The organism is Pandoraea faecigallinarum (assembly GCF_001029105.3).
Taxonomy (GTDB): domain Bacteria; phylum Pseudomonadota; class Gammaproteobacteria; order Burkholderiales; family Burkholderiaceae; genus Pandoraea; species Pandoraea faecigallinarum.
On record NZ_CP011807.3, the window covers coordinates 4777904 to 5008589 of the forward strand.

General features: G+C 62.3%; 209 protein-coding genes, 7 tRNA genes, 3 rRNA genes, 4 pseudogenes and 1 riboswitch (1 of these 224 only partly in view). Of the genes and pseudogenes, 60 read left to right on the top strand and 163 right to left on the bottom strand.

What is annotated here, in order from left to right:
* The 15 genes from AB870_RS20975 to AB870_RS21045 all read right to left on the bottom strand — a co-directional run.
* Positions 1-294, bottom strand: partial view of a phosphoribosyl-ATP diphosphatase gene (locus AB870_RS20975; RefSeq protein ID WP_047908518.1) — the 5' portion only. The gene continues 72 nt to the left of window position 1, outside the view; only the first 294 of its 366 coding nucleotides appear in the window; it begins with the start codon at positions 292-294; its stop codon lies off the left edge, out of view.
* Between the two features lie 5 nt (positions 295-299).
* A complete protein-coding gene (hisI, locus tag AB870_RS20980) occupies positions 300-698 on the bottom strand; it encodes a phosphoribosyl-AMP cyclohydrolase (protein ID WP_047906160.1) in 399 nt (132 codons plus the stop codon).
* Between the two features lie 43 nt (positions 699-741).
* A complete protein-coding gene (gene hisF, locus AB870_RS20985) occupies positions 742-1515 on the bottom strand; it encodes an imidazole glycerol phosphate synthase subunit HisF (protein WP_047906161.1) in 774 nt (257 codons plus the stop codon).
* A 38-nt stretch (positions 1516-1553) separates the two neighbouring features.
* The gene (hisA, locus tag AB870_RS20990) at positions 1554-2303 is read right to left on the bottom strand and encodes a 1-(5-phosphoribosyl)-5-[(5-phosphoribosylamino)methylideneamino]imidazole-4-carboxamide isomerase (RefSeq protein ID WP_047906162.1); all 750 of its coding nucleotides are present in this window, start codon (positions 2301-2303) and stop codon (positions 1554-1556) included.
* A gap of 191 nt (positions 2304-2494) precedes the next feature.
* On the bottom strand, positions 2495-3136 hold the full coding sequence (gene hisH / locus AB870_RS20995; RefSeq protein ID WP_047906163.1) for an imidazole glycerol phosphate synthase subunit HisH: 642 nt from the start codon (positions 3134-3136) through the stop codon (positions 2495-2497).
* Positions 3133-3759, bottom strand: a complete 627-nt coding sequence (locus AB870_RS21000; RefSeq protein WP_044457284.1) for a MarC family protein — start codon at positions 3757-3759, stop codon at positions 3133-3135. Before AB870_RS21000 ends, hisH begins: the two co-directional genes overlap by 4 nt.
* A gap of 85 nt (positions 3760-3844) precedes the next feature.
* Positions 3845-4432, bottom strand: a complete 588-nt coding sequence (gene hisB, locus AB870_RS21005) for an imidazoleglycerol-phosphate dehydratase HisB (protein ID WP_047906164.1) — start codon at positions 4430-4432, stop codon at positions 3845-3847.
* A gap of 27 nt (positions 4433-4459) precedes the next feature.
* Positions 4460-5524 (bottom strand): histidinol-phosphate transaminase, encoded by a 1065-nt coding sequence (gene hisC / locus AB870_RS21010; protein ID WP_047906165.1) that lies wholly within the window; start codon positions 5522-5524, stop codon positions 4460-4462.
* A gap of 64 nt (positions 5525-5588) precedes the next feature.
* Complete coding sequence (locus AB870_RS21015; protein WP_047906166.1) at positions 5589-6155, bottom strand: hypothetical protein; 567 nt, start codon at positions 6153-6155, stop codon at positions 5589-5591.
* A gap of 1 nt (position 6156) precedes the next feature.
* Complete coding sequence (gene hisD, locus AB870_RS21020) at positions 6157-7479, bottom strand: histidinol dehydrogenase (RefSeq protein WP_047906167.1); 1323 nt, start codon at positions 7477-7479, stop codon at positions 6157-6159.
* Positions 7476-8165 (bottom strand): ATP phosphoribosyltransferase, encoded by a 690-nt coding sequence (hisG, locus tag AB870_RS21025; protein ID WP_047906168.1) that lies wholly within the window; start codon positions 8163-8165, stop codon positions 7476-7478. The genes hisD and hisG overlap by 4 nt, the downstream gene beginning before the upstream one ends.
* On the bottom strand, positions 8162-9511 hold the full coding sequence (gene murA, locus AB870_RS21030) for a UDP-N-acetylglucosamine 1-carboxyvinyltransferase (protein ID WP_237170000.1): 1350 nt from the start codon (positions 9509-9511) through the stop codon (positions 8162-8164). Before murA ends, hisG begins: the two co-directional genes overlap by 4 nt.
* A complete protein-coding gene (locus AB870_RS21035; RefSeq protein WP_044457291.1) occupies positions 9508-9747 on the bottom strand; it encodes a BolA family protein in 240 nt (79 codons plus the stop codon). Before AB870_RS21035 ends, murA begins: the two co-directional genes overlap by 4 nt.
* 18 nt (positions 9748-9765) lie before the next feature.
* Positions 9766-10521 (bottom strand): ABC transporter permease, encoded by a 756-nt coding sequence (locus AB870_RS21040; RefSeq protein WP_157112398.1) that lies wholly within the window; start codon positions 10519-10521, stop codon positions 9766-9768.
* Positions 10518-11444: an ABC transporter ATP-binding protein gene (locus AB870_RS21045; RefSeq protein ID WP_047906169.1), complete on the bottom strand. Its 927-nt coding sequence runs from the start codon at positions 11442-11444 to the stop codon at positions 10518-10520. The genes AB870_RS21040 and AB870_RS21045 overlap by 4 nt, the downstream gene beginning before the upstream one ends.
* A 313-nt stretch (positions 11445-11757) precedes the next feature.
* On the opposite strand from AB870_RS21045, the gene AB870_RS21050 reads away from it, so the two are divergent.
* Positions 11758-13224, top strand: coding sequence for an IS1182 family transposase (locus AB870_RS21050; protein WP_053059471.1), 1467 nt, complete (start codon positions 11758-11760; stop codon positions 13222-13224).
* Positions 13225-13326: 102 nt separating this feature from the next.
* Here AB870_RS21050 and AB870_RS21055 read toward each other — a convergent pair whose 3' ends face one another.
* From AB870_RS21055 to AB870_RS21080, 6 genes are all read right to left on the bottom strand, one after another.
* Positions 13327-13584: an STAS domain-containing protein gene (locus tag AB870_RS21055; protein ID WP_047906171.1), complete on the bottom strand. Its 258-nt coding sequence runs from the start codon at positions 13582-13584 to the stop codon at positions 13327-13329.
* 4 nt (positions 13585-13588) lie between these two features.
* A complete protein-coding gene (locus tag AB870_RS21060; RefSeq protein ID WP_047906172.1) occupies positions 13589-14212 on the bottom strand; it encodes an MlaC/ttg2D family ABC transporter substrate-binding protein in 624 nt (207 codons plus the stop codon).
* A gap of 222 nt (positions 14213-14434) precedes the next feature.
* Positions 14435-15340 (bottom strand): MlaA family lipoprotein, encoded by a 906-nt coding sequence (locus AB870_RS21065; protein WP_047906173.1) that lies wholly within the window; start codon positions 15338-15340, stop codon positions 14435-14437.
* 5 nt (positions 15341-15345) lie between these two features.
* Positions 15346-15900 (bottom strand): outer membrane lipid asymmetry maintenance protein MlaD, encoded by a 555-nt coding sequence (gene mlaD / locus AB870_RS21070; RefSeq protein WP_047906174.1) that lies wholly within the window; start codon positions 15898-15900, stop codon positions 15346-15348.
* 53 nt (positions 15901-15953) lie between these two features.
* Positions 15954-16721, bottom strand: coding sequence for a lipid asymmetry maintenance ABC transporter permease subunit MlaE (gene mlaE / locus AB870_RS21075; protein WP_047906175.1), 768 nt, complete (start codon positions 16719-16721; stop codon positions 15954-15956).
* Positions 16718-17536 carry an ABC transporter ATP-binding protein gene (locus AB870_RS21080; RefSeq protein ID WP_047906176.1) on the bottom strand — a complete coding sequence of 273 codons (819 nt, stop codon included), beginning with the start codon at positions 17534-17536 and terminating at the stop codon, positions 16718-16720. The genes mlaE and AB870_RS21080 overlap by 4 nt, the downstream gene beginning before the upstream one ends.
* 340 nt (positions 17537-17876) lie before the next feature.
* On the opposite strand from AB870_RS21080, the gene AB870_RS21085 reads away from it, so the two are divergent.
* On the top strand, positions 17877-18386 hold the full coding sequence (locus tag AB870_RS21085) for a GNAT family N-acetyltransferase (protein WP_047906177.1): 510 nt from the start codon (positions 17877-17879) through the stop codon (positions 18384-18386).
* 18 nt (positions 18387-18404) lie between these two features.
* Here the strand turns inward: AB870_RS21085 and AB870_RS21090 are convergent, their stop codons facing one another.
* From AB870_RS21090 to AB870_RS21105, 4 genes are all read right to left on the bottom strand, one after another.
* On the bottom strand, positions 18405-19616 hold the full coding sequence (locus AB870_RS21090; RefSeq protein WP_064674883.1) for a thiamine phosphate synthase: 1212 nt from the start codon (positions 19614-19616) through the stop codon (positions 18405-18407).
* 146 nt (positions 19617-19762) lie between these two features.
* Positions 19763-20608, bottom strand: coding sequence for a thiazole synthase (locus tag AB870_RS21095; RefSeq protein ID WP_047906178.1), 846 nt, complete (start codon positions 20606-20608; stop codon positions 19763-19765).
* Between the two features lies 1 nt (position 20609).
* A complete protein-coding gene (thiS, locus tag AB870_RS21100) occupies positions 20610-20807 on the bottom strand; it encodes a sulfur carrier protein ThiS (protein WP_047906179.1) in 198 nt (65 codons plus the stop codon).
* Positions 20808-20823: 16 nt separating this feature from the next.
* The gene (locus AB870_RS21105; protein ID WP_047906180.1) at positions 20824-21957 is read right to left on the bottom strand and encodes an FAD-dependent oxidoreductase; all 1134 of its coding nucleotides are present in this window, start codon (positions 21955-21957) and stop codon (positions 20824-20826) included.
* Between the two features lie 133 nt (positions 21958-22090).
* A riboswitch (TPP riboswitch) is annotated at positions 22091-22226 on the bottom strand.
* 246 nt (positions 22227-22472) lie between these two features.
* Between AB870_RS21105 and AB870_RS21110 the strand changes: the two genes are divergently transcribed.
* The 3 genes from AB870_RS21110 to AB870_RS21120 all read left to right on the top strand — a co-directional run bounded on the left by AB870_RS21110 (position 22473) and on the right by AB870_RS21120 (position 26619).
* Positions 22473-24251 (top strand): ABC transporter ATP-binding protein/permease, encoded by a 1779-nt coding sequence (locus tag AB870_RS21110; protein ID WP_084663965.1) that lies wholly within the window; start codon positions 22473-22475, stop codon positions 24249-24251.
* A 152-nt stretch (positions 24252-24403) separates the two neighbouring features.
* Complete coding sequence (locus AB870_RS21115) at positions 24404-25216, top strand: SDR family NAD(P)-dependent oxidoreductase (RefSeq protein WP_084664235.1); 813 nt, start codon at positions 24404-24406, stop codon at positions 25214-25216.
* Between the two features lie 143 nt (positions 25217-25359).
* Complete coding sequence (locus AB870_RS21120; RefSeq protein WP_047906181.1) at positions 25360-26619, top strand: MFS transporter; 1260 nt, start codon at positions 25360-25362, stop codon at positions 26617-26619.
* 166 nt (positions 26620-26785) lie between these two features.
* On the opposite strand, the gene AB870_RS21125 is transcribed toward AB870_RS21120, so the two are convergent.
* The 6 genes from AB870_RS21125 to AB870_RS21150 form a co-directional block, all read right to left on the bottom strand.
* The gene (locus AB870_RS21125; RefSeq protein ID WP_047906182.1) at positions 26786-27727 is read right to left on the bottom strand and encodes an SMP-30/gluconolactonase/LRE family protein; all 942 of its coding nucleotides are present in this window, start codon (positions 27725-27727) and stop codon (positions 26786-26788) included.
* Complete coding sequence (locus tag AB870_RS21130) at positions 27724-28548, bottom strand: NAD-dependent epimerase/dehydratase family protein (protein ID WP_047906183.1); 825 nt, start codon at positions 28546-28548, stop codon at positions 27724-27726. The genes AB870_RS21125 and AB870_RS21130 overlap by 4 nt, the downstream gene beginning before the upstream one ends.
* A 75-nt stretch (positions 28549-28623) precedes the next feature.
* Complete coding sequence (locus AB870_RS21135) at positions 28624-29952, bottom strand: MFS transporter (protein ID WP_047906184.1); 1329 nt, start codon at positions 29950-29952, stop codon at positions 28624-28626.
* Between the two features lie 480 nt (positions 29953-30432).
* Positions 30433-31899: a glutamate synthase subunit beta gene (locus tag AB870_RS21140; RefSeq protein ID WP_047906185.1), complete on the bottom strand. Its 1467-nt coding sequence runs from the start codon at positions 31897-31899 to the stop codon at positions 30433-30435.
* A gap of 98 nt (positions 31900-31997) precedes the next feature.
* A complete protein-coding gene (locus AB870_RS21145; RefSeq protein ID WP_418303974.1) occupies positions 31998-36731 on the bottom strand; it encodes a glutamate synthase-related protein in 4734 nt (1577 codons plus the stop codon).
* A gap of 400 nt (positions 36732-37131) precedes the next feature.
* Positions 37132-37833: a transposase gene (locus tag AB870_RS21150; RefSeq protein WP_047906186.1), complete on the bottom strand. Its 702-nt coding sequence runs from the start codon at positions 37831-37833 to the stop codon at positions 37132-37134.
* Positions 37834-38031: 198 nt separating this feature from the next.
* On the opposite strand from AB870_RS21150, the pseudogene AB870_RS21155 reads away from it, so the two are divergent.
* Positions 38032-38550, top strand: a pseudogene (locus tag AB870_RS21155) (OmpW/AlkL family protein); the annotation flags it as partial.
* A gap of 20 nt (positions 38551-38570) precedes the next feature.
* On the opposite strand, the gene AB870_RS21160 reads toward AB870_RS21155, so the two are convergent.
* Positions 38571-39605, bottom strand: a complete 1035-nt coding sequence (locus AB870_RS21160) for an IS630 family transposase (RefSeq protein ID WP_047906187.1) — start codon at positions 39603-39605, stop codon at positions 38571-38573.
* Positions 39606-39758: 153 nt separating this feature from the next.
* On the opposite strand from AB870_RS21160, the gene AB870_RS21165 reads away from it, so the two are divergent.
* The 3 genes from AB870_RS21165 (at position 39759) to AB870_RS21175 (ending at position 41787) form a co-directional block, all read left to right on the top strand.
* Positions 39759-39983, top strand: a complete 225-nt coding sequence (locus AB870_RS21165) for an OmpW family outer membrane protein (RefSeq protein WP_237170002.1) — start codon at positions 39759-39761, stop codon at positions 39981-39983.
* A 280-nt stretch (positions 39984-40263) separates the two neighbouring features.
* The gene (locus AB870_RS21170) at positions 40264-41013 is read left to right on the top strand and encodes an OmpW/AlkL family protein (protein ID WP_047906188.1); all 750 of its coding nucleotides are present in this window, start codon (positions 40264-40266) and stop codon (positions 41011-41013) included.
* 396 nt (positions 41014-41409) lie between these two features.
* Entirely contained in the window at positions 41410-41787 is a 378-nt protein-coding gene (locus AB870_RS21175) for an ElaB/YgaM/YqjD family protein (RefSeq protein WP_053059472.1), read from the top strand.
* Between the two features lie 259 nt (positions 41788-42046).
* Here the strand turns inward: AB870_RS21175 and AB870_RS21180 are convergent, their stop codons facing one another.
* The 5 genes from AB870_RS21180 to AB870_RS21200 all read right to left on the bottom strand — a co-directional run bounded on the left by AB870_RS21180 (position 42047) and on the right by AB870_RS21200 (position 48415).
* Positions 42047-43183: a deoxyguanosinetriphosphate triphosphohydrolase gene (locus AB870_RS21180; protein ID WP_047906189.1), complete on the bottom strand. Its 1137-nt coding sequence runs from the start codon at positions 43181-43183 to the stop codon at positions 42047-42049.
* 16 nt (positions 43184-43199) lie between these two features.
* The gene (aroB, locus tag AB870_RS21185) at positions 43200-44276 is read right to left on the bottom strand and encodes a 3-dehydroquinate synthase (RefSeq protein WP_047906190.1); all 1077 of its coding nucleotides are present in this window, start codon (positions 44274-44276) and stop codon (positions 43200-43202) included.
* Between the two features lie 63 nt (positions 44277-44339).
* Positions 44340-45020: a shikimate kinase gene (locus AB870_RS21190; RefSeq protein WP_237170003.1), complete on the bottom strand. Its 681-nt coding sequence runs from the start codon at positions 45018-45020 to the stop codon at positions 44340-44342.
* On the bottom strand, positions 44926-47847 hold the full coding sequence (gene pilQ / locus AB870_RS21195) for a type IV pilus secretin PilQ (RefSeq protein ID WP_084663967.1): 2922 nt from the start codon (positions 47845-47847) through the stop codon (positions 44926-44928). Before pilQ ends, AB870_RS21190 begins: the two co-directional genes overlap by 95 nt.
* Entirely contained in the window at positions 47837-48415 is a 579-nt protein-coding gene (locus tag AB870_RS21200; RefSeq protein WP_047906191.1) for a PilN domain-containing protein, read from the bottom strand. The genes pilQ and AB870_RS21200 overlap by 11 nt, the downstream gene beginning before the upstream one ends.
* 30 nt (positions 48416-48445) lie before the next feature.
* Here AB870_RS21200 and AB870_RS26500 point away from each other — a divergent pair, with 30 nt between their 5' ends.
* The gene (locus tag AB870_RS26500; protein ID WP_157112399.1) at positions 48446-48586 is read left to right on the top strand and encodes a hypothetical protein; all 141 of its coding nucleotides are present in this window, start codon (positions 48446-48448) and stop codon (positions 48584-48586) included.
* Here the strand turns inward: AB870_RS26500 and pilM are convergent.
* Entirely contained in the window at positions 48583-49641 is a 1059-nt protein-coding gene (gene pilM / locus AB870_RS21205) for a pilus assembly protein PilM (protein WP_084663969.1), read from the bottom strand. The two genes, AB870_RS26500 and pilM, sit on opposite strands and share 4 nt — an antisense overlap.
* A gap of 244 nt (positions 49642-49885) precedes the next feature.
* Here pilM and AB870_RS21210 point away from each other — a divergent pair, with 244 nt between their 5' ends.
* Positions 49886-52336, top strand: coding sequence for a penicillin-binding protein 1A (locus AB870_RS21210; RefSeq protein WP_047906193.1), 2451 nt, complete (start codon positions 49886-49888; stop codon positions 52334-52336).
* Between the two features lie 26 nt (positions 52337-52362).
* Here the strand turns inward: AB870_RS21210 and cyaY are convergent, their stop codons facing one another.
* Positions 52363-52695, bottom strand: a complete 333-nt coding sequence (gene cyaY / locus AB870_RS21215; RefSeq protein ID WP_047908530.1) for an iron donor protein CyaY — start codon at positions 52693-52695, stop codon at positions 52363-52365.
* Between the two features lie 57 nt (positions 52696-52752).
* Between cyaY and lptM the strand changes: the two genes are divergently transcribed.
* Both lptM and lysA read left to right on the top strand, forming a co-directional pair.
* Positions 52753-52980, top strand: coding sequence for an LPS translocon maturation chaperone LptM (gene lptM, locus AB870_RS27185; protein WP_084663971.1), 228 nt, complete (start codon positions 52753-52755; stop codon positions 52978-52980).
* 146 nt (positions 52981-53126) lie between these two features.
* Positions 53127-54395, top strand: coding sequence for a diaminopimelate decarboxylase (gene lysA / locus AB870_RS21220; RefSeq protein WP_047906194.1), 1269 nt, complete (start codon positions 53127-53129; stop codon positions 54393-54395).
* Between the two features lie 38 nt (positions 54396-54433).
* Here lysA and AB870_RS21225 read toward each other — a convergent pair whose 3' ends face one another.
* From AB870_RS21225 to AB870_RS21245, 5 genes are all read right to left on the bottom strand, one after another.
* On the bottom strand, positions 54434-55105 hold the full coding sequence (locus tag AB870_RS21225) for a protein-methionine-sulfoxide reductase heme-binding subunit MsrQ (protein ID WP_237170004.1): 672 nt from the start codon (positions 55103-55105) through the stop codon (positions 54434-54436).
* An 86-nt stretch (positions 55106-55191) separates the two neighbouring features.
* Complete coding sequence (gene msrP, locus AB870_RS21230) at positions 55192-56187, bottom strand: protein-methionine-sulfoxide reductase catalytic subunit MsrP (RefSeq protein ID WP_047906196.1); 996 nt, start codon at positions 56185-56187, stop codon at positions 55192-55194.
* Positions 56188-56413: 226 nt separating this feature from the next.
* Entirely contained in the window at positions 56414-57598 is a 1185-nt protein-coding gene (gene ccsB / locus AB870_RS21235) for a c-type cytochrome biogenesis protein CcsB (protein ID WP_047906197.1), read from the bottom strand.
* Between the two features lie 11 nt (positions 57599-57609).
* Entirely contained in the window at positions 57610-59745 is a 2136-nt protein-coding gene (locus AB870_RS21240; RefSeq protein ID WP_047906198.1) for a cytochrome c biogenesis protein ResB, read from the bottom strand.
* A 175-nt stretch (positions 59746-59920) separates the two neighbouring features.
* Positions 59921-60577 (bottom strand): c-type cytochrome, encoded by a 657-nt coding sequence (locus tag AB870_RS21245; protein ID WP_047906199.1) that lies wholly within the window; start codon positions 60575-60577, stop codon positions 59921-59923.
* Positions 60578-60874: 297 nt separating this feature from the next.
* Here AB870_RS21245 and yihA point away from each other — a divergent pair, with 297 nt between their 5' ends.
* Both yihA and hemB read left to right on the top strand, forming a co-directional pair.
* Positions 60875-61543, top strand: coding sequence for a ribosome biogenesis GTP-binding protein YihA/YsxC (gene yihA, locus AB870_RS21250; RefSeq protein WP_047906200.1), 669 nt, complete (start codon positions 60875-60877; stop codon positions 61541-61543).
* A gap of 612 nt (positions 61544-62155) precedes the next feature.
* A complete protein-coding gene (gene hemB, locus AB870_RS21255; RefSeq protein WP_047906201.1) occupies positions 62156-63154 on the top strand; it encodes a porphobilinogen synthase in 999 nt (332 codons plus the stop codon).
* Between the two features lie 19 nt (positions 63155-63173).
* On the opposite strand, the gene dsbD is transcribed toward hemB, so the two are convergent.
* The 35 genes from dsbD to rpsL all read right to left on the bottom strand — a co-directional run bounded on the left by dsbD (position 63174) and on the right by rpsL (position 84844).
* On the bottom strand, positions 63174-65159 hold the full coding sequence (dsbD, locus tag AB870_RS21260) for a protein-disulfide reductase DsbD (protein WP_237170005.1): 1986 nt from the start codon (positions 65157-65159) through the stop codon (positions 63174-63176).
* On the bottom strand, positions 65152-65484 hold the full coding sequence (gene cutA, locus AB870_RS21265; RefSeq protein WP_047906202.1) for a divalent-cation tolerance protein CutA: 333 nt from the start codon (positions 65482-65484) through the stop codon (positions 65152-65154). The genes dsbD and cutA overlap by 8 nt, the downstream gene beginning before the upstream one ends.
* 191 nt (positions 65485-65675) lie before the next feature.
* A complete protein-coding gene (rplQ, locus tag AB870_RS21270; RefSeq protein ID WP_039393695.1) occupies positions 65676-66068 on the bottom strand; it encodes a 50S ribosomal protein L17 in 393 nt (130 codons plus the stop codon).
* A gap of 155 nt (positions 66069-66223) precedes the next feature.
* Positions 66224-67201, bottom strand: a complete 978-nt coding sequence (locus tag AB870_RS21275; protein WP_047906203.1) for a DNA-directed RNA polymerase subunit alpha — start codon at positions 67199-67201, stop codon at positions 66224-66226.
* 105 nt (positions 67202-67306) lie between these two features.
* Entirely contained in the window at positions 67307-67930 is a 624-nt protein-coding gene (gene rpsD / locus AB870_RS21280) for a 30S ribosomal protein S4 (protein WP_044457324.1), read from the bottom strand.
* Between the two features lie 151 nt (positions 67931-68081).
* Entirely contained in the window at positions 68082-68486 is a 405-nt protein-coding gene (rpsK, locus tag AB870_RS21285) for a 30S ribosomal protein S11 (RefSeq protein WP_010804113.1), read from the bottom strand.
* A 17-nt stretch (positions 68487-68503) separates the two neighbouring features.
* Positions 68504-68869, bottom strand: coding sequence for a 30S ribosomal protein S13 (gene rpsM / locus AB870_RS21290; protein WP_044457325.1), 366 nt, complete (start codon positions 68867-68869; stop codon positions 68504-68506).
* Positions 68870-68904: 35 nt separating this feature from the next.
* Positions 68905-69021, bottom strand: coding sequence for a 50S ribosomal protein L36 (gene rpmJ, locus AB870_RS21295; RefSeq protein ID WP_010804115.1), 117 nt, complete (start codon positions 69019-69021; stop codon positions 68905-68907).
* Positions 69022-69040: 19 nt separating this feature from the next.
* Positions 69041-69259 (bottom strand): translation initiation factor IF-1, encoded by a 219-nt coding sequence (gene infA, locus AB870_RS21300; protein WP_010804116.1) that lies wholly within the window; start codon positions 69257-69259, stop codon positions 69041-69043.
* A 9-nt stretch (positions 69260-69268) separates the two neighbouring features.
* Positions 69269-70606: a preprotein translocase subunit SecY gene (gene secY / locus AB870_RS21305; protein ID WP_047906204.1), complete on the bottom strand. Its 1338-nt coding sequence runs from the start codon at positions 70604-70606 to the stop codon at positions 69269-69271.
* A gap of 23 nt (positions 70607-70629) precedes the next feature.
* Positions 70630-71064, bottom strand: a complete 435-nt coding sequence (gene rplO / locus AB870_RS21310) for a 50S ribosomal protein L15 (RefSeq protein WP_039393709.1) — start codon at positions 71062-71064, stop codon at positions 70630-70632.
* Between the two features lie 11 nt (positions 71065-71075).
* On the bottom strand, positions 71076-71258 hold the full coding sequence (gene rpmD / locus AB870_RS21315; RefSeq protein WP_010804119.1) for a 50S ribosomal protein L30: 183 nt from the start codon (positions 71256-71258) through the stop codon (positions 71076-71078).
* Positions 71259-71269: 11 nt separating this feature from the next.
* The gene (gene rpsE, locus AB870_RS21320) at positions 71270-71788 is read right to left on the bottom strand and encodes a 30S ribosomal protein S5 (protein ID WP_039393711.1); all 519 of its coding nucleotides are present in this window, start codon (positions 71786-71788) and stop codon (positions 71270-71272) included.
* 13 nt (positions 71789-71801) lie between these two features.
* On the bottom strand, positions 71802-72167 hold the full coding sequence (gene rplR / locus AB870_RS21325) for a 50S ribosomal protein L18 (RefSeq protein ID WP_010804121.1): 366 nt from the start codon (positions 72165-72167) through the stop codon (positions 71802-71804).
* Between the two features lie 11 nt (positions 72168-72178).
* Complete coding sequence (gene rplF / locus AB870_RS21330; RefSeq protein WP_047906205.1) at positions 72179-72712, bottom strand: 50S ribosomal protein L6; 534 nt, start codon at positions 72710-72712, stop codon at positions 72179-72181.
* 15 nt (positions 72713-72727) lie between these two features.
* A complete protein-coding gene (rpsH, locus tag AB870_RS21335; RefSeq protein WP_010804123.1) occupies positions 72728-73123 on the bottom strand; it encodes a 30S ribosomal protein S8 in 396 nt (131 codons plus the stop codon).
* Between the two features lie 13 nt (positions 73124-73136).
* On the bottom strand, positions 73137-73442 hold the full coding sequence (rpsN, locus tag AB870_RS21340; RefSeq protein WP_039393717.1) for a 30S ribosomal protein S14: 306 nt from the start codon (positions 73440-73442) through the stop codon (positions 73137-73139).
* A gap of 7 nt (positions 73443-73449) precedes the next feature.
* On the bottom strand, positions 73450-73989 hold the full coding sequence (gene rplE / locus AB870_RS21345) for a 50S ribosomal protein L5 (RefSeq protein ID WP_023593829.1): 540 nt from the start codon (positions 73987-73989) through the stop codon (positions 73450-73452).
* A 19-nt stretch (positions 73990-74008) separates the two neighbouring features.
* Complete coding sequence (rplX, locus tag AB870_RS21350) at positions 74009-74317, bottom strand: 50S ribosomal protein L24 (protein WP_023593828.1); 309 nt, start codon at positions 74315-74317, stop codon at positions 74009-74011.
* Between the two features lie 11 nt (positions 74318-74328).
* On the bottom strand, positions 74329-74697 hold the full coding sequence (gene rplN, locus AB870_RS21355; RefSeq protein ID WP_010804127.1) for a 50S ribosomal protein L14: 369 nt from the start codon (positions 74695-74697) through the stop codon (positions 74329-74331).
* 265 nt (positions 74698-74962) lie between these two features.
* A complete protein-coding gene (gene rpsQ / locus AB870_RS21360; RefSeq protein WP_039393722.1) occupies positions 74963-75235 on the bottom strand; it encodes a 30S ribosomal protein S17 in 273 nt (90 codons plus the stop codon).
* Complete coding sequence (rpmC, locus tag AB870_RS21365; RefSeq protein WP_010804129.1) at positions 75232-75426, bottom strand: 50S ribosomal protein L29; 195 nt, start codon at positions 75424-75426, stop codon at positions 75232-75234. Before rpmC ends, rpsQ begins: the two co-directional genes overlap by 4 nt.
* A 14-nt stretch (positions 75427-75440) precedes the next feature.
* Positions 75441-75857 carry a 50S ribosomal protein L16 gene (gene rplP / locus AB870_RS21370; protein ID WP_010804130.1) on the bottom strand — a complete coding sequence of 139 codons (417 nt, stop codon included), beginning with the start codon at positions 75855-75857 and terminating at the stop codon, positions 75441-75443.
* A gap of 2 nt (positions 75858-75859) precedes the next feature.
* Complete coding sequence (gene rpsC, locus AB870_RS21375) at positions 75860-76663, bottom strand: 30S ribosomal protein S3 (RefSeq protein WP_039393724.1); 804 nt, start codon at positions 76661-76663, stop codon at positions 75860-75862.
* Positions 76664-76672: 9 nt separating this feature from the next.
* A complete protein-coding gene (gene rplV, locus AB870_RS21380) occupies positions 76673-77002 on the bottom strand; it encodes a 50S ribosomal protein L22 (RefSeq protein ID WP_023593826.1) in 330 nt (109 codons plus the stop codon).
* 10 nt (positions 77003-77012) lie between these two features.
* On the bottom strand, positions 77013-77288 hold the full coding sequence (gene rpsS, locus AB870_RS21385; protein ID WP_010804133.1) for a 30S ribosomal protein S19: 276 nt from the start codon (positions 77286-77288) through the stop codon (positions 77013-77015).
* A 13-nt stretch (positions 77289-77301) separates the two neighbouring features.
* On the bottom strand, positions 77302-78129 hold the full coding sequence (rplB, locus tag AB870_RS21390) for a 50S ribosomal protein L2 (protein WP_044457326.1): 828 nt from the start codon (positions 78127-78129) through the stop codon (positions 77302-77304).
* A 2-nt stretch (positions 78130-78131) separates the two neighbouring features.
* A complete protein-coding gene (rplW, locus tag AB870_RS21395; RefSeq protein ID WP_010804135.1) occupies positions 78132-78446 on the bottom strand; it encodes a 50S ribosomal protein L23 in 315 nt (104 codons plus the stop codon).
* Positions 78443-79063 carry a 50S ribosomal protein L4 gene (rplD, locus tag AB870_RS21400; RefSeq protein WP_010804136.1) on the bottom strand — a complete coding sequence of 207 codons (621 nt, stop codon included), beginning with the start codon at positions 79061-79063 and terminating at the stop codon, positions 78443-78445. The genes rplW and rplD overlap by 4 nt, the downstream gene beginning before the upstream one ends.
* 2 nt (positions 79064-79065) lie before the next feature.
* Complete coding sequence (gene rplC / locus AB870_RS21405; protein ID WP_047908532.1) at positions 79066-79722, bottom strand: 50S ribosomal protein L3; 657 nt, start codon at positions 79720-79722, stop codon at positions 79066-79068.
* A gap of 206 nt (positions 79723-79928) precedes the next feature.
* A complete protein-coding gene (gene rpsJ, locus AB870_RS21410; protein ID WP_010804138.1) occupies positions 79929-80240 on the bottom strand; it encodes a 30S ribosomal protein S10 in 312 nt (103 codons plus the stop codon).
* A 121-nt stretch (positions 80241-80361) separates the two neighbouring features.
* Positions 80362-81570, bottom strand: coding sequence for an elongation factor Tu (tuf, locus tag AB870_RS21415; protein WP_047906206.1), 1209 nt, complete (start codon positions 81568-81570; stop codon positions 80362-80364).
* An 82-nt stretch (positions 81571-81652) separates the two neighbouring features.
* The gene (gene fusA, locus AB870_RS21420; RefSeq protein ID WP_047906207.1) at positions 81653-83755 is read right to left on the bottom strand and encodes an elongation factor G; all 2103 of its coding nucleotides are present in this window, start codon (positions 83753-83755) and stop codon (positions 81653-81655) included.
* A gap of 117 nt (positions 83756-83872) precedes the next feature.
* Entirely contained in the window at positions 83873-84343 is a 471-nt protein-coding gene (gene rpsG / locus AB870_RS21425) for a 30S ribosomal protein S7 (protein ID WP_023593821.1), read from the bottom strand.
* A gap of 126 nt (positions 84344-84469) precedes the next feature.
* The gene (gene rpsL, locus AB870_RS21430; RefSeq protein WP_010804142.1) at positions 84470-84844 is read right to left on the bottom strand and encodes a 30S ribosomal protein S12; all 375 of its coding nucleotides are present in this window, start codon (positions 84842-84844) and stop codon (positions 84470-84472) included.
* Positions 84845-85221: 377 nt separating this feature from the next.
* Between rpsL and AB870_RS21435 the strand changes: the two genes are divergently transcribed.
* The 3 genes from AB870_RS21435 (at position 85222) to AB870_RS21445 (ending at position 89009) form a co-directional block, all read left to right on the top strand.
* Positions 85222-86616, top strand: coding sequence for an aminotransferase-like domain-containing protein (locus tag AB870_RS21435; protein ID WP_047906208.1), 1395 nt, complete (start codon positions 85222-85224; stop codon positions 86614-86616).
* Positions 86617-86736: 120 nt separating this feature from the next.
* Entirely contained in the window at positions 86737-88110 is a 1374-nt protein-coding gene (locus tag AB870_RS21440) for a hypothetical protein (protein WP_047906209.1), read from the top strand.
* Positions 88111-88286: 176 nt separating this feature from the next.
* The gene (locus AB870_RS21445; protein WP_047906210.1) at positions 88287-89009 is read left to right on the top strand and encodes an HAD family hydrolase; all 723 of its coding nucleotides are present in this window, start codon (positions 88287-88289) and stop codon (positions 89007-89009) included.
* Here the strand turns inward: AB870_RS21445 and AB870_RS21450 are convergent.
* Together AB870_RS21450 and AB870_RS21455 are read right to left on the bottom strand one after the other, a co-directional pair.
* Positions 88957-89748, bottom strand: a complete 792-nt coding sequence (locus AB870_RS21450) for an AraC family transcriptional regulator (protein ID WP_047906211.1) — start codon at positions 89746-89748, stop codon at positions 88957-88959. The genes AB870_RS21445 and AB870_RS21450 overlap by 53 nt on opposite strands.
* A gap of 145 nt (positions 89749-89893) precedes the next feature.
* Positions 89894-90292 (bottom strand): CopD family protein, encoded by a 399-nt coding sequence (locus AB870_RS21455; RefSeq protein WP_047906212.1) that lies wholly within the window; start codon positions 90290-90292, stop codon positions 89894-89896.
* 150 nt (positions 90293-90442) lie between these two features.
* Between AB870_RS21455 and AB870_RS21460 the strand changes: the two genes are divergently transcribed.
* Positions 90443-90751, top strand: coding sequence for a DUF4148 domain-containing protein (locus AB870_RS21460; protein ID WP_071386901.1), 309 nt, complete (start codon positions 90443-90445; stop codon positions 90749-90751).
* A 396-nt stretch (positions 90752-91147) separates the two neighbouring features.
* Here the strand turns inward: AB870_RS21460 and AB870_RS21465 are convergent, their stop codons facing one another.
* Entirely contained in the window at positions 91148-91858 is a 711-nt protein-coding gene (locus tag AB870_RS21465; RefSeq protein WP_047906214.1) for a dienelactone hydrolase family protein, read from the bottom strand.
* A gap of 282 nt (positions 91859-92140) precedes the next feature.
* Between AB870_RS21465 and AB870_RS21470 the strand changes: the two genes are divergently transcribed.
* Complete coding sequence (locus AB870_RS21470) at positions 92141-92662, top strand: hypothetical protein (RefSeq protein ID WP_053059474.1); 522 nt, start codon at positions 92141-92143, stop codon at positions 92660-92662.
* Between the two features lie 113 nt (positions 92663-92775).
* Here AB870_RS21470 and AB870_RS21475 read toward each other — a convergent pair whose 3' ends face one another.
* Complete coding sequence (locus AB870_RS21475; RefSeq protein WP_047906215.1) at positions 92776-93702, bottom strand: LysR family transcriptional regulator; 927 nt, start codon at positions 93700-93702, stop codon at positions 92776-92778.
* A gap of 133 nt (positions 93703-93835) precedes the next feature.
* Between AB870_RS21475 and AB870_RS21480 the strand changes: the two genes are divergently transcribed.
* Both AB870_RS21480 and AB870_RS21485 read left to right on the top strand, forming a co-directional pair.
* Positions 93836-95032, top strand: a complete 1197-nt coding sequence (locus AB870_RS21480; RefSeq protein WP_047906216.1) for an amino acid aminotransferase — start codon at positions 93836-93838, stop codon at positions 95030-95032.
* 121 nt (positions 95033-95153) lie between these two features.
* Positions 95154-96440 carry an MFS transporter gene (locus AB870_RS21485; RefSeq protein WP_047906217.1) on the top strand — a complete coding sequence of 429 codons (1287 nt, stop codon included), beginning with the start codon at positions 95154-95156 and terminating at the stop codon, positions 96438-96440.
* Between the two features lie 84 nt (positions 96441-96524).
* Here the strand turns inward: AB870_RS21485 and AB870_RS21490 are convergent, their stop codons facing one another.
* Genes AB870_RS21490 through hpaH form a run of 6 tightly spaced genes read right to left on the bottom strand, consistent with a single transcriptional unit; the run spans position 96525 to position 102571 of the window.
* Positions 96525-97538 (bottom strand): 2-dehydropantoate 2-reductase, encoded by a 1014-nt coding sequence (locus AB870_RS21490; RefSeq protein WP_047906218.1) that lies wholly within the window; start codon positions 97536-97538, stop codon positions 96525-96527.
* A 4-nt stretch (positions 97539-97542) separates the two neighbouring features.
* Positions 97543-98493, bottom strand: coding sequence for a fumarylacetoacetate hydrolase family protein (locus tag AB870_RS21495; protein WP_047906219.1), 951 nt, complete (start codon positions 98491-98493; stop codon positions 97543-97545).
* Positions 98494-98505: 12 nt separating this feature from the next.
* Positions 98506-99369, bottom strand: a complete 864-nt coding sequence (locus AB870_RS21500) for a DODA-type extradiol aromatic ring-opening family dioxygenase (RefSeq protein ID WP_047906220.1) — start codon at positions 99367-99369, stop codon at positions 98506-98508.
* Positions 99370-99411: 42 nt separating this feature from the next.
* Entirely contained in the window at positions 99412-100887 is a 1476-nt protein-coding gene (locus AB870_RS21505) for an aldehyde dehydrogenase family protein (protein ID WP_047906221.1), read from the bottom strand.
* 52 nt (positions 100888-100939) lie between these two features.
* Positions 100940-101734, bottom strand: a complete 795-nt coding sequence (gene hpaI, locus AB870_RS21510; RefSeq protein WP_047906222.1) for a 4-hydroxy-2-oxoheptanedioate aldolase — start codon at positions 101732-101734, stop codon at positions 100940-100942.
* 27 nt (positions 101735-101761) lie between these two features.
* On the bottom strand, positions 101762-102571 hold the full coding sequence (gene hpaH, locus AB870_RS21515) for a 2-oxo-hept-4-ene-1,7-dioate hydratase (RefSeq protein ID WP_047906223.1): 810 nt from the start codon (positions 102569-102571) through the stop codon (positions 101762-101764).
* A gap of 693 nt (positions 102572-103264) precedes the next feature.
* Between hpaH and AB870_RS21525 the strand changes: the two genes are divergently transcribed.
* On the top strand, positions 103265-105307 hold the full coding sequence (locus AB870_RS21525; protein ID WP_237170154.1) for a TonB-dependent receptor family protein: 2043 nt from the start codon (positions 103265-103267) through the stop codon (positions 105305-105307).
* 94 nt (positions 105308-105401) lie between these two features.
* On the opposite strand, the gene AB870_RS21530 is transcribed toward AB870_RS21525, so the two are convergent.
* From AB870_RS21530 to AB870_RS21625, 20 genes are all read right to left on the bottom strand, one after another.
* On the bottom strand, positions 105402-108563 hold the full coding sequence (locus tag AB870_RS21530) for a Fic family protein (RefSeq protein WP_084663977.1): 3162 nt from the start codon (positions 108561-108563) through the stop codon (positions 105402-105404).
* Between the two features lie 122 nt (positions 108564-108685).
* A complete protein-coding gene (locus tag AB870_RS21535) occupies positions 108686-110113 on the bottom strand; it encodes a mannose-1-phosphate guanylyltransferase/mannose-6-phosphate isomerase (RefSeq protein WP_047906226.1) in 1428 nt (475 codons plus the stop codon).
* Positions 110114-110341: 228 nt separating this feature from the next.
* The gene (gene rpoC / locus AB870_RS21540; RefSeq protein WP_047906227.1) at positions 110342-114553 is read right to left on the bottom strand and encodes a DNA-directed RNA polymerase subunit beta'; all 4212 of its coding nucleotides are present in this window, start codon (positions 114551-114553) and stop codon (positions 110342-110344) included.
* A 26-nt stretch (positions 114554-114579) separates the two neighbouring features.
* On the bottom strand, positions 114580-118686 hold the full coding sequence (gene rpoB, locus AB870_RS21545) for a DNA-directed RNA polymerase subunit beta (RefSeq protein ID WP_047906228.1): 4107 nt from the start codon (positions 118684-118686) through the stop codon (positions 114580-114582).
* A gap of 505 nt (positions 118687-119191) precedes the next feature.
* Entirely contained in the window at positions 119192-119569 is a 378-nt protein-coding gene (gene rplL / locus AB870_RS21550; RefSeq protein ID WP_023593799.1) for a 50S ribosomal protein L7/L12, read from the bottom strand.
* Positions 119570-119629: 60 nt separating this feature from the next.
* Entirely contained in the window at positions 119630-120127 is a 498-nt protein-coding gene (rplJ, locus tag AB870_RS21555) for a 50S ribosomal protein L10 (RefSeq protein WP_010804162.1), read from the bottom strand.
* A 320-nt stretch (positions 120128-120447) separates the two neighbouring features.
* The gene (gene rplA, locus AB870_RS21560; RefSeq protein WP_044457349.1) at positions 120448-121143 is read right to left on the bottom strand and encodes a 50S ribosomal protein L1; all 696 of its coding nucleotides are present in this window, start codon (positions 121141-121143) and stop codon (positions 120448-120450) included.
* A complete protein-coding gene (gene rplK / locus AB870_RS21565) occupies positions 121143-121574 on the bottom strand; it encodes a 50S ribosomal protein L11 (RefSeq protein ID WP_039393782.1) in 432 nt (143 codons plus the stop codon). The genes rplA and rplK overlap by 1 nt, the downstream gene beginning before the upstream one ends.
* Before the next feature lie 145 nt (positions 121575-121719).
* Positions 121720-122277, bottom strand: coding sequence for a transcription termination/antitermination protein NusG (nusG, locus tag AB870_RS21570; protein ID WP_047906229.1), 558 nt, complete (start codon positions 122275-122277; stop codon positions 121720-121722).
* A 1-nt stretch (position 122278) separates the two neighbouring features.
* Positions 122279-122659 carry a preprotein translocase subunit SecE gene (gene secE / locus AB870_RS21575; protein ID WP_047906230.1) on the bottom strand — a complete coding sequence of 127 codons (381 nt, stop codon included), beginning with the start codon at positions 122657-122659 and terminating at the stop codon, positions 122279-122281.
* A 22-nt stretch (positions 122660-122681) separates the two neighbouring features.
* Positions 122682-122757 (bottom strand) — tRNA-Trp (locus tag AB870_RS21580).
* A gap of 64 nt (positions 122758-122821) precedes the next feature.
* The gene (tuf, locus tag AB870_RS21585) at positions 122822-124012 is read right to left on the bottom strand and encodes an elongation factor Tu (protein ID WP_047906231.1); all 1191 of its coding nucleotides are present in this window, start codon (positions 124010-124012) and stop codon (positions 122822-122824) included.
* Positions 124013-124082: 70 nt separating this feature from the next.
* Positions 124083-124157, bottom strand: a tRNA-Thr gene (locus AB870_RS21590).
* A gap of 34 nt (positions 124158-124191) precedes the next feature.
* Positions 124192-124265 (bottom strand) — tRNA-Gly (locus tag AB870_RS21595).
* 74 nt (positions 124266-124339) lie between these two features.
* A tRNA-Tyr gene (locus AB870_RS21600) sits at positions 124340-124425 on the bottom strand.
* Between the two features lie 1393 nt (positions 124426-125818).
* Positions 125819-125931 (bottom strand): 5S ribosomal RNA (rrf, locus tag AB870_RS21605).
* Between the two features lie 127 nt (positions 125932-126058).
* Positions 126059-128936, bottom strand: a 23S ribosomal RNA gene (locus AB870_RS21610).
* Between the two features lie 300 nt (positions 128937-129236).
* Positions 129237-129312 (bottom strand) — tRNA-Ala (locus AB870_RS21615).
* 111 nt (positions 129313-129423) lie between these two features.
* Positions 129424-129500: transfer RNA gene (locus AB870_RS21620), tRNA-Ile, on the bottom strand.
* Positions 129501-129564: 64 nt separating this feature from the next.
* Positions 129565-131097, bottom strand: a 16S ribosomal RNA gene (locus tag AB870_RS21625).
* Together the 16S, 23S and 5S rRNA genes with 2 tRNA genes alongside form the textbook arrangement of a ribosomal RNA operon.
* A 691-nt stretch (positions 131098-131788) precedes the next feature.
* On the opposite strand from AB870_RS21625, the gene AB870_RS21630 reads away from it, so the two are divergent.
* Positions 131789-133477, top strand: a complete 1689-nt coding sequence (locus AB870_RS21630; RefSeq protein ID WP_084663979.1) for a phospholipase D-like domain-containing protein — start codon at positions 131789-131791, stop codon at positions 133475-133477.
* An 11-nt stretch (positions 133478-133488) separates the two neighbouring features.
* On the opposite strand, the gene AB870_RS21635 is transcribed toward AB870_RS21630, so the two are convergent.
* On the bottom strand, positions 133489-134202 hold the full coding sequence (locus tag AB870_RS21635) for a M24 family metallopeptidase (protein ID WP_047906232.1): 714 nt from the start codon (positions 134200-134202) through the stop codon (positions 133489-133491).
* Between the two features lie 330 nt (positions 134203-134532).
* Between AB870_RS21635 and AB870_RS21640 the strand changes: the two genes are divergently transcribed.
* The 9 genes from AB870_RS21640 to AB870_RS21680 all read left to right on the top strand — a co-directional run bounded on the left by AB870_RS21640 (position 134533) and on the right by AB870_RS21680 (position 142191).
* Positions 134533-135501 (top strand): GlxA family transcriptional regulator, encoded by a 969-nt coding sequence (locus AB870_RS21640; RefSeq protein WP_047906233.1) that lies wholly within the window; start codon positions 134533-134535, stop codon positions 135499-135501.
* A 134-nt stretch (positions 135502-135635) separates the two neighbouring features.
* Positions 135636-136643, top strand: coding sequence for a 1,2-phenylacetyl-CoA epoxidase subunit PaaA (gene paaA, locus AB870_RS21645; protein ID WP_047906234.1), 1008 nt, complete (start codon positions 135636-135638; stop codon positions 136641-136643).
* Between the two features lie 79 nt (positions 136644-136722).
* Positions 136723-137019 (top strand): 1,2-phenylacetyl-CoA epoxidase subunit PaaB, encoded by a 297-nt coding sequence (gene paaB, locus AB870_RS21650; protein WP_047906235.1) that lies wholly within the window; start codon positions 136723-136725, stop codon positions 137017-137019.
* Between the two features lie 64 nt (positions 137020-137083).
* Positions 137084-137887: a 1,2-phenylacetyl-CoA epoxidase subunit PaaC gene (gene paaC / locus AB870_RS21655; protein ID WP_047906236.1), complete on the top strand. Its 804-nt coding sequence runs from the start codon at positions 137084-137086 to the stop codon at positions 137885-137887.
* A gap of 46 nt (positions 137888-137933) precedes the next feature.
* On the top strand, positions 137934-138512 hold the full coding sequence (paaD, locus tag AB870_RS21660) for a 1,2-phenylacetyl-CoA epoxidase subunit PaaD (protein WP_047908536.1): 579 nt from the start codon (positions 137934-137936) through the stop codon (positions 138510-138512).
* A 32-nt stretch (positions 138513-138544) separates the two neighbouring features.
* On the top strand, positions 138545-139633 hold the full coding sequence (gene paaE, locus AB870_RS21665) for a 1,2-phenylacetyl-CoA epoxidase subunit PaaE (RefSeq protein WP_047906237.1): 1089 nt from the start codon (positions 138545-138547) through the stop codon (positions 139631-139633).
* A gap of 186 nt (positions 139634-139819) precedes the next feature.
* Positions 139820-140617, top strand: a complete 798-nt coding sequence (locus AB870_RS21670) for a DUF1835 domain-containing protein (protein WP_047906238.1) — start codon at positions 139820-139822, stop codon at positions 140615-140617.
* A gap of 9 nt (positions 140618-140626) precedes the next feature.
* Positions 140627-141295: a TetR/AcrR family transcriptional regulator gene (locus tag AB870_RS21675; RefSeq protein ID WP_047906239.1), complete on the top strand. Its 669-nt coding sequence runs from the start codon at positions 140627-140629 to the stop codon at positions 141293-141295.
* A gap of 239 nt (positions 141296-141534) precedes the next feature.
* Positions 141535-142191 (top strand): GNAT family N-acetyltransferase, encoded by a 657-nt coding sequence (locus AB870_RS21680; protein WP_047906240.1) that lies wholly within the window; start codon positions 141535-141537, stop codon positions 142189-142191.
* Positions 142192-142285: 94 nt separating this feature from the next.
* On the opposite strand, the pseudogene AB870_RS21685 reads toward AB870_RS21680, so the two are convergent.
* A pseudogene (locus AB870_RS21685) lies at positions 142286-142773 on the bottom strand (Lrp/AsnC family transcriptional regulator).
* A 270-nt stretch (positions 142774-143043) separates the two neighbouring features.
* Positions 143044-143253 (bottom strand): hypothetical protein, encoded by a 210-nt coding sequence (locus tag AB870_RS21690; protein WP_047906241.1) that lies wholly within the window; start codon positions 143251-143253, stop codon positions 143044-143046.
* Positions 143254-143873: 620 nt separating this feature from the next.
* Here AB870_RS21690 and AB870_RS21695 point away from each other — a divergent pair.
* Positions 143874-147440 carry an indolepyruvate ferredoxin oxidoreductase family protein gene (locus tag AB870_RS21695; protein WP_047906242.1) on the top strand — a complete coding sequence of 1189 codons (3567 nt, stop codon included), beginning with the start codon at positions 143874-143876 and terminating at the stop codon, positions 147438-147440.
* 169 nt (positions 147441-147609) lie between these two features.
* Here AB870_RS21695 and AB870_RS21700 read toward each other — a convergent pair whose 3' ends face one another.
* Both AB870_RS21700 and AB870_RS21705 read right to left on the bottom strand, forming a co-directional pair.
* The gene (locus tag AB870_RS21700) at positions 147610-149889 is read right to left on the bottom strand and encodes an NADP-dependent malic enzyme (RefSeq protein WP_047906243.1); all 2280 of its coding nucleotides are present in this window, start codon (positions 149887-149889) and stop codon (positions 147610-147612) included.
* Between the two features lie 318 nt (positions 149890-150207).
* The gene (locus AB870_RS21705) at positions 150208-151464 is read right to left on the bottom strand and encodes an MFS transporter (protein WP_047906244.1); all 1257 of its coding nucleotides are present in this window, start codon (positions 151462-151464) and stop codon (positions 150208-150210) included.
* 367 nt (positions 151465-151831) lie between these two features.
* On the opposite strand from AB870_RS21705, the gene AB870_RS21710 reads away from it, so the two are divergent.
* On the top strand, positions 151832-152521 hold the full coding sequence (locus AB870_RS21710; RefSeq protein WP_042113471.1) for an orotate phosphoribosyltransferase: 690 nt from the start codon (positions 151832-151834) through the stop codon (positions 152519-152521).
* Between the two features lie 145 nt (positions 152522-152666).
* Entirely contained in the window at positions 152667-153065 is a 399-nt protein-coding gene (crcB, locus tag AB870_RS21715) for a fluoride efflux transporter CrcB (RefSeq protein ID WP_047906245.1), read from the top strand.
* 37 nt (positions 153066-153102) lie between these two features.
* On the opposite strand, the gene AB870_RS21720 is transcribed toward crcB, so the two are convergent.
* Positions 153103-153966: a helix-turn-helix transcriptional regulator gene (locus AB870_RS21720; protein WP_084663983.1), complete on the bottom strand. Its 864-nt coding sequence runs from the start codon at positions 153964-153966 to the stop codon at positions 153103-153105.
* 128 nt (positions 153967-154094) lie between these two features.
* On the opposite strand from AB870_RS21720, the gene AB870_RS21725 reads away from it, so the two are divergent.
* A complete protein-coding gene (locus AB870_RS21725) occupies positions 154095-154892 on the top strand; it encodes a class I SAM-dependent methyltransferase (RefSeq protein WP_047906246.1) in 798 nt (265 codons plus the stop codon).
* A gap of 51 nt (positions 154893-154943) precedes the next feature.
* Here the strand turns inward: AB870_RS21725 and AB870_RS21730 are convergent, their stop codons facing one another.
* The 4 genes from AB870_RS21730 to AB870_RS21745 form a co-directional block, all read right to left on the bottom strand.
* Entirely contained in the window at positions 154944-155699 is a 756-nt protein-coding gene (locus AB870_RS21730; protein ID WP_047906247.1) for a peptidylprolyl isomerase, read from the bottom strand.
* An 82-nt stretch (positions 155700-155781) separates the two neighbouring features.
* A complete protein-coding gene (locus tag AB870_RS21735; protein WP_418303975.1) occupies positions 155782-156300 on the bottom strand; it encodes an LbetaH domain-containing protein in 519 nt (172 codons plus the stop codon).
* A 188-nt stretch (positions 156301-156488) separates the two neighbouring features.
* Complete coding sequence (gene panS, locus AB870_RS21740; RefSeq protein WP_047906248.1) at positions 156489-157451, bottom strand: ketopantoate/pantoate/pantothenate transporter PanS; 963 nt, start codon at positions 157449-157451, stop codon at positions 156489-156491.
* Between the two features lie 243 nt (positions 157452-157694).
* Positions 157695-159332 (bottom strand): DEAD/DEAH box helicase, encoded by a 1638-nt coding sequence (locus AB870_RS21745; protein ID WP_047906249.1) that lies wholly within the window; start codon positions 159330-159332, stop codon positions 157695-157697.
* Positions 159333-159636: 304 nt separating this feature from the next.
* Between AB870_RS21745 and AB870_RS21750 the strand changes: the two genes are divergently transcribed.
* Positions 159637-160563 (top strand): LysR substrate-binding domain-containing protein, encoded by a 927-nt coding sequence (locus AB870_RS21750; protein WP_047906250.1) that lies wholly within the window; start codon positions 159637-159639, stop codon positions 160561-160563.
* Between the two features lie 86 nt (positions 160564-160649).
* On the opposite strand, the gene AB870_RS21755 is transcribed toward AB870_RS21750, so the two are convergent.
* From AB870_RS21755 to mprF, 3 genes are all read right to left on the bottom strand, one after another.
* The gene (locus AB870_RS21755; RefSeq protein WP_047906251.1) at positions 160650-161957 is read right to left on the bottom strand and encodes a solute carrier family 23 protein; all 1308 of its coding nucleotides are present in this window, start codon (positions 161955-161957) and stop codon (positions 160650-160652) included.
* Positions 161958-162388: 431 nt separating this feature from the next.
* Complete coding sequence (locus AB870_RS21760; RefSeq protein ID WP_053059475.1) at positions 162389-164224, bottom strand: virulence factor family protein; 1836 nt, start codon at positions 164222-164224, stop codon at positions 162389-162391.
* Complete coding sequence (gene mprF, locus AB870_RS21765) at positions 164221-167022, bottom strand: bifunctional lysylphosphatidylglycerol flippase/synthetase MprF (RefSeq protein ID WP_084663985.1); 2802 nt, start codon at positions 167020-167022, stop codon at positions 164221-164223. The genes AB870_RS21760 and mprF overlap by 4 nt, the downstream gene beginning before the upstream one ends.
* 572 nt (positions 167023-167594) lie before the next feature.
* On the opposite strand from mprF, the gene AB870_RS21770 reads away from it, so the two are divergent.
* Positions 167595-168827 carry a serine hydrolase domain-containing protein gene (locus AB870_RS21770; protein ID WP_167362720.1) on the top strand — a complete coding sequence of 411 codons (1233 nt, stop codon included), beginning with the start codon at positions 167595-167597 and terminating at the stop codon, positions 168825-168827.
* Here the strand turns inward: AB870_RS21770 and AB870_RS21775 are convergent.
* Positions 168799-169119: a GIY-YIG nuclease family protein gene (locus AB870_RS21775; protein WP_047906253.1), complete on the bottom strand. Its 321-nt coding sequence runs from the start codon at positions 169117-169119 to the stop codon at positions 168799-168801. The genes AB870_RS21770 and AB870_RS21775 overlap by 29 nt on opposite strands.
* 211 nt (positions 169120-169330) lie before the next feature.
* On the opposite strand from AB870_RS21775, the gene AB870_RS21780 reads away from it, so the two are divergent.
* Positions 169331-170794 carry an SLC13 family permease gene (locus AB870_RS21780; RefSeq protein ID WP_047908541.1) on the top strand — a complete coding sequence of 488 codons (1464 nt, stop codon included), beginning with the start codon at positions 169331-169333 and terminating at the stop codon, positions 170792-170794.
* Here AB870_RS21780 and AB870_RS21785 read toward each other — a convergent pair.
* From AB870_RS21785 to AB870_RS21830, 10 genes are all read right to left on the bottom strand, one after another.
* Positions 170758-171297, bottom strand: a complete 540-nt coding sequence (locus AB870_RS21785; protein ID WP_053059476.1) for a hypothetical protein — start codon at positions 171295-171297, stop codon at positions 170758-170760. The genes AB870_RS21780 and AB870_RS21785 overlap by 37 nt on opposite strands.
* Before the next feature lie 4 nt (positions 171298-171301).
* Positions 171302-171991: a hypothetical protein gene (locus tag AB870_RS21790; protein ID WP_047906254.1), complete on the bottom strand. Its 690-nt coding sequence runs from the start codon at positions 171989-171991 to the stop codon at positions 171302-171304.
* Between the two features lie 76 nt (positions 171992-172067).
* A complete protein-coding gene (gene sctE / locus AB870_RS21795) occupies positions 172068-173585 on the bottom strand; it encodes a type III secretion system translocon subunit SseC family protein (RefSeq protein ID WP_047906255.1) in 1518 nt (505 codons plus the stop codon).
* 13 nt (positions 173586-173598) lie between these two features.
* Positions 173599-174105: a tetratricopeptide repeat protein gene (locus AB870_RS21800; RefSeq protein ID WP_237170006.1), complete on the bottom strand. Its 507-nt coding sequence runs from the start codon at positions 174103-174105 to the stop codon at positions 173599-173601.
* Positions 174102-174740 (bottom strand): hypothetical protein, encoded by a 639-nt coding sequence (locus tag AB870_RS21805; RefSeq protein WP_047906256.1) that lies wholly within the window; start codon positions 174738-174740, stop codon positions 174102-174104. The genes AB870_RS21800 and AB870_RS21805 overlap by 4 nt, the downstream gene beginning before the upstream one ends.
* Positions 174741-174803: 63 nt before the next feature.
* Positions 174804-175367, bottom strand: coding sequence for a hypothetical protein (locus AB870_RS21810; protein WP_064674886.1), 564 nt, complete (start codon positions 175365-175367; stop codon positions 174804-174806).
* A 13-nt stretch (positions 175368-175380) separates the two neighbouring features.
* A complete protein-coding gene (locus AB870_RS21815; protein WP_047906258.1) occupies positions 175381-175788 on the bottom strand; it encodes a hypothetical protein in 408 nt (135 codons plus the stop codon).
* Between the two features lie 150 nt (positions 175789-175938).
* Positions 175939-179631: a hydantoinase B/oxoprolinase family protein gene (locus AB870_RS21820; protein ID WP_047906259.1), complete on the bottom strand. Its 3693-nt coding sequence runs from the start codon at positions 179629-179631 to the stop codon at positions 175939-175941.
* A 306-nt stretch (positions 179632-179937) separates the two neighbouring features.
* Positions 179938-181263: an MFS transporter gene (locus tag AB870_RS21825; protein ID WP_047906260.1), complete on the bottom strand. Its 1326-nt coding sequence runs from the start codon at positions 181261-181263 to the stop codon at positions 179938-179940.
* Positions 181264-181621: 358 nt separating this feature from the next.
* A complete protein-coding gene (locus AB870_RS21830) occupies positions 181622-182395 on the bottom strand; it encodes a putative hydro-lyase (protein ID WP_047908544.1) in 774 nt (257 codons plus the stop codon).
* Between the two features lie 273 nt (positions 182396-182668).
* On the opposite strand from AB870_RS21830, the gene AB870_RS21835 reads away from it, so the two are divergent.
* On the top strand, positions 182669-183601 hold the full coding sequence (locus AB870_RS21835; RefSeq protein WP_047906261.1) for a LysR family transcriptional regulator: 933 nt from the start codon (positions 182669-182671) through the stop codon (positions 183599-183601).
* A gap of 12 nt (positions 183602-183613) precedes the next feature.
* Here the strand turns inward: AB870_RS21835 and AB870_RS21840 are convergent, their stop codons facing one another.
* The 6 genes and pseudogenes from AB870_RS21840 to AB870_RS21865 form a co-directional block, all read right to left on the bottom strand.
* Positions 183614-183979, bottom strand: coding sequence for a cytochrome C oxidase subunit IV family protein (locus AB870_RS21840; protein WP_084663989.1), 366 nt, complete (start codon positions 183977-183979; stop codon positions 183614-183616).
* A gap of 9 nt (positions 183980-183988) precedes the next feature.
* The gene (locus tag AB870_RS21845) at positions 183989-184681 is read right to left on the bottom strand and encodes a heme-copper oxidase subunit III family protein (protein WP_047906262.1); all 693 of its coding nucleotides are present in this window, start codon (positions 184679-184681) and stop codon (positions 183989-183991) included.
* 30 nt (positions 184682-184711) lie between these two features.
* Positions 184712-185338: a cytochrome c oxidase subunit 3 gene (locus AB870_RS21850; RefSeq protein ID WP_084663991.1), complete on the bottom strand. Its 627-nt coding sequence runs from the start codon at positions 185336-185338 to the stop codon at positions 184712-184714.
* Positions 185335-187194, bottom strand: coding sequence for a cytochrome c oxidase subunit I (ctaD, locus tag AB870_RS21855; RefSeq protein WP_047906264.1), 1860 nt, complete (start codon positions 187192-187194; stop codon positions 185335-185337). The genes AB870_RS21850 and ctaD overlap by 4 nt, the downstream gene beginning before the upstream one ends.
* A 430-nt stretch (positions 187195-187624) precedes the next feature.
* A pseudogene (locus AB870_RS21860) lies at positions 187625-188749 on the bottom strand (cytochrome c oxidase subunit II); the annotation flags it as partial.
* Positions 188750-188985: 236 nt separating this feature from the next.
* Complete coding sequence (locus AB870_RS21865) at positions 188986-190908, bottom strand: polysaccharide biosynthesis protein (protein ID WP_047906265.1); 1923 nt, start codon at positions 190906-190908, stop codon at positions 188986-188988.
* A 625-nt stretch (positions 190909-191533) separates the two neighbouring features.
* On the opposite strand from AB870_RS21865, the gene AB870_RS21870 reads away from it, so the two are divergent.
* The 18 genes from AB870_RS21870 (at position 191534) to AB870_RS21955 (ending at position 211437) form a co-directional block, all read left to right on the top strand.
* Entirely contained in the window at positions 191534-192988 is a 1455-nt protein-coding gene (locus AB870_RS21870; RefSeq protein WP_237170007.1) for a mannose-1-phosphate guanylyltransferase/mannose-6-phosphate isomerase, read from the top strand.
* Complete coding sequence (gene fcl, locus AB870_RS21875; RefSeq protein ID WP_047906266.1) at positions 192989-193975, top strand: GDP-L-fucose synthase; 987 nt, start codon at positions 192989-192991, stop codon at positions 193973-193975.
* A gap of 45 nt (positions 193976-194020) precedes the next feature.
* Positions 194021-195154, top strand: coding sequence for a GDP-mannose 4,6-dehydratase (gmd, locus tag AB870_RS21880; RefSeq protein WP_047906267.1), 1134 nt, complete (start codon positions 194021-194023; stop codon positions 195152-195154).
* A gap of 3 nt (positions 195155-195157) precedes the next feature.
* Positions 195158-195958 (top strand): hypothetical protein, encoded by an 801-nt coding sequence (locus tag AB870_RS21885; RefSeq protein WP_047906268.1) that lies wholly within the window; start codon positions 195158-195160, stop codon positions 195956-195958.
* A gap of 3 nt (positions 195959-195961) precedes the next feature.
* The gene (locus tag AB870_RS21890; protein WP_047906269.1) at positions 195962-197269 is read left to right on the top strand and encodes a lipid II flippase MurJ; all 1308 of its coding nucleotides are present in this window, start codon (positions 195962-195964) and stop codon (positions 197267-197269) included.
* Entirely contained in the window at positions 197244-198539 is a 1296-nt protein-coding gene (locus AB870_RS21895) for a hypothetical protein (protein ID WP_047906270.1), read from the top strand. Before AB870_RS21890 ends, AB870_RS21895 begins: the two co-directional genes overlap by 26 nt.
* A gap of 41 nt (positions 198540-198580) precedes the next feature.
* A complete protein-coding gene (locus AB870_RS21900) occupies positions 198581-199714 on the top strand; it encodes a glycosyltransferase family 9 protein (RefSeq protein ID WP_047906271.1) in 1134 nt (377 codons plus the stop codon).
* Positions 199711-200283 (top strand): D-sedoheptulose-7-phosphate isomerase, encoded by a 573-nt coding sequence (locus AB870_RS21905; RefSeq protein ID WP_047906272.1) that lies wholly within the window; start codon positions 199711-199713, stop codon positions 200281-200283. The genes AB870_RS21900 and AB870_RS21905 overlap by 4 nt, the downstream gene beginning before the upstream one ends.
* A complete protein-coding gene (locus AB870_RS21910; protein ID WP_237170008.1) occupies positions 200280-201557 on the top strand; it encodes a glycosyltransferase in 1278 nt (425 codons plus the stop codon). The genes AB870_RS21905 and AB870_RS21910 overlap by 4 nt, the downstream gene beginning before the upstream one ends.
* Positions 201551-202207, top strand: coding sequence for an acyltransferase (locus AB870_RS21915; RefSeq protein ID WP_053059478.1), 657 nt, complete (start codon positions 201551-201553; stop codon positions 202205-202207). Before AB870_RS21910 ends, AB870_RS21915 begins: the two co-directional genes overlap by 7 nt.
* Positions 202204-203361 carry a DegT/DnrJ/EryC1/StrS family aminotransferase gene (locus AB870_RS21920; RefSeq protein WP_047906273.1) on the top strand — a complete coding sequence of 386 codons (1158 nt, stop codon included), beginning with the start codon at positions 202204-202206 and terminating at the stop codon, positions 203359-203361. The genes AB870_RS21915 and AB870_RS21920 overlap by 4 nt, the downstream gene beginning before the upstream one ends.
* Complete coding sequence (locus tag AB870_RS21925) at positions 203358-203957, top strand: sugar transferase (RefSeq protein ID WP_047906274.1); 600 nt, start codon at positions 203358-203360, stop codon at positions 203955-203957. Before AB870_RS21920 ends, AB870_RS21925 begins: the two co-directional genes overlap by 4 nt.
* Positions 203958-204218: 261 nt before the next feature.
* Positions 204219-205517, top strand: a complete 1299-nt coding sequence (locus AB870_RS21930; RefSeq protein WP_053059479.1) for an O-antigen ligase family protein — start codon at positions 204219-204221, stop codon at positions 205515-205517.
* Positions 205518-205752: 235 nt separating this feature from the next.
* On the top strand, positions 205753-206889 hold the full coding sequence (locus AB870_RS21935) for a site-specific integrase (protein ID WP_047906275.1): 1137 nt from the start codon (positions 205753-205755) through the stop codon (positions 206887-206889).
* A gap of 48 nt (positions 206890-206937) precedes the next feature.
* Positions 206938-207309: a very short patch repair endonuclease gene (locus AB870_RS21940; protein ID WP_237170009.1), complete on the top strand. Its 372-nt coding sequence runs from the start codon at positions 206938-206940 to the stop codon at positions 207307-207309.
* A 123-nt stretch (positions 207310-207432) separates the two neighbouring features.
* Positions 207433-208650 carry a DNA cytosine methyltransferase gene (locus AB870_RS21945; protein ID WP_197683850.1) on the top strand — a complete coding sequence of 406 codons (1218 nt, stop codon included), beginning with the start codon at positions 207433-207435 and terminating at the stop codon, positions 208648-208650.
* Positions 208647-209444 (top strand): hypothetical protein, encoded by a 798-nt coding sequence (locus tag AB870_RS21950; RefSeq protein ID WP_047906278.1) that lies wholly within the window; start codon positions 208647-208649, stop codon positions 209442-209444. Before AB870_RS21945 ends, AB870_RS21950 begins: the two co-directional genes overlap by 4 nt.
* A 142-nt stretch (positions 209445-209586) precedes the next feature.
* Entirely contained in the window at positions 209587-211437 is a 1851-nt protein-coding gene (locus AB870_RS21955; protein ID WP_047906279.1) for an ATP-binding protein, read from the top strand.
* 120 nt (positions 211438-211557) lie between these two features.
* Here AB870_RS21955 and AB870_RS21960 read toward each other — a convergent pair whose 3' ends face one another.
* From AB870_RS21960 to AB870_RS25790, 10 genes and pseudogenes are all read right to left on the bottom strand, one after another.
* The gene (locus AB870_RS21960) at positions 211558-211857 is read right to left on the bottom strand and encodes a hypothetical protein (protein WP_047906280.1); all 300 of its coding nucleotides are present in this window, start codon (positions 211855-211857) and stop codon (positions 211558-211560) included.
* Between the two features lie 351 nt (positions 211858-212208).
* On the bottom strand, positions 212209-212730 hold the full coding sequence (locus tag AB870_RS21970) for a hypothetical protein (RefSeq protein ID WP_047908551.1): 522 nt from the start codon (positions 212728-212730) through the stop codon (positions 212209-212211).
* A gap of 36 nt (positions 212731-212766) precedes the next feature.
* Positions 212767-212997, bottom strand: coding sequence for a type I toxin-antitoxin system ptaRNA1 family toxin (locus tag AB870_RS21975; RefSeq protein ID WP_047906282.1), 231 nt, complete (start codon positions 212995-212997; stop codon positions 212767-212769).
* 73 nt (positions 212998-213070) lie between these two features.
* Entirely contained in the window at positions 213071-214537 is a 1467-nt protein-coding gene (trbL, locus tag AB870_RS21980; RefSeq protein ID WP_047906283.1) for a P-type conjugative transfer protein TrbL, read from the bottom strand.
* Positions 214534-214722 carry a hypothetical protein gene (locus AB870_RS21985; RefSeq protein ID WP_047906284.1) on the bottom strand — a complete coding sequence of 63 codons (189 nt, stop codon included), beginning with the start codon at positions 214720-214722 and terminating at the stop codon, positions 214534-214536. Before AB870_RS21985 ends, trbL begins: the two co-directional genes overlap by 4 nt.
* Before the next feature lie 12 nt (positions 214723-214734).
* Complete coding sequence (trbJ, locus tag AB870_RS21990) at positions 214735-215508, bottom strand: P-type conjugative transfer protein TrbJ (protein ID WP_047906285.1); 774 nt, start codon at positions 215506-215508, stop codon at positions 214735-214737.
* Positions 215509-215594: 86 nt separating this feature from the next.
* A pseudogene (gene traJ / locus AB870_RS26830) lies at positions 215595-215957 on the bottom strand (conjugal transfer transcriptional regulator TraJ).
* A 331-nt stretch (positions 215958-216288) separates the two neighbouring features.
* Complete coding sequence (locus AB870_RS26835) at positions 216289-216528, bottom strand: TraK family protein (RefSeq protein WP_167362721.1); 240 nt, start codon at positions 216526-216528, stop codon at positions 216289-216291.
* A gap of 4 nt (positions 216529-216532) precedes the next feature.
* The gene (locus AB870_RS26505) at positions 216533-216769 is read right to left on the bottom strand and encodes a hypothetical protein (protein WP_167362662.1); all 237 of its coding nucleotides are present in this window, start codon (positions 216767-216769) and stop codon (positions 216533-216535) included.
* A complete protein-coding gene (locus AB870_RS25790) occupies positions 216717-217001 on the bottom strand; it encodes a hypothetical protein (RefSeq protein WP_064674888.1) in 285 nt (94 codons plus the stop codon). The genes AB870_RS26505 and AB870_RS25790 overlap by 53 nt, the downstream gene beginning before the upstream one ends.
* A gap of 258 nt (positions 217002-217259) precedes the next feature.
* Here AB870_RS25790 and AB870_RS22010 point away from each other — a divergent pair, with 258 nt between their 5' ends.
* Positions 217260-217814, top strand: coding sequence for a hypothetical protein (locus AB870_RS22010; protein WP_237170011.1), 555 nt, complete (start codon positions 217260-217262; stop codon positions 217812-217814).
* A 449-nt stretch (positions 217815-218263) separates the two neighbouring features.
* On the opposite strand, the gene AB870_RS22015 is transcribed toward AB870_RS22010, so the two are convergent.
* The 14 genes from AB870_RS22015 to AB870_RS22075 all read right to left on the bottom strand — a co-directional run bounded on the left by AB870_RS22015 (position 218264) and on the right by AB870_RS22075 (position 230661).
* Entirely contained in the window at positions 218264-219247 is a 984-nt protein-coding gene (locus tag AB870_RS22015; RefSeq protein ID WP_047906288.1) for a replication initiator protein A, read from the bottom strand.
* Positions 219248-219250: 3 nt separating this feature from the next.
* On the bottom strand, positions 219251-219586 hold the full coding sequence (locus AB870_RS25795; RefSeq protein ID WP_084663995.1) for a hypothetical protein: 336 nt from the start codon (positions 219584-219586) through the stop codon (positions 219251-219253).
* A gap of 303 nt (positions 219587-219889) precedes the next feature.
* Positions 219890-219965, bottom strand: a tRNA-Ala gene (locus tag AB870_RS22020).
* 100 nt (positions 219966-220065) lie between these two features.
* The gene (gene soxB / locus AB870_RS22025) at positions 220066-221775 is read right to left on the bottom strand and encodes a thiosulfohydrolase SoxB (protein WP_047908553.1); all 1710 of its coding nucleotides are present in this window, start codon (positions 221773-221775) and stop codon (positions 220066-220068) included.
* Between the two features lie 144 nt (positions 221776-221919).
* The gene (locus AB870_RS22030; protein WP_047908554.1) at positions 221920-222372 is read right to left on the bottom strand and encodes a TlpA family protein disulfide reductase; all 453 of its coding nucleotides are present in this window, start codon (positions 222370-222372) and stop codon (positions 221920-221922) included.
* A gap of 180 nt (positions 222373-222552) precedes the next feature.
* The gene (gene soxX, locus AB870_RS22035; RefSeq protein WP_047906289.1) at positions 222553-223203 is read right to left on the bottom strand and encodes a sulfur oxidation c-type cytochrome SoxX; all 651 of its coding nucleotides are present in this window, start codon (positions 223201-223203) and stop codon (positions 222553-222555) included.
* 19 nt (positions 223204-223222) lie between these two features.
* The gene (gene soxA, locus AB870_RS22040; protein ID WP_047906290.1) at positions 223223-224017 is read right to left on the bottom strand and encodes a sulfur oxidation c-type cytochrome SoxA; all 795 of its coding nucleotides are present in this window, start codon (positions 224015-224017) and stop codon (positions 223223-223225) included.
* Between the two features lie 162 nt (positions 224018-224179).
* A complete protein-coding gene (gene soxZ / locus AB870_RS22045) occupies positions 224180-224491 on the bottom strand; it encodes a thiosulfate oxidation carrier complex protein SoxZ (protein ID WP_047906291.1) in 312 nt (103 codons plus the stop codon).
* Positions 224492-224524: 33 nt separating this feature from the next.
* Positions 224525-224992: a thiosulfate oxidation carrier protein SoxY gene (gene soxY, locus AB870_RS22050; RefSeq protein WP_047906292.1), complete on the bottom strand. Its 468-nt coding sequence runs from the start codon at positions 224990-224992 to the stop codon at positions 224525-224527.
* Positions 224993-225104: 112 nt separating this feature from the next.
* Positions 225105-225434: a c-type cytochrome gene (locus tag AB870_RS22055; RefSeq protein ID WP_044457412.1), complete on the bottom strand. Its 330-nt coding sequence runs from the start codon at positions 225432-225434 to the stop codon at positions 225105-225107.
* Between the two features lie 88 nt (positions 225435-225522).
* Entirely contained in the window at positions 225523-226770 is a 1248-nt protein-coding gene (locus AB870_RS22060; protein WP_084663999.1) for a c-type cytochrome, read from the bottom strand.
* Positions 226754-228157, bottom strand: a complete 1404-nt coding sequence (gene soxC, locus AB870_RS22065) for a sulfite dehydrogenase (RefSeq protein ID WP_047906293.1) — start codon at positions 228155-228157, stop codon at positions 226754-226756. The genes AB870_RS22060 and soxC overlap by 17 nt, the downstream gene beginning before the upstream one ends.
* A gap of 32 nt (positions 228158-228189) precedes the next feature.
* Positions 228190-228537 carry an ArsR/SmtB family transcription factor gene (locus AB870_RS22070; RefSeq protein WP_047906294.1) on the bottom strand — a complete coding sequence of 116 codons (348 nt, stop codon included), beginning with the start codon at positions 228535-228537 and terminating at the stop codon, positions 228190-228192.
* Between the two features lie 351 nt (positions 228538-228888).
* Positions 228889-230661: a ShlB/FhaC/HecB family hemolysin secretion/activation protein gene (locus AB870_RS22075; protein WP_053059481.1), complete on the bottom strand. Its 1773-nt coding sequence runs from the start codon at positions 230659-230661 to the stop codon at positions 228889-228891.
* Positions 230662-230686: the final 25 nt, after the last annotated feature.

The following is a 230686-nucleotide window of genomic DNA, read 5'->3' on the forward strand; positions in this document are numbered from 1 at the left end:
CAGTTCGGCCAGCACTTCGTTCGGGCTCAGGTCGTGATGGGCGAGCAGCACCATGCAGTGGAACCACAGATCGGCGGTCTCGTTGACCAGTTTCTGACGCAAATCGCCAGCCTTTCCGGCGCCGTCAATGCGAATGTCCTTGGCGGCGAGCACCACTTCCGTGGCCTCTTCGCCGATCTTCTTGCAGATGGCGTCGTCGCCCTTGTGAAACAGACGTGCAACGTACGACTTGTCCGGATCGCCGCCCTTGCGCGAGGCGATCACTTCGGCAACACGCTCGAGCGTATCGTTCATGACGTTCACTTGTAGATCTTGTTCGGGTCTTTGAGCACCGGTTCGACGGTGGTCCACCGACCCGCGTCCACGCTGCCCTCGAATTTCTGAAAGAAACAGGAATGACGGCCGGTATGGCATGCGATGCCGTCGTTCTGCGTCACCTTGAGCAGGACCACGTCTTCGTCGCAGTCGAGACGAATCTCGTGCACCTTCTGCACGTGGCCCGACTCCTCGCCCTTGTGCCACAAACGCTTGCGCGAGCGCGAATAGTAGACGGCTTCGCCGATCTCCACGGTGCGCACGAGCGCTTCGCGGTTCATCCAGGCAAACATCAGCACGTCGTTGCTGCCGACTTCCTGCGCGATCACGGGCACAAGGCCCTGCGCGTCCCAACTAACCTTGTCCAGCCAATCCTGGGTCATGATGCGTCGAATTCCGTTCAAAGGCGAGAGGAGCCGCAAGGGCTCAAAGGCGAACCGAAATGCCCTTGCCGGCCATGAAGCGTTTCGCTTCGCCGACCGTGTGCTCGCCATAGTGGAAGATGCTCGCGGCGAGTACGGCGTCCGCGTGGCCTTCGGTCACGCCGTTGGCCAGGTCTGCGAGCGACCCCACGCCGCCGGAGGCGATGACGGGAATGCTCACGGCATCCGACACCGCGCGGGTGAGCGCCAGATCGAAGCCGCTCTTCGTGCCGTCGCGGTCCATGCTCGTGAGCAGGATTTCGCCCGCCCCCAGCACCTCGATCCGCCGGGCCCACGCCACGGCATCGAGGCCGGTGTTCTTGCGACCGCCATGCGTGAAGACTTCCCAGCGCGGCGCCTCGCCGTCGGCCGAAACGCGCTTGGCGTCGATCGCCACGACAATGCACTGCGAGCCGTACTTGGCTGCCGCATCGGCAACCAGTTGCGGGTTGGCAACCGCCGACGAGTTCATGCTGACCTTGTCGGCGCCCGCGTTGAGCAGACGCCGCACGTCCGCCACTTCGCGCACGCCACCGCCCACGGTGAGCGGGATGAAGACCTGCGCGGCCACCGCTTCGATGATGGGCAGAATGAGGTCGCGCCCGTCGGAGGTCGCGGTGATGTCGAGGAACGTGAGTTCGTCGGCGCCCTGCTCGTCATAGCGACGGGCGATTTCGACGGGGTCGCCCGCGTCGCGAAGTTCGACGAAGTTGACGCCCTTGACCACACGGCCGGCCGTCACGTCCAGACACGGGATGATGCGTTTAGCGAGAGCCATGATATAGGCACGCGAGGCGGTCGCAGCCGCTGTCTCGCTTATGCCGCTCCTTCGGAAAGCTCGTCGGCGCGCGTTTGCGCCGCGGAGAAATTCAGGTCGCCCGAGTAGATCGCCCGGCCGCAGATGACGCCTTCGACGCCCTCGCCTTCGACCTTGCACAGCGCGTCGATGTCGCCCAGATTCGACAGACCGCCACTGGCGATCACCGGCACGGTCACCGCCTGCGCGAGACGCACGGTCGCGTCGATGTTGATGCCCTGGAGCATGCCGTCGCGGCCGATGTCGGTGTAAATGATCGATTCCACGCCATAGTCCTCGAACTTGCGCGCCAGATCCACGACTTCGTGGCCGGTGAGCTTGCTCCAGCCGTCGGTGGCGACCTTGCCGTCCTTGGCGTCGAGGCCGACGATGATGTGTCCGGCGAAGGCGCTGCACGCATCGCGAAGGAAACCGGGGTTCTTCACCGCCGCCGTGCCGATGATGACGTACGACAGACCATCGTCCAGATAGCGCTCGATCGTGCCCAGATCGCGAATGCCGCCGCCCAGCTGCACGGGAATGTCGGCGCCGACTTCCTGAATGATGGCGCGGATGGCCGCTTCGTTACGCGGCTTGCCAGCGAATGCGCCGTTCAGGTCCACCAGATGAAGACGGCGCGCACCCTGATCGACCCAGTGTCGGGCCATGGCGGCGGGGTCCTCCGAGAATACGGTGGCTTGATCCATGTCGCCTTGTTTGAGGCGAACACATTGACCGTCTTTAAGGTCGATGGCCGGGATGAGCAGCATAGGCAATCGTGAAACGTCGCTAGTGGGAAGTAAAAGGAATTCGCGAGTTACGCGGACAACACGAAACCGACCCCGGTCTTGCCGGACAACGGCATGGCGGGATCGGGTTCATCAACATGACACAGTATAAGCCGTGATGGAGCGCACGCTCTGGGAGGAAACCGGGAGACGGCGCACCGCACAGGTAGTCATCAGGGCTTCCACTGCGCAAAATTGCGATAAAGCGCAAGGCCGGCCTGGGCGCTCTTTTCCGGGTGAAACTGAGTGGCGAAGATATTATCTTGGGCCACTGCACAGGTAAAGGGCACTCCGTAGACCGTCTCGCCGGCCGTCAGTTCAGGCTTTGCGGGCACGACGTAATAGCTGTGCACGAAGTAAAAATAGCTGTCGTCGGGCACGCCGGCCCAGATCGGATGGTCGCCCTGCGTCTGGCGCACGCGGTTCCAGCCCATCTGCGGCACCTTGAAGCGCGAGCCGTCGTCCTGCACCTGCCCCTCGAGATCGAAGCGCACCACGCGCCCCGGCAGCAGGCCGAGTGCAGGCGTGTTGCCTTCGTCGGACATGTCGAACAGCATCTGCTCGCCCACGCACACCCCGAACATCGGCTTGGTGGCGGCGGCTTCGACGACCGCCTCGCGCAGGCCAGACTCGTTCAGGCAGCCCATGCAATCGCGCATTGCGCCCTGCCCCGGGAGCACCACACGGTCGGCGGCGCGGATCCCGGCAGCGTCGCTGCTGATGCTCACGTCGGCCTCCGGGGCTGCGGCACGCAGCGCCTGATAGACCGAGCGCAGGTTGCCCATTCCGTAGTCGACAATCGCAATCTTATTCATCTCAAACCCGGCAGCAGTATTTTCAAACCATCGATAATGAATTCCACGGCCAGCGCCGAGAGGATCAACCCCATTAGACGCGTGCCGATGTTGATGCCCGTGCGCCCTAGCCAGCCTTCGATCCGGCCGGCACTGCGCAACGCCACCCAGCACACGGCCCCCACGCCCACACCGATCGCCATGAGCGCCAGGATCTGCGCCCAGCCGTGCGCACGCCCGGAGTAAATGATCACGGTGCTGATCGTGCCCGGGCCGGTGAGCAACGGGATCGCGAGCGGCACCACGGCGATGTTGGGACGCTCCTCCGCTTCGTGGCGCTCTTCCGCCGTCGCCCGCGTGTTTCCCGTCTGCGCGTTGATCATGTTCACCGCCATGAGCAGCATGATCACGCCACCGCCGACTTCCAGCGAGGCAATCGAAATGCCGAAAAAGCGGATGATCGCCTCGCCGAACAATCCCGAGCCCGCCACCACCAGCGCCACGGCAATCGCCGCCACCTTGATCGTGTGGCGCTTCTCTTCGCGCGTCTGCGTGGACGTCAGGCTGATGAACAGCGGGATCGCCCCGAGCGGATTGATCAGGGCCAGCAGCGAGATGAAGAACTTGAAGGCGTCGAGCGTCATAAGGGGCACACGGCGCCGGCGGCCGGCCGGTCGATGAATCCTGCACTGGGCGCCGGACACCGGTCCGGCGGACTATTCGAGCTGTTTACAGACTTCCCTTCGTGGACGGCACGACACCGGCCGCACGCGGATCGATCTCCACCGCCATGCGCAACGCGCGACCGAACGCCTTGAACACCGTTTCGCACTGGTGATGGGCGTTGATGCCGCGCAGGTTGTCGATGTGGAGCGTGACGCCCGCGTGATTCACGAAGCCACGGAAAAATTCGATGAGCAGGTCGACGTCGAAGTTGCCCACGCGAGCGCGTGTGAACGGCACGTGGAACTCCAGACCGGGACGCCCCGAGAAGTCGATCACCACGCGCGAAAGTGCTTCGTCGAGCGGCACATAGCTATGGCCGTAGCGCACGATACCCTTCTTGTCGCCGATGGCCTTGGCAACCGCCATGCCCAACGTGATACCGACGTCTTCCACCGTGTGGTGGTCGTCGATGTACGTATCGCCCTTGGCTTCGATATCCATATCGATAAGGCCGTGGCGGGCGATCTGGTCGAGCATGTGGTCCAGAAACGGTACGCCGGTATCGAGGGTCTTACGGCCGGTGCCGTCCAGATCGATCTTGACGCGTATTTGCGTTTCGCTGGTATCGCGAACGACTTCCGCAATGCGCATGATGGTGAGTTCTCGTCGTATAGCTTGTTAGAGCGATGCGGCCAGGGCTTCGACCATCGCCGCATTCTCCGTGGGGGTGCCGACCGTCAATCTGAGGCAATTGGCCAGCAATATGTGCATTTTACCCACGTTTTTGATCAGCACCTTGTGTGTGAGCAGCCCGGCATGGGTTTTGTCGGCATCCGGGACCCGAACCAGCAGGAAATTCGCGTCGCTCGGGAACACCGTCACCCCGGGAAGCGCCGCTACGGCGGCCGCCAGCCGCGCGCGCTCAGTGCGCAGTCCGGCCGCCTGCGCGTCGAGAACATCGAGGTGATCGAGCATGAAGTCGGCGCAGGCCTGCGTCAGCACGTTCACGTTATAGGGCGGACGCACCTTGTCGAGTTGATCGAGCCACTCGGCGGCCCCCGCCACATACCCCAGCCGGATCCCCGCCAGCCCGAGCTTCGAGACGGTGCGCATCACGAGCAGGTTCGGAAATTCGAGCAGGCGCGGCATCCACGTCTTCCCGGCGAACGGCTGATACGCCTCGTCGATTACCACCAGCCCCTTGCCGGCCGCGCGCACGAGCGTCTCGATGTCCTCGTCGGCAAACAGATTGCCGGTCGGATTGTTCGGGTATGCCAGATAGACGACCGCGCCCGGATGCGCCGCAATCGCATCGAGCATGGCCGGTACGTCCAGCGAGAAGTCGGCGCGCAAGGGCACGCCCACGAACTCGATGCCCGCCAGCCGCGACGACATCTCATACATCACGAAACCCGGCGTCGGCGCAATGACCGCCGCGCCCGGGCGCGCCGTCGCCATCGCGATCATGCTGATGATCTCGTCGGAGCCGTTGCCCAGCAGCAGCGTCGCCCCGGCAGGCACGCCCATCGTGCTCGCGAGCTTGCCGAGCAGGGCCTGTGGACGCGGCGCCGGATAGCGGTTGAGCGCCACGTCGGCCAGACGCTGCCCCAAGGCGGTGCGCAGCGTCTGCGGCAGGCCGTAAGGATTTTCCATCGCGTCGAGCTTGAGGAAGCCACTCGCATCAGGCACGGGATACGTGCTCATGGCGAGCACATCTGGGCGGATCACTTGGTCGACGGACATGGCGAAGAGGGAATGAGCACCCGGCGGGCGGTTGGATCGATGGGATCGATGGAATTGGGACGAATCAATTGAAGGCGAACGTCAGCAAGCCCGCGTCGGCCCCGTCGATCTTGACGGTGCAGCGCCGACCGGTCTCCACGCTGCCGAGCGCGTCCGTAATGCGCTGGACGCGCATGCCCGTCTGCCACGACAGCGCCTGCGCCACGGCCGGGCTCACCCGCGCGGGCGATTCCTCGGCCTCGCAGCGCATGGCGACGAGCCGGTCGCCCACGCGCCCAAACACGCCGTGCGCGACTTCCTCGTCGGTGCCGCGCAGCGCGGTCTTGCCATCCAGACGAAGCACGTACACGTCGTTATCGAACGCCTGACGTCGCACGCACACCGTCATCTTCTGTACGGAAGCGGCTCCGAACGTGGCGTGCTGGCAATAATTACCGGCGGCGTGTGCCGCCGGACTGGCCCCCAGTGCAAGGCCGGGGAGAACGGCAACACGGAATACATGCCGCAGCACGGTCCGCGCGAAGCGGACCGGCAGCGATGGCAACGAAGGGAAAGCGTTTGCGCGGATCCGACGCCGGGCCGTGGCCGGCGTCATTGGACAGTACGCGGGCCGCAGGGCGTCGTCGCGCATGTCAGGACTCGTGATGCAAACGGTATTCGGCACTGCGCGCGTGCGCTTGCAGGCCTTCGCCGTACGCCAGTTCGGCAGCGATCTCGCCGAGCATGCGGGCACCGCCCTCGCTCACTTCGATGAGGCTCGAACGCTTGATGAAGTCATACACGCCCAGGGGCGACGAGAAGCGCGCCGTGCGCGAGGTCGGCAGCACGTGGTTCGGACCGGCACAGTAGTCGCCGAGGCTCTCGCTCGTGAACTTGCCGAGGAAGATCGCACCGGCGTGGCGAATCCTGTCGCCCCACTGCTGCGGCGTCTCGGCGGAAATCTCCAGGTGTTCGGGCGCGATCACGTTGGCAATCTCGCAGGCCTCGGCCATATCGCGCACCTTGACCAGCGCGCCACGGCCTTGCAGCGATGCGGCGATCACGTCGCGACGCGGCATGTCGTCGATCTGGCGCTCCAGCGAGGCATGGACTCGCTCGATGTACGCGGCGTCCGGGCACAGCAGGATCGATTGCGCGAGTTCGTCGTGTTCCGCCTGCGAGAACAGGTCCATCGCCACCCAGTCGGGGTCCGTCGAACCGTCGCAAATCACGAGAATTTCCGACGGCCCGGCGATCATGTCGATGCCAACGGTGCCGAACACGCGGCGCTTGGCCGCCGCCACGAAGGCATTGCCCGGCCCGACGATCTTGTCGACGGCCGGCACGGTTTGCGTGCCGTACGCCAGCGCGCCGACCGCCTGCGCACCACCGATGGTGAACACGCGATCCACACCGGCAATGTGCGCGGCGGCAAGCACCAGCGGATTCTGCACGCCGTCCGGCGTGGGCACCACCATCACGATTTCCTTGACGCCGGCCACGCGCGCCGGAATCGCATTCATCAGCACGGACGACGGATACGCCGCCTTGCCGCCCGGCACGTAAATGCCCACGCGATCGAGCGGCGTGACCTTCTGGCCGAGCACCGTGCCGTCGGACTCGGTGTACTGCCAGCTATGGCTGCCGCATTCGATACGTTGCTTTTCGTGATAGGCCCGCACACGCGCGGCGGCGGCTTCGAGCGCCGCACGGCGCTTCGGCTCGAGACCTTCGAGCGCTGCGGCCAGCACGTCGGCAGACAGCTCCAGCGCCGCCATGTCGGGCGCGCTCAGACGGTCGAAGCGGTTGGTGTATTCGATGACGGCCGCGTCACCGCGGGTCTTCACATCGGCGAGAATTTCAGCGGCCGCACGGTCGATGGCGGCGTCTTCACTCGCCTCGAACGCGAGAACGTCGCGCAACTGCGTCGCGAAGCCTTCGTCGGTCGAATCGAGTTTGCGAATATCGAGTTTCATGCTGTTTGCCGGGAGGCCTGCTCAAAGGCCTCCAGAATAGGCTGCAACGACTCACGCTTCAACTTGAGCGCAGCCTGGTTGATCACGAGGCGGGACGAGATATCCATGATCTCCTCCACTTCCACCAGATTGTTGGCCCGCAGCGTGCCGCCGGTGCTCACCAGATCGACAATCGCGTCGGCCAGGCCCACGAGCGGGCCCAGCTCCATCGAGCCGTACAGCTTGATCAGGTCGACGTGCACGCCCTTGGCGGCGAAGTGCTCGCGCGCCACGTGCACGTACTTGGTCGCCACACGCAGGCGCGCCCCCTGACGTACCGCGTTCGCATAATCGAAGCCATTCGGTACAGCCACAGACATGCGGCAACGCGCAATGTTCAAATCGATCGGCTGATACAGACCGCCGCCGCCATGCTCGATGAGCACATCCTTGCCGGCGACGCCGAAGTCGGCAGCGCCGTACTGGACATACGTCGGCACGTCCGTCGCGCGCACGATGATCACGCGCAGGTTCGGATCGGTCGTCGGCAGGATCAGCTTGCGCGAGGTCTCCGGGTCTTCCGTGACTTCGATGCCGGCAGCGGCCAGCAACGGCAGCGTCTCCGTAAAGATACGCCCTTTCGAGAGCGCCAGCGTCAACGGTTGGGCTAGCGGCCTGGCCGACGTAGCCGACTTGGCGGAACTCATGCAATCTCTCCCTGGCGTGCTTCGACACGCCGGATTCGCGCGCCCACGGCGCACAACTTGGCCTCGATACGATGATAGCCGCGATCGAGGTGATGAATACGGTCGACGAGGGTACGGCCTTCTGCCGTCAGCCCCGCGACGATCAGGCTGGCGGACGCCCGCAGGTCGGTAGCCATCACGTGCGCGCCGGACAGCCGATCCACGCCGGAAATCCGCGCCGTATTGCCTTCGATACCGATATTCGCGCCCAGACGCGTCAGTTCCTGCACATGCATGAAACGGTTCTCGAAGATCGTCTCGACCACTTGCGATGCGCCTTCGGCGATGCAATTCAGCGCCATGAACTGCGCCTGCATGTCGGTCGGAAATGCCGGGTATTCCGACGTACGGAAACTCACCGCCCGTGCACGGCGATCCATCCGCACGCGCAGCCAGTCCGCGCCGCCGGTCACGTTCGCACCGGTCTCGCGCAGCTTTTCGATCACGGCGTCGAGCGTGCCCGGCACCACGCGGCGCAGCGTGATGTCGCCACGCGTCGCCACCGCCGCACACAGGAACGTGCCGGCCTCGATACGATCCGGCACCACGTCGTGCGTTGCACCATGCAAGCGGGCGACGCCGGTCACGACCAGACGATCGGTACCGATGCCTTCGATCTTCGCGCCCATCTTCACGAGCAGGTTCGCCAGATCGGTCACTTCCGGCTCGCGCGCGGCGTTGGCCAGCACGGTCACGCCGTCGGCGAGCGTTGCCGCCATGAGCAGGTTTTCCGTCCCCGTGACGGTAATCATGTCGGTCACGAGCGTCTCGCCGCGCAGCCGCGACCCGCGCGCGACGCCGGCCACGATGTCACCGTGCGTGAGCATGATCTCGGCGCCCATCTTTTGCAGGCCCTTGATGTGCTGATCGACGGGGCGCGCACCGATGGCGCAACCGCCCGGCAGCGACACGCGCGCCTCACCGCAACGGGCGAGCAGCGGACCGAGTACCAGGATGGACGCCCGCATGGTTTTCACCAGCTCGTACGGCGCCGCCGGCTCGGTAATCTGCGACGCGTCCAGCGTCACCGCCTCGCCCTTGCGCTCGACCTTCACCCCCATGCGTGTCAGCAACGTGAGCATGGTGCGCACGTCGTGCAAATCGGGGACGTTACCCAGCACCAGCGGCTCGGCCGTCAACAGGCTCGCGCACAGAATGGGCAGGGCCGCGTTCTTGGCGCCCGAGACCGTAATCTCTCCTGCCAGCCGCTCGCCGCCTTCGATTTCCAGGTGGTCCGCGGCCAAACGCTCGCCGGCGACGCCCTCACCGTTGCCGGCTGCGCCAGCGCTTTCTTGCGTGATCCTCATTGCGCCTGATACTCCGCCGGCGTGAGCGTCTTCATCGAGAGCGCGTGAATTTCGGCCTTCATACGATCGCCCAGCGCGCCGTACACCAGTTGATGGCGCGCAATGAGGCGCTTGCCTTCGAACTGCGCGCTCACGATGGTCGCGAAGAAGTGCTGGCCATCACCTTCGACGGCCACGTGCTCGCAAGCCAGACCGGCTTCGATGTACTGTTTGATTTGTTCGGGGGTAGGCAGCATTGCTGATCCTGGAGAAGTTCAGTGACGCAGTTTGTAACCGCGGCGCAGCAGATTCAGCGCCACGGATGCGAGTATCAGAAAGGTCACACCGACGACCGCAAGGCTCGTCGTCGGGGCCACGTCGGACACGCCGAAGAAGCCGTACCGGAACCCGTCGATCATGTAGAAGAACGGGTTGAAATGCGAGACAGCCTGCCACAACGGCGGCAGCGATTGAATCGAGTAAAACACGCCCGCGAGGAACGTCGCGGGCATGATAAGGAAGTTCTGAAACGCGGCAAGCTGGTCGAACTTCTCGGCCCAGATGCCCGCAATCAGCCCCAGCGTGCCCAGGATCGCCGCGCCGAAGAACGCGAAGCCAATGATCCACAGCGGCGCGGCAAACGTCAGATGCGTAAACGCGACGGTCACGAGAAAAACGCCCAGCCCGACGCACAGACCGCGCACCACCGCTGCCAGCACGTACGCGCCATACATCTCCCAGTGCGAGAGCGGCGGCAACAGCACGAACACCAGGTTGCCCGTGATCTTCGACTGAATCAGCGACGACGAACTATTGGCGAACGCGTTCTGCAACACGCTCATCATCACCAGCCCGGGCACGAGGAAGGACGTGTAGTTGATCTGGTCGTAGACCTTCACGCGGTCTTCGAGCACGTGACCGAAGATCATCAGATACAGCAGCGCGGTGAGCACCGGCGCGGCCACGGTCTGGAAGCTCACCTTCCAGAAGCGCAGCACTTCCTTGTAGAACAGCGTGCGAAAGCCGATCATGCCGACACCTCCTGCGCGCGCGAACCCGACATGATCTGCACGAATACGTCCTCGAGATCGGCCTTCTGAATGTCGATGTCCTCGACGATGCCGCCTGCTGCGCGGCACGTGGCGAGAATGGATTCCACTTCGTCGCCGCCCGACAGACGCAGCGCGAACTGAGGTCCGCCGGTGTCCTGAGCGTCCACCAGCAACGGCCGCAGTTCGGCCGGCAGCGTGCCTTGCTTGAAGCGCAGCACGAGGCGCGTGCCGGCGAAGCGCTGCAACAGCGACGCCGTACGTTCGAGCGCCACGACTTCGCCGCGCTTGAGCATGGCGATGCGGTCGCAAAGCGCTTCGGCTTCTTCCAGATAGTGCGTGGTCAGCACGATGGTGTGACCTTCGCGATTCAGGCGCGAGATGAATTTCCAGAGCGTTTGACGCAGTTCGACGTCGACGCCGGCGGTCGGCTCGTCGAGCACGATGACCGGCGGACGGTGCACGAGCGCCTGCGCGACCAGCACGCGCCGCTTCATGCCGCCCGAGAGCTGGCGCATATTCGCGTCCGCCTTGTCGGTCAGATCGAGGTTAGCCATCACTTCGTCGATCCAGTCGTCGTTATGCGTGAGTCCGAAATAGCCGGACTGGATGCGCAGCGTTTCACGTACTGAAAAGAAGGGATCGAAGACGAGTTCCTGCGGCACCACGCCGAGCTTGCGGCGGGCGTTGCGGTAATCGCGCACCACGTCGTGGCCGAGCACGCTGATGTTGCCCGAATCCGCGCGCGCGAGGCCCGCGAGAATACTGATCAACGTGGTTTTGCCCGCGCCATTGGGGCCGAGCAGACCGAAGAACTCACCTTCTTCGATCGAGAAGCTGACGCCCTTGAGCGCCTGCAACGCCTGATAGCGTTTTTTGACGTTACGGATTTCGATGGCGGCCATGGACTGCACGCACCCGTCTTTGCGGATGCGCCATTATTGTTTCCCGGATCGTGTAGCCGCCATGATGACAGCGTCGATGCCCAGAAGGGGGGTCACTGCCCAAAAGTCGGCAGAAAACCCCTGATTATAAAGGAAGCCGGTGGCGGCCGTGCTTACGCCCAATCCCCTGCCGTAACCCCGGTAACGCATTGACCGCATCCAGCACGTTGCCCCGGGTATCGCATGCCCATAAAAAAAGCGCCGTTCGGAGACGGCGCTTCAGATTGCTGACAAACCCTCGCCAAGTGCGAGGGTTTTGTTTTTTAATAGCAGGATGCTAAAGATCCCGACGCCCACGCAGCACGAACTCGAGATGGTGACGCTCGAGGAACTCGTGCCGAAGGACCACCTGCTGCGCCAGATCGACGCGGCAGTGGATTTCGAATTCATCCGCGAAAAGGTCGCGCATCTGTACTGCGCAGACAACGGTCGTCCGGCGCTCGATCCGGTGGTGATGTTCAAGCTGCTGTTCATCGGCTACCTGTTTGGAGTGCGCAGTGAGCGGCAGTTGATGCGCGAGGTCCAGGTCAACGTCGCCTACCGGTGGTTCGCCCGGTTTCGGCTGACCGACAAGGTGCCGGATGCGTCGACGTTCTCACAGAATCGCCGCCGACGCTTCACGGACACGACGGTGTATCAGGAGATATTCGACGAGATCGTGCGCCAGGCGATGGGCCGTGGTCTGGTCGATGGCCGTGTGCTGTACACCGACAGCACGCACCTGAAGGCCAATGCGAACAAGAACAAGTTCGACGTGGTAAAGCTGGAACAGACGCCTGCGGCCTATCTGGAGAAGCTCAATGCGGCAGTGGATGCGGACCGGGCCGCGCATGGCAAGAAGCCGCTGAATCGGGACGACGATGAGCCGCCGTCGAGCAAGGACACCAAGATCAGCCGGACCGATCCGGACAGCGGCTACATGGTGCGGGACGACAAGCCGAAGGGCTTCTTCTATCTGGACCACCGCACGGTGGACGCCAAGCACGCGATCATTACCGATACGCATGTGACGCCGGCCTCGGTGCACGACAGCCAGCCGTATCTGGAGCGGCTGGATCGACAGCGCGAGCGCTTCGAGTTCAAGGTGGAAGCGGTGGGGCTGGATGCTGGCTACTTCACGCCGGCGGTGTGCCAGGGGCTCGAGGAGCGGGAGATTGCCGGGGTGATGGGCTATCGCACGCCGAACCACAAGCCGGGGCTGTTCTACAAACGGCAGTTCCAATACGACGCGTACCGCAACGAGTACGTGTGCCCGCAGGGACAGGCGCTGCCGTACAGCACGACTAACCGGCTCGGCTATCGGGAATACAAATCCGATGCTCGGATATGCCGATGCTGCCCGGTACGAGCACAGTGCACGAACAGTGCCAACGCGGTGAAGGTGGTGACGCGCCACGTCTGGGAGCGCGCCAAGCAGCGGGTGGACGCGAGGCGGCTGAGCGAGTGGGGACGACGCATTTACGCGCGGCGCAAGGAGACGGTGGAACGCAGCTTTGCCGATGCCAAGCAACTGCATGGGCATCGCTATGCGCGCATGCGCGGGCTGCGCAAGGTGGCCGAGCAGTGCTTGTTGGCTGCGGCGGCGCAGAACATCAAGAAAATTGCGATGCTGGTGGCGCGCCTACGGGCGCGTGCAGGCGAGCGCTCGTACCTCTGGCGCCCGTTTCGGTGGCTCATGAGCGTCCTGAGGGCTTGTCTCTCAATGTGCGCGCCCTTACGCTGCCCATTCGCCCTTGCCTAAAAGATAAAACCCCTCGCTCCGAAAAACGAGGGGTTCGTCAGCAATCTGAAGCGCCGTTCGGAGACGGCGCTTCTTCATCGGGCGGCAGTCCGGCCGGACGAATCAGCTCGAGAGCAGATGGTCGACACCGTACACCAGTGCGAGACTGGCCAACCCGGTCGGCAAGTTAGTGAACGCCAACGTCGATCCGCGCCGACTCGCGTGACGGCGCAGAGCCAGCAGTACGGCGAGTGCCGACGAGTCGAAATGCGCGAGCCCGGCGCAATCGACCTGGGTCTCACCCGCGTCGATGCGATCGATGGCCTGCGCAAGAACGTCGCCGGCGGTGTCGTGAGTCAGATCGGTCTGCAACGCGAGCATGGACTTACTTGCCGCCTGCGAGTTGCTTGTTACGCTCGGTCAGGAACTGGATCAGGCCGTCGACGCCCGACTGGCTGACCTTTTCCGCGAACTGGTTGCGGTACGTCTGGACCAGCCATGCACCAAGCACGTTCAGGTCGTACAGCTTCCATTCGCCGCTCGACGTCTTGTACAGACGGTAATCCAGTTCGATCGGCTGGCCGTTATTGATGACGTCGGTGTACACCACGGCATCGGTGTCGCCCGGCTGGCCACGATACGGCTTGTAGTTGACCTGCTGGTCGCGAATCTGGGCGATCGCGCCGGCGTACGTGCGCAGGAGCAGCGTCTTGAACTGCGACGTGAGTTGCTCGCGCTGCTGCGGCGTTGCCTGACGCCACGCCTGACCGGTGGCCAACTGCGTGGTCTTCGTGAAGTCGGCGTGCGGCAGAATCTTCTGCTCGACCAGACGCGTAATGCTGTTCAGATCACCCTTCTGGATGTTCGGGTCGCTCTTGGCGGCAGCCATCACTTCGGTCACGGTCTGCTTGACCAGTGCGTCGGGCGACTGAGCCTGTGCCATCGCCGAACCGGCGGCGGCGGTGTACGTCATGAAAGCCATGACGGGAATGAGCCAGAACTTCTTCATTGTGGACTTCCTCTTTCGAGTGACGAGTGTTGCGGGGTTGGATAGCCGCGTTGCGTCTGGAGTTCTCGGATTGGTGGCAGTGTCGTGTAACAAACTGTTGCCCGGGATTTGCCCCGCGACCGCTGCCGACGACGCCCCGGCTGGCGGGGCACCTCATCGTTTTCGGTAAATCGACGCCGAACGGCTCGCGATCAACGTCGATCCATTCCGGCCAATTCGGGATCAGCGACGGAACGGCAGACCGCCCGGCACCATCTTGCCCGGCACGGGCGAGCCTTGCGGCGCTTCTTCACCTTGAACGCCCGACGCCGGCGCCGGTGCGCTGGCACCCGACGCAGGTCTGGCCGGCATTGGCTGCCCGCCCGTACCACCGGCGGCGGCCGCTCCCGCGGCGGCGCCACCGGCGCCCTCTTCGTCTTCGTAGTTCGGCAGCGAGGCATCGCCCGAAGCGCCGCCATTGATCAGATACTTGCGACGTGCCAGATAGGCATCGCGCGTGAACGAATACGGATCGAGCGCGGCGGCTTCGAGCAGGTTCGACGCGTCGAGCAAATTGGCACGCGTGTTCACGAGACGCACGCCATACAGCGAGTAACTCACCCAGTCCGGCTTGATGTACGAGGTCGGGTCGATGAACATGTTGCCGGCCATGCCGACGGTGTCGCGCACCGTGCTCGGGCCAAGCAGCGGCAGCACGAGATACGGACCGTCAGGCACGCCCCACTTGCCCAGCGTCACGCCAAAATCCTGGCTGTGCTTGGGCAGACCGGCCGGCGTGGCGAAGTCGACCAGACCGCCGACACCGAAGACCGTGTTGATCGTCAGCCGCATCAGATCCTGCACCGCCGCCGTGATTTCCAGCTGGAGCAGGTTGTTGGCGAAGTTGTACACGTCGCCCACGTTCGAGAAGAAGTTCGTGACCATGTCACGCGCCGGTTCCGGCACCGTGAAACGGTAGCCCTTCGCAACCGGCACGAGCACCGCCTTGTCCAGCGTGTCGTTGAACTTGTACATCGAACGGTTGAAACCTTCGACGGGATCTGCGGGGTTGGGGTTCGTGACGGTGGCGCATCCTGCCAACGCCAACGCGCCGGCGGCCAACACTGCCGAAGTACGGAAGCTGGTCATTTCTCTTATTTTCCTTGGGTTACCGTTGCCGCCCCAGGCGCCGGCGCCGCGGCAGGGGCTGCCGGAGCCGGTGCTGCCGATGCTCCGCCCGACTGGGCGCCACCGGCGTCTGCCGCCTTGTTGTACAGGAACTGGCCGATCAGGTTTTCCAGCACGATGGCAGACTGCGTGAGCGTGATCGTATCACCGCCCTTGAGCATCTGATCGTCGCCGCCGGGTTCGAGCCCGATGTACTGCTCGCCGAGCAGACCCGAGGTCAGGATCTTCGCCGACGAGTCCTTCGGGAACTGATAGCGGGAATCGATGTTGAGCGTGACGTCGGCCAGATAACGCTTGTCGTCGAACTGAATCGATGCCACGCGGCCAACCACCACGCCGGCACTCTTGACCGCCGCGCGCGGCTTCAGCCCGCCGATGTTGTCGAAACGCACCGTAACCGGATACGTGCTCGAGAACGACAACGAACTCATGTTGCCCGCCTTGAGCGCGAGGAACAACAGCGCGGCGAAGCCGAGTACCACGAACAGGCCAACCCAGAAGTCGAGGGGGTGTTTTTTCATTGTGTCAGTGTGCGCAAACTGTCTGTCTATGTCTTGGCAGGCAAGCCGGCCCGTTAGCTGAACATGAGGGCCGTGAGCAGGAAGTCGAGGCCGAGAACGGCCAGCGACGCCTGCACGACCGTCCGCGTCGTTGCACGCGACACGCCTTCCGGCGTCGGCTGTGCTTCGAAGCCCTGGTACAGCGCGATGAACGTGACGGCAATGCCGAACACGATACTCTTGACGACGCCGTTCGCCACGTCGGACCATACATCCACGCCACCCTGCATCTGCGACCAGAACGCGCCGGCATCCACGCCGATCAGTTGCACGCCGACGAGGTAGCCGCCGAAGATGCCGACCGCCGAAAAAATGGCGGCGAGAATCGGCATGGCGATCACGCCCGCCCAGAAACGGGGTGCGACCACGCGCGCGATCGGATCGATCGCCATCATTTCCATCGCGGTCAGTTGCTCGCCGGCCTTCATCAGGCCGATCTCCGCGGTGAGCGAGGTGCCCGCACGTCCGGCAAACAGCAATGCCGTCACCACCGGCCCAAGCTCGCGCACGAGCGAGAGCGCCACGAGCAGACCGAGCGCTTGCTCCGAGCCGTACTTGTTGAGCGTGTAATAGCCTTGCAGGCCGAGCACGAAACCCACGAACAGGCCCGAGACGGCGATGATGACGAACGAATAATTGCCGACGAAATGGACCTGGTCGGTCACCAGACGCGGCCGGCGCAGCAACGCGCCGCTCGACGCGAGCATGTGCAGGAACATGCGCGCGCCGTAACCCAGGCGCTCGACGTGGCCGCGAACGAAACTGCCGATGGTAGTAATCATGCACGCGCTCCGATGCCGAAATCTTCCGCGAGCGGCGGCGCGGGATACTGGAATTTCACGGGGCCGTCCGGCTGGGCATCGATGAACTGACGCACGGTCGGGTCGTTCGAGGCGCGCAACACGTCGGGCGCGCCCTCGGCGGCAATGCGGCCTTCGCTGATGAAGTAGATGTAGTCGGCGATGGCGAACGTCTCCGCAACGTCGTGCGACACGATGATCGAGGTGGCGCCCAGCGCGTCGTTGAGCTTGCGAATCAGGTTCGCGGTAATGCCCATCGAGATCGGGTCCAGGCCGGTGAACGGCTCGTCGTACATCACGAGGTCCGGGTCCAGCGCGATGGTGCGCGCGAGCGCCACACGACGCGCCATGCCGCCTGAAATCTCTGCCGGCTTCATGTCGCGCGCGCCGCGCAGGCCCACGGCGTTCAGCTTCATCAGCACGAGATCGCGAATCAGTTCCTCATCGAGACGGGTGTGTTCGCGCAGCGGAAACGCCACGTTGTCGAACACCGTCATATCGGTGAAAAGCGCACCGAACTGGAACAACATGCCCATGCGCCGGCGCAGCCGGTACCAGCCGTCGCGATCAAGTGTAGAGACGTCGGTCCCGTCGAAGTCGACTTGTCCGCGACCGGCATGCACCAGACCGCCGATCAGACGCAAAACGGTCGTTTTGCCACAGCCGGAACCTCCCATGACGGCAATGACCTTGCCGCGGGGAAACCGCATATTCAACCCGGAAAGCACCAGACGCTCGCCATAACCGAAGCTGACGTCGCGCAATTCGAGCAGATTTTCCGGATTCGGGGTAGGCACGTTTCGGGTCTTATAGTGCGGCGCAAAACGCCAATTATAGGGGGGTTTGCCAATCGATGCCGTCCACGGGAGGTCGGCAACAGCGAGGAGCGGCGCTGCCCGGCGCGATTTTACAGGCCTCGTACGTTTGCGCACGAAAACCTTCCCATAAGTGCAACGCCGCAAAAACCTAACGGCGGCAAGGACTTACCCCGGCTGGCGGAACGCGGGTGTTGCGCCGTTGCTACAATACGGCGTTTTCAGCCCTTCTCCCTCGAACGGGATGTCCACGCCCACCCCAACGCCGCCCCCCTTCGTTTTGCCGCAGCCTGCGGCGCGATCCGGCTTTCGGATTCGTCCGATGCGAATCGGCGACCTCCCCCAGATTCTGGCCGTCCAGGCGGTAGCGTATGGGGATGTCATGCTCGAATCGGAGGCCGCGCTCGGCTCCCGTCTGGCACTGTCGCCGGGCACATGCTGGGTAGCCGAAGACACCCCACGCGCGCGCGGTGAGGCGAGCATCGCGGGTTATCTGTTTAGCCACCCATGGCATCTCGCCGCTCCGCCGCCACTCGATACGATACTCGACGCGCTGCCGGAGGCGCCCGATTGCTGGTATGTGCACGACATGGCGCTTGCGCCCCGCACGCGCGGCGCGGGCGTTGCCGGACAGTTGTATGCCGCGGCGCTGACGGCGGTAACAGCGGTACCGGCACGGGGATTGCGGTCGTCCGCGCTCGTCGCGGTTCAGCAATCGCAGGGGTTCTGGGCACGCTTCGGCTATGCGGCCGTGACCGACGTCTCGCCGCTCATCGCCGCCAAGCTGGCAGGTTACGGCGATGGTGCCGTGTTCATGACGCGTACGCTGTAATCGCGCACTTCACCCGCTTCACCCATGCGATGCCCGCCGGGCGAATTCCCGCTGCATGCCCTTCACCGCCGCCGCCACATCGGCAGCTTCGGTCACGGCACGCACGACCGCCGTGCAACGCACACCGGTATCGAGCACCTGAGACAGATTGCCGGCGTCGATGCCGCCGATGGCCACGAGCGGGTAATGCCGCCCGACGAGTTTCACGTACCGCGCGAGCTTCGCCAGTCCCTGCGGCGCCGTGGCGATCACCTTGGTCGTCGTCGGAAACACCGCACCGACAGCCAGATAGCTCGGCCGGAAGTGATGCGCGGCGAGAATCTCGTAGTAACCGTGCGTGCTGATGCCCAGCCGCACGCCGCTCGCGTGCAATGTTGCGACTTCGTCGACCGAGAGCGCGGCCATGTCTTCCTGTCCCAGATGCACGCCGTACGCCCCGGCTTCGATCGCTTCGCGCCAATGGTCGTTGATGAACCATGCGCTGTCGCGGGTGACCCGGCGGCCCGCCGCCACCGTCCGTGCAATTTCGGCGCGCAAGTCGGCATGGGCGGGGTCCTTGATCCGCAATTGCACCGTGCCGACCTGAAGATCGGCCATGCGCTCGCACCACGCCGCGCTCGGCAGCACCGGGTATAGACCGAGCCGCGCCGGACATGCTTCGAAGGGACCGGGGGACGGCACCTGTCCGAGCACCGTGGGGAACGTCTCCAGCACGGTCGGCCATGCGCCAAGCGCCTCGGCGTCTTCGACATGGGCGTGGCTGCCGTCGGTGCGCCACGCGCGCGCGAGGACCAGCGCGTCATGCGGCGCGAAGCCGCAATCCAGAAACGCGGCAAGCGCGGGGAAGAAGGCCGGATCGTCCACGCCTGCAACGCGATAGACGCCGTCTGCCGTGTAGAGCGTATCGTGCACCTGCCCTGACGGCAGCACGCTGGTACATAGCACGACGGCGCCGCTCGCACGCAGAGCGTCACGCTGCACGGCCGCGACCGTCCCGAGTCCGTGCGCCGGCACCAGCGGCCACCAGACGAAATCGCCCTGGCCCGCGCCGGCGGGCGTCTTCGCGTGCAGCCGCCATTGCGGCGCCGTGTCACGGGCAGGAACGGAGGGCCACGGTGCGAGCCGCGCCCGTATCTCGTCGGCCGCCTGCTGCCATGCGTTGGCAAGGGGTTCGTCGGCGGGCACGCACCGGACGTGCGAAAGCCCGGCAGCGCCGGCGTGCGTCGTCATGAGGATCCTTGTTGAACCGGCGGCGCGCCTGCGTTGGCGCGCTCGCCTCGATGAGTGGACGGGTGGGCCCGGGCCCTGATCCACCGGCAAACGGCCCGTCATCGATCGGTAATTCGGGCCTGGAATCGTCTGCGATGGGTTTGCGCCTATGCGCCCGTCTGATGCCAGAACGGCACGCCAACGACGGGCGTGCTGGCTTCGGCGCTCTCGCGCTCGGCCATCGGACCGGCGAGCCACGCGGCGCGGCCGGCTTTGATCGCCGCCGCAAATGCCCCCGCCATCTCCACCGGTTGTGCGGCAAGAGCGACAGCAGTATTGAGCAGCACACCATCGTAGCCCCATTCCATCACCTGACAGGCATGCGAGGGCAGACCGAGTCCGGCGTCGACAATGAGCGGCGTGTCCGGCAAACGGTCGCGCAGCAGCCGCAATCCGTACGGATTGATCACGCCCTTGCCGGTGCCGATCGGCGCGCCCCACGGCATGAGCGCCTGACAGCCGGCATCGAGCAAACGACGGCACAGCACCAGATCTTCCGTGCAGTACGGCAGCACCTTGAAGCCGTCGCGAATCAATTGCTCGGCCGCCGTCACCAGACCGAACGGGTCGGGCTGGAGAGTGTAATCGTCACCGATGAGTTCAAGCTTGATCCAGTCGGTCTCGAAGACTTCACGCGCCATTTGCGCCGTCGTCACCGCCTCCTGCACCGAATGGCAGCCCGCCGTGTTGGGCAATACCGGCACCGCGAGACGACGCAGCGTCTCCCAGAAATGCCCTTCGGACGCCTGCGCGCCGGTGCCCGACAACTGGCGGCGCAATGCCACCGTCACCATGCCGGGACGCGCCGCATCGATGGAGTCGTTGAGCGCCTGAAGCGACGGATAACGCGCCGTGCCGAGCAAGAAGCGGCTGCCGAAGCGGGTGTCGTAAAGCGTGAGCGCGTCGCGCGTGCTGCTGGCGGCCACGTTGTTCGTTTCCGTGAATGCGTTCATTTCAGCCTCCGGCCACCGGTTGCACGACATCGATCTTGTCGCCCTGCGCGAGCCTGCGCTCGGCATATTGCGTCTTGGGCACGAATTGCCCGTTGATCGCCGCTGCAAAAGGCGGCTTGGCGCCGAAGGCGGCGAGCGCCTCGGCCAGCGTCGCCGTCTCGGCCACGCTCAGTGTCTGTTGATTGATATGGATGTCCATCGCGTACCGCTTCCTCTCAAGCCTGACGGAACAGATCCGGCCAGGGCCGGCTCGCTCGCCACGTCTCCCAGTCGAACGCATCCCGTGTTGCGTCCGTCGTTTGCATCAATGCCTGCGCCAGTGCGCATGCTTCGCCCGTCACCGCCGGGGCGAGCAGGTAGCCGTGACGGTACAGGCCGTTCACGCGCAGCAGCCGCGCCCCGTCCCATTGCACGCGCGGCAGATGGTCGGGCAGCGCCGGGCGGCAGTTGACGTTCAGCTCGACGATGCGCGCCTCGCCGAACGCCGGATTCAGCGAATGCGCCGCGGAGAGCAGTTCGAGCGCGGAGCGCACCGTCATCGGCGACATATCCTCGGATTCGAGTTCGGTCGCGCCGATCACGTACAGATCGTTTTCCTTGGGCGCGATGTAGATCGGGTAGCGCGGATGCAGCAATCGCACCGGCCGGCGCAACCCGATGCCCGGCGCGTGAATGCGCACCACTTCGCCGCGCACGCCGCGCAATTGCGTGAGCACTTCGCGCGCCCCGAGTCCGCGGCAGTCGACGACCAGACCGGCATCCGGATACTGTCCCTCGGCGATCTGCGTATTCCAGTGCAACCCGGCCCCCGCCGCTGCGAGACCGGCCGCCAGCGCCCGCAGCAACTGACGGTTATCCAGCTGCCCTTCGTTGGGCAACAACCACCCCTCCTGGAAACGCCCGGCGAGCGCCGGTTCGACGTCTGCCAGCCGGGGGCCGGCAATTCGCTCGACGCCTGCGCGCAATAACTCGGGCGGCGCGTTCGCGCGCATGCGCCGGTCGAACATGACGGCTTCGGCCCGGTCGGGCTGATGCCACACGACCAGCGTGCCATTGCGCTGGAAAAAGACATGCTCGGGAAGACCGTCGATCAGACCGGGCCAGCGCTCAAGGCCGACCGCCCCCATTTCGACGATGCTCGGCTCGGCCACGGCCGCCTCGGCCAGCGGTGCGAGCATGGCGGCCGCCACCCAGCCGGCCGCGGACGATCCGTCGGCATCGCCCCGTTCGTAAAGCGCCACGCTCGCCCCGGCGCGGACCAGTTGCCATGCAAGCAGCCGGCCGGAAAGCCCGCCACCGAGCACGGCAACGTCCGGACGTGAAGTGGCGTGGGAAGGTGTCGCGCTCATACGCGCGCGGGCGCACGAGCCGTGGCGGCACGCTGGCACTCAGGGAAATTTGCGGGATGTCGCGCAACGCAACGCATGGAGTCCTTTCCTCATGAAAGCAAAAGGACGAAACGGTGTTGGACACCTTACCCCACTGGAGGAGTCGGAAACTTCCCACGCCGGTATTACCCGGGTCGGGTGCAAAGGGTCTCTCTCAGCCCCGTGAACTCGCTGACGTGACTACGTCGCTACGTCGCTACGTCGGTTACGGAGCACCCCTGTTTCGCCCGAGGTCATTACAACATAGATGCCGACGCCCGTGCAAGCTGGCTTTCCGGGCGATTGCACGCGCTTGGCGTCTCGTTTTTTGACGAATGCCCTGGGCCTTGTAACGGTCCGTAAACTGAAAGCCGCCCGCGGCATGCGCTTCGCGCCCGAAATCGTGCAACGCACCATCGGGAACCGCTGTCCAATGTGTCAATAAGAACGTTGCTCCACCGCGGCCGCGCCGCCCGACGATCATGGCCCACCCGCCGATGTCCCCCGCACCCTCCGACCCCGCTCCCGGCGGTCGCGGCAGCCTCGCCACCACGCCCCCGCCCGGACCGCCGAAGCCTCCCACGGCGTGGCAGCTGATCCGGCCGTACTGGGTCTCGGAAAAGCGCTGGAAAGGGCGCCGCCTGCTCGCACTCGTCATCGCGCTCAACCTTGCGATCGTGTTCATCAACGTGCGTCTGAACGCGTGGAATACCGCCTTCTATGATGCCCTCGACAAACGGAACTGGCCGGTCTTCAAATCCTCTCTCGTCGAATTCGCGGTGCTGGCGTTCAGCTTCATCATCATTGCGACCTTCCGCACGTACTTTCGCCAGATGCTCGAAATCCGCTGGCGGCAGTGGATCACCGACGCCACCCTGGCGAAGTGGTTCGCCCATCAGGCGTTCTACCGCATCGAGCGCGATCATCTTGCGGACAACCCCGACCAGCGCATTTCCGAAGACATCCGCTCGCTCGTCAATTCGTCGCTCGCGCTTTCGCTCGATCTGTTGACGACGGTGGTCTCGCTGTTCTCCTTCATCACCATCCTGTGGACGATTTCGGGCGCGTTGTCGTTCGCGCTCGACGGTATGAACATCACCATTGCGGGCTACATGGTGTGGGTCGCGGCGCTGTATGCCATCGTCGGCTCGTTTTTCATCTTCAAGGTCGGCCGCCCGCTTGTCGGTCTGAGCTATCGTCAGCAGCAGGTGGAAGCCGACTTCCGTTTCCTGCTGGTGCGACTGCGCGAATCCGCCGAACAGGTCGCGCTCTATCGCGGCGAAAGGGCGGAGTGGTCGCGCCTGCAAGTGGCCTTCGGCGCGGTGCGCGAGAACTGGTGGCAGATCATGGTCGTGACGAAGCGCCTGATCTTCGCGAACTCGATCTATGCGCAGATTGCCATCGTCTTCCCGATCATGGCCGCCGCCCCGCGCTACTTCGCAGGCGCCTTCACCCTGGGCGTGCTCATGCGGATCATCGACGCCTTCGGGCAGGTGAGCGACGGTTTCTCCTGGTTCGTGAACAGCTTTCAGACGCTGGCCGACTGGAAGGCGACGATCAACCGTCTGCGCGAATTCGCCCGCGTGATCGAGCACACCCCGCACGAGGGCGGGATTTCCGTGACACGCACGAGCGACACACCCGCCTACATGGCTGCCGACCTGCAACTGTCGCTGCCCGATGGCACGCCTCTGGCCGTGGCCGGATCGTTTGCCTTCGCGCCCGGTTCGCGCTGGCTTGTGCGAGGTCGTTCCGGTTCCGGCAAGAGCACCATGCTGCGAGCGCTCGCCGGATTGTGGCCATTCGGCAGCGGACGCATCGAAGTCCCCGCCAACGCCCGCGTGCTGTTCCTCTCGCAGCAAAGCTATCTGCCTATCGACACGCTCAAGGCCGCGCTTGCATTCCCGTCGCCGCCCGACGCCTTCACCGACGCCGCGTGCCGCGACGCCCTGAACGCCGTGAGTCTGTCGCAGTACGGCGACGACCTGTCGACCCACGCGCACTGGGCACGGCGCCTGTCGGGAGGCGAGCAACAGCGGCTTGCCGCCGCTCGCGCACTGCTGCAAAAGCCGGACTATCTGTTCCTCGACGAAGCGACCAGTGCACTCGACGTCGAAACCGAAGAGGCGGTGTACGAAGCGCTGCACGCGCGGCTGCCAGGCACCGCCATCGTCAGCGTGGCGCATCGCGAAACGCTCGGACGTTTCCATCAACACACGATGACCCTGCCGGTCATGAGCGATGTTCTGCCGTCGCCGATGGCAGGCGCAGTATGAGCACACCGGCGGCGTTGCAGCATCGGGACGGCGCATTCTCACGCCCCGATTCCTTCACTTCATAAATAATATTGACGCCTCTGGTCCGGCGCGCGGCGCGTTTGGCATAATCACGGGCACCCCTTCAAGCGCTATCCGGGCTCATCGTGACCATCTCAGCTTCCTCTTCCGGCCAATCGACGCCCGCCGCGCACGCCCTGCCACGCGCCGCACGCACCATCGTCGTCACCGGCGCCGCTTCCGGCATCGGCGCGGCCATCGCCCGCCGTCTCGCCTCTCCCGATACCCGCTTGCTGCTGCACACGCGCGGCGCGTCCGGCGCGAGTCAGGCACGCCTCGCGGAAGTGCGTCACGCGTGCGAAGGTTTCGGTGCGCAGTGCGCCACGTGGTTCGGCGACTTGACGGATACGGCCTCGGCCGCTCGCCTGATCGACGCCGCGCACGACGCCTTCGGCCCCATCGACCAGTTCGTGAGCAACGCGGGGTTCGCCACGCGGCAGCGTGTCTCCGACATCGACGACGATGCCTTCGCCCGCACGCTCGCGGCCATGCCCGGCGCCTTCGCGGCATTGCTGCGCCACGCGCTGCCCGACCTGCAACGCTCGCCGCACGGCAGCGTCGTCGCCATCAGTTCGTTCGTGGCGCATCGCTTCGCGCCGAACCAGCCGGGCTTTCCCGCGACGGCCGCCGCCAAGGCCGCGATCGAGGCGCTCGCGAAGAGCGCCGCCGCCGAACATGCACGCGCGGGCGTGACGATCAACTGTGTCGCGCCTGGCTACACGCGCAAGGACAGCGGCCACTCCGCCATCGACCCGGCTGCGTGGCAACGCGCCGCCGAGGCGACGCCGACCGCACGCCTGTGCGAGCCCGACGACATCGCAGCGCTGGCCGTCTTCCTGCTCGGCCCGCACGCGCGGCAGATCACCGGGCAGGTCATCCATGTGGATGGCGGCCTGACTCTGTAGGCCACGGCAAGCGCCAAAATCGATCGCCCGGCCGTTCGTTTCCCGAGTCAGACGTGGACTCCCGCATCGATGCCATGCATTGAACGACAACAACCACACGTCACATACATAACGACAAGCACACGATCCACCGAGGAGTCTTCATGGCATTTTTTTCCTGGTTCAACGAACTCAACACGAAGGAGCGCAAGGCCCTGTATGCGGGCTTTGGCGGCTATGCCGTCGATGCGTTCGACTTCATGATCTATTCGTTCCTCATCCCCACGCTCATTGCCGCATGGGGCATGACGAAGGGCGAGGCCGGCATGATCGCGACCAGTTCGCTCATCTCGTCGGCCGTGGGCGGATGGCTTGCGGGCATTCTCGCGGACCGCTTCGGACGTGTGCGTGTGCTGCAATGGACCATCGCCACGTTCTGTCTGTTCACATTCCTCTCGGGCTTCACGAACTCGTTCTGGCAACTGCTCGTCACGCGCACGTTGCAGGGCATCGGCTTCGGCGGCGAGTGGACCGTGGTCACCATGATGATGGGCGAAATGATCCGCTCGCCGCAGCATCGTGCGAAAGCCGTCGGCACGGTGCAAAGCAGCTGGTCGGTCGGCTGGGCGGCCGCCGCATTGCTGTATTGGTTCTTCTTCGCCGTGCTCGACGAGGGCTACGCATGGCGCGCGTGCTTCTGGATCGGCATTGCGCCGGCCGTGTGGATCATCTATGTGCGTCGTAACGTGTCGGACCCGGAGATCTTCACACAGACGCGCCGCCAGATCGCCGAGGGCCAGTTGCGAAGCAACTTCACGCAAATCTTCTCGCGCGATCATCTGAAGACGACCATCCTCGGCAGCCTGCTGTGCACCGGCATGCTCGGCGGCTACTACGCGATCACCACGTGGCTGCCGACCTATCTCAAGACCGTGCGCGGCCTGTCGGTGTTCAACACGAGCGCGTATCTGATCGTGCTGATCGTCGGCTCGTTCGTGGGCTACATCGTCGGGGCGATTCTCTCCGACAAACTCGGGCGCCGCGGCGCGTTCATCTTCTTCGCCATCGCCTCGTTCGTGCTCGGCATGGTCTACACGATGCTGCCGATCACCGACAGCGCCATGCTGTTGCTCGGCTTCCCGCTGGGCATCGTCGTACAGGGCATTTTCGCGGGCATCGGCGCGTATCTGACCGAGCTGTATCCGAACCACATTCGCGGCTCGGGCCAGGGCTTCTGTTACAACCTCGGACGCGGCATCGGCTCGTTCTTTCCCATTGCAGTGGGCACGCTCGCACAAACCGGCTCGCTCGTGAAAGCCATCGGCATGGTCGCGGGCGGCGGTTATCTGCTTGTCGTCGTATGCGCGCTGCTGCTGCCGGAAACGCGCGGCAAGTCGCTCGGCACGACGGACTTCGTACATTGATGCCGGCCTGACATGGCAAAACGGGACGCCGGCTCGAACACCACGATCGACCCGACGTCCCGCCGCCTCACCGGATGGCCATTCGTGCAAGCCGGCCAACCCGGAACCGCTTCAGTGCGCGCCGCTTATGGGATGCCTTGCGGCGTCGCGACCTTCATGCCCCCGCTTACACACCCGCGGCCGGCAGCGTGCCCGCATAGGGCACCTCCGGCAATCCCCGCACGCCGCAGCGAACGGCGAATACATGTCCATCGTGTTCGTTCGCGTTTGCGCCGGGGCGAATCGACGTCACGAACAACGTGTCGAAGTCGCGGCCGCCGAACGCGCACATCGACGGCTTCGAGACCGGCAGCACGATCTCGCGATCGAGTCCGCCCGACGGCGTGAATCGCAGCACACGGCTGCCGTCGTTGGCGCACGTCCAGTAACAGCCGTCGGCGTCCACGGCCGCGCCATCGGGGCGTCCCGGATACTGGTTCATGTCCACGAACAGGCGCCGATTGCCGATCTTGCCGCGATCCGCATCGAAGTCGAACGCCCACACGCGACGCACCGTCGGATGCGAGTCGCTCAGGTACATCGTGCGGCCGTCCGGCGAGAAGCCCAGACCATTCTGCGTCACCAGTCCCTCAACGAGCGGCGCCGACAAGTGCCCGTTCGCGTCGAAGCGAAAGAGCGAACCGGCGTCGCTCGCGAGCGACATGTCCGCGACCATCGTCCCCGCCCAGAAGCGGCCCTGACGATCGCAACGCCCGTCGTTGAAACGCATGCCGGACGCAGGAAATACCGGCGCGGCCAGACGCACCCATGCCGAAGCGGACACGTCACCCGGTGCGCCGAGCCGCACCGAGAACACGCCCGTCTCGCATGCGGCGAGCAGGGTGCCCGACGTATCGATCGAGAAGCAGGCGACCTGTTCGGGGAACGTCCACTCGCGATGCTCGCCATCGGCCGGTGTCACCCGGTGCAGTTGCCTGGCCGGGATGTCGACCCAATAGAGGGCCTGTTCGTCGGCACGCCAAAGCGGGCTTTCGCCCACCGCGTGGGGCGTTGCGCGCGACGGTTCGAGCCGCTCGATGGATACGTGCGATGCACCGGCCACCGTCATGCCTTGGGCTCCATCGGGCCCATCAGCACAAAGGGGCCGCCCTGGAAGCGTTGCGTCCAGTCGTCCATTTGCGGATCCGGCGCCGTGGCCGGGAACCGGCCGGCGAACTCGGCCGAGCTGTCTTGTGGACGAAAGCCCAGGAACGCCGCCTTGGTGTTGTCGACCCACAGCGTCGGATTGTTCGACACGCCGTAGATGATGGCGTGGCCGACACGGTTCGTGAACAGCGAGCAGCGCACGAGTTCGACGAAGTCGCGATAGCTCAGGTACGTCACCATCATGCGCGGGTTCTTCGGTTGCTCGAACGACGAGCCGATACGCAGGCACACCGTCTCCAGCCCGAAGCGGTCGAAGTAGTAACGCGACAGATCTTCGCCGAAGCACTTCGAAATACCGTACATGCCGTCCGGACGGTGCGGTGCGTCGATGTCGAGCACTTCCGTGACCGGATGGAACCCGACCGCGTGATTCGAACTCGCGTAGACAATGCGCTTCACCCCCTGCTTCTGCGCCGCGCTGTAGACGTTGTACAGACCGAGGATGTTGGCTTGCAGAATGTCGTCGAACGGCGCTTCGACGGAGACACCGCCGAGATGCACGAGCGCATCGACGCCTTCGAGCAGCGCGTGGACGGCCGCGCGCTCGGCAAGGTCGACCTGCATCGCTTCTTCGTGGGCTGCGGCGTCGGAAATCGGCACGATGTCGCTCACGCGCACGATGTCGGCCCACTCGGCGAGCTTGGCGCGCAATTGCTTGCCGAGGTTGCCTGCGGCGCCGGTCAGCAAGAGACGGCGAAAGGGTTTGCCGGAAGTCTGGCTCATAGTGATCCTTGTTGCTCCTGATTCATCGATAAATCGCCATGCCCGTCGTCGCGCCGGACCGGCGAGGGCGGCCCGCTACGCATTGGCGGTCCGGTTCACGCCGGCGCGCGTGCCGCGCGCGTCATCCGGGACCGGCGACGGCGTGGCCGTTCCGGTCATGTGCGGCTTGACCACCGTCCACAGAATCACCGCGCCGATCAGATCGCCCAGCCCCAGCGCCACGAAGAACGGCGTGTAACCGACCGCGCTCACAAACGTGCCGATCACCAGGGTAAACAGCAAGTTGCCGATGCCCGCGGACAGACCCGCGAGACCGGTGACCGTCGCCACTTCGTTACGCTGGAAAAGGTCGGCCGACATCGAAATCACGGTGACGGACAGCGTCTGATGGGCGAAGCCGCCGAGGCACAGAAGGAAGATCGCCAGCATCGGATCCTTGACGAAGCCCACGCCGCACATTGCCGTCATGACGAGCGCGCCGATGGTGAACACGATGCGCTTGCCGTTGAAGATGGTGATCTTGAAGTGCTTGTTGAGCCAGAGGGACACGGTGCCGCCCATCAGACAGCCGATGTCCGCGGCCACGAACGGCAGCCACGCGGTCGCCGCAATCGTCTTCAGATCGAAACCGCGCGCCTGATTGAGATACAGCGGCATCCAGAACACGATCGTGCCCCACACCGGATCGGCGAAGAAGCGCGGCAACGCGATACCCCAGAAGTTGCGCTGACGCAGGATCGAGATGAGGTTCGGCTTGCGCGCGTCGGCAGCAACATCGACGACACGGCCTTCATTGATGTAGTCCGACTCGGCGCAAGTGAGCGCCGGGTGATCGGTCGGGTGACGGTAGAACGCATACCACAGCACGCCCCACACCAGCCCGAGGCCACCGGCGATCACGAACGCCGTCTCCCAGTTGTAGCGCAGGATCGACCATGCGATCAGCGGAGGCGCCAGGATCGCGCCGATTGACGTACCGATGTTGAAGACGCCGGCCGCGAGCGCACGCTCCTTCGTAGGAAACCAGAACGCGGCGGCACGCATGCCCGCCGGAATGAACGACGCTTCGGCCAGCCCCAGCAAACCGCGCAGCACGAAGAGCCCGACCCAGCCATCCGCCAGACCGTGCAGCATGCACACCACCGACCACATCACCCCGCAGATCAGAAAGCCCAGACGCAGCCCGATGCGGTCCATCAGATAACCGGTAATGGGGGCGCCGATGGGGTACAAAACGAGAAAGGCACCGGTGATCCAGCCGTACTGCTGCGTGGTGATGTGCAGATCCTTCATCACGGTGGGCGCGGCAACGGCGAGCGAGCTGCGCGCCAGATAATTCATGACGGTGCCGAGCGTCAGCAACCCGATCATCCACCAACGCAGGCCTTTGATCTTCAGTGCCATGATGGTCGTCTCTCTCCGTGGATATTCTTAGGACAAGCGTCTGGCTTGTATGGAGACGCATCCTACGTGAGACGATGTACGATGACAATGCTGAACTACGTGGTTTACGGATAATCCCTAGTCTTTTGAGCGCTTCGCCAACCTCGCGTAACTCTCCTTTTCACAACTGGAGTTTGCACATGTTGGGAGAGTTTTCCTCACACGTGAAAACGGCCCAACAAACTTACGTTGTGTGACGTCTTATATCTAAGAGCTGATGTCACTTTGACGTCCCGCGGGCGAGGAGTTTGCCGCGCTACGCCGCGCAGAAACGGACAAGAAAAAACCGTCCGGACGTTACCACCCGGACGGTTTCTTCACAGTGACGCAGAAGCCTACCTCCGCGTCCCCTCCTCTCAACCAGACAACCACCCCGTATTTGTGGTTTCGGCAGGCACAACCCGATGCGAACACCCCGCCACCGGCGGGGCGTTTCGAGACTTAGCGCGGCAGTTCCGAGTGCCCCATCAGGAACTCGTCGACAGCACGTGCGCACTGACGGCCTTCGCGAATCGCCCACACGACCAGCGACTGGCCGCGGCGCACGTCGCCTGCGGCGAACACCTTCGGCAGGTTCGTCGTGTAGGCGCGCTCGCCTTCGGTCGAGGCGCGCACGTTGCCGCGCGCGTCCTTGTCCACACCGAACGCGTCGAGTACCGTTTGCAGCGGCGAGACGAAGCCCATCGCCAGCAACACGAGGTCGGCCTTGATCTCGAATTCGGAACCCGGCACTTCCTGCATCTTGCCGTCCTTCCATTCGAGACGCACGGCAATCAGCTTTTCGACCTTACCGTTCTTGCCTTCGAAGCGTTTCGTGGCCACCGACCAGTCACGCTCGCAGCCCTCTTCGTGGCTCGACGACGTACGTAACTTGGTCGGCCAGTACGGCCACACCATCGGCTTGTTCTCCTGCTCCGGCGGCTGCGGCAGCAGTTCGAACTGCGTCACGGTCTTCGCGCCATGACGATTCGACGTACCCACGCAATCCGAGCCGGTGTCGCCGCCGCCGATCACGACCACGTTCTTGCCCGTCGCCAGCAGTTGGTCCGCGAGCTTGTCGCCCGCATTGACCTTGTTCTGCTGCGGCAGGAATTCCATCGCGAAATGGATGCCTTCGAGTTCACGGCCGGGCACCGGCAGGTCTCGAGGCTGCTCTGCACCGCCAGCGATGACCACGGCGTCGAACTGGGCCTGCAACTGCTCCGGCGAGATCGTCTCTTTGGAGAAGTTGTTGATGTGCGCATCGGGGGCGTCCTTGCCCACGTAGACACCGGTGCGGAACGTCACGCCTTCGGCTTCCATCTGGCGCATGCGACGGTCGATCAGCCACTTCTCCAGCTTGAAATCGGGAATGCCGTAACGCAGCAGGCCGCCCACGCGATCGTTCTTCTCGAACACGGTGACGTCGTGACCGGCGCGCGCGAGCTGCTGCGCTACCGCCATGCCAGCGGGACCCGAACCGACCACAGCCACCGTCTTGCCGGTCTTGTGCCGGGCCGGTTGCGGCTCGACCCACCCTTCGCTCCAGGCCTTGTCGATGATCGCGTGCTCGATCGACTTGATGCCCACGGCGTCGCTGTTGATGTTCAGCGTACAGGCCGCTTCACAGGGTGCCGGGCAGATACGCCCCGTGAACTCCGGGAAGTTGTTGGTCGAGTGCAGCACCGAGATGGCCGACTTCCAGTCCTGGCGATACACCAGATCGTTGAAGTCGGGAATGATGTTGTTGACCGGGCAACCGTTGTTGCAGAACGGAATGCCACAGTCCATGCAGCGTGCGCCCTGCACTTTTGCCTGTTCGTCGGAGAGCGCGAGAACGAACTCCTTGTAATGCTTCACGCGTGCCAGCGGTGCTTCGTATGACTCGCTCTGGCGCTCGAATTCGAGAAAACCTGTGACCTTGCCCATGTTTCTTCAGTCGGAAAGTTTTGTGGTTACCGTGCCTCACCCGCGCGCGGCACGCCTGCGGGGCCCTCACCCCGCGTGGCGTTGCCGCGCCAGCGGCTTCAGGCCGCCAGTGCTTGTTTGTCGCCCGCCTTGGCCATTTCGCCCAACGCGCGTTTGTATTCGCTAGGGAACACCTTCACGAACTTGCGGCGTGCGCCGTCCCAGTCTTCGAGCAGCGCTTTGGCGCGCGTCGAGCCCGTGTACTGGAAGTGGCGCTCGATGAGCTCGCGCAGTTGCGCCTCGTCCGTCTGCCCTCGATGCCACAGGCCCTGGCTCACCGTACGCTCCTGCTCACCATGCGGCAGCACCGGATCGAGCGCCACCATCGCGGTGTTGCACTTGGCCGCGAACGTGCCGTCGGCGTCGTACACGTAAGCCACGCCGCCCGACATACCGGCTGCGAAGTTACGGCCGGTCTCGCCCAGCACGACCACCGTACCGCCCGTCATGTATTCGCAACCGTGGTCGCCCGTGCCTTCGACGACAGCCGTGGCTCCCGAGTTACGTACGCAGAAACGCTCGCCTGCCACGCCGTTGAAGAACGCTTCGCCTTCGATGGCGCCGATCATCACGGTGTTGCCCACGATGATGTTGTCTTCGGCGTTGCCGCGGAAGTCGTTTGTCGGGCGCACGATGATGCGCCCGCCCGACAGGCCCTTGCCAACGTAGTCGTTGCCGTCACCCACCAGATCGAGCGTGATGCCGCGCGCCAGGAATGCGCCGAAGCTCTGACCCGCCGTGCCCTTGAGTTGCACGTGAATCGTGTCTTCCGGCAGGCCTTCGTGACCGTAACGCCTGGCCACTTCGCCCGAGAGCATGGCCCCGACCGTACGGTTACGGTTGCGCACCGGCTGGATGAACGAGACGTGCTCGCCCTTTTCCAGCGCCGGCAGCGCCTTCTCGATCAGTGCGTGATCGAGCGCCCCGGCAAGACCATGGTCTTGCGTCTCGACGTGCAGACGCGGCACGTCGGCTTCCACTTCCGGCAGGTGGAAGATGCGGCTGAAATCGAGGCCCTTCGCCTTCCAGTGCTCCACACCGGACTTGGTATTGAGCAGGTCGGCACGGCCGATCAGGTCGTCGAACTTCGCAATGCCCAGTTGCGCCATGATTTCGCGCACTTCCTCGGCCACGAAGAAGAAGTAATTGACGACGTGTTCCGGCTTGCCCTGGAATTTCTTGCGCAGCACCGGATCCTGTGTCGCAACGCCGACCGGGCAGGTGTTCAGATGGCACTTGCGCATCATGATGCAGCCCTCGACGACGAGCGGTGCCGTCGCGAAGCCGAACTCGTCTGCGCCGAGCAGTGCACCGATGACCACGTCGCGGCCGGTCTTCATCTGACCGTCGGCCTGAACGCGGATACGGCCGCGCAGGCGGTTGAGCACCAGCGTCTGCTGCGTCTCCGCCAGCCCCAGTTCCCACGGCGTGCCGGCGTACTTCACCGACGACAGCGGCGAAGCCCCCGTACCGCCATCGTGCCCGGCAATCACCACGTGATCGGCCTTGGCTTTGGCGACACCCGCGGCCACCGTGCCCACGCCGACTTCCGACACGAGCTTTACCGAAATCGACGACGACGCGTTCACGTTCTTCAGATCGTGAATGAGCTGCGCCAGATCTTCGATCGAGTAGATGTCGTGGTGCGGCGGCGGGGAAATCAGACCGACGCCCGGCACCGAGTAACGCAGCTTGCCGATGTACTCGGTCACCTTGTGACCCGGCAGTTGACCGCCTTCGCCCGGCTTCGCGCCCTGCGCCATCTTGATCTGGATCTGATCGGCGGAGACCAGATAGTCGGCCGTCACGCCGAAGCGGCCCGACGCGACCTGCTTGATCTTCGAGCGCAGCGAGTCGCCGTCTTGCAGTTCGATATCGGTTTCGATGACCTCGCGGCCCACGATCGAGGCGAGCGATTCGCCCTTCTTGATCGGAATGCCCTTGAGCTCGTTGCGATAGCGGCGCGGATCTTCGCCGCCTTCGCCCGTGTTCGACTTGCCGCCGATACGGTTCATCGCGACGGCCAGCGTGGCGTGCGCCTCGGTCGAAATGGAACCGAGCGACATGGCGCCCGTGGCGAAACGCTTCACGATTTCCTTCGCCGGCTCCACCTGATCGAGCGGGATCGCGCGTTGCGGATCGACGCGGAACTCGAACAGACCGCGCAGCGTCATGTGGCGCTTGCTCTGGTCGTTGATGAGGTTCGCGTATTCCTTGTACGTCTGGTACGAGTTCGAACGGGTCGAGTGCTGGAGCTTGGCAATGGCATCCGGCGTCCACATGTGGTCCTCGCCACGAATGCGGAACGCGTACTCGCCGCCGGCGTCGAGCATGTTCGAGAGCACCGGGTTGTCGCCGAAGGCCTCGCGATGCAGACGCACCGCTTCCTCGGCCACTTCGAAAATACCGATACCGCCGACATTCGAAGCCGTGCCCTGGAAGTATTTCTGAATCAGTTCGCGCGACAGGCCGATGGCTTCGAAGATCTGCGCCCCCGTGTACGACATGTACGTCGAGATGCCCATCTTCGACATGACCTTGTGCAGGCCCTTGCCAACGGCCTTCACGAAGTGCTTGATCGCCTTTTCCGGCGTGAGGTCGCCGCCTTGCTTGCGTGCGATCTGCGCGAGGGTTTCCATCGCCAGATACGGGTGGACAGCTTCCGCGCCGTAGCCCGCGAGCAGCGCGAAGTGGTGCACTTCACGCGCCGAACCGGTTTCGACCACGAGCCCCGTGCTCGTGCGCAGGCCTTGGGCCACCAGATGCTGATGCACGGCCGACGTGGCGAGCAGCGCCGGGATCGCGACCTGTTCGCGATTCGTCAGACGATCCGAGACGATCAGGATGTTGTAGCCCGACTTCACGGCGTCGACAGCTTCGGCGCACAGCGACGCGAGGCGCGCTTCGATGCCTTCCTTGCCCCACGCGACCGGATAGCAGATGTTCAACTCGTACGAGCGGAATTTGCCGCCGGTGTACTTGTCGATGTGACGGATCTTCGAGATTTCCTTGAAGTCCAGCACCGGTTGCGACACTTCGAGACGCATCGGCGGGTTGATGTTGTTCGTGTCGAGCAGGTTCGGCTTCGGACCGATGAACGACACCAGCGACATCACCATGTTTTCGCGAATCGGATCGATCGGCGGGTTCGTGACCTGCGCGAACAACTGGCGGAAGTAGTGATAGAGCGTCTTGTTCTTGTTGCTCATGACCGCGAGCGGGCTGTCGTTGCCCATCGAGCCCACGGCTTCTTCGCCGTTGATCGCCATGGGCGTCATCAGCAGCTTCACTTCTTCCTGTGTGTAGCCGAATGCCTGCTGCAAATCGAGCAGCGGCGTGGCCGTGTCGTGATGCACGCCGGCTTCTTCGACCTTCGGCTCGATCTCGTCGAGCTTGATGCGCACGGCGTCGATCCAGCTCTTGTACGGCTTGGCGTTGGCAAGGTTGTCCTTGAGTTCCTTGTCGTCGATGATGCGGCCCTGATCCATGTCGATCAGGAACATCTTGCCCGGTTGCAGGCGCCACTTCTTGACGATCTTCGATTCGGGGATCGGCAGCACGCCCGATTCCGATGCGAGGATGACGACATCGTCCTCGGTAATCACGAAACGTGCCGGACGCAGACCGTTACGGTCGAGCGTGGCGCCGATCTGACGGCCGTCGGTGAATGCGATGGCGGCGGGACCGTCCCACGGCTCCATCATCGCGGCGTGGTACTCGTAGAACGCGCGGCGGTTCTCGTCCATCAGCGTGTGCTGTTCCCAGGCTTCCGGGATCATCATCATCACGGCGTGGGCGAGCGGGTAGCCGGCCATCGTGAGCATTTCGAGACAGTTGTCGAACGACGCGGTGTCAGACTGCCCCGGATAGATCAGCGGCCACAGTTTTTGGAGATCGTTGCCCAGCACGGCCGACGAGATCGCACCCGTACGGGCGTTGATCCAGTTGACGTTGCCCTTCACGGTGTTGATTTCGCCGTTGTGCGCCACCATGCGGTACGGGTGCGCCAGTTCCCACGCAGGGAACGTGTTCGTCGAAAAACGCTGGTGAACGAGGGCGAGTGCCGAGACGGTGCGCGGGTCGGCCAGGTCGCGGTAGTAGCGTCCGACCTGATCGCACAGCAGCAGGCCCTTGTAGACGATGGTGCGCGCCGACATCGACGGCACGAAGTATTCCTTGCCGTGCTTGAGCTTGAGCGCCTGGATGCGGTGGCTCGCGGTCTTGCGGATGACGTACAGCTTACGTTCGAGCGCGTCCGTCACCATGATGTCCTGGCCGCGGCCGATGAAGATCTGGCGAATGACCGGCTCGGTGGCCTTCACGTTGGGCGACATCGGCATGTCGCGATCGATCGCGACATCGCGCCAGCCCAGCACGACCTGACCTTCCGCCTTCACCGTGCGTTCGAGTTCCTGCTCGCAGGCCAGACGCGACGCGTGTTCCTTCGGCAGGAAGATCATGCCCACGCCGTATTCGCCGGCGGGCGGCAGCGTCACGCCCTGCCGGGCCATCTCCTCGCGAAAGAACCGGTCGGGAATCTGGAGCAGAATACCGGCACCATCGCCCATGAGCGGGTCGGCACCGACGGCGCCCCGGTGATCGAGGTTTTCGAGAATCTTCAGACCCTGCTCGACAATGGCGTGGCTCTTCACGCCCTTGATGTGAGCCACGAAGCCAACGCCACAGGCGTCGTGTTCGTTGGCCGGGTCGTACATGCCCTGTGCGTCCGGCGCCAAGTACGCCTCACCCGGCAGCGCTGCTGCCGTCGCAATCGGTTGTTGTTTCTTTTCCACGAGTTACACCGTCTCTTGGCGAGGCCGCCGCGCGCATGCTCGTCGCGGTCGGCCGGGTTAAGTGGGGTTGGCCGGGCGGGCCAGCACTGCGGATTCGCACGCGTCGAAGGTCGTTCTCGGGCGTTGCCACAGGGGTCGACTCAGCGCGCACGGTTTTCCGCATCGCACCAATCGGCCGAAGTTGGAATATACGCCATGAAATTCACAATGACAAAAGAATTTAATGGGGTCAGATTCCAATTAAAAACCGCACCAAAAGAAGGCTTGTTTTAATTGGGGTCAGATTTAATTCCGGCAACGTCAAGTTGCCGGAAAAATCTGTGATTTCAATCGCTTGAGGACGCTTGAGGATGTTGGAAAGGAAACGTGGCAGCCGGAACCGGCCTGCCAAAAAACAACGTCAGAGGGCTTCAGGTGCCGGTTTGCGAGGACGCCCACGCGTGAGCGGACTCACCCGGCGGTTTGCCGCTAGCGACATTCGCGCCTGATATTCGGGTCCGCCAAGCAACCACCCCTTCTGCGTCGCTGTACGCAATGCGTCGACTTCATGCGCGGGGAGCGGAACCGAAAACCCCTCCGCGTAAGCCCGTTGGCGCTCAAATGGCGTGTTGCCCAGCGCCCAGTAAAGGGCGTGATCCGTCACCAGACTGTCGACGGTCAGTCCGACGTGATGGTTGTAACTCGACCATAAGTAATTGCCCGGGGCGTCGACCAGTCCGGCGCGCACCGGATTGAGCTCGACATAACGGCTTGCGAGCAGCAGATAGTGCTCGGCCTCGATCACCGTCGCCCGATACCGCCCTTCCCACAGCGTGCCGGTACGCTGATGACGTCGATTGAAATAGAGGACGTAATAGCGGCCGACCGACTGCAATGTCGCGGGCAGGCTGCGCTCGTCGCCCGGCGTGGCGACCAGATGCAGATGGTTCGGCATCATGCACCAGGCGTGAATGGCAAGCCCGTTGGCACGTGCGGCATCGCGAAGGCGGTCGTGAAACACGCGTCGATCCTCGTCGTCAACGAAGATTGCCTGCCGGTTATTGCCGCGCAGAATCACGTGCTGCGGCTGACGTGGAATGAAGAGTCTCGGTAATCGGGCCATGCTGATTCAAATGTAATGCTTTAAAGCTCGACATCACGATTCGCGAGAGAGATTCACCATGAAAAATCTCTTTAAATACTGATATCTCGCCAAACCCAGTTGATTCGTACAAAAGTTCTAGATCCGACGATTGCGCCGCGAAATCCCAAGCGCATAATGCATCGAAAAATAAATAAATAATCTTGGGAGGAAAGACAAATGGCAACTCGGACCTATCGGTCCGCGGCGTGCTTATGCGCGCTCGGACTCGGCATTTCCCTGGCGTCCACCAGCGCCAGTGCACAACAGGCCGGCGACAACGTCGTCAACCTCGGCTGGTTCCACATTGCGCCACAGGACTCCAGCAAGCCGATGACCACCAACGTCACGCAGGAAGGGATCACCCCCGCCCTCGTGCCCTCGAACTTTACTTCACCCGGCAGCGGCGCGAAGGTCAGCAACGCCGACACGCTCGGGCTGGTCATCACGCACTTCTTCACCGACAACATCGCGCTCCAGACGGTGGCCGGCGTTCCGGCCAAGTTCAAACTCACCGGTCAGGGCGTGATTGCACCGCCGGGACTGGCCGGCGCGCTCACGAGTATCGACCTCGGCGCGGCGCAAAACAATCCGATCGTGCAAAGCGTGCGCCAGTGGAGCCCGGCGCTCGTGTTGCAGTATTACTTCGGACAGGCCAATTCGACATTCCGCCCGTTTCTGGGAATCGGTGTGAGTTACTAACTTTTTAGAAAGTAAATTCATTGTGCCGCATATTGGCACTCGGGTTGTTGGAAGAACGATTTGACGAGTTCGGGCAGTTTTTGGATTCGCCGCAGGGCGCCAAGTGCGAGTTTTTTCATGTCATCGCTGTTTTGCACAAGGCGTCGGCTGACCTGGCGTTTGACATGCGCCCACACTTGTTCGTCCGGGTTCAGTTGCGGTGCGTACGGCGGCAGGTAGAACAGCTTGAGCCGGCCATCGAGCGATGCGACATAGTCTTTGACGAGCTTGGATTTATGGATGGGATGACCATCGACGATGAGGAACACGGGTTTTGTCGCGCCGATCATCAGGCGCGTGAGGAATTCTTTGAAGGTACGTGAGCTCACGGAACCTTCATGAATCATGAACCGGAAGTCGCCGCGTGGGCTGACTGCCGAGATCATATTCAACGAGAACCGGCGTCCGGTCACGGTAACGACAGGCGTTTGTCCAATCGGCGCCCAGGTTGTGCCGGTGTGGTAATCGGAACGAATGCCGGCTTCATCGGCGAAGTAGATCGTGGCACCTTCGGCACGGGCCTGGGCTTTGATCGCGGGATAGGTTTCGGCTTCCCACTGCTGGACTAACTTGGCATCTTGCTGCCACGCTTGGTACAGCGGCTTTTGAACCGAGAACCCAAGCAGTTTCATCACGCGACTGACGGAGGCCAACGCCAGGGTTTTTCCGAACTGCCGTTTGATCAACTCGCCGATCAGCGACAATGTCCACAAACCGAATTCGAACTTGAACTGTTGCGGGGAGTTCTCGCGAACGGCTTGGGCAATCCAGCGCATTTCGTCGGCGCTGATCTTTGGCGGGCGACCGGAAATCGGTTTGGCCAGCAATGCATTTTGCCCGCCGTCAGCGAACTTCGCGAGCCAGCTAAAAATCGTGCGAACACTCAGGCCGTACGCAGCCGCCACGTTGGCTACCGCTTCGCCTGCGCGCACCGCTTTGACGGCTTGCTGGCGCATGACCTGGAGGGTGTGGTGGTCCAGTTTGCGACCGTCGGATAAGCGTTTGCATTTCATCTCGACACTATATCGCAAAAGTGATTTTACTTTCTAAAATGTTAGTATACGTTCTTCACGAACGTCAATCTCAATCCGAATTTTGAATCGGCGCTGAATCAGAACTTCGGCAGCGTGCTCGCTTTTACTTCCGGGCATAACGGACCCACAACGGTGGAAGCCAAATCTTCCGCGTCATGGCAACCGGTTTTCAACGCCGGTGTTTCTTATGCATTCGATAAGCACTGGGTCGCAAGCGCGTCGGTCTCCTACCTGCCGCTCAAGACCACGGCGAACATCAAGATCAAGGCGCAGGACGGCACCGTGCTCTCGTCCTCGGACGCCGAAATCAAGCTCAATCCGATTGTGACGTTCGTCTCCCTCGGCTACAAGTTCTAGACCCAGCGGGCGGGACGCAAATTGCGTTCCGCCCGCTGCGGCCGGAATATCGGACTCCGCAGTGAATTCCTAAAGCGTGCCTGACATATAAGGGCGCGCTTTTCTTTCGTCCAGCGCTTTTTTCTAAGGGCATTCCATAGGTCGATGCGCGGATACAACACCATTAGAGCGTGACCTCCAGTCTCTTGCTATCCGCGAATATGCACGGTCGGCATAATGGCCCTGAATTTCATTTAACGAAATTCTCGACAATAAAGAATCTTGAGCAGGAGACGAATCGATGAAGTTGAAGCATTTGACGATTGCTGCCGCGGCTATGCTGACGGCATCGGGGACCGCCTTCGCACAGCAGGCCGGGGATACGATGGTCAGCGCGGGCTGGTTCCACCTCTCGCCCCAGGTTTCGAGTGATCCGCTGCACGTGACTGGATCGAATATTCCGGGACTGGCGTCGCAGGTGAACAGCCGCCTGGGCAATACGGGCGCGAATGTCGACGACGCGGACACGCTCGGCCTCACGCTGACCCATTTCTTCACCGACAACATCGCGGTCGAAGGCGTGTTCGGCGTGCCGCCGAAATTCCGCCTGTATGGCACGGGCAGCCTTGCGTTGCCGGGCGGAGGCTCGCTGGCGTCGGCCAAGCAATGGAGTCCGGCCGTCTTGCTGAAGTACTACTTCGGCAAGGCGAACGACACGTGGCGTCCGTTCGTCGGTATCGGTGCGAGCTACTTCTGGTACTCGAACATTGAACTGACCCCAGGCTTCCAGTCGCTGGCGAGCAACGCTCTGACGGGTGGGTCGGGCGGAAACACCACGGCACAGTTGACGAACTCGTGGGCACCGGTGTTCAACGCCGGTCTTAACTGGAACGTCGACAAGCATTGGACGCTCGCCTTCTCGGTGTCGTACATCCCGGTGAGCACGACGGCCAAGCTGACGACGACGCGCGGTCCGATCACGACGACCAGCGAAGCCAAGGTCAAGCTGAACCCGGTCGTGACGTTCCTGTCGTTGGGCTATCGCTTCTAAGGCGCTGATCCAGCCGCTTCCGGAAATTGCGGGTGGGTGGCTGGCTGTCGATTAAACGCTTTATCGTCGCCGCGGAGGCACGTTGGGGACTCCTGGAACCCCGTAGCGCTCCCCGGCCGTCGCGGCACGATGTAAATCGCGTCAAGTTGCACCGAAAACGCCGCCTCGTGCGGCGTTTTCGCATCTATCCCCTCGTCGGATACGATGTCAGCGCATTCCCACATTATCTTCAGCCAACCGGCTGCAACTTTCTTTTTTCGCAAACGGTCTGTTGAGGTGTACGCACGCAAGCGGGCCGCGCCATAATGGCCGCTCGCCTCAGGGTTCCATCGGCGTCTGTCTCCTCCCGGTTGTGCCGGACGCCGCATTTCAATACCACCTCTTGGGAGTCTGAAAATGGGAATTGCCTCGAAAGCGGAAACGGCACTCAACAGCAGCCTGGAAGACGCACGCTTCGCCGGGCGGCGTACCGCGCGAGCGGCGCGTCTGGCGAGTGGCGATGTGTCTTCCCGTGTACGCGACCTGCTCGACGATCTCGATCATGCATTGTCCAATGCCAAGTCGGCGTCCGACATCGAAGCCTTACGCGCCGAGATCGGTGACAAACTGCGTCAGGCACGTAGCGACTTTGGTGATGCGCGTGCCAAGTTGCGTGATCGAGCGAACGAAGTGTGGGACGAAGCCGACGGCTATGTGCATGAGCGTCCGTGGCAAACCATCGGCACCGTGGCCGCAGTTGCTCTGGTGCTCGGCTTCATCGCCGGACGTAGCTAAACGCTGTCATCCGAAGACGCGACACGACAGCGCCCGGTTACGTATGGTTATGTGCGGTTATGTGCCGTTACGTATGGTTACCGCGGAACGAAAACAGCCGGCAAGACGCCGGCTGTTTTTTTGCGCAGGCGTGAACGGCAGGGAGGCACGATTTCGCAACCAGCACTTTTCGCGCCGGCCGGCTCCTGCCCACTTACGGCGTACGTACGCCCAAGGCATCGACACGCTGGACGAGTCCCGCCGACGCCGGGTGCCCCCATCAGAGGGTAGGTTCGACGGCGAATAGGCGGCGGTATTCCTTGATCGCGTAGCGATCCGTCATTCCGGCCACGTAATGGGCGATCCAGCGTGGCTGATCCTGCGGATTCTCCGGCCGGTAGTTCGGCGGCAACAGCCGCGGGTCCGTCAGAAACGCCTCGAACAACTCCTGCACGATGCGCTGCGCCTTGGCAGCCATGCGCATAACCAGGTAGTGCCGGTAGAGGTTGTCGAACAGAAACCGCTTGAGACTGCCGGCTTGCTCGCGCATCTCCGCGCTGAACGCGACCAACGGTCCAGACGCACGTACGTCGTCCATCGAGAACGGCGACGCATCAGCGATACGCTGGCGCGTCGTCGCAATCAGGTCGACGATCAGGGCATTGATGATTCGCCGCGTCGTTTCGTGCACCAGACGTCGCCCGGAAATGTCGGGCCACTCAAGTTTCGCCTCTGCGCAGTAGCGCTTCCACAGCGGTACCTCGTCGAGCTGTTCCAGGGTCAACAGTCCGGAGCGCACCCCATCGTCGATATCGTGATTGTTGTAGGCGATCTCGTCGGCCAGATTGGCAATCTGCGCCTCGATGCCCGGCTGACGCCCCTTGAGAAATCGCTCGCCGAGCTCACCGAGGCCACGAGCATTCGCGCGGGAACAGTGCTTGAGAATGCCTTCACGCGTTTCGAAGCAGAGGTTCAGGCCATTGAAGCCGCCGTAATGCTCTTCGAGTTCGTCGACGACGATGAGGCTTTGGAGGTTGTGCTCGAAGCCGCCGTATTCCTGCATGCAGGCATTGAGCGCATCCTGCCCGGCGTGACCGAAGGGCGTATGTCCGAGATCGTGTGCCAGCGCGACGGCTTCGACGAGATCCTCGTTCACGCGCAGGTTACGGGCAATGGACCGGCCGATCTGCGCGACCTCGAGGCTGTGTGTCAGACGCGTGCGGAACAGATCGCCTTCGTGGTTCACGAAGACCTGTGTCTTGTACTCGAGACGGCGGAACGCCGTCGAATGAATGATGCGGTCGCGATCGCGCTGGAACTCGGTACGCGTCGTCGGCGCCACTTCCGGGAACCGGCGGCCGCGCGTCCCGCTGGAGCGCGCCGCGTAGGGGGCGAGCGACGCTTCGTAATCGATCATCGCCAGCCCTCCATCCTTAAACGTTGGCGCGCAGCGTAGCGCGGAGTTCGGCGTCCGGCACGCTCGTCATGAACGCTTGTCCGAGCCGGTTGAGCAGCACGAAGCGAATGTCGCCGCCCTCGGCCTTCTTGTCGACACGCATGAGGTCGATGTAGCGATCTTCCCCGAGATCCGGCCCCGTCACCGGCAGCCCGGCGGCGGCGACCACTGCCTTGATACGCGGCACCATCGCTTCGTCGATGAAACCCAGACGGGCTGACAGATCCGCCGCCATCACCATGCCGCAGCCGACAGCTTCGCCGTGCAACCATTCCCCATAGCCGAGCCCGGCCTCGATGGCATGCCCGAACGTGTGGCCGAAATTGAGCGTGGCGCGCAGTCCCTGCTCACGCTCGTCGCTGGCGACCACAGCCGCCTTGATTTCGCACGAACGTTGCACGGCATGGGTGAGCGCCGCCGTGTCGCGACCGTTCAGCGCGTCGATATGAGCTTCGATCCAGTCGAAGAACGTTTCGTCGGCAATCGCGCCGTGCTTGATGACTTCCGCCATCCCGGCCGCCAGCTCACGGTCCGGCAGGGTGGACAACGTGCCGATGTCGGCAAGCACCGCACTGGGCTGCCAGAATGCACCGATCATGTTCTTGCCGAGCGGATGATTGATGCCCGTCTTGCCCCCGACCGACGAGTCGACTTGCGCAAGCAGCGTCGTCGGCACTTGCACGAACGGCACGCCACGCATGTAGCAGGCCGCTGCGAAACCGGTCATATCACCCACGACGCCGCCGCCCAGCGCAATCAACGTGGCCTTGCGGTCCGCCTGGGCACCGAGTAATTCGTCGAAAATCAGATTGAGCGTCTGCCAGTTCTTGTGTGCCTCCCCGTCGGGCAACACGGCGGTCACGACACGCTTGCCGAGGCGTTGCAGAGTCTGCGCCACCTGTTCGGCATAAAGCGGTGCGACGGTCGTGTTCGTGACGATCACGGCGTGCGTGCCGCGCACATGCGGCGCAAACAGTGCGTCCTGCTTCAACAGTTCGGTGCCGATGTGGATGGGATAGGCGCGCTCGCCAAGGTCGAGTTTCAGGGTAATCATGCCGCGTTCATGCCATGGGTTGGCTTGTTGTTGTTCAGCGATATCGGTCTGCGTCAGACGACATCAGCGGGGAAAGTTATCACGGGTGGGCAACGGCGCCTCCTGCGGCATCGCGTCGACGGGTCCATCGCCACCTGTCGGAAGACCGACGATCCTGTCGCCGGCATCCGACGCATTCCGTTTCGGTGCATCCGATGCCTGCGCAGGCAACTCAGGGTCGGCGGGGACGATACCGGCGACTTCCAGTTGCATCAGCACCATGTTGACGAGGGCATTGACGCTCGGACGGCCCGTCTCGATGATGAACGTCGCGCATTCGCGATACAGCGCATCGCGTTCCTGATACAACTGTTCGAGGCGCGCACGCGGATCGGCGGTCTGCAATAACGGTCGATTCTTGTCGCGACGTGTGCGCAACCAGAGATCGTGCGGATTGGCGCGCAGATACACCACCGTGCCACGCGATTTGATGTATTCGCGATTCTCCGCACGCAGCACGGCCCCCCCGCCTGTGGCGAGTACGATTCCGTCGCGTTGGGTGAGTTCGTCGATGGTCTGGGTTTCGCGCTGACGAAAGCCTTCCTCGCCTTCATGCTCGAAGATGACGGGAATGCGCACACCGGTACGCGCCTCGATCTCATGGTCGGAATCATAGAACTGTCGTCCAAGACGCCGTGCCACGGCGCGTCCAACCGTGGTCTTGCCCGCCCCCATCAGTCCGACAAGTATTACGTTTTCCAGCATAAATCGCTGATATTTGGGTTCCAATCCCTGATGATACCGGTATCTGCGTCGGGCGTGCGGATGGCGTCGTCTCGGGGAACACCCCGATGAGACGGGGATGTCCGGGCGGAATGCCGCCCGGAGCGGGCGCGAACCGCGACAACGGCGAGGCGTCACGGCCTGGCAGGGGCAAGTCCGACGGTGCCTCCAACGCCATATTCGGTGGCTCCGCAGCATCCATACGGCCGGTTGCAGCGACATCGCCAGCGTCTGACGACGCACCACCCTCGGGCACGACGCTTGGCGTAAGGAACACCAGCAATTCCGTCCGGCGGTCCTCGTTGGACCGATTACGGAAAAGGGCACCGAGGACCGGCACCTCGCCCAGCCACGGCACGCTCGCCCGGTTGTCACGGCGCACCTCCTGATAAATCCCGCCGATGGCCACCGTTCCGCCATTCTCCACTTGTACCTGCGTGCGGACATGGCGTGTGTCGACGGCAAAACCGTCCGCCACGGCCTGGCCGACGCTGTCCTTGCGCACGTCGACGTCCAGTATCACCTGACCGTCAGGCGTGATCAGCGGTGTGACTTCCAGTCGCAGTGTGGCTTTGCGGAATTCGATGGAGGCTACATTCCTGCGGCCATTCCGGACCTGATAAGGCAGTTCCGTTCCCTGCTCGATGAGCGCCTGTACCTTGTCGGCCGTCACCACGCGGGGGCGGGAAACGACGCGCCCCCGCCCGCTGGTTTCCAGCGCCGAGAGTTCCAATTGCAGAAAACGGCTGGCGGAGCGCCCGAAAAGCGTGATGGCCAGGCTTGGGGGTGTCACCCCGGCGAGCGCCGCCGCGGGTAATCCGACATCCACGACACTGCCCGGCGGACCCGGGTCATCGCGATTTCGATCGCTCGTGTTCGTAAGCAGACCCGCGTCTACATCCGCCCGCCCCGTCGCGGCAGGACGCTTGCCGCCCCCGTCCCCGGCATTACGGTTGGCCCCGTTCGCTCCCGCCAACCTGACCCCGAGGGACTCGCTGAACCGGTCATCGGCCTCGACAATGCGCGCTTCGATAAGTACCTGACGCACTGGCACGTCGATCCGCGCAATGAACGATGCCAGCGCATCGAGCCTTTCGGGCAAATCGGTCACGAACAACTGGTTGGTACGCGGGTCGGCAATCACGCTGCCGCGCGGTGACAACAATCGCTGTCCCTTCCCGTCTTTCTCTGCGTGGATGATCTCGCGCACAGTCTGCGCACGCGGATAGTTCAGGGTAAAGCGACGCCCCGCCAACGGCAGCAACGCCTCGCGTTTCGCGGCGGCCTCCAGTTGCGTCTGCTCGTCGGCCAGCAAGTCCGCCCGCGGTGCAATCCAGTCGACACCGTCGATGGACTGCACGCCCAGCCCGGCGCTGCGGATCATGACGTCGAATGCCGTCGCCACGGACACACCTTGCACGTCCACATCGAGCCGCCCGGCCACGCGCTCGCCGATGACCACGCTGCGACCGGTCAACCGCGCAAAGGCCCGCAGCGCGTCAGCCGCTTCCACGCCGTGAAGCGTCACGTCGACGGTCGAAGCGTCCGGGTCGAATCGCGGACCGGTGAACCGGGTTGCGCCCTCATCGCTCGCATTCCCAGTTCTCCCGGGCTTCCCCGAGTCGCCGTAGCGCCACGTCGCCGTCAACCCCGACGACGAGGTGCGGCGAAGCACCACATAACGCGAACCCGCCCGCATCGAGCCGACAGGCGCCGCATCGTCGACGGTCGTATTCGGTGTCGCGCTGGAGATTGTCGCCGCGTCCTGCGAGGCCCGACGCGTCAATGGTGTGCGAAAGACATCCATCGTTTCGACGGGGGTCTGCCACGGCGGCGAAGGCTCCGGAAACTTCGGCCAGGCGTCAGAAGACAGCGTTTTGATCCAGTTCGCCAGCTCAGCGGGACGCCGCCAGCGATAGGCAGCCACCACGACTGTTAGCGTGGCGTCTGTGTAGTCGGAGCCGGTCGCACCGGTGCCCGCGGCTCCGGTCATGCGCGGACCTTGCATCGATAGCTGCGCTACGGCCAAATGACGCGGAACGTTATCGATCTCGGCCAGCCATCCAAGCAAGTTAGCGACGCCGCCCCTAACACGGATCTCGGCGCGCTCGATTTCCAGTTGCCCCACCTTCGACGTCAATCCCGGACGCGCGAACTCCAGTACCAAACCAGCGCGGGCGACGAGACGCTCGACATCGGTTCGCCACGCGGTGTGAACGTCGTCATCCGCGTTCGCCGTCCCGGCGGCGTTGGGCGACGCGGTTGCATTCGCCATTTCATTCGACTCGCTTACTTCGTCCGCCTGGCCCGCTTGAGCCGCATCACTCGCATCACTCGCATCACTCACTCCGCTCCTCGCCCTCACGTTGCTCACGCCAGACGCATTGACTCGCTCGTTCGATTGCATGCCCTTCCTTCCCCGTCCCGACTCGCCTGTGCGCTCATGCTTCTGCGCTCCGGCAATCGGCAATAGCCGCTGCCACGCGATGGTTTCGCTCTCCTTCTCACGACGTTGTGCCATGAGCGCGGGCAATTGCCCTGCAGCCTCGCTCGCAAGTTCGAGGGCATATCTTTCGGTATCGACTTCCTGCTTCAGCGTGGCCCACACGGACAATCCGGCCAGCCACCAAATCGACCACGCCAGCGCCAATCCCGTCACACCGGCAAACATCGAGATTCCCCAATGCACGGGCCGCGCCCATTCCGCTGGCGACACAGATGACCACGTCGTCAATCGTTCACGCCAGCGCTCCCTGACGTCGTGGAACACGTCACGAACATCGTCTGGCGGATGATTTTCACCGTACATCGGGCACCTCCTGCGTCATTACACCGTCAACGTCGGCAATGCCAGCGAGTACCGCAGATGGCGGCGCCTGCCTGAGTTCGATGCGCAACGTAAAGCGGCGAATGTTCGGCAGCGCAGCCGGCGTGTCGGCCCCGGCCCACTGGCGTCTCACGCTCTCGGGCACCACACTCGACTCAACCTCGGCAACTTTGCGCACCCAGGGCAACGCCCGCAATCGCTTCTGCGTCTCGCGCACACGCGACTGCGTCGTCGCATACCCTTCGATCCGAAGATGCTCCTCGACTGTCTTCACCAGCGTCAGCCGCACGCCGTCGGCGCAGGCGCGCATGACATCGAGCAGTCGATAAGCCGCGGGCTGCCGACGCGCCACCAAAGCCGTTGCCGCATTGCGATGGGCGCTCATCTCGGCGAGCCGGCGCCGTGTGATGTCGAACGCGGCCGACTCGGCGCGCAGCGCCTGACTCGCCGCGTGCAACGCAACACGTTCCGTCCGCGCTTGCTCACGCCGATGAATGTCCCAGCCAATCGGGACGGCCGAGACCGCCGCACCGCATAAAGCGATCACCATCCAGATACGCCACTGACGTCGAAAATCCCGATGACGCCGCTGCGCCAACGTGGGAAGGAAATCAAGCGGCGGAAATTCCACGCTTACTCGCATAACGCCCCCTGCATCGACATGGCGCGCAACGCCAAACCGAACGGCACGGCCAATGCGGTACGCTGGCCGGTGCTCTAAAAGCGCAATCCGACCGCTTCCACGGCTTCGCCTCCTTCGGCGGAATTCGATGACGGAGCCCATCCAGCAGACCGACCGGACCGATCCGACGGATCGCGAGGACCGACAGAGCCGAAGGGATCAAAGGGATGGACAGCGATGGCGCAGACCGCGCCGACCGATTCGCAGATGGCGGCGAGTTCACTCGCGGTTGCTTGCTGCGCCACGACGTAGAGCGTGAGGGGCGCCACCGACAGTTTGTCCAACAGATCTCGCACCGCGCTTGCCAACGCCTCCGGATGGCCGTCTGTGCCGTTGAGACGTTCCCGGACATCGGCGACGTACCCACGGGCGTCGAATACCGCCAGGTCGATGTCGTGAGCATCGATTTGCACCAACGCAACAGGGATTCCCGAGCGCTCTGCGGCCGCCCAGGGTTCATGCGGCGCCAAGACGCGTACCTCACGCATCGCCCAGCGGAACGCCCGGTGTGCGGCCTTGTGCGCCGCGTCGATCGCATGCGCGCGCAAGCCCGCCAGTTCCAGTACCGCAAGACGGTCGTCGACCAGCGCCGCCTCACAGGCGTAAAGACGGAGGCGATGACTGCCGGGGTCCGCCCATGTCACGCCGACGCGGCTTCGTGAATCGCCTCCCCCATCGCCAGGCACCAGCATGGCCGCGCGTCGCTCGCACCATGCGCGAAGCGCGCGTGGCGGCAAATCCGGCGGGCGGTCGATCACCTGCGTCTTGAGGCCGTACGATGGCAATGCCAGTACGATCGTGTCGTCTTGCAAGTCGTCAACGCGCATTCCCAAGCGCTCCAGCATCTCCTCCAGCCGACGCGCAACCGCTTCCGGCTTCGCGATCTGCGCGCCGTTGAGCATGCCGTCTTCGAACACGGCGCTTCCGTAGGCGTCCACGCGCAAACGCCCACCCGGCGCCATACGCGTGACGCGAACGAATTGCATGCCACGAGCGTCAAAATGGATACCGCAACCGCCACCCGTCTTGCGCGGCAGCATTGCCGCCATTTGATGCCCTATGCGACGCACACCACGCAGAACTGCTGCGACCATGACTTCCTCCCATCTCTCGCCATATCGATGCGATCGATGCTATCGGCCATGAGGCAGCGGTCCAATCGGACTAGTCCGAGTTTTGGCAGCGTAACGATCGGCGATACGCGCTTTCGGAATTCATGCCGTTTTTCGCTCGGTTTATTCCTAGGCCCCATAGGCGCTCACTCCGATTTCGGAGGGCTGCCGATGGGGGTCACGGGTCGTTCGCTATAATCGGCCCATCGTTTTTTCCGGTTTCCCCATGGCAAGCACACCCCAAACCGAGACACCCCGCGACAAGCGCCCGCCCAAACCGCGCCGCTCCATCTGGCTGCGCCTCACACTTTGGTTCGTCGGCCTTATCGCCGCGATGGTCGTATGTGGCGCGTTGCTCGCGGGGTACATCCTGGTCGTCATGACGCCGCAATTGCCGTCGCTCGACACCATCGTCGACTATCGCCCCAAGATTCCGTTGCGCATATACACGGCCGACGAAATCCAGATTGGCGAGTTCGGCGAGGAGCGCCGCAATCTCGTGCGCTTCTCCGATATTCCCGACGTGATGAAAAAAGCCGTGCTCGCCATCGAGGACGATCGCTTCTATCAGCACGGGGGGGTCGACTTCATCGGCATCTTCCGCGCCGGCGTCGCGAACTTCACGCGCGGCGGTTCGTCGCAGGGCGCCAGTACGATCACGATGCAGGTGGCGCGCAACTTCTTCCTGTCTAGCGAGAAGACGTATACGCGCAAGATTTACGAAGCGCTGCTCGCCTACAAGATCGAATCGCGGCTGTCGAAGGATCAGATTCTCGAGCTCTACATGAATCAGATCTATCTCGGCGAGCGCGCATACGGTTTCGCCAGCGCCGCCCGGGTGTATTTCGGCAAGGACCTGAAGGACATCACGCTCGCCGAAGCCGCCATGCTCGCAGGGTTGCCGAAGGCACCGTCCGCCTACAACCCCATCGTCAACTACAAGCGGGCTCGCGTGCGCCAGGAGTACATCCTCAAGCGCATGTACGACCTCGGGTATGTGTCGAAGCCCGAGTACGATCAGGCCATCGCACAGGAACTGGTCGTGCGCGGGCTGGGGAGCGAGTTCAGCGTGCATGCCGGCTACGTCGCGGAAATGGTTCGCCAACTGCTTTACGCGCAGTTCAAGGATGAGATCTATACGCGCGGGTTCAACGTCTACACAACGATCAATTCGGCCGATCAGGAAGCGGCTTACGAAGCGCTGCGCGCGGGCGTCATGGCTTACGAGCTGCGCCATGGCTATCGCGGCCCCGAAGCCAATATCGATTTGCCGGACGGCAAGGAAGAGCGCGAACAGTTGATCGACGACACGCTGGTGGAGCATCCGGACAGCGGGGATATGGTCGCCGCGGTGGTCCTGTCCGCAACGCCCCAGCAAGTCAAGGCCGTGCTCCTGAACGGCGACGACGTCACCGTCACCGGAGATGGTCTGCGCTTTGCTGCCGCCGGGCTCAGCGCCAAGGCACAACCGAAGCAGAAAATTCGTCCGGGTTCGGTGATTCGCGTGACGAAAGACGCCAAGGACAACTGGCGCATCGTGCAAATGCCGGACATCGAAGCCGCCTTCGTGTCACTCGATCCGCAAAACGGTGCGATTCGCTCGCTGGTCGGCGGGTTCGACTTCAACCGGAACAAGTTCAATCACGTGACGCAGGCATGGCGTCAGCCGGGCTCGAGCTTCAAGCCGTTCATTTATTCTGCCGCGCTCGAAAAGGGTTTTGCGCCTGGGACCATCATCAACGACGGTCCGCTGTACTTCACGGCGGCACAGACCGGTGGACAACCATGGGAGCCGAAGAACTACGGTGGCGGCTTCGATGGACCCGAGCCGATGCGTGTCGCGCTGATGCGCTCGCGCAACCTCGTCTCGATTCGTATCCTTCAGAGTATTACGCCCGCCTACGCGCAGAAGTTCATTGGCCGGTTCGGGTTCGAAGCTGACAAGCATCCGGCCTACCTCCCGATGGCGCTGGGCGCGGGCATGGTCACGCCGCTCCAGATGGCAAGCGGCTACGCCGTGTTCGCGAACGGCGGCTTCCGGGTGAATCCGTTCATCGTGGCCCGCATCACGGACTCGAAGGGCAACGTCATCATGGAAGAAAAGCCGACCACGGCGGGAGACGAGTCGATTCGTGCCATTCCCGCGCGCAACGCATTCATCATGAATTCCATGCTGCACGACGTTGCGACGCGCGGCACCGCCGCCAAGACCAATGCGCTCAAACGTAGCGATCTGGCGGGCAAGACAGGGACGACGAACGATTCGCACGACGCGTGGTTCGCGGGCTATCAATCGCAATTGGTGGGGGTCGCGTGGATTGGCTTCGATCAGCCACGGAATCTGGGCGATCGCGAAACCGGCGGCGGTCTGGCGTTGCCGATCTGGATCGACTATATGTCCAAGGCGTTGCGTGGCGTACCCGAGGCCACTCGGGCCATGCCGCCGGGCGTCATTCAGGCGAATGGCGATTACTACTATGACGACTATCCCCCTGGACGTGCCGTCAGCACGGTCGGCCTGAGTACGGAGTCGGCATCCGATGGTTCGGCGGCACCGGGGCCGTCCGGTGCGATGCCGGGTCAGATGCCGGCACAGCCGGGCCCCGCACCGGCGCCTGCCCCGGTCGACCGGCAGGAGCGTCAACGCATTCTGGATATGTTCAACAGCAAGCCCTGACGCGCCGGTAAGTCCCTCGCGGTAATTCAGCCGGCCTGAAACGTTACCGTTTCGCCGGCCTGCTGCGAGGCGAAGCGCGACAAGGCTTCGAACAATTCGGAGTCGTCGCGCGTATCGCGCCACTTGTCGCCCTTCAGGCGGAAGTGGAAGCCGCCTGAACGCGCGGCGATCCAGATTTCACTCATCGGCGTCTGAACGTTGACGATGATCTTGCTACCGTCGTCGAATTCGAGCGTCAGCACGTTGCCGGTACGCTCGCAATCGATGTCCACGTCGCTGTTGTCGACGACCGCCTCGACAGCCGCTTCGACCTGCGCCAGCACTGCCTCTGCGAGCGCCAGGAATTCACTTTCCGTCATGCTAAACTCCACGGTTTGCGTCATCGTTTGCATGCCGCACCACGCGGCGATACCCCCATGACTGCACCTATTCGAACCTGCGCGATTGTAGCGTCGATTGCCCTGTTGAGCGTATTGGCCGGCTGTGGCCAAGCCGGACCGCTGTACCTGCCCGCTCGCCCGGTGAAACCGACGCCGCCTCCGGGAGCCCCGGTTCCGCCGCCGCCGCTCGTCCCCGAGCCGCAACGCGGACCGTCGGTCGAAGTGCCGCCGGCCGCCTCGCTGCCCGCTGCAAAACCGGAATAAGCGAAAACTAGCCGACGTTGGCCGACATCGGGCGAAGTCGGTCACAACATGCCGCAGCGAACCATCTTTGGCGTGAGCGGCATCCCTGGAGGGCGCCAATGCCCTCCGCTGCCTCGATTGCCCCAGTTTATTACCGAGTTTCTGCGATGTCCGACGCCATCTTTTCCTACCGCAACGACATACTCCATGCCGAGGGTGTCGCGCTACCCGCGCTCGCCGAGCGATTCGGCACACCGTTGTACGTCTATTCGAAGGCTGCACTGACGAACGCCTATCAGGCGTACGCCAAGGCCTGTGAAGGCCGGAACGCAGCAGTGCACTACGCCGCCAAGGCCAACTCCAATCTCGCCGTGCTCGGTGTGTTCGCCAGGTTGGGCGCCGGCTTCGACATCGTGTCGGCCGGTGAGCTCGCACGCGTCATCGCTGCCGGCGCTGACCCGAGGCGGGCGGTATTCTCGGGCGTTGGCAAGCATGCCGACGAAATGCGCTACGCGCTGGAGAAGGACGTGTTCTGCTTTAACGTGGAATCGCGCCCGGAACTCGATCGGCTCAACGAAGTGGCCGGACAAGCCGGCAAGCGTGCGCGTGTGTCGCTGCGCGTGAATCCGAATGTCGATGCCAAGACGCATCCGTACATCTCCACCGGCCTGCGCGGTAACAAGTTCGGTGTCGCTTACGAAGAAGCTTTTGACGCCTACCGGGCGGCAGCTGCGATGCCGAACCTCGAAATCGTCGGTATCGACTGCCATATCGGCTCGCAAATCACCGAAATTTCGCCGTATCTCGATGCCACCGACAAGGTGCTCGACCTGGTCGAAAAGCTCGAAGCAGCGGGTATCTCGCTGCATCACATCGACGTGGGCGGCGGCTTGGGCATTACCTATACGGACGAAACGCCGCCGGACATCACGGCCTTTGCGACCACGCTGCTCGATCACATCGCCGAGCGCGGTCACGGTCATCGTCAGGTGTTGTTCGAACCGGGCCGCTCGCTGGTGGGCAACGCCGGCGTGCTGCTCACGCGTGTCGAGTTCCTCAAGCACGGCGAGACGAAGAACTTCGCCATCGTCGACGCGGCGATGAACGATCTCGCACGCCCCGCCATGTATGAGGCCTACCACGGTATCGAGCCGGTCGAACGCCGCGCAGGCGACGCCACCACGTACGATGTCGTCGGCCCCGTGTGCGAGAGCGGCGACTGGCTTGGCCGGGATCGCGCGCTGACAGTCGCGCCGGGCGACTTGCTCGCGATTCGTTCGGCTGGCGCGTATGGCTTCACGATGAGTTCGAACTACAACACGCGTCCGCGCGCGGCCGAAGTCATGGTCGACGGCAACGAAGCGCATCTCGTGCGCGCGCGCGAAACGGTCGAATCGTTGTTCGCCGGCGAACGGCTGCTGCCTGCCGGCGCCTGAGGCTGGCCGTAGTCCCCCTATTGCGCGATATCGGGAGATTACAGCGTATCGCGCGCGCCGGGCCGCGGCCTGCGAAGCATCCAGATGAGACGGGCGCCGAGTAGGCCCGCCACCACGATCGCATAGATCGCGGGCTCGGCAAGGTCGTTCTTGCCCGCCCTCATCCACCAGTAATGCAGGATCGCCAGCACCGCAATCGCGTAAATCGCGTGGTGCAACCGTTGCCAGCGCCGCCCGCCCAAACGCCGCGCCATTGCGTGCGGCGATGTCAGTGCCAACGGCACCATCAGCGCGAACGCGGCAAATCCTGCCGTGATGAACGGTCGCTTGCCCGTCACGTCGCGCAGCATGCTCTCCCAATCGAACCACTGATCCAGCCAGAAGTACGTCGTGAAATGTAACGCGCCGTAGAAAAAAGCGAACAGGCCGAGCATGCGGCGAACACGCAGCAGCCACGCCATGCCGGTCATGCGCCGTGCCGGCGTGATGGCGAGCGTGATGCACAGCATCACCAGTGTCCAGGTCCCCGTCGAGCGGGTTATGAACTCGACCGGATTCGCTCCCAGCCGGTCGGTGAAACCGTAGAGAACGAGTCGCAGCAGCGGCGCCAGCGCGAAGACAAATACGGCGACCTTTACCCAGGGAAGCCAGCGCTGTGTCGAGCGACGGGCCGCAGGCCGGCTCACTGTCGTGCCTTGCGCGTCTGGCATTACATCGGGCATTGCATCAGGGGACACTGGATCAGGCGGCATTTCGGCACACGGCGGCGCGGGAGGTGAAGGCACGATGCGTCGGCTCAGAAGAACTTCCGCAAATCCATGCCCTGGTACAGACTGGCCACCTGTTCACCATAGCCGTTGAACATCAGCGTTTTACGTTTGGGTGTGAATATGCCGCCCTCGCCAATACGGCGTTCGGTCGCCTGGCTCCAGCGCGGATGATCGACGTCGGGATTCACGTTCGAGTAGAAGCCGTATTCGTCCGAGGCGGCGCGATTCCAACTCGTCAGCGGCATTTTCTCGACGAAACGGATCTTCACGATGGACTTCGCACTCTTGAACCCGTATTTCCAGGGCACGACCATGCGAACCGGCGCTCCGTTCTGATTCGGCAGAACCTCGCCGTACAGACCGAACGTCAGCAGCGACAACGGATGCATGGCTTCGTCCATTCGCAAGCCCTCTACATACGGCCAACTCAGCACCGGGTATGACAGCCCCGGCATTTGCTTCGAATCGGCCAGCGTGACGAACTCCACGTACTTCGCATTGCCCGTCGGTTGCACCTGCCGAATCAGCTCGGCCAGAGAGTATCCGACCCACGGAATGACCATCGACCAGCCTTCCACACAGCGATGCCGGTAGATGCGCTCTTCGAGCGGGGCGAGCTTGAGCAAGGCGTCGAGATCGTAGATTTTCGGCTGTTTCACCTCCCCCTCGATCGCCACCTGCCACGGACGCGGCTTGAGCGTACCCGCCCGCCGGGCCGGGTCCGACTTGTCGGTGCCGAACTCGTAGAAATTGTTGTAGGTGGTGACATCTTTGATGTCGGTCGGCTTGTCCGTCACGACGTAACGGGTATTGCGCGTGGCGGTTAGCTTGGCGAGCCCGGTGCCGGGACTGTCGGCCGCCTGGGCGCCGGACGGAAACACGCCCAACGCTGCACCGCCAAGCCCCGTCAATCCGATGCCTGACGCCTGTAAGAAGCGACGTCGGCCCATCGCTATGTCACGCGGCGTGATGCTGCTGGCCGGGATATCCGTCCCGCGCAGACACGATTTTTTCGTACTCATGACGCTCCTTCCGGCCCTGCTTGCCTCATCAAAGTCGCCAATGTCGCCGGTGCCTGCGACGTTGTCACCGTTGCGCTCCCGATATTCCCGATGCCCGCCAGGGCTGACACTCCCATGGCACCGTTCCCGCAGTCGCCATGCGAAAAATCATACGACACGATGAAAAGAGCCGCCGGCACTTGCGCACGGCGGCTTTAAAGACCTTGTCGGACGGGGGTCCAGGGCCTCAGAGTTGCCCGTAGCTATGCAACCCCGAGAGGAACATGTTCACGCCGAGGAAGGCAAATGTCGTGATCAGCAGCCCGGTGAGCGACCACCACGCGGCAACCACGCCTCGCAGCCCCTTCATCAATCGCATGTGCAGCCAGGCGGCATAGTTCAACCAGACGATCAGTGCCCACGTCTCCTTCGGGTCCCAACTCCAATACCCACCCCAGGCGTCTGCCGCCCACAATGCGCCGAGAATCGTGGCGATCGTGAAGAAGGCAAAACCGACGGCAATGGCCTTGTACATCACGTCGTCGAGCAGTTCGAGCGACGGCAGACGCGACGAGAAGAACCCGCTGTCGAGCGGCTTGCCATTCGCCGCCAGTCGCTTGTTCTCGCCCGACTTGAGCAAATACGCGACCGCGACCATTGCGGCGAGCGCAAACGTGCCATAGCCGATGAAGTTGGCGGGCACGTGAATCTTCATCCACCAGCTTTGCAGCGCGGGCACCAACGGCTGAATTTCATACGCACTGCGCGCCACGCTGTACCAGAGGTTGAAGCCGACCGCGGCGCTGATGACGAGGAGCACGAACGGTCCGAGCGAGCGCGTTTCGTAGCGCTGTTCGTAATACAGATAGAACAACGCCGTAATCAGGCAGAACAGCACGAACACTTCGTAGAGATTGGAGATGGGAATGTGGCCCACGTCCGCCCCGACCAGATACGACTCGTACCAGCGCACCATCATGCCGGTGAAGCCAAGCAGCACGGCCGCCCAGCAAAGCGACGAACCGACACTCGCACCGAACGGCGAGCGGGCAAGCAGCCCCCCCCAGTAGAACAGTGTCGAGAGGAAGAACAGCGCGCTCATCCACAGAATGGCGGACTGACTCGACAGGAAATATTTGAGAAAAAATGTCTGATCGGCACGCGCAAGATCATGGTGATACAGGCCAATACCGGAGAGCGCAAGAATCGCGATTCCCGCCATCAGCCAGCGCACGGAGCGCCAATGCCAGCCTAGCAACGCGAAGGTCGGCACCGCGAGCACCAGAATCGTGTGCTCGTAGTAATCCATATAGTGGCCGTAGCGATTGAGCGCGAAGCCCGCGCCGATCGCCAGCGCCAGTGCGAACAGCCAGTCGCCGACGCTGCGGCGTCGCAGCCACGAGACCTCTGTATAGCCTTGGGATAACTCCATGTCTCTCACCTTCATCGTTTTGTGACGATCTCGTCCATCTCCGCCTTCGTGCGGGCGAATTCCTTCTCGAAATCCAGCGTACGACGCGTGGTCGACACTGCCATCAACACCGAACTGCCACCTTCCGGTGTGTCCTTGACCCACAGCCACAAGCGCCGCTCACGCACGTAGAACATCGAGAAGATGCCCAACACGAGCAGCAAGCTGCCAAGATACACGATCTTCTTGCCCGGGGAGCGCGTGAGCTGGAAGACGCTGGCCTGAATCTGTTCGAACGAATCGAGCTGCAGGAAGACCGGCGCGTCGTACAGGAAGTTGTCGGACAGCGCGTTGGTAGCCGTGTGCACGAATCGCTCGGTCTCGGGCGAGGGTGCGACCGCCGGCTGTCCGGCCTGCTCGCGGGCAACCTGCCAAAGTTGCCAGATCGTGCCGTCCAGAATGCGACGGAACATGTCCGCCGCACTCGATTGCTGATCCTGCGGGACCTTTTCGTTCACGAACTCCGCAATCGCCTGCAAGCCGCCCGTCGCATGCCCGTTCTTGCTCGCCGGCATCGCCCCGGCGAACAGGTCGAGCTCGCGCTTGGCGCTTTCCTGCAATTGACTACGCAAGTCGGCAGACGTCTGCGACGGCAGCGACTGCGCCGCAAACCGGCGAGCGGCCTCGGCTCGCGCGCCGTTGTCCTGAAGGGCCGCGCGCAGCAGCATCCACTGTTTGACTGAGCCATCGGCGTCGGCCGGAATGCGCAGATATTGGAATGGGCCGTCCGGCGTGTCGCGCACGCCCGTCATGAATACGCGTTCGCCGTCTTCCACCAGAATCGGCAGCATGTAGTTGCGGTACTCCTTCGCCTGCCCGCTGCGATCGCGCACCTTGTACTGGACCGACGGACCGACGTTACGCAGGTCCTTGCTCAGATCCGTGCGCGCGCCGGACCCCAACTGCGCACTCAGATCGTCGCGCAACGACTTGCGGGCGACGCCGCGTACGTCGCGCTCGCCGCCGCCATTGCTGATGTTCTCCACGTTGATGGCGCGGAAGTCACTGAACTCCACCGTGTACTCGTCCTTGCCCGCTGCGACACCGCGCAATTGCGTCGAACCGCCGATGTCGCCGGAGAACGCGAAGGTGCGGTCCGTTGCACCGCGCATCGGGTACCCCGTCAGCTTGAGCTTGCTTCCGCCGTCTTCGAAGCTCGATTGATAGATCGCCACGCCCTTGTATATGAATGGCTCGTTGACCTTCACCGTGGCATCCATCGTTTTGCCGGTTTCGGGGTCGGTAACGACGATATCGCTCGCGAACAGCTTGGGCATGCCCGTCGAGTAATAGTCGACGTGGAATTTCTTCAACTCGATGGAGAACGGCAGATCCTGTACGACTGAGCCGTCCTGAAAATTCAGAATCGCCGTAGTCGACTTGCCACCTTCGGGCACGAATGCGTAGCCGCGGAACGCGGGATTGTTGGGTGACAAGCGGTGCGTCTCGGGAATCTGTGCGATTACGGCATTGCCTTGCAGCGGCGACTTGCCGAAGAGCGCCATCTGGACGCGAATCAGCAGATCGCTATCCACCAGGCCGCCCAGACAGATGATGACGATTGCGCTGTGCGCGAAGATGTAGCCGATCTTGTTGATGGCGCCTGCCTTGGCGGCAACCAGCGTTGCGCCTTCGCGATCGCGCACGACGAAGCGGTAACCACGATGCCCGAGGTAGCCGGTCAGGCGTTCCAGCAATTCGGCCCGCGGCGCCGGGCCTATGTACTCGGCTTTGTGGCCGAATGCTCGCAGGCTGCCTTCACGCACGTGATCGCGCCAACTGCGAATGTCCGCGATCATCTTCGGCGCGTTGCGCACGATGCATAGCGTCGTCGACGCCATCAGGAAGAAGAGGATCAGCAGGAACCACCACGAGCTATAGACGGTGTACAGGCCGAGCGAGCGGAAAATGTCGGCCCAGAACGGACCGAACTGATTGACGTAATTGGGGTATGGGTCGCCCTGCTTGAGCACGGTGCCGACGATGCTGGCGATCGCGAGCACGGAGAGCAAACTGATGGCGAAGCGCATCGAACTGACAAGCTCGACGCCGTCGCGCACCCATCGTTGCGCTCCCTTGATCTGCATTCCCGAGGTACTGATGCTCATCCTGTTTCCAACAACAAAAAAGGGCGGGGACGCGTGTCTCACGCGCCCGCCACCCTGTGTATGCTAAACCAGTTCGATCCGGGCGCCCCGCGGCGCCGCAGCTGGTTTCGTTATAAGTCAGCGAATATACCCTGACGTTCACATGGTGTCAGGGCAGGGCTCCCGATCGTCACCATCAACGCAAACCGGCGACGTAATCTGCGACGGCCTTGATTTCCTTGTCGGACAGCCGCCCGCCGATCGTGTGCATCGGCGCATTGTTGCCGCGTGCCTCGTCACGGAATGCCACGAGCTGGGCTGCGGTGTACTCCGCCCACTGCCCGGACAGGCGCGGATACTGCGACGGCATGCCCGCTCCGGTCGGGCCGTGGCACGCGGCGCATGCCGGCACGCCCTTTTCGGCGATCCCACCCCGATAGATCTTTTCACCGAGCGTGACAGTGTCCTTGTTGCGCGCCACGCCCGGCTTGGCCGTCTGAGACGCAAAGAAGGCCGACACGTTGCGCATGTCCTGGTCGGACAATGCCGCAACCATACCGGCCATGATGGGATTGTTGCGTGCGGGGGTCTTGCCGGGCTGCGCCTTGAAGTCGACGAGCTGCTTGTAGAGATATTCGGAATGCTGGCCGGCTAACTTCGGATAAGCCCCACCGGTACTATTGCCATCTGCGGCATGGCAGGCAGCACAGACCTGACTGGCAATGGCCTGCCCCCTGGCGAGGTCCGGTTTGGCGGGCGTCTGGGCCTCGGCGGCTTGTCCTGCACCGCTCAGAAGAAAGCATGCCAGCGCCAACGGTGTTGCAGCGAGAGACTTCCACACTCCTCGGTTCATTCGCACACCTTATATCTGTTTTGTCGGGAAATCGGTCGTTCGAACTCGCCGTCCGACGCCGTGTTTCTCCTCCAACCTCACGGCGCGCGAGACGTTCGGGCAAGCCTTGGCGAGGCCAAGGTTAACTTTCATATTGTACAATAAAGACTTTCCCCGGCTTTAGGGGATTTCCATGTAGAAGGCCGCAGAGCGGGGCTTACCGGCCTGTCGCCGGTGAGTCGCCAACTCACCGTTTTGCGTGCCTGCGCCCGCGTTGCGGCCCGATTCCCGGAGCTGCGGCGCCCCCCGGTTTCCGTCATGTCCCTACTTCATCAAGCCCGCTTCTTCACGACCGTCAATCATCTGCGCGACCTGCCGCCTACGGCCGTGCCCGAGGTCGCCTTCGCGGGCCGCTCGAACGCGGGCAAATCCAGCGCGCTCAACATCCTGTGCAACCAGAAGCGGCTGGCCTTCTCGAGCAAGACGCCGGGCCGCACGCAGCACATCAACTACTTCGAGATCGCCCATCTGGAGCATTTGTACGGCTACCTCGTCGACTTGCCGGGCTATGGCTATGCCGAGGTCGGCGGCGGCGTGAAGGTGCACTGGCAACAGTTGGTTGGCGACTATCTGGTCCAACGTCCGCAACTGCGCGGGCTGGTGCTCGTGATGGATTCACGTCGTCCGTTCACCGAACTCGATTGCGAGCTGATCGACTGGTTCATGCCGACCGGACGCCCCATTCATGCGCTATTGACCAAGGCAGACAAGCTTACGCGCCAGGAATCCACGAACGTGCTGCGCGAGACGCAAAAGCGTCTGGCCGCGCTGCCGCGCACCGATGGACTGCCGTCCGACGATCCCACCGTCGCGCCCCAATACACGGCACAACTGTTTTCATCTCTCAAGCGGACCGGTGTCGATGGCGCACAACGCGTGCTCGAAGACTGGCTCGCGATTCCGGCGCGCGAATCCGCCAGGAAGTAAATCGGCTTCCGCCCGACGCCAGTGCAGTTGCCGACGGCGGTTGATCGCTCCGAAAGCGCTGCCCACGAAATTCCGCCTTGCGTTTTAAACACGCTTTTCGGTCAGATCGCCAGTTTCCTAAGGTAGCCCCTCGTCGAACCCGCCTGGCGCGACAAATCGTCGCGCCAGGGTAGGTCGCACGTCGAGGACTTGTCATGAGATGACAGCGATGTGGCGGGAGGTCTCATTCCCATCGGCCGAATGGACGATGCGCCCCGAAACTCGCCGGTAAGCGTGACGATCCGGGACGTTACCGGGATGTTCCCATCACAGATTGAGCGAACATAAAAAAACCGCCGTGTAGGCACGGCGGGTTTAAATAAGCCTTATCGTAGAACGACAGGCGCCCGCTCAGGGAGGAGAAGCGGGGGACGTCACACGCAGTGCGAACATCCGGTTGGTATGATATACCATGCGTTCGAAAGTTTCCCGGCAAGCGCCCTTTTTTGCGCGCCTTCCCTCTTACGGGATCGTTGAGCCATCCGCAACGACATCGCCGATTTCGGGACACGTCGAAACGACGAATTCGTGGAAATTTCCGACGCGCCATTCTTCGTCCAAAGGACTGATCGCATGAGCTCCTACCCCCTGCTTCGCCCGCGCCGCATGCGACGCGACGACTTCTCGCGCCGTCTGATGCGCGAAAACCACCTGACCTGCGACGATCTCATTTATCCGGTGTTCGTGCTCGACGGTGAAAAGCGCCGTGAGGCCGTCGACTCGATGCCGGGTGCCGAGCGCGTCTCTGTCGACGAACTGATGCGTGTCGCCGACACGTGTGTCACCCTCGGCATTCCGGTCATCTCGCTGTTCCCGAACATCGAGGCGTCGCTCAAGACGCCGGACGGTATCGAAGCGACGAACCCCGACGGTCTTATCCCGCGCGCCGTTCGCGAACTCAAACGCAACTTCCCCGACCTCGGCGTGCTCACGGATGTCGCGCTCGACCCCTATACGAGCCACGGTCAGGACGGCGTACTCGACGAGAACGGTTACGTCATCAACGACGTAACGACCCGTATCCTGGTGCAGCAGGCCCTCACGCAGGCAGAAGCCGGCGTGGACATCGTCGCCCCCTCCGACATGATGGACGGCCGCATCGGCGCCATCCGCGAAGCGCTGGAAGCCGACAGTCACATCCATACGCGCATCATGGCGTATGCCGCCAAATACGCGTCGGCATTCTATGGCCCGTTCCGGGACGCCGTCGGCTCGGCAGCGAACCTGGGCAAGGGCAACAAGATGACGTATCAGATGGATCCGGCCAATTCGGACGAGGCATTGCGCGAAGTGGCGCTCGATATCGAAGAAGGCGCGGACATGGTCATGGTCAAACCGGGCATGCCGTATCTCGACATCGTGCGCCGAGTGAAAGACGAGTTCCGTTTCCCGACTTACGCCTATCAGGTAAGCGGTGAATACGCGATGCTCAAGGCCGCGGCCCAGAACGGCTGGCTTGATCACGACAAGGTGATGATGGAGTCCCTGCTCGCATTCAAGCGCGCCGGGGCCGACGGCATCCTCACGTACTTTGCGGTCGATGCCGCGCGCCTGATCCGCGCGCAAGCGTAAGGGTCAGCGGGTCGGCAGTTCAGGTAGCCGGCCCGAACGCCTTATCGAGACTGCGCAGGAACTGGTCGGCCGACTGCGCGCCAATGACCCGTGTTCCTGCGACTTCCTGGCCGTTGCCATCGAAAAAGATGATTCCCGGCGGCCCGAACAACCCGAAACGCTTGAGCAAGGCCTGATCGTCGGCATTGTTGGCCGTGACGTCTGCCTGCACGAGTATCATCTGGTCCAGACGCGCTTTCACGCGCGGATCGGTAAAGACGAAACGCTCCATCTCCTTGCAACTGATGCACCAGTCCGCATAGAAATCGAACATGACCGGACGACCTGCCGTTGCAACCACCTGATCCAATTCCGCCACACTACGAACGCGTTGGAATTTGACGCCCTCGGCAACCGGGGCCCCCGTAGCCGCATTCCCAGATGCGACCGTCGACAATCCGGCCAACGGAGTCAGGGGATCGCGGGCGCCGGCCGCGGCACCGACAAGCGCTACGGCGCCCGACAGCGCGACCACGACCCCCAATCCCTTGAGCAGGCGACGTGCACCGCTCGCGCCATCGGGCAGGCTGTCGAACACGCGCATGAAGGTGGCCGCAACCAACAGAAGCCCCCCCCAGCCGAGCAGGAGAACCTGAGTCGACAGAAGCGGACGGACGATCCACAGCGCCACACCGAGAAGCAAGAAACCGAAGAAGCGCTTCACCCCGTCCATCCACGCTCCCGCGCGCGGCAACAATGTGCCGCCACCGCCGGCGAGAATCACCAGCGGCAAGCCCATACCCAACGAAAGCGCAAAGAGCGTCGCGCCGCCGAACACGGCATCTCCCGTCTTTGCAATGAAAGCGAGTGCAGCCGCCAACGGCGCCGTCACGCAAGGACTGACAATGAGTCCCGAAAGCACTCCCATCATGGCAGCGCCGATCCACTGCCCCGATTTCTGCTTGCGCGCGGCGGCGTCGATACGTTCGCGCAGTGCCGCGGGCAGCTGAATCTCGTACATGCCGAACATCGAGAGCGACAGAACCACCATCAGCAACGCGAACAACACGAGCACCCAAGGCGCTTGCAGGAATGCGATCAAGCCTTGTCCGAGCAATCCGGCCGCCACGCCGATCACCGTGTTGACGAAGGCCATGCCGAGCACATAGGCACTCGCCAGGCGCACAGCCTTACCTCGACTGGCTTCCTGACCTGCCACGATCGACAGCAGAATCGGCACCATCGGCAGCACGCACGGCGTGAATGCCAGCCCGAGGCCCAGAACGAAAAAGATTCCCAGCGCCAGCGCGAAGCTGCCACCGGAGAGAATGCGCTCCGCTTCGCTGTAATCTTCACGGGCGGACAGCCACCCCGCATTGGTCGGTGCCGTCGCGGCGGTCGTTACCGCGCCCGTTGCGGGGAAACCGCTCGCCTGTTTCGTACCGCCACCGCCTAACAATGCCTGGGTGGCGGATCCGGCCATCTGCACCGTGTCGGAACCGCCGGTGCCACCGACCGCCGCCGCGGAAATCTTCAGCGGCTTGTCCATTGGCGGATAACAAAGTCCCTTGTCGGCGCAGCCCTGCATCGTGACGTTCAGCGTGAAAGGACCATTCGCCTTGTCGACGGGAATGCGGACGTCGATGGACTCGTGGTAAACCTCCATGTCCCTGCCGAACGTTTCGTCGTGCTTGACCTCCCCCTTGGGAAACTCCGGTGCGCCGAGCGTGACAGCAGGGTTGTCGGTCGTGAATGCGAAGCGCTCGCGATAGAGGTAGTAGCCTTTGGCCACTTCGAAACGCAGCAGCACGGCACCCGGTTGCTCTGTCTTCGAGACCTTGAAGGCGACATCGGGATCCAGGAAATCGTCTGCCGCGTAGGCGCGTCCGACCGCCAACGCGAGCATGATCGTCAACGCCCACAGCGCAAGCGTCCAGAGTCGCAACAGGCGGTGCCGTATCAAGGCGTGCCTCGGTTGGTCGTCAACGCCGACCATCGGTACGACCATCGTTTTCACGTCAAACATGCAGTTGCCCCCGCGTCTCATCCTCGACCCAGCGCGCATAAGCAGGTAATGCCGCGGTGGCGGGCCACGCAACGATCTCCGGCACATCGTAAGGATGGTGTTCTTTAATGTACTGCTCCAATGCGCTGTAGCGCGCCGCAGTCGTTTTGATCATGAGCGGCACTTCCACGCTCGTCTCACGTTGGCCTTGCCAGCGGTAGCTCGAGCGCACCGGCGCCATCTGTTGCACGCATGCCGCCAGCCGAGCTGCCAGCATGCCGTCGATCGCGGTTTCGGCGCTGGCCTCGTCGGGAAACGTCGTCATGACAATAAGAAGGGCATCCATGATGTGCGGTAGACCGTTCGAGCGTGAGGTTGTTCACTGTACACCGACACAACGAAATCTGTACGCGCGACCCGCATTTTCCGGACAACGCCGACCCTCGCTCGGACAACGCCCAAAACAAAAAAAGCCAGGTCGACGACCTGGCTTCTTTTTACGGCTGACGGCCTTGAAAAGACCGTTGCGCGAATCGCTTACTCAGCGACTTCCGGCGCTTCCGTATCGACTTCCGGACGATCCAGCAGTTCGACGAAAGCCATCGGTGCATTGTCACCCACGCGGAAACCCATCTTCAGGATACGCAGGTAGCCACCCGGACGGTTGGCAAAACGCGGGCCGAGTTCGTTGAACAGCTTCGTGACCATTTCGCGGTCACGTAGACGGTTGAACGCCAGGCGACGGTTGGCAACGGAGTCCTTCTTGCCCAGCGTGATGAGCGGCTCGACGACCTTGCGCAGTTCCTTCGCTTTCGGCAGCGTGGTCTTGATGGCTTCGTGCTGGAGCAGCGAGTTCGACATGTTACGCAGCATTGCCAGACGGTGGCTGCTGGTACGATTCAGTTTACGCAAACCATGACGGTGACGCATTTCAACTTTCCTTTAAACAGAGTTTTCGACCAAGCTCTTCTATCGGTGATCGACACCGCGGGCCGGTACCTTCGCATTCGGCCGTATCGGATACTTCCGACGCGCCGCACTTACGTAGCAACACGGCCGCCCGAAGGCGGCCATGTCATTACACCTTACTTCTCGAGCCCGGCGGGCGGCCAGTTCTCGAGCTTCATGCCGAGCGTGAGACCACGCGAGGCAAGCACTTCCTTGATCTCGTTGAGCGACTTGCGACCCAGGTTCGGGGTCTTGAGCAATTCGTTCTCGGTACGCTGGATCAGGTCGCCGATGTAGTAGATGTTTTCGGCCTTCAGGCAGTTGGCCGAACGCACCGTCAACTCGAGATCGTCCACCGGACGCAGCAGGATCGGATCGATCTGCGGCGCACGCGACGGCGCTTCGCTGGTGGCTTCCGTACCTTCCAGCGCAGCGAACACCGACAGTTGGTCGACGAGGATGCGAGCCGATTGACGGATCGCTTCTTCCGGCGACACAACACCGTTGGTTTCGATGTTCATCACGAGTTTGTCCAGGTCCGTACGCTGTTCCACACGGGCCGATTCGACCGCATAGCTCACACGCTTGACCGGCGAGAACGACGCATCGAGGACGATACGGCCGATCACCTTGGCCGACTCGTCGCCGTAACGGCGCACGTTACCCGGGACATAACCGCGACCCTTTTCGATCTTGATCTGAACATCGAGCTTGCCGCCCTTTGCCAGATGCGCGATCACGTGATCGGGGTTGATCAGTTCCACATCATGCGGCACTTCGATGTCCGAAGCGCGCACCACACCTTCACCATCCTTGCGCAGCGTAACGGTGACTTCGTCACGGTTATGCAGCTTGAACACGACACCCTTCAGGTTCAACAGGAAGTTGACAACATCTTCCTGGACACCATCGATGGTCGAATATTCATGCACAACGCCGGCGATCGTCACTTCGGTCGGCGCATAGCCGACCATCGAAGACAGCAGCACGCGGCGAAGCGCGTTGCCCAAGGTGTGGCCGTAGCCACGTTCGAACGGCTCCATCACGACTTTGGCGTGATGCTCACCGACCGGCTCAACCGCAATAATCTTGGGCTTCAACAAACTGGTTTGCATAGGTTTCCTTTTCAATACCCTCGGCTCGTTACACCGATAAGGCTGATGGGTGACAACCTGCACGGAACGCAAAACGCGCCGTGAGGCGCGTCAGCATCATACGGATTAACGCGAATACAATTCGACGATCAGGCTTTCGTTGATGTCGCCCGCGATATCGCTACGTTCCGGCAGTGCCTTGAAAGTGCCTTCCATCTTCTTGGCGTCAACCGAAACCCAGATCGGGAAACCGACTTGCTCAGCCAGCGTCAGTGCTTCTTGAATACGCACTTGCTTCTTGGCCTTTTCGCGCACGGCGATCACGTCGCCGGCCTTGACCTTGATCGACGGGATGTTCGACACGACGCCGTTCACCACAATTGCCTTGTGGCCAACGAGTTGGCGCGCTTCAGCGCGCGTCGAGCCGAAGCCCATGCGGTACACGACGTTGTCCAGGCGCGACTCGAGCAATTGCAGCAGGTTTTCACCCGTGTTGCCCTTGACGCGGTCGGCTTCCGCGAAATAACGACGGAACTGACGCTCAAGCACGCCGTAGATACGCTTGACCTTCTGCTTTTCGCGCAGTTGGTTGCCGTAGTCCGACGTACGAGCACCCGACGTGCGGCCATGCTGACCCGGCTTGCTATCCAGCTTGCACTTGTCGGCGAGCGAGCGACGTGCGCTCTTCAGAAAGAGGTCAGTACCTTCACGACGGGAGAGTTTGGCCTTCGGGCCGATATAACGTGCCACGGTTGTTCCTTTATCTCAAATTTGACGCAGCGAACTTTGTCCACTACGCAAGTCCGGTACCAATGTACCGGACGGTGGTCTTAGAAATTACTACGCGCACGGCCGAGACCGTGCGCGAACCCGCGATTATAGCAGGATTTTCTGAGGCGTCTTAGATACGACGACGCTTCGGCGGGCGGCAGCCGTTGTGCGGGACCGGGGTCACGTCCGAAATGGCCGTGATCTTGATACCCAACGCATTCAGCGCACGAACCGCCGATTCGCGACCCGGGCCCGGGCCCTTGATGCGAACTTCGAGGTTCTTCACACCATATTCCAGTGCCACACGGCCGGCCGACTCAGCAGCAACCTGGGCAGCAAAGGGGGTCGACTTGCGCGAACCCTTGAAGCCCTGGCCACCCGACGTCGCCCATGCCAGTGCATTGCCCTGACGATCGGTGATCGTGATGATGGTGTTGTTGAACGAAGCGTGGACGTGCACGACACCTTCGGCAACGCTCTTCTTGACCTTCTTGCGAACGCGCTGCGAAGCGGCGTTGTTCTGTTGCTTAGCCATGAGTTCCTATCCTCTGGTTACTTCTTCAGCGAGACGCCGGCCTTACGCGGACCCTTACGGGTACGCGCATTGGTACGGGTACGCTGACCGCGAAGCGGCAAGCCCTTGCGGTGACGCATACCACGATAGCAGCCCAGGTCCATCAGGCGCTTGATGCTCATGGTCACTTCACGGCGCAGGTCGCCTTCGACCGTCAGTTGACCCACTTGGTCACGCAGCTTTTCGAGATCGGCGTCGTCGAGGTCCTTGACCTTCTTCGAGTACGCCACGCCGGCGGCGTCGCAAATCTGGCGAGCGCGCGTGCGGCCGACACCGTAAATAGCCGTCAGGCCAATAGCGGTGTGCTGGTGGTTCGGGATGTTAACCCCTGCGATACGAGCCATTCGTAATTCCCCAACTAAATAGCGTTAAAGGCCGATTAGCCCTGACGTTGCTTGTGGCGCGGATCCGAACTGCAGATCACGCGCAGCACGCCTTTGCGCTTCACAAACTTGCAATTGCGGCAGATGCACTTAACAGATGCCAAAACTTTCATGACAATTCCCTCTCTCTAATCACTTCGCCCGGAAGACGATCCGCGCACGCGACAGATCGTAGGGCGTCAACTCTACCGTCACCTTATCTCCGGGAAGGATGCGAATGTAGTGCATCCGCATCTTGCCGGAAATATGTCCGAGTACTACATGGCCATTTTCCAGCTTTACCCGGAAGGTGGCATTGGGGAGGTTTTCAAGGACCTCACCCTGCATTTGAATAACGTCGTCTTTCGACATGATCCAGGATCAGCGAAGCGTCATGTTATTGCCGCCCTTGAAATTCGCCTTACGGAGCAGCGACTCATATTGTTGCGACATCACATACGACTGCACTTGCGCCATGAAGTCCATCGTCACCACCACGATAATCAGCAGTGAGGTTCCACCGAAGTAGAACGGGACATTCCAACGCAGCACCAGGAACTCAGGCAGCAAACACACCAAGGTGACATAAGCTGCGCCGGCCAGTGTGAGACGCGTCAGGATCTTGTCGATATACCGCGCCGTCTGGTCGCCCGGACGAATCCCCGGGACAAACGCTCCGCTCTTCTTCAGGTTCTCGGCGGTCTCCTTGCTGTTGAACACCAGTGCGGTGTAGAAGAAGCAGAAGAACACGATCGCCAGTGCGTAGAGCATCACGTAGATCGGCTGCCCCGGCGACAACTTCGCCGCGATATCCTTGAGCCAGCGCGCGTTATCCCCCGCGCCGAACCAATTCGCGATCGTTGCCGGGAACAGAATGATCGACGATGCAAAGATCGGCGGAATCACGCCTGCCATGTTCAGCTTGAGCGGCAGGTGCGAAGCCTGGCCGCCGTACACCTTGTTGCCGACCTGACGCTTGGCGTAGTTCACAAGGATCTTGCGCTGACCCCGCTCGACGAACACGACGAAGAACGTTACGAGCACCACCAGAACACAGATCACGATCGCCGAGAACGGACCGATCGAACCGGTGCTGACTAGCTCGAACAAGCCACCCACAGCGTTCGGCAAACCGGCCGCGATACCACCGAAAATGATGATCGAGATACCGTTACCGAGGCCGCGTTCGGTGATCTGTTCACCCAGCCACATCAGGAACATCGTGCCGGTCACGAGCGTGATCACCGTCGTCAGGCGGAACCACATGCCCGGATCGACGACGAGCCCCGGCTCGCTCTCCAACGTCACCGCAATCGCAGCTGCCTGGAAGAGCGCAAGTACCACCGTGAAATACCGGGTGTACTGCGTGATCTTGCGTTGTCCGGCCTGACCTTCCTTACGCAATGCTTCCAATTGCGGCGAAACCATCGCCAACAACTGCATGATGATCGACGCCGAAATGTACGGCATGATCCCCAGCGCGAAGATCGTGAAACGCGACAACGCACCGCCAGAGAACATGTTGAACATGCCCAGGATCCCGCCCGACTGGCGCTGGAACAACTGCGCCAGCTGATCGGGGTCGATGCCCGGCACCGGGATATGCGCACCAATACGGTAGACGATCAACGCCAGCAGCAGGAAAACCAGCCGCCGGCGCAGATCCGCATACTTCGGGCCCTGCGTACCAGGCTTAGCGAGATTAGGAGACTTGGCCAATGATGGCTCCGGGGTGTCCTAACTTACTCAGCGACCGAACCGCCAGCCGCCTGAATTGCCGTGAGCGCACCCTTGGTGACACCCAGACCCTTCACAACGACCTTGCGGGTGATCTCGCCTGCGGCGATGATCTTGGCCGACAGCGACAGTTCGCTCACCAGACCGGCCTGCTTCAGAACCAGCAGATCGATTTCGTCGACCGGCAGGTTGTTCAGGTCCGACAGGCGAACTTCGCCCACGAAACGGCGCGTCAGCGACTTGAAGCCACGCTTGGGCAGTCGACGTTGCAGCGGCATTTGACCGCCTTCGAAGCCCACCTTGTGGAAGCCACCCGAACGCGACTTCTGCCCCTTGTGACCACGGCCGGCGGTTTTACCCAGACCCGAGCCGATGCCACGGCCGACGCGGCGCTTGGCGTGCTTGGCGCCTTCTGCCGGCTTAATCGAATTCAATTCCATTTTGCCCTCGCTCAGTCGACGATCTTCACAAGGTACGAGACCTTGTTGATCATGCCCCGCACAGCGGGCGTATCCTGCAACTCGCTGACCGAATTGAGGCGACGCAGGCCCAGACCCTTGACGGTGGCGCGATGTTCTTCGCGCGTACCGATCAGGCTCTTGACCAGCTTAACTTTCACAGTTTGCTGCGACATATTGATCACCCTTAGCCGAGGATCTCTTCCACCGACTTGCCACGCTTAGCGGCGATGTCAGCAGGAGTCGATTGTTTCTTCAGGCCGTCGAGCGTGGCGCGGACCAGGTTGTACGGGTTCGTCGAGCCAAGGCTCTTCGTCACCACGTTGGTCACGCCCATCACCTCGAACACCGCGCGCATCGGGCCACCGGCGATCACACCGGTACCGTCCTTCGCCGGCGACATCAGGACGCGCGAGGCGCCGTGCTGGCCGAGAACGTTGTGTTGAAGGGTGCCGTTCTTCAGAGCAACCTTGAACATGTTGCGGCGGGCTTGTTCCATTGCCTTTTGAACGGCAACCGGGACTTCCTTCGCCTTGCCCTTGCCCATGCCGATGCGGCCATCGCCGTCACCAACCACGGTCAACGCGGCAAAACCGAGAATACGGCCACCCTTCACAACCTTCGTGACACGGTTGACCGCGATCATCTTCTCGCGAAGGCCGTCGTCGCGTTCGTCAGCCTGAACTTTCGCTTGCATCTTTGCCATGACGGATCCTTACTTAGAACTTGAGGCCGGCTTCACGAGCAGCGTCGGCCAGAGCCTTGACGCGACCGTGATAGCGGAAGCCCGAGCGGTCGAAAGCCACGCTTTCGATGCCGGCAGCCTTCGCCTTTTCGGCGATACGACGACCGATCAATGCAGCAGCGGCAGCGTTGCCACCCTTGCCTTCCTTGTCGCCCAGTTCCTTGCGCACTTCGGCTTCCAGCGTCGAAGCGCTGGCCAGCACTTGCGTGCCGTCTTCCGAGAAAACCTGCGCGTAAATGTGCACGTTGGTGCGATGCACGGAAAGGCGATGCACCTTTTGAGCTGCCAGCTTGATACGAGTCTGGCGAGCGCGGCGCACACGAGATTGTTTCTTGTCCATGTTTCGCACCCTTACTTCTTCTTGGTTTCCTTGAGGATCACCACCTCGTCCGCATAGCGGACACCCTTGCCCTTGTAGGGCTCGGGCGGACGGTAACCGCGAACTTCCGCAGCCACTTGTCCGATGCGTTGCTTATCAACGCCCTTGATGATGATCTCCGTCTGCGTCGGGGTCTCTGCCTTAACGCCTTCCGGCATGGCATGCACGACATCGTGCGAGAAACCCAGCTCGAGCTTCAGGTTGTTACCTTCAGCCTTGGCACGGTAACCCACGCCAACGAGTTGCAGCTTCTTTTCGAAACCCTTGCTCACACCGGTCACCATGTTGTTGACCAGCGCACGTTCCGTACCATACAGCGCATTCGCTTCACGGCTTTCGTCGGCCGGTGCGAAAGTGATGGTGCCGTCTTCAATCTTGACGCTCACGAGGGCATTCACGCCGCGGGTCAACGAACCCAGGGCACCCTTGACCGTCAGTACATTGCCAGCCAGCGTTGCTTCAACGCCCTTCGGCAGTGCAATGGGACTCTTACCTACTCGAGACATTTCAACTCTCCTCGGTTAGGCCACGTAGCAGATGACTTCGCCGCCCACGCCAGTGGCGCGTGCCTTGCGATCCGTCATCACGCCCTTCGGGGTCGAGACGATTGCAACGCCCAGGCCGTTCATGACCTGCGGGATGTCGTTGCGGCTCTTGTACACACGCAGACCCGGGCGCGAAACGCGCTCGAGGCGCTCGATCACCGGACGGCCAGCGTAGTACTTCAGTGCAATGTTCAGCACCGGCTTGGTTTCTTCTGCTTCAACCGCGAAATCTTCGATATAGCCTTCGTCCTTCAGGACCTTGGCGATCGAGACCTTCAGCTTGGACGAGGGCATCTTCACCGATGCCTTCTCAACCATCTGAGCGTTGCGGATGCGAGTCAGCATATCGGCGATAGGATCGCTCATGCTCATGGTGCTTCTCCTATTACCAGCTTGCTTTGGTCACGCCCGGGATTTCGCCACGGAAGGCGATTTCACGGATCTTGTTACGGGCCAGGCCGAATTTGCGGAACGTGCCGCGCGGACGACCGGTCAGCTCGCAACGATTGCGTTGACGCGTCGGGTTGGCGTTACGCGGCAGCTGTTGCAGCGCCAGACGTGCTTCATAACGCTCGTCTTCCGACTTGCTGGTGTCTTCGATGATCGCTTTGAGGTCAGCACGCTTGCCAGCGTACTTCGCCGCCAGACGGGCGCGCTTCTTTTCGCGTTCGATAAGTGCCAGTTTAGCCACGATTACCTCAGTTACGGAACGGGAATTTGAACGCCGACAGAAGAGCCTTGGCTTCTTCGTCAGTCTTCGCAGTCGTGGTGATGCTGATGTTCAGACCACGCAGTGCGTCGATTTTGTCGTACTCGATTTCGGGGAAGATGATCTGTTCCTTCACACCGATGTTGTAGTTGCCACGACCGTCGAACGCACGACCCGAAATACCGCGGAAGTCACGCACGCGCGGCAGCGCCACGGTGATGAAACGATCCAGGAATTCGAACATGCGCTCACCGCGCAGCGTCACCATCGTACCGATCGGGTAACCTTCGCGGATCTTGAAACCGGCGATAGCCTTGCGAGCCTTCGTCACCACCGGCTTCTGGCCGGCGATCTTCGTGAGGTCGCCAACGGCGTGCTCAATGATCTTCTTGTCAGCGACGGCTTGACCAAGGCCCATGTTCAGGGTGATCTTGGTGATGCGCGGCACTTCCATGACGGACTTGTAACCGAACTGCTTCGTGAGCTCGGCGACAATCTTGTCCTTATAGAATTCTTGCAAACGGGCCATTATCTATACTCCCTGCGACTTAGGCACCGACGACCGCACCGGTCGTCTTGAGGAAGCGGACCTTCTTGCCGTCTTCGACCTTGATGCCCACGCGCGACGGCTTGCCATTGGCATCCACCAGCGCCACGTTCGAAACGTGGATCGGCATCGTCTTGTCGACCACGCCACCTTGCGTGCCCTTCATCGGGTTCGGCTTGACGTGCTTCTTGGCAACGTTTACGCCCTCGACGACCAGCTTGTCACCATCAACGGCGAGAACCGTGCCACGCTTGGCCTTGTCCTTACCCGTCAGAACGATGACTTGGTCACCCTTACGAATCTTGTTCATGTGTCGGCTCCTTACAGCACTTCCGGGGCCAGCGACACGATCTTCATGAAGCGTTCGGTACGCAGTTCACGCGTAACCGGCCCGAAGATACGGGTGCCGATCGGCTCAAGCTTGGTGTTAAGCAGCACGGCGGCATTGCCGTCGAATTTGACCAGCGAGCCGTCCTGGCGACGCACGCCCTTGGCGGTGCGCACGACCACTGCGTTGTAGATTTCGCCCTTCTTGACGCGACCACGCGGGGCAGCATCCTTGACGCTGACCTTGATGATGTCGCCAATGCCGGCGTAGCGACGCTTGGAGCCGCCCAGCACCTTGATGCACATCACTTCGCGCGCACCGGTGTTGTCGGCTACTTCGAGCCGGGTTTCAGTTTGAATCATGGTGTTATCTTCCCAACTTAATCCGACACCTGGGCGTCGGTCAGTCTTGGTCCCCGTCAGCACCAAAGGATGCCGTTTGGGTTGAGTCGTTCAAAAGTGGACAACCTTGCTACCTCGTCCAGACCCGTAGAGGATACGAATCGGCTTCGGAAGCCATCCACTCCCTTGCGAAACCAAAGACCGGTTTTGGCGAAAGAAGCGGAAAGTCCGGAATTATACAATGATAATTCCGGACTTGCAAGTCAAGCCTTCGCTTCAGACTGCCTTAGATGATACGGGCAGCTTCCACGAGACGGGCAACCGTCCAGGCCTTGGTCTTCGACAGCGGGCGGGATTCTTGAATCTCGACCAGGTCGCCTTCCTTGTACTGGTTGGTTTCATCGTGTGCGTGGTACTTCTTCGAGCGCACGATGTACTTGCCGTAGAGCGGGTGCTTCATTTGACGCTCGATCAGCACGGTAACCGTCTTGTCCATCTTATCGCTGACAACGCGACCAACGAGGGTGCGCTTCAGCGAAGTCTTAGCGGTATCGTTCATTTCTGGCTCGCCTTCTCAGTCAACACGGTACGCACACGCGCGATGTCCTTGCGCACCTTCTTCAGCTGGCTGGTGTTGCTCAGCTGTTGGGTGCCCGCTTGCATGCGAAGACCGAATTGGGCCTTCAACAGATCCGACAGTTCCTTGTTCAGGCCGTCGACATCCTTGGCACGAAGTTCGGATGCTTTCATTTCAAATTCTCCCTTCAGGCGCCAAGGCGACGTACGAAGAACGTCGTCTGAATCGGCAGCTTGGCCGCGGCCAGGCGGAACGCCTCGCGCGCCAGCGCTTCATCCACACCGTCCATTTCGTACAGCATCTTGCCCGGCTGAATCTCGGCGACGTAGTACTCCGGGTTACCCTTACCGTTACCCATACGCACTTCTGCCGGCTTTTGCGAGATCGGCTTGTCCGGGAAGATACGGATCCAGATACGGCCGCCACGCTTGATGTGGCGGGTCATGGCACGACGAGCAGCTTCGATTTGACGAGCCGTCAGGCGACCACGACCGACCGCCTTCAGGCCGAATTCGCCGAACGACACTTCGTTGCCACGGGTGGCGACGCCAGTGTTACGGCCCTTCTGCTCTTTGCGATACTTTCTGCGTTTCGGTTGCAGCATGATTATTCTCCAGTCTTGGCGTCGCCTTCAGGCTTGCCAGCCGGACGGCGTGCACCACCGCGCTTCGCACCGGCCTTGTCGCCAGCGTCGTCACGACGGGGGCGACGGTCGCCCGGACGCGCATTGCGGCGCGGACGCTTTTCTTCGGCCGGCTCTTCAGCCACCGGAGCGTCGTTGCGGCCCAGCGTGTCACCCTTGTACACCCACACCTTGATACCGATGATGCCGTACGTCGTCTTCGCTTCCGAGGTCGCGTAGTCGATGTCGGCGCGCAGGGTGTGCAGGGGCACACGACCTTCACGGTACCACTCGGTACGAGCGATTTCGATGCCGTTCAGACGGCCAGCGCTCATGATCTTGATGCCCTGGGCACCCAGACGCATCGCGTTCTGCATCGCACGCTTCATTGCGCGACGGAACATGATACGGCGCTCGAGCTGCTGAGCAATCGAGTCGGCGATGAGCTGTGCATCGGTTTCCGGCTTGCGGATTTCTTCGATGTTCACGTGCACGGGCACGCCCATGCGCTTTTGCAGCTCAGCCTTGAGGATTTCGATGTCCTCGCCCTTCTTGCCGATCACAACGCCCGGACGCGAGCTGAAAATCGTGATACGTGCATTCTTGGCCGGACGCTCGATGACCACGCGGCCAACCGAAGCGTTCTTCAGCTTCTTCTTCAGGTAATCGCGAACGCCGATATCTTCCTGCAGCATTTTCGCGAAATCCTGGTTGTTCGCGTACCAACGCGAAGCCCAGTTACGACTGACAGCCAGACGGAAGCCAGTCGGATGAATTTTCTGTCCCATCGTGACCCCTTAGTTGCCCAGCGTCACAGTGATGTGACAGGTTTGCTTCTCGATGCGGTTACCACGGCCCTTGGCGCGCGCGGTGAAACGCTTGAGCGAGGTCGCCTTGTCAACGTAGATGCCCTTGACGCGCAGCTCGTCGATGTCAGCACCTTCATTGTGCTCGGCGTTGGCGATAGCCGACTCCAGCACCTTCTTGATGATGACCGCGGCCTTCTTCGGCGAGAAGGTCAGAACATTGAGCGCACGCTCCAGCGGCAGGCCGCGGATCTGGTCAGCGACCAGACGCGTCTTCTGCGCCGAGATACGGGCACCGCGATGAATTGCTTTCACTTCCATGATCGGCCCCTTATTTCTTCGCCTTCTTGTCGGCCGCATGGCCCTTGAAGGTACGGGTGAGAGCGAACTCACCCAGCTTGTGGCCGACCATGTTTTCCGTCACGTACACCGGCACGTGTTGACGGCCATTGTGCACAGCGATCGTCAGACCGATGAAATCGGGCAGGACGGTCGAACGGCGCGACCAGGTCTTGATCGGCTTCTTGTCACGCGATGCGGCTGCTGCTTCCACCTTCTTCAGCAGATGAGCGTCGCAAAACGGACCTTTTTTAACAGAACGAGTCATTTGCTAGCTCCAATTAACGCTTCTTGCGACGCTGAACGATCATGCTGTCGGTGCGCTTGGTCGAGCGGGTACGCTTACCCTTGGTATGCTGACCCCACGGGCTGACCGGATGACGACCAGCAGCCGTACGACCTTCACCACCACCGTGCGGGTGATCCACCGGGTTCATCGCCACACCGCGAACGGTCGGGCGAATACCGCGCCAACGCTTGGCACCGGCCTTGCCCAATTGGCGCAGGCTGTGCTCTTCATTGCCGACTTCACCGATGGTGGCGCGGCACTCGATGTGCACGCGACGCACTTCACCCGAACGCAGACGCACTTGAGCGTACGTGCCTTCGCGTGCCAGCAGCATGGCGGACGTACCAGCGGCACGGGCGATTTGTGCGCCCTTGCCCGGCAGCAGTTCGATGCCGTGGATCGTCGTACCGACCGGAATGTTACGGATCGGCAGCGTGTTGCCAGCCTTGATCGGAGCTTCCGAGCCGCTCACCACTTGCTGGCCGACGGTCATGCCCTTCGGTGCAAGGATGTAACGACGCTCGCCGTCGGCGTAGCACAGCAGTGCGATGTTCGCGCTGCGATTCGGATCGTACTCAAGACGCTCGACCTTCGCCGTGATGCCGTCCTTGTTGCGACGGAAGTCGACGATACGGTAGTGCTGCTTGTGACCGCCACCCATATGACGGGTGGTGATGTGACCGTTGTTGTTACGGCCAGCGGTCTTGCTCTTGGTATCGAGCAGCGGGGCGAACGGCTTGCCCTTATGCAGATCCTTGTTGACGACCTTGACCAGCGAACGGCGGCCCGGCGACGTCGGTTTCGTTTTGACGAGTGCCATGATTACTTGGCCTCCGCTTCAAAATTGATTTCCTGGCCCGGCTTCAAGCTCACGTAAGCCTTCTTCTCGTGGTCGCGACGACCCATGAAGCGGCCAAAGCGCTTTTGCTTGCCCTTACGGTTCAGGATTTGCACCGACTCGACTTCAACCTTGAAGAGAAGCTCAACAGCAGCCTTCACTTCTTGCTTGTTCGCGTCGCGTGCAACTTGGAACACCACTTGTTCATTCTTGTCAGCCACCAGCGTCGCCTTCTCGGAGATCACCGGCGCGAGCAAGACCTGGTACAGACGATGGTCGTTTTTACGCACGTCGCTCATGACAGCATCTCCTCAATCTTGGCGATCGCGCCCTTCGTCAGCAGCACCTTCTTGAAGTAGATGAGCGACAGCGGGTCGGCGAAACGCGGCTCGGTGACGGCAACGTGAGCCAGATTGCGCGAGGCCAGGAACAGGTTCTCGTCCACGCTATCCGTGATCAGCAGCACCGACTCAAGGCCCATGGCCTTGATCTTTTCAGCGAGCAGTTTGGTCTTCGGGGCATCCAGCTTGATGTCCTCGACGACCGACAGACGACCTTCACGGGCGAGCTGCGACAGAATCGAGCACACACCGGCGCGGTACATCTTCTTGTTGACCTTGTGGGTGAAGTTCTCTTCCGGCGAATTCGGGAAGATACGGCCACCGCCGCGCCACAGCGGGCTCGACGACATACCGGCACGAGCGCGGCCCGTACCCTTCTGACGCCACGGCTTCTTCGTCGTGTGCTTGACCTGTTCACGGTCCTTCTGCGCACGATTGCCGCTACGGGCGTTGGCTTGATAAGCCACCACAACCTGATGGATCAGCGCTTCGTTGTAGTCACGGCCGAACACGACGTCCGACGCGTTGACAGCAGCGCCTTCCTGACCTTGCTCATTCAGGAGCTTCAGTTCCATTGTTACGCTCCCTTCGCGAGTTTGGCTTTGACGGCCGAGGTCACGAAAACCTTGCCTTCGTTGGCGCCCGGAACGGCACCCTTCACGAAGATCAGGCCACGTTCAGCGTCAATGCGCGCGATTTCGAGATTCTGCACCGTCGTGGTGACGTCACCGAGATGACCCGTCATGCGCTTACCCGGGAACACACGACCCGGATCCTGCGCCATACCGATCGAACCCGGCACGTTGTGCGAACGCGAGTTACCGTGCGATGCGCGGCCCGAAGCGAAGTTGTAACGCTTGATGGTACCGGCGTAGCCCTTACCGATCGACACGCCTTGCACGTCAACCTTCTGGCCTACCTGAAACAGGTCGACACCGACCACTGCGCCCGGCTGCAATTCAGCAGCTTTGGCAGCATCGATGCGGAATTCCTTGAGGATTTCACCGGCTTCGACACCCGCTTTCGCGTAGTGACCGGCGGCGGCTTTGGTCACGCGCTTGGCGCGACGATTGCCGAAAGTGACTTGAACGGCGGTATAGCCGTCCGTTTCATCCGTCTTGATTTGCGTCACACGGTTGTTAGACACGTCGAGCACGGTGACGGGAATCGAATCGCCGTCGTCCGTGAAAATACGCGTCATGCCAACCTTGCGACCGACAAGGCCAAGGCTCATGATTTTCTCCATTCCCGACTGCGATTGGCCGGGGCTAAATGACAAAAGGATGGTCCACGGACGTGGCCCATCTTTTCAAAACTACACTTGAGCCCGCCATTATAGGCGGACTTTTATCGCTTGACAAGTGTTGCTAAATCACATAACAAAAGCCCCGCCGGCTCCAGCATTGGCGGGGCTTTCGAGAGCGAAACCGCTCGCAAGCCTTATTGCAGCTTGATTTCGACGTCGACGCCAGCCGGCAGGTCCAGCTTCATCAGCGCGTCAACGGTCTTGTCCGTCGGATCGACGATGTCCATCAGGCGCTGGTGCGTACGGATTTCGAGCTGGTCGCGCGACGTCTTGTTGACGTGCGGCGAACGCAGAATGTCGAAACGTTCGATGCGCGTCGGCAGGGGCACCGGGCCCTTGACGATTGCGCCGGTGCGCTTGGCGGTCTCAACGATTTCGGCAGCCGACTGGTCGATCAGGCGGTAGTCGAAAGCTTTCAGGCGGATGCGAATCTTCTGGTTCTGCATGGAAATTCTCCAAAGAGCGTGGCAACCCTCGTTCGGGCGCCGGGTAAATCACAAAGAGCGAACAGACTTTTGAGAAACGGGCGCCGGCGAACCGGCACCCGCTTCATCGGATCCGCAATGATTAGTCGAGGATCTTGGCAACCACGCCGGCGCCGACGGTACGGCCACCTTCGCGGATTGCGAAACGCAGACCGTCATCCATAGCGATCGGCTGGATCAGCTCGACTTCGATCGAGACGTTGTCGCCCGGCATGACCATTTCCTTGTCGGCCGGCAGCTTGATCGAGCCCGTCACGTCCGTCGTACGGAAGTAGAACTGCGGGCGGTAGTTGTTGAAGAACGGGGTGTGACGACCACCTTCATCCTTCGACAGAACGTACACTTCGCCCGTGAACTTGCGGTGCGGCTTGATCGAGCCCGGCTTGGCCAGAACCTGACCACGCTGGACGTCTTCACGCTTCGTGCCGCGCAGCAGAATACCGACGTTGTCGCCTGCCTGACCCTGGTCGAGCAGCTTGCGGAACATTTCGACGCCCGTGCAGGTCGTCTTGTCGATCTTCGGCTTGTCGCCGTCCATGGCGATACCGACGATTTCGATTTCCTCGCCGACCTTGATCACGCCCGATTCGACACGGCCGGTCACAACGGTACCGCGACCCGAGATCGAGAACACGTCTTCCACCGGCATCAGGAATGCCTTGTCGATGGCGCGCTCCGGCGTCGGGATGTACGTGTCGAGCGCCTCAGCCAGCTTCATGATGGCCTCTTCGCCGAGTTCGCCCTTGTCGCCTTCCAGCGCCAGCTTGGCCGAACCCTTGATGATCGGCAGATCGTCGCCCGGGAAGTCGTACTTCGACAGGAGTTCGCGAACTTCCATTTCGACCAGCTCGAGCAGCTCGGCATCGTCGACCATGTCGCACTTGTTCAGGAACACGATGATGTACGGCACGCCAACCTGACGGGCCAGCAGGATGTGCTCGCGCGTTTGCGGCATCGGGCCGTCGGCAGCCGAGCAAACCAGGATAGCGCCGTCCATCTGGGCAGCACCGGTAATCATGTTCTTGACGTAGTCGGCGTGGCCCGGGCAGTCAACGTGTGCGTAGTGGCGGTTGGCCGTTTCGTACTCGATGTGCGCGGTGTTGATCGTAATACCGCGTGCCTTTTCTTCCGGCGCTGCGTCGATTTCGTCGTACTTCTTGGCTTCGCCGCCGAACTTCGACGACAGAACCGTTGCGATAGCAGCCGTCAGGGTGGTCTTGCCGTGGTCAACGTGGCCGATGGTACCAACGTTCACGTGCGGCTTGGTCCGCTCGAATTTTTCCTTTGCCATTTCCGGATCCTCAGATACTGAATAGACGATTAAACAGTGTGACGGGCGCTGCATCTCGTGATGCAGACACCCCTCAATTCAATTACTTGCTCTTGGCGCTGATGATGGCTTCGCTCACGTTCTTCGGAGCTTCGGCGTAGTGCTTGAACTCCATCGTGTACGTGGCGCGGCCTTGCGTGGCCGAACGCAGCGCGGTCGAATAACCAAACATTTCCGACAGCGGAACTTCAGCGCGCACAATCTTGCCGCCGCCGACCATGTCGTCCATGCCCTGGATAATCCCGCGACGGCTCGACAAGTCGCCCATCACGTTACCCATGTAGTCTTCCGGCGTTTCCACTTCCACGGCCATCATCGGCTCGAGAATCACCGGCTTGGCGCGGCGCATGGCTTCCTTGAAAGCCATCGAACCGGCCATGCGGAACGCGTTTTCGTTCGAGTCCACGTCGTGGTACGAACCGAACGTCAGGTGAACCGTGACGTCAACCACCGGGAAGCCGGCGAGAACACCGCTCTTGAGGGTGTCTTGAATACCCTTGTCAACGGCCGGGATGTATTCGCGCGGAATCACACCACCCTTGATCTCGTCGAGGAACTTGTAGCCAGCGCCTTGCTCGCTCGGCTCAAGCGTAATGACAGCGTGACCGAACTGGCCGCGACCGCCCGACTGCTTGACGAACTTGCCTTCCACGTCGGTTGCCGTTGCGCGAATGGTTTCGCGGTAGGCCACCTGCGGAGCGCCGATGTTGGCTTCCACGCCGAATTCGCGCTTCATGCGATCGACCAGAATTTCGAGGTGGAGCTCGCCCATACCCGAAATGATGGTCTGACCCGATTCTTCATCGGTTTGCACGCGGAACGACGGATCTTCCTGCGCCAGGCGGTTCAGGGCGAGGCCCATCTTTTCCTGGTCGACCTTGGTCTTCGGCTCGACAGCCTGCGAAATCACCGGCTCCGGGAACACCATGCGCTCGAGCACGATCGGGGCCGACGGGTCGCACAGCGTGTCACCGGTCGTTGCGTCCTTCAGACCGACGGCAGCCGCGATGTCGCCAGCGCGCACTTCGTCGATTTCTTCACGCTGGTTCGCGTGCATCTGCACGATACGGCCGAGGCGTTCCTTCTTGCCCTTGACCGAGTTCAGCAGCGTGTCGCCCTTGTTCACGACGCCCGAGTACACACGGAAGAAGATCAACTGACCGACGAACGGGTCCGTCATGATCTTGAACGCCAGCGACGAGAACTTCTCGTCGTCCGATGCCTTGCGCTCGGCCGGCTGTTCCTTGTCGTCCGTACCCTTGACCGGCGGAATGTCGACCGGCGACGGCAGGAAGTCGATCACGGCATCCAGCATACGCTGCACACCCTTGTTCTTGAACGCGGTACCGCACAGCATCGGCTGAATTTCGCACGCGATGGTACGCAGACGAAGACCTTCGATGATGTCAGCCTCGGGGAGGGTACCCTCTTCCAGGTACTTGTTCATCATCTCTTCGCTCGACTCGGCGGCCGCTTCGACCATGCCTTCACGCCACTTCTCGGCGTCAGCTTGCAACTCGGCCGGAATGTCGGTGTACTCGAACTTCATGCCCTGGGAGGCTTCATCCCAAATGATCGCCTTCATCTTGATGAGGTCGACCACGCCCTTGAAGTTTTCTTCGGCGCCAATCGGCACCACTACCGGCACCGGGTTTGCCTTCAGACGGTTCTTCAACTGGTCGTAGACCTTGAAGAAGTTCGCGCCGGTACGGTCCATCTTGTTGACGAACGCCAGACGCGGCACACCGTACTTGTTGGCCTGACGCCAAACGGTTTCCGACTGGGGCTGCACGCCACCCACGGCGCAATACACCATGCATGCGCCATCGAGAACACGCATCGAGCGCTCGACTTCGATCGTGAAGTCGACGTGGCCCGGGGTGTCGATGATGTTGATGCGGTGCTTTTGGTAGTTGTTGGCCATGCCGGACCAGAAGCAGGTCGTGGCGGCCGACGTAATCGTAATGCCGCGCTCTTGTTCCTGCTCCATCCAGTCCATCGTCGCCGCGCCATCGTGCACTTCACCGATCTTGTGGTTCACACCGGTGTAGAACAAAATGCGCTCGGTCGTCGTGGTTTTACCTGCGTCGATGTGAGCGCTAATACCGATGTTGCGGTAGCGCTCGATAGGGGTTGTACGAGCCACTTTAAGCCTCTTTCAATGTAGCCGCCATTTTTGAGGGGGCTACTAACACAAACGGGCGAGGCGCAATTTCTCATGCGCACCCGCCCCGGTTTCTGCTCTAGGTACTGCTTGCCAGCGTCAGAAGCGGAAGTGCGAGAATGCCTTGTTGGCTTCGGCCATGCGGTGAACTTCGTCACGCTTCTTCATGGCGCCGCCACGGCCTTCCGAGGCCTCGATCAGCTCACCTGCCAGGCGCAGGGCCATCGACTTCTCGCTACGCTTTTTCGCGGCCTCACGCAACCAACGCATCGCCAATGCCATACGACGCGACGGACGCACTTCGACCGGAACCTGATAGTTTGCACCGCCAACACGGCGGCTCTTGACTTCAACCACCGGCTTCACGTTGCCGAGAGCGGTGTTGAAGACTTCCAGCGGATCCTTGCCCGCCTTGGTTTGGATCTGCTCGAAAGCACCATAAACGATGCGCTCCGCCACCGACTTCTTGCCGGCAAGCATGAGCACGTTCATGAATTTAGCGACTTCAACGTTGCCGAACTTCGGATCGGGCAACACTTCGCGCTTGGGGACTTCGCGACGACGCGGCATGATTTCTTCCTTAATTGATTCAGTTGGAGCCAGGCTCCAGGTCACCTACTAGCCTTTCTCCGGCCGAGTGACCACTTACTCAGTGACGATGCACCACCATCACCGAACGTATATCCGCCAAGCCGCTTAGGCCTTCGGACGCTTCGCGCCGTACTTCGAACGGGCCTGCTTACGGTCCTTGACACCTTGCGTGTCGAGGCTACCGCGCACCATGTGGTAACGCACACCCGGCAAGTCCTTCACACGACCGCCGCGAATCAGCACGACCGAGTGTTCTTGCAGGTTGTGACCTTCACCGCCGATGTACGAAATGACTTCGAAACCGTTCGTCAGACGCACCTTGGCGACCTTACGCAGAGCGGAGTTCGGCTTCTTCGGCGTCGTGGTGTACACACGGGTGCACACGCCGCGACGCTGCGGGCAGTCCTGCAGTGCCGGGCTCTTGCTCTTGATCTGAGCAGAGGTGCGCGGCTTGCGGACCAATTGGTTAATCGTTGGCATTGTGATTTCCTAAACGTGTCAAAAGCATGAAAGCCAAGGCGGGCATCATGCGACCTTACTGCATACTCCCCGGTTGTTCTTGCGGATTACCCGCACCTAAACGCTTGATGCGTAAGCACTTTGCATTAGACACAGGCATACCGCCGGAAAAACCGGAGCCTGCGACTATACCTGTGACCTACGCAAGTGTCAACGCACTCTCGCGTAAACTGCCGCCGTAAGTCGTTGATTGTTAACGTCCAAACCCGAATCCGCGCGCCAGCCCAAGTTGCGTCCCTCTTTCCCGAACACAAATCTTGCGACGCCTATGTATGCAAACTACACTGCATGCACCGCGTATTTACGCGCATATATCCATACATAATACCGACATCGCTATGGACACTTCCCACGACACCCTGCGCGCGACGTTCTGGAAACCCGCTCTTACCGCAGGCAAAGGCCCCCGGTATCTGCGGCTGGCGAGCTTCATCGAGCAATCCGTTGCAGACGGCCGTCTGCGACCGGGCGACCGCCTGCCGGCGCAGCGCGAACTGGCGTCGTGGCTCGGTATCGATTTCACGACCGTCACTCGTGCTTACAACCGGGCACGCGACCGTAACGCCATCGAAGGGCGCGGTCCGCTCGGCACGTTCGTGAGTACGCCACGCGTGGCGCTCGATCAGGTGCTGGATCTGGGGATGAACATACCGCCCGCGCCCGCGGGGCTGTTCCTCGGCGAATTGCTGCAAAAAGGCATCGACGACGTGCTGCGTCACACGGACGCCTCGATGCTCATGGCTTACCAACTGGGCGATGGGGGCGTAGCCGACCGTCAGGCCGGCGCCTTGTGGCTTACCCCGATGCTCGGCCCGCTCGATCCGGCGGACGTATTGGTCTGCCCCGGCGCGCAGGCTACGCTGGCGGCGTTGTTGCTCATGGACACCGCTCGCGACGACACGGTGTTGTGCGAGCCGATCGTCTATCCGGGCGTGCGGAGCGCGGCGCGCTCGCTCGACCGTCAACTGGAAAGTGTGCCCGTGGACGACGACGGCATGCTGCCCGACGCGCTTGCCGAAGCCGCCACGCGACATCGCGCCCGCCTCGTCTATCTGAACCCGACGCTCCAGAACCCGACCACCCGCACCATGCCCGAGGGCCGCCGCCGGGAACTGATCGCGGTTGCCGAGAAGCTCGACCTGACGCTGATCGAAGACGACCCGTACTGGCGTCTCACCCCGGACGCTCCGCCGCCGCTGGCCCGCCTGGCACCGCATCGCGTTCACTATATTTCGACGTTGTCGAAATGCCTTACCCCCGGGCTGCGTACCGCCTACGTGCGGCTGGCCGACGGGCGGGCGCGCGACGTCTTCCTGAGCACGCTGCACTCCTTCGCGCTGATGGCGCCGCCGTTGATGGCAGGACTGGCGACGCAATGGATTCACGACGGCACGGCGGACCGCATCATGCACGGTGTGAAAGACGCGGCCGCCCAACGCCAGGCGATTGCCGCCGACATCCTCGGCGATGCCCATACCGCGCCGGTGCAGGGCATCCACCTTTGGCACTTCCTTCCTGCGCCGTGGACGGCTCGCGAGTTGACGATCGCCGCGCGTGCGGAAGGTTTGGCCGTGACCCCGGCCGACGCCTTTTGCCTGACACCGGACGCTCCCAACGCCATCCGCATTTCGCTGGGCGGGGTACGCGATCCGGAGCGTCTGGCGAGTGCGCTCAAGCGGTTGCGCTCGCTATTGCGCGAAGCGCCGCCCAGTCTGCGCGCCGCCATCGTGTGAGAGCCGCGACGCGTCGGAAATACAAATCGAGGCGTCCCGACGCGACAACCCGGTTCCGGGCAATGGGAATACTCCGGCCACCACGGGGAACGACCCTTGATCTCAACCGGAGTCACAACGATGCTCTACACATTTGGCGAATGGCTGGCAGGCGCCCTTGCCCTGACTCACGACTGGAGCGCAATGCCCTCCCCGCAGGTGCGGACACACGACCTGTCGACAGCATTGACGCGAGCCACGACCGTGCCCATCGCGAACATCGCGCCGTTCTCTATCCCACAAGCGCCCGACACCGCCGACGGATCGCCTCTGCCAGCCACTCGCGCACGCGTGTTTGCGCAACGGCTGACCGACGTACGGCCGGTATGCGTCGTGGGCAGCCGCAACGATCATGAGAACTGCCTGCTCGACCTCCCTGCCGACGTACGCATCGACGTCAGCGCCACCCGCCTGCTGCTCGCGGGCTGCGAGGCGTCGCTCCCGCCCGCGCTGCGCACCGCCCTTGCGGCACAAGGGCGCGATGCCGACGCCCTGAACCATGCCTTCGCCCTGACCCGCCACGCCGAATCGCAGGGCCGCTACGCCGTCCACGCTCTCGAGGCCCGACTGACCAAGCGCCTGAACCAGCTGTCCCCGGGCATGCATCGGCTGCTCAATCGTACGGACGCTTACATCGAAGTGCCGCAAATGACCTTCCAGCGTGTCCTCACCACCGAACAGGAAGCCCGGCGTCACGGCATTCGGGTACCGTTCACCGGCGGGGATATCGCCATTCCCTCGGGCGAACCGGCGGTGCGCGACGCCATGCTCGGCGCATACCTCCGCATTCCGGGCAACGGCGCGACGCAAACCTTGCTCGTGTCTCTGGCGTCGGCGGAAACGATCGAACTCGTCCGGCAGGATCCGCGAGCGCACGCCCGGGAACATCGGCATCGGATATTCGGCGACGTTCCGGCGCATTTTCAGACGACGGACCTGCGGATGCGCGTTTTGCCGCATGGCGGCAACATCGTCCGCACGCTGGCCGAGTACTTGCACGACGGGCACCGGCGCTATGGCGAATTCGCCTATGGGGCTACACGCGAGACGCTCGCGCCCACGTCGCATGCGCACGTCCGTCAGCGGCGCTGCTGGCCTTCGGCGGATGAGCGCGCCTCGAATGCCTCCAATGCCTCCAATGCCTCCAATGCCGTGACGACGCCGACGGCACCGGCGACGCCCCCACCGGCGACATCCACGCAAACCCGGGCACCGGCGCCCGGGCCAAACTCGGCACAGGAAAGCGTCCTGCCCGCGCGTCTGCTCGATTCGCCCCACCCCGGCGCGCCCAAGCCGGCGGCAAGACGGGCGCCGGTGCCAGCCGTGACAGCGACACCCCGCCGCCGGCCATCGCCGCCCCGTCAGGCGTCCCTGGACGATCTGGCTCGGGCGATTGCCGAACTGGAACGTCTGGACAAACACTACAAGGCGCGAGCACGCCCCCGTTACGGCTGATCCGCAAGGGGCCGGGCTGCCCGGCGTCAAGCTATCAGTTCCTGTAGCTCTTTCTGTCGCGTCAGGCGTAGCAGGTGTCACTCGGCACGTTTTGCCCGGCGCGACGAATTCGTACACTCCCACAATTCGGTGGTTGCATTTGCACCGCCCGCTCTGACACGACTCCACTCCCCGCCATGCAGGCAAGTTTCGAGAAAGACAGCATTCTGGTACTCGATGTCGACGGCACGCTGACCGATTCGGTCCGTATTCATCAGCGCGCGCTGCTCGGCGCAATGGAGTCTCTGGCGTTCGAAGTGCTCAACACCGACTGGAGTAGCTATCCGCATCACACCGACACCGGCATTCTGATTCACGCGCACGCCGAAAACGGACGCGCCTTGCCGCAACCCCACGACCTCGCCCGCTTCGAGCACGAGATCGACGAGCGTTTCACCGCCCTGCTCAATGCCCACGGTCTGGCCGAGATTCCCGGCGCACGTGCGTTCGTCGAGGCGGCGCACCGCTCGCGTTGGGGCGTCGTGTTCGCCACGGGCGGCATCCGGCAGGTAAGCCACCGCAAGCTACGTTCGGTCGCCATCGACTACACCGACGCGATGCTCATTACGGCGTCCGAATACAGTTCACGCGAGCAACTGGTGGCGGAGGCGATCAAGCGCGCCCGGGCTGGCTACGGCATCACGCGTCCGCGCGCCATTGTTTCCATCGGCGACGGCATGTGGGATCTGAAGGTCGCGCGCCAACTCGGCATCGATTTCGTCGGCATCGGCTCGAAGCGCCAGCGCTCACCTTTGCTCGACGAGGGCGTGCCGGTCTACGACGACATGTGGGACGCCATGCACTGGCTCAATCCGGGCCGCGGGCGCGCGTCAGGTACTCGCTTGGCGTCACGCCCATAAAGCGCCGGAACATGGTGGAAAACGCGCTCGGGGTGTCGTAACCGACTTCGAGCGCGACTTGCGTGATGGGCCGACCGGCCCCCAGCAACGGCAACGCCCCCGGCAGACGCATCTGCTGACGCCACTCCCGGAACGGCAATCCGAACTCCGTCATGAAGCGGCGTTCCAGCGTCCGGCTCGACGCGCCCACCTCGACCGCCCAATCCTGAAGGCTGCGCGTGTCGGCGGGGGTGCTCAGATAGGTGTCGAAGATCTTGCGCAGACGCGCGTCGCGCGGCACCTGCAATTGCAGCGGCGAATCGCTCTTCCACTCCACCTCCTGAAGCAGCAGCGCGATCACCAGCGCATCCTTTCCGTGCGGCGACCAGTCAGGCGGCAGCGTCATGGCCCGCAATATCAGCTCGCGCAGCAACGCGGAGACGCGGATCACCACCGGGGTATCAGGTGCCGAAATCCCGCAACGCGCAACGTCGACGTAGATCGTGCGCATTTCGACTTTGCCGCGCATACGCACTTCATGCGTCACGTCGGCCGGAATCCATAGCGCACGCTGCGGCGGAATGACCCAAAACGACGTATCCGTGCGGACTTCGAGAATCCCGGCACATGCGTACATCAACTGCGCGCGACGATGGCTGTGCGGGCGCACGACATGACCGTCCGGGTAATCTTTCGCCAACACGCCGACGGAACGGTCGTGAGCCTGAAACTCCAGGGGTAACGCACTGGTGATCGGCATTGGCACCAAGCCTCTGAAAAGGCGAATTTCGGGACCTATAGGAGGCGACGCCGCCAGCGTAACATCGCCGCAGCACCCGCACCAAGCCGATTCGAACGGTATCCGATCCGATTTGCTTACGGCGCCAATCCGGCGCGCGCGCCGCTCATAACGGCTTGACGACGACCAGCGCCACGATGACCGCCGTCAACGCCAGCGTGAGCGGCAGCGCCCGCCGAAACAGCGCGGGCGGCGACTGGCTTGCATCGCGCTCCATACGCCGCAACGTGGCCGACAAACGCCCGTGAAGTGCGGAAACGACAACGACGAACACCAGCTTGGCCATGAGCCACGGCGCATGCCACCAGTGCGCCATGACGGCAAGCACCGGGCCGGTGATCCACACCACGATCAAGGCGGGCGACGCCAGTCCATAGTCGGCGCGCCGCGCCACGCGGCGCCACTCGGATTGGGCCAGCCGTCCACCCAGCGCCATCGTCACCAGCCCGGCAATGAACGTGATGACGGCGATCAAATGCAGTGCCTTGATCCACGGATAGAGCATCGACGGCCTCCTCCAAGTCCGAACAATTATTTCTGTCTAAGCAAGAGTTGCTTGTGATAAGTCGTCTTTATCGCAAGAAGTCGCATTAATACACTTCAACTGTCGACGATGAATGCACATCGCCCCCTTCAAAAGACAGGAGAAAACATCATGAAGCGCACTCTTATTACCTCGGCTCTGGTTTCCGCAATGCTGGCTGTTTCGGCCGGTTCGGCTTTCGCCAGCGACGCGTTCGACGGTCCCTCGGAATTCTCGTGGGTCCCGCAAACCAGCGTGCTGACCCGCGCACAGGTTCGCGAAGAACTGGTGCAGGCTCAACAGGCCGGTCTGGTCGTGCAACACGACGCCGTCTACCCGAAGGCAGCGGCGAGCGCCCAACCGGCTGTGGCGAGCGCCACGCTCGCCGCGGGTTCGGTGGGCGGTCTGCCGCGTGCCGGCACGACCTACTTCGGTTCGTAATGTAACTCGTCGCGCCGCGAGTCCCTTCCTCGAAGAAGGGCCGTGGCGCGGCGCGCGTTCTGCGCATAACGACGCACCGGCGAGCCGGTGCACAGTGTGATCTCCGGTCTTCCCGACCTAAGACTCCTGTCGCTGTGCGTAGCGGTTCGACGCACAGGACTTTGCCCGTCGCTTCGGTGACGGGCTTTTTTAGCGAGCGCCGTAGCGAGAGACGGTCGTGGCCCCACGATCATCGCCATCTCGGTTCGCCTCGCGCAGAAAACGAAGAAGCCCGCCGGTGGAGCGCTCCTCAGGAGTTGGATTGACGTCCAGCGCTTGGGGCCACTTCAGGGCGGGCTTCTTCGCCACTATCGCGCGGTTTCGCACAGGCAATGCGGCAACGCGCCGGGCGAACGGCTACTTGTTGAACGACTTCGCCAGGAATTCGAGCGCACGGCCATGAGCCAGTGCCGCCGACGGCTGGTGATACGACGCCCGCGCCCAACAGTTGAAGCCGTGATCCGCGTTCGGATACACGAAGACTTCGGTGTTCGGACGCGACTTCACGGCATTGCTCACCTGCGTGACGATGTCCGGCGTGATGTGAGAGTCCAGCGCGCCGTAATGGAACTGCGTCGGGACGTTCAGATTGGCCGCCTCGTCCAGATAGTTGTGAATGCCGCCACCGTAGTACGGCACGGCGGCATCGACCTGAGCGCGCGCGGCGCTCAGATACGACAGCAGACCGCCGAAGCAATAGCCGATCGCGGCCACCTTCGCCCCGGCATCGAGCCGGCCGCGCAGCGCCTTGACCGTTGCCTCGATATCCTTCACGGCCTTCTCGACGTCGACCGACTTGCGCAGCTCCATTGCGCGGCTCATGTCGTCGCCCGCATAGCCGAGTTCGATGCGCGGCGCCGCACGCCAGAAGATGTCCGGCGCCAACACGACATAACCGTCCATCGCGTATTGATCGGCCACACCGCGAATGTGCTCGTTCACCCCGAAGATTTCCTGCACCAGCACCACGCCCTGAGCGTTTGCCGTCTTACCGTTCGGCGGCAACGCCAGATAGGCGTCGAAGGCGCCGTCCACGGTTTCGACCTTGATCCATTGACTGTTCGACACGGAAGTTGCTCCATCAAGAAGAGGGGAAAAGCCCGTGTTCTGCCATCGCTTCGCAACGCCGTGAGGCGTGCGCGAACCGGGCGACTGCCCGGGATGGCGGGACACGGAAACGCCGGATCAGTATAGGGAGTTTTCCCTGTTCGCACAGCCCGCCCTTGGCACAGGCTTCGCAGCGAAGTTGCCTTTCCCCGCGTTACCGGCGCGCTGCCGACGATTCGTTGCGCGTTACGCTGGGCTCCGTCGTTCGATGCTTTCTTCGCACGATTTCGATATGGAGTCCATATGATCAAGTTATCCATGCGCCGGATCGTCAGCGGGTTCGCCCTGGCGCTCGCTCTGGCCACCACCGGCGCCGCGAGCGTGCGCGCCGCCGCCGCGACCACCGACCCGTTGCCGCCCGCGCAGCCGCAAAACGCAGCAACGGCCGTACCGGCCGCCGACACCCCCCCGCCGGGCATGGGACCACACGCCTGCGGCCCGGGCCTGCGTGGCCCGATGGGTCCGACAGGTCCGATAGCTCCGATGGCACCGGGCGGTGCGCCCGGCCCCGGCTTCGCTGCCGCGCGCACCATCGACGAGATCGCCCACCTGTACCGCGTCGGCGGTCATCCGGAGCAGGTCCTGCCGTTCTATCGCGAGACGCTTTCGCAAACCCGCGACCCCATGCTGCGTCATCACCTGCGCGACGCCATCGCACGCGAAGCGCTGAAACCCGCCGACACCGCAGCGGCCATTGCCACGCTGCGTGCACAACTCAGTGAGGATCTGGCAGCGCTGCCGCCGCCCGAGACCGGGCGTCGTTGAACCAGCGGGCGCCGCGGGCCAGCCGGAAGGCATCTCTTGCCCCGGCGTTGGCGGGCACACCCCGCATACCATCGGCACCGAAACGGGCTTTCCCGCCCGCGCATTGCCGTTGCCTACGAGGCCTTCATGACCTTCTGGTTCCACTTCGGCAGCCAGGCCAGCAAGAACTCCGCAAATCCCTCCGCCGCCGGCGACGCGGCGCGCGAGAGCGGACGATACACACACACCTGACGTATCGTCTCCGGCGCGATCACCCGGCGCATTTCCAGCCCGAACGATTGGGCCAGCGCCGCCACGTATCCGGGCGTGAGCGTCGCCGCCAGCCCTTGCGATGCGACGCCGAGCGCGGTCGTCACGTTGTCCACGACATCGATGGACGCGATGCGGGCATCGGGCGGCGCGGACGAGCGCATTTGCGCGACACTGCGCTCATGATCGCGCCCTGCCGCGACGAGCGGCGTGTCGCGCAAGTCCATCCAGCGCACACGGCGGCGACGCGCCAACGCATGCGTCGGCGCGCACCACAGCACCCAGGGGCTGTCGAACGCCGGTGAGGCGGCCACGTGAGCGCCCGTCGCGCGGTTGGGGCCGATGGCGAGGTCGAGATCGCCGCTGGCGACATGATCGATGAGCGCATCGACCGGCGTGTCGACAACGCGCACGACCACCTTCGGACGCGACGCCGTGTACTCGCGAATCGCCGCCGGCAACGCCATGCTCGCGAGCACCAACGGCGCGCCCACACGCACGATACCGGCAGCGCGATTGCGCAGATCGTCCGCCGTTTTTTCCGCCGCCTGCACGTGCCGCAGCACCGACTCCGCCGACGAAAGAAAATCGCGCCCCGCACTGGAGAGCGCCACACGCCGCGTGGTGCGATCGAAGACACGAAAGCCGAGCACAGACTCCAGTTCGGCCACCAACTGACTTACGGCGGACGACGTGAGTCCCAGGCGATTTCCCGCCTCGGCGAAGCTGTGCAACTCGGCAATGGCCACCAGTGCTTCGAACTGGCGCAACGTGACGCGGGTCAGGGGCATGACGCTTCCATTATCAAGTTTCGCTTACGAATGGACCAGAATCGATTGATTGTTCCGCAAAGGCACGTCGCCCACAATCGATTTTCAAAATTCCCCTCATGAATTCCTTCAGCATCGAGACGGAGCGAGACGCATGTTTTCCCAAGTCGACGCCTACCCCGGCGACCCCATCCTCAGCCTGAACGAAGCCTTCGGTCACGATCCGCGCCCGCACAAGGTCAATCTGTCCATCGGCATCTATTTCGACGACGATGGCCGTTTGCCGGTCATGCAAGCCGTGCGCGATGCGGAAACCGCGGTCCTCTCCGACATCGGCCCGCGCCCCTATCTGCCGATGGCGGGTACCGCGGCGTACCGCGACGCCGTGCAGGCCCTGGTCTTTGGCGAACACAGCGCCGCACGGCGCGAGCAGCGCATTGCGACATTGCAGACGCTGGGCGGCGGCGGCGCACTGCGCGTGGGCGCCGATTTCCTCAAGCGCTACTTTCGCGAGAGCACCGTCTGGATCAGCGATCCCAGTTGGGACAACCATCGCGTGGTGTTCGAGAGCGCAGGCTTTCCCGTGGAGACTTATCCGTATTACGACGACGCCACCGGGGGCCTGCGCTTCGACGCGATGATGCAAACCATCGCCGCACTGCCGCCGTGCAGCATCGTGCTGCTGCATGCGTGTTGCCACAACCCGACCGGCGTCGATCTGTCGCAGTCACAATGGCAGGCCCTCGTTCCCGTACTGCGCGAGCGTGGGCTGATTGCCTTCGTCGACATGGCCTATCAGGGCTTCGGCGACGGGCTCGACGCCGACGCGTTTGCCGTACGCGCTCTCACCGGCGCGGGCGTGCCGACGGTCGTCGCGAACTCGTTCTCCAAGAACTTCTCCCTCTACGGCGAGCGCTGTGGCGCGCTGTCGGTGGTGTGCGCCACAGCGGACGAAGCGTCGCGCGTGTTCGGCCAGCTGACCGGCACCGTGCGGGCGAACTACAGCAACCCGCCCACGCATGGCGCACGGCTCGTCGCGCAGGTGCTGAGCACGCCCCCGCTGCGACGTGCATGGGAAGCCGAACTTGACAGCATGCGCACCCGCATTGCCACGATGCGCTCGCAAATTCACGCACGTCTGGCCCCACACGTCAGCGGCGAAAAGCTGTCGCGCTACGTGGCGCAGCGCGGCATGTTCACCTACACCGGACTTTCCGCCGCACAGGCCGACACATTGCGCGAGACGCATGGCGTTTATCTGCTGCGCTCCGGACGCATGTGCGTGGCAGGACTGAACACGCGCAACGTCGACACCGTGGCACACGCCATCGCGCAGGTGCTCACGCAGTAATGCAGCGACCGGGCGGCGTGCAGCGCTGCCTGCCTACCTCGCGCTTCGCCAGAGCAACGAACGGCGCGCATGCCCGCCGCAAAGCGCATGCAGCACCTATAAAACAACGACTGGAGACAACATGAATACTGCCTCGGCTGCCGGTGTCCGCCTCGACCGGGAGGTTCCTTCACATACCTGGCGCGCGGTGGTCTCGGCGTCCATCGGGAACGCGCTCGAATGGTTCGACCTCGTCGTGTACGGCTTTTTCGCCGTGACGATCGCGAAGCTGTTCTTCCCCGCGCACGACGATACGACCTCGCTGCTGCTCACGCTCGGCACCTTTGGCGTGTCGTTCTTCATGCGGCCGCTGGGCGCCATCGTAATCGGTGTCTATGCAGACCGTCGCGGACGTCGCGAAGCGCTCACGCTGACCATCTTGTTGATGATGGCGGGCACGGCGATCATCGCGTTCATGCCCACCTACGAGACCATCGGTGTGATGGCGCCCATCGGCATCGTGCTGGCGCGCATGATTCAGGGCTTTTCCGCCGGCGGCGAGTTCGGCAGTGCCACTGCGTTTCTCGCCGAGCATGCCCCACAGCGGCGCGGCTTCTTCGCCAGCTTTCAGGTGGCGAGCCAGGGCCTGACGACACTGCTTGCCGCCGGCTTCGGCGCCGTACTCACCGGCACGTTGTCGCCGGAGCAGATGCAGAGCTGGGGATGGCGCGTACCGTTCCTGTTCGGTTTGCTGATCGGCCCCGTCGCGTATTACATCCGTCGCCACGTGAGCGAGACACCGGAATTTCTGGAAGCCGAACCCACCCAGACGCCGTTGCGCGATACGCTCGGCCATCAGAAGATGCGTCTGCTGCTGGCCGTAGGCGCTGTGGTCGTCGCAACGGTTTCGACGTATCTCGTGCTGTACATGCCGACGTATGCGATCAAACAGTTGGGGTTGCCCGCCTCGGTGGCGTTCGCGGCCACGCTCGCCACGGGCATCGTGCAGATGTTCCTGTCGCCGGTCGTGGGCGCGTGGTCGGATCGTGTGGGACGCGCCCGGCCCATGATGATCGCGGCAGCCTTGTTGCTGGTGTCGATCTGGCCCATGTTCTGGCTGCTCTCGGCATACCCGAGCTTCGGCATGATGCTCGCGCTGCAAACGCTGCTCGGCGTGCTGATGACGGTCTACTTCGCGCCACTGCCGGCGCTGGCCTCCGAGATCTTCCCCGTGAAGACACGCACGACGGGTCTGTCGCTCTCGTACAACCTTTCGGTGACGTTCTTCGGCGGCTTCGCCCCGTTCATCCTCACGTGGCTGATCAACGCCACGGGCAGCAAACTGGCACCGAGCTTCTACATGATGGCTGCGGCCGCCGCGGGCCTGATCGCCCTGAGCCAGGTGTATCGACACACCGGCGTACGGTGAGCGTTACCGGCACGCGCCGGACTCGCCAATGACATGGGACACCGCAAGGTGTCCCATGTCCCATTGTCGCGCTGTCTCGTTACGTTACCGACCGGCCGGCGCGATCGCTTGCTGCGGATACACGCCGCGCACGCGCCCGAAGAGCCGGGTCAGTCCCAGCAGTGCGTCGATGTTCGGTGTCGGCACCGACACCCGCTGGCCAATCTCGCGCACGACGCTCACCAGTGCTTCGAGTTCGATGGGACGATTCGCTTCCACGTCCTGCAACATCGACGTCTTGAACGCGCCGAGCTTCGCCGTCACCTGATGCCGGTCTTCCGGCGACTGATCGATGACGCAGCCGATCTTGCCTCCGATGTGCGCCGCCTCACGCATGGCCGCCGAGCAGAACTCGCGCACCAGCGGGTCGTCGAGCAACCGGTCGATGGTCGCACCGGTGATCGCCGAGACCGGATTCATCGTCAGGTTGCCCCAGAGCTTGTACCAGATGTCCAGCCGCACGTTTTCGGACGCCTTCGCCTCGAACCCGGCGCGCGCGAGCCATCCGGCCAGACGCTGCACGCGCTCGCTCGCACCGCCGCCGGGTTCGCCGACGATGAGGCCGCGCCCCATCTTGTGATCGACCAGCGCCGGCTCCGGGGTTGAAGCACTCGCGTGCACCACGCATCCGACAACGTTCGCCAGCGGAATCGCCGCACCGATCGCGCCATCGGGATCGACGCTCGTGAGCGGCGCATCCCCGAACGGCGCCACGCCCTTGCAGAACCACCAGGGCACGCCGTTCATCGCCGGCAGCACGAGCGTTTGCGGTCCCAGCAAAGGCACCACCGACGATGCAACCTGCGCGAGCGCCGGCCCCTTCACCGCGATCACGACAAGGTCCTGCTCGCCGAGTTTCGCGGCATCTTCCAACGGGTGCGCCGCCGCCACGGGTGCCGTAGCCAGCGTTTCGCCCTGCTTCACGCGCCAGCCACGCTCGCGCAGCGCCGCCAGCGTGGCCCCGCGCGCAAGCGCATTTACCTGCGCCTCACCCGTCGCGGCCAGCTTCTGCCCGATCAGGCCACCGATGGCGCCCGCGCCAATGATCGTCACCTTCATCCATTCACTCCGGTTGATGTGCCGCGAGACGATAGTTCTCCTTGAACCGCTCCGGCACACGTTCGTCGAAACCCAGCGCCACGCGGCGCACTTCAGGACTGTCGCCCGGCGGATGCCCCACACCGAGCGCCGCCGCGCGCGGCGCATCGATCTGCACCACGCGCCCGGCAAGGCGTCCCAACCCCGTAATCTCGCATTCCACCAGATCGCCCGCATCCACCGAGCGCGAATGGCAGGGCGTGCCCATCAGAATCACGTCACCCGGCACCAGCGTAATGTGACGCGCTATGTCCGCGATCACGTAGTGCGGGCCCCAGATCGTCTCGTCGCCGATATGGGCTTCCTGTACGACACGTCCGTTGCGATAGGTGCGCAGCGTCTGCTCGAACAGGTTCACGCCCCGCACGATACCCGGGCCGATGGGCAGTAGCGTGTCCGCGCCCTTCACACGCAGCATCGATCCCTGATCGGTGTCGCGAAAATCCTGCAACCCCATGTCCAATGCCGGGCAGAAGCCCTCGATGTAGTCCCACGCCTCGTCGGGCAGCACATTACGGCACGTGCGTCCGATTACCACCGCGTATTCGCTCTCGTAGTTCAGATACCGGCAATCCGCCGGCTTCAGAATCTGTCCGCCATGACCGTTGAGCGAGGTCGGCGGCTTGGTGAAGTAGGTAGGCGTGTCGGTCGGCCTGGGCTTGTTGCGCGTTTCCATGCTACGCGAGCGATAGGAGATGTGCACCGCGATGATCTTCGACGGATCGACGGGCGGGAGATGCGTCACCGTTTGCGGGTCGACGAAGCGGCCGTCGTCGAGCTTGAGCATGCCCTGACGATCGCCGGCTTCGACGATCGTCCCCCAGAACGCGCTGCCCCCAAGCAGAATGCGACGGCGCTCGACACGCGGCCCGCGCATGACCCCGGGCAGTTCACGCATTGGAAATTCGAAGTCCATGGTCGCGCCTCGTCAAAGGGTATCGAACCAGATGTGCACGTTGCCCGTGCCGCGCGCATTCTCGTAGTCGGAGAGCACCACGCCCGCGCTGCGGCATGCGGCGCCGCCCAATGCGCCGACCATCTGCAAATAGTGCGCGCCGTGCGCCTCCCACGGGCGCTTGCGGTAATCCGTATCCCAGTCGGCCAGAATGCGGTCGTGGCGACCCTCGCGCAACGCGTGGATGGCGCGCTTGTCGCTCTCGACATTCTCCGGGCGAGACACGTTGCTCTCGTGGAAAATGCGAGGGTGATTCGGCTTCCAGTCGATACCGTTGAACTTGTGGCTCAACGCGCCGGACGCCAGCATCACCACGCGCAGATCGCTGCGTCGAATCGCCTCGCCGATGACTTCGCCGGATTGCAGAAAGTGATGCGTCTCGCAGTTCTGGCACGAGCTGACCGTCACGATGGGCCACGCGTCGAGTCGCATTTGCTTGATGACGTTGATCGTGGGGTAATGACGCGGCAGATCCGGATGCTGTACCGCACGCGCTCGCACCCCGCGCTCGCGCGCCACACCGTCGACCGCCAGCGCCAGTTCGGGATGGCCGCGATAGTCGTACGGCACGCCGTGCAGATACCACGGCATCTCGTCCGAAACGTACATGCCCGCATAACGCGCGCCCGCATCGATCAGGTGATAGCCGGTCGTGAACCAGTGCGAATCGAAAATCACGATCGCATCGGGGCGCACCGCCGCAATGCGCTCGCGCACGCGCGCATAGCCAGGTATCAAATCCGAATCCGCGCCCGCGCCCTGCAGAACGCGGAACTCCTCACACTGCATCAGGCCGGGGTGGTGCGACACCAACGCCGCGCCGACAATCTGTCCCATAGTGCTCTCCTCTTGTCCTTGTCTTGTGGTGTGGCATCGGCGTCAGCGGTGGCTGAAGCTCGCTTTGAACGGCTGTTTCGGAACGACGATATCCTTCACGTCGCAAAAGAACTCGAAGCTCCAGTCGCCGCCTTCGCGCCCGACGCCCGAGCGCTTGATGCCGCCGAAGGGCGCGGCGAGGTCGCGAATGCCGAAGCTGTTGATCCAGATGAAGCCGGTGCGCACGCGCTCGGCGATCGCGATGGCGTGCGCCTCGTTGCCGTAGCAAACGCCGCCGAGCCCGTAGTCGGTGCCGTTCGCCAGCTCGACGACTTCGTCGTCGTTGGTGAAGGTCTGCAACGTGAGCACCGGGCCGAAGACTTCCTGCTGCACGATTTCGTCGTGCTGATGCAGACCGGTGAGCAGCGTGGGCGCGAAATATTGCGCGCCGAACGCGTGACGCGCGCCGCCCCACAACACGCGCGCTCCGCCGGCCACGGCGCGCTCGACGAAGCCCTGCACGCGTTCGAGCTGGCGCATGTGGATGATCGGGCCGACCTCCGTCGCGCCGTCGCGCGGGTCGCCAACGACGAGGCGCGAGACCACCTCACGCAACTTCTGCGTGAACGCCGGGGCGACATCCGCATGAACGAGCAGTCGCGTGCCCGCCAGGCACACCTGTCCGGCATTGCGATACATCAGCGCAGCGGTTGCGGCGGCCGCGTCGAGATCGGCATCCGCCAGCACGATGAACGCCGACTTGCCGCCCAGTTCCAGGCTGCACGGCACGAGGTTCGCGGCGGCAGTCTTCGCGATCCATTTCGCCGTGCCGACCGAGCCGGTAAAGGAGATGCGCGCGAGCCGCGCGTCACTCACCAGCGCCGCGCCGGTCGCCGCCCCCGCGCCCTGCAACAAGTTGAAGACGCCCGGCGGCAGTCCCGCTTCGTGCGCGCAATCGGCAAGTAGCGACGACGTGAGCGGCGCCCATTCGGGGGCCTTGAGCACGACGGTGTTGCCCGCCGCCAGCGCCGGACCGATCTTCCATGTCGCGAGCATCAGCGGCGAGTTCCAGGGCGTAATCACTGCGACTACCCCGGCCGGGTCGTGGCGCACCCGGTGCCAGGCCTGCGGTGTCTCGATCACGCGGTCCTGCAACGTCAGCGCATGCTCGGCAAACCATGTCATGTTCTGCATGGCGCGCGGCACCACCCCGTGCGCCATGCGCGAGCGCAGCACGCCGGCGTCCACACTCTCGAGCGTGGCGAATGCGTCGGCGCGGCGTCCGATGGCGTCGGCGAATCGCTGGAGATACGGCTGGCGTTGCGCCGCACTCAGCGCCGCCCACGCGGCAAATGCCCGCGACGCCGATGTGACCGCTCCATCGACGTGCGCCTGACTGCCGCTGGCAATGTCGCCCAGTGGAGTCTGATCGATGGGCGAGATGCATTCGAACGTCTCGTCCGATGCCACGCGGCGGCCATCGATGTAGTGATCCGGCGACACCGATACGCCGGCAACCTCAATACGGGTAGCACTCATGCCATGTCTCTTTGGGGGATAGTTTCGAAAGAAAACGTTCAGCCTTCGGCGCTCAACCCTTGCTGCCGTTGCCGTCATTCGCGATGGCGAATCTTGCCGCGAGCGCCCGGCTCGCATTGGCGAGCAACGTCGTGTCGATGCCCACGGCAACGAACGTCACGCCCAGTTCGAGGTAATGGCGTGCGAGCGTCTCGTCGACGCACAGTATTCCCGCCGCCTTGCCCGCGCGGCGAATGCGCGCGATGCCGTTCTCGATGGCCTTGCGCACCTCCGGGTGCGTCGCCTGACCGAGATACCCCATCGACGCCGCCAGGTCGGCCGGACCGATGAACACCCCGTGCACGCCGTCGACGGCGGCAATGTCGTCGACCTGCGCCAGCGCGTCGGCCGTCTCCACCTGCACGAGCAGACACGTCGTGTCGTTCGCTGCGTGCAGATAGTCCTCATATCGATTCCATCGCGACGAGCGCGCCAGACCGCTGCCGACACCGCGCGTGCCCTGCGGCGGATAACGCGTGGCACTCGCGAGTGCGCGCGCCATGCCGGCCGACTCCACCATCGGCACGAGCAACGTCGTCGCCCCGATTTCGAGGACCTGCTTGATGAGCGCGGCGTCGCCGTGCGGCAGCCGCACGACCGGATGCGCGGGATACGGCGCCATCGCCTGCAAGGTGGCAAGCATCGTTCGCAGATCGTTGGGCGCGTGCTCGCCGTCGATCACCAGCCAGTCGAAGCCGCCGCCGGCACACAATTCTGCGGCGTAGGGCGTAGCGAGCCCCATCCACAGGCCGATCTGGCGTTCGCCGCGTGCGAGCGCCTGCTTGAAGGCATTCGGGGGAGTTTTCATGACGTCGGCTCCTTGTGCATCGACACGTCAGACAAAGCGCACGCCAATCGCGCCGAGCGGACCGTAGTCCGCGTGAAAGACATCGCCCGCCGCACATGCCACCGGTCGCGTGAAGGACCCGGCCAGCACGATTTCGCCCGCCTGCAGCCCTTCGTCGAAGGCGCCGAGCTTGTTGGCGAGCCACGCGATGCCGTTGCCCGGGTGGTTCAGCACGGCCGCGCTCAGGCCGGACTCCTCGATCACGCCGTTGCGATACAGCAGCGCGCCCGCCCAACGCAAGTCGATGGCCTCCGGCTTGACGGGCCGTCCGCCGAGAATCACGGCGGCGTTCGCCGCGTTGTCGGCAATCGTGTCGAAGACTTTGCGCGGCGCTCCGGTATCGCGATCGAACAGTTCGATGCGGCCATCGATGAGTTCGAGCGCAGGGGTGACCCACGCCGTGGCGTCGAGCACGTCGAACAATGTGACGCCCGGACCCTTGAGCGGCTTGCCGAGAATGAACGCCAACTCCACCTCCAGGCGCGGCACGATGAAGCGCGAGGCTTCGAGCGTCGCGCCGTCGGCGACCAGCATGTCGTCGAGCAGCGTGCCGTGGTCGGGCTCGGTGATCTGCGCGGCAACCTGCATCGCGCGTGAAGTCAACCCGATCTTGTGGCCGATCACGCGCCGGCCCTCGGCAAACTTCAGCGCGAGCCACGCCTGCGAAATCGCGTAGCTGTCGGCAATCGTCATCCCGGGATAGCGGCGCGAGAATTGCGTCACCGGCTCACGAGCGCGTTCGGCTTCGTGCAATTCGCGGGCAAGGGCCTGATGGGTCGAGGCGTCGAGCGTCGGCATTGCGGGTCTCCGGTGTCGTTCGGTTTCGTTTCGGGAAGCCCTTATTCTTGCGGCCGCCCGCGCCATCGACAATCAATCGATTCTGGCCGATTGATAAGCAAAACTGGATAATCCGCCGCCGCAAATCGATGCCTTGGCCGATAGCGCAGCCGATGCCGGACATGCGCCGCAACGCCGCCCGCGCGCGTCGAATGTCGTACGGCCGCCACACACTCAACCGCGCGTTGAAACGAACCATGGCCTGCGTTTCGTTCGGCATTTGTTCGCTTCATTCCGCCATCACACGCCTTCGTGGCGCAATGTCGCAATTCGTGCCAGCCATCGCGGGCGCTGCCCGCCACGGCGGACCGGCATCGCCTAATACCGACCGGGAATCGCCCCACGCTCATTAAAAATGAGAGTGATTTGCATTTATAATTCGCGACGCTTTATTACAGCGCATTACCGATAACGATCCGCCCGGCCGTTGCCTCGCATTGCCCGCATTTGCACCGCATCGGCCTCGCTCGCACACTCTCGCAGTCACGAAGGTCAGCCAAGATGAAGATGTCCGTCAGTCGCCGCACGCCCGCGGCATCCGGTGCCGCACGCATGCCAGGTTTCCATCGCTTCGCCTCCTACGCTTCCTACGCCTCCCACACCCGCCTGCCGCATGTCGCCGCCCATGCGAGCGCCTGCGCGGCTGCGCTGCTCATGGCAACGCTCGGCACGGCGTACGCGCAGGCAAGTCCGGCCGCAGAAGCGAAGGCCGAAGTCGAACTCGGCGCGGTGAACGTCTCCGGCGACTGGCTGGGTACCGGTCTGGACAACAGCGCGAAAACGTTTCCCGGCGCACGCACGGTCGTGAAGAAGGCGCAGATCGAAGAATCGGGTGCAAGCAGCATCGGCGACGTCATGCGACGCATCCCCGGGGTGCAGGCCACCGACAACTCCGGCACCGCCGGCAGCGCCATCTCGCTGAACATCGGCGTGCGCGGCCTCACCGGCCGTTACACCCCGCGCTCGACCGTGCTGCTCGACGGCATTCCGATGGCGGTCGCCCCTTACGGCCAGCCGCAACTCTCGTTCGCACCGGTCAGCCTGTTCAACATCGAGAGCATCGATGTGGTGCGCAGCGGCGGTGCCGTTCGCTACGGCCCGCAAAACGTCGGCGGCGTGATCAACTTCAAGACGCGTGCGATCCCCAGTACCTCGGGCCTGAGCGCCGACGCGACGGTTCGCGAGAACATCTACACCGCCGGCGGCGGCGCGAACACCCAGTACGGCGCGTTTCTCGGCACGCAGATGGACAACGGTCTCGGTCTCGCGTTGTTGTACTCGGGCATGGTGGGCCGCGACTGGCGCAAGGGCAGCGACGAGCGGGTCAACGACGTGGCGCTGAAGTGGCGCTACGACATCTCGCCGAGCCAGCAGGTGTACGGCAAGATCTCGTACTACGACGTGAAGTCGAAGACGCCCGGCGGTCTGAGCGTCGCGCAATACAACGCCGATCCGTTTCAGAATACGCGTCCGGACGACTATTGGAGCGGCAACCGCACCGGCCTCGACTTCGGTTATCTGAATACGATCTCCGAGACACAGGAGTTCGAGATCCGCACGTTCTACAACCAGAGCTATCGTCAGAGCACGCTCGTCAATGCGACCGGCCTCTCCACGACGCACCAGCCGCGCAACTATGAGACGTTCGGTATCGAGCCGCGCTTCACACAGCGGCTTTTCTTCGGTCCGAGCGCACACGACGTGACCGTGGGTTATCGCTACGTCCACGAACGCGGCGACGACAACCAGTGGACCACCACGCTCGCGACCGGCAGAAACTCTGCGACGCAGACCTTCAACAACTACACCAGCGCGAATGCGTTCTATATCGACGACCGCATGGCGTGGGGGAACTGGCGCCTGACGCCGGGCCTGCGCTACGAGTTCATCAACTCGCAGCGCGTGGACAATGCCACCGGCAACACCTTCCGCTCTGACAACAACAAGGCGTTGCCGTCGGTGAACCTGTCGTATCTGGTGAACAGCGCGTGGACGATCTTCGCGGACTACAGCACGTCGTTCGGACCGGTGCAGAACACGCAGTTGAATTCGATGTCGGCGGCCAACCCGCTTGAGCCGGAACTGGCCCGCACGTATGAAATCGGCACGCGCTGGACGGACAATCGCTGGAAGGCCGAACTGACGGCGTTCAAGATGAAGTTCGACAACCAGATTCTGCAAATTCCGGGGTCGAACCCGCCTGTCTTCCAGAACATCGGCGCGACGAACCACGATGGTGTCGAAGCCGCCGTCGATTACACGTTCGACCGCGACAGCGTGTTGCGCGGACTGAACGTCTACGCGAACTTCACGTTCACGCGCGCCATCCAGAAGTCGGGATCGACGGCCGGTCTGGACGTGCCGTTCTATTCGCGCTTCACCGACACGCTCGGGGCGCGCTACGCGATCGGTCGGTGGACGTTCAACGTCTCGACGACGCACCAAAGCTCACAATACGCCGACCTCGCAAACACGGAAGCCGAATCGGCAGACGGCAGCAACGGCAAGGTGCCGGGCTTCCGCGTGTGGAACCTGCAAGCGAACTACAAGCTTCCGTTCTACAAGAACGCCGACGTTACCGTGGGCCTGAACAACGTCTTCGACAAGCGCTTCTATACGCGTAACGTCGACGGCAATGCCGGGCGCATGGTCGGCGCGCCGCGCATGGTCTACGTCCAGGGGCATTTCGGCTTCTGATCGACGGCTCGCCGTGTAACGAGCCCCGCGCCCGGTCATTCGGGGCGGGGCTTTTTCCTGCCCGGACGTCATGCGCAAACCCATGCCGTCCGATCTACTTCCTGCGTGCACCGGACGACTTCTTGCGCTGCGCCCAGGGCGTGCGCTTCGGCTTTTGAATGCCCGACGGTTTCGTCGCGATCTTGACACGCTTCGCACGGCCGGCCGAACCGCCGCCCAACCTGGCCAGCGCCGCCACCTTCGCCGCACGTGGCGGCAACGGCACGACAGGGTCCGCAGGCGCCACGAACCGGCGCGTGCGACGGTTGACGGTGCGCGTGCGAGGCGCGACGGCCGGCGCCTGCTGCGGTTGCGGCGTCTGCACGAGCATGTTGTGATCGTCGGACGCGGGCATGACCTCCATCCGGTCCTGCCCGTCGGCATCGTCCTGCGCGACCGGCTCGATCGCCATCGCGCTCGAATCGTCCGGCGTTGTCGAAACGGAAGGGGTGCTGTCGTTGTGCTGCGGGTCGAGACCGGCGCTCAGGCGCTGCGCGATCTCGATCTCCAGCTGGCGCTTGAGCGGCACCGCGGCGGCATACGCTTGCGGATTCACCGTGCCGGGCCGAACGGCGCCGTACGTTTGCACGAACGCATTCATGCTCTGCACCAGCGCCTGCGAAAGCCATGCCTCGCGGTGCGGAATGTAGGCGAGCAACTCCTCCACGAGCCACATATCCTCCGGCTCGATAACGCCCCCGGTCGACAGCCGCGCCTCCTGCGCACGAGCGTCGGCCAGACGCTCGCTCATCCCGCCGCCGGCGAGTCGGCTCACGAAGCGCTCGACGTCCGGCGTGTCGTTGACCGGCATCGCGGCAAGCGACATGTCCCGGTTCGCCAACGGCGGGGGCAGCGCCGAAGGCTGCGCGGCGAAGCGGGCTTTCCAGTCTTGCGCCAGCGTCGTCTGGTCGGCGTCCTGGTCGAACACGCGCAGAGGCTGCCGCGGTTGATCCGCGTGGATGCCGAAACCCGCGCGGCGCAAGATCAGATAGGCGTAGGCCCGGCTGATCCGCCCGTTACCGTCGTGCAACGGATGCAACACGCTGAGCCGTTGCTGGATCTCGGCGGCGAGCGCGGCGACACGTGCTTCGCTGTCGCGCGACGGCGTTCGCACGATCTGCGCGAACTGCGCCGCCCCCTCTTTCAGAAGAGAGACGAGCTTCGGCCGCTTGTTTTCCTTCCGATAAGCCACGTGGTATTTGTCGCCCTTTTTGGTGAGCGTCATTCCGTTTTGCTGAAGCGCCGTGCGCGCGTCGGGGCCAAGTGTCACCAGCTCGCCCCACGCCGAGGGGGCGTCCGCGTTTGTGATGAAATCGATGTCCCGAGGCGTCACGCCGGTGAGCCGGGCGGCGATGGTCAAGAATCCGTCGATAGACCAGATGTCGGTGCCATCGTCGGTAATCACCTCGTGCCAGACTTCGGCCGTTCGCTTGCCGTACGGGTAGGCAAAGCTCGCGTCGCGCTGGCCCTCGACCGTGCCACCCACGCTGTTCGAAATGAACCAGGCCTGCGTGCGCTGATCGAGCCCGTTGTCCGGCAAGCCGGTCAGCCATCGGTCCTTCGGATTGAGCAACGCCTCCTGACTGTGCTTCACGGCGCTCGCGTGCGACGACGATTCGCCCTGCTCCAGCAGCGTCACAAGACGCGTAACTCCCGCGCCGAAATTCCCCGCCTCGATCGACAGCACCTTGAATGTCGCCCGCGCGCGAAACACGACCTCGCGCTGACCATGCCCCACGTCCGGAGCGAGCGGGCTGATGGGAATACCGTTGAATCCCTTGGCATAGATCCTGTAGCGGTCCATGGCGGCACTTGCGCCGGACATGGCGCCCTTGGAAAACGTGACGGTGCCGCCCGCCGATTCGCTGGCGCTTAACGGCGCGCCCTGACTGAAGACCTCACCGACCTTGAGCGAATCGTTTCGCGCGTAGGCGGCGTAGAGCGTGCCTTCGATGGGAGCGATCTGCGCGAGCGTGGTATCGAGCAGCGAGACATTGGCCCCCGGGGTTCCCCGTTTGCGCGACGGCACGCTCTTGCCCACCGTGTCCTGATCCATGCCCACGTTATCGCGCTGCACGCCCGTCGCCGGCGATGCCCATTTCGTCAGGATGTCGCGCTCGTTGCGCAGGTCGTCGCCGCTCAGCGACTTGCGCAACTGGTCGGTACGTTGGCGCAGAAAGGGGCGGTCTTCGGCCAGGTCGTCGCGCGATGCCCAGTCGATGGCGGAGACATCGCTGAATTTGGTCGGTCTGTACGCGTCGACTCTGGGTGACTTTCCACGACGTACGTCCACGATCGTTTGCAGGTAGCGCCCGTTGTCGCGCAGCCCCGCGATCCGGCCTACGCTGCGCCCGTCGCCCCGGCGCGCCGCCAGATGGCTGTACAGCGCGATCACGTAGTCGTCCTGATCCTGGGCGCCCGACCTTACCAACCCCTGGAGGACACGCATCAGTGCGTCGAGATCGTCTCGATGCCTGACCAGCGCTGCTCGCTGCGTGTCGGTCAGGTTGTCCCACGTCGTGGGGTCGATGGTTGCGGGCCGACCGGCGATGTCGAGCGCGTCGTCCGGGTTCCACGGCGTCTGGGCCTCGCCCGGCTCCTCCCGCGCAAAGGGAAATATCGTCCGGTAGTGCGCGGCAATCGCGGCGCTGTGCCGGTCGACGTCATAGCGCGAGACCATCGGAATCTCGCGGGCCGCGCTATCGAGAAGAGCGGCGTCGTTCTCGGGATAGGTGCCGAGCGTGCCGGCCTGACGATCGTCGGGCGGTGCATACGGGGCGAGTTGCGCCCACGCGAGGGCGATGTTGTTCGAGAGCCGGATCCTGTCGGCGGACCGCTCGGCCGCCAGCCATGTCAGACGTACATGGGCGAAACTCTTGCCGCTCGCCTGCCTGAGTTTCGTCAGGTAGGCGTCCTTGGTGTACTGCTTGTCGACGTCGCTGGAGAAATCCACCACGCGCTGGATCGGCGCGGACGCGGGTGGCGGGGCGGGGCGCCGGAGTTGCGGGGCCGGCGGCGCGACAATGATCCTGCGCTGTTGTGCGACAGCCTGCGTTCGGGCACTGGTGTCGATGGCGGCACGCATTTGCGCGTGCATGCGGCTGGCGGGGCGCTGGTCGTCGAGCGCTCCGATCCCGGCGGACGTCCGCTCGGATGCCGGCGCCAGCTCCGACCGGTTAGGCTCTTGCGGTCTTCGCGTCGTCTCTGCCTCGCTCATCGCTGCCCCGTGTCATGCGTCTGCGGCTTCCCGGCATTCCGCAGGGCTACCGCCACCCGTCCGGTTTGCCTCTTTCAGGTCTCACGCCTCGTTCGGCGCGTCCCGGCCACCGCGGCATCGCTTCATTGTTTGGTGCGCCCATAATCGTCCTGAAATCGCACGATGTCGTCTTCGCCCAGATACGCGCCGGACTGCACTTCGATCAGTTCGAGCGGCACCTTGCCAGGATTTTCCAGACGGTGCGTTGTGCCCAGCGGAATATACGTCGACTGGTTTTCGGTAAGCAGGATCGTATGGTCGCCGTTCACCACGCGCGCCGTGCCCTTCACCACGATCCAGTGCTCCGAGCGGTGAAAGTGCATCTGCAAGCTCAGCGAAGCGCCCGGTTTCACGACGATTTTCTTCACCTGAAAACGATCGCCGACACAAATGCCCTCGTAGTCGCCCCACGGCCGGAATACGCGCTGATGGAACACCGACTCCGAGCGGCCTTCGGCGATGAGCGTCTCGACCACGCCTTTGACGTCCTGCACACGATCCTTGGACGTGACCAGCACCACATCCGGCGTTTCCACGATCACGAGATTCTCGACGCCGATAGCCGCCACCATCCGGCCTTCACTGCGCACATAGCTGTGCTTCACACCATGCGCCACGACGTCGCCGATCAGACTGTTGCCATTCTCGTCACGCTCGGCAATCTCGGCCACCGCCGACCACGAACCGATGTCGTTCCACCCAAGACCGTCGGCATCCACCACGGCCGCGCGGTGTGCCTTTTCCATGACGGCATAGTCGATGGAATCGGACGGGCACGCTTGCAGACTCGCCTCGTCCAGACGGAAGAAGTCGATATCGACGGCGCCCCGGTCGACGGCGGCTTTCACCTGCCGCAGCATCTCCGGGGCGAGACGTTCGAGCTCGTCCAGATACGCCGCCGCCCTGAACATGAACATGCCGCTGTTCCAGTAGCAGTTGCCAGCGGCAATCAGTTCGGCCGCCTTCGCGGCGTCCGGCTTTTCGATGAACTGTTCGATGTGAAATCCGTTTGCGCATGCGGGCGTAGCGCTGCCGCGGCGAATGTAGCCGTAGCCGGTGTGCGGCGATGTCGGGGGAATGCCGAAGGTGACGAGATAGCCGTCGTGCGCCAGTGTGCTGGCGGCACGCACCGCTTCGCGGAATTTCGCCTCGTGCGCGATCGCGTGATCCGAGGGCAGTACGAGCAGCGTGGCGTCGGCATCCTGACGCTGCGCAATCCATGCGGCCGCAGCCACGGCCGGCGCCGTATTGCGTGCGACGGGTTCGAGCACGATGGCGCTGGGCGTCGTGTCGATGGCGCGCAACTGCTCGGCCACAAGAAAACGTTGTTCGTTGTTGGAGACGATCAGCGGCGCGAGCGCGCCGTCGAGCGCGCCAATGCGCCGGATCGTCTGCTGGAGCAATGTGTCGGACCCGGCGAGCGCGAGATACTGCTTGGGATAGCTCGCCCGCGACAGGGGCCATAAACGGGTACCGCTACCGCCGCACAGAATGACAGGAGTTATCGCCATATACGGATCGTGGAAGGTTACGCCACATTGCTTGAAGGAAGCAAAAATTATATCGTCATTTCAAAGACTTAAAACGACATTGCCATGACGCGCGGATCTGTTTTTCCGGCGCGTAAAAGAAAAACGGCACCCTGCAAAGGGTGCCGTCTCCTTGACGCTTCGTATCGGGTCGACGATGTCGGCTTTCGCCAGCGCCGCCGTCCCGACTGCCGTACCGCTTCGTACCGCTTACTCTGCGGTCGGTTCTTCCACCGAAGTGGGGATCGGGGCAAACGCCTCTTCCAGAGCGATCTGGTCGTGACGCTCGCGATCCGACGTTTCGCGGGCCTTGCGAGCCTTGTGATACGCCAGACCCGTACCTGCCGGGATCAGACGGCCAACGATGACGTTTTCCTTCAGGCCACGCAGGTCGTCCTTCTTGCCCATGATCGCGGCTTCGGTCAGCACGCGCGTCGTTTCCTGGAACGATGCGGCGGAGATGAACGAATCCGTCGACAGCGACGCCTTCGTAATACCCAGCAACACGTTCTCGTACTGCGCCGGACGCTTGTCCGCGGCGATCATGGCATCGTTCTCGTCGAGCATTTCCGAGCGTTCGACCTGTTCGCCGGTGATGAAGCGCGTATCGCCCGAATCGACGATCTGCACACGACGCAGCATCTGGCGAACGATCACCTCGATGTGCTTGTCGTTGATCTTCACACCCTGCAAACGGTACACGTCCTGCACTTCGTCGACGATGTAACGCGCCAGTGCTTCGATACCTTGCAGACGCAGGATGTCGTGCGGGTCGGCCGGGCCGTCCACGATCATTTCACCCTTGTTCACCACCTGACCGTCGTGCACCAGCACCTGCTTTTCCTTCGGAATCAGGAACTCGTGCTGGTTGCCGTCCAGATCGGTAATGACCAGACGCTGCTTGCCCTTCGTGTCCTTACCGAACGACGTGGTACCCGTGACTTCGGCCAGAATGCCGGCGTCCTTCGGTGCACGCGCTTCGAACAGTTCGGCCACACGCGGCAGACCCCCGGTAATGTCGCGGGTCTTCTGCGCTTCGGTCGGGATACGTGCGAGCACTTCGCCCACCGGCACCGGCTGGCCGTCCTTGATCGTAATCAGGGCGCCCACCTGGAAGCCGATCGTCACCGGGTGGTCGGTACCCGGGATCTTCACTTCCACACCGTTTTCGTCGAGCAGCTTGACCTGCGGACGCACGTTCTTCGACGCCGGACCGCGACGCTTCGGATCGATCACGACCAGCGTGGACAGACCCGTCACATCGTCGATCTGCTTGGCGACCGTGACACCTTCCTCGACGTTCTCGAACTTGGCGAAACCGCCGTGTTCGGTAATGATCGGGCGCGTCAGCGGATCCCACGTACCCAGTTGGGCACCGGCCTTGACCTGTGCGCCGTCCAGTTGCAGCAGCGTGGCGCCGTACGGCACCTTGTGACGCTCGCGCTCGCGACCGTGATCGTCGGTGATCAGGATTTCACCCGAACGCGAGATCGCGATCTGCTCGCCCTTGCCGTTCGTCACGTAACGCATGGTCGCCGTGAAGCGAACCGTACCGTTCGACTTGGCTTCGATCGACGAGGCCACTGCCGCGCGCGATGCCGCACCACCGATGTGGAACGTACGCATCGTCAGCTGCGTGCCCGGCTCACCGATCGACTGCGCCGCGATCACGCCGACGGCTTCGCCGACGTTCACGCGCGAACCGCGGCCCAGATCGCGGCCGTAGCAGGCAGCGCACAGACCATAGCGCGTATCGCAGGTCAGCGGCGTGCGCACGCGCACTTCGTCGATACCCAGCGACTCGATCATTTCGACGACGTCTTCGTCCAGCAGCGTGCCGGCCTCGTACACCGTTTCTTGGGTCTCCGGATTCACGACGTCGGCCACGGCCACACGGCCCAGGATACGGTCACGCAGGGCTTCGACCACTTCACCGCCCTCGACCAGCGCCTTCATCGCCACGCCGTTGCTCGTGCCGCAATCGTCTTCGACCACGACCAGATCCTGCGTCACGTCGACCAGACGACGCGTCAGGTAACCCGAGTTTGCCGTCTTCAGCGCCGTATCGGCCAGACCCTTACGGGCGCCGTGCGTCGAGATGAAGTACTGCAACACGTTCAGGCCTTCGCGGAAGTTCGCGGTAATCGGCGTCTCGATAATCGAGCCGTCCGGCTTGGCCATCAGGCCACGCATACCGGCGAGCTGGCGAATCTGGGCGCTCGAACCGCGAGCACCGGAGTCGGCCATCATGTAAATCGAGTTGAACGACTCCTGATCCACGGCGTTGCCGTCGCGGTCGATCGTCTTCTCCTTCGAGAGCTGCTCCATCATCGCCTTACCCACGGCGTCACCGGTAGCACCCCAAATGTCCACGACGTTGTTGTAACGCTCTTGCGCCGTGACCAGACCCGACATGTACTGACGGTCGTATTCCTTGACCTTCTTCGACGCTTCGCCGATAAGCTCTTCCTTCTTCGTCGGCACGAGCATGTCGTCCACGCAGATCGAGATACCGGCACGCGTTGCCAGGCGGAAGCCCGACTGCATCAGCTTGTCGACGAAGATCACCGTCTCGCGCAGACCGCAGCGGCGGAACGCCGTGTTGATCAGCTTCGAGATTTCCTTCTTCTTGAGCGACTTGTTCAGCACCGAGAACGGCAGGCCCGGGGGCAGAATTTCCGACAGGATCGCGCGGCCGACGGTCGTCGGGTACAGCGTGACCTTCGGCGTCTTCTCGCCCGTTTCCGGATCGACCGTGTACTCCGTGATACGCACGTTCACACGCGAAGCCAGTTCGACTTCCTTGTTGTCGTACGCGCGCAGCACTTCCGAGACGTCGGTAAACGACAGGCCTTCGCCGTGGCCGTTGATCTTGTCGCGGGTCGCATAGTACAGACCGAGCACGATATCCTGCGACGGCACGATCGACGGATCGCCGTTAGCCGGGAACAACACGTTGTTCGAGGCCAGCATCAGGGTACGCGCTTCCATCTGCGCTTCGAGCGACAGCGGCACGTGAACAGCCATCTGGTCACCGTCGAAGTCGGCGTTGAACGCCGCGCAAACCAGCGGGTGAAGCTGAATTGCCTTGCCTTCGATGAGCACCGGCTCGAACGCCTGAATGCCCAGGCGGTGCAGCGTCGGTGCGCGGTTCAGCATGATCGGATGCTCGCGGATCACCTCTTCGAGGATGTCCCACACCACCGCCGTCTGGTTCTCGACTTCCTTCTTCGCGGCCTTGATGGTCGTGGCCACGCCCATCACTTCCAGCTTGTGGAAGATGAACGGCTTGAAGAGTTCGAGTGCCATGAGCTTCGGCAGACCGCACTGATGCAGCTTGAGCGTCGGGCCCACGGTAATGACCGAACGGCCCGAGTAGTCGACGCGCTTGCCCAGCAGGTTCTGACGGAAACGACCGCTCTTACCCTTGATCATGTCGGCCAGCGACTTGAGCGGGCGCTTGTTCGCACCGGTCATCGCCTTGCCGCGACGGCCGTTGTCGAGCAGCGAGTCCACGGACTCTTGCAGCATGCGCTTTTCGTTGCGCACGATGATGTCCGGCGCCTTGAGTTCGAGCAGACGCTTCAGACGGTTGTTACGGTTGATGACGCGACGATACAGATCGTTCAGGTCCGAGGTCGCGAAGCGGCCACCGTCGAGCGGCACCAGCGGGCGCAGTTCGGGCGGGAGCACCGGCAGCACTTCGAGCACCATCCATTCGGGCTTGATACCCGAGCGCTGGAATGCCTCGAGCACCTTCAGGCGCTTGGCGTACTTCTTGATCTTGGCTTCCGAGCCCGTGGCTTGCAGCTCGGCGCGCAGATGCTCGACCTGCTGGTCGATGTCGATCGAGCGCAGCAGCTCGCGCACGCCTTCCGCGCCCATCTCGGCACGGAACTCGTCGCCGTATTCCTCGACCTTGTTGTAGTAATCCTCCTCGGTCATGATCTGGCAACGCTTGAGCGGCGTCATGCCCGGTTCGAGAACCACGTAGGCTTCGAAGTACAGCACGCGTTCGATATCGCGCAGCGTCATGTCGAGCACCATGCCCAGACGCGACGGGAGCGACTTCAGGAACCAGATGTGCGCGACCGGCGAAGCCAGTTCGATGTGGCCCATGCGCTCACGGCGCACCTTGGCCAGCGTCACTTCAACGCCGCACTTCTCGCAGATCACGCCACGGTGCTTCAGGCGCTTGTACTTGCCGCAAAGGCATTCGTAGTCCTTGATCGGACCGAAGATCTTTGCGCAGAACAAACCGTCGCGTTCGGGCTTGAAGGTCCGGTAGTTGATCGTCTCCGGCTTTTTCACTTCACCGAACGACCACGAGCGGATCTTGTCCGGCGAAGCCAGACCGATCTTGATCGCGTCGAACTGTTCGTCCTGCTGGACTTGCTTGAATAGATCGAGCAAAGCTTTCATTGCTTTCTCCTGTTGCCTGAACGCGATTAACCGCGCTCCAGGTCGATATCGATACCGAGCGAACGGATTTCCTTGACCAGCACGTTGAACGACTCCGGCATGCCGGCATCGATCACGTGATCGCCCTTGACGAGGTTCTCGTACACCTTCGTACGGCCCGTCACGTCGTCCGACTTCACCGTCAGCATTTCCTGCAACACATACGATGCGCCGTAGGCTTCCAGTGCCCACACTTCCATTTCACCGAAGCGCTGACCACCGAACTGAGCCTTGCCGCCCAACGGCTGCTGCGTCACCAGCGAGTACGGACCGGTCGAACGGGCGTGCATCTTGTCGTCGACCAGGTGGTGCAGCTTGAGCATGTGCATGAAGCCGCAGGTCACCGGACGCTCGAAGGCTTCGCCGGTGCGACCGTCGAACAGCGTGACCTGGTTCTTCGACTGGGTCATGCCGAGTTCCTTCGCGATGTGATCCGGGAACGCCAGATCCAGCATGCGACGGATTTCCTCTTCATGCGCACCGTCGAACACCGGCGTCGCGAACGGAACACCGTTCTGCAGGTTGCGGGCGAGCGACATGATTTCGTCGTCCGACAGGCTGTCGATATCTTCTTGCTGACCGCTCTCGTTGTAGATCTTCGTCAGGAACTTGCGAATTTCCTGGACCTTGGTGTGCGCCTGCAGCATTTCGCCGATACGCCAGCCCAGACCCTTCGCCGCCCAGCCGAGGTGCGATTCGAGAATCTGACCCACGTTCATCCGCGACGGCACGCCGAGCGGGTTGAGCACGATGTCTGCCGGACGGCCATCGGCCATGTACGGCATATCCTCGATCGGCACGATCTTCGAGACCACACCCTTGTTACCGTGACGGCCGGCCATCTTGTCGCCAGGTTGCAGACGACGCTTGACCGCCAGGTACACCTTGACCATCTTCAGCACGCCCGGCGGCAGTTCGTCGCCTTGCGTGAGCTTCTTGCGCTTCTCTTCGAAAGCCAGGTCGAACGAGTGACGCTTCTGCTCGATCGATTCCTTGATCTGTTCGAGCTGTTGCGCGCCTTCGTCGTCTGCCAGACGAATGTCGAACCAGTGGTAGCGATCCAGATCGGCCAGATATTCCTTGGTGATCTTGGTGCCCTTGGCGAGCTTCTTCGGACCGCCATTGGCCGTCTTGCCCACCAGGAAGCGCTCCAGACGCTGGAACGCGTCGCCTTCCACGATACGCAGCTGGTCGTTCAGGTCCAGGCGATAGCCCTTCAGTTCATCGTCGATGATCTGCTGGGCGCGCTTGTCGCGCTGAATGCCTTCACGCGTGAACACCTGCACGTCGATAACGGTGCCGCTCATGCCCGACGGCACGCGCAGCGAGGTGTCCTTCACGTCCGAAGCCTTCTCGCCGAAGATCGCGCGCAGCAGCTTTTCTTCCGGCGTGAGCTGGGTTTCGCCCTTCGGCGTGACCTTGCCCACCAGCACGTCGCCGGCTTCGACTTCCGCACCGATGTACACGATGCCCGACTCGTCCAGACGGCTCAGTTGCACTTCCGCCAGGTTCGAGATGTCGCGCGTGATTTCTTCCGGTCCGAGCTTCGTGTCGCGAGCCACGACGTTCAGTTCTTCGATGTGAATCGACGTGTAACGGTCTTCCGCAACGACACGCTCCGAGATCAGGATCGAATCTTCGAAGTTGTAGCCGTTCCACGGCATGAACGCGATCAGCATGTTCTGACCCAGCGCCAGCTCACCCAGGTCGGTCGACGCGCCGTCGGCGATCACGTCGCCGCGCGCCACCTTGTCGCCCACTTCCACGATGGGGCGCTGGTTGATGTTGGTGTTCTGGTTCGAACGCGTGTACTTGATCAGGTTGTAGATGTCCACGCCGACTTCACCGGCAACGGCTTCGTCGTCGTTCACGCGAATCACCACCCGGCCCGCGTCGACGTAATCGACCACACCGCCACGGAACGCCTGCACGGTCGTACCCGAGTCGACTGCCACCGTACGTTCGATACCCGTACCGACGACCGCCTTTTCCGGACGCAGGCAAGGCACGGCCTGGCGCTGCATGTTCGAGCCCATCAATGCGCGGTTCGCGTCATCGTGTTCGAGGAACGGAATCAGCGAGGCAGCGACCGAGACGATCTGCGACGGCGCCACGTCCATGTACTGGATGCGGTCCGGCGTGACCATCAGCGTTTCGCCGGCTTCACGCGACGACACCAGTTCGTCGGTGAGTTCGCCGTTCGCGCCGATCGACGCGTTCGCCTGAGCGATCACGTAGCGGCCTTCTTCAATGGCCGACAGGTAATCGATCTGGTCGGTGACCTTGCCGTCCACCACCTTGCGGTACGGCGTTTCCAGGAAACCGTATTCGTTCAGGCGTGCGTACAGTGCCAGCGAGTTGATCAGGCCGATGTTCGGACCTTCCGGCGTTTCGATCGGGCACACGCGGCCATAGTGGGTCGGGTGCACGTCGCGAACTTCGAAGCCTGCGCGCTCGCGCGTCAGACCGCCCGGGCCCAGTGCGGACACACGACGCTTGTGCGTGATTTCCGACAGCGGGTTGGTCTGGTCCATGAACTGCGACAGCTGCGACGAACCAAAGAACTCGCGAATGGCCGACGAAATCGGCTTGCTGTTGATCAGGTCGTGCGGCATCAGGTTTTCCGACTCGGCCTGACCCAGACGTTCCTTCACAGCGCGCTCGACACGCACCAGACCGGCGCGGAACTGGTTCTCGGCCAGTTCGCCGACGCAACGCACACGACGGTTACCCAGGTGGTCGATGTCGTCGACTTCGCCGCGGCCGTTACGCAGATCCACGAGGATCTTGATGGTCGCGAGAATATCGTCGTCTTCCAGCGTCATCGGTCCGAGCACTTCGTCGCGGCCGACACGGCGGTTGAACTTCATACGACCCACCTTCGACAGGTCGTACGCTTCTTCGCTGTAGAACAGACGGTTGAACAGGGCCTCGACCGCATCTTCGGTCGGCGGCTCGCCCGGGCGCATCATGCGGTAGATCGCGATACGTGCAGCCGTCTGATCGGCGGTTTCGTCGATACGCAGCGTGGCCGAGATGTACGAACCCTGATCCAGATCGTTCGTGTACAGCGTCTGGATATCCGACACCCCCGACTCGCGCAGCTTGACCAGCACGCTTTCGGTGATTTCGTCGTTGGCGTTGGCGATCACTTCGCCCGTGTCGCCATCGATCACGTTCTTCGCGAGCACACGGCCGAGGAGATAGTCTTCCGGCACCGAGATGAACTTGGTGTTGGCGTTCTCCAGGTCGCGGATGTGCTTGGCGTTGACGCGCTTGTCCTTCTGGACGATGACCTTGCCTTCGCGATCCGTGATGTCGAAACGCGCCACTTCACCGCGCAGACGCTCCGGCACGAACTCCATCTGCGCGCCTTCCGGCATCAGCTTGAAGTTGTCGAACACGAAGAAATTCGCGAGGATCTGTTCCGGCGTCAGACCAATGGCCTTGAGCAGGATCGTGACCGGCATCTTGCGACGACGGTCGACACGGAAGTACAGGATGTCCTTCGGATCGAATTCGAAGTCCAGCCACGAGCCGCGGTAGGGAATGATCCGCGCGGAGAACAGCAATTTGCCCGAGCTGTGCGTTTTGCCCTTGTCGTGTTCGAAGAACACGCCCGGCGAACGGTGCAGCTGCGAGACGATGACACGTTCCGTGCCATTGATGACGAAGGAGCCTGTCGAAGTCATGAGCGGAATTTCGCCCATGTACACTTCCTGTTCCTTGACTTCCTTGACTACCGGCTTGTTCGGCGATTCCTTGTCGAGAATCACCAGACGAACCTTGGCGCGCAGGGCCGAGCAGAAGGTCAGGCCGCGCTGTTGACATTCCTTGACATCGAACGCGGGAGTGCCGAGCAAATAGCTGACGAACTCGAGGCGTGCGAACCCGTTGTGAGAAACGATCGGGAAAATGGAGGAGAAGGCTGCTTGCAGACCCTCCGGCTTCCGCTCCGATGCAAGCACGTCGGCTTGCAAGAACGATGTGTACGAGGCGAGCTGGGTAGCCAGCAAAAACGGCACCTTGTGCACGGTCGGACGCTTCGCAAAACTCTTGCGAATGCGTTTCTTCTCGGTGAAGGAATAGTGCATTACGATCTCCGAATCACTACGCTGACGACGACGGCAGGCATCGGCAACGGGTGTTCATCGACTGAGACCAGACGTCCCCCACGGCGGGCTTGCCACGGAGCAACGAGCTTGGTGGTTGGCCGCTACCAACCGCTGGCTGACGGCGACGGATGCCTGTGTTGCCCGTCGCCCGACCAAACTTGCCTTCTGCAGTCGCTTCAGAAGACAAAGAGAAAACCGTCACGGCGCCATGCATGGCATATGCCGTCGCGATTTTTTCTTTGGCCTCTCGGTCGCTACTTCGCTGCGGCGCTGTCGCCGCCCCCGCACGTCCCGCTGGCGGAACACGCGTTTGAAACGTCACGAGCGATACGTTGCCCGTCGAATTCGTTTCAATTTCAAACAGTTGGCGCAGGTTCACGCCGGCTTTCGAATTTGGATTCCCGATTTTGGGATTTGCATCTCCTGAAAGCACAAAAAGGCTGACGACATTTCGTCGCCAGCCTTCCCTACGCGCAGAGCCGAATTACTTGACTTCGACCTTGGCGCCGGCTTCTTCCAGCTTCTTCTTGGCTTCGTCAGCAGCAGCCTTGTCGACGCCTTCCTTGACAGCCTTCGGAGCGCCATCGACCAGATCCTTGGCTTCCTTCAGGCCCAGACCGGTGATTTCGCGCACGGCCTTGATGACGCCGACCTTGTTTGCACCGACTTCTGCCAGGATGACGTTGAATTCGGTTTGCTCTTCAGCAGCAGCAGCACCGCCGCCAGCACCAGCCGGGCCAGCAACTGCCAGGGCAGCAGCCGACACGCCGAACTTCTCTTCGAACGCCTTGACCAGGTCGTTCAGTTCCATAACCGACATCGCGCCTACGGCTTCGATGATTTCGTCTTTCGTGATTGCCATTTGTAAAACTCCTAGATTGTGTTCGGACCGAAGTCAGCGATCGTGTAACCGAACAGAGAATTAAGCAGCTTCCGCTTGCTTCTTCTCTGCCACGGCAGCCAGGACGCGAGCAAAGCCGGAAACCGGCGCTTGCATGACACCCAGCAACTTCGCGAGCAGTTCGTCGCGGCTCGGGATCGAGGCCAGCGCTTGCACGCCTGCCTTGTCCATCACCTTGCCGTCGTACGAGCCGGCCTTCAAGATCAACTTGTCGTTGCCCTTCGAAAAGTCGTTCAGGACTTTCGCAGCGGCTACGGGATCCGTCGAGATACCGTAGATCAGAGGACCGGTCATCTGTTCAGCCAGGTCAGCAAACGGGGTGTTTTCCACCGCGCGGCGTGCCAGCGTGTTCTTCAGAACACGCAGGTAGACGCCTTGCTGACGCGCATTGGCGCGAAGCTTCGTCAGATCGCCAACCGTGATTCCGCGATATTCAGCCACAACGATGGTCGAAGCACCGGCGACTTGCGCCGAAACTTCTGCCACGACGGCTTTCTTATCATCAAGATTAAGTGCCACGGTTAACCTCCAAAATTGACATCACCTCATGGTGATGCCGTTCCACTAACGGCTTACCGACATGTCTGGAGTTTCAACCCCCGCAACGGTTGCCCGTATACGGCGGTGTGACTGCATAACTTGTTCGGGTTCGCCATCTGCGTTGGCTGGCGTATTAAGGGAGTGTCAGTGAATGCCCATTCCCGCCAACGGTCTTTGATAACCGGAAGCGATTTCCGAAGATACCGCTTCCGCCCAAAGTCTTTTGCTACAGGCTGCCGATCTCGAGGATCGCAGCCGTCGCAGGGGACGCCATCACCCTGCGATTGCGATTGTGTCGCTTAGGCCGTCAGGCTGGCCTGGTCCACACGCACGCCAACGCCCATCGTGCTCGACAGGGCGATCTTGCGCAGGTAGACACCCTTGCTCGAAGCCGGCTTCGACTTCGTGAGGGCTTCCAGCAGGGCCGAAAGGTTCTGTTGCAGCGCTGCGGGTTCGAACGAAGCGCGACCGATCGTGGCGTGAATGATACCGGCCTTGTCGACGCGGAATTGCACCTGACCAGCCTTGGCGTTCTTCACTGCCGTGGCCACGTCCGGGGTCACCGTGCCAACCTTCGGGTTCGGCATCAGGCCGCGCGGGCCGAGGATCTGGCCCAGCGTACCGACGATACGCATCGTGTCCGGCGAAGCGATCACGATGTCGAAGTCCATGTTGCCGGCCTTGATCTGCTCGGCCAGGTCTTCCATACCAACGATTTCCGCTCCGGCAGCCTTGGCTTGTTCGGCCTTTTCGCCTTGCGCGAAAACGGCCACGCGAACCGACTTACCGGTACCAGCCGGCAGAACGACCGAACCGCGAACCACCTGGTCCGACTTCTTTGCGTCCACGCCCAGTTGCACGGCGACGTCGATCGACTCGTCGAACTTGGCGCTCGCGCATTCCTTGACCAGGGCCAGAGCGTCGCCGACCGGGTACAGCTTGTTGCGGTCGACCTTGGCGGCCAGTGCTTGTTGACGCTTAGAGATCTTAGCCATTACAGACCCTCCACCGTGATGCCCATCGAACGTGCGCTGCCAGCGATGGTGCGAACCGCGGCGTCCAGATCGGAGGCGGTAAGGTCAGGCATCTTGGTCTTCGCGATTTCTTCCGCTTGTGCGCGGGTGATCTTGCCCACCTTGTCGGTGTGCGGCTTGGCCGAACCCTTTTGCAGGTTGGCAGCCTTCTTGATCAGCACCGTTGCCGGCGGGGTCTTCAGGACGAACGTGAAGCTCTTGTCTGCGAAAGCGGTGATCACCACCGGAATCGGCAGACCCGGTTCGAGGCTCTGCGTTTGCGCGTTGAACGCCTTGCAGAACTCCATGATGTTCAGGCCACGCTGACCCAGGGCCGGGCCCACGGGGGGCGACGGGTTGGCTTTACCTGCAGGAATCTGCAGCTTGATAAAGCCGATGATTTTCTTTGCCATGGTTTACTCCGGAACGAATATGTGGCGCATATTCGGGGTTGAGTCATAGCGCGCTTTCACCGAAAAAACTGGCTACTGACGCTCCTCGGCGACGGATGTCACCAACGCAAAAACGCGCCGGACGTCGCGCCGGCGCATTTTATTCTTAGATCTTTTCGACTTGTCCGAACTCCAGTTCTACTGGAGTTGCCCGACCAAAGATGGTGACGGATACACGGAGGCGGGCTTTTTCGTAGTTCACTTCTTCCACCGAGCCGTTGAAGTCAGTGAAGGGACCATCCTTGACTCGAACCAGCTCACCCACCTCGAACAACGTCTTGGGACGCGGCTTTTCAACCCCATCCTTGATTTGCGACATGATTTTGTCGACTTCAGCCTGACGAATCGGCGTCGGACGGTTACCCGTGCCGCCGATAAAGCCCGTGACTTTTGGCGTGTCCTTCACCAAGTGCCACGATTCGTCCGTCATTTCCATCTCGCACAGCACATAGCCGGGGAAGAAACGACGTTCGGTGACCTTCTTGTGGCCAGCCGTAGTTTCAACGACTTCTTCGGTCGGAACGAGAATCTGACCGAAGTAGTCTTGCATGCCTTCACGCGTAATACGCTCTTGCAGCTGCTTGGCTACGCTCTTTTCCATGCCGGAGTAGGCATGAATGACGTACCAGCGCTTCTTGCTCGGTGCGGCTCCGGTATCAGACATATCACTTCCAGCCAAGAATCAAAGAGAACACTGCCCATTCAATCGTCTTGTCGCTGATCCACAGATACAGCGCCATCACGATGACGAACGCGAAGACAATCGCGGTCGTTTGCGCGGCCTCTTTACGGGTCGGCCAAACGACCTTACCCACTTCCTTGTACGCATCCTTAGCAAAGGCCAGAAAACCCTTACCCGTTTGCGACATCGATGCCACAAATGCTGCGATAACCAGAATAACGACGATGGCGGCAACTCGCACGTACAGCGCCTGTTGCTCCAAAGTGTAGAACGCAACGACGCCGGCAACGACCAGCAGCCCGGCCACGGCCAGCAGCAGCTTGTCGCCAGTCGTACGTACAGTTTCTACAGGAGAATTCGCCATTTCCAGCTTGCAGACAGTTGTTTGGCAGGGGCAGAGGGAATCGAACCCCCAACCTTCGGTTTTGGAGACCGACGCTCTGCCAGTTGAGCTATACCCCTAAAACAGCAGAGGGGCCAGCCGCCAAAAGCTGACCCCGTAAGCGCGGACCGTTAAGGTACCGGCTTAAGCTACGATCGTTGCAACCACGCCGGCGCCGACGGTACGGCCACCTTCGCGGATTGCGAAACGCAGACCTTCGGTCATGGCGATCGGAGCGATCAGCTTGACCGTGATCGAAACGTTGTCGCCCGGCATGACCATTTCCTTACCTTCCGGCAGGGTGATCGAACCCGTCACGTCCGTCGTACGGAAGTAGAACTGCGGACGGTAGTTGTTGAAGAACGGGGTGTGACGACCACCTTCATCCTTCGACAGAATGTAGACCTCGCCAGTGAAGTCGGTGTGCGGCTTGATCGAACCCGGCTTGGCCAGAACCTGACCACGCTGAACTTCTTCGCGCTTCGTGCCGCGCAGCAGAATACCAACGTTGTCGCCTGCCTGACCCTGGTCGAGCAGCTTGCGGAACATTTCAACGCCCGTGCAAATCGTCTTGACCGTCGGAACGATACCGACGATTTCGATTTCCTCGCCGACCTTGATCACGCCCGATTCGACACGGCCGGTCACAACGGTACCGCGACCCGAGATCGAGAACACGTCTTCCACCGGCATCAGGAACGTCTTGTCGATGGCGCGCTCCGGCGTCGGGATGTACGTGTCGAGCGCCTCAGCCAGCTTCATGATGGCGGCTTCACCGAGTTCGCCCTTGTCGCCTTCCAGCGCCAGCTTGGCCGAACCCTTGATGATCGGCAGCTCGTCGCCCGGGAATTCGTACTTCGACAGGAGTTCGCGAACTTCCATTTCGACCAGCTCGAGCAGCTCGGCGTCGTCGACCATGTCGCACTTGTTCAGGAACACGATGATGTACGGCACGCCAACCTGACGGGCCAGCAGGATGTGCTCGCGCGTTTGCGGCATCGGGCCGTCGGCAGCCGAGCAAACCAGGATAGCGCCGTCCATCTGGGCAGCACCGGTAATCATGTTCTTGACGTAGTCGGCGTGACCCGGGCAGTCAACGTGTGCGTAGTGGCGGTTGGCCGTTTCGTACTCGATGTGCGCGGTGTTGATCGTAATACCGCGTGCCTTTTCTTCCGGCGCTGCGTCGATTTCGTCGTACTTCTTGGCCTGGCCGCCGAACTTCGACGACAGAACCGTTGCGATAGCGGCCGTCAGGGTGGTCTTGCCATGGTCCACGTGACCGATGGTGCCGACGTTCACGTGCGGCTTAGTCCGCTCGAATTTTTCCTTTGCCATTTCCGACTCCTAACGGGTTATCTATTGCCGAGGTTGCTCGGCATGTTGATTGCCGCGCTTCACTATCTTTTGGTGCCCATGGGCAGGATCGAACTGCCGACCTCTCCCTTACCAAGGGAGTGCTCTACCACTGAGCCACATGGGCGAATCCTGTACAGCTACTTCGTCTGCGCGTCACCTGGAGCGGGTGAAGGGAATCGAACCCTCGTCATAAGCTTGGAAGGCTTCTGCTCTACCATTGAGCTACACCCGCTTGGATTCTGACTCTCGCCACTTGGTAACAAGCGCCGGAGGCTCATGCTTCCGGCGCTCATTACTTCCGCATGCTGGTGGAGGAGGTTGGATTCGAACCAACGTAGGCGTAAGCCAACAGATTTACAGTCTGCCCCCTTTAGCCACTCGGGCACCCCTCCGCAGAGAATTTGCAATTATGGAGATGTCGCCACGCCTTGTCAACACCTTCCACGCATTAAATATGCAGTTTCCATGCCTGCGCCTCATCAAATTTTCGATGAATGCGACAAGTCATTGATTTTCCGGCGCATATGCAAATTTGGGAGTCGCCCCGTTTTCGGGGAGTGCGCTCCGGCGAAGATGCGTCGGCGTCGGGGCTCCGCGTGGCGTCTGGGCCATTGCGCCTCATACCGAATGGGTAGCCGAGATTCAGGCGATGGTTCGCCGCGCGTTTTGACAAGATTGAATCGACGTTCCGAGGTTTCATCGCAGCCTACCACGATGTCAGGGACGTCGAGATTATGAAAACTCGATGCTTCCCGCGACGATTCTGCATAGCTCACCGGGATGAAGTGGGGCGCATACTCGGGAATTCAGGCACGGCGTCTCGAGGAATGAGATCGCCTTGCGTTCCGTTGGCCGACTTGCGATGACCAGGCAAGATGCGTCCATCCGGCAGTCCCACCACCATCGCACAACCGGCAGTTCCATCGCCTTCCGCATGCGCAGTACCCCTGGCAGCCGGAACGCTGGCGCCAGTTCGAGCCGTCACGCGAAATCTGGCGTCCGATTGGTACCATCCCAATCGGGCATTGCACGGGGACATAGGCACGGACACGAGCCAAATTCTCCTGACCCGATAGTGGCTGCGTAGCAGCCGATTTCGCTGAGCGTCACGTGACCGGCATGGGCCTGCCGTCTGCCTGTAACATCGCCGACCCGGCCATATTCGGCTATACGTTTCGCATCGAAGATGCCGAAAAAGGACGTCAGGTCTGGGCTCAGCGAGACGGCGTGGCGCGAAGCGTACACTAGCGTCACAAAAGAACCGCATCGCCGGCATGAGGACCCCGCGCCGCACTCGGGCGACTGATCCACGGAGGGATATGCACCCCGTAATGACAGCGCAACAGGAGGAAATCACCTGTGCTGACGCCGAAGAGGAACGACGTCGACGGCTTAAACGCGAAGCACCACTCACTGCTTCCGAAACACTGGATCTCGTTGGAAATAGTCGCTTGCACGACCAAAGCGTGCTGCCCGCACTGACCTCGCGAATACAACGACGTCGTAAGCGCGGGGCACGCATGACCTCCTCCGAAACACTGGATCTCGCGAGAAATGATCGCTTGCTCGGCTAAAGCGAATCTTCCACGCCAGCCTCGCAAAGAGAATGGCATCTCAAGCGCACGGCGCCATTTACTGCCCCAGCCACATAATCCCGCAGGACTCGCTGAGAATCCCCTCATGACGCCCCCCCCAACAACAGGCGCCTAGCGATGACGTAAGAGGAAGGGATGTTGCAAAGCAAAAACCCCTTGCTACGGGAGTAGCAAGGGGTTTTTAAGGGGAGCCTGACGATTACCTACTTTCACACGGGAATCCGCACTATCATCGGCGTGGAGTCGTTTCACGGTCCTGTTCGGGATGGGAAGGGGTGGTTCCAACTCGCTATGGTCATCAGGCATAACTTGTATGTTCTGCTGGCCTGGGGCCAACAAAACCAATTCGGAAGAAGCGTAGTACAACACATGTGGGTTGTGAGTTGTATCGGCACATCGATACTCACACCAGGAAAAACACACTGGTTATAGGATCAAGCCTCACGGGCAATTAGTATCAGTTAGCTTAACGCATTACTGCGCTTCCACACCTGACCTATCAACGTCCTGGTCTTGAACGACCCTTAAGGGGAATCGAGTTCCCAGGGAAGTCTCATCTTAAGGCGAGTTTCCCGCTTAGATGCTTTCAGCGGTTATCTCTTCCGAACATAGCTACCCGGCGATGCCACTGGCGTGACAACCGGTACACCAGAGGTTCGTCCACTCCGGTCCTCTCGTACTAGGAGCAGCCCCCTTCAAACTTCCAACGCCCACGGCAGATAGGGACCAAACTGTCTCACGACGTTTTAAACCCAGCTCACGTACCTCTTTAAATGGCGAACAGCCATACCCTTGGGACCGGCTACAGCCCCAGGATGAGATGAGCCGACATCGAGGTGCCAAACACCGCCGTCGATATGAACTCTTGGGCGGTATCAGCCTGTTATCCCCAGAGTACCTTTTATCCGTTGAGCGATGGCCCTTCCATACAGAACCACCGGATCACTATGACCTGCTTTCGCACCTGCTCGACTTGTCAGTCTCGCAGTTAAGCACGCTTTTGCCATTGCACTATCAGCACGATTTCCGACCGTACCTAGCGTACCTTCGTACTCCTCCGTTACACTTTGGGAGGAGACCGCCCCAGTCAAACTGCCTACCATGCACTGTCCCCGATCCGGATTACGGACCTAGGTTAGAACCTCAAACAAGCCAGGGTGGTATTTCAAGGACGGCTCCACAGAAACTAGCGTTCCTGCTTCAAAGCCTCCCACCTATCCTACACAGACCGGTTCAAAGTCCAATGCAAAGCTACAGTAAAGGTTCATGGGGTCTTTCCGTCTAGCCGCGGGTAGATTGCATCATCACAAACACTTCAACTTCGCTGAGTCTCGGGAGGAGACAGTGTGGCCATCGTTACGCCATTCGTGCAGGTCGGAACTTACCCGACAAGGAATTTCGCTACCTTAGGACCGTTATAGTTACGGCCGCCGTTTACCGGGACTTCAATCAAGAGCTTGCACCCCATCATTTAATCTTCCGGCACCGGGCAGGCGTCACACCCTATACGTCCACTTTCGTGTTTGCAGAGTGCTGTGTTTTTATTAAACAGTCGCAGCCACCAGTTTATTGCAACCCCTTCACCCTTCTGGCGCAGGCCAGTCAAGCTACAAGGGCGTACCTTATCCCGAAGTTACGGTACCAATTTGCCGAGTTCCTTCTCCCGAGTTCTCTCAAGCGCCTTAGAATACTCATCTCGCCCACCTGTGTCGGTTTGCGGTACGGTCTCGTATGACTGAAGCTTAGAGGCTTTTCTTGGAACCACTTCCAATTGCTTCGCGAACAAGTTCGCTCGCCCCACAGCCTTGAATTACGCGCCCGGATTTGCCTAAGCGCCTTCTCCACTGCAGGGACCGGGACTTCCAACACCCGGACAACCTTCCGCGATCCGTCCCCCCATCGCATCATACGACGGTGCAGGAATATTAACCTGCTTCCCATCAGCTACGCATCTCTGCCTCGCCTTAGGGGCCGACTCACCCTACGCCGATGAACGTTGCGTAGGAAACCTTGGGCTTACGGCGAGGGGGCCTTTCACCCCCTTTATCGCTACTCATGTCAGCATTCGCACTTCTGATACCTCCAGCATCCTTTACAAGACACCTTCACAGGCTTACAGAACGCTCTCCTACCATGCGAGCAAGCTCGCATCCGCAGCTTCGGTATATTGCTTAGCCCCGTTACATCTTCCGCGCAGGACGACTCGATCAGTGAGCTATTACGCTTTCTTTAAAGGGTGGCTGCTTCTAAGCCAACCTCCTGACTGTTTTAGCCTTCCCACTTCGTTTCCCACTTAGCAATATTTAGGGACCTTAGCTGGCGGTCTGGGTTGTTTCCCTCTTGACACCGGACGTTAGCACCCGATGTCTGTCTCCCGTGATTGCACTCTTCGGTATTCGGAGTTTGCTATGGCGAGGTAATCCGCAATGGACCCCTCAACCATGACAGTGCTCTACCCCCGAAGGTGATACACGAGGCACTACCTAAATAGTTTTCGGAGAGAACCAGCTATTTCCAAGTTTGTTTAGCCTTTCACCCCTATCCACAGCTCATCCCCTAACTTTTCAACGTTAGTGGGTTCGGTCCTCCAGTACGTGTTACCGCACCTTCAACCTGGCCATGGATAGATCACTTGGTTTCGGGTCTACACCCAGCGACTGGACGCCCTATTCGGACTCGCTTTCGCTACGCCTTCCCTATTCGGTTAAGCTCGCCACTGAATGTAAGTCGCTGACCCATTATACAAAAGGTACGCCGTCACCCCTTACGAGGCTCCGACTGTTTGTATGCATGCGGTTTCAGGATCTATTTCACTCCCCTCCCGGGGTTCTTTTCGCCTTTCCCTCACGGTACTGGTTCACTATCGGTCGATTACGAGTATTTAGCCTTGGAGGATGGTCCCCCCATCTTCAGACAGGATTTCACGTGTCCCGCCCTACTTTTCTCAAGCTTAGTTCCACACCAGGGTTTTCTCATACGGGGCTATCACCCACTATGGCCGGACTTTCCATTCCGTTCTGATAACACCGGTGCTAAATCTTGAAGGCTGGTCCCATTTCGCTCGCCACTACTTTGGGAATCTCGGTTGATTTCTTTTCCTGCAGCTACTTAGATGTTTCAGTTCGCCGCGTTCGCTTCGCTAGACCTATGGATTCAGTCTAGGATGACCTAAAAGGCCGGGTTTCCCCATTCGGACATTTGTGGATCAATGCTTATTTGCCAGCTCCCCACAACTTTTCGCAGGCTATCGCGTCCTTCATCGCCTGTAATCGCCAAGGCATCCACCACATGCACTTATTCGCTTGACCCTATAACGAGTGCGTCTCTCGACACATCCTTCATAGGTTGAGTATTCGCGTTGTGCCGTATTCCAAGTCATCTTTCGATCACTTTAAATACTGGTTGATACAATCACAACCCGTACAATTTCCACGCGCCATCTCTAACGCGCTTCCGTTGTACTACTTCTTCTTCCAAATTGTTAAAGAACAAATACTGCATGACATTGCTGTCATTCAAAAGCATTCACAGAACGCGTACTCACCACAGGGGGATTGACTACAGACGTAAAGCGCTTTTGACTGACATCGATGTGAGATCCAAGGTGTTGGTGGAGGCAGACGGGATCGAACCGACGACCCCCTGCTTGCAAAGCAGGTGCTCTCCCAGCTGAGCTATGCCCCCCAAATCAGTCTGATGCGGCGTTACAAAAAACCTTGCATACCGGTGTATGCCGCGGCTTTTTGTGCCTTGCCTCAGCCAGATTTCTTTCTACCAGACATCGGTGGAAAGAGTTGGTGGGTCTGGAAGGACTTGAACCTTCGACCCCCGCCTTATCAAGACGGTGCTCTAACCACCTGAGCTACAGACCCGACTTAGATCTACGCAGTCAACAACCGATAAGCGTGAGCACTCAACTTCCAGTGCATGCTCTAGAAAGGAGGTGATCCAGCCGCAGGTTCCCCTACGGCTACCTTGTTACGACTTCACCCCAGTCATGAATCCTGCCGTGGTAAGCGCCCTCCTTGCGGTTAGGCTACCTACTTCTGGCAAAACCCACTCCCATGGTGTGACGGGCGGTGTGTACAAGACCCGGGAACGTATTCACCGCGACATGCTGATCCGCGATTACTAGCGATTCCAGCTTCACGCAGTCGAGTTGCAGACTGCGATCCGGACTACGATCGGTTTTCTGGGGTTAGCTCCACCTCGCGGTTTGGCAGCCCTCTGTACCGACCATTGTATGACGTGTGAAGCCCTACCCATAAGGGCCATGAGGACTTGACGTCATCCCCACCTTCCTCCGGTTTGTCACCGGCAGTCTCCTTAGAGTGCTCTTGCGTAGCAACTAAGGACAAGGGTTGCGCTCGTTGCGGGACTTAACCCAACATCTCACGACACGAGCTGACGACAGCCATGCAGCACCTGTGTTACGGCTCTCTTTCGAGCACTCCCGCCTCTCAGCAGGATTCCGTACATGTCAAGGGTAGGTAAGGTTTTTCGCGTTGCATCGAATTAATCCACATCATCCACCGCTTGTGCGGGTCCCCGTCAATTCCTTTGAGTTTTAATCTTGCGACCGTACTCCCCAGGCGGTCAACTTCACGCGTTAGCTACGTTACTAAGGAAATGAATCCCCAACAACTAGTTGACATCGTTTAGGGCGTGGACTACCAGGGTATCTAATCCTGTTTGCTCCCCACGCTTTCGTGCATGAGCGTCAGTATTGGCCCAGGGGGCTGCCTTCGCCATCGGTATTCCTCCACATCTCTACGCATTTCACTGCTACACGTGGAATTCTACCCCCCTCTGCCATACTCTAGCCTTGCAGTCACGAATGCAGTTCCCAGGTTGAGCCCGGGGATTTCACATCCGTCTTACAAAACCGCCTGCGCACGCTTTACGCCCAGTAATTCCGATTAACGCTCGCACCCTACGTATTACCGCGGCTGCTGGCACGTAGTTAGCCGGTGCTTATTCTTCCGGTACCGTCATCCCCCCGAGGTATTAACCCAGAGGATTTCTTTCCGGACAAAAGTGCTTTACAACCCGAAGGCCTTCTTCACACACGCGGCATTGCTGGATCAGGCTTGCGCCCATTGTCCAAAATTCCCCACTGCTGCCTCCCGTAGGAGTCTGGGCCGTGTCTCAGTCCCAGTGTGGCTGGTCGTCCTCTCAGACCAGCTACAGATCGTCGCCTTGGTGAGCTTTTACCTCACCAACTAGCTAATCTGATATCGGCCGCTCTTGTAGCGCGAGGCCCAAAGGTCCCCCGCTTTCCTCCTCAGAGCGTATGCGGTATTAATCCGGCTTTCGCCGAGCTATCCCCCACTACAAGGTACGTTCCGATATGTTACTCACCCGTTCGCCACTCGCCACCAGGTGCAAGCACCCGTGCTGCCGTTCGACTTGCATGTGTAAGGCATGCCGCCAGCGTTCAATCTGAGCCAGGATCAAACTCTTCAGTTTAAACCTGTTACTGTTTTCGGTCTTTCGCGATACATCGCTAGAACCGGTCGCTCTCAAAGTATGCTGACAAGTTAATTTCTTAACTTACCTATTACTATGTGAGCCTCAATAAATTTAAAGCTTATCTGCCGAAGCAGACGCACCATTCATCGAGTGCCCACACTTATCGGTTGTTCAATTTTTAAAGATCAATCGCATCGAACTTCGCTTCGTCGCCAACTTGCCGCGCCGTCGCTTCGTTTTCTGCGTCGCTGCATCAGCAGCAGAGAAGTGAGATTATGTCGCAGCTTCTCGTCGTCGTCAACAGTTTTTTTCGCCTTCATCGCTCGTCGCTCTCGCAACTCACCAGCCCCAAAACCGCTAACCACCGGGCTTTTCGGCCCGTCGCCCCAACCTCGCCGCCGCTTTCGCTGCGCCGCCGTCGTTGCGAGAGACGAGATATTAGTGAAAACCCCGAACCTTGGCAAGCGCTTTGTGAAAATAGTTTGAAAAGGGCAAAAAAAGCCCGCGTCGTGAGCGGGCCAAGATCCATGGGACAGGACACATGGAGGAGACGGGTTCACTGTATCCGGGCCTCCCCCGACGACGCAACGAATGAAATCGCATATGCTTCCTGAAAGCTTGCCTATATGGAAAGGCAACGGCAGCGTCGATGTCTCCCCCTATCTCTCTATATATAAGAGCGTCTGAGATGTTTCCTTCGCGCGCCTTCCTGTCACACCTGCCTTCACTCTTCGCGTCGCTCCGGCACTGCCTGCCCAGGCGCAATCGTTTCATTCGCGTCATTCACTTCGTTCGGATCGTCCCGCTCGCCCTGCTCGTTGCCGCTTGCGGATCGGTGCGCCCGCCGCCGGAGCCGTCGCAGTGGACCACTCATACGCCAGCCAGCACGCCAGGTGCACTCGCTTCCGCCCTCGCCCCGGCCATGCGCGCACATCCGGGCCAGTCCGGCTTCCAACTGCTGGCGACGGGCTCCGCCGCCTTCACGATGCGTCTCGCGCTGGTGCAGTCCGCGCAACACAGCCTCGACGTGCAGTACTACAGTGCCGGCGAAGACGTCACCGGCCGCCTGCTGCTCCAGTCACTGCTCGACGCCGCCCAACGCGGTGTGCGCATTCGCATGCTGGTGGACGACATCAACCGTCGCCACACCGACCCCGCTTTCGCCGCGCTGGACCAGAGTCCCAATATCGAAATCCGCGTCTTCAATCCGTTCGGCACCCTCGACACCACGCTACTGGAACGCGCGGGCAATCTGCTCACGCGCTTCGATCAGTTAAACCGCCGCATGCATAACAAGGCACTCGTTGCCGACAACCAGGTGGCGATCGTAGGCGGCCGCAATCTGGGGGACGAATACTTCGACGCCAATCCCGACCTCTCCTTCCGCGATTTCGATCTGCTCTGCGCGGGGCCGGTCGTCGAAGCGATCTCGCATAGCTTCGACCATTTTTGGACCAGCCCTCAGTCCTACCCGCTCAAGCAAGTCCAGTCGAAAATCGATAACGAGACGCTAGAGGCTACGCGAGCCGCTCTCGCCCAACATTGGCGCGACGCCGAGAACGTGCCCGCCGGCCGCGAAGCGCTCCATCAGCCGCCACTCGCCGCCAGTCTGCGCGCAGGCACTGTCGCGCTGTTCTGGGCCCCCGCCGAACTGGCCGCCGATACGCCCGACAAGCTCGATGCGCCTGTCGCCGACACCCGGAGCAAGCCAGGGGACAAGCTCCGCCAACTGGCCGCCAACGCGCAATCCGAATTCCTGATCATCTCGCCCTACTTCGTACCGCTCGACGGCGGTGTGCGGTTTCTGTCGAAGCTGGCGCAACGTGGCGTCAAAGTGCGCGTACTGACGAATTCGCTCGCCGCAACCGACGTCGTGCCTGTCCACGCGGGTTACGCCCGCTATCGTCCGGCGCTGCTGCAGGCGGGCATCGAGCTATACGAATTCAAACCCATCCGCACCGACGACGGCGAGCGTCAATCCCGGCGCGTGACGTTCGGCGGGTCGTCTCGCGCGAGTCTGCATGGCAAGGCCTATGTCATCGACCGTCGCGACGTCGTCCTCGGCTCGTTCAATCTGGACCCACGCTCGGTGCGACTCAACACGGAGCTGGCCATCGTGATTCACAGTCCGGAGTTCGCTGAGCGAATGGCGCGCATATTCGATCGCGCCACGTCGCCGCGCACCAGTTTCCGCGTCGAGCTGGCGCCGACCGGCACAACGCCGCCGACACCCACGCCGCCCACCATGCCAGCACTACGCTGGGTGGGCGAGGAAAACGGGCAACCGCGCACGTTCGACGTCGAACCCTACGCGACTTTCGGACGCAACGCAGTCGCAGGCGCATTCACCCTGCTGCCAAGCGACGATCTGCTCTGAGCGCGGCACGGTCAGTAGTAGACGTCTTCAAGCAGCATGTCTTCGAAGAACGCCCCGAAGCGCAGTTGTGGGTCGCGCAAGTGAATTTCCAGAATCCAGCGCATGGCGGACGGCGTAGCTTCGAATGCGGCCAGCGAGCCGGTATGGATGGCCGCGTGCGGGAAGTCGGACACCCGGTGGCCCGGCAGATCGAAGTTCAGCGTCCAGCCCATGCGACACGCCACCTCGTCCGCATATGCGTAAAGCGCTTGCCCGGTCGCCCCTTCGCGCAGCCATTTCCGGCGAACGTCGTGGAACAGGGTTTCGGCGTCGCGCGCGCACCGTTCGAACTCGGCATGCTCGCCGACCACGAAGCTCGCGCCGCCGTCGCCTTCCCATGCTTCGAAACGCGGCGCGATGTCGATGAAGAACAGGTCGTTTTCCCCGAGCACGACACCCGCTTCGGACGGCTGACGCATCGGCTTGAGCGTGTTCCTGCCGAAGCGCACGCGAGTCGGGTGCCAGCTCAATTCCAGGCCGGCCGCCACGAGCACGCCTTTCGCCATGGCGACGGCATCCTCCTCCACCATGCCGGGTCGCACCTTGCTGGCAATTTCGCCAATCGCAGCGCGGGTCTTGTTGCGCGCGGCGAGCATGCCGTCGACCGAGAATGCCGGGCCGACGCGCTCGACCAGCGAAGCTTCGTCCGGGTAGCGAACGGCGGAGGAATTGGCTTGATTCGACATCGATAACCTCTTTTTGGGAAAGGATGCAGGGGTTGGGGGACGCGGCGACGGTCCGTGCCATCGCCAACAGTCACGATTGTCGAAGCGCCGACGCGCTCCGGCGGGCGGTGCGAACGTGCCGATTGCGCCATTGCTCGGCATCTTCGCGCCAGTGGACGGCCGTCGTACTTCCGATGGGCCGCTTTCTGCCAAAATGGACCGCATCACCGCCAGCGCAAGTTGCCGCGCGCGGTTTGCCGGCAAATCGATGTCGCGAATGAGGCCCCCCGCTTCCGTCGCCCCTCTATCCGTACTGCTGTCCTCGCCGTTATCTACGTTCCGCAAATCGCCATGATCCGTACCGTCGCCCTGTTGGTTTTCCCCGGCGTGCAAGCGCTCGATGTGAGCGGCCCGCTGGACGTTTTCGCCGAAGCCAACCGTTTCTTGCTGCCCGGCGACCACTACCAGACGGAGGTCGTCGGCACGCAGCACGGCGCCATCGGGTGTTCGAACGGCATGGCGCTGTTGCCGCGCCGGCATTATCAGGACGTGGGCGGTTACGTCGATCTGCTGCTGGTCGCCGGTGGGCCCTCGCTGCTGACCGACGATCCAGGGCCGAACGTCTATCGCTGGCTCAACGACATGGTTCCTCACGCCCGGCGCTACGGCTCGATCTGCAACGGCGCGCTGATTCTGGCGGCCGCCGGACTGCTCGACGGCAAGCGCGTGACCACGCACTGGAACGACGTCGACGTGCTGGCCGAACGCGCGCCGGGGGCGACCATCGAAGTCGACCGCCTGTTCATTCAGGATGGAAACCTGTACACGTCCGCGGGGGTCACGGCAGGAATCGATCTGTCGCTGCATCTGCTTGCGCAGGACCACGGACAGGAGATCGCGCTGAACGTGGCGAAGCGTCTGGTGGTTTTCACGCAGCGGGCGGGAGGTCAATCCCAGTTCAGCCCCTACCTCACACCCTATGCGGAACCGAACTCGCCTGTAGCGCAAGTCCAGCAATATGTGCTGGCGCATCTGGCCGAACCATTGTCCGTCGGCGATCTGGCAGCAGTGGCGAAGATGAGCGTGCGCAATTTCTCACGGGTCTTCGCACGCGACGCCGGGGTGACGCCCGCCGAATTCGTGAGCGCGGCGCGCGTCGACGCGGCGCGTGTGATGCTGGAGAACGGCAGCGCGCCGCTCAAGACCGTGGCGTGGCAATGCGGCTTCGGCGATCCGCACAACATGCGCAAGGTCTTCCAGCGGCGCTTCGGCGTGTCGCCACAGCAGTACCGCGAGAACTTCGGGCAGCCGCGAAGGTAATTCGCCGCGAATTGCCGGCAAGCGGCAGTTCCGCCCAATCGCCTGCCCCGTCTAATGGAAAACATTTATTGACCGACCGGCCGGTCGGTTTATAATGCGTTCCATATCCCCACATGCCGCGGAGGCCTTCCTCTATGTATACGCAAGCCATCGATCTGGCCGGCAACAGCCCCAAGGGCGTTCGTGCCCTGAGCGAGGCCGAGCAGGCACAGCAAGCTCGCTTCGACGCGCGCGTCGCCGCCGAACAGAAGATCGAGCCGCAGGACTACATGCCCGCCGAGTACCGCAAGACGCTGGTGCGTCAGATCTCGCAGCACGCGCACTCGGAAGTCGTCGGCATGCTGCCGGAAGGCAACTGGATCTCGCGCGCGCCCAGTCTCAAGCGCAAGGCCATTCTGCTCGCCAAGGTTCAGGACGAAGCCGGTCACGGCCTCTATCTGTATTCCGCCGCCGAAACCCTCGGCACGTCGCGCGACCAGATGATCGACGCACTGCACTCGGGCAAGGCCAAGTACTCCAGCATCTTCAATTACCCCACGCTCACGTGGGCCGACGTCGGCGTGATCGGTTGGCTCGTCGACGGCGCCGCCATCATGAATCAGGTGCCCCTGTGCCGCTGCTCGTACGGTCCGTACGCGCGCGCCATGATTCGCGTGTGCAAGGAAGAGTCGTTCCATCAGCGTCAGGGCTTCGACGCCCTGCTCTCGATGATGAACGGCACGCAAGCCCAGCGCGACATGGTGCAGGAAGCCGTGAACCGCTGGTGGTGGCCGGTGCTGATGATGTTCGGTCCGAGCGACAAGGACTCCATTCACAGCGCGCAAACCATGAAGTGGGGCATCAAGCGCATCTCGAACGACGACCTGCGTCAGAAGTTCGTGGACGCTGCCGTCGAACAGGCCAAGGTGCTCGGCGTGACCTTCCCCGACCCGGACCTGAAGTGGAACGAGGCGCGCAAGGCCCACGACTACGGCGAAATCGACTGGAGTGAATTCTGGCGCGTGGTCGGCGGTGACGGCCCGTGCAACAAGGAACGCGTCGGTACCCGCGTGGCCGCCCACGAAAAGGGCGCCTGGGTGCGCGAAGCCGCCCTCGCCCACGCCGCCAAACAGCGCCAGCGCGCCGAAAAACAGGCCGCGTGACGGCGAGACCCGACGAGATAAAGGCTGACGTCCGAGCGCAGGCTGCGAGGACTCACCTCACAAGACATCAGGAAAGATCATGACGCAAGCAACCAACAAGGAATGGCCCCTCTGGGAAGTGTTCGTGCGCAGCAAGATGGGCCTCGAACACAAACACAGCGGCAGCCTGCACGCCGCCGACGCCGACATGGCGCTGCGCATGGCGCGCGACGTCTACACGCGCCGTCAGGAAGGCGTGAGCATCTGGGTCGTGCCCTCGGTCGCCATCACGGCATCGGCGCCGGAAGACAAGGCCGAACTGTTCGATCCCGCCGCCGACAAGATCTACCGTCATCCGACCTTCTACCAGTTGCCGGAAGAAGTGAACCACATGTAAGCGGCCGCGCGCCCGTGTGCGGCTCCCGCACGTCAACGGCGCGCCCCAAGCGAGACCCCAGAACATGAAACCGACGCAGGAACATCTGTCCTATCTGCTGCGCCTCGCCGACAACGCGCTGATCCTCGGTCAGCGCAATGCGGAGTGGTGCGGTCACGGCCCCGTGCTCGAGGAAGACATCGCGCTCACGAACCTGAGCCTCGACCTCATCGGCCAGGCCCGCATGCTCTATCAGCACGCCGCCAGGCTCGAAACCGAACTCACCGGCTTCGCGAAGCAGGAAGACGACTACGCCTTCTGGCGCGACGAATTCGCCTTCCGCAACTGGACGCTCGTCGAACTGCCCCACTACGGTCCGACGGCAGGCACGACCGCCGCCGAGCGCGACTACGCCGTCACCATCGTGCGCAACTTCCTGTACTCCGCCCTGATGGTCGAAGTCTGGCAAGCGCTCACGCAGTCGGCCGACGAAACGCTCGCCGCCATTGCCGCCAAGTCGGTCAAGGAAGCGAATTACCACCTGCATCACGCACGCGACTGGCTGGTGCGTTTCGGCGACGGTACGGAAGAGTCGCATCGCCGCGCACAGGCCGCACTCGACTATCTCGTGCCGTACATGAACGAGATCTTCAAGCGCGACACGCTCGAAGATGCGGTCGCCGCCGCCGGTACGGGTGTCACGATGGCGGATCTGAAAGCAGCCTGGCAAGCCGTCGTCGACGATGCTCTCGCCGAGGCCACGCTCAGCGCGCCGGTGAGCGGAGCCTTCGAGAGCACGGGCAAGTTCGGGCATCACTCCGAGCACATGAGCTATCTGCTCGGCGAGATGCAGGGACTGGCGCGCCAGCATCCCGGCGCAAGCTGGTAAGCCGCACGCGCACATCATGCATACCCCGAACCTGTTTGCCGACGCGATGACGAATCTACCGCTCACCCCTGCCGTTGCGCCCGACGTGCTCACGCCGGCCTCGCAGGCGTCGCTGCCGCTCGCGTGGCAAACGCTCGAAGCCGTGCCCGATCCGGAAATCCCGGTCGTGTCGATTCGGGAACTCGGCATTCTGCGCGACGTGCGCGTCGTCACGAACGATCAGGGCGCCACGGCATTCGAGATCGTGATTACGCCGACGTATTCGGGCTGTCCCGCCATGCAGCAGATCGCCGAGGACATTGCCGCGGCCATGACGCGTGCCGGCCTCGGTCCGTGGCACGTCACGACAGTGCTCGCACCGGCCTGGACGACCGACTGGATCAGTCCGGAAGCCCGCGAAAAGCTGCGGGGTTACGGCATCGCACCACCGACCGGCGCGCAAGCCGTATCTGCCGGCACCTCGCGCAAGATCACCTTCTACGGCCGCCCGAAAGACGGCGTGCCGTGCCCGCACTGCGGCTCGGTCGAGACGGAAGTCGTTTCCGCCTTCGGCTCGACCGCCTGCAAGGCGCACTACCGTTGCCGCGCGTGCCAAGAGCCGTTCGACTACTTCAAGCCATATTGATTGGCCAGATTGACCCGATTGGGAAGCCCACGATGACGACCCCGCAATTCCATTCGCTGACGATTCGCGAAATCCGGCCCGAGACCGCCGACGCCATTTCCATCGCCTTCACGGTGCCGGACACGCTGCGCGACGCCTATCGCTTCACGCAAGGCCAATTCCTCACGCTCAAGACCGAAATCGACGGCGAAGAAGCGCGGCGTTCCTACTCGATCTGCGTTGGCGTGCCCGAATACGAAGCCACGGGCGAACTGCGCGTGGGTATCAAGCGCGTGCCGGGCGGCAAGTTCTCGAACTTCGCGAACGACCAGCTCAAGCCGGGTCAGCAAATCGACGTGATGACGCCGGACGGACGCTTCTTCACCCGTTTGTCGGCCGACAACGCCAAGCATTACGTCGGATTCGCCGGCGGCTCGGGCATCACGCCGATGCTCGCGCTCATCAAGACAACCCTCGCCGCCGAGCCGAACAGCCGGTTCACGCTTGTCTACGGCAACCGCACCGTGCCCGCGATCATGTTCGCCGAAGCGCTCGAAGATCTGAAGAACACGTATCTGGGCCGCCTGCGCCTGTATCACGTGCTCTCGGACGAAGCGCAGGAAGTCGAGCTGTTCAACGGTCTGCTCAACGAGGAAAAGTGCACCGCGTTCCTCGACACCCTGATTCCGGCAGCAAGCATCGACGAAGCGTTCATCTGCGGTCCCGGTCCGATGATGGATGCCGCCGAAGCCGCGCTCGCCGCCGCCGGTGTCGCCAAGGAAAAGATCCACGTCGAGCGCTTTGGCGTGCCGTCGCCGCAAGCCGGTGTGAAGCCGGTGGTCATTACGGACGACACACCCATGGCCGAACTGGTCGTCGTCATGGACGGCAAAGAACGTCGCCTGCGCCAGCCTTACGAGGGGCAGAGCATTCTCGATACGGGGCTCACCGCCGGCCTGTCGCTGCCCTACGCCTGCAAGGGCGGTGTGTGCTGCACGTGTCGCGCCAAGGTGCTCGAAGGCGAGGTCGCGATGGAAAAGAATTACACGCTGGAAGACTACGAAGTCGAGCAGGGCTTCGTGCTGACGTGCCAGGCGCGCCCGCTAACGGAGCGTGTCGTGGTGAGCTACGACGAGCGTTAAGCCTCGGAACCCGGGCCGCGAGGCCCGGCTAGCGGACGAGAGCAGGTCGTGCGGCCGTTTGCCACGGCGTGCGAACGTTACGTCTTCACGGGCGTAACATGCGGGAAATCTCCCCAATGCTGCGGTTATTTCCGGCATTACGGGAGCGTCAACCCGAGGTTGCGGGAATACCGTAAACTACCGGGCATGAACACCATCCATGTCGTCTGTGGCGATATCGCCGCGCAGCAACTTCGTGCGGCGATGGCGCTAGCGCAACGCGCCGACCCCGTCCTTGTCCTGCGTGACGATCTGGCCATCGGCCCGTTGCGCGAGATCGACGAGAGCGAACGGCAGCGCGCCGCGTTCTGGCAGCGCGTCATGCCGTCGGCCGGCCGCGATTACGCCGGCGAATTGCGCGAAGAACTTGCCTCGCTGCAACGGCTGGCCGAAGGCGACAATGCGGTGGTCTGCTGGCATGGCGACAGTGCGTCGGATCAGTTGTCGCTGCGTCGCGTGGCGTTCATGTTGCGCAACACGCCCGCCCGGTTGAACGAAATCGCGCTGCGCGGCAGCGACCTGGGCGGTGCGCACGCAGCGGGTCATGCGGGCGACGCCAATCGCCGTACCAGCGTCGGTATGTATGCCCCGGAAATGCTTGCCAAACGGTTCGCGCGCATCGCCCCGATTTCTTTGTTGCGCATCGGCCGTTTATCGCTCGAATGGCGGGCGCTCAAGCAAGTGAATACTCAGGTTCGCCGCTGGGTGCACAACACGTTCGAAGGCGCGACGTTCGCCGAGATCGACGATCAGATTCTGACGCGCGCCCCGGTCGCCTGGACACCGGTGGCTGCATTCCTTGGCGAATTGATGCCGCGCATCGAGGGCTTTTTCGCCACCGACAGTTTTCTTTTGTGGCGTTGCCGCGAACTCGGTGCGGCAGGCCGGCTAGCGCTACGCGGCGACACCACGGCCGCCGCCGCGTGCGATTTACGATTGGAGTAACCCCCGTTTATGGCACGTACCAAAGCGCCCGATCACGAATCGCAGCGCGAACAGATTCTCGACGTCGCCGCCGACGCCTTCGCCCGCGCGAGCTACCCGAGCACGTCCATGTCCGAGTTGGCCGCCGCCTGCGGCACGTCCAAGGCGCGGCTCTATCATTACTACGCCAGCAAGGACGCCATCCTCTTCGATCTGCTTGAGCGCTACACCAAGCGCCTGATGCTGATCGTCACCGAGGTGGAAGCCCTCGGCCAGCGACGCGGCCTGTCCGAGCGCGACACGTTCCATGAGTTGATCCGCGCCTTTCTCGACGAGTACGAGACGTCGCAGACGCGCCACATCGCGCTGCTCAACGACGTGAAGTTCCTGAACGACGAACAACGCGAGATCGTGCTCAACCGGCAGCGCGACGTCGTGGCCGCCTTTGCCCGCCAACTCTCCCGGGCGTTTCCCGAGCGAGTGGCGAAGCACAACCAGACCGCCCTCACGATGATGCTGTTCGGCATGATCAACTGGACGTTTACCTGGCTCAAACCCGGCGGACGCATGCGCTATCGCGACTTCGCCAACGAAGTGATCGCCGTGCTCGAACACGGCCTGGCGGCACCGCTGCCGGACGGCATCGAGGCTGCAATCCCTGCTCCGGCAACGCCAACACGAACCGCCCCTCAAAGTTAGCAAATACTCACTGACTCCAAAAGGGCGACGATTCGCCCTTTTTTTGTTGCCACGCAGCAACGCTGCCCGACACACAGTCTGGTGCCGGATTCGGAAAAGACATCCATCTTCAGCGACTTAGACGCTTCCCTCCACGTCCGGCGATCAAATTCCTAGGGTTTTTACCTACCTGATCAGGTATAATTCTTTTGCGTCGCACAATTCAGTCGACGCACTAAAGATAACCTAAGGAATACGCCATGACTGCCCCGAATCCCACGCCCGACGTCGCACGCGCGACGGTTGCCGCCAACGAGCGGTCGAGCGTGCTGATTCGTGAGCTGACGTCCGGCGATATCCACCGGCTCCAGCGCCACTTTCTGGCGCTCGGCGAGGAAGACCGCCTGCTGCGCTTCGGACAGGCCGTCTCGGACGACGTGATCACCCGTTACGTCGCCAGCATCGACTTCTCCCGTGACAGTGTGTTCGGCGTCTATGACGACAACCTCGCGCTCGTCGCCGTGGCGCACGTCGCGCAACTCCCGGAAGGTAAGAGCGGCCGCGTGGCGGAGTTCGGAGTCTCGGTGCTCGAATCGGCCCGTGGCCGCGGTATCGGTTCGCGCCTGTTCGAGCGCGCGGCGATCCACTGCCGCAACAAGCGCGTCGACACGCTCTACATGCACTGCCTGTCGCGCAATGCCCGCATGATGCGCATCGCAAAGAAGGCCGGCATGGAAATCAACTTTGCGTACGGGGAAGCGGACGGCTACCTGAGCCTGCCCCCGGCCGACACGCATTCGATGCTCTCGGAGATGATGCAGGAACAGATCGCCGCCTTCGATTACGCGCTCAAGCGTCAGCTTCGCAACGCCCGCCGTCTGCTCGGGGGACTGCTGCCCAACCAGCGCGCGGCCTGAGCCATCTCGGCAATATCGATGCAAGACATGAAAAACCCGGCCTTGGCCGGTTTTTTTGTCTTCCTCAGAATGGAGGCCGCGAAGCGCGGGCCGATCACGGAAGCGGCAGGGCCGTCGTCTCTTTCAATTGGTCGAGCACGAAGCTCGTTTTGACGTCGACCACGCTCGGATGCACCAGCAGATGCGTTTGCATGAAGCGCGAAAAATGTGCCATGTCACGCACGTGCACCCGTAGCAGGTAGTCCATGTCGCCCGCCATCGCGTAGCAGCCGACGACTTCAGGCCATGAGTCGACCACGCTGCGAAAGTGCTCGATGACCGAGCCGCCCGCACCGTCGCCAGGATGACGCTTGTCGAGCCGCACGTTGACATACGCCAGCAGACCGAGTCCGATACGGGTGGGCTCCAGCAGCGCTACGTAGCCGCGGATCACACCGGCCTCTTCGAGGCGACGAATGCGACGCAGGCACGGACTCGGCGAGAGGCGCACCTGCTCGGCGATTTCGAGGTTGGAAAGACGTCCGTTGCTTTGTAACGGGGCAGAATCCGCCGATCGATCTTGTCCAGTTCAAGTTTTGACATATATCCCCCTTTATTGGAATTTATGCGCAATATTATTGCGCAAATTTCCTTTAATAAGGAAGTGTAAGCCTAAACAAGGTGGTTACAAGACATTACAGACAACACGAACCCGGCGAATGCCATGGGGCGGAATGTGGTGTCCGAGGAAAAGAAAAAGGCGCTCGCCATTCCGGCAGCGCCTTGCGGTTCGGGAGTGTCGTTTTGCGCCGGGTATGGCCGCCGCAGTTACGTACTCGGGTGGATCGGGCCGATCTCCGACGGAAAGTCAGATCACCGGCGCTGGAATTCTCGCGGATCGATCGTGCGCTGGTCGAGCGGGCCTTCGTAACGCTGCGGCGATGGGGTGGTGCGCTGCTGCGTGATGGGGGTGGGTTCGGCCGTCTTGTCGCGCGCCAGCTCGTCTGCGCGTGCGACGCTCACTTCCAGGGTCAGAAACGAAGCGGAAACCAGCAGGAATTTGGCGATGTTTCGTTGATTCACAGTGACTCCTTCTTACGTATCGCTGTATTGTTGCTGCGTGCCTTCTCGGTACGCCATGAATGTACCCAACGCGACGATAACGGTTTTGTCACGCATCGGGTAACGCATTAGTGGACATTCTGCCCGCTCCGTTCCCGTTAGCCCCGTACCGTTACACGTTGTTACCCACGTGTCAGAAGGCACCGACAAACGTACGGTTGCCGACATAATGACGACACAATGCCGTCATTTTGAGGCCAATTCCCAAAGCAGAAATGCGGTTCTATGCCGCACCTGCTGGTTGTAGGAGGGAGTCACGGCGGAACACCAGACAGGGTTTACGCCAGACTCCTTACGTTTACGTAAACGTCATAATCCTCGCTATACTGCCGTCGATCGGCAACCTATGAGACGTCCTCGCCACCGTCAGGCAACGCCATGACACCGGTGCTACCATAGGTCCGACCGGCATCAGCACCACGAAAAAAGGCCCCGCCCACCGAGTGACATCACGCCTGTGAGTCCTTGGAAAAAATGGCGACTAGAAGGCCGGCATTCACGCTGCCGTCCTGCTTCACGAGAGCGGGAGGGGCAGGAAGTTTTGGCGATCCCAAAATCAGTGAGAGTGAGGAGCACACCCCATGAACGCCCCCGTCAATCCGAGTTTGCTGGCCGCACTGGAATCGGTCACGCTCGACGACAAGTACACGCTCGAGCGCGGTCGCGCTTACATGAGCGGCATCCAGGCCCTCGTGCGACTCCCGATGTTGCAGCAGGCGCGCGATGCCGCCGCCGGGCTCAACACCGCGGGTTTCATTTCGGGCTATCGCGGCTCGCCGCTGGGGGGTCTGGATTTGTCGCTATGGAAAGCCAAGCAGCATCTCGCCGGTCATAACATCGTCTTTCAGCCCGGGCTGAACGAAGACCTCGCCGCCACCGCCGTGTGGGGCTCGCAGCAGGTCAATCTGTATCCCGCCAGATTCGATGGCGTGTTCTCCATGTGGTACGGCAAGGGTCCGGGCGTCGATCGTTCGATGGACGTGCTCAAGCATGGCAACTCGGCCGGCTCCTCGAAGCACGGCGGGGTGCTGGTCCTCGCAGGCGACGATCACGCCGCCAAATCCTCCACGCTCGCGCACCAGTCCGAACACGTCTTCAAGGCGGCCGGCATTCCCGTGCTGTTCCCGTCGAACGTGCAGGAGTACCTCGATTACGGCCTGCATGGCTGGGCGATGAGCCGCTATTCCGGCCTATGGGTCGCCATGAAATGTGTGACCGACGTGGTCGAATCGTCGGCCTCGGTGATGATCGATCCGCACAACGTCGACATCCGTTTGCCGAACGACTTCGTCATGCCGCCCGACGGCCTGAACATCCGCTGGCCCGATCCGCCGCTGGTGCAGGAAGCGCGGATGATCGACTACAAGTGGTACGCCGCGCTCGCCTACATTCGCGCCAACAAGCTCGATCGTGTAACGGTGGATTCGCCCAATGCCCGTTTCGGCATCATGACCGGCGGCAAGGCGTATCTCGACGTGTGCCAGGCGCTGGCCGACCTGGGTCTCGACGACGACACGTGCGCCCGCATCGGCATTCGTCTGTACAAGGTGGGTTGTGTGTGGCCGCTCGAAGCGCAGGGAGCGCGCGCGTTCGCACAAGGACTCCAGGAAATTCTGGTGGTCGAGGAAAAGCGGCAGATCCTCGAATACCAAATCAAGGAAGAGCTGTACAACTGGCGCGACGACGTACGTCCGCGCGTGTACGGCAAGTTCGACGAGAAGGATGGCGCCGGCGGCGAATGGTCGGTGCCCATGGCCAACTGGCTGCTGCCCGCCCACTATGAACTCTCGCCGGCGCTCATCGCCAAGGCGATTGCCACGCGTCTGGAAAAGTTCGAGCTGCCGAGCGACGTGCGCGAGCGCATCGCGGCGCGCCTGCGCGTGATCGAAGCCAAGGAACAGGCGCTGTCCAGGCCGCGTGTCGCGGCGGAGCGCAAACCGTGGTTCTGTTCGGGCTGTCCGCACAATACATCGACGAACGTGCCCGAAGGCTCGCGCGCCATCGCCGGGATCGGCTGCCATTACATGACGGTCTGGATGGACCGCAAGACGGACACTTTCTCTCAGATGGGCGGCGAAGGCGTGCCCTGGATCGGTCAGGCGCCGTTCTCGTGCGACGAACACATTTTCGCCAACCTGGGCGACGGCACGTACTTCCACTCGGGGCTGCTCGCCATTCGTGCGGCGATCTCGTCGAAGGTCAACATCACCTACAAGATCCTGTACAACGACGCCGTCGCCATGACCGGCGGACAACCCGTCGACGGCACGCTCACCGTGCCGCAGATCGTGGCGCAGGTCGCCGCCGAAGGCGCCGCAAAGATCGTGATCGTGACGGACGAGCCCGAGAAGTACGAAGGTGTGAAGCTCGTCGGCGACATTCCCGTCTATCACCGCAGCGAACTGGATCGCGTGCAGCGCGAGTTGCGTCTGGTCAAGGGCACGTCGATTCTGATCTACGACCAGACGTGTGCAACCGAAAAGCGCCGCCGCCGCAAACGCGGCGCGTACCCCGATCCGGCCAGGCGTGTGGTCATCAACGAGTCCGTCTGCGAAGGCTGCGGCGATTGTTCGGTGAAGTCGAACTGCCTGTCGGTCGAGCCGCTTGAGACGGAATTCGGCACGAAGCGTCAGATCAACCAATCGACCTGCAACAAGGACTTCTCCTGCCTGAACGGCTTCTGCCCGAGCTTCGTGACGGTGGAAGGCGGCCAGTTGCGCAAGCCGAAAACCGCGCAGGTCGACAGCAGCGGTCTGCCGCCGTTGCCAGAGCCGGCGCTACCGGCCATCGCGCGTCCGTACGGCATTCTCGTGACCGGTGTAGGCGGCACGGGTGTGGTCACCATCGGCGGTCTGCTCGGCATGGCCGCGCATCTGGAAAACAAGGGGGTTACAACGCTCGACGTGACGGGTCTCGCGCAAAAGGGCGGCGCCGTGACGAGTCACGTGCAGATCGCGCTGCAACCGGAAGACATCCACGCCACGCGCATCGCCATGGGCGACGCGCGCGTCGTGATTGGTTGCGACGCCATCACCACCGCCAGCGACGACACGCTCTCGCGGGTGCAGCATGGGGTGACGAACATCGTCGTGAACAGCGCACATACGCCGACGGCCGAGTTCATCCGCGATCCGAACTGGCGCTTCCCCGGCGCCAGCACCGAGAACGACATTCGCGCGGCCGCCGGTGAGAACGTCGATTTCGTCGACGCGAATCACCTCTCGCTGCGCCTGCTCGGCGACACCATTTACACGAACCCGTTCGTACTCGGATATGCGTGGCAGAAGGGCTGGGTGCCGCTCTCGTATGCGGCGCTCACTCGCGCCATCGAACTCAACGGGGTGGCCGTCGAGAAGAACAAGCAGGCGTTCGAATGGGGACGCCGCGCCGCGCACGATCTCGCAACGGTGCGCAAACTGGCGCAGCAAAACGAAGCGCCGGAATCGTCTGCCACCGGCGGCAAGCTCATTACGCTGCACTCCCCGCGCGCGCTCGACACGCTGATCCAGCGTCGCTACGACCAACTAGTCGCCTATCAGGATCGCGCGTATGCGGAACGCTTCAAGCGCACGGTCGAGCGCGTGCGCGCGGCGGAGTCCGCCCTGCCGACCGACGCCTCGCAAATGCCGTTGACCGAAGCCGTCGCTCGCGCGTTGTACAAACTGATGGCCTACAAGGACGAGTACGAAGTCGCGCGCCTGTACACCGACCCTGCGTTCATGAAGAAGATCAACGAGCAGTTCGAAGGCGACTTCTCGCTGCGCTTCCATCTGGCGCCGCCGTCGCTGGCCAGACGCGACGACAAGGGCCATCTCGTGAAGAAGGCGTACGGGCCCTGGATGATGAAGGCCTTCGGCGTGCTGGCGAAATTCAAGGGGCTGCGCGGCGGGGCGTTCGACATCTTCGGGCGGACGGAAGAGCGTCGCACGGAGCGTGCCCTGATCGGCGAGTACGAAACGCTGGTGAACGAACTGGTGTCGCGTCTGAACGAGCACAACCTGCCGCTCGCCGTGCAACTCGCGGAACTGCCGCAGGACATTCGCGGCTACGGTCACGTGAAGGAGCAAAACCTCGCGGCCACGCGCATCAAGTGGACGAAGCTGCTCGCGCAGTTCCGCGATGGCGGCTCGCACCGCGTTGCCGCATGATTCGCCAACGCCCGCGCGAAGCGCACGTGCAATGAAAATCCCGCCAGCGCATGAGCGTCTGGCGGGATTTTTTCATGCACCCTCACCGTCTCTCACCGTCTCTCGCCGGCCGGCGCGCTCACCGGCAAATCTCTTCCGGCGAGCGCGTCGGCGCGACCTCAGCGGCCCATCAACGCGTGACGTTCGCCGCCGCGACAGCCGTCATGTTGATGATGCGACGCACGGTCGCGGCCGGCGTCAGGATATGAACCGGCTTGGCGCAACCCAGCAGGAACGGCCCGACCGTCACGCCCTCGCCGCCCGTCATCTTGAGCAGGTTGTAGGTGATGTTGGCCGCTTCCACGTTCGGCATGACCAGCAGGTTCGCTTCGCCGGCCAGACGCGATGCGGGGTAGGCCGCGCGACGGATCGTCTCCGACAGGGCGGCGTCGCCGTGCATTTCGCCGTCGACTTCCAGCTCCGGCGCACGCTCGGCCAGCAGTTGCGCGGCTCGCGCCATGCGCTGTGCCGATGCCGACTTCACGCTGCCGAAGTTCGAGTTCGAGAGCAGCGCCACCTTCGGGGCGATGCCGAAACGCTCGATTTCCTTCGCGGCCAGCACGGTCATCTCGGCGAGTTGCTCCGAGGTCGGCACTTCATTGACGTACGTGTCGCTGATGAACAGGTTGCGATTGGCCAGCATCAGCAGGTTCATCGCCGCGTAGTTTTCCACACCGGCGGCACGACCCAGCACCTGGTCGATCACGTCGAGATGGCGGTGATACGTGTCGATCATGCCGCAGACCATACCGTCGGCTTCGCCCAGACGCACGAGGATCGCACCGATCAGCGTGTTGTCCTTGCGCATGGCGGCCTTGGCGACTTCCGGCGTCACGCCGTGGCGGGCGCCCAGATTGTGATACTCCTGCCAGCAGCGCTGATAACGCGTGTCGTCTTCCGGATTCACGATCTCGAAATCGACGCCGGGCTTGAGCTTCGAGCCGATCTTTTGCAGACGCATTTCGACCACGGCCGGACGACCGATGATGATCGGCCTGGCGATGCGCTCGGCCAGCACGAACTGTGCCGCGCGCAGCACGCGCTCGTCCTCCCCTTCGGCGAACACGATGCGCGCGGCGTCGCTACCGAAGCGCGCACGCGCCGCGGCGAACACCGGACGCATGATGAAGCCGGTGCGATACACCGTGGTGCCGAGTTGTTCGCGGTAGGCGTCCATGTCCTCGATGGGACGCGTGGCCACGCCCGAGTCCATGGCGGCCTGCGCCACGGCCGGCGCGATCTTGATGATAAGACGCGGATCGAACGGCTTCGGAATGATGTATTCCGGACCGAATTCGAGCGACTGGCCTTCATAGGCGCGTGCGACTTCTTCGCTCTGCTCTTCTTCCTGCGCCAGTTCGGCGATGGCCCGCACGGTGGCGAGCTTCATCTCTTCCGTGATGGTGGTTGCACCGACATCGAGCGCGCCACGGAAGATGAACGGGAAGCACAGCACGTTGTTGACCTGGTTCGGATAGTCCGAGCGGCCCGTGGCGATGATGCAGTCCGGACGCGCCGCCTTGGCGACTTCCGGGCGGATTTCCGGTTCCGGGTTGGCCAGCGCGAGAATCAGCGGCTTCGTGCCCATGGTCTTGACCATGTCGGCGGTGAGCACGCCGGCGGTCGAGCAGCCCAGGAACACGTCGGCGCCGTTGCTGGCATCGGCCAGGGTGCGTGCGTCGGTCGTCACGGCATAGCGTGCCTTGCTCTCATCGAGCTTGTCGCGCCCGGTATGGATCACGCCCTTCGAGTCGAGAACCAGAATGTTCTCTTTCTTGAGGCCGAGATTCACGAGCAGGTCCAGACACGCGATGGCGGCAGCGCCTGCACCCGAGCACACCAGCCTGACCTTGGCGATGTCCTTGCCGACGACCTTCAGGCCGTTGAGGATCGCGGCCGAGGCGATGATGGCGGTGCCGTGCTGATCGTCGTGGAAGACCGGGATCTTCATGCGCTCACGCAGCTTCTTCTCGATGTAGAAGCACTCGGGCGCCTTGATGTCTTCGAGGTTGATGCCGCCCAGCGTGGGTTCGAGCATGGCGATGGCTTCGACCAGCTTGTCCGGATCGTGCTCGGCGAGCTCGATGTCGAACACGTCGATGCCCGCGAACTTCTTGAACAGGCAGCCCTTGCCTTCCATGACGGGTTTTGCGGCGAGCGGGCCGATATTGCCCAGGCCCAGCACGGCCGTGCCGTTGGTGATCACACCGACGAGGTTGCTGCGCGACGTGTAACGGTTCGCGGCAAGCGGATCTTCCGCGATGGCTTCGCAGGCGTAGGCCACGCCGGGGGAGTACGCCAGGGACAGATCGATCTGGTTCGACAGCGGCTTGGTCGGCGTAACCGAGATCTTGCCGGGACGCGGATTCTCGTGGTACGCGAGCGCGCTTTGCTTCAGTTGTTCATCCATTTTCGATACCTAATGGCGACGGCCGGACCCTGCCGCATGCGGGCAGCGTGTGGGGCTCGACCGTCTTTTGACGGATCACGGCGGGGGGAAGAGCCAACCGGAGGGATTCGACGATTGTGTCGTCGACGGGGTTCTTCTCGGCGCGATGGCGTGATGACCATCGCTTCCCCGATCCGGGAAATCGCGCTCGCGCGCGCCGGACCGTGGGACATGCGGTGGGCCGGAGCGCACCGCAGGACGCAAAGTGTACACCTTGCGCCACGAGCGTGACGCCGCACGCGGCGCAAGGCTCACGCGCGGCGCAATACGCAATTCGCCTTACTGCAACGCTTCGCCGCGACGCTCCGGAATCAGGAACAGCGTCGCGAGAATGTCGAGCACGTAAATGCCCGCGAGGAAAACGAGCGCGATCTTGAACGAGAACGCTGCCGCGAGCGCACCGACCGTCAACGGCCCGAACCCGCCCACGGCGCGCCCGATGTTGAACAGCACGTTTTGCGCCGTGGCACGCGCCGCCGTCGGATACAACTCGGAGATCAGCGCGCCGTAGCCGCCGATCATGCCGTTCACGAACATGCCCATGACCGCGCCGCCGATCAGCAACGAGAACTGCGACTGGAGCTGTGCGTATACGAATACCATCACGACCGCCCCGATCTGATAGCCGATGAACGCCGGGCGACGTCCGAAACGATCCGCCAGCCGGCCGAACAGCCAGATGCCGAACGCCATGCCGAGCACCGTCACCGCCGTCCACATCGCGGACTTGGTCAGCGAATAGCCGAAGGTCTTCGACAGATACGAGGGCATCCAGATCATCAGGCCGTAGTAACCGAAGTTCTGCACCGAGCACAGAATCGCCACGCCCAGGCTCGCGCGCGTGGTCGCGCAGTCCTTGACCAGCAGCTTGAGCGGCGCGTGCTCGCGCGGCTGTTGCTGCTGCGCGACGAACATCTCCGGCTCGCCAAGCGTACGGCGCATGACGAACGACACCACCGCCGGGAGCAGCCCCACGGCGAACATGCCTCGCCAGCCGATGACCGGCAGCAGCAACGGCGTGAGCAGCGCCGCGGCGAGCACGCCTGCCTGCCAGCCCAGCCCGACGAACGACGACGCACGGGCGCGGCGCTCCGGCGCGCAGGCTTCCGCCGCAAGCGCCATGCCGATACCGAATTCGCCGCCCAGACCGATACCGGCAATCGTCCGGTAAGCCAGCAGATCCCAGTATCCCTGCGCCAGCGAGCACAGGCCGGTGAAAACGGCGAACAGCAAAATCGTCCACGACAGCACACGTACTCGGCCGTAGCGATCCGAAAGCATGCCGAAGACGATGCCGCCGACGACCGCGCCGATGAGCGTCCAGGTCACGAGCGCTCCCGACTGCGCGCTGGACAGCGCCAGATCGGCAGCGATGGCCGGCAGGATGAAGCCGAGGATCAGCAGGTCGAAGCCGTCCATGGCATAACCGATGGCCGAAGCCCACAGGGCGCGGTTGGCGTAAGCGTTATCGTGCTTCGCCGCGCCAGCGGCGCTGGCGCCCGGCGTGGCAAGGGAAGGCGAGGGGTCGTGGGGCATGATGGCGTCTGGTCCGGTCTGAATTTCGGCCAGAGTGTATGCCTGTCATAAAGGCTCGGCAACTGTCTCTTTTTTTGGACTCATCTGTCGTTGCCCTTTTTTCATATGCGCCGTGCGCGCACACTGCGCGTACTCCTCTTACGAAAAATATACGCTCAGTGCATAATTGACCTCGCATTTGCTGAAACTTGTGGCATAATTCGCGTTTAAGCGCAGGCCACTCGTCGCGAGACGCGCCGCCCGCTGCCGCAGACGGTGCCTTGCCGCAGTAGGCTGTTGTTTATCGTGGCACGTGGCATGCCGCTCACTCACCCATGACTCCTGGCTGCACGCCGCACGGCGGACAGCAACGCTGAGGAACCGCATCATGATTGGCATCGACCGCCAGGCGATTTCCGACATCACCGCAAAGATCCTGCTCGAAGTGGGCGCGGTGCATTTCAACGCCGAGAAGCCGTACATCTTCACCTCGGGCTGGGCCAGCCCGGTCTACACCGACTGCCGCAAGCTCATTTCGTACCCCCGCGTGCGTCGTACGCTGATGGACTTCGCGGAAGCCGTCATCATTCAGGACGTGGGCTGCGAGCAGTTCGACACGGTCGCCGGCGGTGAAACCGCGGGTATCCCGTTCGCTGCGTGGATTGCCGACAAGCTGATGCTGCCGATGCAGTACGTGCGCAAGAAGCCGAAGGGTTTCGGCCGCAATGCGCAGATCGAAGGCGATCTGCCGGAAGGCTCGCGCGTGCTGCTCGTCGAGGATCTGACGACCGACGGCCGCAGCAAGATCAACTTCTGCAAGGCGCTGCGCGAAGCCGGTGCGAACGTGAACCACGTGTTCGTAATCTTCCACTACGACATCTTCCCGGAGAGCCGTCAGGTGCTCAAGGACATCGATGTCCAGTTGCACTCGCTCGCCACGTGGTGGGACGTGCTGCGTGTGGCCAAGCAGCAGAACCACTTCGACACGAAGACGCTGGACGAAGTCGAGAAATTCCTGCATGCACCGGCCGAATGGTCGGGCGCACACGGCGGCGCCACGTCGTTCCCGAAAGACTGAAAGACCGGGTCCTTTGGCCATGCCAATGGCAAAGCGCGTAGTATTCGCTTGAGAGGCGAGAACGGCCGGCCCGAAATGGCTGGCCGTTTTTTTTTGACGCTCGCGATCCGCGCTCGGGATCTGCGGGATGAACAGGAGAAACCCCATGCTGGCTTCGGTCGTCGCCATCGGCGCCGGCGCGGCGCTCGGTGCGTTGCTGCGCTGGACGTTGAGCGTGCATCTCAATGCGATTCTGCCGACGCTTCCTCTCGGTACGCTCGCCGCCAATCTTGGCGGCGGCTATCTGATCGGCATCGCGGTGGCACTGTTCAGTCACGTACCGTCGATACCGGTCGAGTGGCGGCTCTTCGTCGTCACCGGTTTTCTCGGCGGCCTCACCACCTTCTCGACCTTTTCCGCCGAAGTCACCACGCTGCTGCGCGCAGGCCAGCTCGGTTGGGCCTCGCTGATCGTGGTCGTCCACGTGGGCGGTTCGCTCCTCATGACGCTGCTCGGCATTGCCAGCGCCACCTGGTTCGTGCAATGGCTGCGCCCCGCCCTCTGACGTCTGCCCACCCGCCAGTTCAGGCGGCCTGAGCGATTCAGGCGAGCAGCATTACGAGCTTCACATCGTCGTGCCCCGACAGCCGGAACGTCACTTGCGCAAAGTCGATGTCGCCGCGCTCGGGATGATGGAAACCGCGGCGGCCGCCTTCACGCTCGACGACATCCTGCTGCGACCAGAGCGCGGCGAACCCCGGACTCTCGCGTTGCAGGGCATCGGTGAGCGCTCGCACCGGCGTGTCGTCGAGATAGGCGCTGCATTCGGCGCGAAACTCGGCGACCACGCGTCGCGCACGCCGCTCCCAGTCCTGAATCAACGTTCGCGCACCGGCGTCGAGGAAGATGTAGCGCAGCAGGTTCTTCGTTCCCGAGGGGCCCGGTACACCCGCCGGGCCCGGCACATCGAGCCAGCCACGAAAAATATCGGCCGCGGCGCTGTTCCACGCAAGCATGTCCCAGCAGCGGTCCAGCGCGTAGGCTGGCGCCGCAACAGCGGCAACGGCCGCGCGCACCTGCGCAGTCGCGTGATGCGGCAACGGTTCGGCGCCCCGCTCCGGATCGCGCTTGCCCGCAAGATCGAACAGATACGCCCGTTCGGCGCGCGAGAGCCGCAAGGCACCGGCGACCGATGCCAGCGCGCCCGCCGAAATCGACACCTCCCGCGCCTGCTCGATCCATGTGTACCAGGTCGACGACAGACCGCACAGCTGCGCCACCTCTTCCCGGCGCAGACCCGGCGTGCGGCGCCGCCCCATCGGGGGCAGACCGACGGCGGCGGGTGTCAGCCGCTCGCGATGCGCGCGCAGAAAGTCGCCAAGGGCGCGACGCTGACGGGCGTCGTCCGCATGAGGTCCCGACTCGCCCGACGGCGAAGGTGGCAAAGCGATGGGGGTAGTTTTCATACCAGGATAATCAGGCAACTTGTACCGGTATCGATGGGCCATTATCGTGAGAGCCATCGATGTCGCGCAAGCCCCGGGCGACATAAACTCAACCTGAAGCTCCCTGCCCACGACCGAAGGAGACTCCCGTGAGCCATCCCCCGCGCCCCGCGTCCACCCCCTCCCATGACTCCCACAATGCGGTCGTCACCGGCCAGTTCGGTCCGCAGGCATCCGCCTATCTGACGAGCGCCAACCACGCGCAGGGCGCCGATCTGGAGCAACTTGCCGCCATCGCGCGCGCGTATCCGGGCGCGCAGGTCCTCGATCTCGGCTGCGGCGCCGGTCATGTGAGCTTCTTCACCGCACCGCACGTGGCGCGCGTCGTCGCTTACGATCTTTCCGTCGATATGCTCGGCGTGGTGGCCGGCGAGGCCGCCAGGCGCGGGCTGAGAAACGTCGATACGCAACTTGGCGCCGCCGAATCGTTGCCGTTCGACGATGCCACGTTCGATCTCGTCTTCAGCCGTTACAGCGCCCATCATTGGGCGGACGTCGGGGCGGCGTTGCGCGAGATGCGTCGCGTGCTCAAGCCGGGCGGACGCGTCGTGATCTGCGACGTCGCATCCACCGGACAGCCGTTGTTCGACACGTATTTGCAGGCGGTGGAGGTGCTGCGCGACACGTCGCACGTGCGCGATTATTCGACGGGCGAGTGGCTCACGATGGCGGCGGGCGCGGGCTTCTCGGTGGCGTCGCTCACGCCGCGCACGCTCGAACTCGACTTCGCGACGTGGACGGCGCGCATGCGCACACCGGCGCCGATGCAGGTCGCCATCCGCGCATTGCAGAGCGCCATGGCCGACAGCGTTCGCGAGCACTTCCGGATCCGGGACGACGGCTCGTTCACACTCGACACGCTGACGCTCGAACTGATCGCCGGTTGAGGTCCGGCGAATCTCCGCCGGTTCCCGAGGGTACTGGGGTCGATTGCGGCACTACTGGATTCGCCTCGGCCCTTCGCTGTCGTTCGCGCCGCTGATCTGCGCGGCGTCGGCCAGCAACGCCACGTAGTGGCGCAACGCCCGCGCACGCGCCTGCTCGTATAACAGCGCAGCGATACGATCGGCCACGCGCTCGAACGGCGGCATGCGGCCTTTCACCCGGCGCTCGATACGTACGACGTGGAAGCCGTAACGCGTGTTGACGAGTCGCGGCAGCACGCCGAGTCTGTCGCCGCAAAACAGCACCAGCTCGAACTCGGGCGCTGCGCTGCCTCGCGCGAGCATGCCGAGGCTGCCGCCGTCGTGCGCCGACGCGCAGTCCGACATCGTCCGCGCAATCGTCTCGAACGAAGACGGTTCCGCGAGCACCGCATCGAGTGCCGACTGCGCACGTTCGAGCGTGCGCGAAAGCGGCACCCCGGCCGACAACGCAAACAGAATATGACTCGCCTGCACTTTGTCGCCTACGCGGAACTGCCCGGCGTGGTCGTGAAAGTAAGCTCGGCACTCCTCCTGCGTGGGACGCCGCACCTGTACGTCCCGCGTGAAGAGCGCGTCGACGACAGCGTCGTCGCTCGCGGCGGCGTCATCGGCGAGAAGATGCAGATCGCGCGCACGCTGTCGCAACAGCTCACGGCTCACGAGCGCACGTTGCGCGGCGGCTTCCGGATCGGCAGCGTCCCGATGTTGATCGATCTCATCGGCGACGCGGCGCGCGTCGATGACAATACCGTTGACACTCAAAGACATGACGGACCCCACGAAAAACGTTCACGGCGATGGCGCTCGGGCGTTCGCCGGGCCTCTCGACCGGCGAACGGGCATGCCGTCGTCAGAACTCGTTCTGAATACGACGATAGGCGCGCGCGAGCTGCACGTTCGTGCGGCTCACCGATTCGGAAAACTCACGCGCGTCGACAGTGACTTTCGGGATGGTCGCGAGATCGGCCTCGCACCTGATGTGCGTGGTCGGGGGGATGTCCCATCCGTCCACCACGCTGTTGTGCCGCGCCACCACGCCGTCGTGCACGACGCAGTTGAACAGCACGGAGTTGAAGCCGACGAAGGCGTTGTCGCCAACGACACCGGGGCCATGCACGATGGAGCGATGGGCGATGGACGTGTTCTCGCCGATGGAAACGCGTGCGCCGTCTTTCGAATGGATCACGACCCCGTCCTGAATGTTGGAATTTGCGCCGATCACGATCGGCTCCATCCTGCCGTGCTCATCGACCTCGTCGGCGCGCAGCACCGCATAGGACCCGATGTGATTCCAGACCGCTCGCTCGTACGCCGGGCCGCGACAAGGCGGTCGCGTGATGTACGCGACATCCATGCCGATGCTGGCCACGACGGAATACGCCCAGTGGGCGAGCGGGGGAAAGGGAACACGGACGGGCACCGTGATACAGACTCTCTCACCGCCGCGAACGGTATATCGATGTTGTAGGCGATGGGAGACGGAAACGCAAATGTCCGCGATGACGGTACGGACAGCCGTTGCGTGCCGCACACACTGCTGTGCGGCACGGGAGAAACTCAGTGTGTCGGACGTGTTGCCGTCGCTTGCGAATCATTGGAATCGTTGGCCGTGCCCGTCGGGCGTCCGCGCCAGTAACCGGCCAGCAGCGAGCCCGACAGGTTGTGCCACACGGAGAAGAGCGCCCCCGGCAATGCCGCCAGCGGCGTGAAATACACCTTGCCGAGCGTGGCGGCCAAACCGGAGTTCTGCATACCGACCTCGATGGCCAGCGTGCGGCAGATCGATTCGTCGAAGCCTAGCAAGCGGCCGCCCCAGTATCCACCGAGCAGGCCCAGGCCGTTGTGCAGGATGACGCCGGCCATGACCAACGGACCTACCGTGGCAATGTTGCCCTGATTCGCGCCCACCACCGCACCGATGATCAGCACGATTGCCACCATCGACACCAGCGGAAGAAAGCCCTCGATGGCACGCACCACGCGACCGAAGAAGTGGTTGATGAGCAGACCGGCGCCGATCGGCAACGCCACGATCTGAAGAATCGACAACAGCATGCCTTCGACGTCCACCGCAATCGACGCGTCGACGTACAGGCGTGTGAGCAGCGGCGTCGCGAACACGCCGACGAGTGTCGACATGGCACTGATCGTGACCGAAAGGGCCACGTCGCCTCGGGCGAGATAGATCATGACGTTCGACGCCGTGCCGCTCGCTACGCTGCCCACAAGCACCATGCCCGCAGTCAGATCGGGGGGCATGTGCAGCACGCGTGCAATGATCCATGCGGCCAGCGGCATGACCAGATAGTGCAGCACCACACCCGCCACGATGGGCGCGGGACGCGTGAACACTCGCTTGAAGTCGTCGAACGTCAGGGTGACGCCCATCGCAAACATCACCACGGTGAGCAGCGCCGTGACGTGCGGCGTAATGCCGGAAAAGCTGCCCGGCGAGAAAAAGGCAAAGACGGACAGCAGCAGAGCCCACAGGGGGAACAGCCGGGTGACACGGGCGATCATGAGAGTCTCGGGCGCAAAAAGTTAATATTTTACTTATTTTGCGCTGACCACCCGTCGACGCCGTGCCGTCGCACGTTCGGAACATCGGCGAATGCGGCGCGTGGCACGCGGCGGCGAAGGCGCTTCGCCGCTTCCCGCATCCCCATGCCGCGGCCCGGATTCATCGGAATGTCGAGCCGCGTGCACGTCTTCGATACCTCGTCGATGCTTCGTTGATGCTTCGTTGATGCTTCGTCAAGGCGCCTAATCGCGCTTCGGCTTGCCCATCAGCAAGGCACCTCCGGCGCCGTCGCGACGTGCCGGACGCGGCCCGCGTTGGGCAAAGTCGCCACGCTCGCCGCCGCCGCCGCCACCTCCAGCACCACCGCCAACCCCACCATTACGCTGGCCCCGGCCCGCATTCTGGCCCTGGCGCGGTGCGCCCGTCCCCTGCACGGCACGTACGGGCGCGCGTTGGGCATCGCCCTGACGTTTGGCCGGTTGACGTTGGCTCGTGCCGACGTTGATGGCATCGCCGCCATTGCCGCCGCCCTGCCGCCCGCCCCGCTCGCCTTCGCGACGCGGCTTCGGCTCGACGCCCTGACGCGGCGCGCGGCCGCCGTCACGTGGCTCACGTGGCGCCCGGGCCGATTGACGCGCATCGTCGCCCCCGCCGTTGCGTCCCCCGCGGCCGCCGCCACCCGCACGACGGCCGCCGCCTTGCTGATTCTTGCGAATCGGCTGCGCGACGGCGTGCGGATCCGGCTCAAAGCCTGGGATCACCTCGCGATCGATGGTGCGCTTGATGAGGCGCTCGATTTGCTGGAGGAGTTGATGTTCGTCCACACACACGAGCGAGACGGCTTCCCCGTTCGCGCCCGCGCGGCCCGTACGGCCGATGCGGTGCACGTAGTCTTCCGCCACTTCCGGCAGATCGAAGTTCACCACGTGCGGCAACTGATCGATGTCGATACCGCGCGCGGCGATATCGGTCGCCACCAGCACCTGCAGCGTGCCGCTCTTGAATTCGGCAAGGGCACGGGTACGTGCGCCCTGACTCTTGTTGCCGTGAATGGCCAGCGCCGGAATGCCGCTCTTCGTCAGTTGCTCCGCCAGGCGGTTCGCACCGTGTTTGGTGCGCGTGAACACGAGCACCTGAAACCAGTTGTGCTCGCGCACGAGGTGTTCGAGCAGTTCGCGCTTGCGGTCACGGTCGACCGGGTGGATCTTCTGCGCGACGGTCTCGGCGGTCGTGTTGCGTCGCGCGACTTCGATCAGCGCAGGCGACTTGAGCAGCCCGTCGGCCAGTTGCTTGATTTCGTCGGAGAACGTGGCCGAGAACAGCAGGTTCTGGCGCTGCGCGGGCAGCGCCGCCAGCACGCGGCGGATATCGCGAATGAAACCCATGTCCAGCATGCGATCCGCTTCGTCGAGCACCAGGATTTCGACGCCGGACAGATCCACCGTCTTTTGCTGCATGTGATCGAGCAGGCGGCCCGGCGTGGCGACGAGAATATCGACGCCGCGCGCGAGTTGCTTGACTTGCGGCACCATCGACACGCCGCCGAACACGGTCATGGAAGTCAGACGCAGGTATTTCCCGTACTGGGTGACACTCTCCTCGACTTGCGCGGCAAGTTCGCGCGTGGGGGTCAGCACCAGCGCGCGCACCGGGCGCTTGCCGTTCGCGGCAGCCGGACGCGCGCGCGCGGACAGCATTTGCAGGATGGGCAGCGTAAAGCCTGCCGTCTTGCCGGTCCCGGTCTGTGCTCCGGCGAGAAGATCGCCGCCTTGCAGGACAGCCGGAATCGCTTGCAGTTGGATCGGGGTCGGCTGCGTGTAACCGAGATCGGCGACTGCACGCAGGATGTCGGCCGACAGGCCGAGCTTTTCAAAAGACATATAAAGACCAATGCGCGGACTCCACGATGTGTGTCCCCGCGCGTATCTATGTTGTTTGTTCTTGATGGAATGCCCGCGTGGGGCGTGCGACACGCATCGCGCTCATCCGGGCGACGCGTCTGAAGACGCCAGCAAGACGACCCGCCGGCGAATGAAACTCTGCGGCTTGGCGGGGCAGACCGTCGCGGGTACGGCCGTGTCTTGAAAGCGCGTAGTTTACCATGCGCCCCTTCCCAAGTCAGTCGTGCCGCTACACTGACGTCTTTCCCCCACGCCACTCGCGCGCGACGCGATACCCATTTTCGTGAAATTCGACCTGACCGATCTGCGCCTGTGCCTGCTGGTGGCCGAAGCCGGCAGCATCACCGGCGGCGCCGAGCGCGCCCATCTGACGCTGGCATCCGCGAGCGCACGCATTCGCGGACTCGAAGAAACGCTGGGCGTCGCCCTCTTCATGCGTCATCGTCAGGGTGTCATTCCCACGCCCGCCGGACGCGCTCTGCTCGCGCACGCCCGGCGCGTACTCGCACAAATCGAACAGATGCGCGGCGAGCTTGGCGAGTATGCGGCGGGCCTCAAGGGCAACGTGCGAATCGCGTCCAACACCGTCGCCATGTCCGAATTCCTGCCGGATCTGCTCGGTGCGTTTCTCGCCGGGCATCCGAACGTGGAAATCGCGCTGCGCGAGCAGACAAGTCCCGCCGTGGTGCAGGCCGTACTCGAAGGCGCCGCAGATATCGGTGTCGTATCGGACTGGATCGAATTGACGGGACTCGAAACGGTGCCCTTCCGGCAGGACCGGCTGGTCATCGTCACGCCGCCGGGCCATGCCCTCGCCGCGCTCGACGAGATCGCCTTCGTCGACGTGCTCGACGCCGAATTCATCGGTCTGCCCGAGCCAAGCGCGCTGGCCGAGCACCTCGACGGCCACGCCAAACGTGCGGGACGCCCGCTTCGCTACCGCTTGCGTCTGCGCGACTTCGACAGCCTGTGCCGGGCCGTCGCAACAGGCGCCGCGCTCGGCATCGTGCCCCTGAGCGCCGCCCGGCGCTCGGCGACCACGCTGGGCATCGGCATCGTGCCGCTCGTCGACCCATGGGCGCTGCGTACGCTCGTGCTGTGCGTGCGCGAGCGCGACGCCCTGCCTGTCTACGCGCGGCAGCTGCTCGACCATCTGCACGCCGCGCCCCCCGAAAAAAACGCAGCCGCAAACGAAAACGGCACGACGTAATCATCGTGCCGCATCATGCCGCATCATGCCGCGATGCGCGTCGACATGCCGCCTGCTGGCTTGCCCTCCTGCCCGGGACGGACGCCTTACATCGCCGCCGGCCGCGAGGCGCCACGACCGCGCAGCAGGGCATACAGAATGATCGCGCCGAACGTCGCACAGCCGATCCCGCCGAGCGAAAAGCTGCCGAACTTCAGCGTGAAATCGCCCGCGCCCAGCACGAGCGTCACCGCGGCCACGATCAGGTTGCGGTTATCCGAGAAATCCACCTTGTTCTGCACCCAGATGCGCGCGCCGGCCACGGTGATCAGACCGAACACTACGATGGACACGCCCCCGAGTACCGGCCCGGGAATCGTCTGGATGAGCGCACCGAACTTCGGCGAGAAGCCCAGCACCAGCGCGATGACGGCGGCCACCGCGAAGACCAGCGTCGAATAGATCTTGGTGACGGCCATCACACCGATGTTCTCGGCGTACGTGGTGACGCCCGTGCCGCCGACGCTGCCCGACACGATGGTCGCCAGTCCATCGCCGAGAAAGGCGCGGCCCATGTAGCGGTCGAGGTTCTGCCCCGTCATGGCGCTCACCGCCTTGATGTGCCCCAGATTCTCGGCCACCAGAATGATGGCGATGGGCGCGAGCAGCACCATGGCTTCGGGCTTGAACACGGGCGCGGCGAAATGCGGCAGACCGAACCATGCGGCATTCGCCACGACGGCAAAGTCAATCGGCTTGCCCAGCCCCATGCCGTTCGTCAGCACGGCGTACAGCACGTAGGCCAGCAACAGGCCCACGAGAATCAGCAGACGTTGCACCATGCCGCGCGCGAGCACGGCCACGAGGCCCACGCACAGCACCGTCGCGAGCGCCATCCACGTATCGAAGCTGGTGGCCGACACGCCCTTCACCGCCACCGGCGCGAGATTCAACCCGATGACCGCGACCACGGCGCCCGTCACGACCGGCGGCATGAGCGTCTCGATCCAGCGTGTGCCGACCGCCATCACGATCAGGCCGATGATCGCGTACAGCACACCGCAGGCGATGATCCCGCCGAGCGCGACGGGAATGTTCATGTTCGGACCGCTGCCCGCGTAGCCCGTCACCGAAATCACGAGACCGATGAAGGCGAAGCTGGAGCCGAGATAGCTCGGCACGCGCCCGCCGACAAGCACGAAGAACAGCAACGTGCCGATACCCGACATGAAGATGGCGAGGTTCGGGTCGAAGCCCATGAGCAGCGGCGCGAGCACGGTCGAGCCGAACATGGCGACCACGTGCTGCACGCCCATCGCAACGGTCTGCGGCCACGGCAGACGCTCATCGGGCGCGATCACGCGCCCGGAGGCTGTGTCCTGTTGCTGCCACTTCGGGAAGTAACCCTCTGCCATTTCGATCTTCTCCTGTCGGTCGTGCCGTATCGTGTGGTCCCGCGCCGCCCCGTCGAATGCGTGGGACGATGGGAAAAACTGGCCGCAGTGTACGGAGCACCCGCACGGAAGGCAAGGCGAGAAATAGCGCGTGCCCCATACACCCCGTACATTCCCCCCGCACACCCGACACACCCGACACACCCGACACACCCGACACACCCGACACACCCGACATACCCGACATACCCGACATACCCGACATACCCGACATACCCGACATACCCGACATACCCGACATACCCGACATACCCGACATACCCGACATACCCGATACGTTGGCCCGGCACGACAAGCGCCCGGGACGATCCGCACAACCGGCCCGCCTTCCCGGCCGTCCGGCAGGGACGCTGCCGCAGACAAGCCTGCACGCCCGGTGCGCTCGCCCGGCGTCAGCGTTTGGCGAGCCCCTGAAGGATCAGATCCGCCAGACCGGTGTAATTGCCGTCGAAATGGTGCCCGCCGGGCATCTTCACGATCTGTACGCGGCGGGGATCGAGCCCCGGGCAGTTGCTGTCGTCTTCATCGGCCCCGTAGACACACATCGCCATGCCGTCGGGCAGACGCTCGACTTCGGGCCGGATCGGCAGCCCGTTCTGGCTCGACATTACCCAGTTGGTCATGCGGAATTCGAAATCGGCCTTCTGGCCGAGCCCCATCAGCACGAGCAGGCCAACACGCTCGCGGGCGACCGGCGGCAGCCGGTTCACCATGAACGGCAGCACGTCGGCGCCCTGCGAATAGCCGATGAGGATTGCGCGCTTCTTGTTCCAGCGGGTCTGATAAAAGCGCAAGAGGCGATCGATGTCGAGCGCGCCGGACGCCGGGGTGCGCGCCGACCAGAAGTAACGGAGCGAATCGACGCCCACCACCGGAATGCCATGGGCGGCCAGCGCCCCGGCCACATCGCGATCCAACCCGGCCCATCCACCATCGCCCGAGAGCAGGATCGCGAAGGTGTCGGCCATGTTGGCGGCAGGCCTGGCCGTGGCCGGCACTTCGATCACCGGCAGGTCTGCGACAGCGGCGGGCGGGCGCGCCGTGCCGGCCACGTGGTGTGCGTTCAGCCGCCGGAACGCGTTCTTGTATTGCGTCACCCAATCGGCCAGCACGGGGGCAGACGCAACGCCCTGCGCGTTCGCCGTGCCGCTCGTGTCCATCGCCCCGAGACTGCCCGCCAGCCCGCCCACGAGCCAACTCGAATTCGGCGTGCGTGCCGCGAATTCCTGCGCGACGTGGTCCGGGCAGCGCGGGGCGCGTCCCGGGCTGCCGGGACCGGCCGCCGGCCCGCCCATCGCCAGCCACGGTGCACTCATCACGGGCGCGGGGAGCAGGCGCATGGGGGCACCGCCCGCCGTGTGCGTGATGCCGCGTCCGAAATGTACCCCCTCGCCCTGACACAGCGCACGCGCCATCGGCAGCACCGGGCAGAAGTCGACCGAGAGCGCGCCGGAGAACGTGTCGTTACCGGCCTGCGCGAGCATCGCATACGCGAACGTGCCGCCCACGCCGTCGCCTACGAGAATCGGCGGCGTGTAGCCCGGCAGCTTGACGGCGGCCTCGACCCACCGGCCGAAGTTATCGAGATCGCCGGCCGCGTACACGCACGCGATGTCGTCCTTCGTGTAGTTCGCCATCAGCCGCGCCGTGTCGATCCCGGCCACCAGCGCGCCGGTGTCGGCCAGTGCGCGGGCCATGCGTTCGGCACGCGGTGTCCATCCGTCGTCGTCGGAGAAGAACAGCACCGTGGCGTTCGGCTCGCCCTGCGGCCGAAAGATCGGGATGTTCTCGAAGCGGCCATGCGTCATGATCTCGGGCGCGGCGCTGCCGTCGGCGGCGGCATTACGAAACGCCGCGGCACCGGCCGCCGCTGCCGCGGCCTTCGGCATGACCGGGGCCGCGGCGCTGGTGTCCGGGGCATTCGACTGCGCCACCGGCCCCGCCTTCGGTGCGGGCTTCAGGACGTTGAGGGGATGACTGCGCGCCTGCGTCGATTCGGACGTCTGCGCCAGCACAGCGGCAGGCGCCATCGCCACCGCCAACATCGCCACGCGTTTCGCACCTGGCGCACTCGCCAACACGGCGCGCCACACACTCAGCCACCACGTCCCGCGCGAGCGCTTCGGCTGTCTCACGCGCAGATGGCGCGCGTCTTCGGCCCCGCCCCGATCGTCCACGTCATTCACCCCGCCGGCCCGGCCCTGCATCGTCATTGCTTTGCCTGTCATTTCGCTATCATCCCTTTCCAGCCGCCGCCGACGAGCGACGCCACGTCGGCCAGCGTCAGCATCGGCGCGATGCCGCCCGGCGTCATCAGGTAACGCGTCTCCCACTGCGGGTCGAACTTCTCCTTGAAGCTGCGCAACCCGCGGAAGTTATAAAAGCGCGCACCGTGCGCGAACATCATCCGGCCGAAGCGATGCCAGCGCGGGGCGAGCTGATGCGTCTGCATGCCCGACATCGGTGCCATGCCGAGCCCGAACCGCTGATAACCCTGCGCCTTGAAATGCAGCATGAGCTTTGCGAAGAGGAAGTCCATGGTGCCGGGCGGCGCGTCGGGCACCTGACGCATCAGGTCGATGCTCGCTTCGATGCGCAGGACGTCGGGGCACATCAACGTGGCGAATGCCACCAGCCGGCCCTCGCGACGCACCAGCGCCACCGGCTGGCGCACGACATACGCGTCGTGGAACGCCCCGAGCGAGAAACCCTTTTCCCGCGTGTGCTGGCGCGCGAGCCACGCATCCGACACCAGCCGCATCTGCCCGAGATGCGCCCCAACCTCCTCGGGCGGCACGATCTCGAGGGTCAGCCCCTCGCGCTCGCCGCGCGTCACGCCGTGCCGCAGATTCGCGCGACGCGAACCCTGCAATCCGAACTCGGGCAGCGAGACGAACGCCTCCTCGCCGAGCTTGAACGCGCGAAGGCCGGCGTCGATATAGAGCGGCAACGCCTGCGGACGCGTTTTGTAAAACGCGGCGCGACCGCCATGTGCGTCGGCCAGTTCGATGAAGCGCCAGATCAACTCGGGCCATTCCTTCTGATCGCCCACGGGGTCCGAGAGCGACACCCACGAGCGGCGATGCTTGGCGTACATGATGAAGGCGTTGCCGGACGGCGAGAACAGGAAGCTCTTGTCTCCCATGAGCGCGAGGCACGCGTCGGCGGCGGGCTGCTTGCGGATGATGGCCTTCGCGCGCACCAGTTCGTCCTGCGTGGCGGGCACCATCGCGCCCGGCGACTGACGCAGCAGTTGCCAGAGCGAGACGCCCAGACCGATCACGGCCACGACCATCAGCGCACGCATCGAACGCGGCGCGTCGCCATCGAACGTGAACTGCCACCAGAGTTGGTTCGCGTATTCCACACGCCGGTACGACATGAACATCAACCACGTACACGCGCCCAGCACCGACAGGACCGCGATGATCCAGCCCGGCTCGAACGACTGGGTGAAGAGCGACGAGCGGCGGTCGAACTGCCTTCGCGAGACGAGCAGCAAGGTCGCGAGCACGGCCAGTACAAAAAACTCGGACCACGCGATGCCTTTCGGAATGGCCAGCACGGCGGCGATGACGGTCAGACCGAGCGAGCCCCACCATGCGGCGTCCAGCCGGTGCAGCAATCCGCGTGCGAGGAACAGCATCGACAGGCCCGCGACGCTGCCGAGCAGGTGCGAGACTTCGACGAGAAACAGCGGCATGTGGCGGCGCAGGAAGTCCTCGGCGTCGCGCGTCGCGGGCGTGACGCCCGAAATCAGCAGCATCACCCCGGCCACGAGCGTGAGCGCCGCCAGAATGCCGGGGAACAGGCGCACGGCCGCGCGGCCGATGGGCGCCGCCGGCCCCCGGCGCAACTCGAACCCGGCGAGCAGACACGCCGCGAGTATCAGCGGCAAGAGGTAATAGATTCCACGATAGAGCACCAGCGCCCCGGCGACCTGGCTGATCGGTGCGTGGCCGTTCGTCGCCAGCAGAATCACCGCCTCGAACACGCCGACGCCGCCCGGCACGTGACTGAGGACACCAAGCGCCATCGCGATGGCGTAGAAGACGACGAAGGTCGGCAGATCCACCACGCCGGCGGGCAGCAGACACCAGAGCGCCGCCGCGGCCATGCCGAGATCGGCAGCGGAGATGAGCAACTGGCGCAGCGCGAGGCGCAACGGCGGCAACGGCATCGACCAGCGGCCGAAAATCGCGACGCTGCGCTTGCGGGCGCACACTGCAAGAAACGCGGCTGCCCCGGCGAGCAGCAGCACGGCGAAAAGCTGCAACATCCATGCGGGAATCGGCACCAGCGCCGAGACGCGGGAGGCGCCCCACAACATGCCAAGCGAGCCGAAGACCGTCATCCCGAGCCCGAACGCCCCTGCGTTGAACGCGACGGCCTGCGCGACTTTCGACGCGTCGACCCCGGCCGCCGCGTACATCCGCATGCGCACCGTGCCGCCGGTCAGCACCCCCAGCCCGACGGAGTTTCCCAGTGCGTAGGCGATGAACGACGTCAGCACGACCGTCGATCGCCTGACCTTGGCCCCGGCGTACGCCAGACCGGAAATGTCGTAGCCGGTGAGCGCCGCGTAGCTCGCGAGAGTGGCCAGCATGGCGAGCACGAGACGCGTCACCGGCGTGTCGTGGATCGCCGCGATGACGTTGTCGTAATGCACGTGCCGCAGCATGTGATGCAGCGCGTCGAAAACGAACAGGCCGAGCAGGAGAACGCTTGCGACGATCAGCCACGGGCGTGCCGCGCTCCACGGGAAGCGCCGGATCAGGCGCAGGGGCGCGGGAAGCGCGAGCCAGGCGGCCTCGTCGGATACGGTCGCACCGGAAGCTTCCGACGATTCGGAGGTCGCCGAGGCGGCGGAGGGCGCCGTTGACGCGGGCGGTGAAGCACCGGATCCGCTGGCGGCGGAGGCCGCAGCGCCGGGTCCGGCGGTGTCCGGGGAGGCGGCCGAGGTGACGGCCGGGGGAGAAGCAGTATCGGCGGGCCGGCTCGGGCGCGCGCGTGGCGGTTCTGTCATGTTTCGGTCGATCCTTCGGCCGGCACGACGTCGTCTGCGAGACGCCGCCCTTGTGGCCTGTGGGCGAGTCGGAGCCTGTCTATCCTGGCGATAGCTTACACCGCGATGCGTGACAGGTCTCGTCGGAGGTCTCGTCGGAGGTCTTGTCGGTGCGCCACCGACATGAGCGCTCCTCCTGAGCTTGCGCACGTGGCAACGCCTTGAGCGGCGGGCGTTCGCGGGGGATCTCTCACGACGCGAGGCAGTTTTGGCAGCGCAATATCGGCCCCCTCCCGCCGCGTCGCCCCCGCCGGATGGCCCGGTCACGCGGCGATTGCGTCCGCCTATTGAGCGGCGGGCGCGATACGTGCAACTTAATGTAAAATGCGTGGGTTTTACTGGGTATTTACCGGAAGTTTTTCCTAAACTTCGATCTCGAATATCGCCGCGGCGCGGCACGTGCGCACTCCGAACCATTTCGGCTCCGAAGAGAGTCATTGCGCGGTTCGAAGCTGGTGCGCGGGGGGAGTTGATCAATGAACGTCGAACGGCACCGCCGTCCGGCAGGGGCACGTTTTACCACGCGGTGGGTCATGCGCCTTCGTTCGCATGCCATTGCGCGAGTCATGGGACAAGCCGGTGCGTGCGCACGTCGAGTTGTCCTGACTATCCTGCTGAGTTCCGCCACGCTAACGGGGTCGGGCCTTGCGCTCGCCCAGACGCCATCGAACGCGCCGGCCTCATCCGCGGCCGCCGCCAACGCCAACGGTGCGGTGGTCGCACTGCCCTCGACGGGACCGGTCACGGCGATCCGGCCAGCGGTGCCGATCGGACAATCGACCCTCGCGCAGGGCGTGGCGCAGATCAAGGAGCGCTATAACCTTTCGCATGTCTGGCTGCGTACCGAGTCGGACAACGGTGTGGCGCTCGAAGCCGCGACGCCGGGCGACGACGTTCAGCAATTGCTGCCGATGGCGAGCCTGTCGAAATCGATCACGGCCATTGGCATTGCGCTACTCGTGCAGCAGGGCAAACTCTCGCTCGACGCCCGGCTCGGCGATTTGCTCGACGCCTACGCCAGGCAACACGGCAAGCCGCTCGATCCGACACTGCGCGATCTGACTGTCCGACGCCTGCTTGCCCATCGCGCGGGCCTTGCCACCAACGGTTTCAACGATCCGGTCAATGGGCTGTTCAGCGGACTGGCCATCCGTCGCGTGGGCGGGAGTGCCGATTTCTTCAACTATCTGGACGCGGGCGACGCCAGTCACTCGACGGGCAAAAGCGATTTCGTCTATTCGAACGTCTCATATCTGCTGCTTGGCATGGTGATCGAGGCGGTGTCCGGCGAGGACTACAAGGACTTCTGCGAGACGTCCATCTTCGCGCCGCTCGGCGTGAGCGACGCCAGGCTGCCGGACAACTGGCGTCTGCTTGCGCCGTTCGCGGGCTGGCAAATGTCAACGGGTGCGCTGCTCAAGGTGTGGCGCGTGTTCGATATCCGGCGCCCGAGCCTGCTGACGGAAAAGACATTGCGCACGTTGCTGCTCGACAAGCAGGCCGGACCGGTGAATTCGGATCGCGATGTGTATTACACACTCGGCGTTTTCATGCTGGCGGGGGCGGGTGATCGCAGTTATCGCATCAGCCACGACGGCATCGCGGATTTCTTTCGCACGCAATCGACGTACTACACTGTGGCGGAGAAAACGGTCCCTGGCGACAGCTGGGCGATCGTGGTGTCGCCGATTCCGTCGCGCGGCCAGTTCGGAGCGCTTCAGCGCGACGTGCGCCGTATCATCCGTCAGGCGCGTCTGGTGCCGTGAACGGAGCGCCGGCGGCCACGATGTCGCTGAGTTCGCACACATACGTTCCGGCGATGAGGCCGCGTTTTTGCGACGCGCTCAATTGCTTGATGCGGTACTCGGCGCGTGAGGCCGCCGAGCGGTCGGCGAACGGCAACGAGAACAGAATGCGCGACGGCGGATACGCCCGCGTGAAACGCGCGCCCTTGCCCGCCACGTGCGCCGCATAGCGCGCCTGGACATCGACGGTGATACCGGTATAGATGCGCCCGCCTGCGCACTCCAGCAAATAGAGAAACCACGGCTTCGGCACGACGATTGCCCTCTAATGGCCGCCTCCCCTCGAAAGCGAAATCAACCTCTCCCGACGCACCTCGCTTCGAGGCAGGCATTTCGAATAAATCAGGGCCGGGGCGACCAATTGACTCCCGAAATCGGAAATTTTGAATGGTAACGACAGTAACAGTGCATTATTGAGAAATTTCGCCAGAAGTTGAATGGTGGATTTTCATACGATAAGCGCCATGACCGAATCCGCTGCACCGCAGACCTCCCGCTCGCCACATGCCTCGGACGTTCTGCGCCGTGAGCGGGTCCGCGCACGTCTGAAGGCCCTCGGCGGCTATGCCGCCTACGCCGGACTCGCGCTGGCGCTGTGGGCGGCCAGTCACGGCAGCGCCACGCTCGGCTTGTCGCCCGCCGCCGCGCAAGCCGCCGTGCTGGTGCTATTCACCATCGGGGCCTGGGCGTTCGGACTGTTCCCGGAACCCGTCACCACACTCTCTTTCTTTCTGCTCGCCGTGCTGTTGCACGTGGCGAAGCCGGAAATCATCTTTGCCGGCTTTCATTCGGCGGCGTGGTGGCTGGTGTTCGGCGGTGCGGTCACCGGGCTCGCCGTACGAACGACAGGTCTCGGCACCCGCCTCGCAGCGACGATCTTCGCGCTCAAGCGTCCGACGTATCCGCGCTATGTCGCCTCCGTGATGATCGCGAGCGTCGGCCTCGCCTTCGTCATGCCTTCGACGACCGGGCGCATTCTGCTGCTCATCCCCATCGTGCTCGCGCTGGCGGATCGCATTGGCCTCACCGAGGGGCGGCGCGGGCGCACCGGCCTCGTCATGACGGTCGCCGCCGGGAGCTACATGCCGCCGACCACGATCCTGCCCGCCAACATTCCGAACAGCGTGCTGATGGGCGCGGCCGATTCGTTTTACGGCGTGAAGCTGCATTACGCACCCTATCTGCTGCTGCACTTCCCCGTGCTTGGCGCGCTCAAGGCAGCGATTCTCGTATGGGTTGTCTGCCGCCTGTTCCCTGACGACGGTCCGCTCGCGCCCCCCGGCGCAACGACATCGCCACCGTTGACGACCGATGCAAGGCGCCTGTCGCTCCTGCTCGCGCTGGCGCTCGCCGGCTTCGCCACGGACACATGGCACGGCATTTCGCCCGCCTGGATTTCGGTGGCCGCCGCGATCCTCTGCCTGCTGCCCGCGATTCACATTGTCACGCCGAAGACTTTCACCGATCAGATGCAGATCACGCCGCTCATCTACGTCGCAGGCTTTCTCGGCGTCGGCGCGGTAGTGGCCGATACCGGACTGGGGGAAAAGGTCGCGCGGCTGTGTCTTGACGCCGTCGGCATGATGCCCGGCACCCCGGTCGTCAACGCCGCGTGGCTGATCGCCATCGGCGCGGCCATCGGACTCGTCGCGACACTGCCGGGTCTGCCCGCCGTGCTCACACCGCTCGCGGGACAGCTTGCCACCGCGAGCGGCCTGCCGCTCTACACCGTGTTGATGCTTCAGGTGCCGGTGTTCTCGACCGTGCTGCTGCCGTACCAGAGCCCGCCGATGATGATCGCGATGCACCTCGGCGGCGTGGGCATGCGCGACGGCACGCGACTGACCGTGGTCATGACGATCATCACGCTGGTGCTGCTGTTCCCGTTGGATTACGTGTGGTGGCGCGGACTCGGCATGCTGCCGTGAGCCGGGGAGGAGGCGGCTGCGCGAGCCGAGGAAGCCGGGGAAGCCGACGTGCCGCGCAAGGCCATATGCCGTGTCGGCACGCCATGCGAATCGCGGCAGAACACGAGCCAGCGATCGCCGTCTTCCTCGCGCCAGAATGCGCCTTCGCGCTCCAGTACCGCCCCAAGCCGCAGACGCATGTCGCGCCGTTTCGCGTCGCTCACGCCCGGCAGGATCATCCCGCGAACGTAACTCAGGTGCGGGACAGTGCGCAGGAGTGAGCGAATCAGTTGGCAGAAGCGGCGCACCGCATGCTCGCTGGCGCGTGCTTCGGCATCGAGACGAAAGTCGGTGATCGTCAGCACATGGCCGGCCGCGCGCTTTTCCAGACGATGACAAAGCGACAACTCGCCGTTCTCGACGCGTTGCCCAATCGTGACGTGCAGGCGCTCGCAGACTTCCGCGCGCGCCGTGAAACGGTGAGTCCTGAAAAATGCCGCAACGGCGCGCTCGCAGACTGTCATGGGATTAGCGGATAACGTCGTACATCTTCGTGACTTGCTGGCCGATCATGCCGTACATCGAGCGTGACACGTCGCGGATGTCCGCGCTGGTCGCGTCGATGCGCTGCCGCAACCGCTCGTTGGTGCGCCGCGTCTCCTCCGAGAGCGACATCTCGAATTCGCCCAGCACGTCGTTATCGCGCCCCGCCAGTGAATCGTCGTTGGACACCACGTCGAACGGCGACTTCACGAACTGGCTGACGCCCTTGGTCGTCTCACCCACGGCGGTGCCGACCATGCGCAGCTTGCCCAACTCACCGCCGAAGCCCGCCGCCCCCGATCCCACGCCGCCGACCAACGAAAAGCTGCCCGAGACGATGCCGCCTATCGCCGACATCAGTCCGGCGTTGTAGTGCGAGCGGTTGGCGTTGTACTTCTCGGTGCGCGCCGTCACGCCGCGCTCGAATACCATGGCGTCGTGGCGTGTCCGGTATGCCTGATCGGTGTTGCGCTCCGCGACGCGCATCGCGAGAAACAGCGCGATGAGCATTTGCGCCGACCGAAGGCCGTCGACTTGCTCGCCGATCCGCGATCCCTGCGGCCGTTGCTGCCCTCGTGCCTGCGCATCACCCTCCGTTCCCGCGCGCGGCGCACCGATTACCCCATAATCGACCTGCGTGCGGCTCAGGTTCATCGCGCTCGATGTCATCATCATGTCTGCTCCAAAAGTGAGTGACGCGGCCCGCGCCACGCCCTGTGTCCTCGATACCGGCACCACCGTGCGGCCGCCTTCAGGCGCGGCCCGCCGATGCGGCCATCCGGATACGCATCTCGCCCGTCTTCTGCACCTGTTCGCCGGCGGATACCGCGATATCGTTCTGCTGGCCCACCAGCGTTTCCATCCGCCTGGCCGTACGCTTCTTGTCGTCGCCGTTCATCTCCAGCAGCATTTGCAGCCACAGCATGTCGACGGAAAGATCGCGTGCTTCGTTCTGCAATTTCGCACGTTGCATGCCGACAATGCCCTGACCCAGCCCGTTCGCCCCGGCGAACGTCCCGCGAATCGCATGTGACAACGACCACGACCCGCGCGCCAGCGCGAAGTAGCCTTGCGTGTTCATGCGCGACGCGAACGACTTCGTGAGGCTCCTGGCGGTCACCGACTTGCCCCGCGCGACTTGCTTCGCTGCCGTCTTCGCGACCTTGTCGAACGCACGCGAGGCCATTGCCTCGACCATCTGTTGCGTGAATTGCTCCGCCATCCGGTTGAAGCCGGCCTTCGCCAGACGGCGCGCGCTTTGCGTACCGTTCTGGAGCAACGACCGGCCTACGCGCTTGCCGACTTCGTGACCGACCACATATCCGATCTCGGAGACGACCCGCGTCTTTATCGCCCCGACCGCGGCCTTGTCGCCGGACTTCACGGCTTGCTCCAGCGCCTCGGCAGCGCCCGCCTTGAACACCCGGCTGGCAGCCTTCGTGGTCGCTCGCTTGGCCAGAAAGCCCTTCACCGACGACCCGAAGCCCACCACCATCCCGAGCATCTGAAACGCCAGTTGGGCGTGGCCCCATTTGGCGGCTTCCTTCTCGTGATGGGCGGCATTCTCCGGATCGGCCAACGCCATGGTCTTGTGGTAGGCCGCGCCCATGCCGGCGATACCGGCGCCCACGTCCGCCACGCCGCCCGCGATCATCATCGGATTCATGGTAAGCACGCCGGTCACCACCTTGACCGCCCCGACCACCACGTCGACGGCCGCGATGATCCAGTCGAAGATCACACCGAAGATGCCGCCCTTGCGCGCCTTGTTGGCGTCTTCGGCCTTCGCATCCATTTGTTCGCGGTACTTCTGGATGTCCTCCTGACGCAGGGCGTCCTGGCGTTCGGCGAGCAACGTCAAAGCGCGCTGCGTCGACTTCGCCGTATCGCCCAGCGATTCCATCGCGATCATCGACGCCATCATCGCAAGCGTCGAAGGATCGACATTCTCCAGCGCGGCGAGACTGGCTTCGCCCGCCGGATTGGAGGACCTCAGCAGGTTCGCTGCCATACCGCTGCCCACGTCGAACAGGCGATTCAGCAGACGAGAAAAAGCGCCCTCGGCATCGCGCCAGTCCGCGCTCGCCGGTGTGTCGGGCGCGAAATCCTCGGCGCGAAGCCAGTCCGGGCGCTGACGGCTCTGGCGACGCTCGCGAGAGACCTCGCTGGATTCAGCGACGTCGTCCGACGCATGGAACGCGGCCGCCGGGTCGGCACCGCCGACCACGAGCGGTGCATAACCGCCCCCCAGGGATGAAATGGCTGTCATGGTATTTTTCGCTCTAGTCTCGTTTGAGTGCCTCGCATCGATCCCGTGCCGAGCGAGCCAGCGTTTCGTGTTGCGGCAACTGTGCGCAAATGCGCAGTGCCGCCCGATACGAACGGTCGGCGAACGCGGTGTTGCCAACGTGCTCGTAGCTGATGCCTGCCAGATAGGGCGCACGCGGGTCCGACGCGCAGATCACCCCGGCCTTCGCGAAGCACGGCAACGCCTGCTCATGCTGTCCGAGCCGCTGATAGCAAAGCCCCAGGCCGTACCAGTCCTCGAAGGACCATTGGTCGAGCGTCGCAAGCACGAAGTACACGCGCTGCGCACCGGCAATGTGCCCTTGCGCGAATCGCTGCGCGGCATAGGCGCGCACACTGGCGAGATCGGTCTCGCAAAGGTCGGCCAGCATGCGAAGCGCCCCGCCGCGCTCAAAGAATTTTGCGAGGAACGCCGGTGCGTCGTGCGCCGGCGGTTCCGGTACGGGTTGCGCGCCCACCTCGGGAACCACTGACGTACTCACGTGCGCATCGACCCGTTGATCTGGTTGAGCTGCGATCCCTGCGAGCTGTAGATCGTGTTCACCAGTGTCGATGCGCCGTTGTATTCCTGAAGCTTCTTGTTGATGCGGATCTGATCGACGGTCCGGCTGTCGGACGCCTTCTCAACGAATCCCTCGGCGGCCGCCTTGAGCGAACGAAGGTTGGCCGCCGAATAGTCCTCGGTGGTGCGCGTCGTGTAACCGCTCTCGCCAACGCGCCTAGTGCGGCCCTCCCACTCCATCAACGTCTTCTTCGTGCCGTCCTGAGAGACCGTAATCTCGATGTTGTGCTTATCGAAGAAGCCGCGAATGCCGTCGCCAAGGGCGACCTTCTTCGACGTATCCGAACCGATCTCGTTGATGAGCGATTCGATCTGGTTCGCTGCGTCGCGCGCCTCCTGACCTTCTTTCTGACGACTCTGCATCTCCTGGATCATGTTCTGGGCTTCGCCGTTGTTCATCTCCATCATCAACATGGCGTAGGCGGCCAGCGTGCCGTGGAAATCGAGCTTCTCGATGACACCACCGATGGACACCTCGCGAATCAGGCCGCCACGCAGCGGGCTATGGAATGAAGGCGAATGCAGCGAGGCGTTCGCGCCAGCAATCGTAGTCATGGGATTGGGTTCCTGAAAGTTGTGAAATGAATAGGTCGAGCGGTTTCGGTCATGCGCCGCGTGTCAAAGGCTGCTCACGAGCCGTTTCATCATTTCCCCGAGCCGGGAGATGACCGCGTTGTAAAGCGTGAGCGTGTTGTCGTAGCGAGTGACGAACCGCTTTAGCCGGATCTGATCGCTCGTGCTCGATGCACTGCCGTTCATCGCGAGCGACTGAAGTCTTGCGCCGAGGGCTTTCAGACCGGCCGCATCGAACGGTGCGTCGGCCGCCTGCGCAGACACCAGTTCGTGTCGCACGGCGAACTCGCGTAGCGCCTGCGGCAATCGCTCGGGTGCGGCGCCACCGGACGCCCGTCCGGCCATCGCCTCCACCGCCGCGCCGAACTCGCTCGCATCGCGCGCAACGGCCATGCGCGCCTGCGCTGTCGCGACCCAGGCATCCGCGCTGGCCTGCAACTCACTCAGTTGCGCCCCCGCGACGGCCATCGTGCAGAGCATCGGATTGTCGGAGCGGGAGCCGGGCGACGTTGCCGCGCGACCGAAGGCGGCGACATTGTCGACATAAGTGCGTGAAGACGGTGAGGCCTGTGAGGCCGGTGAGGCCTGTGAGGCGTTGCGGTAGAACATGGCGTCTCCCAACTCAGGCGCACGTCCGACGCAGGCCCGCCGGGCGCCTGACTGGCGAACCCGTTGCGCCGTCGTCGGGAGATGCAGGGATGTCGGGGGCGTCGGCCATCATGCGCTCGATGCTGTGAGCGAGCGCCGCTGACATTCGACGAATCTCGCGCTCGTCGCGCTGAAACGGCTCGCTGCTCACGAGCGATTCGAGCCGCCGGAGCTTCTCGTCGGCCTCGGGCGTGTCGCTGGCTTCGAGCCGTGCGACTTCTTCGAGCACCGCCTGATACGCCTGCATTTGCCGGTGCAGCTTCTGACCGACGTTGCGCATTTCGGCACAGGCGCGGTCGTATTGCGCGCGGACGTCGTCCGGCTCGGCGGACGCGGCCGCGGCGTGTGAGGTGTGTGAGGTTTGTTGCGACGAGTCAGACATGGAAACGCCTCCGTATGTTGCGGTCAGTCATACAAGACATCCCGCATCGTACGAAGGCGTTGAACCGCCACCTTTGCAAAGTCCGCCATCCCTTCCGGGAACCGGTCTCGCTTCAGCGATTTCCCATGGAGGTGCCCAAAAGCGCCTGCCTTACATCGTCTGGGGACGAACCCCAAAGCCGCCGCCGCCCGGCGTCTCCACGACGAAGATGTCGCCCGGCTGCATTTGCGTGCGTCCGATGTGCGCCAGCGACTCGCGCGTCCCGTCTACGCGTTCGACGTAGTTAGCTCCCAATGCACCGGCACTCCCGCCCTGCGCACCGAACGGTGCGTACACCCGGTTGTTCGACAGGATGGACGCCGTCATCGGCGTCAGAAAACGAATCCGGCGCACGGCACCGTTACCGCCCTGCCAGCGCCCCACGCCGCCCGAGCCAACGCGAATGCGATGGCTTTCGAGACGCACCGGATACCGCCATTCCAGCACTTCCGGGTCGGTCAGACGCGAGTTCGTCATGTGCGTCTGCACGGCGTCCGAGCCGTTGAAGCCATTGCCCGCGCCACTGCCACCGGCGATGGTTTCGTAGTACTGGTACGTCTCGTTGCCGAACGTGAAGTTGTTCATCGTGCCCTGGCTCGACGCCACGCAGCCCAGCGCGCCGTACAGCGCACTGGTAATGGCCGAGGACGTCTCCACGTTGCCCGATACTACCGCTGCCGGGAAGACAGGATTGAGCATCGAGCCCTGCGGCACGATCACCGTCAGCGGCTTCAGGCAGCCCGCGTTGAGCGGAATGTCGTCGTCCACGAGCGTGCGGAAGACGTACAGCACCGCCGCCATGCACACCGCGCGCGGCGCATTGAAGTTATTCGGCAGTTGCGCCGATGTCCCCGTGAAGTCGATGGTCGCGCTCCGCGTGGTCTTGTCGACGGCGATCTTCACTTCGATCACCGCACCGTTGTCCAGCGGGTAACGATAGTGGCCGTCGGCCAGCGCACCGATCACGCGGCGCACCGCCGATTCCGCGTTGTCCTGCACATGCCCCATATAGGCCAGCACGACATCGCGCCCGAAGTCGTTCACCATGCGCCGCAGTTCATCCACGCCCTTCTGGTTCGCGGCCACCTGCGCGCGCAGGTCGGCCATGTTCTGATCGATGTTGCGTGCCGGATAGCGCGCGCCACCGAGCAATTCACGGGTCTCGCGATCCCGCAGTTCGCCAGCCGCAACGAGTTGCCAGTTGTCGATGAGCACTCCCTCCTCTTCCACGTGGGTCGAATCCGGCGGCATCGAGCCCGGCGTGATCCCGCCGATGTCGGCATGGTGACCACGCGAGCCGACATAGAAGAGCGGCTGCGCCATGCCGGGCGCATCGGTACCGTCCGGAACGAACACCGGCGTAATGACCGTGACGTCCGGCAAGTGCGTACCGCCGTGATACGGATCGTTGAGCATGAAGACATCGCCCTCGCGCATCCGTCCGCGATTGCGCTCGATCACCGTCTTGATGCTCTCGCCCATCGATCCGAGGTGCACCGGCATGTGCGGTGCGTTGGCGATGAGGTTGCCGTCGCGGTCGAACAGCGCGCAGGAGAAGTCCAGGCGCTCCTTGATGTTGACCGAATACGCCGTGTTTTGCAGACGCAAACCCATCTGTTCCGCAATCGACATGAACAGGTTGTTGAAGATTTCCAGGCGCACCGGGTCGGCCTGCGTGCCAAGCCCGCGCTGCTTGTCGAGTTGCACGCGACGTGGCACCACGCGCGTAAGCACCAGATTGCCCTGGGCTGTCATTTGCGCCTGCCAGCCCGGCTCGACCACGGTCGTGCCGCTCTTCTCCGCGACGATGGCCGGGCCGTCGAGAGTGTCGCCCGCGAGCAGCGTGTCGCGCTCGAACAATGCCGCATCGTGCCACGCACCGGCAGCGTAGAGCTTCACCCGGTCAACCGCCTGCGGCGCCCCCGACGTACGCGCTTCGAGCGGCGCGATATCGACCGGCGCGTCCGACAGCCCGATGGCTTCGACCGACGCCACTTCCACGATCAGCGCCGCGCCGTCCATCAGGAACGAGTAGCGCTGACGATAAGCCGACTCGAACGCCGCACGCATCTGCTCGACGCTGCCGAATGGCACGGCAATGGCCGAGTCCGTACCGGCATAGCGCACGTGAACGCGACGCACCGTCTCGATTCGCGATGGCGGCACGCCCTGCGACAGCAGCGCGTTCACGGCTTCGTCGGCAAGTGCGCCGAGGGCGTCTTCCAGCGCGACGAGACCGTCGGCACATAGCGGCGCTTCGATCATGCGTTCGCGCATCGCCGTCTGATCGGCCAGCCCCATGCCGTACGCCGACAACACCCCGGCGAGCGGATGCGCGAAGACCTGCGTCATGCCGAGGGCGTCGGCCACACCGCACGCGTGCTGGCCGCCGGCGCCGCCGAAGGTCGTCAACACGTAACGGCTCACGTCGTGCCCGCGCTGCACCGAGATCTTCTTGATGGCGTTGGCCATCGCACCGATAGCGATTTCGAGGAATCCTTCGGCCAGCGCTTCGGGCGTCTGGCGGCGTCCCGTCGCCTTCTCGATCTCGGCGGCCAGCGCGGTGAACCTGGCGACGACCACGTCGCGGTCCAGCGGTTCGTTGGCGTTCGGTCCGAACACCTTCGGAAAATGGGCAGGCTGAATCTTGCCGAGCATGACATTGCAGTCGGTCACCGCGAGCGGGCCGCCACGGCGATACGCCGCCGGTCCGGGGTTGGCGCCGGCCGAATCGGGCCCCACGCGCAGACGCGTGCCGTCGAACGACAACACCGAGCCGCCGCCGGCGGCGACCGTGTGGATGCTCATCATCGGCGCGCGCATGCGCACGCCCGCCACCTGCGTTTCGAACACGCGCTCGAATTCGCCGTTGTAGTGCGAGACGTCGGTGGACGTGCCGCCCATGTCGAAGCCGATCACGCGCTCGAAGCCCGCCGCGCGCGACGCGCGGACCATGCCGACGATGCCGCCGGCAGGTCCAGACAGGATGGCGTCTTTGCCCTGAAAGTTGCCGGCCTGCGTGAGCCCTCCGCTGCTCTGCATGAACTGCAGGTTCACACCGGGCATCTCCTTCGCGACCTGCTCCACATAGCGGCGCAGAATCGGCGACAGATAGGCGTCGACCACTGTCGTGTCGCCGCGCGAGACCAGCTTCATCAGCGGCGAGACTTCGTGGGACACGGAAATCTGCGTGAAGCCGATCTCGCGCGCCATCGCCGCGAGTTGCTGCTCGTGCTGCGAGTAGCGATAGCCGTGCATCAGCACGATGGCCAGCGCCCGAATGCCTCTGGCATGGACGCCTTCGAGGGCCGTGCGCGCGGCGTCGACATCCAGCACGCGCACCAGCTCGCCATGCGCACCCATGCGCTCGTCGACTTCCACCACTTCCGCATACAGCGCCTCGGGCAGTGCGATGTCGAGATCGAACAGACGCGGACGGTTCTGATACGCGATGCGCAATGCGTCACGGAACCCGTGCGTCGTGACGAGCGCCAGCGGTTCGCCCTTGCGTTCGAGCAGCGCGTTGGTGGCCACGGTCGTGCCCATCTTCACCATGTCGACCAGCGCCGGCGTGATCGGCTCGCCCGCGGCAAGACCGAGCAGATGCCGGATGCCCGCGACGGCGGCGTCACGATACTGCTCAGGGTTTTCCGAGAGCAGTTTGTGCGTGACGAGCGAGCCATCCGGGCGGCGCGCCACAATGTCGGTGAAGGTGCCGCCACGGTCGATCCAGAACTGCCAGCGCGAAGCGCTCGAATGCGCGGGCGCGCGGTTTTGGGCGGGGGGCGTGAGAGCGTTCTTCATGGTGTCACTCGCAAAGCAATGGTCAAACAGAAATCGAAAAGGAGCGATGCGCGATGCATCGGGTTACTTCGCCAATGTCAATTCGTAGTCCAAATCATATGACGTACTAATCCCGGCACGGCCCGGTCCGGACATGCCGGAAACGGCTTGCGCGCTAGCGATTCCGCTATCGGGAGAAATGCAAGGAGATCGGGGCGCGGCAGCGACGGCTGCCGCGGTGATGGTTCGAAACACGTGTTATTCGACGTCGCCCGGCATGGTCCGACGTGGACTGACGTTGCGCGCCGGACGCCGGGCGCAGCGCGATCAGCTCGTCCGCGATTCCAGCGATTCGAGTTCGCGGCCGCGAGTCTCCGGCAACGTAAGCGCGGCGACAATCAGCACGCCGTAAGCCACGCCCGCAAAGATACCGATGGTCGTGCCCAGCCCGTACTGCTTCGAGAGCATGCCGATCAGGAATGGAAACAAGGCACCGAGGGCGCGGCCGACGTTGTAACAAAACCCCTGACCGGAACCGCGAACGCGCGTCGGGAACAGTTCGGTGAGGAACGCGCCCATGCCGCTGAAAATGCCCGAGGCGAAAAAGCCGAGCGGGAAGCCGAGCCAGAACATCGCGCTGTCGGTGAGCGGAAGCGAGGTGTACGAGAACGCGATTACCATCGAACCGACCGCAAACAGAATGAAATTCGGCTTGCGCCCCAGACGATCGGTCAGATACGAGCTTGCCAGATAGCCGACCCACGAACCGAAGATGATCATCGCGAGGTAGCCGCCCGTGCCCATGACGGTCAGGTGACGCTCGGTCTTCAGATATGTCGGCAGCCACGTCGTAATGGCGTAGTAGCCCCCCTGCGCCCCCGTCGTCAGCAGCGCCGCGCGGATCGTGGTCGAGAGCAGTGCGGGGCTGAAGATGGCAGCGAGTCCCGGCGCGTCTTCCGACTTCGCCTGTTTCGCCTTCTCCTTCTGGTAGACCTCCGGCTCCTGCACGTAACGGCGGATGAACAGCACCAGCAGCGCGGGCAGCAGTCCGATGAGGAAGAGCGCACGCCATGCCATGTCGCCCGGCAGCAACGAGAACAGCACCGAGTACAGAATGGCGGTCAGCCCCCAGCCAATGGCCCAGCCCGATTGCACCAGCCCCACGGCTTTGCCACGGTCGCGCGCGCGAATCACTTCGCCGATCAGCACCGCGCCTGCCGTCCACTCGCCACCGAAGCCGAAGCCCATGAGCGCGCGCGCAACGAGCAGTTGGTGGTAGTTCTGCGCGAGGCCGCACAGTCCGGTGAACAGCGCGAACCAGAGCACGGTGAGCTGCAGCGTACGCACGCGGCCGATGCGATCCGACAGAATGCCGGCAACCCAGCCGCCGAGCGCCGACGCGAGCAGCGTGAGCGTGCCGATGAAGCCCGCGTCGGCCAGGGTGATGCCCCAGGTGGCGACGAGCGTCGGAATGACGAAGCTCAACATCTGCGTGTCCATGCCGTCGAGCATGTAACCGACCTTGCAGCTCCAGAATGCGCGTTTTTCGCGCGGCGTGGCCTCGCCGTACCAGCCGAACAGGCTGCCGCCCGCCGTGTCGGAGGCGGGCGGGTTCGTCGCTACAGGGGGCGCGAGTGGGGTTTTGCTTTCCATGAGAAAAAGGCTCCGGTGATGTCCTGTCTTGCCGTGTGGTGCACTGGGGCCGCGCATCCGATAGGCGTGAGTAGTCACCGGCAGGCGATAGCGCTCCTGCCGCGGCCCGTCATGGCGCGGTTCTTCTGTCGTTTCGTGATACGTGTTAATGCAGATGGAGCAGATGCAGCAGATGCAGCGATGTTGCGGGGGCTGACGCGATGCGAAGACGAAAGTCCTCAAGCGAAGGCATCACATCGAATACGTCGTGCGGAACGTCCGCGGCTCACCGGCGAAGGGCGCGGGCGGTCGTTGCCGCGCGCTTCCTCGCCGCCCTCGTCCGCTGGCGCCATTACGGCGATTACAGCGATTACCGCCGTCAGAACACAGCGAGCGTGGCGTTCGGAATATCCGTCATCAGCATGTAGCCGGGGCGATGCGCAATCGCGAGCGGCAGCCGGGCGCCCATGAGCGCCGTCTGCGGTGTCACACCGCAGGCCCAATACACCGGCAGCTCTGTGTCGCGAATCGTCACGGCGTCGCCGAAATCCGGCTTCGACAAGTCCTCGATGCCCAGCACCGACGGGTCGCCGATGTGGATCGGCGCGCCATGCACGCCCGGAAACCGCGACGTGATCTGCACCGCGCGAATCGCGTCGGCGCCCTTCATCGGACGCATCGAGACGACCAGTTCGCCACCGAACTTCCCGACGCGCTGATTCGCGATGTTGGTGCGATACATCGGCACATTGCAGCCCTCCTCCACGTGACGAAGCGCAATCCCCGCCTTGGCCAGCATGTCTTCGAACGAAAACGAGCAGCCGATGGCGAACACGACGAAGTCGCTCTGCCAGAACTCCGCGAGGTTGTCGACCTGCGCATCGAGCCTGCCGTCGCGATAGACGTTGTAGCCCGGCACGTCGGTGCGGATATCCACTTCCCGTCCAAGCGACGGCACATGCCACTGCCCCGGTTCGCCCACCCCCAGCAACGGGCAGGCCTTCGGGTTACTTTGGCAAAAACGCAGAAAGTCGTGCGCATGTGCCTCCGGCAGGATAGCGAGGTTCGCCTGTGCGAAATCGCCGCAGTATCCGGCAGTCGGCCCACGGAACTGCACCGAGCGTACCGCCTGACGGAATTCGTACGGCGTAATCGTCTCGCGTCGCGAAAGGAAATCGTGCGGGGTGGCTCGGTGGTTCATGGCGGTTCCGGCGTTCGTTGGCGGTGCCTTGGCGGCATCGGATAGCCAGAAGAATAGAAAGAAAAAAAAGTTATCGCTAACGAGTTTTTGTTCGCACCGCCGTATAGAATTTCTTAACGACTTCACGGGTTTTCCCGAAGTTCGTTGCATATATTTTTACTGTCCCGCACACCGTCCGCCGGCGGTTTTGGGCAGCCTCCCAGTTCGCCGAACCGTCGCCCGCTCATGAACACGCGCTTTCTCGAAACCTTCGTCACGCTGGCCATGTTGCGCAACTTCCGTGCGACGGCGGCCGCGCTGCACGCCACGCCAGCCGCGATCTCGCAACGGCTCAAGGTGCTGGAGGAGGAGTTGAAGACCGAACTCGTCGATCGCGAAAGCCGCGAGTTTCGTCTCACGCCGAACGGCGAATATCTGCTGGGGTATGCGAAGGCCGTGGTGGAAGCGGCCCGGCGTCTGCAAGCGGCCGCCTCCGCCGAGAGCACCCTGCGCGGACGCCTGCGCCTGGGTGTGATCGAGACCGTCGTGCACAGCTGGCTGCCGAACTATCTGCGGCGCCTCGCTGCCGATTACCCCATGCTCGAAGTCGAGTTGACGGTCGACGTGTCGGTGCAGTTGCAGCGGCGTCTCATGGCCGACGAACTCGACCTCATCATTCGTGTGGAAGGCAGCGACGACAGCAGCGTGGTGTGCAACGCGCTCGCGAACTATCCGGTGCACTGGATCGCGCGCCAGGGCATGTTTCCCAACACGCGCAGCGGGCTGGCCAAGCAGGTGCTTGCGCACCCGATCCTGACTTACGGGCGCGGCACCGCACCACACCGGGCACTCGAAGACATCGTGGCGAAGCTCGCCGGCGTGCATGGCGTGCCGCTGTCCGAGACACGCGTGACCGGTTCGCCGTCGATCGCCGTGATCGTGCAACTGGTTCGCGACGGCTTCGGCGTGGCGGCCATTCCGCGTCTGTTCGTCGACACGCTGATCGCTAACGGAGAAGTGGTGGAACTGCCGTTGCAGCCGGCGCCCCCGTCCATCGTCGTGTCGATGTCGCGCCGCGCAGATGCACCGCTGTTCGTTCACGGGGCGGCGACTGCCGCACGTACGGCGTGCGCCGAGTACTGCCAGAAAAGCGATCGCCGCCTGGTCGAACTGCTGTGAGTCCCGATTGGCTCATCGGAAATGGGCGAGCCGCGTGACGAAGGTGAAGTCGGCCTCCGAGGCCATCAACGACATCAGCACGAGCAGCGCCAACGGCGGGATCAGAATCGCATACACGAGCGCGAGCCGCTCCCATCGCATGTGCATGAATACCGCGACGATCAGACCCGCCTTCGCGACCATCAGCACGAGAATCAGTCCCCAACGCAGATAACCTTGCAGATTCGCGTAGTCGACGAGATACGAAAAGGTCGAGAGCACGAACAGCAGCCCCCACACCTTCAGATAAAGACCGACCGCGTGTTGCTGTCCGGTGTGCTCGCCGCCGGTCGCCGCGACGTGCGGTGCAACGCTTGCCGGTGTCGTAGAGGATTCCATGGCCCCCTCCTACCAGAGATAGAACAGCGCGAAGATGAACACCCATACGAGATCGACGAAGTGCCAGTACAGCCCGGCGATCTCGACGAGTTCGTAGTTGCCGCGTCGCTCCAGCGTGCCGTTGAGCACCTTGCGCATCACGGTGAGCAGATAGATCACCCCCGCGCTGACGTGCAGTCCGTGAAAGCCCGTAATCATGAAGAAGCACGCGCCGAATTGCGCGGCGCCCATCGAATTGCCCCACGGACGAATGCCCTCGTGCACGATGAGATTCGTCCATTCGAAGGCCTGCATGCCGACGAAGGCCACGCCGAGATAGGCTGTCGCAAGAATGCATGCGGCCGTCTTGTCCCGGTCGCGCCGGTACCCGTAGTTCACTGCCATCGCCATCGTGCCGCTGCTCGTGATGAGCACGAACGTCATGATCGCAATGAGCAGCAGAGGCACCGAATGACCATTCACGCTCAGGGCGAAGATCTCCGCCGGATTCGGCCATGTCGCGGTGGTCGACATGCGCACCGTCATGTAGCCGATCAGGAAACTGCTGAACACGAAGGTGTCCGAGAGCAGGAAGATCCACATCATCGCCTTGCCCCACGGCACGCGGAACGTGGCGCGGTCTCCCGACCAGTCGGTGACGACCCCGCGCCATCCGCCGGGCGGCTCGGCAGGGGGGATAACGCTTGACGATGACGTATTCACGATGCGGCTCCTCGTGTCCCGGCGTTGCGATCACGGACCGGCGCCGCACAGACGCTGTGCGATCTCCGGCGTGAGATTGACGATGGCCGCGAACAGCACAACCCATAGGACGAACAGGAAGTGCCAGTATTGCGCAGTGAGGGATAACCGCCTCGCGCGCGCGGCATGTGTCATGCGATGCGACGCGAGCAGCGCCCACGCTGCAACACCGCCGAGCAGGTGCAACCCGTGCAGGCCGGTGAGCAGGAAGAAGAAGCTGTTCGCGGGATTGCCGGCCACGTCGTATCGATGCGCGACGAGATCGCGCCACACCCAGAGCTGACCGGCCACGAACGCCAGCGCGAGCGCGCCGGCGAGCGCCCAGTCGCGTCGCGAGCGGCGCAACTCGCCGCGTCTCGCCTGCGCGTTGGACGACTGCATCACGATACACGCGGCGGCCAGCACGCCCGTGTTGAACCACAACGCGTTCACGGGCGGCAGCGCTCGCCAGTCGCTCTGGCTCATGCGCATCACATAGGCGACAAGCATCAGCGCGAAGAGCATGCCGATCACGCCCATGAGCCACCAAAGCGCGATCTGCGACGCCGCGCGCCGGCGCGGGAACGCCACCGGCGCACCGCCGGGCGGCATCGGGGGCCAGGTCGGAACGGGTCTCATGGTGTCGCTCCCTTGGGCGTGTCGGGCGGTGGCGCGTCGGGTGGCGTCGATGGCTGACCCTGCCGGTGCAGCGCCGCCGAATCGCCATGTACCAGCGTGGCCGGACGTCGCGGATCGGGGGCGAGGTTCTGCGGCACGACGTCGTCGACATCGCCCGGCACGCTGTACTCGTAAGGCCAACGATAGACCGTCGGTACGGCCGGGCCCCAGTTGCCGTGCACGGGCGGCACATCCGGTGTCTGCCATTCGAGCGATGCGGCCCGCCACGGATTCGCCCCCGCCGGTTTGCCGTGCCGGACACTCCACGCCAGGTTGAAGAGGAACAGCAATTGCCCCAGCGCCACGACGAACGCCGCCACCGAGATGTAGGTATTCATCGTATGTGCGGAGTCCGGGATGAAGCTGTAGTTCTGGAACTCGTAGTAGCGTCGCGGCATGCCGAGAATGCCGAGGTAATGCATCGGGAAGAAGATGGCATACGTGCCGAGGAACGTGATCCAGAAATGCCACTGGCCGAGCCGGTCGTTCAGGCGCCTGCCGGTCACCAGCGGATACCAGTGATAGATGCCGCCGAAGATCGTCAGCAAGGGCGCGACGCCCATCACCATGTGGAAGTGCGCGACGACGAAGTAAGTGTTCGACAGCGGCATGTCCACGCTCACGTTGCCGAGGAACAGGCCCGTCAGGCCGCCGATGACGAACGTGCTGATGAAGCCGATGGCGAAGAGCATCGGCACGCTCAAGTGGATGTCGCCGCGCCACAGCGTGAGCACCCAGTTGTAGACCTTGATGGCCGTGGGGATGGCGATGATGAGCGTGGTGGTCGCAAACAGAAAACCGAAATACGGATTCATGCCGCTGATGAACATGTGGTGCGCCCACACGACGAACGACAATACACCGATGGCCAGAATCGCCCAGACCATCATCCGGTAGCCGAAGATGTTCTTGCGCGCATGCACGCTGATGAGGTCCGATACGATGCCGAAGGCGGGCAGCGCAACGATGTACACCTCCGGGTGGCCGAAGAACCAGAAAAGATGCTGGAACAGTAACGGGCTACCGCCGCGATAATCCAGCGGCTGTCCGAGCGAGACGAGTGCGGGCATGAAGAAGCTCGTATGCAGTGTCTTGTCGAGCAGCATCATGACGCCGGAGACGAACAGCGCGGGAAATGCGAGCAGCGCCAGCACCGTTGCCATCACGATGCCCCAGACGGTCAGTGGCATGCGCAGCAGCGTCATGCCTTCGGTGCGCGCCTGAAGCACGGTGGTGACGTAATTCAAACCGCCCATCGTGGCCGCCACGATGAAAATCAGCAAGGAAACGAGCATCAGCACGATGCCCCACTCGGTGCCCGGTGTGCCGGGCAGAATGGCCTGCGGGGGATAGAGTGTCCAGCCCGCGCCGGTCGGGCCGCCCGGCACGAAGAAGCTCGCCATCAGCACGAGTACCGCAAGCAGATATACCCAGTAACTGAGCATGTTCAGAAACGGGAAGACCATGTCGCGCGCGCCGACCATCAACGGAATCAGGTAATTGCCGAAGCCACCGAGAAAGAGTGCAGTGAGCAGGTAGATCACCATGATCATGCCGTGCATGGTGACGTACTGGTAGTAGTGACTCGCGTCGATGAACGAGAATTTGCCGGGAAAGCCGAGCTGCATGCGCATCAGATTCGACAGCACCAGACCGACCAGCCCGACCGCGATCGCCGTGCACGTGTATTGCACGGCAATCACCTTGTGATCCTGACTCCAGACGTATTTCGTCCAGAAACTTTGCGGGCCGTGCCCACCGGGGTCGCCGTAGGCGCCTGCGTGGGCGGAACTCTCGCTGCCGGCATTGCCTGTCATGACATATCTCCCTCTGTGTCTGCCCCGGCGCCGCTGCGTGGTCCGGTCGCGGCCGGACGCGCGCGCCACGCGATGAGCGCGATGGACGCGGCGATCACTACGGCGCGGGCCGAATCACCGGCACGCTCGGCTGCGCGGGGCCGGGCGCCTGGGGACCGGTGGACTGCCGTGGCGGGATCGTCAGCGGCGGCGCGCTCGTTCTCGGGTCATTCTGCAATGGCAACCCGGCGGCCCCCCCGGATTGGCGCGAAGGTTGCGACGGCGGCCGCTCTCCCGGAGTCGTCGGCGCCGACGGCGTGAGCGGGGCGTACTGTGCGGGCGGACGCGGCGTCTGAAGCGAGTTCTGCGCGAGCTGGATTGGCGGTATTGCAGGCGTGGGCCGATCCGGGGGACCCGATGTCTCCGATGTCTGCGATGTCTGCGGCGCCATCTGTGCCGATTTGACGGGTGGTTTCGCGCCCAGCGTCCGGATGTAGGCGATCAGCGCCTTCAGTTCGTCGTCGCTCAGCGCCACGACCGGCATGATCGGGGCGAAGCCTTTGGGTACGCGCGCCGTCGGATTGCGGATGAACGCGGCGAGGTAGGCGTCGTCGACATGCGCGGTGCTGCCGTCCTGGAACGTCTCGGTTTTCCCGTAAAGTCCGCGCCAGGTCGGGCCGACGCCCGGCGAGCCGTCGACCGAATGGCACCCGGCGCATCCCTTCGCCTGCGCGAGCAACTTGCCCTTCGCGGCCAGCGGGTCGAGCGTTGCGGCACCGGCGTGCTGCGCCTGCACGGCGGCGAACGTCGGGAGTTTGGCCACCCAGGCGTCGTAGGCGGGCTTGTCGTCCACGACGACGACGCCGCGCATGTTCGCGTGTCCCACGCCGCACAGTTGTGCGCACAGAATGTCGAAACGGCCCGTGTGCGTGGGCGTGAGCCACATCTGCGTGACCATGCCCGGCACCATGTTCATCCGGGTGCGGAACGGCGGGACATAGAAGTCGTGCAGCACGTCTTTGGCGCGCAGCAGCAATTTCACGGGCTGACCGACGAGCAGATGCAGTTCGGGGGCGTCGACGATGCGGTTGTCCTGATTCGCGGGGTCCTTGGGATTCAGGCCAAGCGGGTTATCGGCCGTGACATAGCTCGGGTCGGAGGTACCCAGACGCCCATCCGGGCCGGGCAGGCGAAAACGCCATTGCCACTGCTGGCCGACGACTTCGACGACATGGGCATCGCCGGGCGGGTCGATGAGTTTGGCGTAGACGAAAAGCCCCGGCGCGAGCATCGCGGCAATGCCGACGGTCGTGATGCCGATCAGCCATGCTTCCAGACGCCGGTTGTGAGGCTCGTACGCGGCACGGTGGCCGTCGCGGTGCCGATAGCGAAAAACCGCCCACGCGACGAAAAGATTGACGACAACAAAGGCCACGCCAGTGATCACCAGCGTAATGGTGAGGGTGTCGTCCATCTGGCGCCAGTTCGACGCCAGAGGGGTCTGCCACCACGGACTCCAGAAATGAAACGCGAGCGCCGCAGCGACAACGACGATCAGGAGGATGGGCAGGGCCATGGCTTCGAATCGATGCCAGACACGCGCCATGCGGGCGCGGCGACGACAAGATTCATCGCGGCCTCCTCTGCTATCGTCTCGTTTTCACCGGTGTGCGCGCACGACGCGCGAGGGTTCATCCCCCCGCCACGGTCCGTACGCGGCAACTTTCTTTAAAGTTAGACGTTGGCCAGACAGAGTCAAGTTTGCTTGGGCTCGTCGTAGACTTTCCGGCCAGCGCAACCCAGACAAATGGCTTAGAGCACGCGCTGCACTGCGGGGCGGCGCATTTCGTAGAGATGGTCGCGGATCTCGGATTCCGGATTGAAGCCAGACACGCAGTTACGCAACGTATTGATGATGACGTCGTGACGATTGTTGGCACAAGCGTCTTCCAGAATCGTCAGCACGCTAGCCAACTCACCGCGCGCCAGGAAATGTTCGCTAGCCATCATGATTTTCGCGTGCCGGGTACCGGTTACGTCACTGCCGATAAGCAGTTCTTCGTAGAGCTTCTCGCCCGGGCGCAAGCCGGAGAACTCTATGGCGATATCGCCGTCGTCATTCCCATCTTCCTTCACTGAAAAGCCGGAGAGGTGAATCATCCGCCGAGCCAGATCCACGATCCGCACGGGCTCCCCCATATCCAGGACGAAAACTTCCCCGGACGCCCCCATCGCACCAGCCTGAATCACCAACTGCGCGGCTTCCGGAATAGTCATGAAGTACCGAATGATCTCCGGATGCGTCACCGTAATAGGACCACCGGCCAGAATCTGCTTACGAAACAGCGGCACCACCGACCCGGACGAACCAAGCACGTTGCCGAAACGCACCATGCAAAACCGCGTCTTGACCACAGGATCATTGGCGAGCGCCTGCAGCACCAACTCCGCGAGGCGCTTGCTCGCCCCCATGACGTTGGTCGGACGTACCGCCTTATCGGTCGAAATAAGTACAAACGTCTCGACACCGGCCGCAATCGCCGCTTGCGCTGCAGCACGCGTACCGAACGTATTATTAAGAACGCCCTCGGTCACATTGAACTCGACCAAGGGAACGTGCTTGTACGCCGCAGCGTGGTAGACGGTCTGCACACCGTGCAACTTCATGATGTCGCGCAGGCGATCCTCATTTTGCACCGACCCCAGCACAGGTATGATCGTCACACTCAAATTGCGTTGATTAACAATCTCTTCCAGTTCCTGAGAGATTGAGTAAAGTGCAAATTCCGAGATTTCGTATAGAACAAGCGTTCTGGGTCGAACCAGCACGATTTGGCGACACAATTCCGAGCCGATCGAGCCGCCCGCACCTGTCACCATGACATGCTTGCCGTTCAAGTTGGCCTCTAGCAATGCCTGATTAGGCGGTACGATATCGCGCCCCAACAAATCGTCGATATCGATTTCCCGCACGTCCGTGGCCTGCACCGCCCCGCCAACCAGATCGGCCATTCCCGGGATGGCGCGCACCTCAACCTTCAGTGCCTCCAAAGCATTGATGATCGCCAATCGGCGGGCGCGCGTGGCCGACGGAATCGCCAACAGCACCTGGCGCAACTTGTATCGCTCGATCAGCTTCGGCAGATCGGCTGGATTTCGGACCTTCAAACCAAGAATTTCAAGGTCGTGCAGTGCCGGATTGTCGTCCACGAACGCCACCGGGTGATATTCCACGCCGGCGCGCAACGCCACCGCGAGCTGGCATCCGGCCCTGCCCGCCCCGTAAATAATGACGGCCCGCTTGCGCGACGAGGGATCGCGCGCACTCACGTGTTGGAGCATAGCTCGTGCTAGAAAGCGGCTCGACAAGATATAAACGATTGCGATGAGCCAGTATATTGCGAGGGCGCCGCGAGGTACGGGAGGCAGCATGAGCATGCCGAGCAAACCCGCGAACATGCAAACCGAAATAGTGACGGTCAGCACCACCATAATCGTCGCCCGATTGCCCATATATCGGACCACCGCTCGATAAAAGCCGAGTCGGATGAACAACGGAATTGCAAGCACCGGAGGCAGGAGATAAACCCACCAGGCATGCAATTGCGGGAAGTTCCAATAATCCAGTCGCAGGCCGATCGCGGTCCACAGGGATAGCGGCAGCAAGAGAAGGTCCGCCAAGACCATTAGCGAAATTTTCGCCGTACGGGGCAAATTGACGATATTGCGGAGCATGATGCCCTCAGATTCTCCGTTTGCGCTATCGAAAATCGCAGAGTAATAAACAAATTTAAATTGGGGAAATTGCTCGCAATGGCAGCGCAATTACGCTACTCAAATCTGCAAGGAGCTCGATAACACCAAGTCAAATTCAACACTCAGATTTTCGATTTGAAAAAGTAAACGAGTTTTATTTTTCGATGAAGTTAGCCGCTTGGATTCTGGTCTAGAAGAATACGGGCCGCCGCTCGATAATGGCGCGAAGCGCCAAGTGAGCGGATTGGAAAGCATCGGCTTATCAGCAGGGCCATTACAGCGTAATGTGCGGCTTGTTGGTCCGGCAATTGTAGCGCGCCTGCTCCCACCACGGGAAAATTGGTTCGAAAATGTTACACTCTTTGCGTTCAAGGCCCACGAGAGGTCATGATATAGCTTCACCGGCGTAAGGTGCCGGGAACTTCCAATCCACACCACTATTCCGAACTATTCCCCGAGAGCTTTGATAAAATCCGGCGCCGGCAGGCGTCGCCCTCGCACCACGCATCTCATCATAGCGTTGCTTGCGCGTTGACCACGCCTGCCCCGCAGACCGCCAGCATTCTTCAGCTGGCCTCTGCTCTTAAATCTTGGATACCGCATTGTGACGTTGGACGCAGACAATCTGATCAAATCTCACATCACGCCCGTTGTGCTTTGCGGCGGCGCGGGAACGCGCCTGTGGCCCCTGTCTCGCAAGCTGTTCCCGAAGCAGTTTATTCCCATCGTGGGCAACAAGAGCCTGTTGCGCCTGACGCTCGAACGCCTGCGTGGGCTCAATAGCGTACAAAGCTCGTCGAATATCGTATGCGTGGCAGCTGAGGATCACAGATTCCTGGTTGCCGAAGCGCTTGAGCAAAGTGGTGTTGCGGGCACGGTCTTGCTCGAACCAGCCGCCCGCAATACGGCAGCGGCCATGACCCTGGCCGCCGTCAGTACTGCGCCCGATGCCACGTTGCTCTTTTGTCCCGCCGACCACTACATCCCGGATGCAGACGCCTTCACCGTTATGGTTCGCGAAGCGGCGCAAGCGTTGACTGACGACACGATCGTCACCTTCGGCGTTGTGCCGACATTCCCGAGCACGGCCTACGGCTACATCGAGATGGGCGCACGCGAGCACGCTCAAGCCCTCTACCCTGTCTCCCGCTTTATCGAAAAACCTGTATTTCAGCGCGCCCACGAACTCATCAGCCAAGGCAATGTGCTTTGGAACGCCGGCATCTTCCTATGCCGCGCAAAAGCGCTGATCGCCGCGATGCACGTACATGCCGACGACATCCTCGTGCGATGCCGCGAGACGATGGCCAACGCTTCCTACGACAGGCAGTTTGTCCGCCCTGGGCGCGAAGCGTTCCTCGCTTGCCGCTCCGAGAGCTTCGACTACGCCGTCATGGAACGGCACGCCAACGTGCGGGTCGCTCCCTTCAAAGGCGCATGGAGCGATGTCGGCAGCTGGAATGCGGTGGCTGACCTCACTCCCGCTGATGACGCCGGCAACCGAATCGAGGGTGACGGCCACGCCATCAATGCAAGCAACACGTTTATTCACGCGCCATGCAGGCCGGTGGTCGCCCTGGGTACGCAAGACATGTTGATCGTCGACACGCCGGACGCCGTCCTCGTGACCACACGCGAGCATGTCGAACAGGTCAAGCACGTGGTAGCAGAGCTTGATCGCAAGGGACGTCCGCACGTGGCGTTGCACCGTAAAGTCGCTCGCCCGTGGGGCTGGTACGACTCGGTCGACGCCGGCGAGCGATTCCAGGTCAAGCGCATATGCGTCAAGCCTGGCGCTAGCCTGAGCCTGCAAAAACACCATCACCGTGCGGAGCATTGGATCGTTGTTAACGGTACGGCCGAAGTGACCCGCGGCGAGGCAACATTCCTGCTGACGGAAAACCAGTCTACTTACATTCCCATCGGCGAAATTCATCGCCTGCACAATCCTGGTAAGACGCACCTGGAAATGATCGAGGTTCAATCGGGGTCGTATCTGGGGGAAGACGATATCGTCCGCCTGGAAGACACCTACGGCCGGACCACGGAGAAGAACTGAATGAGCGTGAAGCCCAAGATTTATGTGGCCGGCCACCGGGGCATGGTGGGTTCGGCCATTGTTCGAGCCCTGCAAGCACAGGGCCAGGACAACATCGTGAGACGCACCCACGCCGAGCTCGATCTCACGGATCAGGCGGCGGTGCGCGCTTTCATGCAAATCGAGCGGCCCGACCAGGTATATCTGGCGGCGGCCCGAGTCGGTGGCATCCATGCCAACAACACGTATCCGGCCGATTTCATCTACGACAATTTGATGATCGAGGCTAACGTCATTCACGAAGCTTTCAAGGCGGGCGTCAAACAGCTACTGCTGCTGGGGTCAAGCTGCATCTATCCGAAACTCGCACCGCAACCAATGACGGAGTCAGCTCTGCTGACGGGTACGTTGGAGCCCACCAATGAACCCTACGCGATCGCCAAGATTGCGGGCATCAAGCTCTGTGAGAGCTACAATCGACAGTACAACGCTTCGCATGGCGTCGACTATCGAAGCGTCATGCCGACTAACCTATATGGTCCGGGCGACAACTATCATCCGGAAAATAGCCACGTCATTCCGGCCATGCTGCGGCGTTTCCATGAGGCGCGTGAAAACAACGCACCCTCGGTCGCCATTTGGGGTACGGGTACGCCGCGCCGCGAGTTCCTTTATGTCGATGACATGGCATCTGCGTCGGTTCACGTCATGAACCTCGATCGCGCAACCTACGGTCTCCACACTTCGCCCATGCAAAGCCACCTGAATGTGGGCTGCGGCGACGATATCACCATCGCAGCGCTGGCACAAGCAGTCAGTGATGTCGTGGGCTATCGCGGCGAAATCGTCTACGACACGAGCAAGCCCGACGGCACTCCCCGCAAGCTCATGGACAGCACGCGCCTCACCTCGCTTGGCTGGCGGCCGAACGTCTCCCTCACTGACGGCTTGCGCCTCGCCTACGACGACTTCGTGCGGCATGCGTACGTTGGCGCCAAGGCCAACTAAGGCCTCAGCATAGTCCAGACACATAACCAGACACTCGTTCTCGTCATGCAAGAAATTCAACGCAAAGTCGCGCTCATTACCGGCATTACCGGCCAGGACGGCTCTTATCTGGCCGAACTCCTGCTTGATAAGGGTTACGTCGTACATGGCATCAAGCGTCGCGCTTCCCAATTCAATACGGAGCGCATTGACCACCTGTATCAGGATCCCCACATCGATCATCGCAACTTCGTGTTGCACTACGGCGATCTGTCGGATACGAGCAACCTGATCCGTATCATCCAGGAAACGCAGCCCGACGAGATCTATAACCTTGGCGCACAAAGCCATGTCGCCGTCAGCTTCGAGAGTCCGGAATACACGGCGGACGTCGATGCCATCGGGACGCTGCGAATTCTTGAAGCCATTCGCATTCTGAAGTTAGAAAAGAAGACTCGCTTCTATCAGGCAAGCACGAGCGAGCTGTATGGACTCGTTCAGGAAATTCCCCAACGCGAGACCACGCCGTTCTATCCGCGTAGTCCATATGCCGTTGCAAAAATGTACGCCTACTGGATCACGGTCAACTACCGTGAGGCGTATGGCATCTACGCTTGCAACGGGATTTTGTTCAATCACGAAAGCCCGCGCCGCGGCGAGACATTCGTGACGCGCAAGATTACACGTGGACTTGCAAATATCGCGCAGGGATTGGACAGTTGCCTGTACATGGGCAATCTGGATGCGCTTCGCGACTGGGGTCATGCCAAGGACTATGTGCGCATGCAGTGGATGATGCTGCAGCAGGCGCAGGCAGAAGATTTCGTCATCGCAAGCGGTGTGCAGTTCAGCGTGCGTGAATTCATTCAATGGACGGCCGCAGAGTTGGGCATCACGCTGGAATTCAGCGGCGAAGGGGTGGAAGAGACCGCCAAGGTCACAGCCATCTCGGGTAACGATGCGCCGGGCGTCAAGGTGGGCGACATCGTGGTTCGTGTTGACCCTCGCTACTTCCGTCCGACAGAAGTGGAGACCCTGCTTGGAGACCCGAGCAAGGCACGCGAGAAGCTCGGCTGGGTACCGGAGATCACCGTACAGGAAATGTGTCGTGAGATGGTCGCCGCCGACTTGTCCAAGGCAAAGCAGCACGCCGTGCTTCGCTCGCATGGCTTTAACGTGTCGGTGAGCCAGGAGAACTGACGCGTGAATCAACCGTACACCATCCTCGTCAATTCCTCGGACGGATTCGACGATTGCTGGCAGCCATTCTTCACGTTACTCAAACGCTACTGGCCCGCCTGCGATGCCCCCATTCTGCTCAACACGGAACGTAAGACTGCCGTGTTTTCGGATCTGCCTGTGCAATGCACGCAGGTGCAACGTGCTGACGAGGGCCGGTTGAGCTGGAGCGAATGCTTGCTGCGCGCGCTCGATCAGGTGCAAACGCCGCTGGTGATGTATTTCCAGGAAGACTACTTCCTGGATAAACCGGCTGACGATGCTCGCATTCGCGAGGCAGTCTCGTTTATGATGGAACACGCTGACGTGAAGCACGTTGCTCTCACGCGTCATGGTAGCCTCGGCCCATACGACCCATACCCTGCTGCTCCCGGCATGCAGGCAATTCGCCAGAAGGCGCGCTATCGTATTTCCACGCAAGCTGCGCTTTGGCGTGTAGATACGCTGCGCTCATACCTTCGCTCGGAAGAAAGCGGTTGGATGTTCGAGATTTACGGTACGTGGCGAGCCCAGCGACGAAACGAAACATTCCTTTGCCTGAACTTTGACGAGGCAGCGGGCGGGCCCGCGCTCGACTATGTCCATACCGGCATCGTCAAAGGCAAATGGCTGCGCGATATCGTGCCAGTCTTTGAGGCCAACGGCATCGACATCGACTTCGCGCGCCGCGGATTCTATCAACCCAAGCCGTACCTCCTGCACAAGTACGAATTAGCACGCAAACTGCTTGAGCACCCTGGGTATCTGCTCAAGCAACTTGTCTGAGCCATGCTGCGATCTTCGATCGTCGTCACTTTCATCACGCTACTGGGAAGCGCGCTGGGTTTCATCGTCCAGTTAATTCTCGCGCATCGCTTCGGTGCCGGAACGGACGTTGACACCTACCTGTTTGCCATTTCGTGGCCCACGTTCGTTGCTGGCATGGTTTCAGCATTTCTGAGCTATGTCGCCATACCGGAATTGGTGTCGCGAGAACGAAATGCCGATATTCAGCGCGACTACTTCATGACGAGTCTCGCAGTCATCGGTGGCTTTTCGATACTGATTCTCATCGCGGGCATCGGCCTGGGCAGCCTCCAACTGGCGAGCCTGCCTGCCGACTCGGTCATTCGAGAACATCCCGCGCGCAATTCGCTGGTTCGTCTTGGTTGGCTGATCTGCGCCAGCCAGATCGTTCAGGCCTATCTGCTATCGACTCTGCACGCCCGCCGCCGCCATATATCTTCGGCAACCCTGGGGCTGTTGCCGTACGTAGGCATGATCTGCCTGACGGCGACGCTGTCGTCTCAAATTGGTGTGACAAGCATTGCGCTCGGCATGCTGCTCGGCAGCGTGGCGGCCGCGCTTCTCGCCGGCGCCTGCCTGCGCGGACAGTTCACTGACAACGCGCCACGCCGCTGGCTGTGGCGTGACGTCAGAACACTGTTCGCGACGGCCCCTTATGCGGCGGTTGCTTTATCGTGCTTCTCGATTTACGCAGTCGTCGATGCCTACTGGGCGCCTCGCGCGGGCGAAGGCGTGCTCGCGTCGCTCGGCTACGCTCAACGCCTGATCATCGCCATCGGCAACCTCGCCGTGGCAGGTCCTTCAGCCATTCTTGTGCCTCGCATCACCGATCTCGCGCGGCATGGCGATCCCGCCGCGCTGCGGAGCTTTCTTCGCAAGACAGTGCTCATTGTGGCGGCGGCCGCCACGGTGTTTGCATTGCCGTTGGCCGTGCTGCCGGACTTGCTGGTGCGCCTGATGTTTGCTCGCGGTAACTTCAACGCTCATGACGTGGCGAACGTGGCATCAACGCTGGCGCACATGACACCAGGCATGGTCTGCATGCTGATATCGGTCATTTCGCTGCGCGCGCTATTCTGTCTGCCCGGTGCCGAAAAAGTGGCAGCAGTGCTCGGTGCGGCATGGGGCGTGCTCTACTTTGCGGCGTCCGCCCTGTGGATGCATGGCGGGGCGACTGGCCTGGCTAATGCCTATTCGGTCGCCTGGATGATGATCTGCGCGGCCATGGTAACGATCCTATTCAAGAAAGCGGGGGGCGATGCCCATGGACGGGCTACTGCTAGCGTTTGAAACCCTGCTCTTTGGGCTCGGACTGGCGTATATCTATCCGCGCGACAAGATGTTCGGGTTCTATTTCGTCTTCCTGTTCATCTACGGTATTTTCGCGCAGCTCGGATATCACTTCTTCCCCGAGGCATCCGAGGCGATCATGGCTTACTTCGGCGACGACGTGTGGTTGCCGAGTGTACTGTTCATTACCGCGTCGCTGGTGTCATTCGTTCTCGCATTCGTTTTTTTCCGACCGGTATTTTATGGATTAATGGCATTTCGCTTCAGCGTGCGCCCTGCAGCCATGCAAGGCCTGTGGCGCAAACTTGCCTCGGGCTGGTTGCTCGCCACGTCCGCGTACATGATCGGCTTCGTCGTGCTTAACGGGGCAGACTTGAGCTGGTACTCCGCGCAGCAGGATGACTTGCGATCGACGGCACCGGCGCTAGCGCTGTTGATTTTCTTCGTCAAGATCGATGTCGGCACGCTCGTCGTGCTTTACCGCCTCGCGCGGCAGAGGGTACATCTGATCCCTCATGTCTCCCCGTGGCTGCCGTTCGTCGTGCGCGGTGCTTTCTTCCTGTTCATCACGTTCAAGCTGGGCAATCGAACGGATGTGCTCGCGTGCTTTCTCGGCCTCGCATTGATGGAGATGAGTCAAACACGGCTGTCGGTGCGCATCATGTTGCGTGCACTTTTTTTCGGCTTTTTGGTTGTCTCGTTGCTGCTGTTGATCGAAGCCACTCGCTATAGTGACAGCGATGTGGCGCCACCGGCGCCGACGTCGGTCAAATTGCTGGTCAAGGACTATTATCCGCCAGCCCACATGCTATTCGCCGCAATGGCTTACGACTATGTAAGTCCATGGGAAGTCATTGAATCCAATACATCGAATGCGGCCATTCTGCTCGGCTATCCATACCTGCAAGAAACTATAACTGACCTGTTCCGTCCGGACCTGGCCACGCGCTCGGTTGGATACGCCTTCTACGTGCTGACCGAAGGCTTCATGTTTATGGGGTACTGGGGCTTCCTATACAACGGCGTCGTGCTGATTGCCGGACTCTGTCTCTGGCGCCGCATGGCAACGTCCGACTCCCGCGAATATAACTTGCTGTTGCTTGGTCTGTTTGGCTGCATGATGGTCAATGTAGTTCGCGGACAGTCGTCGTATTTCGTCAAATACCTGTACATGTTTGTACTACCCAACGCACTGCTCTATCTGAGCCTTGTCGGCATGCGGATTCGCTTACGGATTGCCGGGCCGAGACCAGCACGCAACCCCGCCTAGGCGGTGCAGCGCCCGTCGCATTTGACCTAGATCGCTATTCAATGAAAGACCCCGCAATTCTGATCTTTCGCTCCGCCGCACTCGGCGACTTCATTCTGGCGTCACCTGCGCTTGAGCAGGTACGCCTGACATTTCCGCACGCGAAAATTGTTTTGCTCACGACTCAGTCGGCCAGCAAAACACAGCGCAACAAGGTGGCCCAGTATGCAGGCGACGCGAAAAGCTTGCCTTGGGTAGAACTAGCAAGGCCGCACCTGATAGACGACGTACGTGTGCTGTCGGGCCTGAGCTTCGGTAACCTTTTGGCACTCCGCAAATCGCTGCGTGGTTATCGTTTTGAACGCGCGATCCTGATGCTCGACCCGTGTGCACCGCGGATAGGCCGAATCAAGAAGATGCTGCTGCTGTTCGCATTGCTCGGTCTTGTGCCGCAATCCGGGTGGCGCGGCCGCGGCTCGCTCGCGGGTGATCGCGCTGCGCTCAAAGCAGCAGGCCTCCTGCGTCATCACGTTCACGGTCCATTGCAATTTCTGTCCGAGTTGCCAGTGCCGCAGCAATACGAAGACAGCAAGTTGCGATTCGACCTGCGTCCCGGTCCCGACGCGCACGCTTGGGCCACGCGCTGGCTCGCCGAGCACATACCGAAAGACGCCGAATGTATCGCGGTCTCGCCGGGAGCGATTCAGCCACATAAGCGTTGGCCGATCGAGAAGTACGCTGAACTTTGCCAAACACTACTGGTACGGCGACCGCAAGCTCGCTTGCTGATCATCGGTGTGCGTGCCGACGCCGAGTACGGTGCCATTCTCCGCGCCGTCGATCCGACTCGCATTTATGATTTGATGGGGGCGACATCGATTGCCCAGTCGGCTGCCCTGCTAACGCGCTGCGATATGCTAGTCGGCAATGACGGTGGATCAATGCACCTGGGCGATGCAATGGGATGTCCGACCGTTTCCATCGTACCGGGCATCGAGTATCCGGACTCGATCGAGCCTTGGCACAATCAAGCGCTGGCGATTCGCCACGCTGTGCCGTGCGCTCCCTGTTACAACTTTACTTTCTGTCCGGAAGGGCATAACCGCTGCATGCTCGACATCTCGGTCGCTCAAGTGCTGGATCGCTGCCTGAGCGTGTTGGAGCGTCCCCCCATGACGGAGTCTCTACCCGTATGAGTACCAGTTTCACGAAAGCCGTTGAGGCTCACCTCACGGTCATCCAGTCGCTTCCCGCCCTTACCTCGGATGTCGAAACGGCAGCACGCGTATGCGCTGAAGCCATCGCCAGAGGCGGGCGTATTCTATTCTGCGGCAATGGCGGTTCTGCATCTGACAGCCAACATCTGGCAGGCGAACTTGTCGGCCGCCTCAAAGGCAACCGCAGGCCGCTCGCAGCCCACGCCCTGGGTGCGGACTCCGCCGTCGTCACGTGCATCGCCAACGACTTCGGCTATGACGAAGTGTTCGCCCGTCAGGTGGAAGGCATCGGTCGTGAAGGTGATGTGCTGATCGCCATCTCCACCAGTGGCAACTCTGCCAATGTGGTTCGGGCCGTTGAATGCGCAAACGAGATGGGTATCATGACAATCGGCCTGCTGGGCGGGAGCGGCGGCAAACTGCTCGACATGGTCACCCACGCGCTTTGCATCTCCGTCACAACAGACACGGCACGCATTCAGGAAGCGCACATTCTGATCGGGCATGTGATCTGCGCTGATATCGAGACGCGTCTGGGCCTTGCATGAAAGCCGAAATGCGTGTCTCCAAGTCCTTGAACGTGTGGATCGTCAATCCCTACGGCACCCTGCCTGATGAAGCCTGGCGTGAATATCGCAGCAGCATGCTCGCGAGCGCGCTGCGCGCCGCCGGCCACCGCGTCACCTGGTGGATTTCGAACTTCGAGCATCGCGACAAACGCTTCCGTACACCGCACTTTGAGCGCCGCGAACTCGCTGACGGCACAATCGTCAACATCGTCCCGACCACGGCCTACGCCGGGCATATTTCGCTCGCTCGCATCAAGAGCGAGCAGGCGTATGGACGCGGCGTGGCCGCACTTGCGCACAGTGCGCAGCAAGAGCGACCTGATCTCATCGTGCTTGCCGAGCCCTCTTTATTCTTCGGCGGCCCCATCTTGGCTATGGCTCGCCAACTCGGCGTGCCCGTCGTGTCGGACATTCTCGATCTTTGGCCGGAGTTGTTTACGCTCGTACTACCCCGGCCGCTACGGCTGTTGCAGCGACTGGTGTTCGCGCCGCTCTACTGGCGGCGCGCACGCACTTTGCGTGCATCACACGGCATCGTTGCCGTATCCCGCGATTACCTGAATATCGGTTTGCATGCCGCCCCAGGCAAACCTTCGCTTGTATCGTATCTGGGTGTCGACGTAGCGAGCGTGCGGACGGCAGCCAAGGACGCGGCCCGCGTGCTCGCGCAGCTCGACATCGCGCCGAAAGTATCGGGCGAGGTATGGGTCATTTATGCTGGCACACTGGGCGACAACTATGACATCCCGTCGATCATCGGCGCCATGGAAAACGAACGCCTGCGCCAACTTCCGGTGCGATTCCTGTTTGCCGGCAACGGCCCCCAGCGCGAAATGCTCCGGGCCGCCTGCGATCGCAGCCAGGGGCGAGGTCGATATCTTGGCACACTTGAGCCTGCCAGCCTGAACGCCTTGTACACGCAGTGCGACATCGGACTGAGCACATACCTCGAAGAATCAACGGTGTCGATGCCAGTGAAGTTCTACGATTACCTGGCCGGTGGCCTCGCCGTGGTCAACTCATTAGGGCGCGAAATCGGCACACAGGTCACCGAACGCCGCTTGGGCCTACAGTACGGGGCGGGAGATGCCCGCTCGCTCGCCGACGCGCTGATTGCGCTGACCGAGTCCCCGGAACTGCTGGCAGAATATCGGCGTAACGCCAGCGAAGCTGCCACGGCTTTCGATCAACGCGCCCAGCATGATCGATATGTACAATTTCTGACATCCCTCGTCGAGAACCCGACATGTTGAGACGACTCTATCTTTCGCCAGTCGGCTACATCATCTCGTTGGTGATGAATGTCGTCGGCATCTTTACCCGGCCCTTCATGGTGTACGGATACTACTGCCGCCCTGACAAGCGATTTCTGCGCTACACGCGCATCAGCTCAAGCGTAAAGGTGCTAGATGCCAACCAATTTCGGGTCGGAGACCATTGCTGGATCGGCCATTATTCGATCATTGATGCAAGCGGTGGCGTCACGCTTGGCGAAGGTGTCCAGTTTGGATTCCTGAGTGCGATTTTTTCGCACAGCAGTCACGCCTCTATCCGCCTCCTCGGCAAGCGTTATATTGACATGCCCACCGAGCAACGCCTCGGACTTGAGCGCGCGCCGGTGAAGGTCGGCGATTACTGCTTCATCGGCACCGGTTCCATTCTGCTGCCCGGAACGGTCTTGGGCAAAGGCTGCGTCGTGGCCGTGGGCAGCGTAGTACGCGGTGAGTTCCCAGATCACTCCGTTATCGCCGGCAACCCGGCGCGCCGCGTCGGCGACACTCGCAAGCACGACACGCCTTACATCAACGAACCCGGCATCGACGAGACCTATTTCGACCCCGAGCGACTGGCGGAACTACGCCGGCTGCAACAACAAGACAACATCGAGAGCCAGACATCATGAATGAATCGTTCCTGCCTTTTGCCAAGCCCGAAATCGGTGAAGAAGAGATTGCGGAAGTGGTTGAAGCGCTGCGCTCCGGCTGGGTGACCACAGGCCCGAAGACGCGTCAATTTGAAGCCGACTTCGCTGCCTACCTCGGCGGTGACGTCGAAGCGATCTCGGTCAATTCGGCCACGGCGGGCCTGCATCTCGCCCTGGAGGCTGTGGGTGTCGGCCCTGGCGACGAAGTCATTACGACTACGCATACATTTACCGCAACGGCTGAAGTCGTACGCTACCTGGGTGCCGATCCCGTGTTTGTGGACATTGACTCGACCACACTGTGCATCGATGTGGCGGCGATTGAGCGCGCCATAACTCCGCGCACGAAGGTCATCATGCCGGTGCACTTTGCCGGTCGCGCTGCCGATATGCCCGCCATTCTCGATCTTGCGCGCCGCAAAGGATTGAAGGTTGTCGACGACGCTGCCCATGCCTTGCCTGCTACCAGCGCCGGCATGATGGTCGGCAAGCAAGGCGCCGACGCGACCATCTTCAGCTTCTATGCCAATAAGACGATCACTACCGGCGAGGGAGGCATGCTAGTCACGCAGAATCCGGAAATTGCGAAGCGCGCGCGCATCATGCGCTTGCACGGCATCAGCCGGGATGCCTTTGATCGCTTCACGGCCAAGACGCCGAGCTGGTATTACGAAATCGTCGCGCCTGGCTTCAAGTACAACCTTACCGATATCGCATCGGCGATCGGCATTCACCAATTGCGCAAGGCCAATCGCTTTCATGAACGCCGTCAGGCCATCGCCAACCGCTACGACACCGGCCTGAAGGATCTGTCGATCATTTGCCCGCCGCGTGCCGCGCCGGGCGACATCCACTCCTGGCACCTGTACGTAATCCAGCTTGGCGATAACGCCGGGGTAGCGCGCGACACGTTTATCGAGCGACTGTTCGAACAAGGCATCGGTTGCAGCGTGCACTACATTCCGCTGCACCTGCAACCTTACTGGCGTGACCGGTATCACCTGAATCCCCAGGACTTCCCGGTGAGCCAGCGCGTCTACGAGCGCACCTTGTCGTTGCCACTGTACACAGCAATGACGGATGCAGATATCGACCGCGTGCTTGGCTCGATTCGCCAGGCGCTCGCCGAATGAGCAGCGCTAAACGCTTACTGGATCTGGCCGGCAGCAGTGCCGGCCTGCTGGTGCTGTCGCCCGTATTGCTGGGTATCGCGTTGGCCGTCAAGCTCGACTCGCCAGGCCCCGTGTTCTTCCGTCAGGAACGAATCGGGCTGCGAGGCGTACCGTTTCGTATCCACAAATTCCGGACAATGACGGTCGATATGACCGGCGCGGCGCGTCAGATTACCGTCGGCGCGGATCGACGGATCACCCGTGTAGGGTCCGTTTTACGCAAATATAAGCTCGATGAATTGGCGCAGTTGATCGACGTATTCACTGGGGCAATGAGTCTTGTCGGGCCACGCCCTGAAGTTCCCAAGTACGTCGCCGTCTACCCGTCCGACGTTCGCGACATCGTGCTCTCGGTCAAACCCGGCATTACTGATCTGGCGTCGATCGAGTATCGCGACGAAAGTACACTTCTGGGTCAAAGCGACGATCCTGAGCGGACCTATATCGAGGAAGTGCTGCCAGCGAAGCTGCGCTATTGTGTGGAATACGCGCAGCGTCACTCGGTCTGGCTTGACGTGCGAATCATCCTGCGGACGATCAAAGCCATCGTGACGTGAGCATGACGTGCCCCGAGACGGCACGTCATGCATCGGCTCCGGACACCCTGCGCCGCCTTGTCAGACGAGCCGCTATCGGAACACGCAGATTGGATGTACGCTGTCTCATAGATCCTCGCCGGGAGAACCGGCACATCCAAGAGGTACAATGGCGGCCCGCGCGACGCGAACGCGCCGAAGGCGAAGTACTGCGGCTGAGTCATGTGGCTATTTACGAGAGCCTTACGTGCCGCCAATTTCCAGCCCCGTCACCACAAATTGATGAACGCATCCGGATCCGTAACGCCCCCCCCTCCGCACGGCGAAGGTATCACCGACGTATTGATTTACCTGTACATAATCACCTTTCCCGCGCTTTCAATGCTGGTTCGGGGTGGCGCCAGTGCGTTACTGATTGGCGGTAGTGTGTTGGCGCTTTTCGGCCTGTTTTTTGTCCCCAGGCCACGCCAGGAATTGACCCGGGCCGACTGGACTTTCCTGGCTTCAATGGCTGCACCGGTGGTATTGGTCGTCGCGACCGAGCTTTCGCATGGCGAAATCGTGTGGAACACGATCGATTCACCGTCGCGATTCCTGCTCGCCATTCCGCTTTACCTACTGATGCGACGGCACGCCCGCCCGATGCGCAGCCTGCATCTCGCGTTTATGGCTGGTGCAATCGCGTCCATTCTGATCATGGTGCCCAATCACCGTGAGTGGGGTGCAGATCGTTTCGGTAGCTACTTCCTCAACCCCATCCATTACGGCGACATCGCTCTGATCTTCGGAGTGCTCTCGGCACTCTCCGTGTGTTGGGGCCGGCGAGATCACTGGCTGTTGGCTGCGGTAAAGATCTCCGGCCTGATCGCAGGCCTACTCGCATCGCTGCTTACCGGCTCGCGTGGCGGATGGGTGGCGTTACCGCTCGTGGCGATACTCGTGTTGACATATCAGTATCGGACTCGCACTTGGCGCTTCAAAACGCTAGTTGCGCTGGGGGTCGCCGCAGCCTGTATGCTGCCGTACGCGGTATCACCATTCATTCGGGATCGCGTGGACGACGTCAAGACTGACATTCAGCACTATCGGGAAGGGCAACGAGACACATCCGTTGGCGTTCGACTCCAGCTCTGGGAGGCAGGCCTGTCGTTCGTGCGCGACAATCCCTTTACCGGCCTCGGTGGTGGTGGCTACAAACGCAATATGCCGGAGCTTCAGGCCAGCGGTGCGTTAACGCCGCTCGCGGCGCAAGCCGGCGAGGGCGAGATGCATAATCAGATGATCGCGTACGCGGTCGACTACGGACTGATTGGTTGGTTAGCCCTGATGCTCGTCTACTGCGGACCGGCGGCCATCTTCGCGTGTAGCTTGCGCTCAAGCGACAGCACAGTTCAGCGGGCCGCATTACTGGGTCTCGCTTTCGTACTTGCCTTCTGGATGTTTGGCTTAACGGTCGAGACCTTTAATCTGAAATCGACCACGTCAACCTACTCTAGCATTCTTGCCATGCTTTGCGCCTACTGCGCAGCCAGCCGCCACAGCGCCACCGACGGGCAGCAGATCCCCGATCAAACCACTTAACCCTGTACATCACTCTATAAAAATAACCTCGTGCCGTCGCCGGTACGAGGTTATTTTTATCGTCAGCCGCTAACCGGCCTGGCGCACAGTCTTTGGTGGAGCGGAGGAGGATCGAACTCCCGACCTTCGCATTGCGAATGTAAAAATACATCTTGCAAAATCAATAGTTTCTAAAAGTTCCCCGCTTTTATGGCACAATTTTGGCACACTGAACCCAAGATGACCTTTTCCCACGATGGCCGCCATCACCAAACGAGGCCCCTACCAGTGGCGCGCGCAGGTGCGACGACACGGCTACCCTGCGCAGAGTAAGACCTTCAATACAAAGGCCGAGGCGGAAGCTTGGGCCAAGATGATCGAATCCGAAATGGCACGCGGCATATGGGTCAGCCGCTGCGAAGCCGAAGCAACGACGCTTTACGAGGCGCTGAACCGGTATGAAGAAGAAATATCCCTCGCAAAGAAGGGATCAGCGCAGGAATCATCCGTCATCAAGACCTGCAAGGCGATTGACTTGGCGAAGCGGCCGCTAGCCACGATTCGGAGCGCTGACGTGGCGAAGCTTCGCGACGTGTGGCTGAAGGACTATAAGCCTGCCACGGTGCTGCGCCGGCTCGCTGTTCTGTCACATGTGTTCAATGTCGCCCGCAAGGAATGGGGCATGGAAAGCCTGTCGAACCCGGTTGAGCTAGTGCGGAAGCCGCAACCGAATAACGCGCGGACGCGGCGCATCGCCGCCAGCGGCGAACCTGCCACAGACTTCCCTGACGATGGCGATCTTGAATCAGGGCGGGGCGCGCAGGATGGTGAACTTGAACGGGTTATAGCGGCCAGCAACTCGGCGCTGCTGCCCGCCATCATCTGGCTAGCTGTCGAAACGGCCATGCGCCGGGGAGAAATTGTGTCACTGCAATGGGAGAACGTGGACCTCAAACGCCGAGTCGCACATCTGCCAGCGACGAAAAACGGTGAGGCGCGCGATGTACCGTTGTCGCCCCGGGCCATTGCCGTACTTCAAGCTCTGAAAGACAACTGCGACGACGCTAAAGATGCCCCCAGTTGCGAAAGGCTTGGCGGCGATGGAACGAGCGTATTCAAAATTCGGGGCGACGCTGTTACCAGGGCTTTCGAACGTGCTGTGGCGCGGGCGCGTAAGCTCTACCAGGAAGAGTGCAACGAGACCGGCCGAAGACCCGATGCGAAGTTTCTGACGGACCTACGGTTTCACGACCTGCGACACGAAGCCACTTCGAGGCTGGCATCGATCTTTCCGATGCACGAGCTGACGAAGATTACCGGCCATAAAGACCCGCGGATGCTAATGCGGTATTACCATCCTCGCGCAGAAGATTTGGCGAAGCGCCTCCTGTAGAGATCGACATTGACAGACCGTCTGAATTCCGATCAACGCCGACACCTCATGCAACAGGTGAAAGGCAAGAATACGCGGCCAGAGATGATTGTTCGCTCGCTGCTGCATCGCCTCGGCTATCGCTTTCGACTCCATCGGAAAGACCTGCCAGGAACGCCCGATGTGGTCTTCCCGAGCCGGCGCGTCGCGCTGTTTGTGCACGGCTGCTTCTGGCACGGCCATGGTTGCCGCATCGGTCAACTACCGAAGTCGCGCCTCGACTACTGGCAACCGAAAATTGCCACCAATCGCGACCGGGATGCTCGAAAGGAGGCTGCACTTGAGGCGACCGGCTGGCGTGTGGCCGTCGTCTGGCAATGTGAGCTGACCGATCTCGAAGGGCTGGCAACGCGCCTGAAGGACCTGCTCGACACGAAGTGAAAACTACGATCGACAAAGCGATCGTTTTCGCGTAAACTCCCAGCCAACGATTTGCAACCAAAAACAGGGACTTCACTTATGACTCGCCCAATCGGGATCGACCTTTTCGCAGGAGCCGGGGGGTTGAGCCTCGGCTTCGAACAAGCCGGTTTCGACATCGTGGCTGCGGTGGACATAGACCCCATTCACTCCGCCGCCCACAAGTTCAACTTCCCTACCTGCGCCACGATTTGCAAGAGTGTCGTTGATGTAACCGGCGACGAGCTGCGACAACGCGCTGGTATCGGCAAACGCGATATCGACGTTGTGGTCGGGGGAGCACCGTGCCAGGGCTTTTCGCTCATTGGCAAGCGAGCGCTCGACGACGCACGCAACCAGCTCGTACATCACTATGTCCGAGTCGTGCTGGAACTGAAGCCCAAATACTTCATCTTCGAAAACGTCAAAGGACTGACTGTCGGAAAACACCGAAAGTTTCTGCAAGAGATCATCGAAGCTTTCCAAGAGGGCGGCTACGATGTCGAAACGGACTACAAGGTTCTCAACGCCGCTGACTTCGGGGTACCTCAAGATAGGCGGAGACTGATTCTCATGGGGGCGCGCAAGGGCTTGCCCTTACCGACTTATCCGCAACCGACGGGCCACACGACCGTTGCCGAAGCGATTGGCGACATCCCGGATGCCGAGACGTTTCCCGAGCTGTGGGAGCGCGATTGGACAAAGGCGAAGTACGGCAAACCGTCGACCTATGCAGCGTACTTGCGCGGAAAAAAGGACGACCCCACCGACTTTAGTTATCGACGGCAATTCGATGCATCCCTGTTGACCGGATCCTTGCTGACGGAGCATACCGATCTGTCGAGAAGCCGCTTTGCAGCTACGGCCCCCGGCGACGTCGAACCGATCAGTCGTTTTAAGAAACTAGCTCTCGACGGTATTTGCAACACGCTGCGTGCAGGTACCGCCAGTGATCGCGGCGCGTTCACATCGCCGCGTCCGATCCATCCGACTGCGCCCCGTGTCATCACGGTGCGCGAAGCAGCGCGCTTGCACTCCTATCCCGATTGGTTTCGCTTCCATGCGACCAAGTGGCACGGCTTCAGGCAGATCGGTAACAGTGTGCCTCCAATGTTGGCACGTGCTGTCGGCGCGCAGGTCATGAAGGCGTTGAAAAAGAAGCCCGAAAAGCCTACCGAAATCCTGGCACTCGGCGATGAAAGCCTGATCGGAATTTCGATGAGCGATGCGGCCGCGATGTTCGGCGTATCTAGCACCGTAATCGCCCGGCGCCAGCGTCCTGTTGTACGCCACGAAGACGAAACGGAAGCGGTTGCCGCATGAACGATAAAGCCAAGGCTCCGACTCGTTATCACCAGCTCATCGAGAAAATTTTCTTCGATGGATACGTCGAAGGTACTACGGAGATTCCTTTTGAGCGTAAGGCACTGAAAGAAGCCGCGAACCAGCTTGGAATCGCCCTGCCCGACAATTTGGGAGACGTGATCTATGCGATGCGGTTTCGAGTCCCCATGCCGGCGAAAGTCATCGCCACACAGCCCAAAGGACGCGAATGGATTATCGAGTTGGTAGGACGTTCGAAGTACCGCTTCCGGCTAGCGTCCGCCAATCGGATCTTGCCTAACCCGAATCTCGCTGTTATCCGCATTCCCGACAACACGCCGGAAATCATCGCGGCCTACGCCCTCGACGATGAACAAGCTCTACTCGCGAAGGTGCGCTACAACCGGCTCATCGACATCTTTCTTGGTCTCACCACGTTCTCGCTACAGAACCATTTGCGCACGAGCGTCAAGGACATGGGGCAAATCGAGATCGACGAGCTTTATGTCGGTCTCGACAAGTACGGTTGTCACTATGTCATCCCTGTACAAGCCAAGGGTGGCAGCGACCAAATTTCGACGGTACAGACCGCGCAGGACACCGCTTGGTGCGCGCAAAAATATCCGGCGTTGCGATGCCGACCGATCTCTGCCCAATTCGTGAGTAGCGATCAAATTGCATTATTCGAGTTGAAAATAGAGGATGACGAGCTCAAAGTCGTCGAAGAACGACATTACAAGCTCGTGCCTGCGGGCGAACTCGATCACAACGAAATCGTTGCTTACCGTACATAGGTTGCGGCCGCAGTCCTTGCGTAACAGGTCGCTGTCTGACTAGTTCCGATATGTCGGCGTAGCGCGGACGGACACTTTTTTCAAGCGGAAGCCGTTAATAGACTACCAGTTCAGTGGACCACATTCGTCGGGGGGAGGGGTTGTGAAACTCGCCGCTGTAATTCTTGAAAATTTCCGTGGGTACGCTCAAAGCGTCCGAATCGAGATCGACGACCTGACAGCTTTCGTTGGTAAAAACGACGCTGGCAAGTCAACGATCCTCGAAGCACTCGAAATCTTCTTCAATGACGGCAAGCCCGAACGCGGCGATGCGTGTGTGTACGCCAATGGGACAACGATCCGCATCGGCTGTGCCTTCACGAACCTGCCTATCAAGATTGTTCTCGACGCTGCTGCCCCGACATCCCTCGCTGCTGAGCATCTGCTGAACGAAAAAGGCGAGCTGGAGATCACTAAGGAATGGGACTGTTCGGGTAAAACGCCGAAAGAAGCGGTTTTCGCGACAGCGCTACATCCGGTCAATGCCGACGCCGCCGATCTGCTCACGCTCAAAAACAGCGACCTCAAGTCCAGAATCAAAAAGCTCGGTATCGACGAGTCGACCGTGAACTTGGCGATAAATGGGAATATGCGCCAAGCGATCCGTGCTGCTTGTCAACCGTTAACGCTAGAACGCCGGCTGCTCCCGCTCGACAAGGAGGATGCCAAGAAGGTCTGGGATCAGCTCAAGCCGCAGCTTCCGATGTACGCGCTGTTCCGCTCTGACCGACCAAGCCAGGACGGTGACGAAGAGGTTCAAAGCCCGCTCAAATTTGCGATCACGCAAGCGCTTAAGGAAATGGCGGACGATCTGAAGAAGATCGAGGATGCGGTGAGACTTAGGGCGGAAGATGTCGCGAAGCGAACACTCGAAAAATTGAACGAGATGGACAGTCGCCTAGCGAGTGAGCTTAAGCCATTTTTCAAGGCCGATCCCAAATGGGATGTCTTCAAGTTTGGCCTTGTGGGGGACAACGACATTCCCATCAACAAGCGCGGGAGCGGCGTTCGCCGTCTTATCCTCCTGAACTTTTTCCGGGCCGAAGCGGAGAGGCGACGTACCGAGAAGGGCGCATTGAGCGTCATCTACGCCATCGAGGAGCCGGAGACGTCGCAACACCCCGACAACCAGCGCTTGCTCGTTCAAGCACTTAAGGAACTTGCCGTAGATGAGAACACGCAAGTTCTGGTCACGTCTCACACGCCCGGGCTAGCCGGGCTTTTGCCGAGCGATAGCCTGCGGTGCGTGCGCAAACAGGCCGACGGTACGGCTACCGTCGTTCATTGCACCGACGACGATTTGGCCACGATTGCAAACGAACTCGGCGTATTGCCTGATCGGCGGGTCCAAGCGCTGGTCTTCGTCGAAGGGACCAACGATATCGAATTCCTTGAGCGCATCAGTTCCATGCTGAAACCAAGCATGGCTGATGTCGTCGATTTCACCGGCGACAACCGAGTGGCGCTTGTCCCTCTCGGTGGAGGCTCGCTCAAGCAATGGGTTGCCAAGCACTATCTGCGAAACCTGAATCTTCCGGAAGTTCATATCTATGATCGTGACGATGCCGTGCCGCCGAAGTACCAAGCGGAGTGCGATACGGTAAACGCCCGTACCGACGGATCTTGGGCGGTCATAACGACGAAGCGCGAGCTCGAGAACTATTTGCACGCGGACGCCATCGCGGAAGGTATGAACGGTATCGTGGTCACCTACACGGACACCTGTGACGTTCCGCTAATCGTTGCCAAATCCGTTCACGAATCGTCTGGTAGCACGAAGCCATGGGCCGATGTCTTGGCTGACGCCAAGGAATTGGGTGATAAGGTCAATCGGGCCAAAAAGCGGCTCAACCGCGACGCTGCTGCAAAAATGACCCCCGCGAGACTTGCGGAGATCGACGCGGCCGGCGAGGTATCGGGCTGGCTTAAAAGGATTCACGGGATGCTCGTTTAACGAGCGGAAATCGCGGCATTACTGATCGACCGTGCTCACGCGCTACGCTTCTGCTCCTGGTTGAAAGCTCGGGGAGCCAAGCCGCAAATTCGACCTCCCTTATCGCACGCGAGCCCACGCCTAACCTTCTTTGGCCTTGCGCGCTAACGCTTGGGCTACCGTCTCGCCGGGACATAGGCCGAATAGTTCGCGGGCATTGTTCCTGGTGATGAACAGAGGAACGTCAAGGGTAGGGCCTTCGTCGTCCAGGAAGGTCGGCTCTGGCGCATCAGCCAAGTTGGCCAGGACGTTACCGCTTGCGATGGCATCTTGCTCGCTCAAGGCATTCTCCTTGAACGCACCGGTCGCGTTCCCCGCTTTGTCGCTTGGTTGGGTGGTGGCATTGAGGTTCGATTGTTTTTCGTCGCTGCTCATGGTCATGGGTGTCTTGGCTCAGTTGAAGATCGACGTTCATGGGTGCGTGATACGCAGCCACGGCCCAAGAACGTCCTTCAGGCTCTGCTGACAGAGGTCGATACTGATTTGGCTGCCATCCCCGAAAACGGACATGTAACCACCCGTGAACGAGAGCGACAATTTTTCGTGCCACTCCATATCGGTGGACGCTAGGCGGCGGCTACAACGATCACGGGTAAAGGAGACGGCTTCGTGGACGGTAACGGGTTGATATTGAAGCATCGGAGCGCTCCGGCTCAGTTCGAATACGATGCGCCGTGTCGCGGTAGTCGGGAAGAAGAATAATATTCTTATTATTCTTACCAGCGTTATGCGCTACGTGCTGGTCAAACGGCTTGCCCTGGCTCGAAGGTCATCCGGCGTGGCTCTCTGTAACGATATAAAGTCACGCTCGGCCATTGTCTCGTAGGTGCCTCGAAAGGGTAGGTAGAGATCCACAACCCATGATTCACCTTCTTTTCGCCCAGCATAAGGGTGAAGAACTTCGCCATCCGGACGCTTGCGATCAAATCGCAGAACTCCTTCGTGCGGGTACGGGTGTGCGCGCCGAGTCGCCATCATCCGTTCGACAACCTCGTGGGGAAAGCCCGGATGCTCGGAGTTATCTGCGGCGTGGACCGCCGCACGAATCGATTCCTCGACTGTAAGGTGACAACGTGAAATATCGTCTTCATCGAATACCTCTTCTTTGACGATATAGGGCGGGCCTTCATACCAGTGCGGATCGTCGTGGTCCAATCGGATCGCCAAGATGGTTCGGGCACCGACATCGGTACAACGCCACCACCCCGTGCAATCCATGAAGGTCAGGCCGATATAAAAGTCTGTGTGGTTCATGGAAGCTCCCTGCGCCGATAGCATGCTGCTCGCAGCTCAATGGTGCTGCAACGTTTGGCGTACAACGGCCATTGCCTCACTGAAATCTCGGTGCGTCGCCCGCCCTGTTTCGGCCTGGTAGAAGACGACCATGAACAGGTTCGCAACGGCCTCCGCCAGTGTCGATAGCTCCCGAGCGGTGCTCTGGTCCATGAAGTCCAAGGCCGCGAGTTGCATTGCCGCGTGATGGATAACTTGCCGTGCTTCGGTATCATGCGTGATTGCCATGCTTCACCTCTCAAGCAGGTGTTGTTACGTGGAAGTGCCGGCCGGTTGCCGCCGGCCGGTGCGCTTGTGCTGTCTAAGCCTCGTCCTCAGTTGGACGATGTTTGTTTACGAACGCAGCTACTTCGTCGTTCATATTGCCCCCGGCCATCGCGCTTTGCCGACCCGCACCGAGACTGTCGCCGGCGAAATTCGATTCAGTGTCCGTGCTGGCACCGCTCCTGCTCGAAATCGCCGACGCAATCTTGCTGCCCGTCGTCTGCGCCATTTGTTCCTTCGCGGCGTCCATCATGTTCGCGGCCTTGTCCTTGGCGACTGCGCTCGCGCCCTTGGCGAGATTCGCGCCCATGTCCGCCGCGAAGCGGCCGGCTGTGCTCATGGCAGACATGAAGCCGCCGCTGCCGCCGGACGTGCTACCGCTGCCAAAGCCGCCCAAGCCGCTGCCACTCGACGAGCCACTGCCCGACGAACTGCCGCCACTGTTCGAGAACATACCGCTGCCATCGGCCATGTTCTGCTGCGCTGACTGGAACGCCGCCTTGAGAGCCGATGCTCCACCGGCCGAGCTCGTCGCGCCGGCCATCGCAGTAGAACCGACAGACGCCGCCGCGCTCGCGGTCATGGCGGCAGCAGCCATCACCGAGCCAACCCCAACACCACCAATCGAACCAGCGCCACCAACACCAACAATGCCTGCGATCCTCGGCGGTATCTTGTTCGTGAGATACATCAACACGAATGCCGCTATAAGCATGATCGCCATTTCCTTGAGGTCGATTCCGGCTCTCATGCTGGCGTAGTACTCGTTGATGAACGTCTTGCCGATCCCGATGAGCAGCAGCATTACCATCATCTCGGCTCCGATCGCCAAGACATGCTTGTAGTAGCTGATCGCGATATCTGACGTCCAGCGCGCCCCACCAAAGCCAAGAAAAAACACCCCGCCGTAGATCATGATCCAGGCCGACACAAAGACCAGGAGCAGGTTCACGCCGACAATCGCAAGAACGATCATCACAACCAACGCCATGAGGAGACCTACCACGCTGTCCGTCGGCGACCAGACCGACGACTGATCGAGCGCCTTGGTAAAAATGTCATAGCCGATTTGCACGATGCCTCCTGGCGTAAAATCGGTTGACTGGCCGATGGCCTTCGCGCCGATCATCCACATCGACTTGACGATGGAATCGGCAATCGCAGGCCCGTTGGAGAGAATCCACCAGAAGAAGCCGAGCACAGTGAAAAAGCGAACGATTTCAGCCAGTGCCTCCTGAATGCCGCCGTTTTTCAACGCCAGCATCCCGAACGTCCACACCATGCTGATCAGCGCGAGGCCCCAAAACAACCACGATGCGTAGCTCACCATGACGCTGCCCCACGCGCTGGCAGCGGCCTGGTATTTCCCCATCACCGAATCGACTACGTTGGAATTCAGCGGTGCGGCTGCAACGGTTGCCGTATAGGCGATGGCCGTCGAGGCAACGGCAAGGCGCTTGAAGCCTTCGGAAAGCATCGTTTTCATAGCGCGGCTCCTCCTCATTGGTCTTTCTTTTGCGGTTGTGATGGCGTATCGCCCCACGTCCAGTTTTTCGGAGAGGAACTGACGATGTTGCTGCCGTCGCGCAGTTGCTTCGCGGCTGCCGCCTGCTGTGCCTCGATCCGAGCGCTCTTGTCCTCGCAACCTGTAAGAACTGTGATAAGGATGAGCAAGATGGTGAATTTCATCGCCAGTCTCCCTTATTCGAAGGTCCAGTTTTTCGGCGTCGAACTGGTGATGTTGCTGCCGTCACGAAGCTGCTGAGCCGCTGCTGCTTGCAAGGCTTCCTTGTCAGCCACGTTCTCGGCACGCGTCGCTTGCGCTGCTGCTTGGGCGGCCAACATGCCCCGGATTTGCAGGAGCTGGTTCGTCTGCGCGCTCGCGAGCTGGTTTGCCGCCGACAACGCTTCCATTTGCCCTTGCGCACTTGTCGCCTGCGATTGCAGCGACCGAAGATGCGCTGCGTCCGTGGTCAGCGTTTGTTGTTGCTGATCGACGGCCTTCAGGACGGCATCGTTGGCGCTCTTTTGCGCGGTCGAACCGTTAGCCTGCGCATCGAGCAGCGCCTGTCGTTGCGAGTTTGAGCAACCACTCGACGTGAAACACGGCGACGTGCGGTAGTAACTCACGTCCTGATATCTTGACAGGTAGGCGTCGAGACTACCGGCCTGATTCTTGTAGTAGCTCAACGTGTCCTGCGCTTGCAGCAGCTTGTTGATCGTCTGATTCGCCTGGTCCCACACCCAGGCGGCGGGCGCGAGCGTGTTTTGCAGCATGTTTTGATATTGCTGCAACTGCGTCTGATACTGCTGAATCTGCTTTTCGACAGCCGCGACGTTCTGCATCGCACTGACCGTTGTTTGCACAACGTTCGTAGCATCGATCACGGGGATGCCGGCGTGCGCCGGGACGTTGAGTGCCGCTGCGATTGCGACAATCAATACCATCTTGACGGAACCTTTTTCTCTACGCATCTTGCTTCTCCTTCGATTAATTAGAGGCCACCTCATAAGCTGAACATAGGGGGCCACGAGTCAGCCCGCTTTAGCGGCTAAAAAGCTCACGCACGCACTATCCGCGTCATGACCGCCCGCAATTCGTCCTGTGTGGCCTCAATCTTCGTCAGCAGGACGCGGATGGTTGCCGGCGTAAACCCGGCCGTCCGCGCATCGTTCGTCAGCCAGAGCTTCAGCAGGCCACCGAGGCGCCCCAGGTCGCCATTGACTCGGGCCAAGTCTTGAACGCGGGCGAGATCGAGAATGCCTCGGATCTCCTAGCCCACTCCCACGTTCCGCAAGTAGGCAGCGACACTCAAGCCGGCCGCCGCCGCATTGCGCTTTATTGCCGCTTCTTCGTCCGGCAAGACGGGCGCACGAAGGTGGCGGCCATGCTTGCGCGTCATCGTCTTTGTCTCGGCGTCCATTACTCATCCAATCCGGCCTACGCCGGCATTAAGCGGCGGTAGCCGCTGGCCTCGCAGAGCAGGATTCCCGTTGAGCGCCGAAGACGCGAATAAGGGAGAGTGAAGAAGGAACACCGGCTTGCCGGTGGGCCTACTTCACATATCCTGCCCGGCATGCCACCGCTTCCGAAAGGAAACTGGACCTTTCCGCGATCGAGACATCGTTGTTGATTTACCGTTGTTCTTTCGATCAATCGAAAGAACAACGCTCGAATGCTGCATTGGTCGAAGAAAGACATATTCTGTTCGACTCCAAGAAGGTAACGACTGAATGCGGTGAGATCGCTGATCGTTATGGAAACACTTGCGGCTTGCGCGTCAGCTCGTTGGCATATCTTCGGAAAGCTTGGTAGCCGTAGCAGATATGCCCCTCTTCCGCCAGCGCCTCCCAAATGCTCATTAGCGAATGCCCGTCGTCGATAGCTGCTTGAACTTCCGTCCGCACGAGCAGAAATGCCGCTCGGTTTCTTGCATTTCGTCCAATGGACTGCCTCAAGGCGCGCTCCGCAATTCGTTCCGACAGCGATTTCATAGCTTCAAACCTCGTAGCCGTGCGACGACAGCACCTGAGCCAAGTTGGCACCTTCCCAACTTCCCGGGCGGCTGATCACCATGCCGGCATCTTCCGCAAGCATCGCCAGCAACGCTGAAGGCGTCAGATCGCCGTGACTTGTGAATCCTTCTCGCAACTTGTTCGACCGCGTACAGCGAATAGCCAGCTCACGAAGATTTGCCGCCGTCTCCTCGGATATTTCGATCGACATTCGCTTCATCACGTCGCTCCCCTTCCGTTGCAATTCCTGCATCGAACAGGCGCGCGACTGCCTCGGTGGGAAAGTACATGCGGCGGCCGATGTAAACCTTCTGGGCATTGAGAGATCGCGCCCATTCGCTCTTCGACTTCAGCAGGGCCATCCGCAAGCCTTCTGGTTTCCGGCTTAATGTCGCGGCCAATTGCTCGAGAGTCATGACAGCGCCGTACCGCTCTTTCAAGATGTCGAACATTGAACTCACACACTGGGCTTGATTCCGGTTGATTGACGTTGTTGCATGAATTCTTGGGCAAACAGGAATAGAATTGCAGTGCGAATAATCAGGCGTTTTCTTACTAGGGTTTAAAGACCTATGGCACGACCTGCGCGAAGCGATTCAGAAAAACGGCAAGGCGGCATGCGCGCGGCTGCGCTCCTGCACATACTCGCTGCTCGCGTGGGGGCGGAGAACCCACACCAATTCGCAGCGCGCTTTGACGATAAGGTTGGCATGCTGACCCAACAGTCCGGAAAGTGGCGGCCGAACTTCAGCGGAGAAAAGCCGCTGTCCGCACAACAAAGAGCGCTGCTGACGCGTCTCGACGCCGACGCGGATGTCCTGCATGAGAACGGCCCGGCAGATCTGTGGAAAGCGATGTGGGGACGGCTGGACGAGTTGCAGTCGATACTATCCGGCGAGCTGAAAGAATGGCGAACGCTTGATATGGTGCTCGCAGAATTCGAGGCCGATATGCTACTGGCCGAGCGTGATCGTGCGCCCGTTCCCCTTGCATATTTGGCGAAGGCAGTTGCCTTATACCGGCTGCACCAAGAGGTCGAGGCCATCGTTCCCGTTGGTCTCGATGGCGAGGGAATTTGCCGATGCCTGCGGCTCTGCCTGGATAACGACCACGTACAGCAGGAACTCGCCCATCTTGGCGTCAAACAAGCTGTTGATGCGGAACTAACGAACTGGATCGTCTCCCGGCCCGATATGGAGATAGCGTGGGCACCGGCCGAAGCGCGATGGAATGTCCTCGCTTTTCGGCTGGATTGGGTCCATTGAACGTGCCGAGAAATTTAGCGGCTAAAATTCGGCTGCTCGCGTCCCTCAAGTGTCAATGAAATGCATTCGGCGACGACTCTTCGATGTAGCGGCGGGGCCCGCGCGAAAGGCGGATGAACGAAAACTTCGGTTGCCGGAACGAAGCTTATTGACAGATGAGGGACAAGTTGAGGGTTGAGCGCAGTAGCACAACGCAACGACTACTTGCTTGTGCTACCGCGCGAAGAGCGTCGGCGGAACGTTAAAGGTTTTATATAGAGTTATATCGCGCGCGCGCGTTACGCTTTTTGAAACCCTTGCAGTACAAGGCGATTCGGGACGTGCTCATCCTTAAAAGCACGAGGAGGCGCATCCCCAAAAGCACGTGGCAAGCCACAGCACTGCATCCCTAAAGGCACGTGATAATTCACAGGTCAGATTGAGTTATCCACAACGGTACGCACGTAGTTTCACGGACATCTGGGCCCACCTCGCTTGCGAACACATGCATTCTCACGAGCCTTGGCCGAGGTGGGAGGCAGACCCTTCACGATAGCCGCGATTTCAGCTCGGTAGCCTTTCGGGCCGTTAGCGTAGAACGCTACCGCGTCGGCCTTAGGGTCATAGGCCATGCGGTAGTCAGGTAGCTCGCCGGAGGCGGCCAGCGCCTTGATAGCCGCCCGAAATTTGAATAGCTTGTCGGCACTGCCGCTCTTCTCATGCAGCGTGGCGATACTAGGCTTCCAGGTCGGTTGCCTGCCACAGTGCTTGCGGGCAAGTTCGTATATGCGCCGGTCAAGAGGCTTACGCAGGCGGAAGTAGTCTGGTGACAGGGTTAGCACGTGCATAGCGTCCACGCTGCGAAACAGCCAGTCTGGCAAGGTCACTTCCACGGCCACCATGCGGTTATCGCCGTCGCGTTCAACGACCTTGGCCGAATCGATCAATCCGAAGAACCCGCGTTCGCGCTTACCCGCCGTCTCGATGTTGGTTTCGATGCGCGTGCCGGTGAGTCGTGCGAGCATCTCTCCCATGCGGATATAGGCACGGCCGCTGGCGTCGCGATTTGTCGTGTGCAGAAAGTCGTAGGCAGTGAAACGTACCGTGCGTGCAATCTCGCGGCCACGGTTCTTCGCCTCAACCAACTGGCTGATGCAGTAGATCCATAGGTCTTTGTCATGAATCGTCGCGCAGCCGTCGATCCCAGGTTTTACTGTTACCGTAGTCCCGTTTCGCTCGTACACACGTACACGCCGGTCACCGGCGCGTAAAGCGAATAAGGGGTGCTCCATGCTTGCCACGTCGTCCTTCGGTGAAGCATCGAGAATGTCAGCGACGAAGAAATCTCGTTGCTGATGCCTGTGCGGTGCAAGGCGCGAGTGCGTCGATGCGGACGCATCGCAAGCACCGCCAGGCGACGCCAGCGGCGTCGCCTCGACGATGAATGCTTGCATGGCTTACACCTCGGCCGCGGCTTCGGTGGACGAGGATCGGATGCCGGATTGCTTATGACGTTGGCTTCGCTGTCGTGCAATCTGCTCAGCCTTGGTAGGCCGGCCTCGGCGCGGTCGCGAATCTTCCGCGACCACCGAGGCCACGGGTCGAGAGATGCCCTCGACATGCGCGGCTAGCCAGTGTTCAACGTCCTCAACACGCCAGAGTAGGCGCTTGGTGCTCGGAAGACGACAGATCGGAGGAAGAGATTGTGGATTGCGGGTCGCATCGCTTCGGATGCTCGCAACGGACTTGTGCAGATAGGCGGACAGCTGCTCGACCGTGATCAGTTCTTTCATCAAAGAGATCCCACGGCGGGTCGACAAGAAACCCGGCCGGATACTCTCTCCGCGCGCGATTGATGAAAGACGGTGCCAGCCGTCTGCTGCCGATGTAATCGGCTCGCGGCTAAATCATACAACGAATCGAAAGGATGCTGAGCATACGTGCGCACTTGATCGCAGCCCGGAAGACGCAGGGTCGTGGCGCGAGCGTTGCCGATTGGCACAAATTTGGCACACACGATGTGCCAAAACCTGCTTCCGAAAGCAAAACAACGCACTACATCGCAAGACGTAGTGCGTTGTTTTTAAACCAAATCTTGGTGGAGCGGAGGAGGATCGAACTCCCGACCTTCGCATTGCGAACGCGACGCTCTCCCAGCTGAGCTACCGCCCCACACGAAGCTTCGATTATATCGATTTTTCCGGGCGTGGCGAGCAGCCGACAAAAATGCTCGGGAATGCCGTCATCCCGGGTCGTCGCAAACTCCCGCCGCTCAGGCCGTCCCGCGATTTCCCTTCATCCCCTTGATGACCGGGACTTTCGGCGCTTTCGCGACGATCGTCTTCTGCGCCCGAAGATAGCGGGCGACGACATCCCACACCGGCTCGCCCTGCGCACCTTCGGCCACCGGTGCCCAACCCGCCACCTTGTACGTCTTGCCCGCCTCGATGAGCTTGCCGTTCAACCGCATCTCGGTAATGCGCTGCCCCATCGGGGCCATCGGATCGATCGTGTAATCCATGCCGCCCACACGCACCATGTCCCCGCCCTGTTGATAGTACGGGTCGGGATTGAACAGGTTGTCCGCCACATCTTCGAGCACCGTCTTGATCGTCTCGCCGGTCATCGGCGTGAGCGTCGTGTACGGGTAGGTGATGGCGGTCTGATCGAGCAACTGCTCCATCGTGAGCGCCTGCCCGGGCAGTAACGACGTGCCCCAACGGAACCCCGGCGAGAAACCGATCTCGGCGTCCTTCTCGGCCATCACCGCGTCCAGCAGCAACTGGTCGAAGGTACCGTTGAAATTGCCACGGCGATACAACAAACCCTCGGTCGTCGCCAGCGGCTCCGCGAGTTTGGCGGCAAACGGCGCGCGAACACGCTCGATGAGCGCCTGCATCCGAGCATCCGCGGGCAACAGATTCGCGAACACCGGCAGCAGCCTGTAACGGAAGTCCACCGGCTTGCCACCCCTGACGTCGAAATCGAGCACGGCGAGGAACTTGCCGTTCGACCCCGCGTTGGTGACGAGTGTCTTGCCCCCGGCATTGTCCACGACCACGGGCTTCGGCACGCCGTCGTGCGTGTGGCCGCCAAGAATCGCATCGATGCCGCGCACACGCGATGCCAGCTTCAGATCGACGTCCATGCCGTTGTGCGAGAGCACGACCACGACCTGCGCCCCCTTGCCTCGCACCTCATCGACCATCGACTGCAAACGCTCCTCCTGAATGCCGAACGTCCAGTCCGGCACGAAATAGCGCGGGTTCGCAATCGGCGTGTACGGGAACGCCTGTCCGATGATCGCCACCGGCACGCCGTTCATCGTCCTGATGGTATACGGCGCGAAGACCGGATCGCCGAAATCATTCGTCTGCACGTTCTGAGCGACGAAATCGATTTTGCCCTTGAACTGCTCCTCCACGATCGACTTCACACGCTCGGCACCGTACGTGAACTCCCAGTGCGCCGTCATCACGTCGACGCCAAGCGCGAGCGTGGCGTCGACCATATCTTGTCCCTTCGTCCACAACGCCGTGCCCGAGCCCTGCCACGTGTCGCCGCCGTCGAGCAGCAACGCACCGGGGCGCGACGCTTTCATGCGTTTGACGAGCGTCGCCAGATGCGCAAAACCGCCGACCTTGCCATACGTCCGGGCGGCAGCGGCGAAATCGAGATAGGTGAACGCATAGGCGTCCTGCGTGCCGGGACGCAAACCGTAGGCCTTGAGGAAAGCCTCCCCCACCAGATGCGGCGGCTTGTTGGCTTGCTCGCCAATCCCTAGATTGACGCTCGGTTCACGGAAGTAAATCGGCAGCAACTGCGCATGGCAATCGGTGAAGTGCAGCAGGTGCACGTTGCCAAACGCCGGCAGATCGTAGAACGCCTCAGCCGCCTTGGCCGCCGCCGTCTCGTGGTGCGACAGCGCCATCCCTCCGGCGGCCGCCACTGCCAGCACCTGCATGAACTCGCGTCGATTCATTTCGTCTCCGTGGCACATGCATCTGGCCGACGCACCGCCTCAATGGTTTTTTTCGTTGCGTACGATGCCGCGCCATACGACACCGCTCTTCTTTCTCGATGGCCCTACGCCCGCCCCCAACACCCGGCCAGGCAGGCCGGGACCTCACTTGCCTGCGTAATCGGCGAGCGCCGCCACATCCTCACCGAACATTTCGCCGACTTCCTTGCGCAGCACGCGGCCGTCGCGTCCGATCACGTACAACTCCGGCAAGCCCCGGCGCTTGCCCAGCGCGGCGCGCCACGCATCGTTCTCCATGCCTGCGGGGAACGTGTAGTGGTGCGACTTGACGTAGTCGATGGCGTCCTGCGGCTTCTTGTCGATGGACAACGTGACGATCTGGATCGGTTTGCCTCGCGTGGCGTCATAAAGCTTCTGCACATGCGGATTCTGCTGCGCGCAGAACGGACACCACGACGCCCAGTACTCGACGATGACCGTGCGGTCCCTGAATACGCTGGCAGGCAACGTCTTGCCGTCGAGCAGAGTGAGCGCCGGCAGCATCACCGTGTCGCCGACTTCCACTGCCCGCGCCGGCGTGCTCCCAAGCGCGCTCATCACGCCTATCGCCCCCAGCACGATGCCGAGCGCGCGCCACACGCCCGGCGCTCGCCTTGCGCGTGTCCCGACGTGACGAATCCCACTGATCTCGGCGTTCATGGAGTTCTCCGGAAGTCGACGATGAACCGGTCTGGACGAACGGCCAATGCTCACCTGCCATTGGCCGGACACGACCGCTTACGGATTGACCGGCGAGGCCGGATCGAGCAGCAATGCCATGACGTCCTTCAACTGCTGCTCGGTGAGAATGCCCGCTGCGCCGAAGCGCGGCATGTTCGAGCAGGCCATGTAACTGTGCGAATCGTAGACCTTCGCCCACGTGTACTTGACCACTTCAGGCGAATCGCCGCGCAACTTGCCGTAGTTGTAAAGCGACGGACCGATGTTGCCGAACGAGATCTCGCTCTTGGTCAGTTGATGGCACGCGTAGCAGTTGCCGCCATTGACCGTATCGGCCTTGTCGGTGAACTGCATGCCGCGACCGTTCTGCGCCACCTTCTCGCCTTCCTTCCAGTCGCCGAGATACTTGCCGTCGGCCGGCGCCTTCACGTTCGCCAGTTCCGCCTTTTGCAGACGCTCCGCGATTTTCGCCGGCATCGGCTTGGTCGCATACTGCGTGCACAGTTTCTGTAACTCGCTCTGGTCGATACGATCGAGTTGCGCGATGCCCGAGCCGCGGAACGAGTCGCGCAATTCCTGCACGACGGCGGCATCCGAGGTACCGGTGACGGGCTTTGCACCCTCACCCTGTGCGAAAGCCGCGCCGACGACGAGAGCCCCGGCCGCTCCCAGCGCGACGCCGGTCGCGCGCAATGCGAATGATTTCATGGGTATGCCTCGTGATCGGTCAGCGCTTCAGGCCGGGGGCGTCCATCTTGCCGCCGTTGGCCATCACACCGAGGAAGGTAATCAGATCGATCGACGCCTGCGAACCGTAATTCAGCTCCGGCATGCGCTGCTGACGGAAGCAGTCGTACATGCGCCACTGAATGGTGCGCAGCGCGCCCTGCGAGACACGATAGCCCGGCCACGTCGCAAACGCCTGACGTGCGGCCGCCGGCTTGGTCAGGTTCGGCAGATCCTGAAGGCGGATGCGCTTGTCGTCCGCCCCGTGACACGACGCGCACGAGAAATCGTACGGACCGGCGCGATAGTAGAAAATCTTCTGCCCGCGTGCGTAGGCTTCCTTCTCTTCCTTGTGCGACTGCGGCACACGAATGAGCGAACCCCGCGACTGCCCTGCCACGTAGGCGGTGAGCGATTCGAGATCGGTCGGATCCTGGCCTTCCCTGGAGAACGGCTGCCTGATGACGTCCGCACGCTTGAAGCCTTGCAGATTCACCATGCATTCGACGATGCGCGACTCGCCGTCGAGCACGCGTTTGGAGTCCGGGAAGTAACGCGGCAATTGCGCGTAGGCGTCTTTCAGGACACCGGGGCCAAGGCCGAGGTCGCACTGTGCGAGCGACACGTTGTTCGGGCCGCGCGGCGTCTTCCAGAGTTCCTCGCCGCGCATTTCGATGAGTTCCGCCGGGTTGCCGTCGGCAAGCATCTCGCGATATTGCGCGATGGCGTCGGCCGTCGAGTTGTCGGCCGCGAATACCGTGGCAACGGGGGCGCTGGCACCCGCGATGGCGAGCATGCCGCCGAGTACGGAACGACGCAGCCATGCCGCGTGTCGTGGGGTGCTCACCCGTGCGCTATGTTGCGCCTCAAGCATCTGACTCTCCTCTTTGTGGGTTGACCGGCGCCCGCGCAAGATACTCCCGCCGGACGCCACCGCACAGCTTCCCGGCATCGCCCCTCAGGCGACGGTGGTCTCGTCGGTACGCGAGTCGCCCTTGTTGTCGGTCCACGTCACCGCGACCTTGTCGCCCTTCTTGCCGCCCTTGAACTTGAACGACATGAACGGATCCTTCGACACCGCCGGACCCCATTCGGCCGTCAGTACCGTCTTGCCGTTGCAGGTGACCGTGACCGTCTGAATGAAGTGTGCGGGAATGATGTTACCGGAAGCGTCCTTGCGCTGGCCGGTTTCCATGATGTGACTCATCAGCGCCTTGACTTCGACGACACCGCCGGCCTCGGTTGCGCGAATGCGCATCGGATTACCCATGTTGTGCTCCTCTAGCCTTATACGATGTGTCGCTCAACCGCCGCAGCCGCCCAGCGTGACCTTGATTTCCTTCTCGGCCATGAGGTACTTGTTGTCCGCCTTGACGAGCGCGTAGACCTTCGAGGTCTGCCCCATCTTCACGCGCGTGGTCACCGACGGCTCCGTGCCGTCCGGAATATCGAACGACGCCGCCAGCGTATTCGGATTCTTTTCGATCAGGATCGCGATCGATTGCGTATTCGGCGCCTTGCTGGTGACCGCCACCGGCACGACCGCGCCGTTCTCGGCGATGTCGGGAGCCGTCAGCACGACCAGGTCGCTGGGGCTCGCCTTCGTGCCGCCGAGCGCCTTGACGGTGTCGTCCACGCTCCTGGTCGCAAACGCCGCCTTGTTCCACTCCACCTGTGCCGCGCGGGCCTCCTCGGGCTTGATCAGCCCGGCGGCCACCGCCAGTCCCATTACCGCGGAAAACCGCAGCATGTCGCGTCGCTGTTGGTTCATCTCTGTGTGTTTCCTCTTCCCTGAAGGCCGCCGGTACACGTCCGATGCTTTCATGACACCTACCGGCCGCCGTTCGCTCGCCCGATGCTGCGGCGAGCCCCCTGCCCCAGGCTTACTTCGCCGGGGCGCCGGCCAGAACCCAATCCACCAGGATCTTGGCGTCGGCATCCGACAAGTTCGGGTGCGCCGGCATCGGGATCGGACCCCAGACGCCCGAACCGCCACCCTTCACTTTCTTCACCAGCTTGGCCACAGCATCCTTATCGCCCTTGTACTTGGCGGCGACTTCCTGATACGACGGGCCAACGAGTTTCTTGTCGACGGCATGGCAACCCATACAGGCATTGGCACCGGCAAGTTTGGTCGCAGCGGCGACGTCGACGCCGGCGTGAGCCAGCGAGGTGCCGGCCAACATGGCCGCAGCGATCAGCATCTTCTTCATTGTTGCTCCTTCGGTTGTTGTAGGGGACGGGGGTCCTGCGGCAGCCTCGGACATCGTCGTCAGCGCATCCGTCGGACACCCTGCCCGCTCAATGTGCACCACGAAGAATCCAGTCGACCATCGTACGGACATCGGCTTCTGCAACCTGTGATTGCGGCGGCATCGGCATGCTGCCCCAATTACCGGCACCTCCGGCACGTATCTTCGCCGCCAGTATTTCAGTCGCATTCGACTGCCCATGGTACTTGGCGGCGACCTCCGAAAAGGCGGGCCCGATCTTCTTGTCGGTAACGCCGTGACAGGCCAGACAACCGTTCTTGTCCGCAAGCGTTGCTGCCGGTGACGTCGCAGTGGCGGTTTGGGCCGGCGCGTCCGGACTCGCCATGCCGAGTGTGGCGAGGGCCGCGGTCTTGCGCACCGACGCATTTTGCGCGGCGGTGCCCGACAGCGGCGGCAGCTTCGTATCGACACCGCGCACCGGGCCGACGACCCGGTTTTGCGCGGCCAGATCTCCATGTGCGTCGCGGGCGTACGCAGGGAGTGCGGACGTCACGATACCAGCCTCGGGACAATCCTGCATACACGCCTTGTTATGGGTATCCGGTTTGTCGCCCACGCGCCACATGCCGTGCGCACGCGTCATGCCATTGCGATTGGGCATGAGTTTCTGCACGTCGCCGATGTTCTTGTCGGACAGCACGAAGTCCGCCGGCACGATCTCGCCGAGGTTCAGGATGTAGGCAGTGACCGCATACACTTCGTCCGGTGTGAGCGAGCGCGGCGCATTCCATGGCATGGCGCGACGGATGTAGTCCCACATCGTGGAGACGGTATCGACCTTCATGAGCGTGGTGCGCACCGGCTGATTGTTCCCGCGCAGCGACGCCACATGTCCGGTCTTGATGTCGTCCGCTGTGGTGCCGCCCACCAGTGGATTGAAGACCTCGTTGCTCTCGCCGAACGTGCCGTGGCACGACGCACAGCGTGCGTCGAACAACTTCTGTCCGTCGGCCACCGAACCCTGCCCCTTTGGCAGGCCCTTGAAATCGGGCCGCACGTCGATGTCCCACGCGCCAAGCTCCGCCGGCGTGGCATCGCGGCCAATGCCCGGCGGCGCCTTGATCGGCGTCGAAGAACCGGACGCCGCGACCTGCACGGCTTTGGCGCCCTGCGCCGCCGGCGCGGCCGGTGCGGCCTTCGCGGGCGCGGCGACCCATGCCGTGAGCGTCAGCCCCGCAACGACCAGCGCCCCGGACCAAAGCCCCGCGATCACCGCCGATTGCGCGCGACGGCGCACGGTGGCACCCGGCTGACGCCGTTCAGTCGACGTGAACATTGGTCACCTCCCCGTTCGTTGCCACCTGCCACGTCTGGATTGCGTTGTTGTGATAGATCGACTTCGTGCCGCGCACCTCGCGCAATTGCCGGTAACGCGGCTGCACGAAGCCGGTCTCGTCGACCGCACGGCTTTGCAGCAGCGCGGGTGAACCGTCCCACTGCCAGTCGAAGTTGAAGCGCGTGAGGCACTTGGGCAGCACCGGCGATTCGAGGCGCGCCGCACGCCAGGACTTGCCGCCATCGGTCGAGACATCCACGCGCTTGATGCGCCCGCGGCCCGACCATGCCAGCCCCGTCACATTGAAATATCCGCGATCGAGCAACGCCTGCCCGCCCGAAGGCGACGTGATGACCGACTTGCATTCCTGAATCGACGTGTACTGACGATGCTGGCCGTCCGGCATCAGATCGACGTAATGACTCGTTTCATCCTTGGTATTCCACGGCGCGTCGCCCACCTTGATGCGACGCAGCCACTTCACCCACGACACGCCCTGCACGCCGGGCACGACCAGACGCAGCGGATAACCGTTCTCCGGGCGCAGCATCTCGCCGTTCATGCCCCAGGCAACGAGCACGTCCGAGAGCGCCGCCTCCATCGAGATCGTGCGCGTCATGCCGGAGCCGTCGCCGCCTTCGGCGAGCACGAATTTCCCCCGCCTGGTGTCTGCACCGACGTCATCGAGCAAGACCGACAGCGGCACGCCGGTGAATTCGCAGCACGACAGCATGCCGTGCGTGTACTGAACGGTCGGCACGGCGGCATTGCCCCATTCCATGCCGGTGTTCGCGCCGCATTCGATGAAATGCATGCGCGAGACGGACGGCAAACGCATGATGTCGTCCATCGTGTACACCTTCGATTCGCGCACCAGACCGTGCACCATCAGGCGGTGCTGCGTCGGATCGATCTCCTGCCAGCCCTGATGGTGACGCTCGAAATGCAGACCGCTCGGCGTGATGATGCCGAACAGGCCTTGCAACGGGGTGAAGGCGACGGAGGCCTGTGCCGTCTGTGTGAGGCCTGGGGACTGGCGCCTTTGCAGATTCGCCTCGAACTTCGACGGCGCGCCGTAGGGGCGTGCGGCCACGGGTTGCCCCAGCGACGTTGCCCACGGACGCGGCGTCAGAATCATCGGGTCGCCGGCCCCCGCCGATCCACCCGGCGCGTCGGCGGCAAACGCCGCACCGCTCGCGAGCGCGGCACCGGCGGCAAGAAAGCTGCGTTGCAAAAACCCGCGCCGCGAAGGGTTAAGCCCGTCGCGTGCGATGTCGGCGGCGAGTGTGCCGTCGACGAAGTTCTCCGGCGCCCGGCGCAAACGGCCGGCTCGCGATGCGTTGTCGCTCACCCCTGTCTCCTCGCGTTTCGTGGCGTCCGCCAGCATCGCGAGGACACTGGCGGCTTACCGCTTATGGATTAGTTCGTGCGCGGCATGAATCCGTCGACGGCACGCTCCGGCAGCGCTTCTTCCTCGATGCGCCCGGCCACCTGCACGCATACGGCGCGACAGATCTCGACCACGCCGGTGTCCGCGATCGTGTAATAGACCTGATTCCCGTCGCGACGGCGGGAAAGCACGCCCGCCTGATACATCGCACCGAGGTGCCGGGACACGTTCGTCTGCGACGAACCCACCTCCGTCACCACCTCGCTCACCGAACGCTCTCCCCCGCACAGCGCGTGCAGAATCCGCAGCCGCGTCGGCTCCGAGAGCAGACTGAAGTAGTGCGACACCTTTTCGAATACGCGATCGAGTTCTTCCATGACGGTCAGTCTTCAAGTTCGTGCGAAGGCACAGAGAGTTTCGTATATGCCTATATACGCATATACGGATAATCAAAATAATGGGCGAGGGAATCAAGCTGCACTGCAACATGCCGGACGCCGATGTTTCGTCGCGAGGGTGCCCCTTTGCATCGCATGGGCGTGCCTTTCCATGTATACGTCCGGATATAGCGAACCTCATGGCATGCCTGGGCGCGACGCGTGTCGGGGCTCGCGTCGAGGAACGCCTCGACGTGCGTGACGGCATGGCGGGTCTGCACATCAGGGAAAAACCCGATAAGAAAAATGACAGGGGACGGCAAACGCGACGGCTGCCGTCCCGGCGCCGGCTCATTCGAACTGATACGACCAGTTGGCGTTGAACCGCAGGGGACGGTTGGGGGAGTTGGTCGGCGCGTCGGCCATCGGCTTGGCGATCGACAGGTCCAGCGTGTAGTACTTGCTGTCCGAGATGCGCACGCCCAGCCCCACGGAGGCCAACTGGTTGTGGAACAGCTGGCCGTAGTTCATGTACACGCGCGCCGTGTCGAGCATCAGATACGGCTGAACCGTCTTCAGAAAACGGAAGTCCGTGCGGAATATGCGGTTCAGTTCGATGGATGCGCCCCAACCCTTATCGCCGGCGATTTCCCCGGCCGGATAGCCGAGACCGAAGCGCTGGCCGCCGAACGTGGCCTGTTCGGAAGTCGGCAGCGTGTTGCCGCTGTACTGTGCGCCGGCGGAGACGACGACGCCGAAGTCCCATGGCAGCACCAGCCCCTGCCTGGCGTCGAGGTTGAAACGCCAGAACGCGAGATCGTACGGGCCGAGGATCTGCTGGATGCCTGCGGGCTGCGTCGTATAGGACTGGCTCGCCCCCATCCCGTTGAAACCCTTGAACACACCCAGCGTAGCGCTGCGCGTTTGTTTCTCCGTCACCTCGTTGTACGCGAGTTGCACCTGCCCCGCGCGCACGTTCGTCTTCGAACTGATGTTGTTCGGCGAATTCGGCACCTCGTAGCGGTCGCGCGAATTCACGCCGTACATGCCGCCGCTCACGGTCAGGCTGCGCTGGTTGTTGAGCAGGATCGGGTACGACACGCTCACGGCGACGCGCTTGGTGTCGAGATGGCGCGTGAGGCCGGCGAGCGCCTGGTCGTCGGGCTGGCCGCGATAGTGCGACGCATCGAGGCGCGCCTGAAGACCGTCCGAGCCGAGCGGCTGCACGTACGACGCCGCGTAGAACTCCTCGTCGTTGTGCCCCTTGGGCGCAATGGCCGTCAGCTGAATCTGCTCGCCCAATGGGGTAAGTGCGTTGCTCGTGACAGTGAAGACGCCGCGAATACCCGGATTGTTGTAGGAAAGCGATGTGCCCAAAGTGACCGGCTGGCGCGAGACGTCGAGCGACAGTTCGGTCGCGCCGTCCGTCTGTGTGGGCGGCTGCACGTCGGCCTTGATCTTCATGCCGGGCACGAGCGTGAGCAGATTCAGATAACGCTCGAACGTCGCGCGCCTGAGCGGCCGCTCCGCCTCGATATGCGCCGCGATATCGCGCAGGCGCTGCTCGGACGGCCCGGGCTTGCCGGTAATCTTCGTGCTGGAGATATACCCTTCGACGACCGTCACGCGCACGAAGCCATCGCTGAAATCCTGCGCGGGCACGAAGGCAAAGGACAGCAGATAGCCCGCGTCCTGATACATCTTCGTCACCTGATTGGCTTTCTCGACCAGATCGCCGATGGTCACTTCCTTGCCCGCCATCGGCGCAAAGCGTTCTGCGACCGCTTCGAACGGCAACGACTTCACACCCTCGATACCGAAGCGCTGCGGTGTGATCTTGCGGGCGAGCAGCGCTTTGAGCGCGTCTTCCTGCGTTGGCGGCTGAATGTGAATCGAGGGCGCCGGTGCTTTGGGCGCCTCGATCTTCGGAATGCTTTGCATCGGATCGCCGCGCACCGGACTGGCATCGGCCCAGGCGTGATGCGTGCCGAGCAGACTCAGGGAGCAAAGCGATACGGCGACGACTTCGACTACGCCTACGGCACTGCGATTGCGAACAGACTTGACCGAGCCCTCACGCGCGACGCGTGACGCAACACGGGACTCTCCCTGGCGATGCGCCATCCCTATGCCCCCCAACGCTTATTTT

Bases quoted from the DNA above. Each gene is read 5' to 3' on its own strand.
- hisI (WP_047906160.1), bottom strand. From the start codon at position 698: ATGACCCAGGATTGGCTGGACAAGGTTAGTTGGGACGCGCAGGGCCTT.
- hisF (WP_047906161.1), bottom strand. From the start codon at position 1,515: ATGGCTCTCGCTAAACGCATCATCCCGTGTCTGGACGTGACGGCCGGC.
- hisA (WP_047906162.1), bottom strand. From the start codon at position 2,303: ATGCTGCTCATCCCGGCCATCGACCTTAAAGACGGTCAATGTGTTCGC.
- hisH (WP_047906163.1), bottom strand. From the start codon at position 3,136: ATGAATAAGATTGCGATTGTCGACTACGGAATGGGCAACCTGCGCTCG.
- AB870_RS21000 (WP_044457284.1), bottom strand. From the start codon at position 3,759: ATGACGCTCGACGCCTTCAAGTTCTTCATCTCGCTGCTGGCCCTGATC.
- hisB (WP_047906164.1), bottom strand. From the start codon at position 4,432: ATGCGCATTGCGGAAGTCGTTCGCGATACCAGCGAAACGCAAATACGC.
- hisC (WP_047906165.1), bottom strand. From the start codon at position 5,524: ATGTCCGTCGACCAAGTGATCCGCCCAGATGTGCTCGCCATGAGCACG.
- AB870_RS21015 (WP_047906166.1), bottom strand. From the start codon at position 6,155: ATGCGCGACGACGCCCTGCGGCCCGCGTACTGTCCAATGACGCCGGCC.
- hisD (WP_047906167.1), bottom strand. From the start codon at position 7,479: ATGAAACTCGATATTCGCAAACTCGATTCGACCGACGAAGGCTTCGCG.
- hisG (WP_047906168.1), bottom strand. From the start codon at position 8,165: ATGAGTTCCGCCAAGTCGGCTACGTCGGCCAGGCCGCTAGCCCAACCG.
- murA (WP_237170000.1), bottom strand. From the start codon at position 9,511: ATGAGGATCACGCAAGAAAGCGCTGGCGCAGCCGGCAACGGTGAGGGC.
- AB870_RS21035 (WP_044457291.1), bottom strand. From the start codon at position 9,747: ATGCTGCCTACCCCCGAACAAATCAAACAGTACATCGAAGCCGGTCTG.
- AB870_RS21040 (WP_157112398.1), bottom strand. From the start codon at position 10,521: ATGATCGGCTTTCGCACGCTGTTCTACAAGGAAGTGCTGCGCTTCTGG.
- AB870_RS21045 (WP_047906169.1), bottom strand. From the start codon at position 11,444: ATGGCCGCCATCGAAATCCGTAACGTCAAAAAACGCTATCAGGCGTTG.
- AB870_RS21050 (WP_053059471.1), top strand. From the start codon at position 11,758: ATGCTAAAGATCCCGACGCCCACGCAGCACGAACTCGAGATGGTGACG.
- AB870_RS21055 (WP_047906171.1), bottom strand. From the start codon at position 13,584: ATGCTCGCGTTGCAGACCGATCTGACTCACGACACCGCCGGCGACGTT.
- AB870_RS21060 (WP_047906172.1), bottom strand. From the start codon at position 14,212: ATGAAGAAGTTCTGGCTCATTCCCGTCATGGCTTTCATGACGTACACC.
- AB870_RS21065 (WP_047906173.1), bottom strand. From the start codon at position 15,340: ATGACCAGCTTCCGTACTTCGGCAGTGTTGGCCGCCGGCGCGTTGGCG.
- mlaD (WP_047906174.1), bottom strand. From the start codon at position 15,900: ATGAAAAAACACCCCCTCGACTTCTGGGTTGGCCTGTTCGTGGTACTC.
- mlaE (WP_047906175.1), bottom strand. From the start codon at position 16,721: ATGATTACTACCATCGGCAGTTTCGTTCGCGGCCACGTCGAGCGCCTG.
- AB870_RS21085 (WP_047906177.1), top strand. From the start codon at position 17,877: ATGCGAATCGGCGACCTCCCCCAGATTCTGGCCGTCCAGGCGGTAGCG.
- AB870_RS21090 (WP_064674883.1), bottom strand. From the start codon at position 19,616: ATGACGACGCACGCCGGCGCTGCCGGGCTTTCGCACGTCCGGTGCGTG.
- AB870_RS21095 (WP_047906178.1), bottom strand. From the start codon at position 20,608: ATGAACGCATTCACGGAAACGAACAACGTGGCCGCCAGCAGCACGCGC.
- thiS (WP_047906179.1), bottom strand. From the start codon at position 20,807: ATGGACATCCATATCAATCAACAGACACTGAGCGTGGCCGAGACGGCG.
- AB870_RS21105 (WP_047906180.1), bottom strand. From the start codon at position 21,957: ATGAGCGCGACACCTTCCCACGCCACTTCACGTCCGGACGTTGCCGTG.
- AB870_RS21110 (WP_084663965.1), top strand. From the start codon at position 22,473: ATGTCCCCCGCACCCTCCGACCCCGCTCCCGGCGGTCGCGGCAGCCTC.
- AB870_RS21120 (WP_047906181.1), top strand. From the start codon at position 25,360: ATGGCATTTTTTTCCTGGTTCAACGAACTCAACACGAAGGAGCGCAAG.
- AB870_RS21125 (WP_047906182.1), bottom strand. From the start codon at position 27,727: ATGACGGTGGCCGGTGCATCGCACGTATCCATCGAGCGGCTCGAACCG.
- AB870_RS21130 (WP_047906183.1), bottom strand. From the start codon at position 28,548: ATGAGCCAGACTTCCGGCAAACCCTTTCGCCGTCTCTTGCTGACCGGC.
- AB870_RS21135 (WP_047906184.1), bottom strand. From the start codon at position 29,952: ATGGCACTGAAGATCAAAGGCCTGCGTTGGTGGATGATCGGGTTGCTG.
- AB870_RS21140 (WP_047906185.1), bottom strand. From the start codon at position 31,899: ATGGGCAAGGTCACAGGTTTTCTCGAATTCGAGCGCCAGAGCGAGTCA.
- AB870_RS21150 (WP_047906186.1), bottom strand. From the start codon at position 37,833: ATGGCCCGATTACCGAGACTCTTCATTCCACGTCAGCCGCAGCACGTG.
- AB870_RS21160 (WP_047906187.1), bottom strand. From the start codon at position 39,605: ATGAAATGCAAACGCTTATCCGACGGTCGCAAACTGGACCACCACACC.
- AB870_RS21170 (WP_047906188.1), top strand. From the start codon at position 40,264: ATGAAGTTGAAGCATTTGACGATTGCTGCCGCGGCTATGCTGACGGCA.
- AB870_RS21175 (WP_053059472.1), top strand. From the start codon at position 41,410: ATGGGAATTGCCTCGAAAGCGGAAACGGCACTCAACAGCAGCCTGGAA.
- AB870_RS21180 (WP_047906189.1), bottom strand. From the start codon at position 43,183: ATGATCGATTACGAAGCGTCGCTCGCCCCCTACGCGGCGCGCTCCAGC.
- aroB (WP_047906190.1), bottom strand. From the start codon at position 44,276: ATGATTACCCTGAAACTCGACCTTGGCGAGCGCGCCTATCCCATCCAC.
- AB870_RS21190 (WP_237170003.1), bottom strand. From the start codon at position 45,020: ATGCTGGAAAACGTAATACTTGTCGGACTGATGGGGGCGGGCAAGACC.
- pilQ (WP_084663967.1), bottom strand. From the start codon at position 47,847: ATGTACGGTGAAAATCATCCGCCAGACGATGTTCGTGACGTGTTCCAC.
- AB870_RS21200 (WP_047906191.1), bottom strand. From the start codon at position 48,415: ATGGTGATCGCTTTATGCGGTGCGGCGGTCTCGGCCGTCCCGATTGGC.
- AB870_RS26500 (WP_157112399.1), top strand. From the start codon at position 48,446: ATGACGCCGCTGCGCCAACGTGGGAAGGAAATCAAGCGGCGGAAATTC.
- pilM (WP_084663969.1), bottom strand. From the start codon at position 49,641: ATGGTCGCAGCAGTTCTGCGTGGTGTGCGTCGCATAGGGCATCAAATG.
- AB870_RS21210 (WP_047906193.1), top strand. From the start codon at position 49,886: ATGGCAAGCACACCCCAAACCGAGACACCCCGCGACAAGCGCCCGCCC.
- cyaY (WP_047908530.1), bottom strand. From the start codon at position 52,695: ATGACGGAAAGTGAATTCCTGGCGCTCGCAGAGGCAGTGCTGGCGCAG.
- lptM (WP_084663971.1), top strand. From the start codon at position 52,753: ATGACTGCACCTATTCGAACCTGCGCGATTGTAGCGTCGATTGCCCTG.
- lysA (WP_047906194.1), top strand. From the start codon at position 53,127: ATGTCCGACGCCATCTTTTCCTACCGCAACGACATACTCCATGCCGAG.
- AB870_RS21225 (WP_237170004.1), bottom strand. From the start codon at position 55,105: ATGCCAGACGCGCAAGGCACGACAGTGAGCCGGCCTGCGGCCCGTCGC.
- msrP (WP_047906196.1), bottom strand. From the start codon at position 56,187: ATGAGTACGAAAAAATCGTGTCTGCGCGGGACGGATATCCCGGCCAGC.
- ccsB (WP_047906197.1), bottom strand. From the start codon at position 57,598: ATGGAGTTATCCCAAGGCTATACAGAGGTCTCGTGGCTGCGACGCCGC.
- AB870_RS21240 (WP_047906198.1), bottom strand. From the start codon at position 59,745: ATGAGCATCAGTACCTCGGGAATGCAGATCAAGGGAGCGCAACGATGG.
- AB870_RS21245 (WP_047906199.1), bottom strand. From the start codon at position 60,577: ATGAACCGAGGAGTGTGGAAGTCTCTCGCTGCAACACCGTTGGCGCTG.
- yihA (WP_047906200.1), top strand. From the start codon at position 60,875: ATGTCCCTACTTCATCAAGCCCGCTTCTTCACGACCGTCAATCATCTG.
- hemB (WP_047906201.1), top strand. From the start codon at position 62,156: ATGAGCTCCTACCCCCTGCTTCGCCCGCGCCGCATGCGACGCGACGAC.
- dsbD (WP_237170005.1), bottom strand. From the start codon at position 65,159: ATGTTTGACGTGAAAACGATGGTCGTACCGATGGTCGGCGTTGACGAC.
- cutA (WP_047906202.1), bottom strand. From the start codon at position 65,484: ATGGATGCCCTTCTTATTGTCATGACGACGTTTCCCGACGAGGCCAGC.
- rplQ (WP_039393695.1), bottom strand. From the start codon at position 66,068: ATGCGTCACCGTCATGGTTTGCGTAAACTGAATCGTACCAGCAGCCAC.
- AB870_RS21275 (WP_047906203.1), bottom strand. From the start codon at position 67,201: ATGCAAACCAGTTTGTTGAAGCCCAAGATTATTGCGGTTGAGCCGGTC.
- rpsK (WP_010804113.1), bottom strand. From the start codon at position 68,486: ATGGCTAAGCAACAGAACAACGCCGCTTCGCAGCGCGTTCGCAAGAAG.
- rpsM (WP_044457325.1), bottom strand. From the start codon at position 68,869: ATGGCTCGTATCGCAGGGGTTAACATCCCGAACCACCAGCACACCGCT.
- rpmJ (WP_010804115.1), bottom strand. From the start codon at position 69,021: ATGAAAGTTTTGGCATCTGTTAAGTGCATCTGCCGCAATTGCAAGTTT.
- infA (WP_010804116.1), bottom strand. From the start codon at position 69,259: ATGTCGAAAGACGACGTTATTCAAATGCAGGGTGAGGTCCTTGAAAAC.
- rplO (WP_039393709.1), bottom strand. From the start codon at position 71,064: ATGGAATTGAATTCGATTAAGCCGGCAGAAGGCGCCAAGCACGCCAAG.
- rpmD (WP_010804119.1), bottom strand. From the start codon at position 71,258: ATGTCGCAGCAAACTGTGAAAGTTAAGCTGGTCAAGAGCCTGATCGGT.
- rpsE (WP_039393711.1), bottom strand. From the start codon at position 71,788: ATGGCAAAGATGCAAGCGAAAGTTCAGGCTGACGAACGCGACGACGGC.
- rplR (WP_010804121.1), bottom strand. From the start codon at position 72,167: ATGGACAAGAAACAATCTCGTGTGCGCCGCGCTCGCCAGACTCGTATC.
- rplF (WP_047906205.1), bottom strand. From the start codon at position 72,712: ATGTCTCGAGTAGGTAAGAGTCCCATTGCACTGCCGAAGGGCGTTGAA.
- rpsH (WP_010804123.1), bottom strand. From the start codon at position 73,123: ATGAGCATGAGCGATCCTATCGCCGATATGCTGACTCGCATCCGCAAC.
- rplE (WP_023593829.1), bottom strand. From the start codon at position 73,989: ATGGCCCGTTTGCAAGAATTCTATAAGGACAAGATTGTCGCCGAGCTC.
- rplX (WP_023593828.1), bottom strand. From the start codon at position 74,317: ATGAACAAGATTCGTAAGGGTGACCAAGTCATCGTTCTGACGGGTAAG.
- rplN (WP_010804127.1), bottom strand. From the start codon at position 74,697: ATGATTCAAACTGAAACCCGGCTCGAAGTAGCCGACAACACCGGTGCG.
- rpsQ (WP_039393722.1), bottom strand. From the start codon at position 75,235: ATGAACGATACCGCTAAGACTTCGCTGAAGCGCACCCTCGTTGGTCGC.
- rpmC (WP_010804129.1), bottom strand. From the start codon at position 75,426: ATGAAAGCATCCGAACTTCGTGCCAAGGATGTCGACGGCCTGAACAAG.
- rplP (WP_010804130.1), bottom strand. From the start codon at position 75,857: ATGCTGCAACCGAAACGCAGAAAGTATCGCAAAGAGCAGAAGGGCCGT.
- rpsC (WP_039393724.1), bottom strand. From the start codon at position 76,663: ATGGGACAGAAAATTCATCCGACTGGCTTCCGTCTGGCTGTCAGTCGT.
- rplV (WP_023593826.1), bottom strand. From the start codon at position 77,002: ATGGAAGTGAAAGCAATTCATCGCGGTGCCCGTATCTCGGCGCAGAAG.
- rpsS (WP_010804133.1), bottom strand. From the start codon at position 77,288: ATGACTCGTTCTGTTAAAAAAGGTCCGTTTTGCGACGCTCATCTGCTG.
- rplB (WP_044457326.1), bottom strand. From the start codon at position 78,129: ATGGCACTCGTCAAAACGAAACCGACGTCGCCGGGCCGCCGTTCGCTG.
- rplW (WP_010804135.1), bottom strand. From the start codon at position 78,446: ATGAGCGACGTGCGTAAAAACGACCATCGTCTGTACCAGGTCTTGCTC.
- rplD (WP_010804136.1), bottom strand. From the start codon at position 79,063: ATGGAACTGAAGCTCCTGAATGAGCAAGGTCAGGAAGGCGCTGCTGTC.
- rplC (WP_047908532.1), bottom strand. From the start codon at position 79,722: ATGAGCCTTGGCCTTGTCGGTCGCAAGGTTGGCATGACGCGTATTTTC.
- rpsJ (WP_010804138.1), bottom strand. From the start codon at position 80,240: ATGCAGAACCAGAAGATTCGCATCCGCCTGAAAGCTTTCGACTACCGC.
- tuf (WP_047906206.1), bottom strand. From the start codon at position 81,570: ATGGCAAAGGAAAAATTCGAGCGGACCAAGCCGCACGTGAACGTTGGT.
- rpsG (WP_023593821.1), bottom strand. From the start codon at position 84,343: ATGCCGCGTCGTCGCGAAGTCCCCAAGCGCGAAGTGTTGCCCGATCCG.
- rpsL (WP_010804142.1), bottom strand. From the start codon at position 84,844: ATGCCAACGATTAACCAATTGGTCCGCAAGCCGCGCACCTCTGCTCAG.
- AB870_RS21435 (WP_047906208.1), top strand. From the start codon at position 85,222: ATGGACACTTCCCACGACACCCTGCGCGCGACGTTCTGGAAACCCGCT.
- AB870_RS21440 (WP_047906209.1), top strand. From the start codon at position 86,737: ATGCTCTACACATTTGGCGAATGGCTGGCAGGCGCCCTTGCCCTGACT.
- AB870_RS21445 (WP_047906210.1), top strand. From the start codon at position 88,287: ATGCAGGCAAGTTTCGAGAAAGACAGCATTCTGGTACTCGATGTCGAC.
- AB870_RS21450 (WP_047906211.1), bottom strand. From the start codon at position 89,748: ATGCCGATCACCAGTGCGTTACCCCTGGAGTTTCAGGCTCACGACCGT.
- AB870_RS21455 (WP_047906212.1), bottom strand. From the start codon at position 90,292: ATGCTCTATCCGTGGATCAAGGCACTGCATTTGATCGCCGTCATCACG.
- AB870_RS21460 (WP_071386901.1), top strand. From the start codon at position 90,443: ATGAAGCGCACTCTTATTACCTCGGCTCTGGTTTCCGCAATGCTGGCT.
- AB870_RS21470 (WP_053059474.1), top strand. From the start codon at position 92,141: ATGATCAAGTTATCCATGCGCCGGATCGTCAGCGGGTTCGCCCTGGCG.
- AB870_RS21475 (WP_047906215.1), bottom strand. From the start codon at position 93,702: ATGCCCCTGACCCGCGTCACGTTGCGCCAGTTCGAAGCACTGGTGGCC.
- AB870_RS21480 (WP_047906216.1), top strand. From the start codon at position 93,836: ATGTTTTCCCAAGTCGACGCCTACCCCGGCGACCCCATCCTCAGCCTG.
- AB870_RS21485 (WP_047906217.1), top strand. From the start codon at position 95,154: ATGAATACTGCCTCGGCTGCCGGTGTCCGCCTCGACCGGGAGGTTCCT.
- AB870_RS21490 (WP_047906218.1), bottom strand. From the start codon at position 97,538: ATGAAGGTGACGATCATTGGCGCGGGCGCCATCGGTGGCCTGATCGGG.
- AB870_RS21495 (WP_047906219.1), bottom strand. From the start codon at position 98,493: ATGGACTTCGAATTTCCAATGCGTGAACTGCCCGGGGTCATGCGCGGG.
- AB870_RS21500 (WP_047906220.1), bottom strand. From the start codon at position 99,369: ATGGGACAGATTGTCGGCGCGGCGTTGGTGTCGCACCACCCCGGCCTG.
- AB870_RS21505 (WP_047906221.1), bottom strand. From the start codon at position 100,887: ATGAGTGCTACCCGTATTGAGGTTGCCGGCGTATCGGTGTCGCCGGAT.
- hpaI (WP_047906222.1), bottom strand. From the start codon at position 101,734: ATGAAAACTCCCCCGAATGCCTTCAAGCAGGCGCTCGCACGCGGCGAA.
- hpaH (WP_047906223.1), bottom strand. From the start codon at position 102,571: ATGCCGACGCTCGACGCCTCGACCCATCAGGCCCTTGCCCGCGAATTG.
- AB870_RS21525 (WP_237170154.1), top strand. From the start codon at position 103,265: ATGGCAACGCTCGGCACGGCGTACGCGCAGGCAAGTCCGGCCGCAGAA.
- AB870_RS21530 (WP_084663977.1), bottom strand. From the start codon at position 108,563: ATGAGCGAGGCAGAGACGACGCGAAGACCGCAAGAGCCTAACCGGTCG.
- AB870_RS21535 (WP_047906226.1), bottom strand. From the start codon at position 110,113: ATGGCGATAACTCCTGTCATTCTGTGCGGCGGTAGCGGTACCCGTTTA.
- rpoC (WP_047906227.1), bottom strand. From the start codon at position 114,553: ATGAAAGCTTTGCTCGATCTATTCAAGCAAGTCCAGCAGGACGAACAG.
- rpoB (WP_047906228.1), bottom strand. From the start codon at position 118,686: ATGCACTATTCCTTCACCGAGAAGAAACGCATTCGCAAGAGTTTTGCG.
- rplL (WP_023593799.1), bottom strand. From the start codon at position 119,569: ATGGCAATCACGAAAGACGAAATCATCGAAGCCGTAGGCGCGATGTCG.
- rplA (WP_044457349.1), bottom strand. From the start codon at position 121,143: ATGGCTAAGATCTCTAAGCGTCAACAAGCACTGGCCGCCAAGGTCGAC.
- rplK (WP_039393782.1), bottom strand. From the start codon at position 121,574: ATGGCAAAGAAAATCATCGGCTTTATCAAGCTGCAGATTCCTGCAGGT.
- nusG (WP_047906229.1), bottom strand. From the start codon at position 122,277: ATGTCTGATACCGGAGCCGCACCGAGCAAGAAGCGCTGGTACGTCATT.
- secE (WP_047906230.1), bottom strand. From the start codon at position 122,659: ATGGCGAATTCTCCTGTAGAAACTGTACGTACGACTGGCGACAAGCTG.
- tuf (WP_047906231.1), bottom strand. From the start codon at position 124,012: ATGGCAAAGGAAAAATTCGAGCGGACTAAGCCGCACGTGAACGTCGGC.
- AB870_RS21630 (WP_084663979.1), top strand. From the start codon at position 131,789: ATGTTTCCTTCGCGCGCCTTCCTGTCACACCTGCCTTCACTCTTCGCG.
- AB870_RS21635 (WP_047906232.1), bottom strand. From the start codon at position 134,202: ATGTCGAATCAAGCCAATTCCTCCGCCGTTCGCTACCCGGACGAAGCT.
- AB870_RS21640 (WP_047906233.1), top strand. From the start codon at position 134,533: ATGATCCGTACCGTCGCCCTGTTGGTTTTCCCCGGCGTGCAAGCGCTC.
- paaA (WP_047906234.1), top strand. From the start codon at position 135,636: ATGTATACGCAAGCCATCGATCTGGCCGGCAACAGCCCCAAGGGCGTT.
- paaB (WP_047906235.1), top strand. From the start codon at position 136,723: ATGACGCAAGCAACCAACAAGGAATGGCCCCTCTGGGAAGTGTTCGTG.
- paaC (WP_047906236.1), top strand. From the start codon at position 137,084: ATGAAACCGACGCAGGAACATCTGTCCTATCTGCTGCGCCTCGCCGAC.
- paaD (WP_047908536.1), top strand. From the start codon at position 137,934: ATGACGAATCTACCGCTCACCCCTGCCGTTGCGCCCGACGTGCTCACG.
- paaE (WP_047906237.1), top strand. From the start codon at position 138,545: ATGACGACCCCGCAATTCCATTCGCTGACGATTCGCGAAATCCGGCCC.
- AB870_RS21670 (WP_047906238.1), top strand. From the start codon at position 139,820: ATGAACACCATCCATGTCGTCTGTGGCGATATCGCCGCGCAGCAACTT.
- AB870_RS21675 (WP_047906239.1), top strand. From the start codon at position 140,627: ATGGCACGTACCAAAGCGCCCGATCACGAATCGCAGCGCGAACAGATT.
- AB870_RS21680 (WP_047906240.1), top strand. From the start codon at position 141,535: ATGACTGCCCCGAATCCCACGCCCGACGTCGCACGCGCGACGGTTGCC.
- AB870_RS21695 (WP_047906242.1), top strand. From the start codon at position 143,874: ATGAACGCCCCCGTCAATCCGAGTTTGCTGGCCGCACTGGAATCGGTC.
- AB870_RS21700 (WP_047906243.1), bottom strand. From the start codon at position 149,889: ATGGATGAACAACTGAAGCAAAGCGCGCTCGCGTACCACGAGAATCCG.
- AB870_RS21705 (WP_047906244.1), bottom strand. From the start codon at position 151,464: ATGCCCCACGACCCCTCGCCTTCCCTTGCCACGCCGGGCGCCAGCGCC.
- AB870_RS21710 (WP_042113471.1), top strand. From the start codon at position 151,832: ATGATTGGCATCGACCGCCAGGCGATTTCCGACATCACCGCAAAGATC.
- crcB (WP_047906245.1), top strand. From the start codon at position 152,667: ATGCTGGCTTCGGTCGTCGCCATCGGCGCCGGCGCGGCGCTCGGTGCG.
- AB870_RS21720 (WP_084663983.1), bottom strand. From the start codon at position 153,966: ATGAAAACTACCCCCATCGCTTTGCCACCTTCGCCGTCGGGCGAGTCG.
- AB870_RS21730 (WP_047906247.1), bottom strand. From the start codon at position 155,699: ATGTCTTTGAGTGTCAACGGTATTGTCATCGACGCGCGCCGCGTCGCC.
- panS (WP_047906248.1), bottom strand. From the start codon at position 157,451: ATGATCGCCCGTGTCACCCGGCTGTTCCCCCTGTGGGCTCTGCTGCTG.
- AB870_RS21745 (WP_047906249.1), bottom strand. From the start codon at position 159,332: ATGTCTTTTGAAAAGCTCGGCCTGTCGGCCGACATCCTGCGTGCAGTC.
- AB870_RS21755 (WP_047906251.1), bottom strand. From the start codon at position 161,957: ATGGCAGAGGGTTACTTCCCGAAGTGGCAGCAACAGGACACAGCCTCC.
- AB870_RS21760 (WP_053059475.1), bottom strand. From the start codon at position 164,224: ATGACAGGCAAAGCAATGACGATGCAGGGCCGGGCCGGCGGGGTGAAT.
- mprF (WP_084663985.1), bottom strand. From the start codon at position 167,022: ATGACAGAACCGCCACGCGCGCGCCCGAGCCGGCCCGCCGATACTGCT.
- AB870_RS21770 (WP_167362720.1), top strand. From the start codon at position 167,595: ATGCGCCTTCGTTCGCATGCCATTGCGCGAGTCATGGGACAAGCCGGT.
- AB870_RS21780 (WP_047908541.1), top strand. From the start codon at position 169,331: ATGACCGAATCCGCTGCACCGCAGACCTCCCGCTCGCCACATGCCTCG.
- AB870_RS21785 (WP_053059476.1), bottom strand. From the start codon at position 171,297: ATGACAGTCTGCGAGCGCGCCGTTGCGGCATTTTTCAGGACTCACCGT.
- AB870_RS21790 (WP_047906254.1), bottom strand. From the start codon at position 171,991: ATGATGATGACATCGAGCGCGATGAACCTGAGCCGCACGCAGGTCGAT.
- sctE (WP_047906255.1), bottom strand. From the start codon at position 173,585: ATGACAGCCATTTCATCCCTGGGGGGCGGTTATGCACCGCTCGTGGTC.
- AB870_RS21805 (WP_047906256.1), bottom strand. From the start codon at position 174,740: ATGACTACGATTGCTGGCGCGAACGCCTCGCTGCATTCGCCTTCATTC.
- AB870_RS21810 (WP_064674886.1), bottom strand. From the start codon at position 175,367: ATGTTCTACCGCAACGCCTCACAGGCCTCACCGGCCTCACAGGCCTCA.
- AB870_RS21815 (WP_047906258.1), bottom strand. From the start codon at position 175,788: ATGTCTGACTCGTCGCAACAAACCTCACACACCTCACACGCCGCGGCC.
- AB870_RS21820 (WP_047906259.1), bottom strand. From the start codon at position 179,631: ATGAAGAACGCTCTCACGCCCCCCGCCCAAAACCGCGCGCCCGCGCAT.
- AB870_RS21825 (WP_047906260.1), bottom strand. From the start codon at position 181,263: ATGGAAAGCAAAACCCCACTCGCGCCCCCTGTAGCGACGAACCCGCCC.
- AB870_RS21835 (WP_047906261.1), top strand. From the start codon at position 182,669: ATGAACACGCGCTTTCTCGAAACCTTCGTCACGCTGGCCATGTTGCGC.
- AB870_RS21840 (WP_084663989.1), bottom strand. From the start codon at position 183,979: ATGGAATCCTCTACGACACCGGCAAGCGTTGCACCGCACGTCGCGGCG.
- AB870_RS21850 (WP_084663991.1), bottom strand. From the start codon at position 185,338: ATGAGACCCGTTCCGACCTGGCCCCCGATGCCGCCCGGCGGTGCGCCG.
- ctaD (WP_047906264.1), bottom strand. From the start codon at position 187,194: ATGACAGGCAATGCCGGCAGCGAGAGTTCCGCCCACGCAGGCGCCTAC.
- AB870_RS21865 (WP_047906265.1), bottom strand. From the start codon at position 190,908: ATGCTCCGCAATATCGTCAATTTGCCCCGTACGGCGAAAATTTCGCTA.
- fcl (WP_047906266.1), top strand. From the start codon at position 192,989: ATGAGCGTGAAGCCCAAGATTTATGTGGCCGGCCACCGGGGCATGGTG.
- gmd (WP_047906267.1), top strand. From the start codon at position 194,021: ATGCAAGAAATTCAACGCAAAGTCGCGCTCATTACCGGCATTACCGGC.
- AB870_RS21890 (WP_047906269.1), top strand. From the start codon at position 195,962: ATGCTGCGATCTTCGATCGTCGTCACTTTCATCACGCTACTGGGAAGC.
- AB870_RS21895 (WP_047906270.1), top strand. From the start codon at position 197,244: ATGGACGGGCTACTGCTAGCGTTTGAAACCCTGCTCTTTGGGCTCGGA.
- AB870_RS21900 (WP_047906271.1), top strand. From the start codon at position 198,581: ATGAAAGACCCCGCAATTCTGATCTTTCGCTCCGCCGCACTCGGCGAC.
- AB870_RS21905 (WP_047906272.1), top strand. From the start codon at position 199,711: ATGAGTACCAGTTTCACGAAAGCCGTTGAGGCTCACCTCACGGTCATC.
- AB870_RS21910 (WP_237170008.1), top strand. From the start codon at position 200,280: ATGAAAGCCGAAATGCGTGTCTCCAAGTCCTTGAACGTGTGGATCGTC.
- AB870_RS21915 (WP_053059478.1), top strand. From the start codon at position 201,551: ATGTTGAGACGACTCTATCTTTCGCCAGTCGGCTACATCATCTCGTTG.
- AB870_RS21920 (WP_047906273.1), top strand. From the start codon at position 202,204: ATGAATGAATCGTTCCTGCCTTTTGCCAAGCCCGAAATCGGTGAAGAA.
- AB870_RS21925 (WP_047906274.1), top strand. From the start codon at position 203,358: ATGAGCAGCGCTAAACGCTTACTGGATCTGGCCGGCAGCAGTGCCGGC.
- AB870_RS21930 (WP_053059479.1), top strand. From the start codon at position 204,219: ATGAACGCATCCGGATCCGTAACGCCCCCCCCTCCGCACGGCGAAGGT.
- AB870_RS21935 (WP_047906275.1), top strand. From the start codon at position 205,753: ATGGCCGCCATCACCAAACGAGGCCCCTACCAGTGGCGCGCGCAGGTG.
- AB870_RS21940 (WP_237170009.1), top strand. From the start codon at position 206,938: ATGCAACAGGTGAAAGGCAAGAATACGCGGCCAGAGATGATTGTTCGC.
- AB870_RS21950 (WP_047906278.1), top strand. From the start codon at position 208,647: ATGAACGATAAAGCCAAGGCTCCGACTCGTTATCACCAGCTCATCGAG.
- AB870_RS21960 (WP_047906280.1), bottom strand. From the start codon at position 211,857: ATGACCATGAGCAGCGACGAAAAACAATCGAACCTCAATGCCACCACC.
- AB870_RS21970 (WP_047908551.1), bottom strand. From the start codon at position 212,730: ATGAACCACACAGACTTTTATATCGGCCTGACCTTCATGGATTGCACG.
- AB870_RS21975 (WP_047906282.1), bottom strand. From the start codon at position 212,997: ATGGCAATCACGCATGATACCGAAGCACGGCAAGTTATCCATCACGCG.
- trbL (WP_047906283.1), bottom strand. From the start codon at position 214,537: ATGAGGAGGAGCCGCGCTATGAAAACGATGCTTTCCGAAGGCTTCAAG.
- AB870_RS21985 (WP_047906284.1), bottom strand. From the start codon at position 214,722: ATGAAATTCACCATCTTGCTCATCCTTATCACAGTTCTTACAGGTTGC.
- trbJ (WP_047906285.1), bottom strand. From the start codon at position 215,508: ATGCGTAGAGAAAAAGGTTCCGTCAAGATGGTATTGATTGTCGCAATC.
- AB870_RS26835 (WP_167362721.1), bottom strand. From the start codon at position 216,528: ATGAAATCGCTGTCGGAACGAATTGCGGAGCGCGCCTTGAGGCAGTCC.
- AB870_RS26505 (WP_167362662.1), bottom strand. From the start codon at position 216,769: ATGAAGCGAATGTCGATCGAAATATCCGAGGAGACGGCGGCAAATCTT.
- AB870_RS25790 (WP_064674888.1), bottom strand. From the start codon at position 217,001: ATGTTCGACATCTTGAAAGAGCGGTACGGCGCTGTCATGACTCTCGAG.
- AB870_RS22010 (WP_237170011.1), top strand. From the start codon at position 217,260: ATGCTGACCCAACAGTCCGGAAAGTGGCGGCCGAACTTCAGCGGAGAA.
- AB870_RS22015 (WP_047906288.1), bottom strand. From the start codon at position 219,247: ATGCAAGCATTCATCGTCGAGGCGACGCCGCTGGCGTCGCCTGGCGGT.
- AB870_RS25795 (WP_084663995.1), bottom strand. From the start codon at position 219,586: ATGAAAGAACTGATCACGGTCGAGCAGCTGTCCGCCTATCTGCACAAG.
- soxB (WP_047908553.1), bottom strand. From the start codon at position 221,775: ATGAATCGACGCGAGTTCATGCAGGTGCTGGCAGTGGCGGCCGCCGGA.
- AB870_RS22030 (WP_047908554.1), bottom strand. From the start codon at position 222,372: ATGAGCGCGCTTGGGAGCACGCCGGCGCGGGCAGTGGAAGTCGGCGAC.
- soxX (WP_047906289.1), bottom strand. From the start codon at position 223,203: ATGAAATCATTCGCATTGCGCGCGACCGGCGTCGCGCTGGGAGCGGCC.
- soxA (WP_047906290.1), bottom strand. From the start codon at position 224,017: ATGCTCGCCATCGCGGGTGCCAGCGCCCCCGTTGCCACGGTATTCGCG.
- soxZ (WP_047906291.1), bottom strand. From the start codon at position 224,491: ATGGGTAATCCGATGCGCATTCGCGCAACCGAGGCCGGCGGTGTCGTC.
- soxY (WP_047906292.1), bottom strand. From the start codon at position 224,992: ATGAACCAACAGCGACGCGACATGCTGCGGTTTTCCGCGGTAATGGGA.
- AB870_RS22055 (WP_044457412.1), bottom strand. From the start codon at position 225,434: ATGAAGAAGATGCTGATCGCTGCGGCCATGTTGGCCGGCACCTCGCTG.
- AB870_RS22060 (WP_084663999.1), bottom strand. From the start codon at position 226,770: ATGTTCACGTCGACTGAACGGCGTCAGCCGGGTGCCACCGTGCGCCGT.
- soxC (WP_047906293.1), bottom strand. From the start codon at position 228,157: ATGCTGGCGGACGCCACGAAACGCGAGGAGACAGGGGTGAGCGACAAC.
- AB870_RS22070 (WP_047906294.1), bottom strand. From the start codon at position 228,537: ATGGAAGAACTCGATCGCGTATTCGAAAAGGTGTCGCACTACTTCAGT.
- AB870_RS22075 (WP_053059481.1), bottom strand. From the start codon at position 230,661: ATGGCGCATCGCCAGGGAGAGTCCCGTGTTGCGTCACGCGTCGCGCGT.